General features: G+C 43.3%; 207 protein-coding genes, 1 tRNA gene and 1 pseudogene (1 of these 209 cut by a window edge). 76 read left to right on the top strand and 133 right to left on the bottom strand.

From position 1 onward, the window contains the following. Both BLS28_RS16645 and BLS28_RS16640 read right to left on the bottom strand, forming a co-directional pair. Nucleotides 1–1,142, bottom strand: partial view of a glycoside hydrolase family 43 protein gene (locus BLS28_RS16645; RefSeq protein WP_091169649.1) — the 5' portion only. The gene continues 472 nt to the left of window position 1, outside the view; only the first 1,142 of its 1,614 coding nucleotides appear in the window; its start codon is at nucleotides 1,140–1,142; its stop codon lies off the left edge, out of view. A 326-nt stretch (nucleotides 1,143–1,468) separates the two neighbouring features. Further along, nucleotides 1,469–3,475, bottom strand: coding sequence for an alginate lyase family protein (locus BLS28_RS16640; RefSeq protein WP_091169647.1), 2,007 nt, complete (start codon nucleotides 3,473–3,475; stop codon nucleotides 1,469–1,471). Nucleotides 3,476–3,989: 514 nt separating this feature from the next. Between BLS28_RS16640 and BLS28_RS16635 the strand changes: the two genes are divergently transcribed. Further along, entirely contained in the window at nucleotides 3,990–5,990 is a 2,001-nt protein-coding gene (locus BLS28_RS16635; protein WP_176844488.1) for a family 43 glycosylhydrolase, read from the top strand. Between the two features lie 134 nt (nucleotides 5,991–6,124). On the opposite strand, the gene BLS28_RS16630 is transcribed toward BLS28_RS16635, so the two are convergent. From BLS28_RS16630 to BLS28_RS16595, 8 genes are all read right to left on the bottom strand, one after another. Beyond that, nucleotides 6,125–7,195: a glycoside hydrolase family 43 protein gene (locus BLS28_RS16630; RefSeq protein ID WP_091169641.1), complete on the bottom strand. Its 1,071-nt coding sequence runs from the start codon at nucleotides 7,193–7,195 to the stop codon at nucleotides 6,125–6,127. A gap of 172 nt (nucleotides 7,196–7,367) precedes the next feature. Then, nucleotides 7,368–9,818: a glycoside hydrolase family 95 protein gene (locus BLS28_RS16625; protein ID WP_256337458.1), complete on the bottom strand. Its 2,451-nt coding sequence runs from the start codon at nucleotides 9,816–9,818 to the stop codon at nucleotides 7,368–7,370. A gap of 408 nt (nucleotides 9,819–10,226) precedes the next feature. Continuing rightward, a complete protein-coding gene (locus tag BLS28_RS16620; protein ID WP_090532452.1) occupies nucleotides 10,227–12,146 on the bottom strand; it encodes a RagB/SusD family nutrient uptake outer membrane protein in 1,920 nt (639 codons plus the stop codon). 10 nt (nucleotides 12,147–12,156) lie between these two features. Next, the gene (locus BLS28_RS16615; protein WP_091169637.1) at nucleotides 12,157–15,219 is read right to left on the bottom strand and encodes a SusC/RagA family TonB-linked outer membrane protein; all 3,063 of its coding nucleotides are present in this window, start codon (nucleotides 15,217–15,219) and stop codon (nucleotides 12,157–12,159) included. Nucleotides 15,220–15,693: 474 nt separating this feature from the next. After that, entirely contained in the window at nucleotides 15,694–19,722 is a 4,029-nt protein-coding gene (locus BLS28_RS31210) for a hybrid sensor histidine kinase/response regulator transcription factor (protein WP_218134437.1), read from the bottom strand. 612 nt (nucleotides 19,723–20,334) lie between these two features. Then, nucleotides 20,335–21,021, bottom strand: coding sequence for an SDR family NAD(P)-dependent oxidoreductase (locus BLS28_RS16605; RefSeq protein WP_091169630.1), 687 nt, complete (start codon nucleotides 21,019–21,021; stop codon nucleotides 20,335–20,337). Between the two features lie 30 nt (nucleotides 21,022–21,051). Beyond that, complete coding sequence (locus BLS28_RS16600) at nucleotides 21,052–21,765, bottom strand: DsbA family oxidoreductase (RefSeq protein ID WP_091169625.1); 714 nt, start codon at nucleotides 21,763–21,765, stop codon at nucleotides 21,052–21,054. A gap of 3 nt (nucleotides 21,766–21,768) precedes the next feature. Next, a complete protein-coding gene (locus BLS28_RS16595; RefSeq protein ID WP_091169623.1) occupies nucleotides 21,769–22,143 on the bottom strand; it encodes a DoxX family protein in 375 nt (124 codons plus the stop codon). 131 nt (nucleotides 22,144–22,274) lie between these two features. Between BLS28_RS16595 and BLS28_RS16590 the strand changes: the two genes are divergently transcribed. Next, nucleotides 22,275–22,634, top strand: a complete 360-nt coding sequence (locus tag BLS28_RS16590) for a winged helix-turn-helix transcriptional regulator (protein WP_091169620.1) — start codon at nucleotides 22,275–22,277, stop codon at nucleotides 22,632–22,634. A gap of 132 nt (nucleotides 22,635–22,766) precedes the next feature. Further along, nucleotides 22,767–22,940, top strand: coding sequence for a hypothetical protein (locus tag BLS28_RS30880; protein WP_176844487.1), 174 nt, complete (start codon nucleotides 22,767–22,769; stop codon nucleotides 22,938–22,940). 369 nt (nucleotides 22,941–23,309) lie between these two features. Here the strand turns inward: BLS28_RS30880 and BLS28_RS16585 are convergent, their stop codons facing one another. Further along, entirely contained in the window at nucleotides 23,310–24,473 is a 1,164-nt protein-coding gene (locus BLS28_RS16585) for an ATP-binding protein (RefSeq protein ID WP_091169617.1), read from the bottom strand. Nucleotides 24,474–24,655: 182 nt separating this feature from the next. Between BLS28_RS16585 and BLS28_RS16580 the strand changes: the two genes are divergently transcribed. Together BLS28_RS16580 and BLS28_RS16575 are read left to right on the top strand one after the other, a co-directional pair. Continuing rightward, the gene (locus BLS28_RS16580; RefSeq protein WP_256337457.1) at nucleotides 24,656–27,655 is read left to right on the top strand and encodes a DEAD/DEAH box helicase; all 3,000 of its coding nucleotides are present in this window, start codon (nucleotides 24,656–24,658) and stop codon (nucleotides 27,653–27,655) included. A 406-nt stretch (nucleotides 27,656–28,061) separates the two neighbouring features. Continuing rightward, complete coding sequence (locus BLS28_RS16575) at nucleotides 28,062–29,327, top strand: tyrosine-type recombinase/integrase (RefSeq protein WP_091169615.1); 1,266 nt, start codon at nucleotides 28,062–28,064, stop codon at nucleotides 29,325–29,327. Between the two features lie 140 nt (nucleotides 29,328–29,467). Here the strand turns inward: BLS28_RS16575 and BLS28_RS16570 are convergent, their stop codons facing one another. The 40 genes from BLS28_RS16570 to BLS28_RS16375 all read right to left on the bottom strand — a co-directional run bounded on the left by BLS28_RS16570 (nucleotide 29,468) and on the right by BLS28_RS16375 (nucleotide 62,705). Beyond that, entirely contained in the window at nucleotides 29,468–29,719 is a 252-nt protein-coding gene (locus BLS28_RS16570; RefSeq protein WP_091169612.1) for a helix-turn-helix domain-containing protein, read from the bottom strand. Nucleotides 29,720–29,858: 139 nt separating this feature from the next. Further along, nucleotides 29,859–30,839 carry a hypothetical protein gene (locus BLS28_RS16565; RefSeq protein WP_091169608.1) on the bottom strand — a complete coding sequence of 327 codons (981 nt, stop codon included), beginning with the start codon at nucleotides 30,837–30,839 and terminating at the stop codon, nucleotides 29,859–29,861. A gap of 109 nt (nucleotides 30,840–30,948) precedes the next feature. Beyond that, complete coding sequence (locus tag BLS28_RS16560; protein WP_091169605.1) at nucleotides 30,949–31,278, bottom strand: hypothetical protein; 330 nt, start codon at nucleotides 31,276–31,278, stop codon at nucleotides 30,949–30,951. A gap of 63 nt (nucleotides 31,279–31,341) precedes the next feature. Beyond that, nucleotides 31,342–31,746 (bottom strand): hypothetical protein, encoded by a 405-nt coding sequence (locus BLS28_RS16555; RefSeq protein WP_143020795.1) that lies wholly within the window; start codon nucleotides 31,744–31,746, stop codon nucleotides 31,342–31,344. Between the two features lie 174 nt (nucleotides 31,747–31,920). Continuing rightward, entirely contained in the window at nucleotides 31,921–32,226 is a 306-nt protein-coding gene (locus BLS28_RS16550; RefSeq protein ID WP_091169600.1) for a hypothetical protein, read from the bottom strand. A 56-nt stretch (nucleotides 32,227–32,282) separates the two neighbouring features. Next, nucleotides 32,283–32,741, bottom strand: coding sequence for a PH domain-containing protein (locus BLS28_RS16545; RefSeq protein WP_091169598.1), 459 nt, complete (start codon nucleotides 32,739–32,741; stop codon nucleotides 32,283–32,285). Beyond that, the gene (locus BLS28_RS16540; RefSeq protein WP_091169595.1) at nucleotides 32,725–33,321 is read right to left on the bottom strand and encodes a hypothetical protein; all 597 of its coding nucleotides are present in this window, start codon (nucleotides 33,319–33,321) and stop codon (nucleotides 32,725–32,727) included. The genes BLS28_RS16545 and BLS28_RS16540 overlap by 17 nt, the downstream gene beginning before the upstream one ends. Further along, a complete protein-coding gene (locus BLS28_RS16535) occupies nucleotides 33,321–34,097 on the bottom strand; it encodes a DUF4099 domain-containing protein (RefSeq protein ID WP_091169592.1) in 777 nt (258 codons plus the stop codon). Before BLS28_RS16535 ends, BLS28_RS16540 begins: the two co-directional genes overlap by 1 nt. A 1-nt stretch (nucleotide 34,098) precedes the next feature. Then, on the bottom strand, nucleotides 34,099–35,277 hold the full coding sequence (locus BLS28_RS16530) for a zincin-like metallopeptidase domain-containing protein (RefSeq protein WP_091169589.1): 1,179 nt from the start codon (nucleotides 35,275–35,277) through the stop codon (nucleotides 34,099–34,101). Further along, nucleotides 35,231–35,698: a M23 family metallopeptidase gene (locus tag BLS28_RS16525; RefSeq protein ID WP_091169585.1), complete on the bottom strand. Its 468-nt coding sequence runs from the start codon at nucleotides 35,696–35,698 to the stop codon at nucleotides 35,231–35,233. Before BLS28_RS16525 ends, BLS28_RS16530 begins: the two co-directional genes overlap by 47 nt. After that, a complete protein-coding gene (locus BLS28_RS16520; protein ID WP_091169582.1) occupies nucleotides 35,695–36,102 on the bottom strand; it encodes a hypothetical protein in 408 nt (135 codons plus the stop codon). Before BLS28_RS16520 ends, BLS28_RS16525 begins: the two co-directional genes overlap by 4 nt. 20 nt (nucleotides 36,103–36,122) lie before the next feature. After that, nucleotides 36,123–36,527 carry a hypothetical protein gene (locus BLS28_RS16515; protein ID WP_091169579.1) on the bottom strand — a complete coding sequence of 135 codons (405 nt, stop codon included), beginning with the start codon at nucleotides 36,525–36,527 and terminating at the stop codon, nucleotides 36,123–36,125. Nucleotides 36,528–36,550: 23 nt separating this feature from the next. Further along, on the bottom strand, nucleotides 36,551–36,970 hold the full coding sequence (locus BLS28_RS16510; RefSeq protein WP_091169576.1) for a hypothetical protein: 420 nt from the start codon (nucleotides 36,968–36,970) through the stop codon (nucleotides 36,551–36,553). Then, nucleotides 36,967–38,967, bottom strand: coding sequence for a type IV secretion system DNA-binding domain-containing protein (locus BLS28_RS16505; RefSeq protein WP_091169571.1), 2,001 nt, complete (start codon nucleotides 38,965–38,967; stop codon nucleotides 36,967–36,969). Before BLS28_RS16505 ends, BLS28_RS16510 begins: the two co-directional genes overlap by 4 nt. Nucleotides 38,968–39,038: 71 nt before the next feature. After that, entirely contained in the window at nucleotides 39,039–39,701 is a 663-nt protein-coding gene (locus tag BLS28_RS16500) for a hypothetical protein (RefSeq protein ID WP_091169567.1), read from the bottom strand. A gap of 12 nt (nucleotides 39,702–39,713) precedes the next feature. Next, nucleotides 39,714–45,146, bottom strand: coding sequence for a helicase-like domain-containing protein (locus BLS28_RS16495; RefSeq protein WP_256337456.1), 5,433 nt, complete (start codon nucleotides 45,144–45,146; stop codon nucleotides 39,714–39,716). A 25-nt stretch (nucleotides 45,147–45,171) separates the two neighbouring features. Further along, on the bottom strand, nucleotides 45,172–45,387 hold the full coding sequence (locus BLS28_RS16490; RefSeq protein ID WP_091169562.1) for a hypothetical protein: 216 nt from the start codon (nucleotides 45,385–45,387) through the stop codon (nucleotides 45,172–45,174). Between the two features lie 17 nt (nucleotides 45,388–45,404). Further along, nucleotides 45,405–46,199, bottom strand: a complete 795-nt coding sequence (locus BLS28_RS16485) for a DUF4138 domain-containing protein (protein WP_091169556.1) — start codon at nucleotides 46,197–46,199, stop codon at nucleotides 45,405–45,407. A gap of 33 nt (nucleotides 46,200–46,232) precedes the next feature. Beyond that, complete coding sequence (traM, locus tag BLS28_RS16480; RefSeq protein ID WP_091169552.1) at nucleotides 46,233–47,420, bottom strand: conjugative transposon protein TraM; 1,188 nt, start codon at nucleotides 47,418–47,420, stop codon at nucleotides 46,233–46,235. A 6-nt stretch (nucleotides 47,421–47,426) separates the two neighbouring features. Continuing rightward, nucleotides 47,427–47,840, bottom strand: coding sequence for a hypothetical protein (locus tag BLS28_RS16475; protein WP_091169549.1), 414 nt, complete (start codon nucleotides 47,838–47,840; stop codon nucleotides 47,427–47,429). Continuing rightward, nucleotides 47,818–48,432, bottom strand: a complete 615-nt coding sequence (traK, locus tag BLS28_RS16470) for a conjugative transposon protein TraK (protein ID WP_091169547.1) — start codon at nucleotides 48,430–48,432, stop codon at nucleotides 47,818–47,820. Before traK ends, BLS28_RS16475 begins: the two co-directional genes overlap by 23 nt. Before the next feature lie 77 nt (nucleotides 48,433–48,509). Beyond that, on the bottom strand, nucleotides 48,510–49,667 hold the full coding sequence (locus BLS28_RS16465) for a TraJ family protein (RefSeq protein WP_091169544.1): 1,158 nt from the start codon (nucleotides 49,665–49,667) through the stop codon (nucleotides 48,510–48,512). Continuing rightward, on the bottom strand, nucleotides 49,664–50,443 hold the full coding sequence (locus tag BLS28_RS16460) for a hypothetical protein (RefSeq protein WP_091169541.1): 780 nt from the start codon (nucleotides 50,441–50,443) through the stop codon (nucleotides 49,664–49,666). Before BLS28_RS16460 ends, BLS28_RS16465 begins: the two co-directional genes overlap by 4 nt. Continuing rightward, complete coding sequence (locus BLS28_RS16455; protein WP_091169537.1) at nucleotides 50,440–51,105, bottom strand: hypothetical protein; 666 nt, start codon at nucleotides 51,103–51,105, stop codon at nucleotides 50,440–50,442. The genes BLS28_RS16460 and BLS28_RS16455 overlap by 4 nt, the downstream gene beginning before the upstream one ends. Continuing rightward, entirely contained in the window at nucleotides 51,102–51,767 is a 666-nt protein-coding gene (locus BLS28_RS16450; protein ID WP_091169735.1) for a hypothetical protein, read from the bottom strand. Before BLS28_RS16450 ends, BLS28_RS16455 begins: the two co-directional genes overlap by 4 nt. A 5-nt stretch (nucleotides 51,768–51,772) precedes the next feature. Continuing rightward, nucleotides 51,773–52,276, bottom strand: a complete 504-nt coding sequence (locus BLS28_RS16445) for a hypothetical protein (RefSeq protein WP_143020794.1) — start codon at nucleotides 52,274–52,276, stop codon at nucleotides 51,773–51,775. 17 nt (nucleotides 52,277–52,293) lie between these two features. After that, nucleotides 52,294–52,971, bottom strand: coding sequence for a hypothetical protein (locus tag BLS28_RS16440; protein WP_091169531.1), 678 nt, complete (start codon nucleotides 52,969–52,971; stop codon nucleotides 52,294–52,296). Further along, nucleotides 52,968–55,391: a TraG family conjugative transposon ATPase gene (locus tag BLS28_RS16435; protein ID WP_091169529.1), complete on the bottom strand. Its 2,424-nt coding sequence runs from the start codon at nucleotides 55,389–55,391 to the stop codon at nucleotides 52,968–52,970. The genes BLS28_RS16440 and BLS28_RS16435 overlap by 4 nt, the downstream gene beginning before the upstream one ends. After that, nucleotides 55,369–55,656 (bottom strand): plasmid transfer protein, encoded by a 288-nt coding sequence (locus BLS28_RS16430; RefSeq protein ID WP_091169527.1) that lies wholly within the window; start codon nucleotides 55,654–55,656, stop codon nucleotides 55,369–55,371. The genes BLS28_RS16435 and BLS28_RS16430 overlap by 23 nt, the downstream gene beginning before the upstream one ends. Then, nucleotides 55,656–55,961 carry a DUF4134 domain-containing protein gene (locus BLS28_RS16425; RefSeq protein WP_091169525.1) on the bottom strand — a complete coding sequence of 102 codons (306 nt, stop codon included), beginning with the start codon at nucleotides 55,959–55,961 and terminating at the stop codon, nucleotides 55,656–55,658. The genes BLS28_RS16430 and BLS28_RS16425 overlap by 1 nt, the downstream gene beginning before the upstream one ends. 231 nt (nucleotides 55,962–56,192) lie before the next feature. Beyond that, nucleotides 56,193–56,483 carry a DUF4134 family protein gene (locus tag BLS28_RS16420; RefSeq protein ID WP_091169522.1) on the bottom strand — a complete coding sequence of 97 codons (291 nt, stop codon included), beginning with the start codon at nucleotides 56,481–56,483 and terminating at the stop codon, nucleotides 56,193–56,195. A 3-nt stretch (nucleotides 56,484–56,486) separates the two neighbouring features. Beyond that, on the bottom strand, nucleotides 56,487–56,771 hold the full coding sequence (locus BLS28_RS16415) for a hypothetical protein (protein ID WP_091169518.1): 285 nt from the start codon (nucleotides 56,769–56,771) through the stop codon (nucleotides 56,487–56,489). Next, on the bottom strand, nucleotides 56,768–57,118 hold the full coding sequence (locus BLS28_RS16410) for a hypothetical protein (protein ID WP_143020793.1): 351 nt from the start codon (nucleotides 57,116–57,118) through the stop codon (nucleotides 56,768–56,770). Before BLS28_RS16410 ends, BLS28_RS16415 begins: the two co-directional genes overlap by 4 nt. Beyond that, entirely contained in the window at nucleotides 57,115–57,741 is a 627-nt protein-coding gene (locus BLS28_RS16405; protein ID WP_091169511.1) for a ParA family protein, read from the bottom strand. The genes BLS28_RS16410 and BLS28_RS16405 overlap by 4 nt, the downstream gene beginning before the upstream one ends. Before the next feature lie 21 nt (nucleotides 57,742–57,762). After that, nucleotides 57,763–58,755 (bottom strand): relaxase/mobilization nuclease domain-containing protein, encoded by a 993-nt coding sequence (locus BLS28_RS16400; protein ID WP_091169508.1) that lies wholly within the window; start codon nucleotides 58,753–58,755, stop codon nucleotides 57,763–57,765. 312 nt (nucleotides 58,756–59,067) lie between these two features. Beyond that, nucleotides 59,068–59,466, bottom strand: coding sequence for a hypothetical protein (locus BLS28_RS16395; protein ID WP_091169506.1), 399 nt, complete (start codon nucleotides 59,464–59,466; stop codon nucleotides 59,068–59,070). Between the two features lie 139 nt (nucleotides 59,467–59,605). Further along, the gene (locus BLS28_RS16390) at nucleotides 59,606–60,016 is read right to left on the bottom strand and encodes a plasmid mobilization protein (protein ID WP_091169503.1); all 411 of its coding nucleotides are present in this window, start codon (nucleotides 60,014–60,016) and stop codon (nucleotides 59,606–59,608) included. A 172-nt stretch (nucleotides 60,017–60,188) separates the two neighbouring features. After that, nucleotides 60,189–61,133 carry a DUF8464 domain-containing protein gene (locus tag BLS28_RS16385; RefSeq protein WP_091169500.1) on the bottom strand — a complete coding sequence of 315 codons (945 nt, stop codon included), beginning with the start codon at nucleotides 61,131–61,133 and terminating at the stop codon, nucleotides 60,189–60,191. Nucleotides 61,134–61,528: 395 nt separating this feature from the next. After that, complete coding sequence (locus BLS28_RS30875; protein ID WP_176844486.1) at nucleotides 61,529–61,705, bottom strand: hypothetical protein; 177 nt, start codon at nucleotides 61,703–61,705, stop codon at nucleotides 61,529–61,531. 118 nt (nucleotides 61,706–61,823) lie between these two features. After that, nucleotides 61,824–62,705 carry an RteC domain-containing protein gene (locus BLS28_RS16375; protein WP_091169493.1) on the bottom strand — a complete coding sequence of 294 codons (882 nt, stop codon included), beginning with the start codon at nucleotides 62,703–62,705 and terminating at the stop codon, nucleotides 61,824–61,826. Between the two features lie 430 nt (nucleotides 62,706–63,135). Here BLS28_RS16375 and BLS28_RS16370 point away from each other — a divergent pair, with 430 nt between their 5' ends. Then, nucleotides 63,136–63,366 carry a hypothetical protein gene (locus BLS28_RS16370; protein ID WP_091169489.1) on the top strand — a complete coding sequence of 77 codons (231 nt, stop codon included), beginning with the start codon at nucleotides 63,136–63,138 and terminating at the stop codon, nucleotides 63,364–63,366. Nucleotides 63,367–63,381: 15 nt separating this feature from the next. On the opposite strand, the gene BLS28_RS16365 is transcribed toward BLS28_RS16370, so the two are convergent. Then, nucleotides 63,382–64,467, bottom strand: coding sequence for a hypothetical protein (locus BLS28_RS16365; protein WP_143020792.1), 1,086 nt, complete (start codon nucleotides 64,465–64,467; stop codon nucleotides 63,382–63,384). Nucleotides 64,468–64,803: 336 nt separating this feature from the next. On the opposite strand from BLS28_RS16365, the gene BLS28_RS16360 reads away from it, so the two are divergent. The 4 genes from BLS28_RS16360 to BLS28_RS16345 all read left to right on the top strand — a co-directional run bounded on the left by BLS28_RS16360 (nucleotide 64,804) and on the right by BLS28_RS16345 (nucleotide 69,152). After that, nucleotides 64,804–65,379, top strand: coding sequence for a Crp/Fnr family transcriptional regulator (locus BLS28_RS16360; RefSeq protein ID WP_091169484.1), 576 nt, complete (start codon nucleotides 64,804–64,806; stop codon nucleotides 65,377–65,379). 326 nt (nucleotides 65,380–65,705) lie between these two features. Then, nucleotides 65,706–68,336 (top strand): lanthionine synthetase LanC family protein, encoded by a 2,631-nt coding sequence (locus BLS28_RS16355; protein WP_091169480.1) that lies wholly within the window; start codon nucleotides 65,706–65,708, stop codon nucleotides 68,334–68,336. 11 nt (nucleotides 68,337–68,347) lie between these two features. Then, nucleotides 68,348–68,827 (top strand): MauE/DoxX family redox-associated membrane protein, encoded by a 480-nt coding sequence (locus BLS28_RS16350; protein WP_143020791.1) that lies wholly within the window; start codon nucleotides 68,348–68,350, stop codon nucleotides 68,825–68,827. A 46-nt stretch (nucleotides 68,828–68,873) separates the two neighbouring features. Then, nucleotides 68,874–69,152 carry a DUF6520 family protein gene (locus tag BLS28_RS16345; RefSeq protein WP_091169473.1) on the top strand — a complete coding sequence of 93 codons (279 nt, stop codon included), beginning with the start codon at nucleotides 68,874–68,876 and terminating at the stop codon, nucleotides 69,150–69,152. A gap of 50 nt (nucleotides 69,153–69,202) precedes the next feature. Here BLS28_RS16345 and BLS28_RS16340 read toward each other — a convergent pair whose 3' ends face one another. Genes BLS28_RS16340 through BLS28_RS16330 form a run of 3 tightly spaced genes read right to left on the bottom strand, consistent with a single transcriptional unit; the run spans nucleotide 69,203 to nucleotide 75,282 of the window. Continuing rightward, nucleotides 69,203–70,627: a TlpA family protein disulfide reductase gene (locus tag BLS28_RS16340; protein WP_091169470.1), complete on the bottom strand. Its 1,425-nt coding sequence runs from the start codon at nucleotides 70,625–70,627 to the stop codon at nucleotides 69,203–69,205. 35 nt (nucleotides 70,628–70,662) lie between these two features. Further along, nucleotides 70,663–72,018 carry a RagB/SusD family nutrient uptake outer membrane protein gene (locus tag BLS28_RS16335; protein WP_176844485.1) on the bottom strand — a complete coding sequence of 452 codons (1,356 nt, stop codon included), beginning with the start codon at nucleotides 72,016–72,018 and terminating at the stop codon, nucleotides 70,663–70,665. A gap of 48 nt (nucleotides 72,019–72,066) precedes the next feature. Beyond that, nucleotides 72,067–75,282: a SusC/RagA family TonB-linked outer membrane protein gene (locus BLS28_RS16330; RefSeq protein WP_176844484.1), complete on the bottom strand. Its 3,216-nt coding sequence runs from the start codon at nucleotides 75,280–75,282 to the stop codon at nucleotides 72,067–72,069. 532 nt (nucleotides 75,283–75,814) lie between these two features. Between BLS28_RS16330 and BLS28_RS16325 the strand changes: the two genes are divergently transcribed. Both BLS28_RS16325 and BLS28_RS16320 read left to right on the top strand, forming a co-directional pair. Then, complete coding sequence (locus BLS28_RS16325) at nucleotides 75,815–76,204, top strand: helix-turn-helix domain-containing protein (RefSeq protein WP_091169459.1); 390 nt, start codon at nucleotides 75,815–75,817, stop codon at nucleotides 76,202–76,204. A 17-nt stretch (nucleotides 76,205–76,221) separates the two neighbouring features. Next, entirely contained in the window at nucleotides 76,222–76,629 is a 408-nt protein-coding gene (locus tag BLS28_RS16320; RefSeq protein WP_091169456.1) for a helix-turn-helix domain-containing protein, read from the top strand. 166 nt (nucleotides 76,630–76,795) lie between these two features. Here the strand turns inward: BLS28_RS16320 and BLS28_RS16315 are convergent, their stop codons facing one another. The 3 genes from BLS28_RS16315 to BLS28_RS16305 form a co-directional block, all read right to left on the bottom strand. Then, a complete protein-coding gene (locus BLS28_RS16315) occupies nucleotides 76,796–77,452 on the bottom strand; it encodes a TetR/AcrR family transcriptional regulator (RefSeq protein ID WP_091169452.1) in 657 nt (218 codons plus the stop codon). Nucleotides 77,453–77,463: 11 nt separating this feature from the next. Further along, complete coding sequence (locus BLS28_RS16310; protein ID WP_091169731.1) at nucleotides 77,464–78,735, bottom strand: aminotransferase class I/II-fold pyridoxal phosphate-dependent enzyme; 1,272 nt, start codon at nucleotides 78,733–78,735, stop codon at nucleotides 77,464–77,466. 391 nt (nucleotides 78,736–79,126) lie between these two features. Then, nucleotides 79,127–79,612: a hypothetical protein gene (locus BLS28_RS16305; RefSeq protein ID WP_091169449.1), complete on the bottom strand. Its 486-nt coding sequence runs from the start codon at nucleotides 79,610–79,612 to the stop codon at nucleotides 79,127–79,129. Nucleotides 79,613–79,763: 151 nt separating this feature from the next. Between BLS28_RS16305 and BLS28_RS16300 the strand changes: the two genes are divergently transcribed. Continuing rightward, nucleotides 79,764–80,972 (top strand): RES domain-containing protein, encoded by a 1,209-nt coding sequence (locus BLS28_RS16300; protein WP_091169447.1) that lies wholly within the window; start codon nucleotides 79,764–79,766, stop codon nucleotides 80,970–80,972. Nucleotides 80,973–81,009: 37 nt separating this feature from the next. Here the strand turns inward: BLS28_RS16300 and BLS28_RS16295 are convergent, their stop codons facing one another. From BLS28_RS16295 to BLS28_RS16240, 12 genes are all read right to left on the bottom strand, one after another. Further along, entirely contained in the window at nucleotides 81,010–81,891 is an 882-nt protein-coding gene (locus BLS28_RS16295; RefSeq protein WP_091169444.1) for a hypothetical protein, read from the bottom strand. 48 nt (nucleotides 81,892–81,939) lie between these two features. Continuing rightward, nucleotides 81,940–82,131 (bottom strand): hypothetical protein, encoded by a 192-nt coding sequence (locus BLS28_RS16290; protein WP_091169440.1) that lies wholly within the window; start codon nucleotides 82,129–82,131, stop codon nucleotides 81,940–81,942. Nucleotides 82,132–82,454: 323 nt separating this feature from the next. Further along, complete coding sequence (locus BLS28_RS16285) at nucleotides 82,455–82,634, bottom strand: hypothetical protein (RefSeq protein WP_091169438.1); 180 nt, start codon at nucleotides 82,632–82,634, stop codon at nucleotides 82,455–82,457. 10 nt (nucleotides 82,635–82,644) lie between these two features. Continuing rightward, nucleotides 82,645–83,448, bottom strand: a complete 804-nt coding sequence (locus BLS28_RS16280; protein ID WP_091169435.1) for a PRTRC system ThiF family protein — start codon at nucleotides 83,446–83,448, stop codon at nucleotides 82,645–82,647. Next, nucleotides 83,445–84,161 (bottom strand): PRTRC system protein B, encoded by a 717-nt coding sequence (locus BLS28_RS16275; protein WP_091169431.1) that lies wholly within the window; start codon nucleotides 84,159–84,161, stop codon nucleotides 83,445–83,447. Before BLS28_RS16275 ends, BLS28_RS16280 begins: the two co-directional genes overlap by 4 nt. Next, nucleotides 84,158–85,240: a hypothetical protein gene (locus tag BLS28_RS16270; RefSeq protein WP_143020790.1), complete on the bottom strand. Its 1,083-nt coding sequence runs from the start codon at nucleotides 85,238–85,240 to the stop codon at nucleotides 84,158–84,160. Before BLS28_RS16270 ends, BLS28_RS16275 begins: the two co-directional genes overlap by 4 nt. A gap of 55 nt (nucleotides 85,241–85,295) precedes the next feature. Beyond that, complete coding sequence (locus BLS28_RS16265; RefSeq protein ID WP_091169425.1) at nucleotides 85,296–85,511, bottom strand: PRTRC system protein C; 216 nt, start codon at nucleotides 85,509–85,511, stop codon at nucleotides 85,296–85,298. A gap of 19 nt (nucleotides 85,512–85,530) precedes the next feature. Then, nucleotides 85,531–86,085, bottom strand: coding sequence for a hypothetical protein (locus BLS28_RS16260; protein WP_091169422.1), 555 nt, complete (start codon nucleotides 86,083–86,085; stop codon nucleotides 85,531–85,533). Further along, nucleotides 86,075–86,767 (bottom strand): DUF8835 domain-containing pootine, encoded by a 693-nt coding sequence (locus BLS28_RS16255; protein WP_143020789.1) that lies wholly within the window; start codon nucleotides 86,765–86,767, stop codon nucleotides 86,075–86,077. The genes BLS28_RS16260 and BLS28_RS16255 overlap by 11 nt, the downstream gene beginning before the upstream one ends. Nucleotides 86,768–86,771: 4 nt before the next feature. Next, nucleotides 86,772–87,116: a penicillin-binding protein gene (locus BLS28_RS16250; RefSeq protein ID WP_091169415.1), complete on the bottom strand. Its 345-nt coding sequence runs from the start codon at nucleotides 87,114–87,116 to the stop codon at nucleotides 86,772–86,774. Between the two features lie 38 nt (nucleotides 87,117–87,154). After that, nucleotides 87,155–88,222 carry a DUF932 domain-containing protein gene (locus BLS28_RS16245; protein WP_091169412.1) on the bottom strand — a complete coding sequence of 356 codons (1,068 nt, stop codon included), beginning with the start codon at nucleotides 88,220–88,222 and terminating at the stop codon, nucleotides 87,155–87,157. A gap of 50 nt (nucleotides 88,223–88,272) precedes the next feature. Continuing rightward, the gene (locus BLS28_RS16240) at nucleotides 88,273–88,662 is read right to left on the bottom strand and encodes a single-stranded DNA-binding protein (RefSeq protein ID WP_091169408.1); all 390 of its coding nucleotides are present in this window, start codon (nucleotides 88,660–88,662) and stop codon (nucleotides 88,273–88,275) included. Between the two features lie 368 nt (nucleotides 88,663–89,030). On the opposite strand from BLS28_RS16240, the gene BLS28_RS16235 reads away from it, so the two are divergent. Beyond that, nucleotides 89,031–89,654, top strand: a complete 624-nt coding sequence (locus BLS28_RS16235; RefSeq protein WP_091169404.1) for a hypothetical protein — start codon at nucleotides 89,031–89,033, stop codon at nucleotides 89,652–89,654. 276 nt (nucleotides 89,655–89,930) lie between these two features. Here the strand turns inward: BLS28_RS16235 and BLS28_RS16230 are convergent, their stop codons facing one another. Beyond that, a complete protein-coding gene (locus BLS28_RS16230) occupies nucleotides 89,931–90,611 on the bottom strand; it encodes a hypothetical protein (RefSeq protein ID WP_091169401.1) in 681 nt (226 codons plus the stop codon). An 82-nt stretch (nucleotides 90,612–90,693) separates the two neighbouring features. Further along, a complete protein-coding gene (locus BLS28_RS16225) occupies nucleotides 90,694–91,938 on the bottom strand; it encodes a hypothetical protein (protein WP_091169398.1) in 1,245 nt (414 codons plus the stop codon). A 289-nt stretch (nucleotides 91,939–92,227) separates the two neighbouring features. On the opposite strand from BLS28_RS16225, the gene BLS28_RS16220 reads away from it, so the two are divergent. The 4 genes from BLS28_RS16220 (at nucleotide 92,228) to BLS28_RS16205 (ending at nucleotide 96,337) form a co-directional block, all read left to right on the top strand. Then, on the top strand, nucleotides 92,228–92,674 hold the full coding sequence (locus tag BLS28_RS16220) for a hypothetical protein (protein WP_143020788.1): 447 nt from the start codon (nucleotides 92,228–92,230) through the stop codon (nucleotides 92,672–92,674). Between the two features lie 366 nt (nucleotides 92,675–93,040). Beyond that, nucleotides 93,041–94,564: a hypothetical protein gene (locus BLS28_RS16215; protein ID WP_091169391.1), complete on the top strand. Its 1,524-nt coding sequence runs from the start codon at nucleotides 93,041–93,043 to the stop codon at nucleotides 94,562–94,564. 209 nt (nucleotides 94,565–94,773) lie between these two features. Then, nucleotides 94,774–95,034, top strand: coding sequence for a hypothetical protein (locus BLS28_RS16210; protein ID WP_091169388.1), 261 nt, complete (start codon nucleotides 94,774–94,776; stop codon nucleotides 95,032–95,034). Between the two features lie 208 nt (nucleotides 95,035–95,242). Beyond that, nucleotides 95,243–96,337, top strand: coding sequence for a ComEC/Rec2 family competence protein (locus tag BLS28_RS16205; protein WP_091169384.1), 1,095 nt, complete (start codon nucleotides 95,243–95,245; stop codon nucleotides 96,335–96,337). A 310-nt stretch (nucleotides 96,338–96,647) separates the two neighbouring features. Here BLS28_RS16205 and BLS28_RS16200 read toward each other — a convergent pair whose 3' ends face one another. Then, entirely contained in the window at nucleotides 96,648–97,451 is an 804-nt protein-coding gene (locus tag BLS28_RS16200) for an SOS response-associated peptidase (RefSeq protein ID WP_091169381.1), read from the bottom strand. 3 nt (nucleotides 97,452–97,454) lie between these two features. After that, entirely contained in the window at nucleotides 97,455–97,943 is a 489-nt protein-coding gene (locus tag BLS28_RS16195; protein WP_091169376.1) for a hypothetical protein, read from the bottom strand. Nucleotides 97,944–98,087: 144 nt separating this feature from the next. On the opposite strand from BLS28_RS16195, the gene dinB reads away from it, so the two are divergent. The 4 genes from dinB to BLS28_RS16175 are packed head-to-tail and all read left to right on the top strand — an operon-like array spanning nucleotide 98,088 to nucleotide 102,781. Then, on the top strand, nucleotides 98,088–99,245 hold the full coding sequence (gene dinB / locus BLS28_RS16190; RefSeq protein WP_091169372.1) for a DNA polymerase IV: 1,158 nt from the start codon (nucleotides 98,088–98,090) through the stop codon (nucleotides 99,243–99,245). A gap of 5 nt (nucleotides 99,246–99,250) precedes the next feature. Beyond that, on the top strand, nucleotides 99,251–102,193 hold the full coding sequence (dnaE, locus tag BLS28_RS16185) for a DNA polymerase III subunit alpha (RefSeq protein WP_091169728.1): 2,943 nt from the start codon (nucleotides 99,251–99,253) through the stop codon (nucleotides 102,191–102,193). A 10-nt stretch (nucleotides 102,194–102,203) separates the two neighbouring features. Further along, nucleotides 102,204–102,437, top strand: a complete 234-nt coding sequence (locus BLS28_RS16180) for a hypothetical protein (RefSeq protein WP_091169369.1) — start codon at nucleotides 102,204–102,206, stop codon at nucleotides 102,435–102,437. Beyond that, nucleotides 102,434–102,781, top strand: a complete 348-nt coding sequence (locus BLS28_RS16175) for a hypothetical protein (protein WP_091169366.1) — start codon at nucleotides 102,434–102,436, stop codon at nucleotides 102,779–102,781. Before BLS28_RS16180 ends, BLS28_RS16175 begins: the two co-directional genes overlap by 4 nt. A 48-nt stretch (nucleotides 102,782–102,829) precedes the next feature. On the opposite strand, the gene BLS28_RS16170 is transcribed toward BLS28_RS16175, so the two are convergent. After that, a complete protein-coding gene (locus BLS28_RS16170) occupies nucleotides 102,830–105,634 on the bottom strand; it encodes a PIN domain-containing protein (protein ID WP_091169364.1) in 2,805 nt (934 codons plus the stop codon). Nucleotides 105,635–105,807: 173 nt separating this feature from the next. Here BLS28_RS16170 and BLS28_RS31595 point away from each other — a divergent pair. From BLS28_RS31595 to BLS28_RS16155, 4 genes and pseudogenes are all read left to right on the top strand, one after another. Continuing rightward, a pseudogene (locus BLS28_RS31595) lies at nucleotides 105,808–105,987 on the top strand (helix-turn-helix domain-containing protein); the annotation flags it as partial. A gap of 21 nt (nucleotides 105,988–106,008) precedes the next feature. Next, nucleotides 106,009–106,593, top strand: coding sequence for a S24 family peptidase (locus BLS28_RS16165; protein ID WP_256337455.1), 585 nt, complete (start codon nucleotides 106,009–106,011; stop codon nucleotides 106,591–106,593). A 134-nt stretch (nucleotides 106,594–106,727) separates the two neighbouring features. Next, complete coding sequence (locus tag BLS28_RS16160; protein WP_091169359.1) at nucleotides 106,728–109,652, top strand: HsdM family class I SAM-dependent methyltransferase; 2,925 nt, start codon at nucleotides 106,728–106,730, stop codon at nucleotides 109,650–109,652. Between the two features lie 3 nt (nucleotides 109,653–109,655). Then, a complete protein-coding gene (locus BLS28_RS16155) occupies nucleotides 109,656–110,300 on the top strand; it encodes a hypothetical protein (protein ID WP_143020787.1) in 645 nt (214 codons plus the stop codon). A 16-nt stretch (nucleotides 110,301–110,316) separates the two neighbouring features. On the opposite strand, the gene BLS28_RS16150 is transcribed toward BLS28_RS16155, so the two are convergent. The 3 genes from BLS28_RS16150 to istA all read right to left on the bottom strand — a co-directional run bounded on the left by BLS28_RS16150 (nucleotide 110,317) and on the right by istA (nucleotide 113,807). Next, entirely contained in the window at nucleotides 110,317–110,727 is a 411-nt protein-coding gene (locus tag BLS28_RS16150) for a hypothetical protein (RefSeq protein WP_091169353.1), read from the bottom strand. Nucleotides 110,728–111,507: 780 nt separating this feature from the next. Then, nucleotides 111,508–112,254, bottom strand: a complete 747-nt coding sequence (istB, locus tag BLS28_RS16145; RefSeq protein ID WP_091169351.1) for an IS21-like element helper ATPase IstB — start codon at nucleotides 112,252–112,254, stop codon at nucleotides 111,508–111,510. Between the two features lie 20 nt (nucleotides 112,255–112,274). Continuing rightward, nucleotides 112,275–113,807 carry an IS21 family transposase gene (istA, locus tag BLS28_RS16140; RefSeq protein WP_256337454.1) on the bottom strand — a complete coding sequence of 511 codons (1,533 nt, stop codon included), beginning with the start codon at nucleotides 113,805–113,807 and terminating at the stop codon, nucleotides 112,275–112,277. Nucleotides 113,808–114,091: 284 nt separating this feature from the next. On the opposite strand from istA, the gene recD reads away from it, so the two are divergent. The 7 genes from recD (at nucleotide 114,092) to BLS28_RS16105 (ending at nucleotide 131,725) form a co-directional block, all read left to right on the top strand. Next, a complete protein-coding gene (gene recD, locus BLS28_RS16135; RefSeq protein ID WP_256337453.1) occupies nucleotides 114,092–115,810 on the top strand; it encodes an exodeoxyribonuclease V subunit alpha in 1,719 nt (572 codons plus the stop codon). After that, nucleotides 115,794–118,994, top strand: coding sequence for an exodeoxyribonuclease V subunit gamma (recC, locus tag BLS28_RS16130; protein WP_091169343.1), 3,201 nt, complete (start codon nucleotides 115,794–115,796; stop codon nucleotides 118,992–118,994). Before recD ends, recC begins: the two co-directional genes overlap by 17 nt. Nucleotides 118,995–118,997: 3 nt before the next feature. After that, nucleotides 118,998–122,375: an exodeoxyribonuclease V subunit beta gene (gene recB / locus BLS28_RS16125; RefSeq protein WP_091169340.1), complete on the top strand. Its 3,378-nt coding sequence runs from the start codon at nucleotides 118,998–119,000 to the stop codon at nucleotides 122,373–122,375. Nucleotides 122,376–122,715: 340 nt separating this feature from the next. Beyond that, complete coding sequence (locus tag BLS28_RS16120; RefSeq protein ID WP_091169336.1) at nucleotides 122,716–127,587, top strand: DEAD/DEAH box helicase; 4,872 nt, start codon at nucleotides 122,716–122,718, stop codon at nucleotides 127,585–127,587. Between the two features lie 41 nt (nucleotides 127,588–127,628). Beyond that, on the top strand, nucleotides 127,629–130,097 hold the full coding sequence (locus BLS28_RS16115) for a DUF8426 domain-containing protein (RefSeq protein ID WP_091169333.1): 2,469 nt from the start codon (nucleotides 127,629–127,631) through the stop codon (nucleotides 130,095–130,097). Next, nucleotides 130,072–131,415: an McrC family protein gene (locus tag BLS28_RS16110; protein WP_091169330.1), complete on the top strand. Its 1,344-nt coding sequence runs from the start codon at nucleotides 130,072–130,074 to the stop codon at nucleotides 131,413–131,415. Before BLS28_RS16115 ends, BLS28_RS16110 begins: the two co-directional genes overlap by 26 nt. Before the next feature lies 1 nt (nucleotide 131,416). After that, nucleotides 131,417–131,725 carry a hypothetical protein gene (locus BLS28_RS16105; protein ID WP_091169327.1) on the top strand — a complete coding sequence of 103 codons (309 nt, stop codon included), beginning with the start codon at nucleotides 131,417–131,419 and terminating at the stop codon, nucleotides 131,723–131,725. A 797-nt stretch (nucleotides 131,726–132,522) separates the two neighbouring features. Here BLS28_RS16105 and BLS28_RS16100 read toward each other — a convergent pair. Next, nucleotides 132,523–132,596 (bottom strand) — tRNA-Ala (locus BLS28_RS16100). 773 nt (nucleotides 132,597–133,369) lie between these two features. On the opposite strand from BLS28_RS16100, the gene BLS28_RS16095 reads away from it, so the two are divergent. The 5 genes from BLS28_RS16095 to BLS28_RS30860 all read left to right on the top strand — a co-directional run bounded on the left by BLS28_RS16095 (nucleotide 133,370) and on the right by BLS28_RS30860 (nucleotide 135,890). Continuing rightward, nucleotides 133,370–134,581, top strand: a complete 1,212-nt coding sequence (locus tag BLS28_RS16095) for an MFS transporter (protein ID WP_218134436.1) — start codon at nucleotides 133,370–133,372, stop codon at nucleotides 134,579–134,581. Nucleotides 134,582–134,782: 201 nt separating this feature from the next. Then, nucleotides 134,783–134,959 (top strand): hypothetical protein, encoded by a 177-nt coding sequence (locus BLS28_RS30870; RefSeq protein ID WP_167516293.1) that lies wholly within the window; start codon nucleotides 134,783–134,785, stop codon nucleotides 134,957–134,959. A 54-nt stretch (nucleotides 134,960–135,013) separates the two neighbouring features. Next, nucleotides 135,014–135,142, top strand: coding sequence for a hypothetical protein (locus tag BLS28_RS31370; RefSeq protein WP_255485329.1), 129 nt, complete (start codon nucleotides 135,014–135,016; stop codon nucleotides 135,140–135,142). A 38-nt stretch (nucleotides 135,143–135,180) separates the two neighbouring features. Continuing rightward, nucleotides 135,181–135,345, top strand: a complete 165-nt coding sequence (locus BLS28_RS30865) for a hypothetical protein (protein WP_158604167.1) — start codon at nucleotides 135,181–135,183, stop codon at nucleotides 135,343–135,345. A gap of 377 nt (nucleotides 135,346–135,722) precedes the next feature. After that, nucleotides 135,723–135,890 (top strand): hypothetical protein, encoded by a 168-nt coding sequence (locus tag BLS28_RS30860; protein WP_167516292.1) that lies wholly within the window; start codon nucleotides 135,723–135,725, stop codon nucleotides 135,888–135,890. Between the two features lie 92 nt (nucleotides 135,891–135,982). Here BLS28_RS30860 and lpxB read toward each other — a convergent pair whose 3' ends face one another. The 4 genes from lpxB to BLS28_RS16075 are packed head-to-tail and all read right to left on the bottom strand — an operon-like array spanning nucleotide 135,983 to nucleotide 139,544. Next, nucleotides 135,983–137,107: a lipid-A-disaccharide synthase gene (gene lpxB, locus BLS28_RS16090; protein ID WP_091169324.1), complete on the bottom strand. Its 1,125-nt coding sequence runs from the start codon at nucleotides 137,105–137,107 to the stop codon at nucleotides 135,983–135,985. Next, on the bottom strand, nucleotides 137,107–137,373 hold the full coding sequence (locus BLS28_RS16085; RefSeq protein WP_091169321.1) for a hypothetical protein: 267 nt from the start codon (nucleotides 137,371–137,373) through the stop codon (nucleotides 137,107–137,109). Before BLS28_RS16085 ends, lpxB begins: the two co-directional genes overlap by 1 nt. Before the next feature lie 2 nt (nucleotides 137,374–137,375). Further along, nucleotides 137,376–138,149, bottom strand: coding sequence for a 5'/3'-nucleotidase SurE (gene surE, locus BLS28_RS16080; protein ID WP_091169318.1), 774 nt, complete (start codon nucleotides 138,147–138,149; stop codon nucleotides 137,376–137,378). Nucleotides 138,150–138,191: 42 nt separating this feature from the next. Next, entirely contained in the window at nucleotides 138,192–139,544 is a 1,353-nt protein-coding gene (locus BLS28_RS16075) for a hypothetical protein (RefSeq protein WP_091169314.1), read from the bottom strand. A 131-nt stretch (nucleotides 139,545–139,675) separates the two neighbouring features. Here BLS28_RS16075 and BLS28_RS16070 point away from each other — a divergent pair, with 131 nt between their 5' ends. After that, complete coding sequence (locus tag BLS28_RS16070; protein ID WP_091169312.1) at nucleotides 139,676–140,227, top strand: Uma2 family endonuclease; 552 nt, start codon at nucleotides 139,676–139,678, stop codon at nucleotides 140,225–140,227. A 32-nt stretch (nucleotides 140,228–140,259) separates the two neighbouring features. On the opposite strand, the gene BLS28_RS16065 is transcribed toward BLS28_RS16070, so the two are convergent. Both BLS28_RS16065 and BLS28_RS16060 read right to left on the bottom strand, forming a co-directional pair. Then, nucleotides 140,260–140,445 (bottom strand): CsbD family protein, encoded by a 186-nt coding sequence (locus BLS28_RS16065; protein ID WP_091169309.1) that lies wholly within the window; start codon nucleotides 140,443–140,445, stop codon nucleotides 140,260–140,262. Nucleotides 140,446–140,559: 114 nt separating this feature from the next. After that, a complete protein-coding gene (locus BLS28_RS16060; protein ID WP_091169719.1) occupies nucleotides 140,560–141,573 on the bottom strand; it encodes a dipeptide epimerase in 1,014 nt (337 codons plus the stop codon). A gap of 54 nt (nucleotides 141,574–141,627) precedes the next feature. On the opposite strand from BLS28_RS16060, the gene BLS28_RS16055 reads away from it, so the two are divergent. Beyond that, nucleotides 141,628–142,617 (top strand): hypothetical protein, encoded by a 990-nt coding sequence (locus BLS28_RS16055; RefSeq protein ID WP_091169306.1) that lies wholly within the window; start codon nucleotides 141,628–141,630, stop codon nucleotides 142,615–142,617. On the opposite strand, the gene BLS28_RS16050 is transcribed toward BLS28_RS16055, so the two are convergent. From BLS28_RS16050 to BLS28_RS16030, 5 genes are all read right to left on the bottom strand, one after another. Further along, on the bottom strand, nucleotides 142,586–143,215 hold the full coding sequence (locus BLS28_RS16050; RefSeq protein ID WP_091169304.1) for a rhomboid family intramembrane serine protease: 630 nt from the start codon (nucleotides 143,213–143,215) through the stop codon (nucleotides 142,586–142,588). The two genes, BLS28_RS16055 and BLS28_RS16050, sit on opposite strands and share 32 nt — an antisense overlap. Further along, nucleotides 143,216–144,961 carry a M14 family zinc carboxypeptidase gene (locus BLS28_RS16045; protein ID WP_091169301.1) on the bottom strand — a complete coding sequence of 582 codons (1,746 nt, stop codon included), beginning with the start codon at nucleotides 144,959–144,961 and terminating at the stop codon, nucleotides 143,216–143,218. It abuts the gene before it with no gap. Between the two features lie 63 nt (nucleotides 144,962–145,024). Continuing rightward, the gene (locus BLS28_RS16040) at nucleotides 145,025–145,426 is read right to left on the bottom strand and encodes a ribonuclease E inhibitor RraB (RefSeq protein WP_091169299.1); all 402 of its coding nucleotides are present in this window, start codon (nucleotides 145,424–145,426) and stop codon (nucleotides 145,025–145,027) included. 16 nt (nucleotides 145,427–145,442) lie between these two features. Beyond that, nucleotides 145,443–145,808, bottom strand: a complete 366-nt coding sequence (locus BLS28_RS16035; protein WP_091169296.1) for an MmcQ/YjbR family DNA-binding protein — start codon at nucleotides 145,806–145,808, stop codon at nucleotides 145,443–145,445. Next, nucleotides 145,808–146,545, bottom strand: a complete 738-nt coding sequence (locus BLS28_RS16030) for a hypothetical protein (protein ID WP_143020786.1) — start codon at nucleotides 146,543–146,545, stop codon at nucleotides 145,808–145,810. Before BLS28_RS16030 ends, BLS28_RS16035 begins: the two co-directional genes overlap by 1 nt. Nucleotides 146,546–146,623: 78 nt before the next feature. On the opposite strand from BLS28_RS16030, the gene pepT reads away from it, so the two are divergent. Together pepT and BLS28_RS16020 are read left to right on the top strand one after the other, a co-directional pair. Continuing rightward, nucleotides 146,624–147,874, top strand: coding sequence for a peptidase T (gene pepT, locus BLS28_RS16025; RefSeq protein ID WP_091169289.1), 1,251 nt, complete (start codon nucleotides 146,624–146,626; stop codon nucleotides 147,872–147,874). Between the two features lie 41 nt (nucleotides 147,875–147,915). Further along, on the top strand, nucleotides 147,916–148,410 hold the full coding sequence (locus BLS28_RS16020) for a GNAT family N-acetyltransferase (RefSeq protein ID WP_091169285.1): 495 nt from the start codon (nucleotides 147,916–147,918) through the stop codon (nucleotides 148,408–148,410). Between the two features lie 7 nt (nucleotides 148,411–148,417). On the opposite strand, the gene BLS28_RS16015 is transcribed toward BLS28_RS16020, so the two are convergent. Genes BLS28_RS16015 through BLS28_RS16005 form a run of 3 tightly spaced genes read right to left on the bottom strand, consistent with a single transcriptional unit; the run spans nucleotide 148,418 to nucleotide 149,745 of the window. Continuing rightward, the gene (locus tag BLS28_RS16015) at nucleotides 148,418–148,609 is read right to left on the bottom strand and encodes a DUF8506 family protein (RefSeq protein ID WP_091169281.1); all 192 of its coding nucleotides are present in this window, start codon (nucleotides 148,607–148,609) and stop codon (nucleotides 148,418–148,420) included. Then, the gene (locus tag BLS28_RS16010; RefSeq protein ID WP_091169278.1) at nucleotides 148,599–149,177 is read right to left on the bottom strand and encodes an ATPase; all 579 of its coding nucleotides are present in this window, start codon (nucleotides 149,175–149,177) and stop codon (nucleotides 148,599–148,601) included. Before BLS28_RS16010 ends, BLS28_RS16015 begins: the two co-directional genes overlap by 11 nt. Continuing rightward, nucleotides 149,170–149,745 carry a GNAT family N-acetyltransferase gene (locus BLS28_RS16005; protein WP_256337452.1) on the bottom strand — a complete coding sequence of 192 codons (576 nt, stop codon included), beginning with the start codon at nucleotides 149,743–149,745 and terminating at the stop codon, nucleotides 149,170–149,172. Before BLS28_RS16005 ends, BLS28_RS16010 begins: the two co-directional genes overlap by 8 nt. Nucleotides 149,746–149,780: 35 nt before the next feature. Here BLS28_RS16005 and BLS28_RS16000 point away from each other — a divergent pair, with 35 nt between their 5' ends. Together BLS28_RS16000 and BLS28_RS15995 are read left to right on the top strand one after the other, a co-directional pair. Continuing rightward, the gene (locus BLS28_RS16000) at nucleotides 149,781–152,141 is read left to right on the top strand and encodes a prolyl oligopeptidase family serine peptidase (protein WP_091169274.1); all 2,361 of its coding nucleotides are present in this window, start codon (nucleotides 149,781–149,783) and stop codon (nucleotides 152,139–152,141) included. 128 nt (nucleotides 152,142–152,269) lie between these two features. Continuing rightward, nucleotides 152,270–152,851, top strand: coding sequence for a hypothetical protein (locus tag BLS28_RS15995; RefSeq protein WP_091169270.1), 582 nt, complete (start codon nucleotides 152,270–152,272; stop codon nucleotides 152,849–152,851). A gap of 26 nt (nucleotides 152,852–152,877) precedes the next feature. On the opposite strand, the gene BLS28_RS15990 is transcribed toward BLS28_RS15995, so the two are convergent. After that, nucleotides 152,878–153,477, bottom strand: coding sequence for a murein L,D-transpeptidase catalytic domain-containing protein (locus BLS28_RS15990; protein WP_091169267.1), 600 nt, complete (start codon nucleotides 153,475–153,477; stop codon nucleotides 152,878–152,880). Nucleotides 153,478–153,543: 66 nt separating this feature from the next. On the opposite strand from BLS28_RS15990, the gene BLS28_RS15985 reads away from it, so the two are divergent. The 8 genes from BLS28_RS15985 (at nucleotide 153,544) to BLS28_RS15950 (ending at nucleotide 163,789) form a co-directional block, all read left to right on the top strand. After that, entirely contained in the window at nucleotides 153,544–153,969 is a 426-nt protein-coding gene (locus BLS28_RS15985; protein ID WP_091169264.1) for a hypothetical protein, read from the top strand. Between the two features lie 126 nt (nucleotides 153,970–154,095). Further along, entirely contained in the window at nucleotides 154,096–154,560 is a 465-nt protein-coding gene (gene rimP / locus BLS28_RS15980; RefSeq protein ID WP_091169262.1) for a ribosome assembly cofactor RimP, read from the top strand. A 3-nt stretch (nucleotides 154,561–154,563) separates the two neighbouring features. Beyond that, nucleotides 154,564–155,799, top strand: a complete 1,236-nt coding sequence (gene nusA / locus BLS28_RS15975) for a transcription termination factor NusA (protein ID WP_090532515.1) — start codon at nucleotides 154,564–154,566, stop codon at nucleotides 155,797–155,799. 60 nt (nucleotides 155,800–155,859) lie between these two features. Continuing rightward, on the top strand, nucleotides 155,860–158,976 hold the full coding sequence (gene infB / locus BLS28_RS15970; RefSeq protein WP_091169256.1) for a translation initiation factor IF-2: 3,117 nt from the start codon (nucleotides 155,860–155,862) through the stop codon (nucleotides 158,974–158,976). 340 nt (nucleotides 158,977–159,316) lie between these two features. Next, nucleotides 159,317–159,847, top strand: coding sequence for a hypothetical protein (locus tag BLS28_RS15965; RefSeq protein ID WP_091169252.1), 531 nt, complete (start codon nucleotides 159,317–159,319; stop codon nucleotides 159,845–159,847). Nucleotides 159,848–160,041: 194 nt separating this feature from the next. Further along, complete coding sequence (locus tag BLS28_RS15960; RefSeq protein WP_091169251.1) at nucleotides 160,042–161,607, top strand: M28 family metallopeptidase; 1,566 nt, start codon at nucleotides 160,042–160,044, stop codon at nucleotides 161,605–161,607. Between the two features lie 228 nt (nucleotides 161,608–161,835). Next, complete coding sequence (locus tag BLS28_RS15955; RefSeq protein ID WP_091169249.1) at nucleotides 161,836–162,405, top strand: RNA polymerase sigma factor; 570 nt, start codon at nucleotides 161,836–161,838, stop codon at nucleotides 162,403–162,405. Between the two features lie 16 nt (nucleotides 162,406–162,421). Beyond that, complete coding sequence (locus BLS28_RS15950; protein ID WP_143020785.1) at nucleotides 162,422–163,789, top strand: carboxypeptidase-like regulatory domain-containing protein; 1,368 nt, start codon at nucleotides 162,422–162,424, stop codon at nucleotides 163,787–163,789. A gap of 71 nt (nucleotides 163,790–163,860) precedes the next feature. Here BLS28_RS15950 and BLS28_RS15945 read toward each other — a convergent pair whose 3' ends face one another. The 8 genes from BLS28_RS15945 to BLS28_RS15910 are packed head-to-tail and all read right to left on the bottom strand — an operon-like array spanning nucleotide 163,861 to nucleotide 170,941. Further along, entirely contained in the window at nucleotides 163,861–164,598 is a 738-nt protein-coding gene (locus BLS28_RS15945) for a DUF4197 domain-containing protein (RefSeq protein ID WP_091169712.1), read from the bottom strand. A gap of 34 nt (nucleotides 164,599–164,632) precedes the next feature. Next, on the bottom strand, nucleotides 164,633–165,643 hold the full coding sequence (locus BLS28_RS15940; RefSeq protein ID WP_090532528.1) for an inorganic phosphate transporter: 1,011 nt from the start codon (nucleotides 165,641–165,643) through the stop codon (nucleotides 164,633–164,635). Nucleotides 165,644–165,664: 21 nt separating this feature from the next. Continuing rightward, the gene (locus BLS28_RS15935; protein ID WP_091169240.1) at nucleotides 165,665–166,315 is read right to left on the bottom strand and encodes a DUF47 domain-containing protein; all 651 of its coding nucleotides are present in this window, start codon (nucleotides 166,313–166,315) and stop codon (nucleotides 165,665–165,667) included. A gap of 48 nt (nucleotides 166,316–166,363) precedes the next feature. Then, nucleotides 166,364–167,428: a sensor histidine kinase gene (locus tag BLS28_RS15930; RefSeq protein WP_091169237.1), complete on the bottom strand. Its 1,065-nt coding sequence runs from the start codon at nucleotides 167,426–167,428 to the stop codon at nucleotides 166,364–166,366. 9 nt (nucleotides 167,429–167,437) lie between these two features. Then, the gene (locus BLS28_RS15925) at nucleotides 167,438–168,136 is read right to left on the bottom strand and encodes a methyltransferase domain-containing protein (protein ID WP_091169233.1); all 699 of its coding nucleotides are present in this window, start codon (nucleotides 168,134–168,136) and stop codon (nucleotides 167,438–167,440) included. An 18-nt stretch (nucleotides 168,137–168,154) separates the two neighbouring features. Continuing rightward, on the bottom strand, nucleotides 168,155–169,279 hold the full coding sequence (locus BLS28_RS15920; protein WP_091169229.1) for an NAD(P)/FAD-dependent oxidoreductase: 1,125 nt from the start codon (nucleotides 169,277–169,279) through the stop codon (nucleotides 168,155–168,157). A gap of 6 nt (nucleotides 169,280–169,285) precedes the next feature. Further along, the gene (locus BLS28_RS15915; RefSeq protein WP_090532538.1) at nucleotides 169,286–170,395 is read right to left on the bottom strand and encodes a type III polyketide synthase; all 1,110 of its coding nucleotides are present in this window, start codon (nucleotides 170,393–170,395) and stop codon (nucleotides 169,286–169,288) included. Between the two features lie 18 nt (nucleotides 170,396–170,413). After that, the gene (locus BLS28_RS15910; protein WP_090532541.1) at nucleotides 170,414–170,941 is read right to left on the bottom strand and encodes a YceI family protein; all 528 of its coding nucleotides are present in this window, start codon (nucleotides 170,939–170,941) and stop codon (nucleotides 170,414–170,416) included. Between the two features lie 130 nt (nucleotides 170,942–171,071). Between BLS28_RS15910 and BLS28_RS15905 the strand changes: the two genes are divergently transcribed. Further along, nucleotides 171,072–171,956, top strand: coding sequence for a UbiA family prenyltransferase (locus BLS28_RS15905; protein WP_090532542.1), 885 nt, complete (start codon nucleotides 171,072–171,074; stop codon nucleotides 171,954–171,956). Between the two features lie 210 nt (nucleotides 171,957–172,166). On the opposite strand, the gene BLS28_RS15900 is transcribed toward BLS28_RS15905, so the two are convergent. The 6 genes from BLS28_RS15900 to BLS28_RS15875 all read right to left on the bottom strand — a co-directional run bounded on the left by BLS28_RS15900 (nucleotide 172,167) and on the right by BLS28_RS15875 (nucleotide 179,966). After that, on the bottom strand, nucleotides 172,167–173,207 hold the full coding sequence (locus tag BLS28_RS15900; RefSeq protein WP_091169225.1) for an IS110 family RNA-guided transposase: 1,041 nt from the start codon (nucleotides 173,205–173,207) through the stop codon (nucleotides 172,167–172,169). A gap of 478 nt (nucleotides 173,208–173,685) precedes the next feature. Then, complete coding sequence (locus BLS28_RS15895) at nucleotides 173,686–175,473, bottom strand: DUF885 domain-containing protein (RefSeq protein ID WP_091169222.1); 1,788 nt, start codon at nucleotides 175,471–175,473, stop codon at nucleotides 173,686–173,688. Nucleotides 175,474–175,518: 45 nt separating this feature from the next. After that, the gene (locus BLS28_RS15890) at nucleotides 175,519–175,773 is read right to left on the bottom strand and encodes a Txe/YoeB family addiction module toxin (protein ID WP_090532546.1); all 255 of its coding nucleotides are present in this window, start codon (nucleotides 175,771–175,773) and stop codon (nucleotides 175,519–175,521) included. Then, entirely contained in the window at nucleotides 175,770–176,024 is a 255-nt protein-coding gene (locus tag BLS28_RS15885; RefSeq protein WP_090532548.1) for a type II toxin-antitoxin system Phd/YefM family antitoxin, read from the bottom strand. Before BLS28_RS15885 ends, BLS28_RS15890 begins: the two co-directional genes overlap by 4 nt. Nucleotides 176,025–176,133: 109 nt before the next feature. Next, nucleotides 176,134–178,980: an excinuclease ABC subunit UvrA gene (uvrA, locus tag BLS28_RS15880; protein WP_091169218.1), complete on the bottom strand. Its 2,847-nt coding sequence runs from the start codon at nucleotides 178,978–178,980 to the stop codon at nucleotides 176,134–176,136. Nucleotides 178,981–179,195: 215 nt separating this feature from the next. Continuing rightward, nucleotides 179,196–179,966, bottom strand: a complete 771-nt coding sequence (locus BLS28_RS15875) for a lytic transglycosylase domain-containing protein (protein ID WP_091169708.1) — start codon at nucleotides 179,964–179,966, stop codon at nucleotides 179,196–179,198. A gap of 246 nt (nucleotides 179,967–180,212) precedes the next feature. Between BLS28_RS15875 and BLS28_RS15870 the strand changes: the two genes are divergently transcribed. Both BLS28_RS15870 and BLS28_RS15865 read left to right on the top strand, forming a co-directional pair. Further along, complete coding sequence (locus BLS28_RS15870; RefSeq protein WP_091169214.1) at nucleotides 180,213–181,634, top strand: pseudouridine synthase; 1,422 nt, start codon at nucleotides 180,213–180,215, stop codon at nucleotides 181,632–181,634. A 161-nt stretch (nucleotides 181,635–181,795) separates the two neighbouring features. Beyond that, a complete protein-coding gene (locus BLS28_RS15865; protein WP_091169211.1) occupies nucleotides 181,796–182,929 on the top strand; it encodes a lactonase family protein in 1,134 nt (377 codons plus the stop codon). A gap of 151 nt (nucleotides 182,930–183,080) precedes the next feature. On the opposite strand, the gene BLS28_RS15860 is transcribed toward BLS28_RS15865, so the two are convergent. From BLS28_RS15860 to BLS28_RS15850, 4 genes are all read right to left on the bottom strand, one after another. Continuing rightward, nucleotides 183,081–183,563: a hypothetical protein gene (locus BLS28_RS15860; protein WP_091169207.1), complete on the bottom strand. Its 483-nt coding sequence runs from the start codon at nucleotides 183,561–183,563 to the stop codon at nucleotides 183,081–183,083. A 50-nt stretch (nucleotides 183,564–183,613) separates the two neighbouring features. Then, nucleotides 183,614–183,781 carry a hypothetical protein gene (locus tag BLS28_RS30855; protein WP_167516291.1) on the bottom strand — a complete coding sequence of 56 codons (168 nt, stop codon included), beginning with the start codon at nucleotides 183,779–183,781 and terminating at the stop codon, nucleotides 183,614–183,616. A gap of 177 nt (nucleotides 183,782–183,958) precedes the next feature. Continuing rightward, a complete protein-coding gene (locus tag BLS28_RS15855; protein WP_091169204.1) occupies nucleotides 183,959–184,543 on the bottom strand; it encodes a non-canonical purine NTP diphosphatase in 585 nt (194 codons plus the stop codon). 22 nt (nucleotides 184,544–184,565) lie between these two features. Beyond that, nucleotides 184,566–185,159: a hypothetical protein gene (locus tag BLS28_RS15850; protein ID WP_143020784.1), complete on the bottom strand. Its 594-nt coding sequence runs from the start codon at nucleotides 185,157–185,159 to the stop codon at nucleotides 184,566–184,568. Between the two features lie 178 nt (nucleotides 185,160–185,337). Between BLS28_RS15850 and BLS28_RS15845 the strand changes: the two genes are divergently transcribed. After that, nucleotides 185,338–186,807: a peptidylprolyl isomerase gene (locus tag BLS28_RS15845; protein ID WP_091169198.1), complete on the top strand. Its 1,470-nt coding sequence runs from the start codon at nucleotides 185,338–185,340 to the stop codon at nucleotides 186,805–186,807. A gap of 4 nt (nucleotides 186,808–186,811) precedes the next feature. Continuing rightward, complete coding sequence (locus tag BLS28_RS15840; RefSeq protein WP_091169195.1) at nucleotides 186,812–187,774, top strand: AAA family ATPase; 963 nt, start codon at nucleotides 186,812–186,814, stop codon at nucleotides 187,772–187,774. Between the two features lie 130 nt (nucleotides 187,775–187,904). Here the strand turns inward: BLS28_RS15840 and BLS28_RS15835 are convergent, their stop codons facing one another. Continuing rightward, nucleotides 187,905–188,768: a Cif family virulence factor gene (locus BLS28_RS15835; RefSeq protein WP_091169192.1), complete on the bottom strand. Its 864-nt coding sequence runs from the start codon at nucleotides 188,766–188,768 to the stop codon at nucleotides 187,905–187,907. A gap of 277 nt (nucleotides 188,769–189,045) precedes the next feature. Here BLS28_RS15835 and BLS28_RS15830 point away from each other — a divergent pair, with 277 nt between their 5' ends. Next, the gene (locus BLS28_RS15830) at nucleotides 189,046–189,720 is read left to right on the top strand and encodes a hypothetical protein (protein ID WP_091169189.1); all 675 of its coding nucleotides are present in this window, start codon (nucleotides 189,046–189,048) and stop codon (nucleotides 189,718–189,720) included. Between the two features lie 15 nt (nucleotides 189,721–189,735). Here the strand turns inward: BLS28_RS15830 and cysS are convergent, their stop codons facing one another. The 5 genes from cysS to mutL all read right to left on the bottom strand — a co-directional run bounded on the left by cysS (nucleotide 189,736) and on the right by mutL (nucleotide 195,909). After that, on the bottom strand, nucleotides 189,736–191,202 hold the full coding sequence (cysS, locus tag BLS28_RS15825) for a cysteine--tRNA ligase (RefSeq protein WP_091169185.1): 1,467 nt from the start codon (nucleotides 191,200–191,202) through the stop codon (nucleotides 189,736–189,738). A gap of 87 nt (nucleotides 191,203–191,289) precedes the next feature. Continuing rightward, the gene (locus tag BLS28_RS15820) at nucleotides 191,290–192,399 is read right to left on the bottom strand and encodes an endonuclease/exonuclease/phosphatase family protein (RefSeq protein WP_091169182.1); all 1,110 of its coding nucleotides are present in this window, start codon (nucleotides 192,397–192,399) and stop codon (nucleotides 191,290–191,292) included. After that, nucleotides 192,400–193,272 carry a rhomboid family protein gene (locus tag BLS28_RS15815; protein WP_091169178.1) on the bottom strand — a complete coding sequence of 291 codons (873 nt, stop codon included), beginning with the start codon at nucleotides 193,270–193,272 and terminating at the stop codon, nucleotides 192,400–192,402. It lies immediately after the preceding gene. A gap of 33 nt (nucleotides 193,273–193,305) precedes the next feature. After that, complete coding sequence (locus BLS28_RS15810; protein WP_091169174.1) at nucleotides 193,306–194,031, bottom strand: rhomboid family intramembrane serine protease; 726 nt, start codon at nucleotides 194,029–194,031, stop codon at nucleotides 193,306–193,308. Nucleotides 194,032–194,049: 18 nt separating this feature from the next. Next, nucleotides 194,050–195,909 (bottom strand): DNA mismatch repair endonuclease MutL, encoded by a 1,860-nt coding sequence (gene mutL, locus BLS28_RS15805; protein WP_091169172.1) that lies wholly within the window; start codon nucleotides 195,907–195,909, stop codon nucleotides 194,050–194,052. Nucleotides 195,910–196,036: 127 nt separating this feature from the next. Between mutL and BLS28_RS15800 the strand changes: the two genes are divergently transcribed. The 10 genes from BLS28_RS15800 to BLS28_RS15755 all read left to right on the top strand — a co-directional run bounded on the left by BLS28_RS15800 (nucleotide 196,037) and on the right by BLS28_RS15755 (nucleotide 203,229). Beyond that, complete coding sequence (locus tag BLS28_RS15800; RefSeq protein WP_091169169.1) at nucleotides 196,037–197,668, top strand: amidohydrolase; 1,632 nt, start codon at nucleotides 196,037–196,039, stop codon at nucleotides 197,666–197,668. Then, nucleotides 197,655–199,472: a serine hydrolase domain-containing protein gene (locus BLS28_RS15795; protein ID WP_091169167.1), complete on the top strand. Its 1,818-nt coding sequence runs from the start codon at nucleotides 197,655–197,657 to the stop codon at nucleotides 199,470–199,472. Before BLS28_RS15800 ends, BLS28_RS15795 begins: the two co-directional genes overlap by 14 nt. 117 nt (nucleotides 199,473–199,589) lie before the next feature. Further along, on the top strand, nucleotides 199,590–199,811 hold the full coding sequence (locus BLS28_RS15790; RefSeq protein WP_090532581.1) for a DUF2683 family protein: 222 nt from the start codon (nucleotides 199,590–199,592) through the stop codon (nucleotides 199,809–199,811). Beyond that, entirely contained in the window at nucleotides 199,799–200,065 is a 267-nt protein-coding gene (locus BLS28_RS15785) for a Txe/YoeB family addiction module toxin (RefSeq protein WP_091169163.1), read from the top strand. Before BLS28_RS15790 ends, BLS28_RS15785 begins: the two co-directional genes overlap by 13 nt. A gap of 38 nt (nucleotides 200,066–200,103) precedes the next feature. After that, the gene (locus BLS28_RS15780) at nucleotides 200,104–200,406 is read left to right on the top strand and encodes a hypothetical protein (protein ID WP_091169160.1); all 303 of its coding nucleotides are present in this window, start codon (nucleotides 200,104–200,106) and stop codon (nucleotides 200,404–200,406) included. A 127-nt stretch (nucleotides 200,407–200,533) separates the two neighbouring features. Beyond that, the gene (locus BLS28_RS15775) at nucleotides 200,534–200,875 is read left to right on the top strand and encodes a DUF6597 domain-containing transcriptional factor (protein WP_091169156.1); all 342 of its coding nucleotides are present in this window, start codon (nucleotides 200,534–200,536) and stop codon (nucleotides 200,873–200,875) included. Beyond that, nucleotides 200,872–201,513: a helix-turn-helix domain-containing protein gene (locus BLS28_RS15770; RefSeq protein WP_091169153.1), complete on the top strand. Its 642-nt coding sequence runs from the start codon at nucleotides 200,872–200,874 to the stop codon at nucleotides 201,511–201,513. The genes BLS28_RS15775 and BLS28_RS15770 overlap by 4 nt, the downstream gene beginning before the upstream one ends. Before the next feature lie 60 nt (nucleotides 201,514–201,573). Beyond that, nucleotides 201,574–201,954: a VOC family protein gene (locus tag BLS28_RS15765; RefSeq protein WP_176844483.1), complete on the top strand. Its 381-nt coding sequence runs from the start codon at nucleotides 201,574–201,576 to the stop codon at nucleotides 201,952–201,954. 60 nt (nucleotides 201,955–202,014) lie between these two features. Next, on the top strand, nucleotides 202,015–202,713 hold the full coding sequence (locus BLS28_RS15760; RefSeq protein ID WP_091169150.1) for a hypothetical protein: 699 nt from the start codon (nucleotides 202,015–202,017) through the stop codon (nucleotides 202,711–202,713). Between the two features lie 51 nt (nucleotides 202,714–202,764). Beyond that, nucleotides 202,765–203,229: a hypothetical protein gene (locus BLS28_RS15755; RefSeq protein ID WP_091169149.1), complete on the top strand. Its 465-nt coding sequence runs from the start codon at nucleotides 202,765–202,767 to the stop codon at nucleotides 203,227–203,229. Between the two features lie 50 nt (nucleotides 203,230–203,279). On the opposite strand, the gene BLS28_RS15750 is transcribed toward BLS28_RS15755, so the two are convergent. Continuing rightward, nucleotides 203,280–204,287, bottom strand: coding sequence for a zinc-dependent alcohol dehydrogenase family protein (locus tag BLS28_RS15750; protein WP_218134435.1), 1,008 nt, complete (start codon nucleotides 204,285–204,287; stop codon nucleotides 203,280–203,282). A gap of 89 nt (nucleotides 204,288–204,376) precedes the next feature. Here BLS28_RS15750 and BLS28_RS15745 point away from each other — a divergent pair, with 89 nt between their 5' ends. The 4 genes from BLS28_RS15745 (at nucleotide 204,377) to BLS28_RS15730 (ending at nucleotide 208,980) form a co-directional block, all read left to right on the top strand. After that, complete coding sequence (locus BLS28_RS15745; protein ID WP_091169147.1) at nucleotides 204,377–205,234, top strand: AraC family transcriptional regulator; 858 nt, start codon at nucleotides 204,377–204,379, stop codon at nucleotides 205,232–205,234. A 198-nt stretch (nucleotides 205,235–205,432) separates the two neighbouring features. Then, entirely contained in the window at nucleotides 205,433–206,881 is a 1,449-nt protein-coding gene (locus BLS28_RS15740) for a circularly permuted type 2 ATP-grasp protein (RefSeq protein ID WP_090532594.1), read from the top strand. Between the two features lie 95 nt (nucleotides 206,882–206,976). Beyond that, nucleotides 206,977–207,912 carry an alpha-E domain-containing protein gene (locus tag BLS28_RS15735; RefSeq protein ID WP_090532596.1) on the top strand — a complete coding sequence of 312 codons (936 nt, stop codon included), beginning with the start codon at nucleotides 206,977–206,979 and terminating at the stop codon, nucleotides 207,910–207,912. Between the two features lie 96 nt (nucleotides 207,913–208,008). Next, nucleotides 208,009–208,980 carry a transglutaminase family protein gene (locus tag BLS28_RS15730; protein WP_091169143.1) on the top strand — a complete coding sequence of 324 codons (972 nt, stop codon included), beginning with the start codon at nucleotides 208,009–208,011 and terminating at the stop codon, nucleotides 208,978–208,980. A gap of 80 nt (nucleotides 208,981–209,060) precedes the next feature. On the opposite strand, the gene BLS28_RS15725 is transcribed toward BLS28_RS15730, so the two are convergent. The 7 genes from BLS28_RS15725 to BLS28_RS15695 form a co-directional block, all read right to left on the bottom strand. Then, nucleotides 209,061–210,275 carry a glycosyltransferase family 4 protein gene (locus BLS28_RS15725; protein ID WP_091169140.1) on the bottom strand — a complete coding sequence of 405 codons (1,215 nt, stop codon included), beginning with the start codon at nucleotides 210,273–210,275 and terminating at the stop codon, nucleotides 209,061–209,063. A gap of 57 nt (nucleotides 210,276–210,332) precedes the next feature. Further along, the gene (rnhB, locus tag BLS28_RS15720) at nucleotides 210,333–210,929 is read right to left on the bottom strand and encodes a ribonuclease HII (RefSeq protein WP_090532602.1); all 597 of its coding nucleotides are present in this window, start codon (nucleotides 210,927–210,929) and stop codon (nucleotides 210,333–210,335) included. An 86-nt stretch (nucleotides 210,930–211,015) separates the two neighbouring features. Further along, nucleotides 211,016–212,254, bottom strand: coding sequence for a PP2C family protein-serine/threonine phosphatase (locus tag BLS28_RS15715; RefSeq protein WP_091169137.1), 1,239 nt, complete (start codon nucleotides 212,252–212,254; stop codon nucleotides 211,016–211,018). 40 nt (nucleotides 212,255–212,294) lie between these two features. Beyond that, nucleotides 212,295–213,503 carry an ABC transporter permease gene (locus tag BLS28_RS15710; RefSeq protein WP_091169135.1) on the bottom strand — a complete coding sequence of 403 codons (1,209 nt, stop codon included), beginning with the start codon at nucleotides 213,501–213,503 and terminating at the stop codon, nucleotides 212,295–212,297. Nucleotides 213,504–213,724: 221 nt separating this feature from the next. Continuing rightward, nucleotides 213,725–214,855: a glycosyltransferase family 2 protein gene (locus tag BLS28_RS15705; protein WP_091169132.1), complete on the bottom strand. Its 1,131-nt coding sequence runs from the start codon at nucleotides 214,853–214,855 to the stop codon at nucleotides 213,725–213,727. Continuing rightward, nucleotides 214,852–215,814, bottom strand: coding sequence for a lysylphosphatidylglycerol synthase domain-containing protein (locus BLS28_RS15700; protein WP_091169130.1), 963 nt, complete (start codon nucleotides 215,812–215,814; stop codon nucleotides 214,852–214,854). The genes BLS28_RS15705 and BLS28_RS15700 overlap by 4 nt, the downstream gene beginning before the upstream one ends. 81 nt (nucleotides 215,815–215,895) lie before the next feature. Then, nucleotides 215,896–216,741 carry a dienelactone hydrolase family protein gene (locus BLS28_RS15695; RefSeq protein ID WP_091169127.1) on the bottom strand — a complete coding sequence of 282 codons (846 nt, stop codon included), beginning with the start codon at nucleotides 216,739–216,741 and terminating at the stop codon, nucleotides 215,896–215,898. Nucleotides 216,742–216,985: 244 nt separating this feature from the next. Here BLS28_RS15695 and BLS28_RS15690 point away from each other — a divergent pair, with 244 nt between their 5' ends. Next, complete coding sequence (locus BLS28_RS15690) at nucleotides 216,986–218,164, top strand: sensor histidine kinase (protein WP_208102381.1); 1,179 nt, start codon at nucleotides 216,986–216,988, stop codon at nucleotides 218,162–218,164. 153 nt (nucleotides 218,165–218,317) lie between these two features. Here the strand turns inward: BLS28_RS15690 and rbp are convergent, their stop codons facing one another. Both rbp and BLS28_RS15680 read right to left on the bottom strand, forming a co-directional pair. Further along, entirely contained in the window at nucleotides 218,318–218,695 is a 378-nt protein-coding gene (rbp, locus tag BLS28_RS15685; protein WP_091169120.1) for an RNA-binding regulator, read from the bottom strand. A gap of 311 nt (nucleotides 218,696–219,006) precedes the next feature. Further along, complete coding sequence (locus tag BLS28_RS15680; protein ID WP_091169118.1) at nucleotides 219,007–219,459, bottom strand: 3-oxoacyl-ACP synthase; 453 nt, start codon at nucleotides 219,457–219,459, stop codon at nucleotides 219,007–219,009. Between the two features lie 93 nt (nucleotides 219,460–219,552). Here BLS28_RS15680 and BLS28_RS15675 point away from each other — a divergent pair, with 93 nt between their 5' ends. Further along, nucleotides 219,553–220,449, top strand: a complete 897-nt coding sequence (locus BLS28_RS15675; protein WP_091169114.1) for a hypothetical protein — start codon at nucleotides 219,553–219,555, stop codon at nucleotides 220,447–220,449. Between the two features lie 193 nt (nucleotides 220,450–220,642). Here BLS28_RS15675 and BLS28_RS15670 read toward each other — a convergent pair whose 3' ends face one another. The 5 genes from BLS28_RS15670 to BLS28_RS15650 form a co-directional block, all read right to left on the bottom strand. Next, nucleotides 220,643–221,440, bottom strand: a complete 798-nt coding sequence (locus BLS28_RS15670) for an alpha/beta hydrolase (RefSeq protein WP_091169111.1) — start codon at nucleotides 221,438–221,440, stop codon at nucleotides 220,643–220,645. A gap of 8 nt (nucleotides 221,441–221,448) precedes the next feature. Next, entirely contained in the window at nucleotides 221,449–222,567 is a 1,119-nt protein-coding gene (locus BLS28_RS15665) for a Zn-dependent alcohol dehydrogenase (RefSeq protein WP_091169108.1), read from the bottom strand. Nucleotides 222,568–223,174: 607 nt separating this feature from the next. Beyond that, nucleotides 223,175–223,822, bottom strand: coding sequence for a gluconate 2-dehydrogenase subunit 3 family protein (locus BLS28_RS15660; RefSeq protein WP_091169104.1), 648 nt, complete (start codon nucleotides 223,820–223,822; stop codon nucleotides 223,175–223,177). A 20-nt stretch (nucleotides 223,823–223,842) separates the two neighbouring features. Continuing rightward, complete coding sequence (locus BLS28_RS15655; RefSeq protein WP_091169100.1) at nucleotides 223,843–225,579, bottom strand: GMC oxidoreductase; 1,737 nt, start codon at nucleotides 225,577–225,579, stop codon at nucleotides 223,843–223,845. A 130-nt stretch (nucleotides 225,580–225,709) separates the two neighbouring features. After that, the gene (locus BLS28_RS15650) at nucleotides 225,710–226,372 is read right to left on the bottom strand and encodes a 3-keto-disaccharide hydrolase (RefSeq protein ID WP_208102382.1); all 663 of its coding nucleotides are present in this window, start codon (nucleotides 226,370–226,372) and stop codon (nucleotides 225,710–225,712) included. 961 nt (nucleotides 226,373–227,333) lie between these two features. Here BLS28_RS15650 and BLS28_RS15645 point away from each other — a divergent pair. Both BLS28_RS15645 and hisS read left to right on the top strand, forming a co-directional pair. Then, complete coding sequence (locus tag BLS28_RS15645) at nucleotides 227,334–228,383, top strand: hypothetical protein (RefSeq protein WP_091169096.1); 1,050 nt, start codon at nucleotides 227,334–227,336, stop codon at nucleotides 228,381–228,383. 271 nt (nucleotides 228,384–228,654) lie between these two features. Further along, nucleotides 228,655–230,031, top strand: a complete 1,377-nt coding sequence (hisS, locus tag BLS28_RS15640; protein ID WP_091169093.1) for a histidine--tRNA ligase — start codon at nucleotides 228,655–228,657, stop codon at nucleotides 230,029–230,031. Nucleotides 230,032–230,686: the final 655 nt, after the last annotated feature.

Below are 230,686 nucleotides of genomic sequence, written 5' to 3'. Positions count from 1 at the left end.
AGCCAGCCTTTTCGCTGAGTTAAGGACCATTTGGCGGCGCGGGGCTGGTAGTTCCATTCCCACTGGGGGCCAGGCGTGTTGCCGTTAAACTCATCCGAACTTTGCGGAACAACCCGACCGGTGCCGGTTACGGGCATAGGGGCCTGCCACACCATTTCGCCAAGGCCCGCTGCATTAGGCCGGCCAATGATAGGCCAGCCATTAGTCCAGGTTACAGGTAACAGGCTCAATATCCGGCCCGACCAATCGCCCGAGCCATGGTGGGTCAAAAAGTACCACTTATCGTCAGCAGTCTGCACTAATCCGCCCTGGTTGGGTTCGTTAAATTGCGGCTGACCTTCGCTCAATTGCTGCGGGCCTTCGTAAGGGCCCCGAATATCTTTGGCCCGCTCCATCATAAGCACCCTTACGTCGTTGCGCACCTCGCTGAAAAGGTGGTAATAATAGCCATTAATTTTGTACAGCTTGTTTGCCTCGCTGCCCTGCGACTGGTGGATCACCTTGTCGCTTTCCCGGTCAATCACCGAGCCATCGGCCGACATTTTAAACAGGTGGATTTTATAGTTATCGGCAAACCTGGTGCCTATCAGGTAGCCCTGGCCGTCATCATCCCAAAACGGGCAGCAATCGTCCCAGCCTTTTTCGTTCAGTACATGTTTTAAAGGCGCCCAGGGGCCTTCAGGCCGTGTGGCCGAACTCATAAAATAGCCCTCGTCCGGATCACCGAAGTAGATCCAGAAACGGTTGTTATGATAGCGTATGGCCCCCGCCCAGATCCCACGGCCATAATGGTCCATCCTGGTATAATTCATAGCGGGCGAAATCACCGAAATATCGTTGACAGCGTGGCCCAGGATGCGCCAGTTTACCATATCCTTAGAGTGCAGGATCACAAAACCAGGGGAATACTGAAACGTAGAGGACACGGCATAATAGTCAGTACCCACCCGGATGCAATCCACATCGCTGTAATCACCAGGTAAGACAGGGTTACGGTAAGTACCGTCAAGTTGGTCGCCCCAGTGAGTCCAGTTGCCCCATAGCGGAGCTACTTGTTTAGGCTGGCAACAGGCTTTATTAAAACAAAGCAGGGCTGAAACAAGGCCAGCAATAATGGGCGCAAAAGAAATATTACCGAGCATAGTATTAAAAAATCAGGGAAAGCTTAGTTTTCATTTTCCGGTTTAAAATTCTGTAACGTCATAACCCGTTTAAACAAAGTTTATAATTGCACCTCAATTGACCCGGCTTATCAAGCACTGTAAAAATCCGGGCTTTCCGACCGCAGGCATACCAAAATTGATGGTGCAACCAGCAGACATGATCGTCGGTTTGTTTGCTCAGGCTAAATGGTTGATACGAATTTATGGGTATCAAAAAGAATATTGTTGTTCCAAATAGACTTTTTGTTATATAAACCCGACCTGACGATGTCAGCATTTCCGGCTATGCTAATATTTTTAAAAGGTTATTCTAACCTAACCTGATCAAATTTGACCGTTGTAGATACCGCTTCAAGCCCCGAAAAAACGATTATGCCGGCTTCTGTCAGCGATAGGTTTCGCGCAACAGTCCCGATCAGTTGCCAATCTTTGCCATCTGCGGAATAAAATGAGTTTACCTGGTTTTGTTCCTGAACTAACTTTAGCCAGCAACCGCCCGTCATGCGGTTAAAAGATACTACAGGTTCTTTTACATTGAGCGTTGCTCCTGCCTGTGTTAAACTATCGCCCGGGTGAAGCCGAGCCGTACAGGTTACTACCCATTTGGGGGCCTCAAGTTGTTGCAAAACTTCTGGATAGATAAGCAAATTTACCCCGATCCCCTTTTCCTTCGCAGACTGCCTGAACGAAATGCCGAAACCGGTGAACTGCGAAGTCAACTGCGGCTGATAATGAACGGCGAGCGTTTGATAAGGCACTAATTTGTGATGGATGTAGGTAGCCTGCTCTTCGTTTCCGGTAAATCCCATGCCGGTACCTTCAACAGTAAAACCAGAATCCAATGACCGTGCTTGTCCTTTTTTTGATTTGGGGTCGAGATCGGTAACCGACCATCCTGCGGGCAATCCCGCTGTAACAGCAGCAGGATAGGCGTCCCTACTTTTACCTTTATTATTCACCGCCGATACGGTATACACGTACTTGCGCCCCGAGGCTACATTTTTATCCTTAAACTGTGCATTGATAACCCTGGAGGAGATTATCTTAAACTTTCCTTTCCTGTTGACTGCCCTTTTAACCTGATAAAAAATGGCTCCCCGTACCGGTACCCACGTCAATTGAATGGATCTGTTCTCAGGCATAGCCGTCAATCCCGACGGTGTGCACGGCTTAACCTTTGCATAGGGGTCAATAGTTTGCAGGCTGCGTGAGTACAATAAAGTACCAAAGCCAATATGGTCTGCACCCGGCGTGCCTTGCGGTTCCGGCCGTACCTTTTCAGCAGCTTTCTGCGTAAAAGTGGCCGTTTTATTCGCCCGGTGAACATAGTGATTAAATACCTCTTCATAAACCGCACGCAGTTTGCCGCGCCCTTCTGTAGCTATCTGAGCATGCAAATATTTTCCGGTCCGGTCCATTGCGGGCAAATAAGGAACATTCTCCCCCAAATTATATTTCGCGGTGTACTCGAAGCCCCTGAGCAGGCGATCATTGAGTATACCGTAAAGGTTTAGTCCCTGTTGCCACGCTATCTCGGCGCAATCGGCAAGATGCGCAATACCCAATTGCGTATGCGACTGGTCTCTTCCGCTTTCCTGGCACTGTCCTTCTTCATTAATAATATAATTGGGCAGGCTGCCGTTGCCTTCGCCGTATTGATAGTAAACAATCGCGCGTTCAAACATTGGCCGGTCATTGCAGAATACTGCTATGGCCATCATTGTTTTTAGTGCAGCTGAATCCCAGTTGCCGTTAGCAAAAAGTGCAAAATCTTTAATAACCGGATAAATCACTTCTTTAAAGTGCTTCTCAGCCTGCTTAATTTTGACAGGTGCCCAGTTTGAATTGGTATAGCGCAAAATTTCCGCGGCATTAACCATTTTGAACGGTCCAAGACCGGCCATTAATACGGCGTCACGGCCTGTTATGGATTTTAATTTCGATGCCCAGGCATCAACAATTTGTTTTGCTTTTTCCGCATAACGTTGATCGGCTGTTATGGTCCACATGATGGCGTTCTGATAGGCCGCATTGGCGTCAGCATCATAAACACCCTGGCCCACGGTAGGATTTCGGCCAACCATCTCCATTGGCCCTTGCATTTTATAATCGAACTGCGACTGGCGATTATCTTTTAATTGATTATAGCCCGTAAAAATGGGCTCAATGCGCATGGCAACGCCGTTTTTTATTCTGGCCAGGTCTTCGCGGCCTTGAAGCAGCCCCGGATGGACAAACTGTTGTGCTGTTGAAGTTTGAAAGCAAAACAACAGCGCTGAAGCATTAATAAGATACCTGACAACTGTTTTCATAAACGTGTCTTAAATAATTAAAATTGAATATTTTTTTAATTCGTCGAAAATTTAAACCAACCGGCCCTGCGGATATTACAAAAGGCCCGGTAATACGCCAATTGTGCCTAATGTTTATCATTTGTTATAGTCATTATAAGTGACAAATCGGACGCCTTGCACACGTTCAGCCCGGAAGATACTCACTATATCAGCAGGAAAGCACACAGTACAACTCTTAACAGTTTTTTATAAAAAAGGCACATACAGGAAAGACATTTTTTACCTTTTTTTATACTCATTACTATTGCCGCAATGACTTAAAAATGGAACAATAGTCTTGTTTTGATAATTCGGCGCCTTTGATCATGTCATCTAAAGTCTAATCACAATATGGATAATCAGCTATTCGATATCTGCAATGAGCGTTATCAATATGGCGATTTTGCACATTCGTTGTACGATTAGTTACATACAGGACATCCGGGCGAATGCTGTAATCATATTTTTAGGTCTTATATTCATTTGTACACTGATGACTTTCAAATCCATTATTTCCCGTTGTAGTTTAATAGTTGTTTGTTCTTTCTTCTGGTATCATGGCGCTATAGCTCAGTTCAGTAAGGTAGAAGATATCAAGCCGGCCCCTTACCCCCAGGATGCAGCAACCCTGGTTAGAACTTATGTCAATCCGGTGCTCGCCGGGGATCATCCGGACCCGACACTCTTAAAGGTTGGCGATGACTTTTACATGTGCGGCTCCAGTTTTCATTTCGTCCCTAACTTACCAATTCTTCATTCCAAAGACCTGTTGCATTGGGAGCTCATTTCAAGGGTTGTGCCCGCGGATTGGGATGAGTTAAAGTCCGGGGCGCCGGGTGCCGGCATTTGGCAAGGCGCAATAACCTATTTTTATGGCGTTTATCGTATTTATTTTTCAAACAGCGCAGGAGGCGGGCAATACATGTCAAGCGCCACGAAACCGTCGGGGCCATGGTCTGCGCCTGAAAAAGTTAAAACAACCCCGGATACAGGTCCTATCGGCTACGATAATTCTATTTTCGTAGATGACGACGGCACACCTTACATGATCATTAAAGCCAGTCAGACAGCTAACCGCATACAGCAGATCGATCGTTCTGGCCACCTGACAGGCAAATTGATTAACCTGGACTGGATCAATCACGACAAGAAATACAGCTGGGCTGAGGGCCCTGTGATGTGTAAGAGAGACGGCTGGTATTATTACTTCATGGCTGGTGATGTTACAGGCGGGCAGTATGTACTTCGTTCAAGATCACTTACTGCGGATTCAGCGAAATGGGAGAACCTTGGAAAAATATTCGCATTTTCAAAAGATCCGGATAACAGGTTCAGATCAGTCAATCACATGTCGTCTCCATTTCGGTTAAGTGACGGTACCTGGTGGTGTATCGCGCAAAGTTACGATGCACCCAAAGGGGATGACTGGAGCGGCCAGGGAAGACAGGACCTGATTTTGCAGGTTCAGTGGACAGCCGACGGCCATCCTTTTGTTCCTTATCCCTCAGATATGCCCCTTACACGTCCAAATCTTACAAATAACGGCCTGGCCTGGCGCTTACCGAGGTCGGATGAATTTTCAAGTTCAAATTTGTCGTTGTATTGGCATTTTTTCAACAAGAACGCTGCTCAACAGTATTCAGTCACTGACAATAAAGGCTGGCTTAGGCTTAAGCCGAAAATTGGCAGGACCCACATTCTGCAAAAAGAGGCGGGACATTATTATTCGCTCGTTACGCGGGTAAGGCTGAATGCCCTGGCATCAGGGCAAGAGGCGGGGATTTACCTTGCTTCCGGCAATGAATCGGTAAACGTGCGTCTTTGTACTGGGTTTGAAGAAGGCAGAAAAACATTCAATTTCGCGATGGGCGGCCAGTCGTTCAGCACAGAAAACAAAATTGGGGAAAGCGTATGGCTGAAGCTGGAGCGAAAAGCGCATGAGCTAACCGGTTACTACAGTTCTGATGGTCTGCAATGGCATCAAATCGGTACGGTCATCAATGCAAGTGAACTGGACAAAGCCCAGCCTAATTTTAATTCGTGGGTAGGTACCAGCCTGGGCCTTTTTGCTGAAGGCAGGGAAGCGGATTTCGATCTTTTCGTTTATAAAGACGGTTATTCGGAGCAGCCTTTAGCAGGCGCCAATAATTATTGGGGCGTTACGTTATCTCAGGTTGATGGCGCTATCTTAAATAATGATGCCGGAGGTTGGGTGATGTTGGGCGGAGTGGATATGGGGAGAGGGGCAAACAAAGCAACCAATATTTCTTTGACCGCCGCGGCGCTTAGTAACGGCAGCGTTGAAATATGGATCGATGACCTAAACAAAGACGGCAGGAGAATCGCGGTTATACCGGTTAAAAGTACAGGCTCATTGAATAAATGGTCGGCCATATCTGCAAAGATACCCGCCATTGCCGGTCAGCATGATCTATATGTCAAGATAAAAGGATCTAAGAATGCTTTGGCAATAAGATCATTATTGTTTAAATAAGCTGCCCCAAACTAATTAATCATAAAGGCAGGCGTTCTCAGTGCTTTCCGATTGCCATCCATGGGCGGAAAAAAGATAATAAATTAATTAGCTACGGTCTTTAGTTTAATTGAAGGCCGTAGCTTATTCTAAATTTATTTTGATTTAAACGGGTCAATCAGGGCAATACTGCCGTCTGAACGATGGTAAAGCGGCGTTACCTTAACATTTCTCAGGTGTGTTTTGCCGGAGATTTCCGTGTCGTGGTAAAACAGGTACCATTTTCCTTTAAACTCTACGATAGAATGGTGCGTGGTCCAGCCCTGCACCGGTTTCAAAAATATTCCTTTATAGCGGAAGGGGCCGAATGGCTTATCACTTGTAGCGTATGCCAGGTAATGCGTGTCACCTGTAGAGTAGGTGAAATAGTATTTGTCTTTAAATTTATGCATCCAGGGCCCTTCAAAAAAACGCCTGTCATGGTCTTTTCCCAGCAGCGGGCGCCCGCTCTCGTCCAGGATAATAACATCCTTCACCGGCCCCTCAAATTGCTTCATATCCGAACTTAGCCTGACCACTTTACAGCTGAGCGCCGGGGCATCATCGTTCTGAAGGTCGGTTTTGGAACCGTTGGGCTGGTATTTACCCGTGGCCCATTGCTGTAACTGACCTCCCCAGATACCGCCAAAATACATATAACTTTGGCCATCCGAATCTGTATAAACCGCCGGATCGATACTAAAACTGCCTTCAATTGGTTGTGGTTCGGCTTTAAAAGGCCCGGCGGGATCTTTGGAAGTAGCAACGCCAATACGGAAAACATCTTGTTTATCCTTCACCGGGAAGTAAAGGTAATATACGCCATTTTTGTAAGCACAATCCGGCGCCCATAGCTGCCTTCCCGCCCAGGGGATATTTTTTATATCGAGGGCTACCCCGTGATCGGTTACCGGCCCGTTGATATGATCGAGCGAAAGGATATGATAATCCCTCATCGCAAAGTGATCGCCGCTACCGTTGTCGGTTACGGCTGTGTCAATGTCATGAGAAGGGTAAATATAAATTTTACCATTGAAAACATGTGCGGAGGGGTCTGCGGTATAAATCGATCTGATGAGGGGAGGAGATAAAAATATTTGTTTTTCTTTTGTTTGGGCGGCGGCCTGACTTACGGTGAAAACCGCCGCCATGAGTGTGCAGATAAGTTTAAATTGGGTTTGTTTCATCTTTGTTAATATTGTTTTCCAAAGGCAGCAGGCAGGGCATTTATACTTCGATGTTTAATTTGACGGGGCTGGATAGCCCCGGTTGTCCAGCATTTTTTTCATCATATCGCCGGCCAATTCCCTGTTATATGCTTATAGCGAAATAGCTACTACAAGCCATCTTATTAATTACTCAAATAATGCGGTATGTTTTACCTGCCAGGGTTGGAAGGTCATATAAATAACTTTTCGGGAGTTTTACGTTTAGATCTTTATCATTTTTTTTGATAATGGGTTGCGCGATGTCGGTGATACGATAGAATCCATTGCTGTTAACACCGTTTGCTTTTTTTAACATCCGGTTGTTCAGCAGTTCGTTAACACGCAGCCGGCAATTCCCGCCAAGGGCCGAATGTATAACGAGCTTTGTTAGGTGACGGCCTGACCATGCCAGGTCTATCTTGAATCCGCCACGGGCCATCAGCCCGTTTACACTGCCTTTATCCCAGTCGTCGGGCATAGCAGGCAACAGGTAGATTGCAGCATCATGGCTTTGCATCAACATTTCGGTGATCCCCGAAGTGCAGCCAAAATTGCCGTCAATCTGAAATGGGGGATGTGCGTCAAATAAATTGGGATATGTGCCTCCGGATCTGGTCATGACTGGTTTTATCTGGTCTTTGATTAGCTTGTAAGCGTGATTGCCATCCAATAACCGGGCCCACAAATTAATCTTCCAGGCCATTGACCAGCCGGTAGATACGTCACCGCGGTATACCAATGAATTTTTGGCCGCGGCGAATAATTCCGGATGTATAAAAGGAGATATCTGGTTCCCCGGGAAAAGTCCGTAAAGGTGCGATACGTGGCGGTGATTGTCAGTTGGCCGGTCAAGGTCGTCCAGCCACTCCTGCAATTGCCCGTACCGGCCCACCTGCATTGGCGGCAATTTTTCGCGCAGCGCTTTCAGCGAATCGGCAAATGTTTTGTCCGTATTCAGGTCTGCCGCAGCATATATAACATCTGTAAATAAGCCATATACCAATTGGTTATCCATCGTGGTCCCGGCAGCAACCGACACCTCATGGCTCCCGGTTATGTATTCGTGCTCGGGCGAAACGGACGGGCTTACGACGAGCCAGCCATGATCCGGTTCTTTTTGCAGCACATCAACGAAATAGGCAGCGGCACCTCTCATTACCGGGTAATATTGCTTCAGAAATTTTTTATCTCCTGTGAAAAGATAATGTTCCCACAGATGCTGGCATAGCCAGGCATTTGCGGTTGGCCATAAACCCCAGAATGCGCCGTCCACTATACCGGTAATCCGCCAGATGTCTGTATTATGATGAAGCATCCAGCCCCTGGCCCCATACATCTGCCTGGCTGTTGCCTTACCGGTTACGGAAACATCTTTGACGAGGTTAAATAAAGGCGTGCCCAGCTCAGACAGCTGGGTGGCCTCAGCCGGCCAATAGTTCATTTCAGTATTGATGTTGACGGTATACTTACTATCCCACGGGCCTTTCAGTTCCCCGTTCCATATGCCCTGGAGGTTGGCCGGTTGTGATCCCGGTTGTGACGAACAGATCAGCAGGTAACGCCCGAATTGAAAATACAGTTCGGCCAGTTGGGCGTCGTTGTTACCTGCAAAGTTTTGTATCCGCACATCTGTGGGCAGCTTGATCGCATTTGTCATGCCCAGGTCCAGTTTTATTCGGTTAAAGTACGATTGATAAAACCTGATATTAGATTGGCGCAGGGTATTAAACGATTTGGTACAGGCAGCCTGCATATCGTTGCGGGCCCGCCCAGGCGCGTTTCCTGACAGGTCGTGATAGTTGATGAAATTAGTGCCGATGGAGAGATAAATAGTCGCCGTGTCCGCATGGGCGATGGTCATCCCGGAAGTATCTGTTTGTATAGTACCCCCATGATTTTTTGCACGGGCGATCATGTTAAACCTAACCTGGCCTTTTTGATTTTCGTGATCGCTGCTTTTACCTGAAAGAACGATTTCCTGGTTAGCTGCGGTAAGCTCTTGTACAAGCGGGCTCTGGAGCCTTACCTTGCAATTGATCATTCCCGGTTTATCAGCACTCAGCCGTACCAGTAACACATGTTCTTTGAACGACGTAAAGTATTCCCGCTTATACTGAACACCTCCCGAGCTGTACCGTACTGTAGCTGTGGCATGTTCGATATCCAGGTCGCGGTAATAATTGCTAACATCTGTCTGGCCGGGAAAATTGATATACAAATTTCCGGCGAGTTGATAGGGCATGCCGCTGTTGCCCTTCGGGCCGAGATATTTATTGGCAGCCGCCTGCGCCTCCAGGTATTTTTTTTGCGCCAAAAGCACGCGTACTTCTTCAATATGAGGCTTAGCGGCCGAATCAATGTTGTTGTTAGGGGCGCCTCCCCAGATGGTAGATTCGTTGAGCTGGATGCGTTCCTGCTGTACGCCGCCAAAGACCATTCCACCTATAAAACCATTCCCTATCGGCAGGGCCTCATTCCAGTTGGTGGCGGGCCTGGTGTACCATAGCCTATAACGCAGATCCCGAAGAGCGGATTGACTGTTTTGGCCCCAGGCAACGGCACAAAAAAGGCCTGCAATTATTGCTAAAAATGTCTTTTTCAATTTTATCAGTTTAGTTATGACAGGGGTATACAAGCCCGTGCCGGTTTGCAAGTCAGTTTATTGGGTTATAGCGGCAAGTCACTTTTTTAAGTATGGCTGCTTTTTTCTTACAATATATTGACTATTAGCCTTATGAACAATATTTTATCCCCGGATTAATTATCCCGATTGATTTTCGAACAAGCTCCGTTTTAAAGAAAACAGGGTTCGCCGAATAGGCCTGCGCAATACAATTGCGCAAATGTTAAACCGGAAAGCTGCATTAAGCCGTATAAATTGCCCCTCAAACACGAGAAAGATCATCGAATAATTTATGCAAATGCTGTGCGCTAAGCATTACCGACCGGAAGAAATTAAGAGGCTGTTCACAATTGAACAGCCTCGTTAAAAAATCATTATTTCTCCAGCTTAGTAGCCCGGATTCTGGTAGGCAGCCTTATCAGCAGCGCTCATAACCAATGCATCTATTTGCCCCTGCGGAATAGGGCGAAGATAGAGATGTGAGTCGATGGAACGTGTAACTTTAACCGGCGTATGGTCACCAAAGGTGGTTCCTGCAATTGTAAAGGAAGCAGCAAGTTCCCCCCACTTTTGTGTCCGTACCAGATCGAACCAGCGGCCGCCTTCTGCATAAAATTCCCGGGAACGCTCCGCTAATACATAGTTCATGTCGATAATTGCGGGCGTAGCCGCCATCATAGCCTGGCTATCGTCTTCAATCTTTACTACATTACCATTATTATTGAAACGCCACTTGCCTGCGCGTGCCCGCAGCACGTTAACGAGTTCACGTGCGGATTTTCCTGGTTTAACAGTGGCGCCTTTAACTGCTGCCTCTGCTGCGATCAGGTATAGCTCCGAGAATTTTGCAATTGGATAAGGACGCGTACTACCGGCATTTGGCTGTCCCAAACCTGTGCCGTTATCTGTACGATAAGGCCCCAGTTTCCAGAGTCCCGGATAAATTATCCGGCTTATATCGCCAGGGTTGACCACCCAATCTGATCTACCTGGCAGCAGCCCGGCACCAACATTCCCGTTTCCTTTGGCATATACCACGTTCGGATCGTCATTATCCAGGAACGAGAGTATCGCGCCCCCCTGTGCAACGGGCAAGCCGTTGGCGTTAGCTAAGGTCTGGGCCGTATTTCCGCCCTTTTGCCAGTTTCCGCGATATACGGTTGTGAAAGTTCCGTCATATCGTGAATCGTTCACTTTATCAGCGAAAGTGTTTTTCAGTACTTCAACAGTAGGGGCCATACGAACCCAGGGCCGGCCCAAATGTTGATCTGCCTCACGCAGAACAGAGTTCACCCCGCCACTGATTATGTTGGGATAGTTCCAGGTCATCATCCAGCCGGCAAAGTTATCCGGAGCGCCGCCGCTTCCGTAGGTCAAACTCGAACCGTTATATTTTTCACTGCTTTGAGTATGGTCTGCATAAAGCACCATTTCGCTGTTACGGTCGTTTGTGCCAACATTCACATCGTAAAATGTTGGCTGTAATTTGAACGAGCCCGGATTATCAATTGCGGTGGTGGCGATATCGTAGGCGTTTTGAAAATACCACGCAGCATCGTGTCCATTGGGATCTGTCCGGTTACTTGCAGGGTAGGTCGGGATACTATTGGGATTTTGCAACCACCATGCATAAGTTAAATAGGCCTTAGACAGGAAAAGACGAGCTGCCGTTTTGGTCAGTCCGCCGGTTACCCGGCCGGTTTCCGGCAAATCATTGATCGCCTGCAGCAGATCCGGGAAAATCGCCTTTGTATAAACTTCGGGTACGGTATTACGCACTGAAGTCCTTGAAGGCGTGATATTAAATTTCAACGCTCCCGAACCCAGATCAAGCGGTACGCCGCCGTAGGATTGCACCAGCAAAAAATAATCAAATGCCCTGAAGAAGCGGGCTTCAGCAATCAGAGCGCTGGAAATCCCCACGGCACTGGCGTTTTCGATTACACCGCTGGCAGTGTTGATGTCTGTAAAAGACTCGCCCCATATGATACTGGTAGGATAACTGGTTGAAGATATGATACCGACGCCTGAGCAATCCAGGTCTTTGAAGTTTCCGTCGGCGCTCTGGCCCCATGTAGCTTCATCGGTACCGGTAACACCCGAATTATAGTAATAAGCTTGCCCGTAAATATTACGCAGGTGCGCGTACATGGCTGTTAATCCCCCATTTACACCCTGTACCGTTTTAAAATATTCCGGGGTGAAGGAGGAACGCGGTTGTTCATCAAGCACTTTTTTACATCCCGTAGATAAGACCGTTAGCAAAAGCGTGGATTTTATGACGCTTTTTATCTTTAAAGTTTTCATGTTGATAATGTTAAAATGTCAAATTCAATCCAAGTACATAGTTCGTGGTCGAAGGGGCGTTGCTGCCGACTGTCAGGAATCTTCTTAGACTGTTTGACAGGGGCACCGCCGCGTTTTCATTACCATAAGAGTTTGGTTCAGGATCCATCCCGGACTCTTTATGATAAGGCGAGAAAAATACAAAAGGATTTTGCACGGTGAAGTAAGTGCGCAGGCGCATGTTCGCGTGCTTTGAGAGCAGCTTGCTGAAATCATAGCCAAGCGTCATTGTCCGGATTTTGAGATAGGATGCATCAAAGTAACCGAGCGTACTGCCATATTTCGGATTATCGCCACTCAGGATGCCGCCTGGTTTCGGATATTTTGCTCCTGTGTTATCCGGCGTCCAGTAATCTTCCTGAACGTTATTACTGCGGCCTGTCATCAGGTTCAGATAGCCACCTGAGCCGTACAGGCTACTGATGAGCGTGCCCCCTTTCTTAAAGGCACCTACAACACTAAAATCAAAGCCTTTATATGCCACACGCGTATTAAAGCCGCCTTCGAATTTAGGATCAACATCAATGATCTGACGATCGGCAGCCCCGATAGCCCTTGTTGGCTGACCGTTGGCGTCATAAGTACCGGTATACAACACTTTGATCATGCCCACATTTCCGCCCGGTTCAAGGGTGCTCAGGTAAGGGTCGCCAGACTGCCACAATCCTATTTTCTTGTAATCGTATATGGCGTTTATATTATGGCCCACGAACCATGCGTTGCCCTCATCACGTGTCTGACCTGAAGCAAGCGCCACAAGTTTATTCCTGTTTCCATAGATATTAATACCCAAATCCCAGGTAAACCCGTTTTTATTGATGAGCGTACCATTCAAACTTAACTCAAGCCCCTTGTTCTGAGTCCGCCCAACGTTTGCTGTATAACTTCCAACCCCTGCGGTAGGCGGCAGCCCTACGCCCAGTAAGATGTCGTTTGTGTTTGTAACATAATATTCAACAGTACCTGATAAGCGATGTTTAAACAAAGAAAAGTCTATTCCATAGTTCCATGTCTTGGAATATTCCCAACCTAAAGTTGGACTTGGAAGCTGGGTTACATAATAGCCCGTCGCATAGTTTGTGTCGCCGAAATTATACTGACGCGTACCCAAAGTACCTAATGTCTGATAAGCGTTTACTGCCTGGTTTGAGGTTTGCCCAAAGCCAGCGCGCAGTTTCAAATTATCTATGACCGAAATGCCTTTCATGAAAGACTCGTTCATGATATTCCAGCCTGCTGAAACCGCAGGATAAGTGTGCCATTTATGACCTGGAGCTAAACGGGAAGAGGCATCCGAGCGCACGGTGGCAGACAGCAGGAAGCGGTCATCGTATGAATACATCACACGCCCCATGTAGGACATCAGGCCGCTCTGGCTGTAGTTGCCGTTGCCGATTGTGATTTCGCCGGTTGCTGCACCCAAATTATAAAACTGGAAAGCATCAGCTGGAATATCTTTGGCCGACATGCTGGAAGAATTGTACCTGGTTTGCTCGGTAGAATACAGGGCCACGACATTTATGTTATGCTTTTGAGCGAAAGTATGGTCGTAGGTCAGCAAATTTTCAACCGCCCAGTGATATTGGGCTGAGTTGCTTACGCCCGCTGTTGACGGCGTTGTAGGCGTGGCACTGCCAATCCCAACTCCGGTATAATTGCCGTTGTTGCTTTGCACATAATCGAGACCAAGGTTTACCCTGTATTTCAGGCCTTCTACCCACGGAATTTTTACTTCGCCATAAACGGAGTTGTATGTGGCGTAATTTCTTGTTTCGTTGAGCCATTGATCGTGGAGGTTATTGATGATGCCTTTGGTCAATACGAAACTTTCGGACAGTGGCGTTTTAACGGTTCTTTTCAGGCTTCCGTCCGCATTATAGGGATTGGCAAGGGGCGAAAGTCCCAAAACACTACCAACGCCCACCTGGCTGCCTTCAGTAAGGTTATAGTTATTGTTAGTGGTAAAGCCAACTTTAACGTATTTGCCTACATTCTGGTCAACAGATCCTCTCATGGAGTAGCGGGTATATTGCTGCGTGGGAATAAGGCCCTGATTTTTATAATAGCCGCCGCCGAAATTATATGTACCCGTTTGGCTGCCTCCGGAAACACCTACGTCATTACTGAAAACCATACCGCTTCTGTAAAAAAGCTTCTGCCAGTCGGTATTAACATCGTCCGCTTCGTCTACGGCGTTGGTATACAGGCCTGCCGCTTTACGTAGTTTTAAAAATTCGGGACCGGTCATCATCGGGTACCTGGCGAAAAGTTTTTGCTCCCCATAATAGGCGTTATAGGTAATTTTCGCAGCTCCTCCCACCTGGCCCCTATTCGTGGTAATAAGTACAACGCCGTTTGCTCCCCTCGAGCCATAAATAGCTGTGGCGGAAGCATCCTTAAGAATATCGATACTTTTAACGTCGTTAGGGTTAATATCTCCAAGAGAGCCGGTAAAAGGGATACCGTCAAGTACGATCAAAGGATCATTGCTTGCAGTAAGCGACCGTTGGCCCCTGATCAGGATCTGCATCGTTGCACCTGGTTTTGTAGAAGTTTGAGAAACCTCTACGCCGGGTAACCTGCCTTGTATAGCCTGGCTGATATTAGGCGCTGGAATATCACGGATGCGTTCGCCGCTGATCGACGCGACTGAGCCTGTTACAGCTTCCCACCTTTGGCTACCATAGCCGATAACGATCACATCGTTAAGGCTGTTACTGCTTTGGCTAAGACGAATGGATAAATGGGATTCCCCGTTAATCTGGATTTCCTGGTCGGCATAACCAATAAAAGTCACAATAAGCGCCTTCTCGGTTGGAGGAACAGTTATGGTGAAATTGCCGGCAACATCGGTTACTGACGTTGCTTTAGCTGTTTTTGCCCTTACGGTAGCGCCCGGTAAAGGCAGACCCTTCTCATCGACTACGGTACCGTTTATTTTCCTGCCTTGCCCAAATGCTGTAAGGCTGGAAAGCAAAACCGCCAGCAGCAGCAAGAATGGTTTCTTTTGAATAGTTTGTAATGATTTTTTCATAATTCAGGTTTAAAAAAATTGAAGTTTTTGTGCCATGGAGCAATTCGCCCAGGTTTGAATTTTATATGCTTCCCGTCCGGGCCTCTAATCAGGTTTTTCATTTTATAGTTTGTTAAATCAAAAAGGTAACTTTATTATGACCAGCTTCGCAATCGATTGCGAAATTGATGGTGACATAATGCGGACCTTAATCCGGACGATATCAAATAAATCAGAATGTTTTTTTTAGTTTATAAATTGTATATGGCGGCAGGAATGCCCTCATAGCTATGCCGAAGATCATCGCTTTAAAGGGATTAGGGTAGGACAAATCGCAAAATTCGTGATACATTTGTTCAATGATGCCATTATGGGTGGTTTCTGCAGTGTTGCCGAATTACTTTGCCTTGAGAGTCTGACCACCCGAATATCCGGAATGCTGCTTCCGATACATGACCATTGTATAAAAAGATGGCTGCGGAGCTATAGGACGCCTTAAATTGCAGGAGTGGGCTTGTTTTTAGACATATTCCTTTTGATGATCATGTACTCCGACGGTAACATGCCGAAGCGTGTTTTAAAGATCCGCGAAAAATAACTGGGTGTGCCGAAGCCTGTGATATAGGCGATCTGAGCTACATTATAATCACTGATTTCCAGCAACTGGGCTGCTTTGTCAAGTTTGACGTTGCGGATGTACTCCACCGGGGTTTGCCCCGTAATTTCCAGAAGTTTGTAATAAAGTGATCCCCTGCTCATGCCCACATGCCGGCTCAGTTCTTCAACTGACAGCCCCGGCTCACTTAATTGATCTTCTATATATTTCATGATCGAATTTAAAAGCTTTACGTCGGCCGACTCCATTTCAACCTGTGGGCTAACCATCTGTATCTGCCTGGAATATGTATCCTTTAGATTTTTGTTCAGGTCAAGAAGGTTATCGATCTTGGTTTGCAGGATTTGGAAATTAAAAGGCTTCGTAAGATAGTCATTAGCGCCTGTTTTGAGGCCTTTTAACTGATGCTCTTCCCCTGTTGTTGCCGTTAATAATATTACAGGGGTATGGCAGGTGCGCTTATCGGCTTTAATTTTTTTGCTCAACTCAATCCCATCCATGTGGGGCATGTTGATATCACTGACAACCAGGTTAACATGGGCGCCAAGTGTTTTTTGCCATCCTTCTTTACCGTGGGCCGCCTCAATAATATGATAGTATTTTTTCAGGTGATCCGACAAATAGGAGCGGAATTCGTCATTGTCCTCTACCAATAGTACGGTTGGCTTTAGTTCAGGGTTTTCATTGCCGGTCTGCCTGTCTTTAACGTTTTTTCCATTAGAAACGGGAGGTGTTTCGCAGGTACCGGCCTCCACCGCAGCGGTGAGCGGAAGCCTTACTAAAAAGCTTGTTCCCTGTCCCGCTATACTTTCCGCCTGAATGGTGCCGCCGTGAAGTTCTACAAATTCCTTGGTTATGGAGAGGCCTATGCCGGTACCCTGGTTGACTATTGCACTGCTTTGGCGCGATTGATAAAAGCGTTCAAATATTTTTTCGAGATCATCGGCCTGTATACCAATTCCGGTATCAGTAACCTTAAGCAGCAAGCCTGTGCTCAACAACGAACTCTTTTCAGTCCGTGCGCTTACAGAAACCACCCCGCCGGCAGGGGTGAATTTAAACGCGTTAGACAACAAGTTGAAAATAACCCGCTCCAGTTTATCGGGGTCAAAGTAAGCCCGCACCTCTTCCTGTTGCACATCAACTTCCAGTGTAACCTGTTTTTTTAAAGCAAGATCCTGAAATGCTTCGCACGACTCGGTGATAAAAGACATAATCTCTCCCGCCGAAAGGCTGAGCTTCAACTTTTGCTCTTCCATTTTACGAAAGTCAAGCAACTGGTTGACCAGGTTGAGTAACCTGCGACCATTTCTATTGATCATTTTCAGATCCTCGATGTCATTCCCCGGAACAGATTTTTCGAGCAGTTTTTCGACCGGGGCCAGGATCAGCGACACCGGGGTTCGAAACTCGTGGCTTAGATCCGTTAAAAACTTTATTTTCAGCACGTCCAGCTCATGCAAACGTTCAGCTTCCCGCCTTTCCTGTTCAATAAGCTGACTAACTTGAAGTTTCTCCTGGGCCTGCTCAAATTGCCTCCGGATCTTCTGAATACCACGTCTCCTTATGAAAAACAAAGCCGATCCTAAAATAACCACGTAAGCAATATAGGCATAAACTGTTCGCCAAAACGGCGGCAATATAGTTATCCTGATCGTCGTCACCGGGTTATTCCAGTGGTTTTCATCTTTACTGGCCATCACCTCAAAACTGTATGTCCCGGGATCAATATTGGTATAGCTGGCTGTCCGAATATTTTGAACATAATTCCAGGCTTTATCAAAACCTTTTAGCCGGTAAGCATATAAATTCTGTTTAGGAGATGTATAATCCAGTGCCACATAGCCGATGGAAAAATTTTGGCCATATTTCAAAGTGACTTCTTTTGCGGTACTGATATGCTCATGAATCGGCGACTCATTTCCCGGATTTACTATCGCATTATCAACGGTTAAATTGCTTAGAATTACCCGTCCGGGACGAGAGACAACCGGTAATCTCGATGGATTAAAAAAATTAAAGCCGTCCTGACCTCCAAAATAAAGATTGCCGTCCCGGGTTTTAATTCCTGAGCCTGAAGAAAAAGCTCCTTGCTGTACGCCGTTTTCGTTAGTAAAATTGCGGAAAACCCTTCTTTTGTAATCAAACGAACTGATTCCGCGATCTGTGCTTAACCACAGGAAACCTTTATCGTCTTGCAAAATTAATTTTACGAAGGAATTAGCCAGGCCCTGATCTTCACCGTAAGAAATGAATTTTTTTTGATTTTCGTCAAAGTAGCTAATCCCCTGTTTGGTGCCAGACCAAACACTGCCGTCATTGGTTACAAATAAGTTCAGTACCACGTCGTCGGCCAGTGCCGAATTTTTTTTATTGTAATGCGTCCACTTTTGATGCTCAGTATCAAGCACTACAATTCCAGTTCCCATCGAAGCAATCCACATGCGCCCGTCCCGGCCCGGAATAACAGAAGAAATAAAACCGTTAACGGGTAAACTCCGGCTCTGGCCGCCGGCCCCGTTTTGACTTGTCAGATGTGAAAATGATTGGCTATTTTCATCATATATATCTATTCCCCGACCCAGTGTACCTATCCAAATTCTGCCACTCGCGTCGGCGTTAATACAAGTAATATCATTGCTACAAATTCCATGACCATTGCCGTCAGCTGTATATTGTACATATCTATGAGTAGCGGTGTCGATTCGGAAAAGCCCGTTATGGTAAGTTCCCGCCCACAAGTTTCCTTTCCTATCGATATAAAGTGATGTTACGGCCAGTGAGCTTCCGCGGCGTTTCAACTTACTTTGTATATCATACGAATGCAAAAGACCTGTCTTTTTGTCGAGCAAAGCAATACCTGCGTCGGTCCCTACAAAAATGTCACCGCTGCTGCATTCCGCGAAAGCGGTTACAAGCGGCGATTTTAAACCGAGAGGATCGAAAGGGTCACTTTTCTTGTGATTGAAGAGTGCAAGATGAGGGTCGTATTTTCCGATCCCTTCGGTAAAAGTTCCAACCCAATATATACCTGCAGGGTCAATAAATATGCTGCGTATGGAATTGCTTTTCAGGCTGCCCGCATTCCTGGGATCTGCGGTCAATTGTTGAAAAACCTCCAGTTGAGGATCGAATAAATTGACCCCACCCTCTGTTCCGATCCAGATCTTTCCGTCTTTAGCCAGGCACATCGTGAAAATTGCGTTATTGTCCAGACCCAGGGGCGATTGATTGCCAGAACGAAAAATTTCAAAATGCCCGTCATCTGTCCACTTGTTCAGCCCGTCGTACGTACCAAACCAAATGCTGCCTTTTCTATCTTCAATGATTGCTTTAACCGTGTTATTACTTAACACGTACCTGTCCTGCTCATTGTGCGAAAACCTTTTGAAGGAATTTGATGACCATTCATACAGGTATAACCCATAATTGGTACCAACCCACATCCGCTGTCGACTATCTTCGAACAAAGAGAGCACGACAAACGCGCCCGCGTCCTTTTTATCAGGTTCCGGAATCTTAACAGGCGTAATTCTGCCGGTTTTCGGATCGATTATCCGGAGGTCTTCATAGGTGCCTACCCATAATTTGCCCTGGTGGTCCTGGCAAATAGCCCTGACTGATATGTCTGAAATTTCTGGCCAGGAACCGTCTCCCCTGAAAGGCTCGAATCGATCAAACTTGCGGTTGTAATAAGAAAGCCCCCCTCCGCTGGTACCAACCCATATCCGCCCACTTTTATCTTCAAACATTGACAAAACTTCGTTGGAAGGAATACTATTACCAGATGCGCCATGCCTGTAAATAACGAAATTACTGCCATCGAATTTATTAAGCCCGTTTCCCGTTCCAAACCACATCAATCCAAACCGGTCTTTTATAATGGTATTTACGGTATTCGAAGACAATCCTTCTTTTATTGTAATAGATGTAAAGTTTATAGCAGCCTGTCCATAAATTTGAGATGGGACGCACAAAAAGAGCAGGCATGTCAATATATAACAGCTTTTAAACTTAAGCATGATTAAAATTTGATGAATAGTCACTCGCAGCAACCAATAAAGGCTTCAGTAATTTATTTTAATTGGTGTTGTTTTGACAAATATAACCCGGTTGATGCAAATATCATTGTTAATTTATGACTATATGGTATTTCCAGGCTTATCCTCAAAGATTTCGTCCTTTTATCAGGCGGCTGCGGGTCTTATCGCCATCATTTTTGGGATATCCCAGACTGTTTAAAAACGTATGTAAAAAAAGAAAATCCGCCGATTTCTTGCGAAACTCGGCGGATTTTGCGAAAAAGATGCGGAGATCGGATTATTCAGGGCCTCAAAAACAACTCCCAAACACGGTTTTTGGGCTCTGAGAGTAGTTTTGTGCCCTCAAGCGCATGGAATATAATGGCCAAGACCTCCGAAATATCCATATACTTGATCTAATCGAACGCGAAAAACTTTTATTCAATTGCATTTGCGTGGATCTGCTTCAACGCTGATAGTCAAAACTCCGCCGCCAAATTAAGGCAACATGATTTCTGCAACATTGCGTTGGTTATAAAGATTCCAATGCGCTTCTGCCACCTCTGCTGCTGTTATCGTTGGCATTCCATCCGGAAAATCCCCTTTGTGTTTACCCTCACTTACAACCAAAGCACCAATTGACACAATACCAGCAAAAATGCCGTCCTCTTTCAGGTCCATGTTGAGCAACCGCGCATAATTTAATAAAGCGCCTGCGGCAACGCCGAAGCTGGCGGTTCTGTTTACTGGATGCTGGGCGGAGGATGCCGTAGTAAACAAGACGCTACCGTCTTTCCTTTCCAGCATTTGTGGGAGTACAACCTGCACGGCAGTTATTGCAGCGAGTACCTGGTAGTCGAGATGATATTGTTCATTTGCTATATCTATATTCCGGGCAGTCCGCATACTTTCCCAGGTGGGGGTCGGACTGAATTCCAATATATCAATTGCTCCGTAATGGTGGATAACCTCTTGCAGCGCGCTGGTCAACTGCCCCCGGTCTAATATATCGGCCTGGAAAGTTGCAGCCTCAATGCCTTTTTTTAACAGATCGTCTTTCAGCGCATTTAGTTTTTCCACATTTCTCGCAAGCAGCGCAACATTGTAGCCTTCAATTCCGAATTTTTCTGCCACGGCAAATCCTACACCCGGACCCGCACCCACAATGGCTATTGTTTTTTTCATCTTTATTCTTTTTGTTTTTTCATTGATCGGTTAATTTGTACAGTCATTACCGGGCGCACAGGTATTACCCTGTCTAACATGGATCAGGCCGGGGTTGTCCTTCTTCCATTCAGCGTAAGCAGTTTGCAGTACTTTAAGAATTTCAGTACCAGGCTGAGCGCCAGCGATGGCATATTTGCGATCTATTACAAAGAAAGGAACCCCTTTTGCCCCCAGCCTGGATGCTTCTGCACCGTCGGCTTCTACCTGATGTTGAAAAACAGGATTGGTGAGGGCTTCTTTTACCTCTGTAGCCGTCAGGCCTATACTGATTCCAAGTTCTGTTAGAACCGCATCATCAGAAAGATTCTTGCCCTCTGTGAAATAGGCATAAAACAGTCGTTCTTCTGCTTTTTCTCCCAGTCCCTTTGTTTTTGCCATTTGGATAATACGATGCGCTTTCAGCGAGTTAGTGACAAGCATTTTATCGAACTGATAGTCAAGACCTGCATTCTCAGCCATCCTTGCTACCTGTTCATGCATGGCAACTGACTGGTCATAGCTGATCCCTTTACGTGCAGCCACAAACTGGTACATGTTTTCCTGATACCGCGGCACTTCCGGCATGGCAGGGTCAAGCCGGAAACTTTTCCATTCTACCTCTATATCATCCCTGTCAGGAAATTTTGCCAGGGCAGCCTCAAAATTTCTCTTGCCGATATAACAAAACGGGCACATCACATCGCTCCAGATCTCTATTTTCATTTTTCAGCGTTTTGCGGTCACCGGATAGTTTAGTTTTCTGAAATAATAGTAGGATACACATAGTATGGCAAACGGGATCAGCGGTGCTGTACCTTTTGCAGGGCCATCAGCGAGCCAGTGCCCCAGGCTTGCGGAAAGCAGCAATATTCCGAAAGCGACATAAGCCCATTCTTTGAACATAACGGGTACGGCGGGGATGAGGATAATTATGGCGCCAACGATCTTACAGATGTCTAATTCCAGACCAAAGTAAACCGGGAAGCCAAGTCTGTGTATGGACTCTATTAAATACGCTTTCGGGGCAAAATAGGACGGCAGCACAATCAGCGCCATGGCGATAATGATAACTATCCAATAAATTCTTTTTTCTTTCTGCATGGTTCAAATATTTACGGCACAAAATTATTTTGAAGTAACTTTATAAATGTTATCTGTTACCCTTTGGAAACCGGTTTCCTCTATGAAACTAAGCCGCTAACCATAAATCGACCATCGTAATTTTGCAGTATATGAATACAAAAAAGCAAGCCCCGGAAATACCTGATTGTAAAGAGCAATTGATTGCGATAAAGGATACAATGATCTTATTATCTGGGAAATGGAAAATTCAGATTATCGGATGGCTTCTGCTATATGGCAAGGTGCGGTTTATGGATCTGCTGCGTGGAATAGATGGTATTGCTGCCAAAATGCTTTCCAAAGAGTTACAGGAACTGGAGCAAAATCAAATAGTAGTCCGGACCGTGATGCCTACGAAGCCGATAACGGTGGAATATGAGTTAACAGAACATGGTAAGACTTTAAGCGGAGTAATTGAAGCTATTTCGGCCTGGGGAGTTACGCATCGTAAATTCCTGTTTAAAAAATAAGCTAAACAGGAATTCTATTATGCATACTGACGCCAACTAAGTTGAAACCCTTAGGATCCTTTCCGCTTTGTCGAGCATAAGCCCATTTTGCGGCAAATACCTAAAATACACAAGACCTTTTCATCTCTATTAATGGTTACAAAGATCAACGCCGAAAGTGCTTTGTCGGTTTATCATTTAGGCGCGTTGATTGATTACCTTGAACAATTGGCCTTAAGCCTTCTGGAGCAACCTCTTGCATGCTTTTTTCATGAAGAACTTTTCAGAAAGCTTTATCTAAGCGATTTTAGCCTGTTTTGGTGGTGAATATGACGTAATTTTTGAAAAAAAAATTTCTTGAATAAGCCCCCAAACAACCTGATAAAGCACAAAAAAAGCATTTACAAATCGTAAATACTTGATTATCAAGTGGATAATATCGGATTATTCAATACCTCCAAAACAACACTCAAACGCTGTTTTTGAGGCTCTGAGAGGTTTTTTTTGTTATGCATTTTCGTGTTTTTGGCTGACTTTTGTCAGAGTTTCTTCGAGATAAAAACGATTAAAATCGCAGTTTTTAATACTGTAAAAGCGGTTTTTGAAGATCGTTCAAAAAAAGTCTTTCACCAGATTAAGAATTATTTTCAATTTTTCACCGTTTTTGAGTGTGTTTTTTTATGAAAAAATGACCTATTAACCGGAAATATTTTGCCAACTTATGACGTGATACTTTGTTCTCTTTTCATTTTCAGGTCCACCATAAATCAGCGTCTTATTTACCTTTGCAGGAGCTGCAATTTCTTCAAACCGATCCATTTCCTTAAACAAAGCGGTACTTATAGTTTGTGTTGCCTTTATCTCAAAAATGGAAAATTTTTGACCCTCTTTCATTAGCAGATCAACCTCATGAGCATTACTATCCTGCCAAAAATAATAATCCTGATGCAGGTATAAATGGTGGTTCTGTTTTTGATATTCCGCCAGGATCATGTTTTCAAATATGTGCCCTTTCAATCTATTTTCTTCCAGTTCTTCGGTAGTTCTTGTTCCCAATAAGTGATTTAAAAGGCCAGTATCATAAAAATATAATTTAGGACTTTTAATCAACCGCTTATTAAAGTTTTGATGGTAAGGCTGCAAAAGAAATACAATGTAGCTACTTTCAAGTATAGACAGCCAGGCTTTGGCGGTGTTATGTGAAATATCGCACTCATTAGCCAAGGCACTAAAATTCAGTAATTGCCCCGCACGACCAGCACACAAACCTAAGAAGGTACGAAATAGCTTAAGGTCCCTTATGTTCATTAATTCTGTCACATCTTTTTCAATGTATGTCTGAATATAATTAGCATAAAAAATAGCCGGATCAATATCCCTGTCAAATATGGCCGGATAAAATCCTTTGATGCTTGCCTGCGTGTATGAATTTTCTAATAAACCTGTTCGTTTTAACTCCGTAAAATCTAACGGCAGTAATTTGAATAAAGCAACCCGGCCTGCCAGAGTTTGTGTAATATTATTTAACAGATGGAAATTTTGAGAACCTGATAAGATATATTGCCCCATCATTTTAGATTCGTCAACCCTGCCTTGTATATAAGAAAACAGTTCCGGCACCCGTTGCACCTCGTCAAGGATAACTTTCTGGTCATACTGATTTAGAAAACCAATCGGGTCATCCAAAGCAAACGAGCGGGTATTGGGGTTTTCAAGACTTACATAGCGGTAATCACTGAACAACTCTTTCAACAAAGTAGTCTTACCTGATTGTCTTGGTCCGGTAACAGCCAATACCGGAAATTTGTTTTTTTGAGCCTTTATAATAGGCGAAATTTGTCTTTGAATAAATTTGCTCATAGCTATAAATCTAAGTAAAGGTAAGAATTACTTACAATTTACATGGGTTAAAATTACAAAATACATAAGGATTACTTACGATTTGCATGAATAAAGTAACGCATCATACTTTTGTATGTAATCCGATTTACTATCTGAAAATAATGGGTATTAATTAGTTTCATAAATTTGGAGAAAGCTAAATGAAAGATGACCGATTAAATTTATACAAGTCCCTATTCAAAGGCAGGGAAGATGTATTTGCATTAAGATGGGAAAAAGGTGGTAAAAGCAGCTATATGCCAGCTTACAATTTTGATCCCCACCGATATAGGTTGCATCAAATGAAAGGCGGTACTTTTCAAACCTTTACTGATAAAACATATCAATCGTTAACAGATGACCATTTAATAAAACACCTTAAAGGCGAACAGGTTATCGGCTTGTACCCATTGTTACAAGATAACACTTCCTGGTTCATTGCGGCAGATTTTGACGAGGCGAATTGGATTGAAGAATGCAGAACATTTATTAAAATTTGTGAGGAATATGATATACCAGCTTACTTAGAACGCTCACGTTCCGGCAAAGGCGGTCACGTTTGGATGTTTTTTGAAGCGCCTTATGAAGCATTCAGAAGCAGAAAGATAATGATGACGTTGTTGCAGAAAGCAGGTTTAATTTCTGTATTCGATAAAAACTCAAGCTTCGACCGGCTTTTCCCCAACCAGGATTATCATTCAAAAAAAGGATTAGGCAACCTTATTGCTTTGCCTTTAAATAAAACGAGTTTGAGTAATGGCAATAGCTGTTTCATTGATCCCGAAACCTTACAGTCATTTGATGACCAATGGGCTTTTTTAAAAACAATCAATAGGATCACTACAAGCCAACTCAATTATATTTATAAAGAGCAAACAAATCAAGATGAAATTTCTACAGGACTATTTCGAAACGAACAACCCATTACAGGAAAGTTGGCAATTGTGTTGCGTAACGAAATTCATATCAGCCGTATAGGTTTACCTGCCTCACTTGTTGCTTTTCTAAAAGAAGAGCTAAACTTTGCCAACAATGAGTATCAGGTAAAAAAGAACATCAACAAAAACACATTCGGTGTAAAGCGTTATTTTAAATTGGTTAACGAAACGTCAGAATCGATTTCAGTTCCAAGAGGTTTTATTGGAAGGTTGTTGCGTTTCTGTAAAGAGCAACAAATTGAGTATGTTCTTCAAGATCAAAGGAAAAAAGCAGAACCTGTTAATTTCAAAGGCTCAATAACACTACGGGAGTATCAATTACCCGCGCAGCAAGCGGTTTCTAAAAAGGATTTTGGAGTTATAGTTGCTCCACCCGGCTCTGGTAAAACGGTTTTAAGTTTAGCTATCATAAAAGATAAACAGCAACCGGCACTCATTTTAGTTCACCGTAAGCAGTTGGCCGATCAGTGGATAGAACGAATAGAATCTTTCCTGGGTATCCCTAAGGAAAATATTGGTCGCATCGGTCAGGGAAAAAAAAGGCCTGGTAAGCATATTACTGTTGCCATGGTCCAAAGTATGGAAAAAGCATTGGAATCAACAGAGGCTATGGAACTAATGAATGCTTTTGGTACCATTATCATTGATGAATGCCACCATATACCGGCGGAAACCTATCAGCGGGTTATTGGGAAACTGAATAGTTATTATATGTATGGGCTTACAGCTACACCATTCAGAAAATACAACGATGGCAAATTGATATTTATCCACTTGGGTGAGATAATCCATGAAGTTAAAGCGCCGGAGGTACAAAATCAAACGGGTACGCAGATCATCCTCAAAGATACTGACCTGTTTGTGCCGTTTAATACCAAAACAGATAAGTTCGAAACACTTTTTAAGATTTTGATCCATGATTCAACACGGAATCAACTCATTTTAAATGATGTAGTTTCACAGCTAAATGCTGGTAAGAAAGCTGTTATCATCACAGAGCGGAAAGAGCATATTACCTCCCTACAACAATATTTAAAACAACATTACGACACCATTGCGTTGAGTGGTGAGGATTCCGACTTAAGTAAAAAATCCAAATGGTTAGCTATAAATAAAGGCGATTTCCAGGTATTGATCACAACAGGCCAGTATTTTGGCGAAGGAACTGATATTCAAAACATAGAATGTTTATTCTTAGTTTATCCATTTGCTTTTGAGGGTAAACTCATTCAATATATTGGCAGGGTGCAACGATCAGAAGTATCGCCTGTTATTTACGATTATCGTGACCATAAGATCAGCTACCTGGAAAGGCTATTTCAAAAAAGAAACCTGTATTATAAGAAGCTTGATCAAAATGGTTTAACAACTCCTATAGATGAAAGTGAAATAGTAAGTGATCAAATCAATGAGAAGATTGAGGTGCCAATTGAACAATTAGAGTTCAGATTTGGCAGCATTGCTTTCAAATATCCCATTGCTGAATTTCATGGCAAGGAGGTCGAGTTTGAGATTGAAAACCTGAATGTTAGACCGGAGTTTACCGTACTTAAACCATACTTTATCCGGTTTCTTAAAAGCACAACAGCATTAGTTAATATCCGGGCTACTTTTCAATATAACAGGTTGGTATTTAAATCGGCCTCTTCTAATGATCTTGATAAATTAAACCGCGAGGTTATTGAAAGTGTCAAGTTCCGGTTCTTGAATAAAGAAATCATCAAGAGCATCCCGGCAAGCGAAGAAAATTTATTGGATTCGGGTCAATTACAGGGAGGTCAATTACAGGGGGGCGGTGAGCAATTGCTTTACACCAACGAAGATGACCTTTTGGAAAACATACTGGCTCTTAAGCAATATAAACATCACCGACACCTCCGTTACCTTTCTCAAAAACACGAACGAACGATACTGAAGCTCCGTTTTGTATTAGAACCTTTCTCCTTTGTATTTTTACTTTCCGGTAATAATCAATATCATTTGGTTTGGGAAACATTAGACACCGAAGAAGCGACCTATATATGGCATATAGAAAAGTCTGTTTATGAACTTGAACGAAGTATCAAGAAGATAGATGGGCTGCTTGGACAGATACGAACAAAGGGGCGGCAGCAATATCTTGAAACAAATCCCGAACATTTTAGCCGTATCGTACATGACTATTCAAAAGACTCAAAAGGGCTTATTATTTGGAAAGATTTATTGGAAGAAAAACTGTTCTAATTCATTTCCAAAACATTCCTTGTGGAGAATAAATTATTTTAAACAGCAGTAATTAAACTACTTACTTCCAGCGGTTTAAAATATTGTAAAAAAGAAGTCCGCCATCAGGGAGCCATGAAAAAATGCCTAAATAATTGAAAATCAATTATTTAGGCATTCAAGTGGAGAATATCGGAGTCGAACCGATGACCTCTTGCATGCCATACGGAAATTTACAAACATAAAATAATTTAAAATTACTACAAATATCTGTAAATCAATATTATATGTAAATTTATTTGCTAATTTATTTGGGATTTTAAATGATTTTTACCTACTTTTGTTTTATCACAGTTTTATCACAGAGGTAAAAGATAAGGCTGTCGCATCCATTTTTGCATGCAACTTACACTGAAGAAATTATGTTGTGGACATTCTTTTAAAACCAATTATTTGGACCTACAGGGAAATAATTGAGACAGATAAAAACTATGTAATAGGCGAACACGAGGTGCGTATCAGAATGACGCAGAATCGGGCACCCAAATATATTACCACTGCGTTTAGTAGTTCTATTGAAAACTGGGACGAAAAGAACGGCGCTCCCCTAATAACACATCCTAAATATTTGGAATTGTCAGCCAGGATTAAAAAAATCGTGGAGGATATCGAATATGAAATAAAAACCGCTGAAAAGGCTGGCCGCACAATTACGCACACTGAAATCAAGGCAATCCTTAGTAATCAGGTAAAGCTATCAGCGGCTCCTGAAAAACCTAATAAAATTTTAGCCTATATCCAGTCAGTCATTGATCATTATGATGCTGTAGATAATCCGGGATATGCTAATGTTTTTTATAACAACAAGCTTACTGTTAAGAAGTTGCTTAGGGACAAGGACAAAATGTTTTTGGCCTTCACTAAATCAGATCACGAAGCTTATGAAAGGCAAATTTCGGGATGCAGCGAGTCTACTAAGAGCCATTACTTACGCACCTATTATCGCATTTGGAATATGGCGATAGCTGATGGTTTGTGTACAAAAGATCATCATCCCAAAAAACATATACAGTTTAAAGCCTACAAACGGATCAGAACGAAGAAGCGCTCAATCAAATCTAATTACTGGGAAAGAATCCTTAAGCTCAAACCCGCGAAAGACACCCGGATCTATCGGTCGCACTTGTTAATGCAGTTTATGTATTATGCGCGGGGTATGAACTTCAATGACATGCTTAAACTTAAAAGGGAGGACTTTGTCAATAACGGAATTGTTTATAAGCGGTCAAAAAACAAAAGGAATTATGATTTCGAGTTACATCCGATGGCAGTTAAAATTATTAAGATTTTTGAGGATTTTCCAGAGCAGTCCGATGCAGGTTATATATTCCCATTTATCATGCAGGAACATGATACTGCGAAAAAGATTGATGTTCGCATCGACTCTGCATTAAAGGATTTTAACGAAGATTCAAAGGCAATGGCAGAAGCGGTGGGCTGGAAAAAACAGTTTACCTCCAATGCGTTACGGCATGGATTTGCAAGCCATCTGAACGAAGCGAATGTGGATATTAAAATTATACAGGAGGCAATGGGGCATGAAACACAGGCAGACACCCGTATTTATTTGGCGGATATTGAGGATAGTATAATCACCGAAGCGATTAATGCCGCATTAAAAATGGTGGGATAGTATTTGAAGTTTTGCTATTAAGGTTACTGGTTCGACTCCAGGAAAGTCAAGGGAATGTTACTTAATTAAAAAAAATGACAGTCATAAAGAAGCGAAGTTTACTAACTGCGCTTCTTTATGACTTAACGGTAAGGTAACCGCTATAACTTACTGATATATTCATCAAGTTCTTCAGCGTTGAAATAAACCGTGCCGCCTAATTTCCTAAATGGTATCAGACCTTTATTACGTAAAGTTTGCAGGGTCACCTCCGAGATTCCAAGTAACTCCATAACTTCGTTGGTTTTAAGCCACTTTTTCGGATACTTTACATTTAATAAATTCTCAATATCAGTCAATAACTGCTTGCGGAATTTTTCTAAATCGTCCGCAGTCAATACTTGTAGTTCCATAGTATTTCAGTTAGAAATAAAAAAAGGCGTTTAGCATAATGCCAGACACCTCCGCATATGGAATGCGTTTAAGGAAGGAGTGGGAATTCCATCCAAATAAGGAGTTTTGGGAATGATTGTTACGGTATGATGATTCGGGTTATTTCAGTCCGTCAGCAAATTTTTTACGGGTTTTGGCTCGTAACAAGTCATATTTGGGTGGTATGACCTCTGCGTAAAATCCCCGGCAATCGAACCTGTGTTCTCCCCTTAGGTAGCGGTTGACAAAGACCGAGTAATCTTCATTCGGGCTTGCAGCTTTTCTGCGGTAGTGTTCCTTAACAAAATGGACCATCTGCCTTCTGCTGTCGAACTTCATTAAGGATGTTTTATATATTTCCGAAAGTATGGCCGGTTCGATGGGTAAAATGAGGCCTATGTTATCATATTCCTTGATATAAATGCACCACTCATAATACATCGAAAAGGCCACCTGGTAGGACATCGCGATGATCTTCATTACATCCTGTACCTGGCTTTTTGGCAATAGCGTTATTGCATTTTTCGGGATCATGTAATTGGGATGCAATGAGATCGGGTTGGGCAACTCTGTAAAATTCAGCTTATCAAGATTTTCAAGCTTTTTTTCCAGGTTAAAAAATCCTTTGTTCATCTCATATCCTTCCCGGAAACCATAAAATGCTTCGGTGTCTTTATTATAAAATGCCGTAGACATTTCGTAAGCATATTGAAGTTTAGATTTTAAGATATTTTTAGTTCTCAGATCAATTTGCTTGACTTTGTTCAATTGTATCGAGTCATTTAAGGTCATTACCTTTATGTTCAAATCAGGAAAGATCTCCGGCGTTGCCTGAAGATCTGTGAAGGGAGTAAAGAACCTTACGGTATCATTCAGGGAATCGGCTCCCCCAGCCATCAGATAAGCCCTATCAAAATGACTGCGTGTGATTGGCGGCAGATGCCGCTCCAAAAACATTTGTTTAAAATTCTGCTGTATCGTGAGCATAGCCCATTCCAGGTGATCAACGAAACCATTGCCGGTAAAGTCATTGGTTATGGACCTGACAAATTGATCCTCTGGTACGGCCAAATCTTTATTCAGTAAACTTGAATTTTTCATGAAAAGTTGGATTATAGTAATTAGCATTAGGTGAGTTAATAATTGCGCTAAGCAACGGGGGGATCTGTAGTTGGAAGTGATTCGGAAAGAGGTGTATCAGACGCCGTTCCTACCGTCCGCGTTTATGCGATTGGTTTTCATTGTACAAAGAATTTCCGGCAGCAAGCCTTTTGTTGTTCTGAATGTATTCCGGCAATCCCGTTTCTGAAAGCGGGGTTACCTTTGCCTTCAGGTTCATTTGAAATGGGTGGTCATTTAACAAATCAGTTACTCCTAGGCCATATTCCCTTGCGACAGCAACGGGATCGAGCCTTGCTTCACAAGGAATTTCAAGCACGACCACTTTTTCCGGTAGCTCCAGGAGGTTTTCGTCAGGTTCAAATAATTCGTGGGTTTCGGTATTGTAAAAACAAAGGTATTCTTCACCGCTATCGGACATTTCCAAGTCCTGCAAACTGATGTGCTTCCAGGGCAACTCTGTTTCACGGAGTTCCTTTAGACGTCAGTCTATCGTAAAGTCGGTACCAGCAAGGTCGATATGCGGTAATTTACCGGACAGCCGCATCGCCAGGGTTTCATCACCGAGGAAAAATCCCCATCCTTCTTTCTGGCTCATGCGGTTCAGATCGTCCTTAAGTACTGCGGTTATCAAGCCGTTGCTCTCGATGATAAGCGAGGGTATGATCAGGTCTATTGTCACATCCTGGATATTGTCCAGGTCGATCCGTTCGTATACGCCGATGGTTTTGCCTGTATACCGGTATGAATAGAAAGGGCCATCATTTTTGAGGTGATCAAACGGAATTTTTTGTTCGGGCCGGTTAAACCGGCGTAATTCCCGCTGTTCTGTATCGATGGTGAAAGGAGCCGAACCAATGATCAACAATGTTTTTTCAGTTGTCATCATGTCTGTTTTTTAAATATTGCGCGGCGGGGTAAATGTCGGAAAGGGTGATAAGAAAGGCTGTAAAAACAGAAAGCCCCTAACGCTCGCCGCAGGGACCTTCAACCTAAACCTTATCACAATAGCGGGCAGGTTGCCCGCATTTGAATTCGCAAGTTATAAAATAATATTAAATATTTAGGACTCCCGGTGAAATGCGCTATTGCGCATATATTCATTAAACCGCTGCTGATATTCCCGTTCAGCATTCAGCCGTCGGTTGATCACCCCGCAGCGCCAGAAGCAAAGCACCCATGCCAGGAACGCAACACTTAGACAGGTTAACGTTTCCTTGCGTGATTCGGCATTTTGGGTAGTAGTAGGCTTTACAACAACAACCGTGTTGCCGATCTTCTTTACGTGCTGTCTGCGACCAACTGCACCGAAAAATGCAAATGTGGAAATCAGGCAGGCCAATAAAACGTTTCGTACGATGGCTTTCATGGTATAAATTGTTAATTTAAAATTACTAATTTAGTTAGTAACATCCAAGTATTTTTTCAATTTAATTCATAAATACTGTTATTGTGGCGGGCCTGCTGCACCCTGTCGCGAATGGTATCCGTTATGGTTGATTCTGGTATTCCAGGAAGTTGGATTACAGAATTCTCGGGGTCTGTACTCTTCAAAGTAAGGTCCATCAGCTTTAATATCTGTAGTATAAAAGATTGTGTAATGATGTAATCCTTTATCCTGAACATTTCCAACTGGTCTACCCGCTTGAAGAATATACCACGGGTAAAGCGGATATATTCGGCGGTGATCAGGTATTGATAACTGCGAATATACAGGAGGCGGTACCAGGCGGCAATGCATACAACAAGGCTGAATAAAATAAAATAAGGTGATAGCCACCACGCCAATAAAAGAAAGGTAAGCGCTAATAAAGTCAGCGGCAGGGCTTTCAAAAATGCAAAAATGAATGCTGGTCTTATTACAATGTCATCGGAGTGCGTCATGTTTCAATTGATCTAAAAAAGTTAATGTTTTAATGGACTTACGGGTACAAATGCGGCCGCGAAGTCCGAATGCCTGCTGAAAAGCATGCAGGCTAAGCCGTTCATCTTCAAAAAACCGTACCTCATCATAGCGATAAATCATAACCGTATGATTGGCATGAAATACCCGGATAGGAATATTTTTTAGGCCGGCTGCCAATTTAATATCGGTGATATGACCGATCAGGTCTTTGCCGAATACGAGCGTAAACCTGCGCTTGTGAAAGTTTTGCATGATCCAGTTTACCTGTTCAGGCTGCAACTTATTACCAATGGCAATAAAAGCAAGCTGCTCCAGTTTGGGATACCGCTGGCGGTTAATGGTGATAAAGGCAATCGCTTCCATTGCCGAATAGGTAATGATCACATTAGATGCGGTTTCATTACCTGCTACCCAAAGGTTTTGAGTGCTGGGAACTTTATGGATTCCATCGCCATAATGTTCTTCGGTATCGCCATAATTAAATGACAGCTCGGCGGAAGTATTAAAAAAGGCCTGGATTTCCGGAGGAACTCCAAGCCTTGTTAACAGGGCATTCATCAGCGTGAACTGCCACCACGGGTATAGGAACGGTTAACCTGGTTCGGCACAAACGGCCGCTGGTTTTCTATGTCCTTTATTGCATTGTGGTAGCCGGGGCTGAGCTTTTCAGCTGCTTTCTGATCGTGTTTCTTATTAAATAAAGCATTCAATCCCTTGTAAACCATGTAGGAAAGGCCGCCATCAATCAGAATGGATGCGACCAGAGCGATCTTATTGGAACGGATACCATGATGGTCCACACCTGAATAATTGAACCTGGTGCCGTCTGCAATTTCGACTTCTTTTCCTTTGCGGTAATTTTCTTTTTGAGCAGGGGTCAGGAACTCGTTGTTAACCATATCCGGTGCCAGGATCTTTTCGGTATCAGATACAATGTATTCCTTTGTTTCGGCATCGTATTCGATCAGCATCTCCTTTTTATTGCCGTGATTGTCCACTGTTGTTTTCAGCAGGCTGGCCACTTCGCCCTTTTGCAACTTTTGCGCCTCGTTATCATCCAAAAAATCCGGGGTTAGCGCTTTGCGGTAAATCGGATGGATCAACAAATCGATCTTACCCTGATCATTTGGTTGTAGCGAGATTTTCGCATTGATGGATTTGATCTTGATGTTTTCAGCTTCCAGGTCATGCAACTCCAGCAAACCAGTGCGGCGACCTGAAAGCAATGCTTTCAGGTCATCCACATTAAATAAAAGCTGACCGCCTGCGGCCAGCCCGATTGTCTCCAGATCCTTGATCGGGAGATCTTCTTCGTGAAAGTTAATCAGGTTCATTTTATCTGCCTACTTTGTATGATTGTTCCTGTGATTGCCCTTGTTCTTCCTCCATCGCCATTTCCTGCTCTCTCGGGTTGTTTTTCGCTTCGAGCAGGGATGAATAAAGGCCGTCTGTCGGTTTTACAATTTTGCGGGTGCCGGAGGCATCCTCCACCTTGATGTTTTTTGTTTTGTAAGTTTCAAGAACTTTATAGGAGTTATCCATATAGGCGATTTCATCACCTTTTTTAAAACCTAAATTATTCTCCGCACCTTGTTTTTGTTCCAGCTTTTTATTGATACCTAATAGCAGTGCAGTGATCTTTTGAGCATCCCTTGAAGCCTTGGCAATTTCAAAAGGCTGATCTTTCAGAATCCTGGCGAAGTTGTTCATATAAGAAGCCTGCTGGCCGAAGTTGTGCCCAAGCTTTATTTCCCCACCGATTAGGATACCAGCTATAGCCGCACGCATTTCCTCATGGGAGTATTCGAGGGAACCGAACTTACCGCCCATTGGACGATCAAGGCGGCTTTCATGGCCGGTCCAGTGTGCGAGCTGGTGAATGGCTGCCTGATAGTATTTGGTTTCATTTTCAAACTGTTCCATTTCCGGAAGAAAAATGGCGTCTCTTTGCTTATCATAATAGGCTTCGTTACCGCCATGGATAATCACAGCCTTACTGTCAGAGATCAGCTTTTCGGCCCGTTCGATGGGCGACAAAGTTTGGCTTTCATTTTGTTTTTGCAGATACTCCTCAAGGGGTTCCATATCCTTTAATTGCTCTCCGTTAAAAAGGAAAGATTTAGCCTGTTGCGGCTTATCATAGGTAACTGTCTTTGTTTGAGTTACACCTGCACCATCCTTAATGCGTTCACCTTCAGCGGTACGGATTGCCTGTATATCCTTGGTTTTTGGAAACTCAATGAGGGTACCCTTTTCGTCCTTTTTCACATAGGTACCAGCGTAACTGGCAGCCTCGGCGGACATCCAGCGCGGATCGTCATGACGTTTCATCCCTAAGATCAGCGCATTCATGGCGCTGTAGCCTTTACCTGTTGTGGGATTGATTGGGGTAACAAAAGCGGGCATGCCGTTTTCTTTCACCGGTTTTTGGAATAAGGAGTTACCCTCTTTAATTTCCCCGATCAGCTTATCTGAAAGCTGGATGGGAAGTGCTTTGAAATTTTTGTCGTTCATGTTCGTTTTTAATTAGCAGTTCATATAAAAATTTAATTGGATTGATGTATTTGTGCTTGTAGCAGATACTGAAGTGAAGATGTTCGCCGGTCACATGCCCTGTTGAACCGGTTATGCCGATGGGTTCGCCTGATGTTACGCTATCCTGCGGGCCTACTAAAATCCTGCTCAGATGGCCGTAAACCGATTCAACGTTACCATGTTTAAGGCGAATGTTAATTCCAAGGCCATTATCGTAACCGGCCTGTTTCACTATGCCATCAAGAATGGCATACACCGTGTCGTGGCAAGCCTTAAAGTCAACACCTGTGTGCATGGCATATCTGCCGGTAAGCGGGTGAATACGATAACCGTAATCAGAATTTATTTTCAGGTGTTTGAGGGGGAGGCAGACCAGGCAAATGCTGATCAGCGTCTTCATCGGCTGTAAGTTTTAGCCAATTCCTGTTTTGGGCTTGGATTGATGGATTCCAATACGTGTTCCTGTACACCCGGATGGTCATTAGCGATGGCAAGCGCTGAATACAAGGCCTGTGATGTCCCCCTGTCCTGTAGGAGCATGATCTTATACATGGCCTTAAAATCGTCCAGCGGCATATTGGAGCCGTTATGAGTTAGGTCGTCCACAACCTGCTGTTTATCTTTGAGCATCAATACTCGCCCTGCGGGATAAAAAGCCTCACCAAGTTCCGGAAAGCGCACATAATTTTCGGTTTCCGACCTGGCATAGGTCAGGATACCAACCATCCCCTTTTTTGTAACGGGGTCATTTTCAAAGTCCGGCTGCACCAATACAAGTGTTCCGTGTAAATTTTCATTGTTCATAATATTTAATGTTTAAGATTTTACCTGCCTATTTTTCGCCTTGGGGCGAAGTCGATAGCCTCATTCAACCGAATCGTAGCTACGCGATGGAGTTCGGGGTCGTCCTGTAACAGTTCAAATGCGTCCTTCAGTTGTTTGGCAGATCCGGATGCTTGTAGCAGGGCAAGGGTTTGGAGGTTTTGAGATACGGGCGGCCATTGCACAGCCTGGTAAGTTTCGGCCAATGCTATAAGTTCGTCACTGGCTCTTAGAATAAACAAGGTCTTAGAACTGAAGCAATCCACTTCCTCATCCTCAAATCTTACCCAGATTTTATCTTCTGTAAAGTCTGTAAATTCGATTGTGCCAATTTTGCCAACGTGGTCAGAAGTCCAAAGGACCGGGCTAACCATGACCATTAAACCGATGGTATCTTCCTCTTTCATGATAATTGTTTTGAATGTTTTGCTTATCTGCCCCGTTTATAACTTTGATTAAGTCCGAGGCTCTCTTCAAGTGATACTAATGCTGCTGGCTGTACTCCCAAATTCTTTCGGGCGATCTCCATCGCCTTCCGGTGCTCCTGTGGTGTCCCGTTGTCGAGTAAAAGGGCGATATTTTTGAGGTTCTTAAAATCGTCAACGGAGAGCTTCAATGCATTTTCGTGCATGTACTCATAAATACTTTCCGGCTGCTTCAGCATTAGGAGTGCATCTGCGCTGTATAATCCTACCTGACTATCGTCAAACCCGACAAAGAACTCGTCTGTATTTAGGATGGCAGCTGTAATGACGCCAATCTCTCCCTGCCTGTAAATAGGATCATCGGTTAGCAGGGAGTTAACCAGGACATAATCCGGGAGTTGTATTTCACTATTATTATCATTCATTTCTTCATCGAGGCTTTAATAGGTACAGGTGTAGCAGGCGGCTTAAATGCAAGGACTATTTCTTGTATTTCCTGGCTGATGTGGTTAAAGTTCTGACGGAGTTTTTCATCCTGGCTACCGCCAAAATCATAAAAGGTGGGTAAGGACTTATAGGACTTTTCTTCCCGTTTTATCTCCTCCATGTTGAGGTTTATGCGGCAGTTTACCGCCGAGGTTTCGAACTGTCCTGTAAACTTTTCCTGTGCATCTGCGGCAATAACGCCAACCATTTCACCTGAGTTCAGGGAGGCAATTTTGCCTGCCGGTATCAGCACCTCAAGCTTTTCATTCAGGGAGGTTGAGGTTTTATTACGGTCGATGGAAAGGCCTTCGCCAATCTGTTTGGACTTTCCGAAAAGTCTTTCCAGCCACTCTAAGGTTTCTTTATTGCGGACAGAGCCAGAAAGTACAGTTCCCACCACGGAAGTAATAGTTGCAGCAGTATCTTTTCCGTATTGCTGATTAAATTGCGGCAATTCCTGTAACCCCATGAGTACCGCCACCTTATTTGACCTGGCAGTTGCAATGAGATTTTCGATGCGGTGAATGAATAAAGTAGGCACCTCATCTACGATCAATGCAGAAGGTAGATTGCCCTTGGTATTGATCAGCTTTGTCAGGCGGTTTATGATAATAGAATAGCAGGCCGAATTGATATTTTGGGTATTCGGGTCATTGGCCAGTACCAACATGCCCGGATTTTCTTTGCCGGATATTTTCAGATCGAAATCATTGCCGGAAAAAACCCAAAACGTTTCTTTTGTCGCCAAACGGCTGATAAATATTTTCAGTGTGCCGATCTGTCCCTCTAACTGGTCAAATGCTTTGGCATTATATGCCGTCATAAAGGGCGACAGCAACGACCGGAGTTCCGGTTCGGAGGTTAACGCATTGAATATCTCCTCGTAAGAACGGTTTAACAAGGCCAGCACATGCGGAAAGCTGGAGTATTTGCCGTCTTTGTATTTACTCATAAAATAAACGCAGGATGCTAAAAAGTTAATGGCAGATTGCGTAAAGAACTGGTCACTTCCGCCGGAACGGTCCCCTTTTTTAAGCGCCTCAACGAGAGCCTCGGCTGTTTCTGCGGCATCTGCCAGTGAGCGGATATAATCGGCTCGCCAAGGATTAATACGGCGGCTTTTTTCAATATCATTAAGGTTAATTACATGAAATGCATAGCCTTTTAATTTTCCGTTTTGCTTCGCCAGCAGGTAGTGGTAGTAAGCTATATGGCCGAGATCAGGAAACTTGAAATCATACAGGCAGACCGCGAACTCCTTGGCTATAAGTTGCCGGATGAATGGGTTTACGATTGAAAAACTCTTACCCGAACCAGGGGTGCCAATTACCATCGTTGCCCTGAAAACATTGCAAATGTTTATCCAGCCGTGCCTTACCTTGCCCTTATAATAGAAAAGCATCGGGATGTTTACTGAATAAGGTGTTTCTACCCGTTTGACCGGCTGCATGAAGCTTTCGGCCTCCGTATTCCATTTATCTTTGCCTAAACCGGATTTGATGAACTTGGAAATATTGTCCATGGACAGGCTTACCATCAGCGCACCGATAAAGGAGCAAACCATATAAAGCAGATCAAACCAGGTGGTATAGGCGAAGGCCACCGGGGAGGCGCGACCCTGATAAACGATACTGCCGAAGAATAAAAACAGACCGAGCGTAAGCGGATACATGATGTGTTTTTTCGGGTCGAGGTCTGTTTTCTTTTTTGCCAGCGTACCAATACTGACCAAGCAGATCAAGCCAAACGTGGCCAACTTACTGTAGACCAGTTTCGAGTAAATAAAGATGTGGCTGATCTTATCCAGTGGACTAAAAAAAATGCCCCAGAAAGGGGCATCGTGGTAGATAAAAATTGCGGCTTCTAATAGAATTGATAAATAGATTGCGCACTGCAAAAACCCATGGAGCTTTTGCTGTTCCCTGGTTTCCTCCATAAAAACGACGTTTAAAAATGAAAAAAGCCACCGGCTTTTTGCGGGTAGCTTGTAGATTAAGAAAAATGAGTTCAGCGCCTTATTCGCCGCTTGTCATTTTGATCGTTGTCTTTCTGTTGTTGCTTCTGGTTATTGTATTCGTGCAGTAAAAAAGCTAAATGTTGACCATCGGGCACTTCGGCAAAAACGATATGTTCCGGCAACACATCGGGCGGGTGATAAGAGTCAAATTCATGTGGGAACGGCACCTGAACGACCTTTGTGTCGATATAGATGCCTGTTTTGCCATTATGTTTTATTACATCCGCAAAGCTGATCATGTTCCAGCAGTTTTCAATATCGCGAAATGCTTTACACCTTTCATCAACAAAAAAATCCTTGCCTGAAATATTGACTACCGGCAGGTCAGTTGGAAAACTCTTCCGCCAACCTGGGTCGCTCTCATCTAACCGGGCGTTAGTACCAAGTGGGTCCATGGCGCTAAAGGGATAAAACCAAAATAATTTAACATGGCTGGGAATTGCTCCGTTATGCAGTCCGTCATAAACATTTTTTGTTTCTGGGTCATACCAAAGTTCAACATGATCTTCCAGGTGCATCATATCAAACATTTCAATACGATTATCGGGGCTGTCAACCTGTACGAGTTCATTTAGGTAACCATTAACATAAAACTGTGTACCTTCCAATTCAATAATTGGAAAAGGGCCGTTATAGCTTTTTACTTTTTTCATGTTATTTTAATTTTAGCGCCTGTTCATGACAGGAGCGGCAACTAAATCCACTTCCTTGCCTTCTTCATTAAACAGTTCTTCACCCTGTGCCTGCTTTTCGCTTTCAGCAATTTTCTGGCTGATCTCTAATTCCAGTTTTGCCAGCTCTTTTTTTAAGGAGGCCAGATCATACTCCTGATCAAATGACCTTTGTGTAAGTTCGTGGATTTCCGGAATCTGCTTATTTATATCGGTCAACTCTCTTTCGTACCGTTCGGCCATACCGATCACGCGGTCAATTGCATTTAAAAAGTACCTGGCAGCCAGCTTGGGGTTGTCAATATTCGGCGCACCGCCATTCTGCATGTATTTGATTCCAGTAGCCTGGCTCTCCGCATAAAGCGAGGTTACAAACTCTATCCTGCTGGAAAACATGCCGTCAACCGTTTGTAGCTTCCTTCGGATAAAGAGATTAAAGCCATATAACTCACCTAATAGAAGTTCCGGTTTATTAAAATCATCCGGGGCCCAATTGGTATAAAGATCTATGAACTTTTGTCCGATGGCAACCGTATCCGCCTGAGGCATTTCTTTTAGGTGTAAAAGGTTGAGTTTGGCTCCATCGCCGTCATATTTCAGCACTTGCTTGTAAGCCGATTCATCGATACGCACCATATCCAGCGTTGATTGGGTGTCCCTGCTTTTCTTTTCCAAATCTTCCAATAAATAACGGCTGCGGGCTACTTCTTTAAAATGAGCGGCTTTATAACCTTCAAGTTCAGCAACTTTTTTTTCGATACGGGTCTTTTCCAACAGTGAGTTGTCGCCTGATAAGATGGCGATGTATTCGGAAAAATTCATTCCGCTTTGCTCATCGATTGCCCCTTCATCCAAAGTACGCACCGCCAGCGTATTGTTTTTCATCTGGCTAATGAAGATCTGTTTGTTCTTTAATAAGTTGAACTTATAATTATCCAATGATTGCTCCACCGCGTAGATAAAGTTCCTGACCTTATTACCATAGAACATTTTGGCGAGCCAGTTGCCCTGCCTCGCGCCACGGCCATCACGCTGTTCCAGCTCAGACGGCTTCCATGGGACATCCAGGTGGTGCATCGCAACTATCCGTTCTTGTACATTTAACCCTGTTCCTGCTTTTTCGGTACTGCCAATCAGAATCCTGATCTCACCGGCATTCATCTTTTTAAACAGCTCTTTGCGCTGTTTATCTGTTGACCAATTATGAATAAAGGTGATCTGGTTTGCCGGGACATCGAAGTCGGTTACCAGCTTATCCCGTAAGGCATCATAAACATTAAATTCGCCGACTTTAGGTGTACCAATGTCGCTGAAAATGATCTGTGTGCCTTTATGCGTCGTACTTTCATGGTAGATCTCCGCTACGTTACGGGCACAAACATTTACCTTGTTACCCGGATGGTCGCCAAATTTTTCAGGATCGATGAGGCGCATATCCACCGCCATTTTCTTGGCGTAGTTGGTAGCGATCAGCATTCTGCCTTTGTCTTCGTCCTTTGTAAGCGGTCTCCTTCCAATTAAAGTGGCATCCCCCGTTTTGGCGAACTTCATCAGCCTTTTGATGAATTCCTGCTGGTCAGGTGTCGGTTTGATATTCACCAGCACCTCATCAATTTCCGGCTTATCAAGATTGATGTGTTTGGCCGTTTTGTAATCGGTGATCTGGTTATAAAACATCGCCAGTTCGGGCACCTTAATAAAATCACGGAACCGCTCTTTGGCCCTGATCTCATTGGTTACAGAAAATTCAAAATCGACTGTCTTTTTTGTATAAACTGCTGCCCAGGCATCAAAATTGGAGATTGACTGTCTTTCCAATTCCCTTGGCCGAAGGTATTTGAAGATCAAATACATTTCTGTCAGGCTGTTGGAGATGGGTGTACCGGAAAGAAAGGTGGCACACAAGTCGGAATCGTACCGATCCTGCAACGTGCGGATGGCAAAAAGCATGTTAAGCGCTTTCTGGCTACCCGCGATATTGCCCAACCCTGCCACCCGTGTGTGCCGGGTGGTGAACGTTAGGTTTTTGAATTTATGGGACTCATCTATGAAAAGGTGATCGATATTCATTTCCCGGAAGTTGATCCCGGTGTCCTTTCGTTGCTCAATTGCATCGATTACGCCTTTAAGCTTCGCTTCAAGATTATCTTTGCGAATCTCTAACCCTTTAATCATCTCGCGGGTTATTTCATCGCCGGAGTTTTGAATTGCGAGCAGATCAAGCTCGGTATTGTCCAGTTCAATTTCAAGAATCTGCCTTTGGATTTCCGGTGCCTGTGGGATTTTGCCAAACTGATCGTGTGTTAAGATAATGCAGTCCCAGTTATTGTTTTTTATCTCGTGAAAGATCCGTTTACGCTTTGCAGGTTCAAAATCATTTTCGCCAGGTGCCAGCAGTTTTGCTTTCGGATAAGCCAGCCTGAAAGTATCTGTGATCTGCTGCACATTTGCTTTTAAGGCCAGTATCAGGGGCTTATGGACGATACCGAGCCGCTTCATTTCCATAGCGGCAATGATCATCGTTAAGGTTTTCCCTAAACCGACTTCATGGTCAATGAGCCCGCCATTGTTTTGGATAACCCGCCAGGCCGCATTCCGTTGGGAGCTGAATAAAGACGGGATTTTGAGTGCAGTAAGATCAAGCCCCGGAAAGGTCAGGTGGCTACCATCGTATTCGCGAAGCGTATAGCAATTAAAAGTATCGTTGTATATTTTCTCTAAATGCTGCTTGTCTTCATTCGGCAATTCCAGCAACCATAGCAGGTAACGTGTGCGGATGTTGTCGATCTTCCGGTGCGCATTCTGAATAGCTTCGGTATCCGGCACCCTGACGACCTTGCCATATTGCTCAACAGGATAGGTAAAGTGAGGACTGGTATTGAGCAGCGCATATTCGAGTAATGTTCGCCCTGTTATCTTATTACTTTCTTTTGGCGTTACCGAAAATTCCTCGTTGGTTATGGTATTGCCTTTTTTCGCGTAACTGACTTTGTAGGTATCTATCGAACCAAAAAAATCAACTTTGGTATCCAGCTTAAAGAGATCGGTGGCAAACCGTTGGTAGTATTCGACTGGTACCCACCGTTCACCCAAATTAAAATCCAATATTTCAAATGGGATTTTCTCTGGTTGGACACGTCTGATTGCGGCCAGGCTTCGCGCGAGTTGCAGGTTTTCCGGTTCATCCTCCGCTTCCTTCTCAGCCATTTTTAGCTTTTCGACCACATTGCCCGATAAGTAATTGTCGGTTGTTTCCCAATGCAGCGTCTGAGGGTTTAACAGGATCTGCTTATCCAGTTGAATGATGATCTCATCCTCGGTTAAGCCGGTGATCTGTGAAATGATAGAAAGATCAACACGGCCGAGGTCGTTGAGGCATCGCGCCAGCGCTTCGGCGGGGTCATCCGTTTTCAGCATTTGTTTTTGCTGAAAAAGCGGTCCATAAAATATATCCGACCGGATAAACTTATCCTGGTCCCTAATTTCGAGCGAGGAAAGAATTTTAAAGCCTAGGGCTGCATCGTTTAAAATGCGGTTGCGGTTAATATTGTTGTTCAGCTCCCCGTATTTTGCAACAAAGGCTTCGTAATAAAAATTCAGTGAAGCCCGCAGTTCTGGAAAGCCGATCTCATGCTCGTTCTCGTTGCCGGAAAGCTCCAGGTAGATATCCCGCAGTACCAGGTAATCCTCGTAAAATGGTAGTTCGGGTTGCGGATCTAAAGGTTCAAATTTCGCCTCAAAGTTTTTAGGCTCAGCGATAAGCCCAAGCTTGCCATTAAAAATGACCAGTGTGTCTTTGAGGTAAAATGGCTTCAAGTCAGTAAAAGCCTTTGGCCGGTCAGGTAATAATTTAAAAGCAGGTTCTAAGGAGGTGTCACCCTCATAGCGGTAATCGTGACCAAACTGTTTCAGCTTTACAGAGAGGTTATCCAGTTCATGACCGAGGTTTATGCCGGATAACCATTTACCGGGAAAGGAAATCTCAGAAAGATTGCTGTAAAGCTTATAGATATAGCGGTTGTTGGCTTTGGCACGGGCGGTAAGCAATACAATGCTGTCATGCATCGGCTTATTTGTCGTGCGGATGGTGCTGATCAATCGCGCCGACCCGGCATCTACAAATTGGAGGTCAAGATCATCAAGGTAGGCTAAAGCTTTATTTTCTGAATGGGGCGGCGCGTCAAATAACCCTAACTGACCAAATCCAATTCCAGCACCATCCTCCTTCTTTTGCTGTTCGGGTACTGGTAAAAATGTAAACTGCTTTAATTTGGATTCCTTTTGGTCAAATGAAATGGCTTCCCATTTGGCATAATCAAAATTAGAAAATCCGGAAATTAGTTGTTCTTTGAGTAAGGGGACAATTTCCTGCATGTCCCCGTTCTGCCAGGCCACTCTTGATGCCTTACCTCTTGCATTAGTTCCCTCAATGATTTCATCGGCATAAACCACTTCGTTTTTATCGGCTAACCAGGCATTTAAGTAATATTTTCCAAAGGCATTTTCCTTTTCAATCGTGTCGATCAGCTGGCTTTCGGCTTCAGACAGGGTTTCCTTGGTATCATTTTTTTGAACCAGGATCAAATGCATACCAACTTCAACATTGGCATTTTCCTTCATGAGATTGGCCGGCAAAACGGCAACTGTTAACAGGTCGGCTGAAGTAAATAGATATTTGCGAGCGGCCTGGTTGGAGGGACTATTCAGGAAGGCATCCGTTACGATATAAGCTAAAATACCGCCGTCTTTAATTTTGTCCAATCCTTTGGCAAAGAAGTAAGTATGCACCTTCGCACAAATCCCGCTTTTGTTGTAAGCCGGGTCATAAACAGCAATTTTACCAAAGGGAATATTGCTGATAACTATATCCGAAGCTGCCTTTTCAGTTGCCGCCGTTTCTTCCAGTTTTTTAATTTGAACATCTACCGGTACCTCATGGACAGCGCATATAGCGGTCAGGATCTTTCCGGTTAGAATGTCTTTTTCTATGGCGGTTATTTGTTGAATATCCCCGAATGCCTTTATGGCTTCCTCGATAAAAATCCCTGCCCCTGCGCTTGGCTCGTAAAAACGCTTTGGTAAAATGTTGCTTTCCGTTAAAGCAGCATAAATTACCCTTGGAATAAAATCAGGTGTGTAGTAAGCGGTTTGGGAACTGCTTTTTAAAGTGTCTACTGCCGCCTTGTATTCTTTGGCCGTAAGTTTCTCTTGTAGCAGGTCATGTAGTTCCATCACCTGCGGATAAAGCTTTAGATCAGCCTTTGAAGCACCTAACTTAGGCCAAACTTCTATGTCGCCGGGAGGAAACAATACGGCTTTGAGTCCGCCAAAACCGGCATAATTTTTTAGTGTTTCCAATTCTGTTTCAGATAGCTGCTGGCCTGTAAAGTCCAGCGCAATTCGGATGGCTGCGATATTATCCGCCATCTTCCTTCCCGGATTAAATGCCATATTAAACCTCCTGTAAATAATCTGCTATGGTTCCGATCACTTCATATCTTAAAAAGCGGTCGTCCTCGTCGAGGCCCCTGATCAGGGGCGCACATAATTCGAGGATATTAGTAAGCTCGTAGTGTAGTATCCCGTGGTTGGAGAAGCGCAGATAGCTCCCAAAAAATTCTTCTTCCAACACAAGCTTTACATAGTCGTAGGCTATGGAATCAGTCATAAATAAAGAGTAATGAATTAATTGGGCAGTGTATCCGCATCGAGGATATCCTGGTAGGAAATGGTTAAAGTAATGATGCGGCCCGAAAGCTGCTTTTCGCTAAGTTCTGCATGAAGTACTTTATTGCCGGGGAACGACATTTTTTTAAAGACAAATATGTTCCGGTAATTTTTTGAAAAAGTAGGCGGGCTGAACAGTACAAACTCGGGCTTGATCTCTACCGATTGATTGTTTGCTGCTTTGGTTACTTTTTCATCATCCACCTTAAACCTGAAATCAGCAATATCATATTTCAGGTTGGTCTTATTTTGATAGGAAATATCAAGAAAAATGTAATCCCCAACGGTGTACACATGGTTTAACTGCCCTTTAATCCCGAAGGCCTTAACCTTTTCCATCCGTTTATCCGGGCTTTTGGCAACCAGGCTTAGCGCTAAACTCTTTAACTGATTTTGCGAAAGACCGATCCCGGAAATATCAAGCGGGCGCATATCCGGCGGAACAATATTTATTTCTGTTGGCACCCCCGGATAGCCAGGCAGCAAGCGGTATTGTGCGATGAATTTTTCGCCAGCAACGGTGATTACTGAACCTGTAAAGGATTTAAGGGAATCACGCAATTTTAAGCGAAGGACATTTTTTAAAGGCAAGTCACCGACTAAATCTTTTGTGGAAATATCCACGTATTGAATAGGTTCCGGGGATATAAAATGAATGGTTAAATTTTCAGGCAGATACACTACAGGTAGTTTATCCTGTGCATAAACGGACGGGGCGCATAGCACCAAAAGGAAGAATAATAGCTTTTTCATATTAAATAGGATTTTTCGTGTTGTAAATTGTATTCAGCGGGACTCAAGCGTGCTTTCGCGTTTTTGAGCGTTTTGTAATGCATCGGTGTCGATTAAATAGAGATAGGAGTTGTATTTGAGCTTTGCCTTGTTTTTGCGGATGAGGTCGGCAATGGCAGACGAAGTAGATTGAAACATTTTACTAAGCGAGCCCATAATAAATTGGCTGTTTCCCGAACTGCCGTCAACGGTCACCCCCTGAACGGAGCTGCCGCCCAGGTCTTTGGTAAAGTCACGGAAGGCAGATGAGGGAACATAAAGACCGGGCAGGCCGTCCATATCATAGACTTCCAGTTTGACAGGCAATATCTTTCCATCGTATAAAATGGAGGTTATGGACAGGGTAACCCGTTGCTCAGAAAAACCACTGATCTGCGCGTATAGATAAGTACCCTTTTTAATCAAGCTTGCGCCTGCTTTTATATCTTCCAGTAATTTCAGGCGTAGGCGGGAGCCCGCGTATCCGGTAATATTTTCATCAATAACCGCACTGATAAATGCAGTTTGTTTTTCCGGCAGGATGGTATTAAAATCACCTGATACCGCATCAGCCTTTTCAACGGTCAGTTTAATTTGGCTTTCCTTTAGCTTAGCAGCTTTGTCAGCTGCCAGCTTCTTCTTCATCTCGTCTTTGTAGGCCGGGTCATTCTGCTTGTTGATGCTGTCCATGACGGCCATTTGTTCTTTGAAAATATCCATCGGATCTTTTTCCTTAGGGGTATTCACAGTGGCGTTGTGCTGGTTAGCCTGTCTGCGGTTCATTTCAGTAACGGCCTGGGCAACCTCTCGGGCCTGGGATGATCTGTTTGGATGTTCAGAAGCAGAACCCGAAGCAAATTTCAACTTCATGGCCTGCTGAATAGAATCCAGCTTTTTCTTTTGCTGGTCCGAATAGTCATTATTATAGGCGGGGTTACTGGAATTTTCCCTTGGGATCACATTTACTGCGGTTATCCCATCAGCTTCTTTGTAAGTATTTCTATATGCGTCAAGTTTATCGGCAAGTTGTTTCTTTCGTACGTCTGACGAAACTTCGCCTACGGTGCCGTTCAACCCCACATTTTCTTTGACGGCTTGTTTCGGTTTGGAAAAACCGCTGTGCCAGGCATAAAAGAACAGGCACAAAAAGGGTAATAGGATGACAGGCAGCATATATTTGGGCTGCTTAAAATTAATTTTCATGGCATTTTACTTTAGTGTTTGATGAATTTTAGAAAGGCGGTCGAGGGCGCTATCCAATAAGGTGCTATCCCCGGCTGACAAGTGTTTTTTTGTTGCCAGGCTATCCACTAATTTTTTGAGGTGCAGAGTTTCCCTTATATTCCCGGTGGCCTGCATGATCTGGCTAAAGCCATCCTCAACAGGGTTAACTTTCTTCACTTCCTGTATTTTGGCTTTTTCAGGATGGCGAAAAACGGTGAATGATAGCACAAAGGATAGCGTCATTAAAAAAACCATGCAGCCAAAAAAGAACTTGGGGTAAGTACTAAAAAGGCGTTTACCGGCATTAGCGGCAATTGAAAAATAGTCGCCGAATTCTTTGCTTATTTCACTATACAGCGTATCCCTGGGATCGCGGTTAGAAATTATTTTTCTCCACATCTTGCAGGTCTTTATTTTCAAGTGTTTTCCAATTGGTGATGAGCACACCATGCGGATTATTATCGCTTCGCGGGATATCTTTCAGGTAGCCTTCTGTAATGAGGGAACGGACAACGGTAGAGCTGCGCCGGTCGATCTTTAGTTTACCATAAAAGCGGAAATAGTGCTTTGGCATATCCACTGTAATAGAATCTGTTTGCAGCGTTAATACAGAACTTGATGAAAGGATTGAGTTAAAAAAACCATTTTCCTTCAAATTATTGTATTGCTGCATTCCGGATTCATCCACCAGGTACATGGCTTTTTTCATCTGGTATTCCATGTAATTATCATCAGGGGTCAAGGAAAAAAACAGGGAATGAAACAAGTCTACGTCCGCACGGTACTCGGCGGGCCTGTTCATTTGCACATCAGTTTGCCGCGCCAGTATGGGGATATTATTATCTAAGATGTAGATGCTTTTTTGGGCATTCGATACCAACTTGAACGCATATAGGCAATTCATGCCTACAATGATCAGCGAGGTAAGCAGGCTGCCAAACGCAATGAATGTCGCCAGCCTGACCTTGGCCTCAATATTTTTTATAATCATAATATGGTTGTTAAATAAAAAAGGCCGACCCTGAGCAGCGGGTCAGCCTTAACTAAAAAGGAGAAAGAAAAAAACAATTAAAAGAAGCTGCCTGCAGCTTTTCTGGCCATACTTGCCACCGTTCCGGCACTACGGCCAAAGGTGGAAGTGGCAGAACTGATGCCGGATGTAGAGATGATCCATGTGGAGATGCTGGGCACGGTGAACATACAGATCGCGCCGATCAGAAATACGATTATCACGGTTCCAAAGGACAGAATACCGTTTCCGGCAAACCAAGCCATTTTTTCGAGATTTGCGCTTAACCCGTTTTCACCAACCAGTTCTTTGTACTTGCTGATCTCTGAGGTTAGGGCATATTCCTGCATCAGCCCGGTGAGGTACATGATTAGGTAGGCAATACCACTATATAGGTTTACGGAAATAAATCGTGCAACCCAGGTACTGAAACTATCCCGAAATGCAGGCAGGATACTTACGGCTACAGCAAACGGGCCAAGGATGATCAATATTGTCGAATAGATGATCTGGATCATAAAGATAATATAGACCGCTAAGCGCAATATCCAGATCCCTATCAATTCGAGTAGTTGGGTAAACAATAGCTGCATGCCCACCGTGAGCCGGTTCTTCAATTCCAGCAATGGAGAAACCACGCTGCTGATACCTTGTTTAACCGTACTGGTGACAGAATCCCAGGCCTGGCCATACCATGTGTCGCTTTCTTTTTCAGCAACTTCGGTTTGGGCCTGGTAGGTATAAAGAGAATTTGCGACAGCCAGCATCAAATTTGAGCGGTTAAGGCGCAGATTGTCAACTGTGGTTTGTTCGCTGTTAAACATTTGTTCGGTCTGATTGGCCACAATGTCTGTAGGGAATGCGATCATTTTCACGAACGCGCCCCACCATAATATGATCATCGCTAAGCCGAATGGTCTTAAGAGCGGCATAATCTCCAGCTGTTTGTCTCCCACCATCATTTCATATGACTTGATGGCGAAAAAAATAATCATAAAAATGGCGGCAAGGGCTTTGGCGTCCGTGATAAAAAGGTCGAAATGTGTCCAGACCGAATCTTTGAGCCCTTTCAGAAACACCATGACCCCGGTTTCATAAACGCCGTCACCCTGTAAAAACTGTAGTGTTTTGGTGTTATCGGGATTGGTAGTCGTTTGGGCGAAAACTGCCGTGATACAAAATGACAGCAGGATAAGTAACGTTATTTTCTTCTTCATTGAAGGTGTTGTAAAACTTTATTGGCGATCTGGATATCTGTCTGTGGTGTCCATTCGCTGACCGTTACCTGGTTAGCTTTTAACCTTTGCTGTTGGGCGGTCATATTTATAGTGGCTTGCGCCGATGATGTTCGGATTGCCCAAACACCGGCCAGCCTGCGGTACTCCATCAGGAGCCGGTGATAGGCCAGGATGCGTGAGCCCCTGTCCATTGTGGTTGAATGAGCGGCCTGAATCCTTTCCTTCAACATATCCAGCTCATTTTTATACCAGTTGTACAAGCCTTCGGAAACCAGTTTGGCACTGACCTGCGGCGAGAGCCCGGCCAATATGGAAGCCATCGAGTTATTGAGCACCGGCTTTAGCTCATTGCTGTAATATAACTGCCATAAGGGATCTACATCTGTAATCAAACCCGATTGGTTGGCCATTTCAGAAAGTGCCGTATTACGGACGGTATCCGAATGCAATTTGTATTTGTTATCAGTGCTGTTCATTGCTCCTACCAGCGCAAGCCGCTGGGTTTGCGGGCCGGTCGCGCTTAATGGGCGAAGGTCTGTCTTGTGATAGTTGGGATGAAATAAACCCCAGGTGAGCCAGTAATAAGGGTTAAGGCTAAGAAACCCCGCTTTAGGCGTAAACTTATTCTGGTCCCATTGCAGGTAAACCATCCTTTGCTCCTGGTAACGGACGCTCTGGTCATTAACTGCTGATTGCCCGAAACATTGATGGATCAGGGCGATGAGGATAAAAGATATTGGAACTAAGAATTTCATTGGTGTAAATATTTAGCGTTTTGAATAATCTGGCTGACATAGGTTTTGTCGTGATTGACGTAATCTGCGAAAGGCGTCAACGAAGCGATCAGGCCCCGTTCCTTTGCCCAATACATGGATTTCCAGGCACCATAGGCCAGTCCATCAAGAATTTGTAATTGCTGCATGACTTTGTGCAGCAGCTGGTCACGGGAATTATAATCGGCCAGTACGTTATTGCCCTCTTTGAGCACATAACCCGAAACATCACTAACCAAAGCCAGTGATCTTGTGCGCATTTCTGTGGCAATGTTACCCGCGAATATCAAAAGATAGGGTTCGCTTTTGGCCATTGCCAAAGCCTGGTTAATATAACCAGTCATGTCGGCGATGATCACAGCCATGTTTTTTACCGCAAGCCCATCCTTTAATGCAGAATTTACATTGGACAAGCCCTCGTAGATCATGGTTTGCGCTAATACGACCGAACCAACATTGGTGTTCAGGTCATTGATATTGTTGTTGATTTTTCCGAGATACTGCTCGTGTGTGCTTTCCGCTCCGCTTCTGACGATGCCGTTTTCTGTAACTGCAACAACGTGCTGGTAATCCAACACGACTTGTTGGGCATGCACCCACGAAAACTGAATCAGCAACAAGGCAGAAATAAGTAAATTTTTCATTTTAAATTTTTTGCATTTTGGATGATCTCGCTGCCGATAGACTTATCAGCATCAATAAAATTCTGAAAGGGATTTGCTGCCCTTAACATGGATGCCAGATTGGAATACTGCATCAGATTAAGCATGTTTCCTGACAAATCCTGAATGTTGCTCAATTCAGAAATGACATAATCAAACAGCATCTTCCGGTCAGATACCTTCATTTGGTTTACATCTCCAATGGATAACGATAAGCCGGTTACATAAGCGATTAGGCTTTTTGCCTGTGACGCAAATTGAATTTCAGACTGGTATCCAATCGCAATTAAGGCTGGATTTTTTTGAGCCAGCTGAATGATCTGCGCCTGGTTGCTGATGATCCGGCTTACCATCGGCGAAGCATAGATACCGATGTCGGCAATATTAATAGCGGTACCGAGCGCGTTATAACGTTGCTGCAAAGTCCGGTAGGTTGCCTTCATTTTGTCCAGCAAAGTGAGGTTGGCCTTTTCGTTGGCGGTAGCAAGCACCTGTTGGTTTTTTGCCTTTACCTGCAGCTTGTTTTCCGATTCAGATTCGTCAACCAATTGGTGAAGGGCAGGAATATCAAGGATGTTTTGCTGGGCAAAAGTTTTTGCCCCAAAGGCTATCATTATAGCCAGGGTTAGGATAATTGTTTTCATAAGAATCATTTGTATTTTTTTTCATTCTGATGGAATACAGACCAACCGGGGCGTCGTGTCCAGCCAAACAGTTGAAGTTTCGACCAGTAAGGATAAAACGCATCAATCATGCTGTAGGCTGCTGCTGGTTTGCATTTTTGTGTTTTAACACTGCCGGTGAACGTTAATTTTAAAGGGCCGGAAAAATTTATGGTAAATGGCAGAAAGTTCCCTTTATAATACATTAACAGATATTCACGGGCTGGCTGTACGTTCGCCGGTTTATTTGCCCAGATGAAGCGTGCATAATATCGATACCCAAGCCGATTCATGTAACTGCAACAATCCTGCACATAATATTCGGTTACCCAAACAAACAGGATATGATTCGGATACGAGAGATCACGCAGGCACTCTTCTAAAAAATGAAATGCCCTCATTGCCCGGATTTCTTCCTGCGGTATGCTTTCGCTAAGGTTCATCTTCGCCATTTTATAATCTTTATACAGGGACCATTTCGGATTGATCATAATGACCTTGTATTGTATCACTTCAGGTATTTGGCATTGGTCAATACGTCATTAGCGATCCTGACGTCCTGGTTCTGCCATTCAGCCCATGGATTAAGTGAATGAAAAATACCGTTGATCTTGGCCCAATACATTGCCCTGTCCATACCATAGGCGATGCCCCGAAGTATGCGCATTTCATCTGCAATATGATTCAATAATTTACCACGCTCGCCAGAATCCATGAGGTTGCTGTTTCCGCCCTTGAGTACAAAGGCGGAAACATCCGCTGCCAGTGTCGCCGCCCTTGTTTCAAAATCCCGTGCTCCCTGTTCGGCAAAGAGCAACAACACCGGGTCAGACTTGGCTAATTTTACAGACGATTCTACATCGGTAATGATATCCGATCCGCATTCCGCGATCTCCTTAATGGTGGTGAGGTTATTAATAACCGATGCGACCTGGCTCAAACCCTGATAGATCTTATTTTGCAGGCTGTTTACAATTAATAACTGGCCGCTAACTGCAAGTTGCCCTTTTTGGATCAGGTTTAATTTATCATTGGTAGTGTTCAACTGACCATTAATAATCGCGGAATTTACAGCGATGGCTCCTGATACTGCGGGGTCCACCACCAATTCCTGCGCAAATGCGCCGGTTAGTACCGACAGTAAAATAAAGATTAGGAGTGTTTTTTTCAAAATGAGCGTTTTCATGAAATTTGGTTTTGATTAACATGTGAAATAAAAGCAGGTAATGATTTTCCGCTGCTTTTGAAATCCCGGACAAAGGCATCAAGGCCGTCCGTGTAAGAGCCGAAGCGATTTGTATAGCTTTCTACGGCTGACTTCTCCGGCTTTTCGGTTGTATAAGTAAGGTACTGTTGCAAGGAAACCTCCACGCCATAAACTTCGCCTACAGCGCCACGACGGATATAAACCTCTTTAAACCTGCCCCTGTTTTCCGTATTATCGAGTTGATTAATGGTGAAGATCTTCCGGCGCTCGGTTTCATTAATGGACAGCAGGGCGGCGATATCATTATAATTGTCCTTGAACTTGGTTTGATCGAGCAGGCAGATGGTATCAGAATTATTGATGATACTGTCTTTTACTACAGCGTTGCCGATGATGTCGCCCAGCTCCTGCGTAACAACTATTGCCTCACCCCAAAACTTCCTGACCGTTTTATAGAGGTACAGTAAATACCCCGCCATCAATGGACTGGCGATGGCTTTCCATGCCTCCTCTACCACTAAAGTTTTACGCCTGTCGGAGCGGTAACGCATCTTTTGGATGAATACATCCATGATGATGAGCGTGACAATCGGAAAAAGAATTTTGTGCTCCTTTATACTGTCAATTTCGAACACAATGAACCGCTCGGTAAACAAGGATTTGTCAGCGTCCTTGTTCAGTATAGGCGCAAACTCCCCGCCTTTATAGAACTTTTTAAGTACATAGCGGAACTCGTCAAAATCAAAAACGATTTTTTCCTCGTTTTTGATCTCGGGTATTTTTTCCAGGGCGAACTCATAAAAAGTATTGAAATTCAACTCGCCGTTATCAGCAAAAGACTTACCGTAATAGGAAGAGATCACATTTGCCACTACATCCCGTTCAACCGGGCTAAAGGTTCCTTCGGCACCCTTCCAGGCCACACCGATGAGCGTACATAAAAAATCCTTTTTTTCAATATTGTATTCCTCTTCGGTAATGCGAAATGGGTTCATCGTAATCGGAGACTTGTCAGAATAGGTAATATATTTCCCGTTGTAGTAGGAACATAGTCCCGAATAAGAGTGGCCTGTATCCACAATTACCATATCCATGTTATATAGCATGTATTGCTCGATCAGCGAATTCATGAAAAAACTTTTTCCAGAACCGCTTGGCCCAAGACAAAAGCGGTTGCGATTATTTACCCGCCCTGAGCGCATTACAAGGTCCGACGGATCGATTCCAACGGGGATTCCTTGCCGGTCGGTAAACCTGATTAGAAAGTCAGAAGGCTCATCCTTTGGTAGTGATTCCTTAAAGAAAAAACATATAGCAGCATCACAGGTTGTCAGGAACCAATCGTATTCTTTCAATTCTACACCATTTCCCGGAAGGGCTGTCCTAAAAAGTTCCAACTGATTGTAGGCGTTTTTGCTGGGGATAATACCCAACTGGAACAGAGAGCTTTCTACAAAATTGACCGACTTTTGTATAGAGGCAATAGGTGCCGCCACCAAAATATTAAAGTGGCAATTAACCAGCATTTGGTTTTCCCGTGCCACATCATTTAGCAAAAGGTCAATATCCTCTACACACAATTGATTGGCCGGGTCAGGGATACCCGCATGTCGCTTTTTCTTTTGTTCCAATTTGCGAAGCGTAACGGCTTGGTTGGGTATTTCAATCAGCTGGTTAAAAACGATCACATCAACACCAGGAACTTTAAAGAGAAAGGACAGGAAATCTACCGGGAACCCGCGCATGCTTTCCTTGTCGTTAAGCTCGATATGGGTAGCCACATCAGGCGGCAGGTCGATGCTGTCAATATTTACCAGGCTGATGCTGCGAACTGCTTTTTCACCAATCCTGATTTCAGTTTCTGATGGGGCAAGATTGTTAAGCACAATATTCGGCTGGCCGAACTCCATACTAAGCAGCTGTAAAACCAACTGGTTTAGTTGCCCCTCATTAAGCGCATTTGCCAAAGGCAGCACATCAAGAACCTTACCGATTGCCTGCCGGAAGTCCCGCAGGACACGCGCATCGAAAACATAAAACGCGCCCTTTTTTACCTGGCGCGTTATGGTTAAATAAGTAATCACCTGGATGCATTCCCGCCCGTCGAAATGGGCGTTGTATTGCTTTTGAAGGTATTCGGTTGCCGGCGGGCCTTTATATGGTGAGCGGCTGATAATATCCTGCTTTTGCAGGAGATAACCATCGCCTATTATTTTAACAACATTGATAAGCAGATTGTGAAATTCGTCATACCCTGCCGGATAAGCGGAGTAACGGATCACCGGGTTTACCATTTGAATGACTACCGAATATTCCCCGTTAAGACCTATGAGCAAATCGTATTCACCACCTTTATCCACTCCGGCATAGGGAATGTTAAATAAGGTTTTTACGGCCATAATGATTAAGGATGTAAATGTTTGAGGTGCGGCTTTTAGAATGCAGGCCGCCTTTTTGTTTGCTGGCAGTAAAGAGTAAACCGCCAACGATAAAGCCAATGAGTACCAGCGCACCTAGCCACATGTTAACTAATGACATGGTAAGCGCACCGAATACAAGGCCGGTTAAAAGGGAGGCAATACCCCAGTAAATGAACTTGCCTTTGAACCCTTTGAATATAAGGGGCCGTTGCAGCCCCTTATATACAGGATACTTCCTGGCCATTATAAGCCGAAGAAAGCCTTGATCACCAATGCGGAAACCACGAGAAAGACACAGCTGCCCCCCCAGCCCATTAATTCCTTATTGATATCTTGATCTCCGCTGTTCCATTTTGAATAGACACGGATAGCACCAACGATACCAACGATTCCGCCGATCACCAACGTGATGTTGGTTACGGGCGCTACATAGGTTTTTAGGGTGGAAGTTGCAGTGTTCAGGCCGTTAACACCGCTTTGCGCAAATACAGGCACCGAAAGGGCCAGCAATACCGCTGAAGCCCATAACTTTTTTGTTTTTGTAAACATTAAATAGGAGAAAAAAATAAAGGCGGAGATCTTTTAAGGTCACCTGGGAGATGGCCGGCTATTGTTAAAGGGCGTTCAGATCACGAACAACTCCCCAATTAATTCACCCAAATGGGATTGGCAGTATCAAGCTGCGGTATCAAACCTGAAAACAGGTTTGCATTTTTTTGAAGAAGGTTTGACAGAAATCTTTTATAGCTGCCGGGGAAGGAGCTTAATAGAGAAAGGCGTTCAGATTCCGAACAACGCCCTTAAGAAGGCACCCGATAGGGTAATAAAAATAGCGGCAAAGAACCATGCGGCAACATCCGCATCGATACGATCTTTACCCATCTGCCAGTTATGGTATATTTTAATTGCGCCGTTGAGCCCTAATAAAGTAGCTATGACAAGCGCACAATCAAAGGCAGAGAAAAATGAAGAAGATAAGTTTTGTTGGGCCTGCTGCATCTCTGTGATGCCGGGTTGTGCAAATGCCCCTACCATAAGCAGGAAGCAAAAAACAGTCAGGATAAATCTCATTCATTAAAAGCTAACAGATTTGATGTATTCGACCGACTCTTCACGGGCGAGATTAAAAAGCTGTTTGAGGCTAACGCCTCCCGAAAATGCTACGGCAGATTCCTTTCCTGAGGCAGAAACCTCATCAATAGGTGATTTAACGGGCAGTATATCCTCAACAAAAGTGAGTTCATGTTTATCACTTTCCGTATCCCCGCGTTTGGTACGCAGGTAATCCCAAAAGATCAGGGCCGCATAATAAATGGTATAGATACCAAGCAGCCAAATGGCAAATTTTATCCAGGTCATAAGTCAGTGTTTTGTATAAATTGTTTAATAATTGTTTTAAGCTCCGGGTAGCTGTCAAAAAAATGCTTGACAGCAAATGCCACAAACTTTGTCACATCCACACCAGTAGCCATTTTAAATTTGTTCATGATATCGAGGGTGTGCTTATCAAACCGGCTATGCACCATGCTTTTGTTATCACTATTATCATAAGCAATTAATGCTTTGAGTATAGTCGATTCGATGATCTTATCCGCTTTTTTTCTTGCGTTTTGATGGACATTAACACCCAGGTTCCGGTTGTCACTCGTTTTCTTATCACCGGGTTTTACCATTTTTTCGCGTAGCTGGTCAGCTAACGTTTTCATTTTTTCCATAAGCGGTCGGCAAATATTTCTTCGAATACAGGGTTTATTACAGCGTCAAGAGATAAGGGTGTGTGAAAGGTGCTGATCCTTTGAAAGTCGATGCGGTCAGGAATGGCCGTTGTGAGCCTGCCAAATCTGGAAAGCTGTTCATTCACCTCACTCATGATCTCAAACTTCACATTAGCCTTTATCCGGTTGGGAATGAAAACTACATCCACTTTTGGGTTAACCTTTTTAAGCACTACCGCAAATAAAACGGTGGATTCAAAGGTGAACTCATCGTAAGTAAATGGACAGATCACCAGGTCAGCGCATTTGAAAACCGGTATGAGGCCATCGTCATCCAACTTACCTGGCAGGTCGATCAGGATAGCATCCTTTTTATTTTTGGTGAGGATTGGACTCAACACTGAAAAACTTTCCAGGTTAGCAGGTAAAACTTCATAAGGCTCATCATTTTCGAGCACCTTGGCCTTTTCATATTTCTGTGATATGGATTGTTGATAATCCATATCAATAATGGTAACTGGCCAATCTTTAGCCAGGCTCAGGTAGTTCCCTGATAGGACGGTGAGCGTACTTTTGCCGACACCCCCCTTTTGGTTTCCAAATAAACAAATCATAATTTTTCATGGGTTTATCCCTTATCGGGTATTAGTTCTTGCTTTCTTTTGCCTCCGGCGTTTCATGCCGAGTACCTGCTGATCGTCCACATCGTCGGAAATCATGATAGGTCTGATGTGCACCGGCTGCGGTGCGTATTCTGAATAATAAGTAATAGCATTACTGTCCAAATAATCATGGAGCTCTATTCCAGCCGGTTGGTAGGCCGGCTCAAAACTGAGGTGTTCATCCAACAGGTATTTCAGGTTCAGGACCTCGCTTCCCTTAAAAACCTGTTTGGTGGCATGGTCAATAACGGTATATCCATAGGGCTTCTGCCCTTCGGAAGAATGAAATACTAGATCAAGCCTGTATTGTGTTTGCATCATGTGGACAAAGTTCGGGGCTGCCTTATGGGCCAGGAACAGCCCTTTCAGTTCTGCAATCCTTGCCTTGTCAGGCTCATAAGCATTAATTTTTTTTTGAAGCTTTTCCTCATGGACGTAATCACGGCCAAGGTATCCCTGGTTTTCCAAAATCAAATAAAACTGCGCTTTGGTGCTGAAACTGTATTGTAATGCAAATGTGTAGCCCAATACCTTTTCTATGTTCCTGACCGCCCTGACCTGTTCATAATCGCGGTCTATCTGTTTGCCATCTTTGCCCACACGGGAGCTGACGATATGTACGTGGTGATTAGCGGTGTCTTTGTGGAATACAATGAGATAAGGCTGATCGCCGTATTTCATTTCCTTTAACCACATCACGGCAGCTTTGGTGAGTTCCTGCTTGGTATAATTTCGCCCTCGGGCTGAAATGACCGCATGAAACTGGGTGTTTTTTATGCCCTTGTTTTGAGCGGCAACCATTAGCAGGTAGTTGACAAGATCCTGCGGCCTTGGGTTGTTTAATGCTTGTGTAGCGCCAAAGTTGGCGATTAGCATTAATTCACCTGTATTGCGGTCGATCTTATTAGTGTTGTATTTTACGCCTGCAAAAGTTCTTGATGATTTTTCAAGGATATGGGCGATCATAAAATTTAAAGGTTGACTTATGTAATCGGGAAGGCATAACCCTGTAACGATAGTTCATGGTAACAGCATAACTGTCTACCAGGTGAGCAGCATAACGGGCGATCCGTAGGACAGGATATCAGTATAACCGGTTATCCTATGATCATTGTACCTGTATAATGAAATAACACAGTAACCGTGTATCAGTAGAACAAAGTATCATTGTAAAAGTATAGCAGACTATCTTTATATCAGCATATCAGGCTAACTTGATAACTTAGTAAAAGGGTATCAGTATAACAGGATATCTTATTTTAAAGATTCCAATCAGGTTTACTCCTCAACATCTGTTGAGTCAACGGAAATTTCAGTTAGTTGAGTAACCGGTAAATCGATGGTTTTTAGGATACCTTGTTTTGTTCTATAAAGTACCCTCTTCATGCCTGGTGCAACCTTTAAAAAATCCGGTCCGGTAAGAACCAGGACAGTATCACGGGTATAATCAAACACAGCCTTTTCGCAATCATCAATGTCTGGGTTTAAAGCATCCACATATGGCTTCAACTTATCTTCATAAATACCGGAGCTGCTAAAAGGGGTACCATATCCATAGGGAATAGGAATTGAAGGTTTACTGATCCAAAGCGTTAGGCCGACTGTCAACCCAATGGCTGGAAAAAGAATAAACGGGAGCGTCCCGAGTTCAAAATAGTGTTTGTTTCTGTACTTCATCTTTTATTAATTATTAGTTTTTGATTACCTGCAGTTTATAACTATCCGAAAGTTTATAACCGTGTATCTGGGTAACTGAATAACAGGATACCTGTATAATCTTATATCAGTATTTCTGAATATTACTGACCCTGAACAGTCAACTGCCCATTGCCCTTATAATTTTGCGGAGAGAAACTTCCAGCAGTTGCTGAATTTGGATATAATCCTCAAAAAGTTGGTTGAACCTTTCTACGACCGTTGGATTTAGTGCCCCACGTAGCTTAAGTGTGTTTGCATGTTTGGCCAGTTGGTTTATATTGTTACCTATCCGGCCCATTTCCGCACCTACTGTGTCCAGATGTTTGATCAGTTCCTTAGCGTTGATGACCGTTTTTTTTGCATCAGATAAAATTCGCATCCTAATCAGATCTGTCTTTGAAAGGGCCAGTTCTTTTTCTAATTCTGCAACCTCCTTGTATTCATCTTCGGTGAACCTGACGTTTATAAACTTGGTCCGCTTCCCTTCTTTCAACTGCGGTCTTCCATTCAGTTTCTTAAAGTCCCCCATAGAAAAAACGAGTTGCGAGTTTTTTTAAATCCTCCCGGGAGGGCAAGAGACTTTTTGTGCAACAAAAAGACATCTTGCCGTTGCAAAAGCAACGGAATTTTGGATTATGAATTTGACGTTTGGGGTTAGAAATTATGTTTGGTGGAAATGATCGGGTGATAATAACATGGTACTATCTTTCAAAAGGTACGCGGATACCAGAAAAGAAATCATCTTTTGTCCTTTTCTCTGCTGCAACTATTTTCAGACCTGCTTTAATCTTATCGTTGTAGTCATTAAAGCCCTCATAAATTTCTGAACGATCAGTTGCGTACGGCAATGCTTTAATAAAATCCCTGGTAGCCATTTTTCCGGCCTTATCTCGGTCAAAGTAAATATCAAGTGAAGAAAATGCCTTAGCTTTATTAATCCCTTGCTGTAATAAATTCAGGGTATTTAAAATAATTACACTTTGATCAGCCTCGGGGTAATCTATTCGCCAACTCAAAAAGTCAAGAAAGCCTTCAAAGATAGCGGCCTTCTTTGCATGGCCGGGAAAGAAAGTAATTCCTTTATGGCCCATACAGCCTTTAAAATACCGGTTACGTACCTCCCACGAATTGTTTTCATTTTGCCAGCCGGCAGCAAAGTAATGTTTACGGACATTTTTGTCATCTTCCACATAATAATACACTTCGGATAGGTATTTCCTGGCGACATCAAAAACACCCCTGCTTTTCAGGTATTCTGTAATTGCCGGGTGAGTGCCTATTGGTTTGACCTGCTCCACTATGTGTTGCGGAATTTTAACGGCTTTGCGCGGCCTGGCTACCCTGGTTTCACCAGGCTCCAGAGAACACACCTGCTGGATCTTTTTTACGACGTCATTAAAGCCTAAGTGCTTCCAATACAATAGGCCGAAATCAATGATGTTTCCGCCTTTGCCTAAACCGTGGTCGAACCACACACCGAGATCATCGTTCACACTAAAGGACGGATCACTATCGTCGTTCCGGAGCATACTGTGATACATTCTTTCCCTGCCGCGTTTGGGAACGGGCTGATACCCTAAACGACTTAACAGGTCTACCAGGGAGCCTTGTTCTTTAAGCTCTTTCACTGTTAATAAATTAGACATAGATAATTGATTTGAGTTAAAAATGAAGCCGGAGATGATACTGGATTAGTAATTCCTTATGGCCGGCAAAAAATAAAAAGGAACCGTCTATTAACATCTGTCTTAAGGATAGCACGGCAGCAAAAGACCTCTTTTGCTTGTACCGGCAGCGGGTATCGAACCCGATAAATTCGCTTCTGCCGGTATATATTTCGGAACTACTCACGTCAAATCCTACGATTCGGGCCGTCGCCTGCCCAGGCGCTTTCGCTATGTTGATATGATCTCAGCTTCGCCTGATTCCCTGGTATTAAGAGGGTAATGCTTCATTCCTGCATGTCAAATAACGAATTGCCTATCAGCCACTGGGGCGTTAAGCGAAATCCCGTTCTGCCACGGGCAGATAAGTTCCACGGTTACTGGTAGCCGCGATGGCTTCCAGTTTTTTCTGTCAATTCTGTACTGGGATTTTTTCTGCGATACGCTTCGGATTTGGTAATCCACTCAGGAATTTGGATGTTCTCTGCAAGGGCGCTTTCAGTGCCTTGATTTGCAGATTCCATGAGAAGTAGAAACATATCTTTAAGCTTCATCCCGTCAGGTTTACCTGCTGCACCATTGCAGCAGGATGACGGAACAAAGGTGCCCGGTTGCCAAATTTTTATTTCACAAGGCACCACCGGAGCACTAAAGATTTATTTTATAAACGGCCTATTTGGCCTTTGGAAGGGGTTTTATTGAGCGGGGTTTAAAGGTATCACCCTCGTCTATGTATTTGGCCAGGGCATCCCGCATATCATCGAGATACTTCGTTTTGCTGATAGATTTCCTCATTTTAATTTCAGAAAACCGTCGATAATACCTGGTCAGGCTTATATCAAGGGATAGTTCGAGCCATTCTATAATATCAGCAATGGTTATATTTCCATCATTGATCTGCATCGTGCCGTAAATACCATAAGCCAGTTCAATTAAATTGGATTTATCACCAGTCCATTTAAAAGACCCTTTAGTCCTGGAGTTTTTAAAATGGTTTTCAGTTTCCAGTGGGTTGTAGAGCCTTTGCATTAAATATTCCTGTAATTTCTCCATTGCAAGAAACCTGGCGAACAGGTAATCGCCCGGTGTCGAAAACTTCGGATCTAAATCAGGCCCGTCAGCAATAAAAATACTGGATTGATTTATACCCCGGATAAAATAAGCGTTATCCAGTTCCTTGCCCTCCAAAAGATAATACTGATATAGAAACTGGTGTTTTTCAAAAAAACGCCTGATAAATTTCAGTTCCTGTTCATAATAAATTTTAAGAATAGTTTCTTCGCCTAAAGGCTTGTCGGCATCGATTTTAAATCTTTCCAGCGCATAAATCTGGGAGGCGAGAAATTTAGGCTTGATGTGTTTAAAAAAATAAATTTCTTCCTCAGGATCGGTGAAACTATAATTGTAAACTTCCTTTTTGAGGTCTGCCAACGCCAGCCTCACACTATTTAAAGTGCCTGTTAATTTTTGTACCGGAGATATACCCATCTCGCTGAATAATTCCAGTTCTTCTTCAAGCTGCACGTACCGTGCATTACCATTTTCATTGATCATAAATTCCTTATTTTTAGTTTAAGTATTTAAAAGTTATGACCAATTTGGTGTTAATAGCATTTGTTGTAAAGTGGCTAAGATGACACAATAAAGTGCCATCCAAGTGCTTTTTTGTGGTTATACCAGCTTAGAATCCAAAATTATGTTGTAACCCATTTTTATCATTTTTTTTATTTTTTTTCCAAAAAAACTCTATTTGATATACTTAGGGCTATGATTAACTTTGATGCATGAAGTAGAAATTAAAATGATATAAAATATATTAACGACACTATTAACCTTGTTACAAGGAATCGGCTAAATTCAAAATTAACACAAGGGGGTAATAGACTGATCGTCCACGTTATGCGTGGGCATTGGTTTACCCTGTGTGTAGGTTCTTAGCCGTACCTCTTGTAACAGAAAAACTGGTGACCCACGCTATTTTTTTATGGAAACAGCTAAAGAAAAAATCCTTCAAACCCCAATTGAACAGTTAGATTTAAACGCTGAGTGTAAATCAAACTTAAAGGAACTCGGAATCAGTAATCTTCAGGAATTTATCGGTAAGGGTTGGAAATGGTTACGGGAACAGGAGGCGTTTGATTATGTAAGGTTTAATATGGTCATTAGATTCCTGGATGAAAAAGGGTTACTGCACCTGTTGGAAAGAAAAAGCTAAACCTTCTAAACTTGATTATATATCGTAATATAAGTTGATATGATTGATCATCTTTTCCAGCCAGCCTTTAACATTTTTAACAGTCCGATCCGGGAACAGCTTATTACTAAGATGATTGCGCTGACTCTGCTTGGATAAATTTTCAGCTCTTTGTGTCTTGATGTGATTTGATACAAATTCATACAAGTAGGAGTTGAATTTTGTAAAAATCACCTTTACCTCCAGCATAATCCTAAAGAAAAACATAAGTTCCGCTAAAGTTATCGCGACCGTAAAATAGAACTTAGAAGGCCCATTTGGTTCCGTAGCTTTTAAGCTTTGAATGAGTAATTTTTCCTTTTGTTCCAAATAAGCCAGTTCAGCTTCTAGGCTTTCTAACACAGAACTTTTTAAAGACTGAACCTTTGAATCATACATGAATTCAGCATCAATCCTTACCTGCCGGAACACCTTTATTAAATAAAGTAATTCCTGTTGTTGTTCCTGAAATATAGCTTCGCCTAATGTGACGCGCTCTACATATTTTATAAAATATGCATAAACCTGTATGCTGTTAAACTCCTGGCTGATCAGCAGTTTCAATAATTCAAGATTAATATCACCTTTAATAGGATCATCCAGAAAAGCATAAATAATTATAACGACACCTACCAGGTAATCCCATTGCCGCCAGGTTCGTAAAGTGAATTTCTCCGAATCCCTGGAAGCTTCACTGAAATTCTTTAGCAGGTTTAAGAGATCCTTATCAACCTTTAATTCTGTAAGTTTATCAGTAAGGTCTTGTGGGGTAGTAAAGTAGGTATTCTTGGCGCGTTCAATAAATTTTACTGGCAGGTCAGCTTCGTAATTGAAATAAGCCTTAAAATAGGTACGCAAATATTCAAACAACTCAAATAGGCCATTTAACACCCATTCAAATACCCGGGAAAGTTGCTTTGAGTCATCATTTTCCTGATCAAAACCAGTTAGGCCACCCGCAAGATGTGTTAATTGTAATTGCAGATTATGTATGTACTGGGTTTTATTTGAAAAGTCTGGTGCTTTATCAAATTCACTTTCAATTTCCCACCTCACAGAAAGAAAAGCCTCAGCCAGGAACACCTTCAGTTCCTCAATTTCAAGATCGGTGATATTCTCAAAATTGTAACCCGTGTAGGTTTGTACAAATCCTTTGATTTTTATCAGTGCTGCGGCCATAATAATGTTCTGCCAAAACTTATATTTTATAATATATAGTTCCGAATAATCGCCCTCTGTTATACTATCTGCATTTAACAAATATAAATCAATTTTCTCAATGGTGAGAAAATTGATTTGCTTTAAAGTAAAATTTAACAAAAATCTGCGTTTTTTAAAATGATGACATTTTTATTGCCACCCTTAGCCACTTGACCTGAGCCTTCGGAATATGGTTATTTGTCTAAAACTGTAGTAATAATGATTGATTCTGCCGCCTTTGTCCAACGCCTTAATCGTACCAAAATTCTGCCTCAAAAAATATCGCTGGCACTTATGGAAGGATTACGAGTTAACCAGTTTGATCAGCTTGAGATATTTCTTTCGCCAGGTAACTTTGCAACTGCTATTTATTTTATTCAGAGTGGTTATGTCAGAGGTGCGATTGACGGCCCGGCGGAAAAAATGACCACCTGGTTTAAACAGGAAGGTGATATCATAATACCCCAGGGTATTTTTAATCAGCGCACAAGCGATGAATATATAAGTGCCGTAACGAAAACAACAGTTTTAGCTATTCCAATCAACAACATCCAAAGAGTATTAAAATTGTATCCTGAACTGATGGAATTCTTCTTCCTTTTATTTGCAGAAAGTATAAACGAAGGACAATACAGGGAAAAACTTCTCCGGTTTCCAAAAGCAAAAGAACGTTATGATTTTATGTGTGAACACGAGGATTATGTCTTAAAACGGATACCGCAATCTTTGATCGCATCTTACCTTAATGTAACAAGGGAGACTTTCAGCCGCCTTTATAAAGGTTTACCATACTGAAGAACTTCACAAAATCCACTCGAATTCTTCACCTAATTTTATACGGTACTTCATTTTCTTTTGTACGGTAAAACACATAATTTAATATATTATCCCCTTAATTTTAGGCTATTTGTTTTTTCATTGAAATTTCTCTTAAATAAGGCCGACTTAAATTTGGCATATATCGAAACTCTGTTACATCACAATCTTTGATGAAATACTTCTCCTGAATACTTACGGTAAACCGAAAATTAATGTGTTGTAAACCGAGAATTTCTGTGAGGTAAATCAACAGATAATACAGTTGGACACTATTAGCTTTAACCTATAATTAATGTGCAGGTATGGAAGCTCCAAGAAATATACAAACTGACCTTGTTCAAAATGATAATAATCAAAATGGGATAGAGCATATTAATTTCCATTATCATAATTATGAAACGCTTCTAAACCGATATGATATATTATATAGTCACAACGGCCCATATTTACAGGCAGGAGAAAATTCCGGACAAACCAGGTGGGTGATCTATATTACTGTGGTTAAACAGCAAATTGCCGAAATGCTGGAAGCTATTTTTCCCATACTTGAAAGCCCAGGTATTTCATTTACAATACCAGAATCCAGCAATGTTCATGATCTTTTATTGCAGGGCGGATTAGGTTACGACCTTATTGGTAAAATCATCACCATTTATCCGGGCAGCAGGATAAAGGCTCTTGCTGCTGCTGAACGCCTTTTATGTACAACAAAAATATTCAACGGCCCGGATATACCTGCTGCCAGGCACTTGGGTAGCTGTGTCTATTCCGGATATGATAACCAAACTGATTTTATTTCCAATAAAAATAAGGAAGATAGAACATGGCCATTCCAGGCAATTTGCAGGGAGCCGAAAGCTAAAATTAGAAAACTGCTGAATAGAAAGTATCTCATTCTTGAAACACTCAAAGGTGATGTCAAAGGAAATGTTTACAAGGGATTAAACATCTCGAAATGGAGTAATATCCATTGGTGCCTAATTAAGCAGGGGAAATTTAATCAATGTTATGATGATGCCGGCCGAACCATAAAAGACAGGTTACAATGGCAATATGAGGTTCAGTCAGAACTTGAGGGATTGATTTCATTACCGCATCCAATAGACTTTTTTGAATCCGGGAATGATGCCTATTTGATAATGGAATTTATTGATGGAAATTCCTTAAATGATATTTTAAATATTCTTCAGAAGGGTAAAGTTTGGTTCGCACTTGAAAAGGAGAATCAAACGGCAATTATCAATTTGCTTTTAAAAGTAGTGGGCCTTATCCAGGGTTTACACACCTGTGGATTTATTCACAGAGATTTAAGTCCGGTAAATTTTATGATAACCAAAGATAACCGGGTGGTGGCGATTGATATTGAACTGTGTTATAATTATCAGACTAATCACCCTGACCCTTTTTTTACCCTGGGTACACCCGGTTATATGTCACCGGCACAAACCGGGATGAAAATGCCGGTGATTGAAGATGATTTCTTTGGTATTGGTGGTTTATTGATAAAGGCGCTTACAGGTATTTCCCCTACAAAGCTTAGTTTATATAATACGGACAACCTTTACGCCGACTTAAACTACTTAATAAGAAATCAAAGGATCGCCATCTTAATTTGCTCAAGTCTCAGCCATGATCCTGGCCAAAGACCAAATTTGGATTCAATTAAACATGCCCTTGAAGTATTTTATTCAGTACTTCTAACCGGGGCCAAACCTGGGCTAAAGGAAGTTATCATAACAAATGATTTTCCAGCATTAAAAACCATGATTGATACAGCACTAAGATCATTTTGGCAATGGCCCTTAGCCAATAAAGAGGGAAAATGGCATTCTAAAACAGTATCCGAAAATCTCCTTTTTGCTAATGAATCTAAAAGCTTATCCTATTATCCGGGATTCTTTAAAGGTGCTTCAGGTATCACTTATCTTTTTGCAATTGCTGATTATTTTGGCCGTGACCTCAACGAAAACAGAGATACTTTTTATTTGAACTTTAATGAGGTGAAAAGTTTCTTTGAAGCACATTCAAATAATTGTGACCCTGGGCTAAATAACGGCGCGGCCGGTTTTTGTGTAGTTCTTTCTACTCTAATTAAATACGGACAATTAGAAATGGGCATAAATTATATTGATCTGATTGCCCGTTTGCTCAGTTTAAATACCGGTCAACTAAATGTAGCCAACGGAATTGCTGGACAGGGATTGGCAATGATGACGTGTGCCGAGCTGCTGGAATTTCCAAACTTAGCTTCAAAAACAAGTGAAATAGCTGAAAAGCTAATTTGTTCCCAGAACCGTGATGGTTCCTGGTCAATAAAACAAGATTCGGGAGCAGCTAAAGGAGTTAAACTTACTGGTCTTTTTCATGGCATTGCAGGCATTACATATTTTCTGTTAGTCTATGGGACGAAATTTTACAGTGAGCAAAGCAGGATTGCCGCTAAAAAATCATTAAACTGGTTACTAAAGCAACGTCTGGAGGTTGATGGCTGTTATGTTTGGAAGGTCAATTCAGAAAACGGTGGGGTTGATCCCTGGTTGGAATATGGTTTTACCGGAATTGCCTTCCTTTTCATTAAAGCATTTGAACTTTTGGAATTACCCGAATACAAAGCCGCCGCGACATCTGCACTTCTTAGTCATCCAAAATTTATATCCAGTAATTATCTGAGCCAGGCAAATGGACTATCGGGCTTAGGTGAAGTTTACCTGGAAGCGTATCGGGTTTTTAAAGAGCCTGAATGGTATGCAAGGGCATCGCATATTGTGAATATAATATCCCATTCAGGGTATAATGGAAGCACTTTGTATTGGCTGGATGGAAGCGATACGGTACCCACAGCTGATTTTATGGTTGGGAATAGCGGTATTGTTCATTTTCTGCTTAGGTATAATCATCCGGATAAAATCGGATTCCATTTATTTCAAATATGATAGTTAAAAAAATGATAAAGGAATTGGTACTGTTTATAGCCATACTTCTCATTGTAATGATGTGGCTGTATGCGAGTTCCAGCAAATATTTTGACTTTGTCGGTTTTAAAAGGGATATGCATAAACAACCTTTTCCAACCTGGTTAATTGATATACTCGTTATCATTCTTCCACCGATTGAAATAATAACCGCTTTCATGGTAGCGTGGCCAAAAACAAGAAGGATGGGTTTGCTAATAACCGAGGTTTTAATGGCCGCCTTTGCCATTTATATCGTAGCGATCATGTTTAATTTTTTTCCGAGAGTACCCTGTTCGTGCGGAGGGATATTCAAATCCTTTACCTGGGAACAGCATCTGATATTCAACCTGTTTTTCGTTGCAGTCGGTATAATTGGTTTACTATTAAACAAGGCTCCTGAAAACAACAATATTCAGAAATTAAAAATCGAAAACGATCATAAAAATATTTCACGCGCGAAATCAGGTTAAAACTGGTCCTGTTGGTAAAACCGGTAATGAATTAATTTTTACATCCATGAAAAAACTAAAAATGGCCATTATGGCCGTAGCTGCTATGAGCAGCGTTGGAGTTGCATTTGCGTTCAGCCCTGCGGCTAAGAAAAATGCGGCTACCTATTATGCAGTGAAAACGCCTACTGGTTTTCATTGGCAAACCAATCAGCCAGATCCGAATTCCTTAGCCTGCCAATCTACAAGCAATGGAATTTGTTCAATTGTTACGAATACCGCCCCCACAGACAATGTGGTGCCAAGCGGGCATTCTTCCAATGGCACCCTGTACCAGCCGTTTTAAAAAAGAGGCCACTACCAGTTTTATAGATTGGTAGTGGCTAATTTAATCCCTTATTTGTTTAATGCTTGATTAATCCTTGTGATTAGATCCTCCCCGTTATCTGATCCGTATTTCACTGGATTTTCACACCAGTTACCGTACTTATCAATAATTCTGAGGGTTGGCGCTGCCTGGATATTGGATTTTTGATAGAAAGGATCATATCTGCCTTTTCCGGCAGTGAATAGATTAATTTCTTCCGGTGATGTCGTGTAAAACCCACTTTTAATACCAGCTTTCCAATTCTTTAACTCTTTATCAGAACTGATACTTATGAAAATTACGTCATCATTGTTTTTATAATGGTCTTCAATATTTCTGAGTATTGGTGTAAGTTTCCGGCAATTTCCACAACCGGTGAACCAAAAATCCAATACCACCACCTTACCTTTATAATCTGATAAATGGTGAACTATCAGATTGGTATCAGGTAAATTAAAATCATAAGCAGGACTCCCCGGAATAACCTGGCAATGGTTTATGAGCGCTGTTTTAAATTCTGCGTTTTTGACATATTTTAGTGCATCTTCATAACATTCCTTGAGGTCGTTTGATCCGGACGCGGACAATATTGTATAAGTAATCAATTTCTCCCTTATATCGCCTGTATAATTGGCCTTTAAATGCGTATATATTTTCTTCAGACCTCTCCGGTAAAACAACGTGGAATAATCGTTATTCTTTACTATTTCATTTATAGCAAAATCATTTATTGTACTTAAAGTAAATTCTGTAGAATATTCCCCTGTTGTAAAAGGCTGCAGGAACCGATATTTGTGCCTTTCCGGTAGCCAGAAATGTGTAAGTGCATTTCTAATTGAGTCCCTGGCATTCATATACACCAAAGAATAATATACACCTGTCATTTGATAATCTATTCTAAAACGGAGCATTTGGTAAACCATATTACTCAAATGCTTCTTTTGTGATTTCAAATACTTGTCAGCAGTTATTGTATGCTTATTTCCAGCGACAATTACATTTTGCAAGTCTGTATAAGTTGTTGAAAATGTTTGTTTTTGTGTTGCTGTGTCTAAGGCATTTAGATTTCTTATTACATTAAGTTTTTCTGATCCTCTGCCTTTAAATTCTTTAATAACAAAGTCATTTCCGGTGATTTGTATATCGTCTCCTTTTTCAACAATAAGGTTTTCCAAATTGATAAGAAGTCTTTGCCTGGGTATTTGTAAACTGTACTCATACGGGCGTTTACCCGTTACTAGTATCGTAAAATGAAATTTATGATTAGATACCTTAACAGAATAAAGTGTTTTAAATTCCGGTATCGAAACAGGGAATTTACCATACTTATATATAATTAGCTGTACTGAGTCCTGATCTGTCAGATGGGAGAATGTTCCCGAAATGTTAGCTTGCTGGGCAATACCATACTGGCTTATTAAGCCGTATAGCATTAAAAACAATAGTTTTTTCATCAACTTTTATTTAAAGGCGTATATAATTGGGAGAATTATCTTGGGTTTTGTGTTAATCCGCCAAGTTGAATTTCAATATCAGGTATAGGAAAAGCATATTTTACATCGTTAGGTGCCAGACTATAAGAGGTACCGTTAACTAACCTGTTTATAGAAATACCCGATCCACTTTCCTTATTAAGTCGTCTTAAATCAGTCCACCGGATACCCCGCCACAATAATTCCTTTCGACGTTCAAGTAAAACCAGTTTAAGGGCATCACTCTGGCTGGAGGCAGTTAAGGGTACGAATGTTCCTGTTTTCCATCTTTTGATTAAAAGTGTGTTAAGGGCTGTCATACCGTTGCTGATATCGCCCGACCTGACCAAACATTCGGCTTTAATCAGGTAAACCTCATCTACAGCAAGGCCGCTGTATTTATTGGTTTTAAAATCATAAGACCCTACAAAGCGGGGGTATTGCGGCAATCCATCCAGAATGGTAAAAAATTTGGTTTTACGGAGATCGTTAGAGGAATAGAAACTGTAAAGCGCTGAATCTATATAGGCATATCTGCGGTTTGTTATCGTTGAATAATTAACCATAGTGCTATGGTAAATATCCTCAGATATGAAGTTATTACTTACACTTGTCGGTGTAGAAGTCAGTGCATTATAGTCAGAAAGGGTATTAAACTTATCAAGACAAGCATTTGCATATTGAAGGGCTGATGGATAATTTCCTATTGCCAAATATACCCGTGCTAAAAAGGCATTTGCCGCTGGCTGAGAAGGCTGTGTTTTATATACCGGGATTACCGGGAGTAAGTTAATGGCTTCTTTTAAATCCGAAATGATCTGATTATAGCAATCAGCCTCGCTGGCTCTTTGAGGTCTTAAATTAATATCTGATGTCAGCCGCAATGGTATGCCAGGCTGGTTGCCTGAATTGGTTGCATCATAGGGCATGGCAAAGGTTTGTACCAGATTGTAGAATGCAAATGAGCGGTAAAATAATGCGGCACCCTTAATCTGGTTATACTGATCCTGGTTTCCCACTGTTGTTCCTATACCGGGTAAAGCATCCAGGACGGTGTTTGCATAATAAACCATTTTGTAAGGGTTATTCCAGTCAGCGACCTGGGTAGAAGTGGCATCATACATATTTTTTGCCCACACATAAGCATTCCTTTCAATGGAAAGTGACAAACTTCCAAATGCCGAGTCCTGAATATAAACATCATCCGATGCAATCTCACTAATTGCAGGGTCGCAGTTCCGATTAAATACATTCTCATTATTGAGAAGATTGCTTAAGTCTGCTAAAGTAGTTGGTGTTTCAAGCGCCTGATTGGGTTTGGTATTTAAAAAATCATCCTGCTTTTTGCAGCCTGTCAGAATATATGCAATCATGCAGCCATATATTATTGCCCTGTATTTTAAAGTAAAAGTTCCCATTTTTTAAAAAGTTGAGTTGATTCCTAATGAAATTGTAAGGGGCAGTGGTGTTGAACCTGCGTATAAATCCGGGTCGAGATGATCGTGATTTGCCCGCCATAAAATCCCGATATTATTGACGTACCCATAAATCTGTATTCGTGAAAATGGCAGTTTCGGCTTTTGGCTTTTGTTTAAATCATAGGAAACCTTTAAATCCTGGAACCGGATATTATCCGCCTTGTCAACGAGGGCCTGTGAATACTGGTAGAAAAAGTCCCTGTTATTGTCCGATGGCGGAAGCTGAATTGATGGAACAGAAGTAATTGATTCGTCTCCTGGTTTTTGCCACCTGTTTGCGAAGTCCTTATTAACACCGCCATAAACGATCCCGGAATATGAAATTGACGTGGATGACTTCCTGAAATAGTAATTAAGCTTAAATATGATATTTGCGGATAATGACCAACTTTTGTAAGTAAAAGTATTTCTAAAGGAGCCAAAGGTTGTTGGCCTTGAAGGGCCGTTATAATAAAGTTCCTGGACAGGTGTATTTGCTATGATTGAAGCGTAGTCTGTACTTAGCTGACCATTTAAAAAGCCTTGAGGATCGCCTTTGCCATGGGTTAACGGGCCTGAGCGATAACTATATATTGCAAAAATTGGCTCGCCAACAAGTGGAGTTATCAAACCTGCATTTCCAGATCCGCCCGTAAGATAAGTTACTACGTTTGATTGCTCGTTATAGCCTGTAACCTTATCCAGTACATGGCTGATTAAGATGTTGCTTGTCCATTTAAAATCATTACCATAAATGTTCCGGGTATTTATCACAACATCAAAGCCATTACCGCTGGTGCTGGCAGTATTGCCAAAAAACAACGGGTTTCCGGTCGATGGTGGCAAAGGCGAACTTCCAAAGAGGTCTGATGCCTTTTTAAAGTAGTATTCAAAACTTCCTGTTACTCTATTATTTTTAAAGCCATAGTCAATTCCCAAATTCGTCATGCGCACCTTTTCCCACCTTAATTCAGGATTACCTGGATTGGCAATTGCATTATAAGGGATTCCTGAATAATAGGAATTGCTTTGTTGCAATAAGGTTGTGACTGCTGTAGCTGTTTTATTGACATTGGCGTTATAGCCATAAGTTGCCCTTAATTTAAGGTAGGGCAGCCAGTCAACGTGATAGAACTGTTCCTTACCCAAATCCCAGGATAAACCTGCCGAATAGAGCGGAACTGATTTTTGATTTGTAGAAACTCCAAATAAATTTGATCTGTCAATTCTACCGCTCAGAGAAAATGTATAACGGCTATCATATGTATATGATACATTACTGAAATAGGATATGTAATGATCAGTTGCCCTGAAAAAGCTTTGATTATTTGGTATTTGTGACGAACCCACCCCCGAAGGGCTGAGATTATAATAATCAGAAAAATTAATTTGGGAATAGTTAGATTCCGTGTTTTTATCATATCCATAAGCAGTATTACTGCTTCCAATATTCCCTGTTGAACTTACTTCGCCACCTAAAATCGCATTAAACTCATGCTTCTGTTTTATTGTTGTACTATAATTTAATTGCCCTCTAAAATGATGCGAATTGAGCAATGCGTTTGACTGTTGTAGTATTCCGCCATTGGGTATAGGGTATGAAAAGCTGCCATTGGCATTTTGTTGTGAGTATTCATTGATCAGGTTTCGCGTATAATAAGTTGCCGTGCTATAATAGTTGTTTACAAGTACCGATGCGTTTTCGTATTGGTATTTAAAACCAGCTGTCAGCCCTGGAATTATTTTATAACTTATTCCAAGATTTATCCTGTTGTCAAGGGAGTTAGACGTGTTATCGGCATTATTTAATTCATCCAGCGGACGGTATTGCCAGTTGAGATACCCTTTTTGCGGAGCGGAATTGATAAAGTCGGAATTATAATCCTTAACTATGGGTAGGCTGTTTCCATGACCATCCACAAGCTTTGCATAAGGGTATATGTACCCTGCAAAAAAGTCGCCGGAATTGATATTACTGACGGGGCTGTTGTTTTTTCCGTCGGTTTTTATAAAATTAATCCCTGCGGTGATTTGAAGGTTTTTAACAGGATAGAAATTATAATTGCCGTTTAAAGTAATTCGATTATTGGAATTACCATCGAGAGAAGATAAATTATGGTCATCCCCAATAGAAAAGAAATAATCGCTTTTATCACCACCTCCCCGAAAATTTAATGCGTATTGCTGTAAAACAGATGTCCTATAAAAATTATTACTGAGATCCTTTCTTACGTCCTGGTTCCTTAATGCATTGATTTGCGAATTTGCCTCGTCAGTACTGATTTTACCTGATTGCTGATCTGCAAGAAGCTGAACTACTGGTGAAATAGCCTGGGTCGGATCATTTATCAGGGAATTATAATACCCCTGTTTAAATAAGAGTTGTTCAATATTGATGTAATTATTAGCATCCAAAAAATTAGGGCTGTAAAATAAATCAGGCTTTTTCCCAATAGTTACATTGGCATTTAACTCGGTAACAAGTTTCTGGTTCTGTTTCCCTTTTTTAGTAGTCAAAACAATTACCCCATTGCCAGACCGTACTCCCCAAATTGAAGCTGCCGCCGCATCCTTTAAGACAGTTATACTTTCTATATCATTTGGATTTATATTGTTAAGGTCACCATCATAAGGGAAACCGTCTATAACAATCAAGGGCTGGTCATTTGAGAATAAGGTACTGTGGCCTCGGATATTTATATCGGTTGTGCCATTTGCAGAATTACTTGTATTCCTGTTAAAAAGCAACCCAGGAACAACACCCTCTAAGCGGCTTACAATGTCGGTGCTAACCCTGCGGTTTATCAAGGCACTGTCCAATTGTACGAATGATCCGGTCGCCCTTTCTTTGGGGAGGTTTTGGTAACCAGTCGAAACAATAACCTCCTTTAATATTGAAGCATCTAAATTCAATAAAACCTTAAAAGGCCCGCGACTTTTGCTGCTGAAAAATAACTGACCAGTCCTGTAACCGATAAAGGAAATGTCTAAAACGCCGCTTGTGTCAGTTGTAACAAGCCGGAAATTACCATTTATATCCGTTGCAATGTTTACTCCGGATATTCTGTTGTGAATAGTAGCACCGAGTAGGGGCTTATTATCATCTGCTGAATAAACAGTGCCGATGAGTATGTTTTTAATTTTTGCCTGGGCAAATACGCTGCTATTTAAGGACAACAAAAAAAATATTAAAAGAAATCCTTTTGTCCTATGGTGATTAATCCAGGATCGATTTGGGCATAGCAAAGCCACTACGATTTTGATCGTTGTTTTTTTCATGAAAATGGGGGCGGTTAATTAGAAGGTTGACACTTACAATAAATGAAAAACGGCAACCTGAAAAAAGAATTAACTAAAAACTGATCTTCGGCTGCCGTTTTATATACTAATCATTCGGGACAGCATATTATGTTTTTAATTGGATTCTGTAACGGGTAAGAGATGGCTTTGCGAGGTGCAAAGCCATCTGCCAGATCTCCATTAGCCGTTATGGTATGTCCTGGCTTAAAATAGTTAGGGTGAAAATTTTGACTAAAATTATGTGATAGCAATTCCCTAAAAACATTTATGTGTTGATATTGGGTAATGATTAAATTGCGCATAACTTTATAGTCCGAAGTAAATCAATTTTCTCACTAATGAGAAAATTATACAGTTGACTATTATTTTAAGTCAGTTGATTTTTATAACTTTAGAACTTATTTGAAACCTTATGGAGGAAAAATTATATACAAGAAAGCCTTTAACGATTGGACAAAAAGTGGAACGGATAAGAATGTTCAAGGGTATAAAACAAGAATATTTGGCCAGTAAACTTGGTATTTCACAACCACAAGTTTCCAAAATTGAACAACAGGAGGAGATTGAGGAAGCTTTGTTAAAACAAATAGCCGATATTTTAGGTGTAACTCCAGATGTGATAAAGAGCTTTGATGAGGATAAAATCATGCAGGTTATTAATCACCAGTATAATATTTACAACAATGAAATAAAGGATAACGCAACTAACAATTTTGTTTTCAACCCAATAGAAAAAATCGCTGAGCTTTATGAGAGATTGTTAGCAAGTGAACGTGAAAAAAACGAATTACTGAAACGATAAATATTCATTATATATAAATGGAAACTAACACCAAATCTAAACCTACATTTATCGGACGGAAGATAGAGAGGGTCCGGAAATTACGCGGTATGACACAGGAGGACGTTGCGACCGGTTTGGGCATATCTAAGCAAGCTTTGTCTAAATTGGAACAAAGCGAAACAATCGATGAAGATAGGCTAAATCAGATTGCCAGTATTTTAGGTGTTACCTTAGAGGGGTTGCAGAAATTCAATGATGAAAGCGTATTAAACAATACAAATAATTTTTATGAGGCTGTAAATAATTCTTCGGTAAATAATGCTTATGAATGTACGACTGTTATTAATAATCCGGTCGAAAAAATCATAGAACTTTATGAAAGCTTGTTAAAAAGTGAGCGTGAAAAGGTAGAGATACTACTTAGCAAGAATAAAACCCAATAAAATATAACTTGCTATAGATTGTTTTTACGAAAGCAAATGTCCATTTCCATCGCAGCATAACGCATTGCATTAACGTTAATATTTAGCGGAACTAATTTTTCATCATCTAAAAATTCACGATTCCTATCTTTGCCCAATATCTGGCCAATAAATGGTGTCTGGCCCTTTAATTTTTATTATTGGCAATTTCAGCTCTTCTAAAGGTATCCTTAAGTATCGCACCTATTGCATTTTTTATTCGGTCTAACCCTTCCGGTGAATTTACATCGATTTGGCAAAATAAGCTGTCATTAGATTTTGCATGTAATACCATATAATAAATTCCGCCTACCAGCAATCCGGCTACTGCCCGAAGATCCACATCGGTTTTTTTAAAAAATGGGTCTGTCAATTCAAAATATGCTGCTCCCAATTTTTCCCGTTCTTCAGCAACTTCAAACATGATTTGGCTTCGCTGGCTAATCTGCCATAACACAATTTTTTGCATTTCTTCTTCCTTGAAAAAGTAATCAAGCTGATTAACGAGCAGGGTTTCCAAAATTTGCCGGGTGTCGTTTCCCTTATTTTCTTCCATTAATTCCCCTGCATTACCCGATGCAGCAACCCAGTAGTCCTTTCCTCTTACATAAGTTTCCACTAAAGCATCTAAATTGCCAAAATAAAGATTAATCAATCTCCTGTTTACACCAGCATTTTTAGCTACGTTAGACGCATTTAAACCTGTGTAACCTTGTGTTCTGATAATGACACCTACAGCATCAACGAGTTTTTGCTTAGATCGCTCTTTGTCGTTTGTTACTCCATGATAAGTCTTCTTAGCCATAATTTCAGTATTTATATACTGGAAATATGCAATTTTTGGTTAACATATTCAAATGCATTTAAAGCTTTATCCAAGTGCTCACGGGTATGGGTCGCCATGAGGCTGGTTCTGATCCTGGCATTCTTTCGCGCAACCCCCGGATATACAATCGTATTGGCATAAATACCGGCATCCAGCAATAAACGACCGGCATCACCCGTCTTATGGGCATCACCAATTTTTACAGGAATAATAGCAGATTCAGTATTACCAATATTCAACTTTAAATCAGTCAAGCCTTTCTTAAAATATGTAACATTGTCTGCAAGCATTTGTCGCCATTGTGGTTCCTCGTCAATGAGATCTATGGCTTTTAATAGTCCAGCAGCTGCCGGAGTGGAAGTAGATGAAAATACTTGTTGCCTGGATTGAAATTTTAAGAAATTGATGATTTGAGGTGTAGAAATAACAAAACCACCAATATGACCAAAGGCTTTGCTCAATGTGCCGGAAATAATATCAATCTTGTCTGTGAGACCAAAAACTTCCATCGCACCACGGCCATTTTTACCCAAAACACCAATTCCATGTGCATCATCCACCATTAAAAAACCGCCGTATTGCTTTGTGAGAGTGAGAATTGCTTCCATTTTGGCAAGGTCGCCATCCTGGGAATAAACGCCATCAATTATTACCAGCCTTGTACGGAATTTGTCTTGGGCATCCTTTAAAATACGCTCTAAGGATTCGAGGTCATTATGCAGGAACATTTTTAAATTTGTTTCCTTGCAACCCTCGTAAACACTCGCATGTACAGCCATATCCAAAATTGCCACATCTTCCTTCTTTAAGATGGCTAAAATCGCTGCGCTATTTGCCGTGTAGCCCGTTGTAAATATTAGTGCTGAGTCTGGCGGTCGGTTAAAAAACGATGCGATTTTAGTTTGCAGCATTTCATGATATTCATGGTGACCACCTATCAGCGGTGATGCCCCGGCACCTGTGCCATATTTTTCTATACCTTCAATCGCAGCCAATTTTACTTTTGGATGCTGGGTAAAGTTTAGATAATCATTGGATACAAGGCTTACACACTTTTTTGGAATTTTGTTAAATGGTGAGGTAACCCACATTTCAGGGCCACTTCCCTTTTTACTGGTCATAAAGCGAAAATTCATTTGCCCGCTTTCTTCCATATAATTGGTAAACTCCTGAAATACCTCTGCTCGTTGAAAGGCGTTTAAATCAGGAATATTCTCGAAATCTTTAAAGCTTGCTTTTTGGAAGTTGATGTTCGTTTTCATAGCGATGGTTTTTAGTAAATGTTTAAACATTAAATTTATGTAATTTTAACACTACTGGGAAATTTGAAAGATTGACAACCGCCTATTTACAATGGAATGACAAATGCGTAATTGTTTGACTTCAATTTGCTTTTAAATAGAACTTATCCAAAAAGACAGAGCGAAATATAATATCCATCACAATTACTAAGAAAAATGACTGTGTTGCTAAAAATCAGTAAAGGAAACTCCGTGCTGATTTTTGGTAACTAAGTCATCCCATCGCCTGGACTGCCTGTTGCGGATGAAAGGAGCAAGTGGCAGTCCAGGCGCGATTTTTTACGCATTTTTTCAATAAGAGTAATTTTTGATAAACATCCTTCCACTTACCATTTAAACATACAGATTACCATTAGGCTACTTTGAGCGGAGTGGTTTTGAACTTTTTGATATTGAGGAATAAGCCCCGATGTTCTATCATGCCATCGCTGAGTAACTGCCATAGCCGTTCCGCACCATAAACAGCCAAAGCGGTATTGATATATAAATCCTGCTTTCTCAGGGCTTCGGCCTGGGAGCAACTTGGCTCGTCTTTGTCGTCCACTTCTTCTAACAAGTCCTTAAAGGGCAATTCCCAGCCTTTCGTATTCCAGGTCAGCCGGAACAGGCGTTCTTCCCGAGGCAAGTTCCTTAAGGTTACCACACCATCTTTCCATGAAAACAGGTGTGGGTACTTACCGATCCTACCATAAATCTGATTGTAATCGGGTGGGTTTTTATCCTTTGTCAGATACATGCCGTTCCGGCTGATAATATCTACGATTTCAGTCGCCCGGAGCGGTGTACCGGCATTTCGTAAAACATCAGTTATAACGTCGTGAAGATCGATTGTTGCCATTGTGATAAGGCGATTAAGGTATTAAAACTGTATGAAAGGTTAAATGTCGTGAAAAGGCGCTATACCATTAAACATATTATGCCGGCTTATGGGCCTTTTCTACAAAAATCCTTTGAAGATTTCCGTATTTTTATAATTATAATACTTTCAAATGATCCCACCTGTATTTGACGAATTTGGTTTGATAGAAAAAATCGCTAACAATAAGACGAACAGAGAATTTATGAATCTCAACAGCATTGAAAGTATCATTCAAAAGCTGGATTTTTATCGTGGTTACTTTGGGAAAATACATGACCTACCACTGGATGAATTTGAAAAACTCAAACAAAATATAAGCACGTTTTTCAATTTAAAACCCATGGCGAGTGCTGCGGAGTTACCTGGGTTTCTTGTCAGGATTTCCAACAACAACCGCATTCTCGCAGGCAAGGGTAAGGAATTGAACTATTTAACCGACATAGACGAGTTGCTCGCGCCACCGGTTAAGTATTGCACTTTTGGCAGATGTAATATTCCCGAACAGCAAGTTGCCTATTGCGCACTCGATGAAGCATCTGCTTATTGGGAAACCAAACCACAAAATGGCGACGTTATCACGATTTCACGATTTCAATTAAAGCCAGGCGCTAAGGCGGTTTGCACCGTTATCAGAACGGAAAAGACTGAAAATCCTGAAATTTCCCATGACCTTCAAAAAGTCTTTTACCTGTTAGAAGAGTTTTTCATTGAGATTTTTTCACTACCGGTTGACAGACTTAGGCCAAGAGATTACTTGTTTAGCGCTTTAATTTCTTCTGATCAATTGTATTATCCTGTACCGAGCGATGGTAATATTGAAGCAATTATATTTCCCAGTGTTCAAAGGAAAAAAATGGGTGATAATATTGCTATAAAGAATGACCTATTATTAAAGAAATATGATCTCTATAGCGTTGAAACCAAATTTATCCTGGACGAATATGAAGATCTCGATCCAAGTATTGCTGAACCTACTACGGATAGCATTATCGGCTCGTTTGGTACAACTGCGTTCGATTCTAAAACAGGTAAAATATTATACAACAAAGAAAAGGCAGATGAACTGTTTAACCTTTTTCGGATGATGCAAACAAGCCCTAATAAGCAGGTAAGAATTGACAACGGGCCGGATATACCTAAAAGTCTTTCATTTAACCTTGCACCAATAGGGTGGAAACCTGAGCCGAAACCTGCATTTAAGGCAGTAATTAAAAGCAGCAAATTAAGCAGAAATGATAAGGTTAATGTAGAGTACGCAAATGGAGTAAAGTTTTTGGGTTTAAAATTTAAAAAGGTGGAACAAGACCTGAATCGGGGTCTATGTAAAATAGTTGATTAGTAAACGTACTTTTCTTAATCTTGCCTTAGGTCAACGATTATCTGAATTCTCCATCATAGTAATCTTTAAAAATGAATGCGGTATTATCCTTACCCAGATTCATCGCCACCTTCGTGCTGTCAACGGGTTGATTAATGCCTCCCTTTCTTTCAAACTTAAAGATACCCACCGGGGCCTCCAGTTGCAGGGAACTGTTGACCAGTTCAGGTAATAAGGCAACATTCTGACCGAGGTATTTGGATTGAACGCTTGGATAGGTTACCCCTTTCAGGTGGCTCTTTGCCCAAATGTAATTGACATAAGCCGCAGTTATTTTATACTTATAATCCTGGCCTTCCTTTATATCGTTGCGGGCAAACTGATTGGCAAAAAACCGTCCCTGTTCTTCATATTCAGCAGCTAAGGGCAGGTGTTTATAGTTTTTCAACTGGTTGGCCAGCGACATTTGCGCGTATTCGCTCACCTTGAGCGCCTCATCGCTGAAGATCACTTCCATCACTTCAATATCCTGTGTCACCCGCCATCGGCTCAGCGTGAAATACTCGGTAACGTCAGGGTACTGATCCAGGTGCTTTAATAAGGATGAGGTTTCAAAATAGGCGACTACACGGGGATGTTCGATTTTGGGAGAGAGAACTGCCCCATAAAACACCGCCTGTTTTTCTTTATTGGCCCTGCCGTAACCCACATAATTATCGATGATTTCCTGGTCATGGATATAACTTATATCCACTTCCTTCAGAAACAAGTCATCAGGCTTTTTATGAACCCTTACCCGATCAATAAAAGCGCCCTTTTTTATAAGCGCGAAGGGCACAAATTTATCGCGCATAGCAGCAACCGACTGGTAGATTTCCTCATAGGGGACTTCTTCCAGCCGGTCTTTGATACTATCCAGAAATTTCAGGGTATCGTTCATAGCCTAAAATTAGCATTATATGCAGGCTAATCTTTAAGCCGTCCTGTTTTATTTAAAATCCACCTTAAAACAGTTATTGCCCTGGTCGAACACTTGCCGGATAAAACGGAGGCAGGCCATCCGGGTTTCTCTGGAGAACAGGATTAAAGGTTGGTTTGGCGTAAAGCCATCAGACGAGGTGCCGTAAAAGGCGGCAACCATATAAGGGTCGCCCGGCACTAAAATTTTCTTGTAGGACATGATTTTTAGTAATTAAATTTTGCACCGATTTTTACGTTAAACCCTAAAATAAGCAATTTAAATGGAAATAAAAAATGGATGCCATTACCTTAAAAACCACCCGTTAAAAAATAAGCGCCGCCTGTTTAAACATACCCCCCAACGGCAGCCAAACAGGCGGCGGCGCGACCATGCAAGAAAATCTAAAAAGAGAAATATGCCTGTATTTCCGAAAAGCAATTGTGCCCGAAGGGAGGCTTTGCTTTTGGGAAAGTCAGGCGACCAAACACGCCATCCTGCCTGTTGCGGATTAAGGAGCAAGTGGCAGGTTGGCGCGATTTTTTTCAGGCTTTCAAGGCAAGTAATTTTTGATAAACATCCTCCCAATAGGCTTGCTGTCTTTCATCAAAAGCTTTGTAAGTAGGGTCGGAATGCATGTAATGGCGGTAGTCGTCGGCCTGCATAATCGCCAAATCCAAATCTGTAACGGCAATCTCTTTGCCGTCTATATCAATGATTTTCATAGGTATCGGGTTAAGCTACTTTTAAGGGGGTGATTTTGAATTTTTTGATGTCGAGGAACAACCCACGGTTTTCAATCATACCATCGGTGAGCAATTGCCATAATAACTCCGCACCGTAAACCGCTAATACCGTATTAATGTACAAATCCTGTTTACGTAGTGCTTCCGCCTGTGAGCAACTCGGCTCTTCCCTGTCGTCCACCTGTTCCAACAAATCTTTAAATTCATCGGTCACCTTTGGCAAAACGCCTACTGGTCTGAATCGTTCCGATTCGGGCTGTTTGATTTCACAAAGCGTAGCTAATACCAATTGCCCTGTAAAACGGCTGTTGCCTAAATCCATCCAGTAAAAAGGTTTGGCGCGGTCGCTACGGCTATCCCTGCAAACTTTTCGCAAAGCATCAGCAATGTCAAACCTTGCACTGACGGTATCTACGCAAGTGATATAGATATTGGCTTTCCCTGCATTCGGTAACAGGTGCAGGGTTTTAGTGCCGAATTTTTCAGGTACGGCTTTCCAGTTCGTTCCCTCATGGCGGTTAATGCGGTTGATTAAGGTAACCGACTTTAAATAGCCTATTTCAGATTTGGCAAACATTTGCCTGCCCCGGTTTGCATCGGTAATGATGTCATCATCAAAAACGTTTACCTGCAGTCCGGGTTTTCCCAATCCCTGTAGACAGGAATGCGCCCTGACGAGTTCGGTTAACATGCGGTGACCTGTCCCGCCCGCACCGATAAGGTTAACAGTGATGGGATTTGTTGGGTCAAGTAAAACAGGTTCTGTAAAATGTATATTGGTTAATGCTTTCATTTGATTAATGCTTTGAGGGTGGTTTTAATCGGGTTCAATTTCTCTAAAGGGAATGGGGTATCGGTGTTCATTAGCTTTTGCCATAACTGGACAATGTTGCCTTTAATAGGACTACCTCCCCCGAGCGTATGGCTGAAAAAACTGTTGAAAAAGTAAATCTGCCATTGGCGCATAAATTCCTCCAGTCCGCAATCTTTCGGTATTTGTATGCTGACCGTGCCGAGGCATACCTTGCCATCACCATAAATATTAAAGTAAGGGGATTGGCACAAAGAACTATTCAGCGTTAAAGGGTCATTATTATTCAGCGCATAGACATATAGGGTGGTCTTGGTTGCTTTCCATACCATCGGCGGTACAAATGCCTCACCATTGGGAATAGCCAAACCCTCCTTAAATAAAAGCCTCACCTTTTGACTGGGTGTGTGCCAAAGGGCAAAGGCATTGCGCCCTCTGTTAATGTACAATACATTGTTAGGCATCAAACCAACGGGGTCTAAAAAGCTGGTCTGTAAATCCTCTGAAGTATCTAAAGCTTTGGCTAAGGAAATACTTTCCTGCACAGTCAAAGGATGGGCATTGATGGGTTTACCATGCTGATCCATATCAAACGCTTCCACGTAAATGCTTTTCTTTTCGCTGTTCCTGTAAATTAACAGGGCTTTTAACGGTTCGTATAAATTGCCGAACTGTTGGGTTATATTCTCTCTCATGGTAATTCAAATAAAATATTGCAGAGGTCTGTTATCAATTCAAAAAGACGGTATTCAAATTCAAGGGTTTTATGTTCTATTGTTGTGCCGTCAAAAACCTGAACACAGGTTGGTAAAAGCATTTCAGAGAAGTTGCCTAAGTAGTCATTAATTTGACGTTCTATTGTTTCATAAACCCATCCTTTACCATCCCCGATAAAGGAGACATAGCTTTCAGGTATGGCAACTTCGTCCCAATCTTCGGGTTCGTCAATATGCTGAAAAACGGAACTATTCGGAAATTCAAGGTATAAGGCTAACGCTTCTTTAGCCACTAATAAACATTCTTCGTCAAACGCATTTTGAGGCTTAAAACACTCAACGGTTTTGGTAAAATTATCCAAGTGATAACGGTTATGTATTTTGCGTTGCATGATGTCCCCGCATATATCATTTCGTATGATATCCGATATATCTTCCTCGTATTCATCGGGATTTTCATTCACACACTCCAAAAAATACTCCTTGTTCATTTCGTATTCACCATTGATAAAATTGCCCTCATCCCTGTAATAAGGAATGCCAGCTTCCCGATACAAATAAGACATCACGGCAAGCAAAAGCATACCGCTTGCTTTGTTTTCTCTGTGCCTTAAAAAGAGAAAAAGCGGTATAACAGGGATATAATAAAGCGTGTTACCAACTTCATAAACCTGTTTGGTGGCTAAAGTAACCGCATGGTCAAGCCATCCACGGGTAATATAGAGTTCGTTATCATAAGGCTGCCTGTTCAGCTTGGTTTCCAAATCCCTATATGTTAAAAGGATATTATAAGGATATGGCATTGCCTTAAAACCGGCTTGCGCAAATCCGTGTACCTGACACAGACTATCTGCTGACTTAAAAAACTCCGTTTCGGTACGCACCTGTTCCGGCAATTCCTTTCCCGGTTCGCACAAAGGCATAAAGCGATGGTTTAAAAAACCATCGGTACATGAGGCAAGGGGGCTGATTTGGCTTTGTCCTTTAGTACCGCCTGTGTGTCGGGCAACTCGTTGAGGCTTTCTGCGAATTTTCCTAATTGATGGTATAGTTTGCATTGTCTTTTTGATTTAGGCAGGCTTATAAAGCCTGCCTTTGATGTGTCTTTCATGATTATCCTTTTGTTCCTAATGTGGTGACAAACTGGTATTCAGCTTTGTCATTCTTAAACTCAGGCCCGACAATTTTTGCGGTGGTGAGTATAGCATAGAGGGTGCTGTAAAAATCGCATACCTCATCAGGGCTAAGGTTTATATCGGGGTCGGTCAGGGTTATTTCCTGTCCATTTTCTTTATGGATAAAAACCCGTGGTAATAAGTCGCTAAACATAATCGTATCGTTTTAGAGGTTAGAATAATTTGATTTGTGATAACTGTTCCTTTTTGCGGTTAAGGTCGGTTCTCAGATTTTTGAGTTCCGTCTCCTTGTCGGGGTATTCCTCAATGGTTGGTAGGAGGGCTATGGCTTCTTCATATTTACAATCTGCCTGTAACTCGCCTATGGTTTTTAAGATAGCCTCGTATGCCTTTTTCTTTTCGGCTTTCGGGTCGGGCAATTCCTGGTCGGGGCTTTTCCCGGTTGCGGGGCCTGTTGGTTTTGCAGTTGTCGCTTTGGACAGGTTTTTCGCCTTATCCAATCCCCTGCGGTAATCTTCCATATTATGAAACACACCTGCTGTTTCCTGTACGGGTTTGGTGATGGTATCAAAAAAGCAACTATCCATTTCCTCGGCTGTCCCGCTGATAATAAATGGTGGTACAACTTTGGCAGCTTGTGTGCCGTTATTATGGATATTAAATAAGCCTGTTATTTTGATATTGCCTTTGTCGTCTGTGCTAATCCCTATTCTCCAAATGCCGGGAACGTTAAGGCTTGCTATATTTTGAAAAAAGTTAGTGGTCATGATTTTTAAGATTAATGGGTTTTCTTTTTGTTAATTGCTCCAGATAGTTGGCAGACCTGCCGTCTGCGGTAAAGAGGTAGTCATTATTTAGAATGCTCTCTTTAATGGCTGTATCACTGCATAAAAATTCGTATTGTTTTTCAAGGGTGGTATAGAGGTAGCGGTTGAGTACTTCGGCTATTTTGCGTAGCCATTCTTCCAGTTTGTCCAGTTCCTCAAAAACGTTGTCGTGTTCCCTGCCGTTTTCATTAATGACATAAACCCCTAAATCCACCACTACTCCGTATTGCTGTGACCTGCTGATTATCTGCGGTTCATTGGGTAGGATATTCTTCGCCAATAGCGGTAATACCCTGCGGTTAATGCCGGGCGCAGTAAATGGAAATTCCTGCATAGGGGCATAGTCTTTCCATGTTTGATTTTCTATGGCAGTAATCAGTTTAGGCATGTCCACTTTTGCCGAGAAACCGCTACCGTCCCCCTGTGAATAAAAGCCCCTGAATTTGATTTTATCTTTGATAACAGCTATCCCTATGTAAGAACACAGTTCTATAAAATCCTCAAATTCATCGTCCCACCAATCAAAATTTACATTCAAATCCCGGTAGGTGGTCAGGGCTTTTTGTTTGGCATCCCTGTCCAGTTCATTAAAGCTGTACAGTTTTAACGTTATTCTTTTCATGGTTTCAAAGGGATTTGTTTTCAATGGTCAAAAGGTAATCGGTGTACCTGCGGGTAAGGTCTTCCCCTCTGCGGTAGATGTCCGTTTTAAAGAAATATCTCTCCTCAAAAAAGGCTACGTTTTTTGTTTGGAGATTTATCTCATAGCGGTAGGTGGCGTTGGTGCGCAACTCATTCATGGTGCAATGCTCACTTAGCAAAGCCAGTTCAGCTTCTGTATTGCTAAGAGATAAAAGCGGAAGCAATAGAGATTCTACGATGTAGCCTTGCTCAGGTGCGCTACTGCTGTCTGCAACGCAAATAATGGCTTCGCCATTCGTAAGAGTGATATAAAGATTTGAGCGTGTCATATTCTTTTTTTTATGGGGGGATTGCTCCCCCCGAATGATTAATTAAGTATTAAGGCATTTTCACCATTTTTTGAAAAATCCCGGCACAGGTTAAAAGCGACTTGCGCCCTTTGCTTTGCCGTTCCCTCGATGATGGATTTAAATTTGGCTTCTTCGTCTTTGTAGTTGCGGACATTTTGGAAGTAGCCAGTAACGGCATTATATGCGCCAAACAACGTCCCTGCGGTGGTTTCCATTTGCTGTGAGGGACTTGTAAACGCATATTCATACACCTTGTCTACCATGTTGGTATAAGTGGTAGACAGGTCATCGTCCTTGCCCATTTCGAGGTTTTTAAGGACTTCCTTATTCGGAGCCATTGCAACCTGTATGAGTTTTTTCACTTCCTTGTCGGTGATACGGATTTGTGACCAGTTGTTAAATAAGCCCTCTAACTCTACACCCAAATTGGAACTAATGCCCATGAGTGTGTGCGCCTGTTTCAGGCGGTCGTTTGCCGAGGCCGTATGACGTATTTTGATTGCGCCCGAATGGTTGGACATTGCCGCGTTTAGCGTGTTATTACACACAATTCTGATAGGTGTAAATGCTGCGGTGATGCTTCCGAAGCCATCATGCGAAGTGGTCAGGAAAAGGTATTTTTCAATAAAATCGTCTTTGCCGACACGTATATAGCCCGGTAATTTGGCGGTAATAAAAATGCGTTGTCCTACTCCCAATGCCCCTGCGGTTTCGTATAGAATACCATCCCCACCACCTACTATCGCATCAAAAAATTCGAATGCGTTTACATTCTGTACCACTTCGTAATCTTTGCCGACTACGCCTAAAACCTGCTCTGTATCGGTACGGATAGTGGCAAAATAGTTGGGTACTTCTATTTCAGGGATGAGTATATCTGTATCCGGGTCGCCTGTATTGTTCTCGGTATCATAGGTAAACAAGGGTCGTTTTTCAACGAAGTAGTCAAGCCCCGCAAATTTTATCGCTTCTGCACTGGTGGGGTATTGGTCTACTATTTTACCTAAACCGTGCCATGCCCTTTCCTTTACACTGAAAAAGCTATATTCCTGATTTGCTGAGTTATAATTTAAATTGTGTCCCATGATTTTATTTTTTTGTTGTTCTTGAAATTTGATAGAATGATTGATAGTGCTTAGAATGGCAAGTCATCGTCAGCCACTGCGCCTGTGGTATAAGGTGCGGTTTCCTTTTCTTCTGCTTTGGGTTCGGCTTTGGCGACTAATGAAAAAAGTTTGATGGTATCGCAGGTGCAAATGAGCCTTGCACGGATGCCGTCTTTTTTGCTTTGGTAGCCGTGCGCTTCCATCCATCCCGAAATCTCCACTACTGCGCCTTTGGTAAGGTATTCGGCAATGCCGGAATTGCGCCAGTAAGCGCAGTCAACGAATGCGGTTTTTTCCTTTTTTTCGCCCGCTTTGTTTTTCCATTTTTGGTTAATGGCTACGGTAAAATTGATTACCTGTTTGTCCCCTTTGACCGCATTTACTTCTGCTTTTGCGGTTAATCTTCCTGTGAATAGCATAATTTTTAATTTTTTAATGAATAATTATTTGTTTGCTTTTCCTTTCGCCGCCTTGCCCTGATTGATTATTTTTAAAAGAAAAAGGGAAAAAAGAAAGCAAATCGTAAAGCCCGGCAGCGGGCAAAAGGAAACGGAATAATTGGAGGGGCCCCTTTGGGGAGGAAACCGTTTATGCCGTAGTCTTTTGCAAACCCCACGACAGATCCGGGCTTGATTTTAGCTGCGCTTTTTACCCGTTTCGTTTAAAATATTCATTGATTAAATAAAAAAATGCCATTGGAGCCGGAGGCGATAAAGGCCTCCAGTCTTGTGAATTTGAAGGACCGTCTTTGCTAATAAATGAGGATATTTGCTATTAAATAAAAATCATGGATGAAACATCATTAGCAACACCGGATTTTACATCAGAATATACCAAGCTGGTTCCCGAGATTTTGGAGCGGGTACAGTCCCTTTATGGGAAAAAAGCTAAGAAATGGGAGTTTAACGAGATTTGCTACGAACCTGATGGCCCGTATTTAAGCTACCCGGAGAGCAATACGTCTGCCTATCCGATAGAGTTTAAGGTGAATATTACCTTACAGTCAGGCGCTAAAAGCAACTACGACGAGGGCATTTTTCAAATATCACATGAGGTTATACATCTTTTGTCGCCCACTGGGGATAATGAAACCAATAATCTGGAAGAAGGGCTTGCTGTTTATTTCTCAAAAATTTATACAGAGGAGAAAACTAACAACTTGAAAATCTTTCATACGCCCACCCCATTTACAGGTTACCTTTATGCTTACAATATGGTTTCAGAACTCTTAATAGGCGATAAGGATGCCGTTTTGAAAGTTCGTACAATAAAAAAGAAGTTTGATAAAATTAAAAAGAAACACTTTAAGAAGGCCGAAGTTGTCGCGGATAAAAACCTCATAAAAGGCCTGTTGGAAAGATTTGAGCGCATTCGTCCGGGAGAAGATAAGCCAGATGAAAATGCCCGATAAGCGTTAGAAATCATTAAGCTAATTTTATATGTTATAGCAAAGCAGTTACGCTGCCAAAATACAATCAGCTTGGCTGATACTGTAAAGTTTAACAACCTGGAAAACTTAATATAATTCGTTTTGATGCTGTTGGTTAAATCAACAATTGAAATTTCTAATCCAGTAGGAATCGAGAACAGAACGAAAGAGATCAAAGGGTTTAACGATAACTGGGGTAAAGAAAGCCGGATATTCGTAGCTTAAGATTACAAGGAAATCATTTGTTTTAATTATCATTTAAATTAATGTTTCGAGCTTTTCCACGAGTTCCACTAAATTACCGATTTCATCCACTATTGATTTGTTGTGTGATAATAATAAGTCCGGCATTGCTAAAAGTGCTTTAAAATCCCCATTTTCAGCATTTTTTGGAAGAAAGTTTTGCATAATGAGAGAGTTGTTATGAGCGAACTCGTTTCGCTCCAAATCGTCTAAAGCAGTTTTAACGGTACAAAGCCATTGATAAAATTTATCTTGTTCTAAAGCTGGATAGTCTGTTAAAAGTTGTGGCACCACGTTTGCAAAATAAGTGCGCTTTATATCCTTCGGATTTTTTAAGTAGGTATTTAGAACCAAACCGACACGATTCCAATAAGAGTAGATACAATGAATGGTCGATTCAATCATGAATGTATATCTGTGATTATATACGTTAGGTCTTCCTTTATCAAGACTAATCTTATCCCTAAACAAAATACAATTTACAATCCCGAAGTGTATTTGACTACTCAAGCCTTGTATTTCATATAAAAAGTGGTAATGGTGTTCATCGAATAATTTAGTAAAAAAGCTCAGTCGGGCTAACTTGTCCCAATAGCTGTCTTCAAGGTGCTTCTGTATCGAAATCAAATTATTGATTTCATATTTATCTGTAATTTCTTCAAGTATTTGGTCAAGACCATCAAAGTAATCGTTCATACGGTTCTTGTTTTAAAATATGTTCGCTTAAGCTATCTTAAACCTTATTGGTTAAAGAAAAATCAATAATGGGCTAATCAAACTATTGCTCAGTCTTCTCGCTTATCTCTGCTTGCAGCCTGGCAAATTCCTGTATAACGGGGTTCATAAATGTTGGATGTGTTGGTTTGTCTGGTTGTTGGAACATTACTGAAGCTATATAATTAAAATCATCTATTCTTTTTGTATCATAACTGCTGGACCTGATAGTTAAATCCTTTTCAACCATGAAGAATGATAAAATTTCGTTCCGGGCATGTTTAATTCGTTCTCGGCTATCCATCGTTGTGAAATCTTTAATGTCGTAAATATACATTTCGGTCACAAAAAGGACTTTAACAATACCTTCAGCCGCTATCTGCTTAGCCAGCTCATTAAACTTTCTATACATCGTTGTCCTAATGGAACCCCCATAAGTCAGCATTTCAAATGTATCGTTGCTATAAACCACTAAACAGGTAGGCAGCAAGCTTTTCTGCATCTGGAAGATCACCAAATGCATGAGTTCAAATTTTTGAAATAAGTCGCCGTTCGGATACGTCTTATTCAGATTTTCAAGCGGGCTTCTTGCCTCGCCCGGGCCAGCCCACATTTCTACCCTGGAGGCTTTTTCAAAGTGATTTTTTTTACAGTAAAAAATATAGTCATCAATGAATAGCATGTTTTTGGGGACGCGATAAAAATTCATGTCCTCTATTTTCTTTTCTAATTCGTCAGATAATTTGCAATCCTCGTTCAATGCTTTTCTCATAGCTGCCATGAACAGCTTCATGTGGTTTATCCCCGAGATGAAATTTTCATAAAGTTCTTCTGTCTGCCCGCTTTCATAAAATGAAAACTCGGCCGAAAACATAACTTCCAAAGGACTGATTTTCATAAATAGCGTCCTGAGAGAATCAATTATCGTCGGATATTCCACGTCATTATCAATTGTGAAGGTTAATTCAGGGAGTGAGATAGCATTTTGCCCGGAATAAATATTGATCACAATCCTTTTTTCTAAATCAAAAGGCTGTTGCTTCAAAACTTCGTTTCGCTTGTCGATAAACCATTTACACACATCGTTAACCAGGTACTGATTACGAAGGTCTTCATAAGTAGATTTAAATTCAGTATGCGCCAATGACTTCTGTAGCACAAACGTGATATTCCTGTATTCAGAAAAAAAATTATCTAAATAGGCTATATTGTCAAAAAAGTTTGTCCCTTTTTCAAACTTCTCCAAGCTGCTTAGCGCACTATAAAATTTGTGCAATGCCGGGTATAATAAACCCCTTGTGTTATTCATAATTTATGCGCTGACGTGTTTTAATAAGAAGACAGGGTAAATTACCTGCATTGTATTAACGAAGGCGATGGTCTACTTTAAAGTTTCATAAATTTAGAATTTAATTAATTCATATACCATCGTTATTTCGCAAGAGGGATAGCAGCGGCATCCTGCGTAGCAGATACAGCGTATAGCCCGGCCCGGAGGGCTTGCCATAATATCCTTTGTGCCGGGTTCCATACTTGACAAAGCGGAGCAGCAATGCTTATATTTACAATAAGCGGGGCTTTTACTTTATTTAAGGGCGATGGGATTATTAAATTTCTTATTGAAGCTGTTCAGGATCAAACCGGGATTTAATGGTACGCCGGAAATGTTCCTGGCGATGGTGATGGAATTCCAGTCAAGGAATAATAAAGAATTTGTGGTACATGAGGTGCTGCAATGGGGAGACGTTATGCAAAAAATGATGAAGGTTGATCTTTCACCGTACACAAGTTTTGCTGACTTGATGCAAAACGGCGTGCCCGATTATACTATGGTAAAAAAAGTGAGGGGGAAGTTTGACGAGATACATCAAAGAATCGACTTAAAAAAAGCGATCTACGGGGAGAATGTCGATCTTGGGGATGATGATGTAATGAAAAGTAACGATGAAGGCGCGGTATTCGCGAGAAGATTTGTTAAAGATATGTCGAAGTATGTGGACTTTCCGGAGGAAGAAAAAAAGAAGATCGATAAGATCGACGACTAGCATTAATTTGTAGTTTTAGTGATCATTAATTAAAGCTGAATCCGAAGATATTTATTAGCGCCACATGTTTTTATTGATCGCCATCCGGGCTGAATTTACGTTTTTCTAAAAGCTGTTGGCCTTGGTCCGGTCAAAGGCGAGACTATTGCTCCATACCTGAAACAAGCACGCATCCATTTTGAGCATCATCCCTATGAGATTCCGGCAAACGATTTTACTATCTGTCTACCCGCTTGACGAAGCGCTGATAAAAACCTGTAGTCATATTGAAGATCAATATCCCTAAGCGCGCCTTTTCTTTTTATAAAAAGTTATTGAAAACCAGCTATTTGGTGATTAGATTTGTATTAACCTCAATCATCAATCATGAATGCTGACGACAACGAACGAGCAGAACAAGGCGAAAAAAAGAAAATTAATGGGCAAGATTATTCTGTAGTCGGCGATAACGTTTACGAAAAGAATTTTTGGGGCAACTGGAAACCAGTCGACGATAGCCAGGTCAGGGCTGAAGCTGGGGAGCAGAAAGAAATTGATCGCCAGTCCTATTCTCAGGTTGGCAATACTGTTTATGAAAAAAATCTTTGGGGTAAGTGGAAAGAAGTCACCAATGAGCAGGATCGCGCGAAAGCCGGGAATCTGAATAATGTTGACCGCAGCGATTATTCCTCTGTGGGAGACTCTACTTACCGCAAGAATTTCTTCGGCAATTGGGAAAAGATTGAAGATCCGCAGGAAAGAGCGAAAGCAGGTGACATTAAGCAAATCAATCGTATCGATTATTCGGTTACCGGAGACACGGTTTACCGAAAGAATTTTTTTGGTAATTGGGAAACAGTCGAAGACAAACAAGAGCGCGCCGAGGCCGGTAATTTACATCACCATAACAGGATTCAATATTCTACCGTAGGTAATCAAATCTACCGAAAGAATTTTTTCGGCAATTGGGAAGAAATCTCAACCAAAGAAGCACCTGAAGCTGTTCAGGCGGCAGCCAATAAACAAAGTAGTCGTAGTCGGCCTGGTTATTCAGGATCAGAAAACTACTCAAGCCATAGCAGTCCAGGCAATTCGGATACCTCAGGTTCCGGCAGCAGTATAATTGTGATAATTGCTGTAATAGCCGCCATAGCAATCGGGTACGCATTATTTCATCATTCAGAACCTCCGGCACCAACGGTGGTTCAGCAGCAACCAGTTTATAACGATGCGCCCGTACCTCAACAAGAGGCTGTACCTGAAGAACCTGCAACAACTCCTGCTGTCGTGGACAGTGGTCATGTGGGCTTTTTGATCAGTTGTGACTATTGCGGGCCCTTCCGGGTATATGAAGACACGGTTTTTTTGGGCACAGTGCCAGATCGGCGCTTCGCCGCCGGTCGTGTTTGCGGTTCTCCGGACGTATTAACAATTGCTGAGACAACCGGTGACCATATTTTTACAATAAAAACAAGCGCTGGTGAGAGTTGGCAACAAACTGTAAAAGTGACACTGGGTGATTGTGTGATGATCGATGCCGAACAGCCACCTGTAACGACTAATAGACCTGATCCATTAGAAAACGTGCCGATAGCGACAGATATGCGTATTGTTTCTCCCGAAGAACACAGCAGTTTTGATTTTCCGCGTTATACTGATGTTTCCTGGACACCAATGGGAGAAACAGACAATTATGAAATTGAATTACAACTTGCTGATAAGCCATATGATTATACAGCAACATCTTTTTCAACGATGCCCTACGCTAATCAAGGGATCTATCCAACAACCGGTACATCGATAACTGTTCAGGGAATGGGTAAACAGGTTCACCGCCTACGCGTAAGGGCTATTAAGAATGGACAAATCATAGCGGTCACATCCTGGCGGTATTTTAACTATAACAATTAGTTTCCGGCGCGTTTGACTGTCTTAAGATTTTAAAATCCCGCTTCTGGCTTTAAAACTCTTATTGATTAGCTGCAACCCCGAAACTGATAATAATTTATTCATATAAACTTGAAATCAGTAAGTGTTTCCGTAACTTACGGTCAACTACTGCGGCAACGGTGCCGCATTCAAAATGTTAATCGGGGCCAAACCTTTTAATCTGATAGATATTGTTTGACATTGAAACCATATTTGCTGAATCCCCGCCATTTTCGGTCACGCTGGAAATCAGCAGGCGTGAAACCGAACTTGATATAATTCCGCATTGGTTCAGTGAAGATAACTTTTGTAATTTTTATATTTTTCAGGCTGGCAAAGAGCTTGGCACTATCATTTGTGCAGATATTAACGAATGGGAATGGTTAACCGAACCGGAGCTGCAGTGGCTGGCTCAGCTTATCGGCAATGAGATTGACTGGCATTACCTATAGTCTGTAACACTAGCGTTTTATAAAGTATTTTGCAACCCCCACGATAGATATCGGCTTGATCTTAGCTGGGATCGACAAACTCCTGCATAATGGCATTCATGAGGCCCAATCTGTTATGATAGCGGCGGCTGTTCTCGAAAAATTTTTCGAATTCATCTATATTCCGATAAAGTAATTTGGTATATTGCATCACCTTAAATCACTCATAATGAAAACACTAAACCTTAAACTGTACTTTCTGACGGTATTGCTGGCGAGCTTTTTCCTAAGGGCGAGTGGCCAGGACACTGATGCGATGTATGCCCACTTTATCGATGTTGGCCAGGGACAGGCGATCCTGTTGGAATTCCCGAAAGGCGCTGTGTTGATTGACGCGGGCGGGCAGAAAGATATGAAAGAAAAGCTGCTGTTTTTTTTAGGGCAGTTCTTTGCGCGCCGGACTGATCTGAACCGGACGCTGAATGGTGTCATCATCACGCACCAGCATGTAGACCATGACCAGGGCCTGAAGGACATCGCCGGAAGATACAAAGTCTTAAATTATGTGGATAATGGGCACCATGACCCGCACGGTAGCGGAAAAATGCAGCCTTGGATGGAGCAGCATGTCGGTGAGTTGCATATAAATTATGAAGCGATTACTTATGATAAGGTCACTGCAGGGCATAACCTGCAGGGTTTGACCAACGGTAATATTGATCCGGTTACGGGTTCGCCGGTTGATCCGCTGATCACGGTTTATAGTGGCGCTTTTTTGCCGGGCGAGGTAAGCGATATGAAGGAAAATAACCATAGCCTTGTGGTGAAAGTGATGTACGGTCGTGCGAGTTTCCTGTTTATGGGTGACCTGGAAACAAGTGGTATTGAAAAAGTAACGGACTATTATAAAAACACGCCGAAGGTGCTTAAAGCGGATATTCTGCAGGTGGGGCACCACGGTGCTAAGAACGCGATGACGAAGGATTGGGTAAAGGCGGTACGTCCTAAATATGCGATCATCAATTGCGGGCAATGGAACTGGGGAGTAAATGCGGACAGCACGGCGCAGAAATTCACGACGTATGCTTACGGGCACCCAAACAAAAAGGCAATTGATCTTCTGGAAAATAATATGACGGACAACAGGCCACAGCCAATAAAGGTAATGATCGGCATCAGTGGAACGGACCCGCATGATCCAACGGTAAAGCCGGTATTCAAACAGGCGACTATCACCAAAAATATTTTTGCGACCGCATGGAACGGTAATATTAATATCAAGGCGACCCCTGATGGTCAGTATGCGGTGATAAGCGACCGGTGAATGACGTCGCATACTGAAAATTCAACTGTTAGCTTTTGAATTGTTTCCAATTTGTTCAAGGCGCTGGGCAAAGAAATCTATTTCTCAAAACAGTACAGTGACAATTTTACTCCGCTGGATGAAGTTGACTTGGATGCCCTGAGTATTTGTGCAGGATTTGATGATAAGGCTTAGAAGAAAAGAAATAAGGAAGAAGAAACCGGAATAAAAATAAGTTATGGGCTGTACAAACCTGACCGGTTTCTCGCTGACATCAACCAACTGTGGCGTTAAATAGATTTAGAATACACAACTAAAACACCGATGCAAGCTAAAAAAGACTAGCTTGTTCCGGTCCTGTATTTTCCTGGCCATATATCGGTAATTTTTTACCCCAATCGTAAAATGCATCTGCTACAATTCCTTCAGGCTTCGGTTTACGGCTGCGAATGGAATACACCGGATAATGTGCAATAGCTTCAGACGGCATTTCATAATGAAAAAACTCATCCATATCATCATCGCTCAGATCATCAAGTACCCACGCATGTTCCATTTCAGGGGGCAGGAACAGTGGCATCCGGTGTTTATTGTCACCGGAATTGTGTATCCAACTCATTTTATCATTGGCATGCCTGGTGATCATGGTAAATGATGCCATGTTATAGATATCTCCGGTGTGCTGATCTACTTCCTGGCTAACCTGGTAAAGTGCAGGCACATAAAAACCCTTGCGACCTTCCAAACTGATATGATAAGGTATCTTATTTTTAAAGCCCTTAACTTCTCTGTGTTCATAGATACCTGTAGCCGGGATTAAACAACGGTTGTGGCGCAGCTTGTACCAATAAGATTTTTTATCTCCAATGATCCTTTCCGAACGTGCGTTAACCATATTGGAGCGCTGCATTTGCCGTTCACGCGGATCGTCGATATAGGTAGGAACTACACCCCAGCTCATATTGGCGAGTACTAACGCTTTCCTATTAACCACTATAGGGTGCGTAGGCAATATCTCACAGGTTACATGCACCATGTCATTTGGATAATGCGCCAAATTCGGGGCAAGTTGAATACCCTTAAAGTCTTGGGTGACGATCTGTATTTCTGAATGAAAGCTGATATCTCTGCACATAAGCTATTTGATCATATCATAAAAAAGAGCCGTATGACTTTGCTCACCCGAGGTAATCTCTGCTTTTAAACGGCCATGCTCCACAAATATACGCACATCATAATGATCTTCTTTTTTCATGCGGATATGGTGAATATACGCAGAAACACTTTTCACATAAGCTTTTTGCAGCCTTTTTTCGTGACGGGCATCTATTGTTCCATTAAAGAACATAGTTATGCCGGATTCGTTTTTTAAGAGTTTAACAATCCCTTGGTATTGGTTCAGATCAAGCAGGTTCTGCGCTTTACCCTCGTTAGGCCGTAATTCCTGTTCATGGTAATGTGCTTCCTGTTCATTAGCATAAGCTGACAGTAAAAAGGTTTTCTGCAGTGGCTGGCCCGGCCATTGAAAGCGCTGGATAACCACAAAAGTCTTGCCTACCCCCATGAGTTTCTTCAGGGTGTCTTCCTTAATGCGCAGAAATGGGTTATAAAACAAGCTATCAGTCATTTAGCTCTGCTCTAAAATTATTTTCAAATATAAACAAAATGCTAATATTTTTAGTATTAGTTTTGTTATCCGTTTTCTGAACGAATAAAAGCAAAATAATCATGTGATTAAACAGTGAGGTTATACTAAAATCCGAAGGCACAAATGAGCACAGACCGCCAGATCATCCACATGGACCAGGACGCATTTTTTGTATCCGTTGAGGTTCGTAAAAATCCAGAACTAACAGGCAAACCGGTGATTATCGGTAGCCTGTCGGATCGTGGTGTGGTTGCGTCGTGTAGTTATGAGGCCCGCAAATTTGGTATTCACTCAGCGATGCCTGCCCGAATGGCGCGTATGCTTTGCCCGCATGGTATCTGGATCAGGGGAAATATGGACGAATATTCCAAGGCTTCGCACGAGATCACAGAAATCCTGAAAGAAAATGTGCCGCTCATTGAAAAGGCCAGCATCGATGAACACTATATCGATATGACAGGCATGGATAAACATTTTGGTACGCTGCTTTATGCCAAGGAATTGCGAGCCAAAGTCATGCGGGAAACGGCATTGCCAATTTCATTCGGTCTTTCGGTCAATAAAACTGTTTCCAAAATGGCGACTAACGAATGTAAGCCAAATGGTGAACTAAATATCGAAAAGGCCGTTGTACAGCCTTTTCTGAATCCTCTATCCATCCGCAAAATCCCCGGCTTAGGAGAAAAAACCTTCATTAAGCTGAGCGATATGGGTATCAAGCGGATCTATGAACTTTCGCAGGTACATCCGGAATATATGAACAGTATCTTGGGTAAGAACGGCATTTGGCTATTGAAAAAGGCGAAAGGCATAGATGATTCGCCGATTATTCCCTATCAGGAGCAAAAATCCATCGGTACACAAACAACTTTCAAAAATGACAGCATCGACCTGGTAGCCATCAATTACCTGTTAACTTCCATGGTTATGGAGCTGGCCTTTGAACTGCGTCAAAAAAAGAAACAAACTGCCTGTATCACCGTGACGGTCCGCTATTCCACAAGGGAAGACGTTACTAAACAGGCCGTTATTTCTTATACGGCTTTAGATGGACCGCTCATTAAAAAGGTGAAAGAATTATTTAAGGCGGCCTATCAAAAAAGATTGCTGATCCGGCTTGTTGGCGTTCGCCTTTCAAATCTGGTCAATGGCTTTGAGCAAATCGACCTTTATTCGGAATCTGAAGAACAATACAGCCTTTGCCAGGCGATGGATAAAATACGCCGCCGGTTCGGCCCTGATTCCATTAAACTGGCTTCCGGTATCAATCTTAATCTTTAATGCCCATGTACCTGAACGTTCACTCCCAATATAGCCTTCGCTTTGGCACTATGTCAATCCCGGCATTGGTGGAGGAAGCTATTGCTTGCGGTGTAACCCAGATGGTACTCACGGATATCAACAATTCAACCGGCATCATGGAATTTATGCGGGAGTGCGGCGAAAAAGGTATTAAGCCCATCGCCGGCCTGGAATTCAGACGGGATAAACGCTTTCTTTACTTTGGTATTGCCAGCAATAAGGAGGGAATGAAGGAATTAAATGATTTCCTGACGGAGCATAACCTGGAACAAAAGCCCTTACCTGATCTCGCACCTGCATTTGTAAACGCTTTTATTGTTTATCCCTATGGGCATGAGGAACCGCTGAAGGAAAACGAATACCTGGGCATCCGTTATGGTCAGCTTAACAGCTTATTTAACAAAGACCTAAGCCCGATCAGGGAAAAACTGCTGGCTTTGCAGCCGGTCTTTATCGCTGATAAAATTGAATACCGCTTACACGAATACCTGCGGGGCATTGATCTAAACGTGGTACTGACAGAAGTAACCGCGGAAGATAAGTGTGCCCCCACTGATAAATTCCTGGCACCCGGTCAACTGGAAGCTAAATTTTCCAGGTATGCCTTTATACTGGACAACACCCGGAACCTGATGAACCGCTGTGTAATGGATTATCCCAAAGGCAGGGTTAATTTAAACCGCAAAACATTTACCGGCAATAAGAAAAATGACCGGGAGCTTTTGGAAAAACTGGCGATCAGCGGTATGGAGTATCGCTACGGCAAATCCAATAAAGAAGCGCTGCGCCGGGTTAAACATGAACTTAAAGTTATTTACGAACTCGATTTCTGTGCTTATTTCCTTATTACTTGGGATATTATCCGCTACTCCAGCTCGCAAGGCTATTATCATGTGGGCCGTGGTTCCGGGGCGAACAGCATTGTGGCCTACTGTTTGAAAATAACGGATGTTGACCCTATTGAACTGGACTTATATTTTGAACGGTTCCTGAACGCACAGCGTACTTCGCCGCCCGATTTCGATATTGATTATTCCTGGGATGAGCGGGAAGATGTGCAGGATTATATTTTTAAGCGCTATGGCAGTCAGCATACCGCTTTGCTGGGAACCATGTCTACCTTTAAGGACCGCAGCATTATTCGCGAGATCGGTAAGGTCATGGGGTTGCCTAAGTCCGAGATCGACGGCTTCACTGACCAAACGCGGGCGGCGGTTAATCAAAACAACGATACATTCAGAAAGATTGTCGCCATTCATGAACGGATGGCCAATATGCCGAACCAACGCTCCATCCATGCCGGGGGGGTATTGATAACCGAAGATCCAATCACTTATTATACAGCACTTGATCTGCCACCAAAGGGAATGGCAACCGTACAGTGGGATATGTATGAAGCCGAAAAGATCGGCTTCGATAAGTATGACATTCTGAGTCAGCGGGGTATCGGCCATATCAAGATGGCGGTAAAGTTGGTCGAAGAAAACCAGCAGCGCAAGATCGATATCCACCAGGTCAAGAACTTCATGAAAGACCCTGCGGTCAATGCCAATTTAAGGATAGGGAATACAAAGGGTTGCTTTTACATCGAATCGCCGGCAATGATCCAGCTCAACCGAAAACTGGGTTGCGATAACTACCTCATACTTGTCGCCGCCAGCTCAATCATCCGACCCGGTGTAGCTAGTTCGGGAATGATGGGAACTTATATCAAGTACCATCATGCTCCGGATACCGTGCAATACCTGCATCCGGTCATGGAAGAAATATTAAAGGAAACTTACGGCGTCATGGTTTACCAGGAAGATGTGATCAAGGTTTGTATCCATTTCGCAGGCATGGATGGGACGGATGCCGATATTTTAAGGCGGGGAATGAGCGGCAAATACCGGTCTAAAAAAGAATTTGACAGATTGGTGGAAAGGTTTCATCAGGAAGCCATTGCTTTGGGCCGTCCGGAGGATATTGTAAAGGAAGTGTGGCGACAGGTATCTTCCTTTGCGGGGTACAGTTTCTCCAAAGCGCATTCTGCCAGCTTCGCTGTGGAAAGTTACCAAAGCCTTCATCTTAAAACATATTACCCACGCGAGTTCATGGTCGCTGTCTTGAATAATTACGGTGGGTTTTATGATCGGGCGCTATATGTGCAGGAGTTGCAGCGCTCCGGGGGGATTGTACATCTGCCATGTGTAAATAACAGCGACAGCATTGTCAATATTATGGGTGTAGATGTTTACCTCGGCTTTGTGGGTATTCACGGTTTGAACGAAACGTACATTGAACTGATCCCGGAAGAGCGCCGGAAAAACGGACTATACCAAAGCCTGGAAGATTTTATCAAAAGAACCTGTATGGGTTTGGAGCAGGCTATCACGCTTATTCGCGTAGGAGCGCTCCGGTTTACCGGAAAGAGCAAAAAGGAATTATTGTGGGCCATACATCTTTTATTGGGAGCTAAAGCAAAGCCCAACAATAATGCGGAACTATTTTGCCTGGAGGCAAAGAAGTATTCCCTGCCTGTACTTGTCAATACACAATTGGAGAATGCCTATCACGAATTGGAATTGCTCGGCTTTCCTTTAAGTGTGACCATGTTCGAACTACTGCAAACCGATTATCGCGGCGAAGTGGGTGCTAATGACCTGATCAACCATGTCGGGCAGGTGGTTAGGATGGTCGGTCAGTACGTATGTGAAAAAACAGTTCAGACCAAAAACAATAAAAGAATGTGGTTCGGCAATTTTCTGGATGTAGAAGGAAACACCTTTGACACGGTACACTTTCCAAACAACACACCTGTTTATCCCTTCCGTGGCGCAGGCTGTTACCTGATACTCGGTAAGGTCGTTGCTGAATTTGGCTTTGCCAGCCTGGAGGTGCTTAAGTTTGCCAAGTTGCCAATCTTACCTAACCCTGTTATTTCTTAACTGATAGAAAATGGACAGAATAAATATTAAATGCTCAATTGAAGGCCAGGAGGCAGAACTGCAATTAGACAAAAAGGCGATGCCTGGCGAGGCTGGACCTTGTTTTATGATTACAGCAAACGGTTGCTTTAAAGGTTATATATCGCGTCAGAAAAACGGTAGCTATAAATCTTTAGGAACTTCATATTATACAAACACGGATTTACAACTCATCACTGATCAATTAAGTAAAAGTGCTCAATGAAGCATTTTGTCGTTTCCATAAGTGTGGTGCTTTTTTACGCAACGTTAATAAGCATGTTTAAGCCATGTTATCCAGAAGGAACAATTGGAAGCAGCGCAAGCACTTCAGGCATCGGTAGTTCGGATAAGTCATTATCACCAAAAACCATAGTATCTAAGTGGGTTGACGACGCTATCTTAAAACAAAAAGCCGTGTCTGAAATATCGCCGACACCACATTTTTCAAGTTATGAGTTTCACTATCAGGAAAAAGTATTTGGAGTAATCGAAATTCCTGTATTTCCATATGATATGCCGCTAATTGCTATCTTATCAATGAAAGGAATATTACCCGACATTCTCTGACCTTCAAGGGCTACCGGGAATAATCTGTATCATAGATAGGAACTATAACTACATTTCGTTTTTTGCAACGGGCACGTACAGATCAATAAACAACTGGCCCAGCCGGTGGTCGCTGGATTTCATGACCTGTTTCCGCAGGTAATTTTTCAGCGTCTTACTCACTCGGAATTTTTGTTTGTAATAGATGGTCATGTGGACATACAGCCAATTGTCGTCAAATTTCGAGTAATCGAATCCGTCAAGGTCCGTTACCCAGCGATAGTAATCATCCATCTTTTGGAGGGCTTCAACCAGCTGTGCTGACAACAAACGTTTATAGCGGAAAGAAAAGTTAAGAAATTCGTCCAGACGGTGATCCGTGTAAAATCCCGGCTCAAATATCCGGGGTTGCCGTCCCTTTTCGGCCAGCATGAGCATTTCCAGTTCATACTTACCGGTGAGCTGCCGAGTCGGTTTTACCAAATCATTCAGCACGGCCCAATAATAGACCTCGCCTTTAAAATGGTGGCGCAGGTTGTATAGCAAAAACGTGGCGATCTCGCTTTTTTGCTGCGCGTCCGCGACATAGCGGTGAAGGCTGCAAATTTCATTCACCGAACCATGATCTTTTTGGAAGGTCTCGTTAACGAGGTAGGTCGATTGGATCTCCTGCCATTCATCCTGCGTGAATTGCAGTTCCAACCAGCGGGAACGGCCGATATTGTAAAATACGTTGAGCAACTGATCGCGGGAAGTCGTTTGGTAGGTGAACGCAAAATGCAGGAACTGCTGCAGCACAGCTGTCTCCATCTGCGGGGCATTATTCCGGATGAAATAAGCTAAGGAGGTAGACAATTCAAACTCGTGCAAATGTTTTTGAACTTTTAGAAATGGCAGCAGGTGATTGCAGATAGCCGCAATCTCATCCTTTGTCAGCTCCAGGATGCCGGCGATCGTCAGCGCATTGCCGAACATCCCGCGGTAGCGCGGCCATACACTTTCTGCCCCTTCATGGTTTCCGTCTTCAAATTGTGCTGCCAATACGCCGTAATTTTTGAGCATCTTACAGAACTGCGGTACAAAGGTTCCTGTTCCGTTGCGTTCATACCCTGCCACCTTTACATCATACCTGCGCCGGTACTTGATCAGTTCATCTGTCTTACCGTAGGCGACGATCTTATCAACGATGGGATCTGTGAAGTGGAGCAGCTTGCCGCCCAATGTAGTTTTACAGGTGTAGGACGCAAAAAGCCCCTCTACAAAATAATTCGTGAACGTGTTGATATTGGAGAACTCATCGATCATGATATAATTTTGCTCGATAAAAGACACGGTCTCAAAGTAAAGATCGAGCATAGACCGGGTATCATCCGTCCAGCCGCCGTTCTGATCGACCTGGTGGTCTTTCATTTTTTCTGACAAGCGTTTCATTTCACTGGTTGCCTCATCCAGAAACGCACCTTTATGCAGGTAATCAAGTATGTTGTTCAGAGAGGTTTCGTTACTGACCCGATAAATATCTTCCAATTTAATACTGCGCAGTTCGGTGCCAAGCTGGTCCCCGATACCCATAGAATGGTATCGAAAGCGAAGCAGGCTGCCCAGCAGGGAAAGGTTATAATTGGCAATGTAATAGGTAAGCCATTTCCGGTTTTGTTCCGCATCAGCCGCTACCTGTTTTAATATCGTTACCGTGGTGGTTAACTGGCCGTGAAGGTAAAAGGTGTATGCATTTTTTAGCGTCGGAGCCGGATCAGCGGTGAGCGCTGTCAGTTGCTTTATTGACTCGTCGAATTCCGCGCGGTGGAAAGTACATACAGCACACGTGCAGGCGGTGGTTTCCAGGATCGGCAGGTCCAGGGGCCGCCCATCCTTAAAGGTGATCGCATGCACGAAGTTACCGCGCAAAAATTGAAGCAAATTACGGATGGGACGGTCACCATCCTGGTCGGGCGCTTCTTCGCCAATGTATAGTTGCCCCTCGGTTTGCAGGCCCACAAACAGGTCATACAGTTCCTGGTTGTCGGTGTTCATTGTAAATGGTCTGCCCCTGTCGTCATAGTTGGCCTCGGTAATGATGGGGTAATGAATGCAGAATAATTTCTTCGGTAGGAGGCGGATGTCGCTGAACCGCTTATTTAGGTAGTCATGAAGCTGGTCGATCACCGGCATGTTGCGGTCAACAGGGACCAGTTCAGGGACCGGCTGCTTGCCGGTCCTGGCGAGTTGCCTTGCCGAAGGGAGGCCAATCGACGTCAGTCCGGTGATCGCGGACGAAAGGCTGGTAAAGTAGGTAATCGTAATACCCGGATAAAGTGCCACGATGTCGGTATGGATGACGTCCTCATTTCCGGGAGCGGCATAATCGGTATGGTTAGCCGATAAAAAATACAACTCGGGCTGAACGGCTGCACTGATTTCCTCTAAGGCGGCAAACAGGATCACTGCATCGTTGTCGCTTGCCTCCTTCCTGCGGAACGGCGCTTTTTTCGCTTTCTTCTGCATCCACATCTTTCCGGCTGCGGCGGTCTCATCCGTAATCTGTTTGGCAGTTTCTAATAAGCGGTCGATGGCTTCAACCTGAGATCGCAGCATCTTGTCTGCCGCAGTCAGTTCGGCTTCGCCTATTTCGGGTGTTTTCAGAAATAGTTTGGCGGTCTTAAGCGCCTGCTGGTGGTTTTTCAGCACGTGATCTATCTTTTTGAATTCTTCTACGCGATGCTTTAGCCATTCCTGTTTGAGTGTAGCGGGGCAATAAATCAGAATGTCGTCCTGCTTTTGCCATTTAAGGAGCTGATCCAGATAGCCGCTGAATTCTATAGGGGAAACCAGCTGTTTTAGTATGCTCGTGTCGATAAGGATATTTTTTGCCATCTGGAATATTAAACGTTAAAGATAGCAAATGATCGTCAGGCGCATGCTTTGATATACATTCATAGCTATATACCGCAATAATATATTTTCACAAATCCTTTCCAGGGTCAGAAATATTATGCAACTTTGATACTAATAATATCAATTTAATTGATATTATTAGTATCAATCAAATGAACCACTGGGGTGAGAATATTTGTTTTCTACGCAAGCAGCGCAACCTGAGCCAGGATGCGCTCGCCGCTTCATTGGCGATCAGCCGTGTAAAATTGAATGCGCACGAAAACGGCCGGACGGTGAACCCTACCGCCGCGGACCTAGTGACGGTCTCCGAATTTTTTGAGATACCGATCGATCCCCTTTTGAAGATCAGGTTGGATACATTAAGTGAAAACGAATTGCAATCGCTCACTGCGGCGGGTGCAGGGCAGCCTACTGGCCATGACCTGCGCGTACTGGCAATTACCGTTAACCCGCAAAACGAAGAAAATGTAGAATTTGTTCCGGTCAAGGCGAAGGCCGGCTATCGCGCAGGCCACCGTGATCCGGAATACCTGGCAAGCCTTCCCAAATTCAGTTTTCCCGATCTGCCAAAGGGAAGAACATTCAGAATGTTTCCTACAACCGGCGATTCTATGCTGCCTATACCGGAAGGGAGTATTGTGCTGGCATCGTATGTTACCGACTGGTTGTCGATCAAAGCGGATACCCGCTGTATCTTGATATTAAACAGCGAGATGGAATTCGTTTTTAAAAAGGTGACGGTGTTAAAGAATAACAGGCTGCTGCTGATGTCGGAAAATGCCCGATATATACCTTACGAGGTAAAGATGACGGAGGTGCTGGAAATATGGGAATATGACCGTTTTATCAGCCAGGAGATCCCGGAAAGAGGAACCGACCTCGACGAGATCAAATCCATGCTCGGCGAGATGCGACGGCAACTTGAATTGCGGTAGGCGAAAGACGACATTCGCAAAGGTGATGTATACCGTAAAATTGCGGTAATGTAGACATGTTAACAATTAATAATTAGGTTTGCCCCGATTTTTGATACATTTAATGTACAGGGCTAGCTAAACAAAAGAATAAGATGCTGGATATAAATTTTCAAAGGTTTCTCACTCATCTGAGCTTCTCGGAGCAGGACCTGGCGACGGGTACCCTGGATGAAACGACCTTTGAATACAAAGTCGATACGGCAGACCGCCTTTCTGTAAAATATATCCTGACCCCAACCAAAGACGATATCTATAGGGAACATAAATCCCTATGGAACCGCAACCGGGACAACGTTTTTATAGCGGTTACCGGCGAGTATTCGTATATCATCAATGTCAAGGAAAAGCCGGAGGCCGGCCGGCCGTTAAAAAATTCGGTTTGCCTGAAGAGCTTCGATTATGGGGTCAATTCGATCGGATTCGAGGGGATTGCGCCGTCGGAGATATCAAAACAATATATTGATTCGGCATTCTTCTTTGACTTTGTCAGCAAAAATCAGCGCAAGGGACAGGAAGTAGACAAAGATCTGTTGCTAAACTTATTGCAACTCAAGACGGACCTGATCAATGATACGAACGAGGAGGTGGTGCATCTGCTTATCCTGCGTTGTATATTTATTAAATATCTGGAAGACCGCGGTATTTTTGAGGCTGACTATCTGCTGAGCATATTAAAGTCCGGCGACCCGCAACGGCTGATCGGCGCCTTTGATGAAATTAAGAAGATAAACGGCGATGTCTTTAAATATGACGACTTCAAGGCGGGCGACCTGTTGAAGCGTTACCTAACACAGTTGGCCTTGTTTTTCGAAACGGATTATCGCAGCGGGCAGCATTTTCTTTTTCCTTACCAGTTCGACCGTATCCCGATACAGTTGATCAGCCATGTTTATGAAGCTTTTCTAAAGGATAACAGTAAGAGGCGCAAAGGCATTTATTATACGCCGTCTTTTCTTGTAGAGTTTATGCTCAGGCAGGTATTCGACAGTGAAAACAAAGGCGGCTTATCATCAGCCAAGTGCCTGGATGCCGCAGTGGGCTCCGGCGCATTCCTGGTCGAATGTTTTAAGAGCATCCAGGCATCTTTCGGCAGGTCCCTCACGTTTGACGAAAAGAAATTTATTTTAGAGAACCAATTGTATGGTATTGACGTCGACCGGAAGGCGCTGCAGATCACGGCGTTCAGCCTTTACCTCGCTTTGCTTGAAACGGAAGACCCGGAATTCATAAGGCATGAGATCAAACACGCCCATCCGATCCTCCCAAGCCTCATCGGCAAAACTTTGATCCACGGCAATGCAATTACCGACGAAATATTTCCGGGCATGACCTTTGAATATATTGTATCAAATCCTCCCTGGGGTTCTGTTCCCAAAGAGGAAGACGTTCTGGACGAACAGGAGGCGGTAGAGATCCGTAAGGAACGGAAGATGATCTCGAATAAAGGAAAGGGTAATGCCATTTACGCCAGTGTTTCCGACTTTGAACGTTCGCAAGCTTTCCTGCTTGGGTTCCGGAGATGGTCAAATGCAGGTACGAGGATAGTTGCCGTAGTAAAAAACTCTATATTCCTGAACGACAACGCCAGCAGGTTCCGGGCGGACCTCCTCAGTAACTATGGCATTGAAAAGTTTTATGAACTTTCCCACTATAACAAGATACTGTTTAAAAAGAAACCTATTGGGTCTGTCAATGGCGAAACGATCGAACTAGGAGCCAGTGAGCCTTGCGCAGTAATCGTTATGGTGGAGCGTGCAAAAGGTACGGAGTCCGATAACCATGTTGCATATTGTTCGCCCAAGCTTTCTAATTTTTCCGAAAAGTTCGAATTGATCCATTTTACCAGTAGAGACATATTTTCTGTTAAGCAACAGGAATTGATGGAAGATGACAGAATTTGGAAAGTCTTGGTAAACAGTGATATGGATGGCCTTGATGTCATTAAGAAGCTACTTCCACAAAATGATCTGGTGATTGAGGCCAGAACCGGTTTCCAGCCAAAGTCCAACATGGCTTCTCTCGGAGATCCTATTTGGAGAAAATTGGTAGAACCACAGAATTTCGGGCAATTTGAGAGCGTCTCTCCAAACGGACTGGAAGATTTCAACTGGAACCAGGGACTGCACCGGAGGCGTGAAGCGGACATATTTGAAGGCAACCGCATCATCGTACCTGTCAGGCCTTTAAAGTCCGACGCCATGCTTTTCCGCGGTGCGATTGTGAGCGACAACATTGTCCATAAGGATAATATTTTAGCGATCAAGTTTGCAGACCGGGACGGCTACATTGACGACTACCTGCCCTACCTGGCTATTATCAATTCCCAGCTTATTGGATTTTTGTTTTATCAACTATCCATACAATGGGGCAAGGGCGAAGGAAAGAGGGACACCCTTCGAAACATCGATCTTGAAAAACTGCCTATAAAGGTGCTCAAAGATGACAGTATCAAGCAACAACTACGTGACCTTGTATTAAAAATACAGTCCCGTTTAAAAGCGGGGGATTCTTTCCATAATGAATCGCAGTTGTTGAATGATATCGTTTTTGCCCACTACGGCTTGCTGGATTATGAAAAAGAGGTCATCAAAGAATTTTATCAGGTCAATGTCGACCACGCCGCGCCTCCGTCCAGCCTGGTGACGGGTCAGAACATGAGCGATTACTTTGATGCTTTCGCCAAGGCGTTTTCACTGGTACTTGCGCCGCAGCACGGCCTGGCGGCGACCTACAATATTTCACTTAACATGGGTTCGGTGATCTGCCTGCGCATCACATCCAACGATCAATGCGGCAAATTTGAGCGGGGGGACGACCGCCATATCATCAATTTTGTCAAGAACGGGCAGCTCAAAAAGGCGGATGCGCTGAAGATCCTGGAAGAAGATAAAGTGAAGCTGTATGAAAAGGACAAGTTTTACATCATCAAAAGCAATCAGTTTAAGGATTGGACCGTCAGACAGGCGATCGTTGATGCCAAGGAAGAAATCGAGCAATTTATTAAACACTTAGCCTAACGGATGATGTCTTCTGCAGCCGATTTTATCAAAGCTAACATTGGATATTTTGGCTATTCTTCGAAACAGGACCTGATCGAGAACCTGTACCTGAGCTCCCTTATTGACAGCTATACGCGGATCGCACACACGATCACGACTGAGAACGAAATACGCGACCGATTTATGGCGGACCTTTACCAGACCCCTTCAAAGCTGAAGGACTGGCTCGACCAGCGGCTGATGTATCTTGACTGGGAGAACTGGAAATTTACGCCGGAGCTTAAACTGGCCAGGGCTGATATTTCTTTTAAGATCAGCGGTTGTGAGTTCATTATAGAATGCAAACGGCTTAAATATGCCGATAACCTGTATTTCGAGGAGGGACTGTCGCGCTTTATTAAGCATCACTACGCCAAGGGCGACGAATTTGCGGGCATGATCGGTTTTGTCATCAACGACAGGGACGATGACATCCTGAAAGGCCTGAAGGCCAAGGTCAAAAATCATGACCACCTATCCACGCCGTTCAGTACAGGTACCTTCGCCGGGCTGCCGGCGAGTTTCCAAAGTTCCCATACGCGAACGGATTCTACGACGATCCATGTATACCATTTATTGTTTTCATTTGCGGCGATGGCTGAAACACAGGCCGAACAGGCTGAATAATTAAGGATGGTCAGCTTCAGGATAAATGAAAGTCAAGATGTTCCCCCAGGATATTGGCGACTTTGATAGCGTTCAGCCATCCCCCGCAGCATTCCGGGCTTAGACATATCGTGATTTGCGCCGCGGCGGCTTCCTTTTTGCTGAGCCACCGGCCGAATGCGTGAATGAACTCATCGGAATAAAGCCGGATGGGGTTTTGTCCGTCCGGTTTGGTGAAGAAATAGTCGATATCTACGTTGATGATCCATTTATCCGTCCCGTTAATTTCCAGCTCAAAGAGGTCGTAGAACTCTATCTCCCGGTGCTCCGGCTTAAAATTCAGGTCGCCGTCCTTTTGTGTGATGAAGTAAGCAAATGCAATGACCGGGGTTTTCTCAAGGAATAGGTTGATATAGTTGTCCCAGCGCAAAATTTGCAGGTCGCCCATACTCGTCTTTTTCCTGATCCCGGTCAGCTTCGCCAGGGGTGTAGTCTTGCAGTCAAACTTCAGCAGCTCGGCATCGCCTGGGACATATTTTGCTAGGTCGTAGTACCGGTCGAGGTGCAGCAGATCAAACCGGCCGGAAAGATCCAGCTGGCTCCAGCACCAGTAGGCGCATAAATGGTTGTCGAATAACCATAGCTTTCCGCGCCCGGCCGTATCCTACGATACGGCCTCTCGGCTGCCAATGCGCTTTCGCTAATGCTTCGCAAAATTTCCGGTGTTTAGGCGGATAATGTTTCGTCCCTGTACGTCAAATAACCTTCGCTTGTCTTGCCGGCACGGTTCGCCAGGCGACAGGACAAAGGTTGGGGGATGCGGAATTTTTAGGTCACAAGGCAGGACAGGAGGTGGGAAAGAATTATTTTAGTGGTGGCTATCAGACAAACTCATAAAAGAAGTATTTTTCCTTATTTAATAAAGATATTCCTTTGTAAATCAATACATATTATTTGTATATTGGCCTAACTTAATCCGGTTCACCATATTCACTTTGCTGTTATTGCTCAACAAAGCCTGTCCCGGGTCATTTCGAAATAAATCCCTGGATTATGCAACCGGACTGGAATTATTTTTACGACGAACTGATGTATTACCTGGCTGTATATTATGGAGATAGTGACCACCCTATTTCGGGCCAAATTGACCCAGGGGTTAGCTGACTTTTGGGTTGCAGCAAATGCTATAAAAGCACGTACAAAAATAGTTATTTAAAAGGTAATTTCATTAGTGGCTGTTTTCCGGTTCAATACTACGCTTTCTTCTCATAGATTCTCCCTTTAGTTCGATACGGTGTGCATCATGAACGATCCGGTCGAGGATCGCATCAGCAACCGTTTTTTCACCGATCACTTCAAACCATTTACTGACTGGTAGCTGCGAGGTAATGATCAGCGAGGTCTTTCCGTGCCTGTCTTCAATGATCTCCATTAGTGCCGCCCTGCTTTGTGCATCAAAAGGCTGGATACCAAAGTCGTCGAGTATGAGCAGTTGCTGTCTTTCGATCTTAGCCAGCTCTTTCATATAGGAGCCGTCCGCCTTAGCCATCTTAAGCTTGGCAAATAGTTTGGGCGTACTGGTGTACAATACCCTGTAGCCCAATACACAGGCCTGGTAGCCCACAGCAGAAGCAATATAGCTTTTACCGATACCGGTACTCCCGGTGATCAGCAGGTTCTCGAAGCGGTCAACAAACGTACAATCCGCCAGGCGCATGATCTGGTTGCGGTCAATACTTCGGTCAGCATGATAGTGAACATCTTCAATTGAAGCTTTATAGCGGAACCGGGCATATAGGATCGTGCGTTCAATACGCCTGTTCTGCCGGTCGTCCCATTCTGCATCTACCAGGTGGGCCAGCAGTTCATCTGCCGTGTAATCGTTTGTTTTACCGGTTTCCATGCTGCTTTTAAAGGCATGGAACATGCCGAAGAACTTCATCTTCCGCAGTTTGTCTAAGGTGCTTGTGTTCATGTTATTGTTGTTTTAAATGGTTATTTGTAATAGTCTTTTCCCCGGATATTACCATGATCAGGCATGGGTAGCTCATCGGCAAATATGCTTTCCTCATAGTTGTCCATCTTGTTTTCCAATATGGTTTGTATCGTTTTATAGCTATAAAGGCCATAACTGAGCCCTCGCTGACAGGCCATTATTAACCGGTCGTTCCCTGCTTTTTTTGCAAAGCCAAGTACCCCCAGGCAGGACTTGTAAGCCTGTTCGGGGTGTTGTTTACGCTCCAGTATCTGATGAATATATAGCCTGACATCTTCATGGATGGAGGCCGCCCAATTCAGGAACATATCTGGTGTCCAGTCACTTTTAAAGCGGTGAGCGCTGGCCATATGTTCTTTGTCGGTAGTATACCCGTAGGGGTTCTTTTCGCGCGAGTGCAAAGCGATACGCTCATAATTGGAGTAGATCTCTACAATGGTACGGGAATATAACAGCTTAACCCGCTTGCCAATAAAGCGGTAAGGCACACTGTAATAGTGCTTATCAGGGCCGAGATTGACATGGCCGTTTTTGATCACCCTGGCATAGAAGTGCTTTTTGAACTGGTAACGCAGCACAGGCAATGATGCCAGGGTCTGGCGCTCGATCTCTTCAAACTGTAGTTTCCTGCTGTAATTACGCCCCTTGAGCAACTGGCTGTTATGGACTTCCAGGGCCTGCCAGATCGCCGTATTGAGTTCTGTTAAAGAATGGTAGATATGCTTGTTTAAAGGGGCGTATACCTTGGTATAAATGATCTTAACGGCGCCTTCTACTAATGCCTTGTCACGCGGGCGGTACGCCCGCGCTGGTAATATGGTAGTCCCATAATGGTCGGCGAAGTCTTCAAATGTTTCGTTAAGGGTTGGTTCATAGCGGCTGCTTTTGGTTACAGCCGCCTTCAGGTTATCCGGTACAATGGCGGCAGGAACGCCGCCGATAAAGTGCAGGGTATTCTCGCAGGCTGCGATAAAGTCTTCCTTTTGCTGGCTCATAACAGCCTCTACATAGGTGAGCTGGCTGGCCCCAAGGATTGCTACAAAGACTTCTACTTCAATGACTTCGCCGGTTTCCTTGTCCGTATAGCTCATCTTTTCACCCGCAAAATCGACGTATAGCTTGTCACCGGCCTTGTGATCCATGTGCATGGTCGGGTTGACCCTGGTCTTCCATTGGTTGTAATACGTGCAAAACTGGGTATACTTATAGCCGTCGGGAAACTCTTTGATATAAGCTTCCCACAGGAGCTGCCGGTTCATACCGGTCTTTTTGAGCTCTTTATCGACGTGTGGAAAGCAGCGCAGCATGGATTGCATACGGCTGCTTGGCTGGTTGTTTTCCCTGGTCTTGCCGAAAATGTCTTCCAGTTCCTTATCATTCAGGCTATTAACTTCTTCAAAGGTAAAGCCGCTCTTCTTAAGGACGGCCAGGTACTTTCTTACGGTATTCCGGGATGAATCAATCTGGGCAGCTATAAATCGCGTGCTGCGACCCTGGCTGTTCATCCTTAAAATCTTTCTAATCTTACTCATGCTGATTGTTAAATTGGCCATCTTAGACAGGCCTTTTGCCCTCAAAAGATGGTTACTTCTACAGCATTTGCTACGCGTTTTGGTGGGTCAGTTTGCCCCGAAATGCCCTGGTCAGTTTGCCCCGAAACAGTGGGTCAGCTTGCGCCGAAATGGTGTGGTCTCATTCATCATAATCTCCATAGGAGGTACCTGGGTTTAAATCAAATGTATGAAATCAAGTTTTTGTTTGCATTTGGCGGCAGATATGTTGATATTTAAACTCGCAAACCTTTAAGCCTTTCCAAATGCTGCAAACCACCAATGATGTTCATCAACAGTTCGCCGGTTTTTTTAACGACGATAAATTATATCCTTACGCTTATGAAGTTTCAAAAAAATTAAGTGAAGGGCATATCTGTATAGAACTCAGTGACAGCACAACTTTGAGCACGCTGTCATTGGTCGGAAACGCTAATGAGCTTCAGCCTTTCATCTTACACAAGGACAAGCTTTATCTCCAGCGGTATTTTTCTTATGAAACCATGATCCGCGACAGCATCCTGGCTTTCAAAGCAGCGGAAAGCGATTCGTTCGCCGATCGTACTGCCCGATTGCTTGATGAAAAAGAATTTATTTTACAACAGTTTCCTGGCGACAACGGCAATCATACCGACTGGCAATTGGTTGCAGCATTGAGCGCTTTACTCAACAATTTTACCATCATAACCGGGGGGCCCGGTACCGGCAAAACCACGACCGTCGCCAAACTGCTGGCTGTGCTCTACCGGCTCGCGCCCGACACGAAGGTCGCGCTCGCTGCCCCGACCGGAAAAGCCGCCATGCGCATGGGCGAATCGCTCCGTAAAGCGGGCCTGGTCACCCCTGAACCTATCGTGCCGAAGACCCTGCATCGTTTACTTCAATATGTTCCCGGTGCGCCCTATTTCAAGCATGATGCCGCTTCGCCATTACCTTATGATGTCGTCATTGTTGACGAAGCGTCCATGATCGACGCAGCGCTGTTTGCGAAACTGCTGGATGCCGTCGGAAAGGATACCCGGCTGATCCTGCTGGGTGATAAAGACCAGCTGGCCTCCGTGGAGGCAGGCAGTTTATTGGGTGACCTTTGCAAAATGCCGCATACAATCAACCATTTTGATCAGGACAGCGCCGTTTTTTTCGGGCATTGGGGCCCGGTAGCTCTACCCGCTTCGGACCAGCAATCGGCCTTAGCTGGCCATGTTATCGAGCTGCAAATAAGCCGGCGTTTCAACGCCGAAAAGGGGATCGGCAGATTCAGCAAAGCGCTGATTACGAATGACACGGCAGTGATCGACGAAATGATGATCGCAGGCACTGATCCGCACGTCATCGTAGACGATCAGTATGATGAGGCCACTTTTGAGAAATTTGTCAGTGGTTATGAAGCCTATATTCAGGAGCCGGACACGCTTACCGCGCTTCGCAAATTCAATGCGCAGCGTATACTTTGCCCGGTCAAAGGAGGTGAACAAGGTGTCAACCGGGTGAACAGACGAGTAGAGGAATATTTGCGAAAAAGACAGCTGATCAATCCTTCATCCGCTTATTATGTTAACCGCCCGGTCATGATCACCGCTAATTATTATGAACTGGATTTATTCAACGGCGATACGGGCTTGATCCGGCCAGATGAAACCGGCACACTCAAAGCGTGGTTTGAAACAACGGATGGTGAACTCAGGGGCTTATGGCCTGCTTATCTGCCCGAACCGGAAACCGTGTTCGCTATGACCGTTCACAAAAGCCAGGGCTCTGAATACGAAGATGTGTTCGTTATGTTGCCGAAAAGCGCCAATGAAAGCCTAATGACGCGTGAACTGCTGTATACAGCAGTTACCCGGGCAAAACAAACCGTTACCATCCAGGGTTCCAAACCTCAAATCCAGCAAATTGCCTCCACTTCGGTAGCACGCATCTCCGGACTGGCAGCCCGTTTTGAAGAAACCTTATCAAGCAGTTCCATTTATGGCCTTACAATTTAAAGTATCCAATTCTCTTTCGGCTTTGGCTGCTGAAATGGCTAAAAACCTCAAAGCTGAGCAAGGCGGCGTTTTCCTGCCGCAATACCTGGTCACCCAAACCACCGGTATGAACAACTGGCTGAAAATGAAGGTGGCCGAGCTGAACGGCATCAGCGCTAACCTTCGGTTTTTGAAGCCGAATGATATGATCTACCAGGTTTATTTTAAGCTTGGGGGACAAAAAAACCAGGTATTATCGGCCGACCACCTGCAATGGGTGATCTTCGACTTATTGAACCATGCTGACTTTACGGGGAAATTCCGTTTTATTGCCAGCTACTTTCCCGGAGGCGACGAACTGAAGCGCCTGGGCCTGGCGACCAAAGTAGCCGACTTGTTCGATCAGTACCAGATCTATCGGCCGGATATGATTGAACGGTGGAACAATGCAGATACAGCAGCGAAGGATGCTGACTGGCAATGCTGGTTGTGGAACGCGAGCCGGGAAAAGCTGGGTACGGCGATGCCAGATAAAACCATTATTCTACAGGAGATACGACGCGGCCTTCAACAGCCGGACCGTACCAGGCAAATGACTGAGCGGGTATTAGGCGTTCATCTTTTTGGCTTGTCTATTTTAACTGCTTACCATATTGACTTTTTTTACCGGCTGAGTGAACATATCGACGTCAGTTTTTATTTATTGAACCCTTCGCCGTACGCTTACTGGTATGAAGACCGCAGCGAGGCGCAAATTGCCCGGTGGCTGAGCAGGCAGGGCGGGGCAAGGAACAATCACGCGCCGCCTATACTGGGTAACCAATTATTAACCAGTTGGGGGCGTGTGCTTCAGGATACTTTCGGGCTGTTTTTTAAGCACGAGGAGTTCCTGAACCATTTCGAGGCTATCGGCGTGGCGCCACCCAAACCTAGCACCTTACTGGGGAAAATCCAATTTGATATTTTTAATAATGCGGTGGAACAAGACCGGCAGGTTTTTAGTCCGGATGAGCTGAAAGACCAGACCGTCAGTATCAACTCTTGTTATACACCGGCGAGGGAAGTGGAAGTGCTGTATAATTACCTGGTCGGTTTGGTCGATCAGGCTGCGGAACCTTATTCGCCCAGGGATATCGTCGTCATGGTAACCGATATCGACGCCTATGCGCCCTACATCAAAGCCATTTTCGGATCGGCGCCTTACCGCTTTCCCTACACCATCGCTGACGAAAGCTACCAGGCCGTCGACGGCTTTTTCAGTACCCTGCAATTAATCATGGAACTCCGGGAAGATAATTTTAAAGCGGAGAACGTCCTGCAGATACTCGAACTGGCTTATGTCAAGGAACGTTTCCGGATACATGATACGGAACTGGTCCGTAATGTGGTCCGTGCCGCGAATATCCGCTTTGGTATCAAGGGTGAGACGAGCGATGACTCTTATACCCTGAGCTGGCTCAATGGCTTGAACAGGATCATTTATGGAATATGCATGCGCAGCGAAGATGAATACGTGCTCAATGAGACAGGCTTTTACCCGATTGATATCGTAGAAGGCGCGCAGGCGTTTGAATTGATTCGCTTTAGTCATTTCGTGCGGGTGCTCATTTCCATGGTGACCGAACAAAGCCGCCCGCGTCCCCTAAGCGACTGGTGCCAGTACCTGCGGGAGGTAGTGACCGGCCTGATGTATGAGCCGGACGGCGAGGAAAATCCGGAATTTGATCTTTTCAACGATCAGGTCGAGCGACTTAACCTTGTCGCGGGCATCATGCAGGAATCCGTGAGCTTCACCGTATTCCGAAAGAACTTTGTTCAGCTGTTGTCCGGCGAATCACGAGCCGGCGCCTTTATGTCCGGGGGGATTACTTTTTGTTCGCTAATCCCCATGCGCAGTATCCCTTTCAAGGTTGTTGCACTGCTCGGGCTTAACTTTGATAAATTTCCGCGTAAAGAACTACCGCTCAGCTTTAACCTTATCGAAAAGCAGCGCCGCCGCGGCGACCGCAACATTAAGGAAAATGACCGGCATCTGTTCCTGGAGACGGTCTTGTCGGCCAGGGACCGGCTGTACATCAGTTATATCGGGCGCAGTCAAAAAGACAATTCGCTTATACCGCCTTCCGCGCTGGTGGATGAGCTGGTCGATTATGTAGGCAGCGGTTTAGCCGAGCCGTCTCCGACCGGCGCAAACCGCCTGACCCGGCTGCATCCGCTGCATAGTTTTAGTCATTTATATGCCGACCCGGACAGTGGCCTAGTCAGCTATTTTGGCGACGCGATCGATAATCCGAAAGGTTTTAGCTATAATGAGCAGGCCACAGCCCCCGACATCGATTTTGCCTCGGTAGCAGTTCAGCAGTTATTGTCTTTTTTTAAATACCCGGTCAAATATTATTACAATAAAATATTAGGTGTTTACTATGGCGACGACAGTGTATTATTGCCGGAGACAGAAATTTTCGAGCTTGACCATTTGCAGCAATGGGCGTTAAAGCAGGCCTTGGTACTGATCCCGCAGGATGAATGGCCTGCCTTTCGGCAAAAAGAAGTCAAGACCGGCCAGCTGCCTTTGAACACCATGGCAGAACTGGCCATCGAGGCTTCCGCCGAACAGGTCGCGCCGGTGCTGGCCCTTTTAGCCGAGTGCATGCTGGAAGGACCTGCCGGCACCGCTTCGGTCCGGATCGATTTAGCTGAAACAACCATTAGCGGTTCATTGACACAGGTCTATGGCAATAAACAATTGGTGACCTGCTTTTCCAAAAAAGAAGAGAAACACCGCTTAGACTGCTACCTGCGTCATTTACTCGCGACGGCAGGCGGCCTGGCGCTGGAAACGTATTTTATCTCCGGGGTTACTGCTGAGGTAAGCGTACTGCGGGCCAACTTATTAGCGGTCGATGACGCTAAGACGAGGTTAGCAGAATTATTGGTGCCCTTTCAGGAGGGTCACCAGCAGCCCTACCTGTTCGCGACGGAGTTTTTAAATGGCAGGGACCGGATTGCCGGTTTGGACGATGCTGGATTTGAAGCTTATTTAGACCGGGCCTTTAATGGTGGCCAGTCGGCATTTATCCATGATGAATACTTGAAAATGGAATATGACGGCGGTTTTTTTGAAGCGCCCGGAACTTGTCAACAACTAACGGCAAATATCAACCTCATTTACGGTCCTGTACCCGATTCTTTTCAAAGCGTATAAAAAATGGCAGAGAAATTTGATGTAAAAAATGTGCCCTTAACAGGCAGTAACCTGATCGAAGCCAGCGCCGGAACGGGTAAGACCTATTCCATTGCTTTATTAATGCTTCGTTTGCTCCTGCAAAAGCGACTGGAAGTCAAACAGATATTGATGGTAACCTATACGAAGGCTGCTGTGGCCGAGCTGGAGGAACGGATCCGTTTGTTCGTTCGCCTGGCTTACCAGGCTGCAAAAGGGGAACAGATCCCAGATCCGCTGATCGCTTCGATTGTACAGGAAGCGATCGGTCAGGCTGATGAAGCAGCTATTCGTGAGCTGCTGCGCAGCGCCACACTGTTGCTGGACGAGACCGCTGTGATGACGATCCATAGTTTTTGCCAGCAATCGCTGAACGAGTTCGCTTTTGAAACCGGCCAACTATTCGATTGCGAACTTTTAGAAGATCCATCTTTGTTAGTCGAGGAAGAGGTCAATAAATTCTGGCGTGAAAAAATAACGACGCTGACGGCCGTTTTGCTTAGAGAGCTGCTGTTACAAGGATTTAGCCGGAAGTGGCTCGCGGATGCTATTAAAGGCTATATGGCAGGGCAGCGCTATGTTAATTATGTGCAGGGTAGGCATTATAGTTTAAGTGCCGATGATAAAGCGGCGTTGGAAATTTCGCTGGCGGAAGCCCATGCTGCGGCCATACAAGCGGAAACTGCGCTGTTCGAGTCGGTAACGACCGATACAGCTATGCATGCCCGTACACAAGCGGACGCAACGGCTAGAAGAAATCTATCAATCTTGATCGGTGATCCGCCGGCATTTATTGCGGCCATTAAAGAGAAACGCCAAAAGGGCTCGGCATATATCAATCGGTTATACGAAGAACTACTTGAACAATGTGATGACGTCGACGCGCTGAAAGAACGGTCGCAGCAAATCATTTGGGATTTGATCGACCGTTTGATCTGTATGGCTATCGAGGTGGCGGTTGAGGAGATCGATAGCTATAAGTCCCAGCATAGCATCTTGTTATTCGATGATTTGATCAACAAACTGCACCGGGCAGCCATGACAGATAAGAACGGAGCGCTTAAAGCCTTGATGCAAAGTAAGTTCAAGGCGGTTTTTATTGATGAATTCCAGGACACCGATAAATTGCAGTACGAGTTATTTGAATATTTTTTCGGTGATGAAACCATATTGTTTTATATCGGCGACCCCAAGCAATCGATCTATTCATTCAGAAAGGCGGATATATTTACTTACCTGCAGGCGGCAGAAAACGTGAGCGCGAAATATGAAATGAATACCAATTTCCGCTCAAGCCCGACGCTAATCGCCGCCATGAATAATTTCTTCGAGCCTGTACAGGATTTTGACACGTTTAGCTTCGGAACTGGAGAGAATGGCATTAAGTATGTCGCTGTTGAAGCGCCGGACGGCCTGGAAAATATGGGCCTTTACCGGAATGACGAGCTACAAGTTCCGATGTCGGTCTACCAGGCACCGAACAAACCGGCGGCCGCGAATATGACCGCCCAGGCGATCCATCAATTGCTGAACGATCCCACCGCTGTGCTGGTCAAAAAAGACAAAAAGCAACAGGTCACACCGGCGGCCATAGGCGTACTGGTTAGAAACCGGTATGAAGGCGCAGATGTCAAAGCCGCCCTCGGGAGGTTAGGGATACCGGCAGTGACGATCGATGATGCCAGGATATTAAATACGCTGGAAGCCGTTTCTATGCTGGCCCTGCTTACTGCATTTGAAACGCCAAGCCGCAGTGCGATCAATAAAGCTTTACTAACGCCCATAGCCGGCCTCGGCCGCGATGCTTTATTAAAACTGAATGAGGAACAAACACTTGAACAGTTTCAGCAATACGGTGAATTATGGGCCAATGCAGGCATCTACGTCGCCTTAACTGGCTTTTTTGCTGAGCACCAGGTCAGGAAACGTTTATTGAGTCAGAAACACGAAGGCGGCGAGCGGGTCTTAACCAACCTGGTGCAGCTGACTGAACTGCTTCACAAGGTCCAAACCGGAAAACAATTGGCCAATATCGAGCTGATCAATTGGCTGCAAAAGGCTGTCGATGGAATGGATGTTGGTGGCGATGAATACCAGCAACGTATAGAAAGTGATGAAGAATCTGTAAAAATCGTCACGATCCACAAAAGCAAGGGCCTGGAATACCCCATTGTTTTTGCGCCCTACCTGGATTTTAAGTTTAAGGACGATTTTGTTTTCTGTAGTTTTCGCGATCACGATAGCGCGGAGTATTTATTCATTCATCAATCGCAGCTTTCCAGTGATCAGCTGGCTGCTTACCGCGCACAGCAGGAACAAGAAAACAAGCGCCTGCTGTATGTGGCCATCACCCGCGCTGTATACCAATGTTACCTGGTGAAGAATACTGACTGGCGATATAACAATTCCAGCTTAAACGATTTTTTCAAAGCCTTAAAAGATGCGCCGCCCCCGTCCGACTTAATAATTTTTGCAGATGGCACAGGGCCGGCGGCCGACAGCACCCGAAACTTTTCAGCGCCCTGGCAGGCTGTTCCGCCCCGGACGGCAAAACAATTCGTGCTGGCAGAACCCAACTGGCATAAATTGAGCTATACCTTTTTGACGGCTAAACACGAATACATTCCGCGGGAGGATATTACCACGCCTGAGGCTGCCTATGATGTCTTTATTTTTAAGCAACTGCCTAAAGGCGCAATAACAGGCAATTTCCTGCATTATTTATTTGAAAACATCGACTTCGGCGACCTTAAGGGATGGCAGCAGGTGATTGACGCAGGTTTGAACCGGTTCTTTCCTGGGTCAACGGTCGTTATCGCCCAAATGCTTTTACAATTGCTCGACCATGTTATTGGCTCAAAAATAATGGTCAACGATCAAACCATTGCTTTATCCAGCATAAACCGGAATGCCCGGATCAGTGAGTTTGAGTTCGATTTTCCGGTAAGTGTCTTCAATAACCGGCAGCTCGGCATCCTGGGCAGTGGTGAAGACCGTGATTATTCAGGCATCATGAACGGCAAGATCGACTTGTTTTTTGAATTGAACGGCAAATATTATTTACTGGACTGGAAATCGAACTTTTTGGGATTCTCGACGGAAGCATATGCCGGCGACGAACTAAAACAGGCAATGGATGAATACCACTACCACTTGCAATACTTGCTTTACGCGGTGGCCCTGAAGAAATATTTAAGTGTGCGGCTAGCTGATTTCAGCTATGAAAAGCATTTTGGCGGGGTCATCTATATGTTTTTAAGGGGCGTTAGAAACGGAGCTGAAACGGGCGTGTTTACCTATCGGCCTGCACTGGCGGAAATTGTTGGCCTGGAAGATTTATTCATGACGCCTGAGACGGCTTAAAATCGGCCACAGTTTATTTCCGACGACGATAAGGACTCGCATTAATTTAACATCGGAACAAATTTCGGCAGCCTGCTGACCAAAGGGAGGGTGCTGGACATTACTATTGAAGATGGGCTACAAATTATCCTGTGCCTAGCCTGGGCTGATCTGCCGCAGACGACATGCTACAGGGAGAGACAGCCGGCGTCATTGCTGATTGGCCAGCATTTTTGAGCGAAGTGTAGGGTTGGCCGGCATGTTTTGCTATCCTGATTGTAATCACCCGGATTGTCGCAGATATTGGCAAAAAATGGATTACTTTTGAATTTCCGTTAGGGACGGATCTGATCAATTATTAATGACTTCTTTTAATCAAATTCTCGATAAATACCGTAAGGTTTCTTTTTCCGAACGCGACAAGGGCGACCGTTTTGAACGGCTGATGCAGGCTTACCTGCTTACCGATCCGCGTTTCGCCTACCGTTTTAAGCGCGTCTGGCTGTGGACGGAATTTTTTGGCCGCAACGACCTGGGCGGCGGTGATACGGGTATTGACCTGGTGGCCATGACCAATGAAGGGGATTTCTGGGCGATCCAGTGTAAATGTTACCAAGAAGGTACAGCCATCGATAAGCCGGCGGTGGATGGGTTTCTATCGACTTCAGGAAGGCGCTTTAAAAACGCAGAACTGCAAACAGTTGGTTTCAGCCACCGGATGTGGATCGATACAACGGGTAAAAAATGGGGCAGTAATGCCGAGGAAGCTATACGCAACCAGCACCCGGCGGTAACGCGGCTGAATTTGTTCGAATTGCAGCAGGCGCCGGTGAACTGGGAGAAGCTGGAGAACGGCATCCATGGCGAGGTTTCGCGTACGGCCAAGAAAACCTTGAGGCCGCACCAAAAGGAGGCGCTGGAGAAAACGCATGCGCATTTCCAAAGCGCTGACCGGGGTAAACTGATCATGGCCTGCGGGACCGGAAAGACCTTTAACTCGTTGAAGATCGCGGAAAATGAAACTGATGGCAAAGGGTTGATCCTGTTTTTGGTGCCGTCGATCGCGTTATTAGGGCAAACTTTAAGGGAATGGAGTTCGGATGCGGGCGAGCCGATCAATGCGATCTGTATTTGTTCGGATGCGCAGATCGCCCGCCAGAAAGCGAAAACCGAGGATACCAACGACACGAGTACGGTCGATCTGGCTTTGCCGGCGTCGACGGATATCAAAAGCATTGTTAAACAATTTGAAAATATTAAAGCCAGTGGCCACCCCGGGATGACCGTGGTGTTTTCGACCTACCAGTCTATACAGGTGATCGCTGAGGCGCAGGCGGCTTTACTGGCCGCGGACCCGGACTTTGGGCCATTTGACCTGATCGTTTGCGATGAGGCGCACCGGACAACGGGCGTTTCTATTGCCGGTACGGATGAGTCCGCTTTTACGAAGGTGCACAATAACGACTTTATAAAAGCCAAAAAGCGTTTATATATGACGGCGACGCCGCGTATTTACAGTGCAGACAGCAAAAGCAAAGCGGCGCAGGCTGATGCGCCGATTTGTTCGATGGATGACCCTGCCTTGTATGGCGAAGAGATCTATCGGATAGGCTTTGGCGCGGCGGTGGCAAGTGGTTTGCTGACCGATTATAAAGTACTGATCCTGACACTGAGCGAGGGGGATGTGCCGCCGGCTGTGCAGAAAATGATCATGGATGAGAACAGCGAGATCAACGCCGATGATGCGTCCAAGTTGATCGGCTGTGTGAATGCTTTGTCGAAACAAATGCTGGGGGATGAAGGTATTCTGGCAGCGACCGACCCGGAGCCGATGCGCCGCGCAGTAGCTTTTTGCCAGAATATCGCGGCCTCTAAAAAGATCACCAGCAGTTATAATGACGTGACAGCTACCTATGTCGAAGCCTTACCACTAGAGAAGCGCGAGCAGATGGTGCAGGTCAGCTCCAGGCATATCGATGGTACTATGGCGGCGCCGGAAAGGGAGGAACTGTTAAGCTGGCTAAAAAGCGAGCCGGAGGACCAGCAGTGCCGAGTCCTGACGAATGTGCGCTGTCTGAGCGAAGGCGTGGATGTGCCCTCGCTGGACGCCGTGATGTTTTTGTCAGCCAGGAACTCGGAAGTGGATGTGGTGCAGTCGGTGGGCCGGGTGATGCGCCTAGCGCCGGGCAAGAAATATGGTTATATCATTATTCCGATCGTGATCCCATCGGATATCGAGCCGGACAAGGCGCTCGATGACAATGATCGTTATAAAGTAGTTTGGACAGTACTCAATGCACTAAGGGCGCATGACGACCGGTTTAACGCTACGGTCAATAAAATTGAACTGAATAAAAAGCAGCCGAAGCAGATATTAGTGGGCCGGCCGGAATTCACCTTTGGTGAAGATGGTGCCATGCCTGTCGCCGGCGAAGGCGGCAGTTTGGCGGCAGCGGCGCAGGAGGCGATGAACCGCCAGCTGGCCATCCAGTTTGAACAGTTGCAGCATGTGATCTTTGCCAAAATGGTACAAAAGGTGGGCGACCGCCGTTACTGGGAGCAGTGGGCCAAAAGCGTGGCTGAGATTGCCGAACGGCAGGTTAAGCGTATTACCTTGCTGATCAGCCAGGAAGGTGTGCACCGTGATGGCTTTGAAAGGTTCCTGGAAGGACTGCGTAAAAACATCAACCCGAGTATTACCGAACTGGAATCAATCGAAATGCTGGCGCAGCATATCATCACACGGCCGGTTTTTGACGCTTTGTTTGAAGGCTATTCTTTTGTACAGAATAACCCCATCTCGCAATCTATGCAAGGTATGCTGGATCTGATCGAGGCGCAAACAATTGACGGAGACTATGAAACGCTGCATAAGTTTTATGAATCGGTACGGATGCGTGCAGCCGATATTGATAATGCGGAAGGCAAGCAGAAAATCATTGTCGAGCTGTATGACAAGTTCTTTAAGACCGCTTTCCCGAAATTGGTTGAAAAGCTGGGTATAGTTTACACGCCTATTGACGTAGTGGATTTCATTATCCATTCAGTTAATGATGTACTGATGAAAGAGTTTGGGCAGTCATTAAGCGACGAGAACGTTCATATCCTGGATCCGTTTACCGGAACAGGCACTTTTATTACGCGTCTGTTGCAAAGTGGCCTGATCGATAAAAAGGACCTGCCGCGGAAGTATCAATCTGAAATTTTTGCTAATGAACTAGTGTTGCTGGCTTATTATATCGCCGCGGTAAATATTGAAAATGTTTACCACGATGTGATGGAGGCTACGGACTACCAGTCATTTGAAGGGATTTGTCTGACAGATACCTTTCAACTGGGCGAGACTGATGGCAATGAGCGCTTGTTTTCAGAAATGTTCTCTCAGAATTCCGAAAGGGTGGAGCGGCAACGTTCAGCGCCGTTGAGGGTGATCTTTGGGAACCCGCCATATTCGGTAGGACAGAAATCAGAAAACGATAACGCCAAAAACCAGGTCTATGAACGTTTAGATCAGCGTATTGCGGATACCTATGTGTCGCAGTCAACGACCAGCATGAATAAAGCATTATACGACGCTTATATTAAAGCATTTAGATGGGCAACGGACAGGCTGGGTAAGGATGGTGGGATTATTTGTTTTGTATCGAACGGGTCTTGGCTCGATGGGAATGCGACGTCAGGTTTTAGAAAATCTATTGAAAGGGAGTTTTCTAACATTTATGTATTTGATCTTAGAGGAAATCAAAGAACCAGTGGAGAACTGTCAAGAAGAGAGGGCGGCAAGATTTTCGGTTCGGGATCACGAACGCCCATCACGATTACTTTATTAATAAAAAAAACGGGATCTGGTGTCGAAAACGCAAAGATTAATTATCACGATATAGGTGATTACTTGAGCCGTGAAGAAAAGCTACATAAAATTAAAAGTTTTAAATCTATCTTGTATGGGAATCTAAAATGGCAATCACTTATACCTAATAATGAAGGGGATTGGATTAATCACCGCAACGAAGGATTTGAACAATATATACCAGTCGCCGGGAAAGACAAAAACTTAGAAACCTACTTCAATATCAACTCAAACGGTGTTGTTACTAATCGCGATGCTTGGGTTTATTCGTTTTCAAGGTTATCACTTGAACAAAATATGTCGCGGAGCATTCAATTTTATAACAACGAAGTTGAAAGGTTTGTGGACGCATCCAAGCAGGCTAAGGAAATAGTTATTGAAGATTTTTTAAATAGTGACCCAAGTCAGATAAGTTGGTCTCGTGCAGTTAAGCAAGCTTTAAAATCTGGCAAGAGGCGGGCATTTGCGCAAAATTCAATCATAGTCGGTTTATATCGCCCATTCGTAAAAGAATACCTTTATTTCAATCGGGATTTTAATGAATGTGTCTATCAACAACCCGCAATCCTTCCAAGTCAAGGATTGGTAAATAAAGTTATAGCTGTATCGGGGGTCGGCTCCTCAAAAGAATTTTCAGTTCTGATTTCTGACACTATAATCAATTTGGATGCTGTCGAGAAAGCACAATGCTTTCCACTTTATTATTACGAAAAGTCAAATCATCATTCTCCAGGACTTTTTGATACAGGCGATAAAGAGGAGTTTATCCGACGGGATGCCATCAGTGATTTTATTTTGGATAGGGCAAAGTCAATCTACGGTAAGACTATTAATAAAGAAGATATTTTTTACTATGTCTACGGTATTTTTCACAACCCCAATTATCGTCACACCTTTTCCAATGATCTTAAAAAACTAATGCCTCGAATCCCTTTGATTGAGGACGTGCGTGATTTCTGGAAGTTTAGTAAGGCGGGCAGGGAACTGGCAGAGCTGCACATCAACTATGAGAAGGTATTACCATATGACGGTGTGGTGGTGAAGGGCAGGGAGACAGGTCATTTTACAGTGAATAAGATGAAGTTCCCGAAAAAGAACGAAAAGGATTGCATAATTTATAACCCGTATATCAGTGTGGAAAATATACCGGCTAAAGCTTATGGTTATACGGTTAACGGGAAAAGCGCGATTGAATGGATCATGGAACGTTACCAGGTCACTACGCATAAGGAAAGCGGGATTGTGAATGACCCGAATGACTGGGCGGCGGAAGTAGGTAAGCCTGCTTATATATTGGATCTATTGCTGAGTATCATTACGCTGAGTGTGCGGACGGTCGAGATCGTGGAGGGCTTGCCAAAACTGGATTTTAGTACGCTTTAATGTTGACGTGATTTTTATTATAAACCTATTTACTTATTACGATGAAGTTATTTTTTGGCCGTATCAATATTAACCAGGAGCCGCGCGATCAGTTATCAAAGGCATATTATTACGCGGAAAAAGGCACCAGTTATTTTGGTGACCTGAACACGATTGAGGATTTTTCGGTTGAACCGGTTTATGTGTTTATGATCGCTAACAGCCAGGTCCACCTTTGGCGGGCCTCGCATTGGGGCGACGATGGCCGTAACCTCTATTTTAAGGTCGTCAAGGAAGCCATAGAAGGGATGACCGGTGCCTGGCTGGCGGCCATCAAGTACTTTTATATGCCGCTGGACCTGATCATTTTTACGATCAAAAGGCCTTATAAAAAAGCGTTTTTTCAACTGATTGTTGATCCCGCATTAACGGAAGAGCTGCTGTTGTCGGACGATTTTTATAATGAGGAAACGAATTACCGGAAGATCAGGTTGTCGGCGGATAAACCTGAAGCAGTTAGCCGCGACCTGCAACTTTACCTGGAGCGTGATGAAGAATGGAAATTGGCTGAGGTCGAGTTCTTCGACCCGGAGGTACAGAGTTATTTTAGGGACAATACTGCTTATGTAGGGAAAGGCCGGAAACGCAAGGATAATACCCTGAAAAAGGTAATTAACGCGGAATTGCCGCATGAGTTTGATGCGGATGAATTACCTATATGGCAGTTGTACGATACTTTCTTTTGTGATTATAATGCCGCTGAACAAGTGACGGAAAGTTTTACGCGTGCCTTTTATAAATATTCACCGGGACCGCAGGCTTCGCGCTGGGCGGGCGATCTCGTGAGCAATACCATAGCGATTGATTTTAGTGAGAAAGATTTAGACAGGGACCTGGACCAGGTCAATTCACGGGCAGAACTCAATGTGTTGATGAACCTGCCGGCGGATTCGCAGTCTAACCAGAGCTGGAACCTGATGTTGTTTAAAGAGGCGCACGCAGGTGATGTGGTGTTTGCGAACAGCGGCCTGAATAAGCTGGTGGGGATCGGTATTATTATTGGTGATTACCAGTATGATGCGGGTGCACCCTTTTACCGGCATCAACGTGCGGTACAGTGGATTGCGGACAAACCCTGGGAATATACCAGTTACCTGTTCCCATCTTATAAGAACCTGTTCCGGCCGGACACTTTTTCACCCAGCCTGCCCTACAAGGATATCCTGGCGGCTTATGTCAAAGCTTACCCGGAATACGAAAACGTGTTTCGCGAAAAAGATCTGTATTTCGTGACGGATGAGCCGAAAGTGAGCGAATTGCAAATCGATGAAGAAGATCTGCCGCCATTGAACCGGATCTTGTACGGCCCGCCGGGTACCGGTAAGACCTACCACACCATCGATGAAGCCGTTAAGATTATCGACGGCGAATCGGCGGACGATCATCAACAATATAAGGAGCGTTTTGATATCCTAAAGGGCGAGGGCCAGATCGAGTTTGTGACCTTTCACCAGAACTACAGTTACGAGGACTTTATGGTGGGCCTGCGGCCGGACGCGGAGTTCGAGGAGCTCCGCTTCAAGCCCTTTAAGGGGATCTTTTACCAGCTGGTGCAAAGGGCCAAGGCGAATTACCTAGCCGCGCGCGAAAAGCGCAGCCTGGGCAGGGGTTTCGAAGAGGTGTTTGCCGAACTGGTAGCACCGCTGGAGAAAGGGGATAAGGTGACGGTTACCATGGCCTCGGGCAAGAAGTTTTTTATTACCGATGTGGAGAACGGCACGATCCGTTTTGAAAAGGAGAAGGCGCCCTCTATCCATACGTTGAGCGTTTCGACCTTACAGGCGATCGTGGAGGGCAACCGTGAGTTTAATTCCGGCCTGGGCGTTTATTACCAGCCGCTGGTGAAAGAGCTGCGCAGCAGGCAGGCCAAGGAAACCGGGCCGAAGGAAACGATGAAGCGCTATGTGCTGATTATTGATGAGATCAACCGCGGCAATATCTCGCGGGTGTTTGGCGAGCTGATCACGCTGCTGGAGGATGATAAACGGCTCGGGCGTGCGAATGCCTTGCTGGTGACGCTGCCCAACGGCGAGCAGAACTTTTCCGTGCCGCCCAATTTGTTTATCGTTGGGACGATGAATACGGCCGATAAATCGATCGCGCTGCTGGATATCGCTTTGCGCCGCCGTTTTGAATTTATCGGTTATTATCCTGACCTGGATGTGCTGGTGAAGGCGGAACAGGAGCCGAAACGGGTGAAATTGCTGAAGTTTATCAACCAGCAGATCTACCAAAAGAAAAAGTCGGCGGATTATTTGATCGGCCACGCTTACTTTTTAAGTAAGGATAGCCTGGAAGACATTTTGTTAAAGAAGGTGATCCCGCTGTTGAGCGAATATTTTAATAACCGGAGCGAAGAGGTGAGTGCGATCTTCGAAGGTTCGGACTGGAAGGTGAAATTTAGTGACAGCAGCTACCGCTGGGAGGTCACAGAAATCAAAAAGGATGCTAACCCAGACGAAAATATTTGAGTTCGGCGACTGGTTCGAAACCGGCGGGCGCGACCAGTTACGCCCGCAGCTGGAAGCACTCTGGCAGGCTAACTATGCCGGCCGGGATGCTTTGGATGATGCTGATCCCGAGGGTCCGGCAAGATCTTCCTACCAGGGTTTTGTAAACTTTGACGGCGAGCGCGCCCGTGCCCGGAACTTTATCGGCTTTATTCAAAACGAAAAGCTCCAACTGGAGATTTATCCAAAAATATTTAAGGGGCTGGAACTCAACGACAGGAATACCTCGCTGATCCTGCAACATTTGTTCTGGTGGCTGGATTATTGCCCGCACTGGCGTTTTCCGTTTACCGATGTCAATCTAGCTGCGCAGGATTGTTCCAGTTTACCCGAATTGTTGATTAACCTGATGGCGGAACAGTTTTTATTGGTTGTATCCGCGAAACCCCTGTTGTTGTACGAAGAGGTGGGCGTTTCGATGAGCGTCCCCCGCGGCCGGATCAATTTTGAGCGTTATCTGGCCAAAGGCTTCAGCTACGGCAATGCACATATCCTGGAATGCGATTACGAGCCGCTGGTTTATGATAACCAACTGAACCGGGTGATCAAATATGTCTGCCGCCTGCTGAAAGGCAGGGCACGTTTCTATGCGACGCAGGCCAAACTGGATGAGGTCTTGTTTGTGCTGGACGATGTAAGCGACGAACCTTGCAGCAGTCAGAGTTTGAACCGGGTGCGGCTGAACAGCACGTTTGCGGATTATGAGCCGGTCATGAACAGCTGCCGGCTGGTGCTGGACAGCGAGGTATACGGGCACCAGTTTTATGAACAGCCGCAATGGAGCCTTCTGTTACCGATGGAATTGATCTTCGAGGATTTCATCAGCGCCTTTATCCGGCAGGAACTGTCGGCCGACTGGCTGGCCGAAACGCAGAAAGGCGGTATATCGCTGGTGGAACGTCCCGTTACCGCTTTTCAAATGCGGCACGACTTGTTGCTGACCTCTGTGGCTGACGATACCGTCCAAGTGATCATCGATACCAAGTATAAACTGCGTGAAGGCGCGCTTTGGAGCGATCCCAAAAAGGGCGTATCCCAAAGTGATATGTACCAGATGACTGCCTATGGCCTGCGCCGCGGCTGCCGGAAGGTATTGCTGCTTTACCCGAACGTCATCGAAAGCTGCCGGGAACCGGATTCCTTTTATGTCCGTTCGGCTTTTGACGGGCAGGAGATCCAGATCATCGCGGCGGAGGTGCCGTTCTGGTCGATCAACGACTTTGCAGGGCTCAAGGCCCGGCTCAACAAGCAGTTAACTACTTTGCTTCAATTGGTTTGATATGGACGCGAAAATTATTTTAGGGCGCATATTACAACGGCTGATCGATGAGGAGCACGCTCAGGTGCCGCCTTTGAATGCCTTTGGTTTTATGGCATTGAAACGCAGCTCGGTGGTGGTCAGCCGGGAAACCGGGCAGGATACACCTGTTCCTTTTGCACGCCTGGTGACGGCGATTGAAATTTTACAACAACATCCCGAGATATATACTCAGGGGCCGGATGCGCTGCGGCCGTTCGGCATCACCCATTTAAACAGCCCCATTTACGCTTTGCTGCATTTGCTACCGAAGGAGGTTTACGAGCCTTAATAAACGCCTTTATTACCCGGAACTCGACCAGTATATATCCCCAGCATGTTACCAGCTATCTTGGTATATGGCATCTTTCTCACTATGATGTGCAAAGAGAGGGATCGATGATATTGACACCTTGTTGTCTGCCAAAGATCTGCTCTTCATTGCTAAAGGCGACAATAAAGGTTTCCTGGATAGTATCTTCCGATTGAAGATGCATAGATTGGGAGAGGGAGAGTTCAGAACTTTGCTTCCAAAAGGTTGATTATAAGCCGCTTTATTTTAACATTTTTCAATACTCTATGAATCACGCACAATGTGCTGATTATGTAGCCGTTTCTAGCGCTTCGCTGGCCGCTGTCTAATGACCAGCCAACGAAGGATAACTATTTATTATCAATGACCGAATTTCTTGAACAAGATGATGATTCCAAATTAATGTCGAGTTCTATTTATTTGGCGGCCTTTCTTAAAAATAGTATGGTAGCCGAGGATGCCGAAGGTTGTAGGTCGGGAATTACTCATAGGACATAATCTTTATGGAATATCTTTAATAAAATTCAGCGTTTAAATTAGTTCTTTTAAGGCGCAAACTTTAAAGTTTCAACAAACTCGTTCATTTTTCATGATTCGCGCCAAGACATTCTATGTCCCGTTTACACGTTATGTTCCCTTCCTTGCCTTTTAATAAAAGCTTAGTATTCCAATTTTGCTGAAGTTTTATGCCATTTTAAACCGTTTTTTGTTTTATCACGGTTTTATCAGTAAGAAAAAAGGCATTTACGAGCTTCGTAAATGCCTGATTATCAAGGTGGAGAATATCGGAGTCGAACCGATGACCTCTTGCATGCCATGCAAGCGCTCTAGCCAGCTGAGCTAATCCCCCGTGGTGGGCTGCAAATATAGAATTTTGTGAATTAAAATGAAATTCTATTGTTATTTATTTTATCCGATCCTGTCCCAGCGCCTTTACCGTCGGCTTGTTTAATTTAAACTTAAAATATACATGCACCTGGCCTGCCCTAAATTGCTTCACGGGCGGGAACAAAAGCTTATAAAAAAGTAAAGCCCCTGATGGGCAGGGGCCTTTACTAACCAATTATAAACCTAAATTATGAGAAGACTACTTTATGTATTGCGTTATTTTTAACACGGTGTAAAAGTAACACTAAGTTTTGATATTCGGAAAATATATTTTGTAATTGTTTTGTAAGTTTTATTAATTACACTACCATCCGGTATCTTACTGTCAAAAATAAGAATAAAACATTATTAATTTACTAATTTTTTCAAATTATTTGATAATAATTATTACTTCGTTCATTTTTATTCAAAAATGATACGATTTTATTTATAAAGTTTACAAAAATTTAATTTTAAATGATTTTTAAAGTAAAATTAGAATTTAAACCCGGCTTAAAATTAAATTTCAAAGCGTCTTTTGTTTTTAAAGCAAAATAATCGCTAATTTTTCTTTAAAAAACTCCAAAATACCACATTTTTTTTGCCTTAATACTGCTTTTAGCTCTTTAAAGAACGATTGTCTGCTAAAACAATTTATGTTCTAAACGCACTTGCATAATAAAAATTACTTTACAAAGGCTTTTTTTTAAAGATGCTTTAACACTTTTGCAGCAAAAACATACTGCCTTTTAAAATATGTCATCAACACATACCGCAAAACAACATCCGCATCTTACGCCATTAACTTTATGGATCATGACCATAGCTACAGGTTTGGTGGTAGCAAACATATATTATAATCAACCATTACTGGCCGATATGGCGAATACTTTTGGCGTAAGCGATAAAAAAGCGCAGCAAATATCGCTTTTTACGCAAATTGGCTACGCTACAGGTTTATTATTTATAGTGCCATTGGCGGATATGCTTAAGCGTAAGCGTCTTATTTTAATTGATTTTGTGCTCATGATCATATCGTTAATAGCCTGCGCCATGGCGCCTTCGGTAACTATACTTATGATAGCGGGTTTTTTGGTGGGCGTATCATCGATTATTCCGCAATTGCTGATCCCAATGGCGGCCCACTTAGCCAAGCCACATGAGCGGGGTAAGAAGATTGGCTTTGTAATGAGCGGCTTATTAATCGGCATTTTGCTGTCACGCACATTAAGCGGTTTTATAGGCGAGCATTTTGGCTGGCGAAGCATGTTTTATATAGCCGCCGGGTTAATGTTGCTCATCTGGATTATGATATTTTTGTTTTTGCCCGAAATTGAACCCGATTATAAAGGCAATTACGGTAAATTGATGAAATCATTGATCCATTTAGTAAAAACCCAGCCTAAGTTAAGGTTGGCAGCATTCAGAGGGGCTTTATGTTTTGCCGGTTTCAGCGCATTTTGGACAACGCTGGTATTCCTGTTAAAACAGCCTCAGTTTAATGAGGGCAGCGCCGCTGCGGGTATGTTTGGCCTTGTTGGCGCTTTCGGTGCGGTAGCCGTTGGCTTTATGGGGCGCCTGAGTGATAAAATGGACGCATACAAATTATCAATTTATACACTTTCGCTTATCCTGATCTCTTTTATTGTATTCTATTTTTCGAGCCATAGTATAATAGGGCTCATCATCGGGGTTATTCTGCTTGATATGGGTGTGCAGGCTACTCATATCTCTAACCAGTCTATTATTTTTGCATTGATCCCGGAAGCCCGCAATCGTATCAATACAGTGTACATGGTGTCTTATTTTATAGGCGGGGCTTTAGGCACGTTCTTCGCCAGCCTGGTTTGGAAAAACTACGAGTGGAACGGGGTATGTGCTATTGGAGCTGTCCTATCGGTAATAGTAATAGCGGTGCATTTGTTATACTACAGGAAATCGTCCGGTAATGCACCTGATGTTCGGTAACGCATACCTGTTTATCTGGTCCGAATGGCTATCCCGGGTAGAGTTGGCCAAAAAAATTAAATTTTTTCTCCTAAAAAAAATCACTGTATTACAGCCATTTACACCAAATTGTAAAATAAATCTGAATTTTTAATGACTTTTTTTGCTCTCCGATAAAAGTTTGGCATTGATTTAGATTGGTACTTATCAAACGCAGTTGTTATGAAGGCAAAAGACAAAGCGGTTAAACCTGAAGAAGAGAAAGAGTGGGAAAACCCAGTGGAACCGACAAAAACTTCAGACCCACGCGATGAGGAACAAATATTAAGGCAGTATAAAGAAGCAAAACGCCGCCACGATAACCTCACCGAAAACGGGAACGAAAAAAAGAAAGACTAAAACGAAGACATTAAAATATTAAAGCATTCAAATAAAACATTCAAAACCTACAACATGAAAACGCAAAAACAAACATCAACCACCAAACTAATAGCAAGCTTTGATAATGCACTTAAAAACATCATCATGAGCGACTTAAAAGCTATTAAAACTAAAACGCCCTATTTAACGCCGGCAGCTTAAACTAAATATAAAAAACATCACCTACACTACATCTACCTATGAAAGCATATAAACCAACCCCCGCAATAACTAAATTACTTGCACGCTTTGATGCCGAATTATTGGAGCTGTTGAGGGAAGATCTGAAAAACTACAGGGCCAAAACCCAATTCATGAGCAACAACAAGCAGGTAGCAGCACAGCAAACGCTGTCTGCCGCTTGATCAACATATATATATCTACCTATCGAGTACTAACATCACCTATGAAAACGTGGAGCCCTGCAAAAACAGGGCTCTATTTTTTTAGTAAAGCCGGGCAAGCTTAATGCTATCTTTGTTTAATATTAAATAACAATATATTAACACTTTGGTCACCTAAAGTAAATGCCTGAAACGGTTATTTGGGTAAAGCGGCGGGCGAATGGCCTATGCGGTTGAACATCATATTGCACCATCTATTTACGAGTGGTACCGTTAACCAGGTGATGAACAAATCGGTTACGGTCAATTGATCCTGCACGAGCAGGAGCTAAAGACTGATTGTCTGTATGGTGTATTGTTATCTGTGAAATTACATACTCTACATAAATACAAACATTATGGACCAGGTTAATTATCCCATAGTAACAATTGTTGTTATTGCTGTTATTATTTTGCTGGTTTGGATCATCAGGCGAAACCAGAAAGATGAAAAAAAGCTGGAACAGGATATCATCCAATCCGAACTAAAACCAGAAGAAAATAATGATAAAGAAATAGAATCCTGAGCTTGTTGTTAAAAACAACCTGGCTAAATAGCATTTCCCTGCGTCATTGCGTACAGCAATAATGGTCTTTTACTTTAAAGAAGTCGCTGAATTTACTGTGATTTCCTATCTGCTTCAGTATATTTAACAATTAACCCGGCTGTTTTGGCTGATGCGCCCGGTTGCCCCATGCGCACATCAAGCTCGTCATAATTATTGAGTATATTTTGGCGATAGGTTACATCATTGACAATCAGTTTTAACTCTTCACTTATCTTGTTAGCCGTACACTCTTCCTGGATCAACTCCTTCACTACCGCTTTATCCATGATCAGGTTAACCAACGATATAAATTTAAGCTTAACCAGCATGCGCGCTATGGCGATGGTTAATTTCCCGCCTTTATAAACCACTACCTGCGGCACATCAAACAGCGCGGTTTCAAGTGTTGCGGTGCCGGAAGCTACAATAGCTGCATGGGCATGATTCAGCAGATCATAAGTGCAGTTAAATACAACGGGGATCTCTTCGCGGTTTAAGTAAGGCGCATAATAATCAGCCTGAAAAGCCGGTGCACCGGCAATTACAAACTGGTATTCAGGAAAGTTGGCCGAAGCCCGGATCATATCGGGCAGCAGTCTGCTGATTTCCTGTTTGCGGCTGCCGGGTAACAGTGCTATAATTTTCTTTTCGCCAAGTTTATTTTTTTGCAGAAAATCAGGGTCAGGATTAAATGCTGAAACCGAGTCAAGCAAAGGGTTACCTACATAATCAACATCCATTCCCCACTCTTTGTAAAATGCCACTTCAAAAGGCAATATGCAAAACAGGTGGTCAACAATGCGTTTGATCTTTAACACCCGCTTCTGGTTCCAGGCCCATACCTTGGGCGAAATATAGTAGTTAACCGGTATGCTGTTAGCTTTGGCGTATTCGGCTATTTTGAGGTTAAAGCCGGGAAAATCTATCAAGATCAATACGTCGGGGTGGTAAGCAGAGATATCCCGCTTGCACGATCTCATGTTTTTAAGAATGGTTTGCAGGTTGGCAACCACTTCAACAAAGCCCATAAAAGCCATATCGGCATAATGTTTTACCAGTGTGCCGCCCTCGGCCTGCATCAGGTCGCCGCCAAAAAAACGGAAATCAGCATCAGGGTCAAGCGATTTGAGTGCTTTCATCAAATTAGCCCCGTGCAAATCGCCCGAAGCTTCGCCGGCTACCAGGTAATATTTCATTATAGAGATTGCAATTTAAAAATGAATATGGCCAGCATAAACAAAAGCGAGATCATAGCGATACCGTTTCCCGTTTTATCGGCCCCTTTGCCATAAAAATAACGGATGATAAACAAATTGATGGCAAAAGCGACAAAGTAGGGAATGCCCGGCTTATGCAAGAAAACCAGTTGATTTTTAAGCAGAAATCCAAAAACAAACAGACTAACGCCTGGCAGTATAGCGCCGATGAGCAGGCCTAAGGATACGTCGTTTTTGTTTAGCATAATTACAGGTTGAATTTCCAGTTGTTTAAGTAGGGGATAACGTGGTGTGCGGTCATATCAAACTGCACCGGCACAACCGAAGCATAACCCTGTTCCAAAGCCCAGACATCGGTATCCTCGCCACCATCATTTAATTGAAAAACACCGGTAAGCCAGTAATAAGGCCTTTTATGCGGATCCATGCGTTCATCAAATTCTTCGGCCCATTTGGCCGCCGCCTGCCTGCATATTTTAATGCCTTTAATGTGTTTGGTGCCAGGAAAGTTTACATTTAACAAACTGGCTTGTGGTAAACCATGGGCTAAAACCTGTAAAGCAAGTTCTTTTACAAACTTGATGCAAGGCTCAAAATCGGCCTGTAAAGTATAATCATCTAACGAAAAACCTATCGACGGGATACCCTCAATGGCTCCCTCAACCGCTGCCGACATCGTGCCCGAATACAGCACATTGATAGAGTTATTAAGGCCATGGTTAATGCCCGAAACACAAAGATCAGGCTTTTTACCTTTAAAGATCTTGTTAACAGCCAGCTTCACGCAATCAACCGGAGTACCCGAGCAGCGGTACATTTCAATGCCCTCGTAAATGTCAACCTGGTCAAGCCGTAAAGGTTTGCCGATGGTAATGGCATGCCCCATACCTGATTGCGGACTATCCGGAGCAACAACTACAACACGGCCAATTTCGGCCATGGCATCCATCAGGGCTTTGATGCCCGGCGCGGTGATGCCATCGTCATTTACAACAAGTATGGTGGGTTTGGTAACTTTCATTGGGCAAAGTTAACAATCCTCAACAATGTAACCCGGCCAGGCTTATTCTACTTTTAATTTAACCGAGTTTACCCAAATGGCATCCCTGTCAAAACTGGCTTTGAAATTCCGAAGCATAAAGTTTTTGTCCGCTTGTATTTTGCCTCTGAAAACCTGTTTGCCGTTTATGTTTACAACAACCGGTTGCTCCAGGTTTACCATTAGTGGGCTAATCATTATCTCTGTTTCTTTTACACCCGATGTTTCAAGGTTGAATGTATTATTGAAAAATGTCCCTTTAACGGCGGCGCTTTTGTTCAGGCCCTGATACTGCCGGTACCTGGTATCAATTTCTTTTTTGATCTTATCATAATTAGGAAAAGTAAGTGACTGATGCCAGGCAGCACGATTAAGCCCGGTATCGATACCCGTTAGTTTTATCCACGCGTACGAATTATAAATTTTATCGCTATAGCATTCCCAATAGATTTTGTTTTTGAATAAGTTACGGCTCACACTATTTATAAATACGGGTGTATAAGGAAGGTCGGTGTTTAAATGCTTATCGTAATGTTGGTAGCCGATGTATTCTTTGTAAATTAAATGGTCTGGTTTATCTTTTAACCAATCCATAACAATGCGGGTTTGTTGGATGGGGCGCAGGTCGTCGAGGTCGGAATGTACCACGTATAGCGGACTGTTTATAATGTTTCTGATATAAAAGTCGCGGGCAAAGATATTGTCGAACATTGAATTATACGCCATAAAGCCGGCGAATTGATTAGGGACATAAATACCCAGGCCAATAGCGCCATCGGAGCCATCTGAATGACCTAAAGCAAACACCTCGCTGTCGTTGATGTTAACTTGCTTTTTTACCGAAATTAATATATTGGCCAGTGTTTGATAGGTAAAATTTGGCACATCGCGATCGCGAAAAGCTTTTTTATTTAATACCCAGTTGAAGAACTTTTTAGGGTCACCAATCGGCCTGATAATGACGTTATCCTGCTTTTTAAGGATGGCAAAAATGATATCATCGTCAAATTTTTGAATGCTGTCTGCATCGGCGAAACTACTTTGGCCAACGGCACCATGAAGTAATAGTATACAAGTGGATTTACGTATGTTATTATAAGAAACAGGCACAAACACCCTGAACGGCACTTTACCAAACAGCGAATCAGTATAGTAGAAAAGATAGTCTTTGCCGCCTTTTATATCCGGGTAAGTATGCCAGTTGCTAAGCAGTTTAAAGGTTGAATCGGCGTCGATCTCATTGTTAACCCGGATCTGGCTGATCCTTTTCTCGGCGTTGGATGCGGCTTTTTCTAAAGCGTTTTCCTGTGCAGATAATGTAGATGAGAATGTAAAAAATAAAATAAATAAGATTAGATGGTTGAGGTTTAGTTTCATGTTTTGTAGTTATAAGTACTTATATGACACGCCTGCATCGGAATAGTTGCATATATAATATTTAATAATATTGGGTTTGTTTACATGGCGGCTATATTGGTAACAAAATGAATTTTAGTTATATTTGATTTATGCTGACGGCTGATAAGAAAAAATACACCGTTGATGATTATTTGATGCTTGAGGAAGGTGCGCCGTTTCAGCTGATCAACTATGATTTAATTACGTCGCCTTCTCCTATTCCTGCCCACCAACAGTTATCTGCTAAAATTATACAGCTATTGTCTAACTTTTTAGATAGCATAAATGATAATGGCTTTCTTGTAAGCGCACCAATGGATGTAAAATTTGATGATGGAAATGTGCTTCAGCCAGATATACTTTATATAAAAGAAGGTAGGGTTGCCGAACTTGTAAAAGATAGGATTGAAGGCGCTCCTGATTTGATCATCGAAATTCGTTCTCCTTCTACTGCTTACTATGATTTAAGGCAAAAAAAGGATGTTTATGAAAAATACGGCGTAGCAGAGTATATCATTATAGATCCCGTACAGGAAAATGCCGACATGTATAAGCTAACCCATAAAGGTTATAGTTTACAGCAGAAGGCTCTTAAAACAGAAGCCCTAACGTCAATGGTAATTCCTGGTTTTAAACTGGAACTTTCAAAGTTATTTAAATAAAAAAGCCCCGTTCCCGGAGCTTTTCTGATCTTTTATAAACTGTTTATCCACTTTACCAGTTCATCGCGGGTTTTGCCCGTTTTTTTCTGAAGCTTGCCAAGTGTTTCATCATCTTTACCTTCCTGCCAGGCAAGGTCATCGTCGGTAAGGTCGCCGTAAGCTTGCTTTATTTTGCCTTTCAGCTCATTCCATCCGCCTTTTATTTCTAATTTATCCATGATGTTTTTTATTTAGATGCATCAGGATAACAGATGGGATAGGAGGATGGTTTTAAAAGAAGCCAAAAGCAGAATGCCGAAAGTTGAAAGCCCTGGAATGGTTATCAAAGCTACTTAACTTAATCTCAACCCTAAGCCCGGATCGTGGTTTAGTATGTATTTTCCGCCACTAAATTCCGGCATTACATAAGGGTTATTACTTACTAAAAAGGGGCCGTCAAGGTCAACCCAATCTGCTTGCGGAGCAATGGCTAAACCTGCTAAAGCGGCACAGCTTGTTTCGGTCATACATCCAATCATGATCTTCAGGTCAAGCTCGCGGGCTTTGTCAATCATTCTTTTCGCTTCATATAAACCTGCAGATTTCATCAGTTTAATATTGATCCCGGTATAAACACCTTTGGCTTTTTCCACATCTTCAAAACGTTGAACGGCTTCATCGCCAATAATAGGAATAGGACTGCGTTCGGTGAGCCAGGCATTGCTGTCGGGATCAGTTTTGAGCATGGGCTGCTCTATCAATTGTACCCCTTGCTCATGCAGCCAGTGGGTCATATCCAAACTCTGCTGCAGATCTGACCAGCCCTGGTTAGCATCTACATAAAGCGGCACATCGGTAACCGAGCGAATGGTGGTAATCAATTCTTTATCTGTATCCCGACCAAGCTTAACCTTGATCACTTTAAAACCCTCTGCCTCTTTTACCTTTTTGATGATCATTTCGGGCGTATCAATGCCTATCGTGAAACTGGTAACAGGCATCAGGGCTGGGTTGCTTCCTAATAACTGCCAGCATGGCTGTTTTTTTAATTTGCCGTCCAGGTCATGTAATGCAATATCAAAAGCTGCTTTAATGGCCGGATTACCGGGGGCAATGCTATCAAGGTAATTGACGATCGCTCCAAAATCAAAAGGATAGCTAAATTGGCGGATATCAACCTTGCTTAAAAATTCGGCAGCGCTTTGATGGCTTTCGCCCATATAAGGCACCATTGAGGCTTCGCCGTAACCTGTTTTACTTTCGTGGCTGATCTGCACCAGCATAACCGGGGTAGAGGTACGCGAAAATTTGGCTATCGTAAAAGCATGCTTCAGCTGAAGCTCGTAAGGTTGATATGTCAGTTCCATGTTAAAAACCAAAGCTAAAATTTTAGTACGAAAATCGTGCTTATCTTTGCGGCCATGCCGGCACAAATTTATTCACCGTTCACTAATTTCAATTTCAGCAACAATAAATGTTTCCTTACAGGGCAAAACCTTAATTCGCCCGAGGAACAGATCCAGGTATTTCCGCAATGGCTCATGAGCCGTTATGAGCTGGAAGATAAGCCTTTTAAGTTGCTCGACGAAAGCATGGCGACTTACAAAGACCTAAAACTCCCCTGCACAGCCGAAGTTAACGAACGCTATCTTGAACCGCTCGAAAACGAAATTGCTGCTGCTTTTGAGACCGGTTACGAAGCTGTAAAGGCGCTTGATGAGGATAAACTGTTTCTGTGGGCGGGCAAATTGCTGTACGGAATTATTTTTAATGAGATCCAGGCCGGCATCAAACTCCAGCACTCGCAGGGCGAAGAGTTTAATGTTTCGCAATCTATCATCCACAAGTTTAACAACTTGCACATGATGCTGCAAAGCCTCAATCTGCCGGTTGAGTTTGATGGTTTTAAGCCGTATAGCCTGGTATTGTTTAAGGTTGATAATGCTGAAAACGTTTTTGGCTACCGCGATGAAATCAATACGCTTACCTTTTCATTGAGGATAAAAGATTTTGGCCTGATACTTTGCCTGCAGGATAACGGTGCCAACGCCCGCTATCATAAAGAAGCTTTAGATAAAATTGCAGATCATGTCCTACACCCCATTCAGTTTGAAGAGTTAAACGCCCGCTTCTTTTACTCGGCTTATTTGTTTAACCGCCTGCCTGAGTATGATATTTTCAATATAGGCGATACCATTTCCGTAGAAGCCCTGCCCCTGCGTGGCACAAGCAGCAAGCCGCTATTTGATGACTGGATGAACAAAACCTATGGGCAGGTACTGGAAAACTTTTGGAAAAATTGGGGGTTCCTGCTGTTAGAGATCATCAAGAACCCCGAAAAACCTATAAGCTTTCTATTTAATGCCGATGGGGAGTTTATTAATGGCCAAGATTTGAAACTGCCATTGTAATCTGCTGCCAAAAATCAGGTAAAATTTCGTGGTGAAATATAATGGTGATCATTAAACCACTCAGTGCACCATAAAAGTGGGCGTCGTGGTTAATTTGATCACGTGAATATTTCGACGCGAAGTGGCAATACACTAAATATAACACGCCAAATATTACTGCCGGGATAGGAATAGGTATCGGCAATATCATCATTTGAGCAAGAGGGTTGTATAATATGGCGCTAAAAATAACCGCACTTACCGCTCCTGAAGCCCCAAGGCTGTAATAACTGTAATGATCTTTGTGTTTAAGCACAGTAGGCATATCGCTCAAAATCAAGCTTACGGTATACAATATGGCAAACTGAACGTGACCCAATAACGGTTCAAGCCCAAACGCAAAAAAATAAAATGACAGCATGTTAAAAAACAAATGCATCCAGTCGCGGTGAATAAGCCCGCTGGTGATGATGGTATGAATATCCTTTCCCCGCGAAACGGTGTAAGGATGCAGCATCATACGGCCATAAAGGTTATTGTTTGAAAAAGCTAAAAGCGAAGTAATAATTGTTATTACGAAAATAGCACAGGCCACTGGGGCCGTTTGTAAATATTCCATTTATTTAAGGTCGAGTTTGGTATTAGTTAATAGTCTGCCTACCGGGTAGCGCATAAAAGTTTTTTCAAAGTAAGGCGAATTGCGGTAAACAAAGAACAATTGCGCACCAGCATTATTGGCCAGCTGTGGGTCTTTCGCTTTGGCATCGTCCAGTTTTTGTCTAATAGATGGATCCTTTTTTAGCAGATCGGCGGCTATATCTTCAAAAACATAGTCCGAAAAATATTCTTTTTCGCCCAGCACCGAATCAAAAAAGTTCCACGCAAAAAACGAGTCGACACCCTGCGGTTCCAGCGTTTCCACGATATAACGGTTTATTGGTTGATTAGTATATACTACATAATCGCCGGTATAAAATTTAACAGGCATATCCACCGGGTTAAGTTTTACGCCGGTATGCAGATAATGGCCCTCAAATGGCCGGGCCGGTGTTTTCAGATCGGCTATATAATACATTTGCAGGTTAAGCGTGGTGTCATGTGCCAGTTGTTTCATTTGCACCCCATTCAGCTTAAACAGATCAACCACCTTACCCCATGCCTGCGGAATTACGTAAGCTACCGGTTTATCGGCAGTGGCGGTAACTTTATAGGTGTTAAAATATTTGATGGTTTTAGTGTATGGCTTATCACGATCATAATATAGTCTTGGCAATCCGCTCACTCCGCTGGTTTTATAGCCTGCCTCATAACCTTTAAAGGTGATGGTATCAACCTTACTTTTATCAACCGCCCAGCTCAATGCAAAAGTTTTTTGGCTGGTTACCTGTTCATCGGCTTTACGCTTCAGTTCTCCTATCAGTTTCGCATCGCGCTGGTTAATTTCAATAAGGTGCTGCATAAAATCATAAGTTGCGTATACACGCTTGTCAAAAGGCTTCAGCATGTGCGTTTCGGTAATATAGCTGATGATGTTATGCTGGGCAGTAAAACCGGTAGCAAAGCGAGGGGTTTCCAAAAAACTAACAATGCCAGAATCGGGTAAGCCCTCTTCTCCAGCGCCATAAGGTATCATTTCATAGCCGCTCTTTTTCATTTTGCTGTACAGGTACGGCGTAAGTGTTTCGGTGGTATAATCGGCCAGGATGGGATTTTGCTTTTCCTTTTGAGTTTCAATGAGCGTCATCACATATTGATAGTCGGCGCCATCGCTGGTGTGATTATCTAAAAAGATTTCGGGCTTCCAGGTAGTGAGGATCTGTGTAAAGGCTAAAGCATTGCGGCTATCGGCCTTAATAAAATCGCGGTTTAAATCAAGATTGCGATAATTACCCCTAAAGCCGTAAGCCGATGGACCGTTCTGACTTACACGGCTCAGGCCACGGTTAAGATTGCCGTCAATATTATAAAGTGCAATCAGGCATATCACCACATCTTTTGGCAGGGTATTATTTTTAAGCAGATCACGCACCAGCATCATACTGGCATCGATACCTTCCGGCTCGCCAGGGTGGATGCCGTTATTGATGAGCAATACCCTTTTATTTTGCTTTTTAATAACCGCGGGATCAAATATTTTATCTTTTGAAAGCACTACAAGTGTTAAGGGTTTACCCACATCGGTTGTGCCATAGTTGATAAGTTTCATTTGCTGCGGATACAGCTTATTTAACTTTTGATAGTAATCAATTACCTGGGCGTAGGTGGCGGTATAATTTTTATCCTTACTTAACTCAAACGGTGTAAGCTGGGCTTGGGCAGATAAGGCAATGGAACAGGCAATAAGGGCAGCGAAAACTATCTTCATAAGCAAATACGTTGCTCAAATATAGTTTAAGAATGCCAATTAGATGTGCGGCACACAATAATATTACTGATCGGGTGTGGTACCCCAGCCGTCGAACTCACAATCAAATTTATAACCAAGGCTACACATCTGGCTAATCCATGAAGCTACAACTGCATCTTGCATTTTTACCTTAGCAGACCAGCCGGTAATAATGAATAGATTTTTATCCCCTTCAGAAACGCCATATTTTACCTGGTAGTTCAAATTGGATAATTCCTGCGCAAATGCCCCAGACTTTTGATAGGTATTGGTGTAAAAGAAAAACTCAAGCATCAGTTCCCTGTCTTCGTCAACATTTAACGCCCTTAGTTTTTCCATAAGTACCGGCAACATGTTAAGCTGTATTGTCGATTTTTCACTGAATGCCTCTGCCGATACAAATTGTCCGTTATCCTTTTTACCGAAAAAACTGAATAATCCCACGGTGATAAAAATGATGTTATGCTTTTGCTTGTAATTCTGCTATCTCAGCCTGCACCTTTTTGGGTAAACTTTTAACCACTTCATTATATGAGTGGTCAATCATTTCGCAGATTTGTTTACGGGTAAGAGCGCCGTTCATTTGCACAGTGTTCCACATTTTTTTGTTCATGTGGTAGCCAGGCTGCACTTCGGGGTAGCGTTCGCGGAGTTCAACAGCCCATTCAGGGTCGCATTTAACATTGAACCTGTCGCCGGTTTGTAAACCGGTTAACAGAAATATCTTTTCGGCAATTTTAAAAACCAGTGTATCCGCACCAAAAGGGAAACCTTCGGTCGCACCCGGTTTTTGCAAACAATAGTCGCGCAGTTCTTCTATGTTCATTACCTGAAATTTCTGACCAATTTGGTGTAGGATACTGTATTGCCAAAGTTATATTTAAAACCTATTGTAAACATGGCAAATTGGTCTGGTGCGTTATTTTTAAATTTTTGTGTATTATCATTATATCCATCTAATCCCTCGCCAAAAGTATAACTATGCTGATAACCGAGCGTTATGGTATAACCTACCTGGTCATAATCATCGTAAATTTTAAATTCATAACCAAAGCGCAAGGGAACCATCAAATTAACGCTTTTACTTTTTCCGGGAAACACATAGGTATCCGGACCATTAAAAAGATATAGGTTGGTGCGCTGAATATCCTTCATGCTGTTGGATATAGCGCCAATTCCGGCACCTCCGTAAAAATTTTTTATAACATTTAAAAAACCGCTGTTATCGTAGTCAATTATTTCACCTAACTGTAAATCGGCGTGAAGTACCAGGGCCTTATAATTATTTTTTGAATAGCGGCCAAACTGATCCTTATCTGGTGTACGGCCACCGCCTTCAAGCGTACCAAACTGAAATTCGAGGCTCATTGGTACATAGGGGCTGTAATTATAAGTCAGGTTAAGCCCCCCCCCCGGGTGCCAAACCTGACGGTTAAGATCGTCAAAGCCACGGCCATAGCTTGCGCCAAAACCAACACCCCATTCATAATAGTTAAACCCGCTTTGGGCTTTAGCCATAAATGAGGCGCAAGCCAAAACAAAAAGCAGAAAATATTTTTTCAATGTATAATTTTAATCAATATTTACAATTGGAGATGGTATTAACCGCCGCCTAAATTTTCACTAATATAAAAGCTTTATATGAATTTCAGCTCATTCATTAAGTTCACAGTAGCCGAACGCTTCTTGCGTTATGTTACCGTTGACACGCAATCAGACCCCTCTTCGGTTTCATTTCCATCAACAGAAAAGCAAAAAGATCTTGGTCGGCTGCTGGTTGATGAACTGCTGGTTATGGGTATAACCGATGCGCATTTGGATGAGTACGGTTATGTTTATGCTACAATTCCGTCAAATACTGATAAAACGGTACCCGTAATTTGCTTTTGCTCGCATATGGATACCGCGCCCGATTGCAGCGGAAAGGATGTAAAACCAATTGTACATAAAAATTACCAGGGCCAGGATTTAATATTGCCTGATGATAACATCCAGGTGATCCGCATGGCCGAGCATACCGATCTGAAGAACCAGTTGGGTAACGATGTTATTACAGCCAGCGGCACCACGCTGCTCGGCGCCGATAATAAAGCCGGCGTGGCCGAAATAATGGATGCCTGCTACCAGCTCATCAACCATCCCGAAATAAAGCATGGCGATATCCGGATCCTGTTTACGCCCGACGAAGAAGTTGGCCATGGTGTAGATCATGTGGATATTGCCAAATTGGGTGCCTTTGCCGCTTATACTATGGATGGCGAAAGCGCGGGTAATATGGAGAATGAAACCTTTTCGGCAGATGGGGCCAGGCTTACTATTAATGGTGTAAGCTCCCATCCGGGATTTGCAAAAGGCAAAATGGAAAGCGCTATAAAAATTGCCGGGCAAATTATTGCCGCCCTGCCTGATGAACTTTCGCCTGAACATACCGAAGGCATGCAGGGATTTGTGCATCCCGTAGGTATAGAAGGCCATGTGGAAACCGCATCTATCGATTTTATTATCCGGGATTTTGATGAAAATAAACTCGCAGAACACGTAGAGGTTATCCGCCAAACTGCTACTAAAGTATTAAAGAAATTTCCCGGTTCTACGTTTGATATTACCGTGAGCCAGCAATACCGTAATATGAAAGGTGTGCTTGACCAGCACCCACAAATTGTTGATTATGCAATGGAGGCCATTAACCGTACCGGCTTAAACGCCAAATTGTGCAGTATCCGGGGTGGTACCGATGGCTCACGACTTTCATTCATGGGCTTGCCTTGTCCTAACATTTTTGCCGGCGAACATGCTTTTCACAGCAGGCACGAGTGGGTGTCAATTCAGGATATGCAGAAAGCAGTTGAAACCATTTTGCACCTGTGCATGATCTGGGAAGAAAGAAGTTAAGACATACGACTTTTCTTAATAACACAAAACTAAATTTGAAGATGTATACAATACGTACTGCCACCTTAAACGATGTGGAAACTATCCGTGATATTGCCGATAAAACATGGTGGGTAACCTACAGCCCCATTCTTGAGCGCGAACAGATATCCTTTATGCTTGGCGAGATTTACTCGACAGAGAAAATAACCAAACAGGTTAAAGAAAATCAGCAAACTTACCTGTTACTGGAGGAAGAAGGCAATCCGGTGGCATTTGCAGCCTATTCGGCCCGCGAGGAAAACCCGGAGGTTTATAAGCTGCACAAGCTATACTGCCTGCCGCAGACCCAGGGCAAAGGCTACGGAAAAGTATTGATTAACGAGGTAGCCCAAAAAACTAAAGATGCCGGTAAGAAAACGCTGGAACTTAACGTCAACAGATACAATAACGCCAAATCATTCTATGAAAAAATGGGGTTTACCATAGCCTATGAAGAGGATATAGCCATTGGTAAATACTGGATGAACGATTATGTAATGAGAAAGGAATTATAAGTGATTGCTATTTGGCGGGAAGGGTTTTTAAAAGCTCTTTTGCTGGCACCGCTTTGAAACTGCCGTCTTTATCTCCAATGATAAGGCTTTCGTTGTTGGCAGCGGCAGTTTCAACCAGCTTACGGTTCGCCCGCTTCATGCCTTCAAGCACCTTCGCCTCTAACTCATCCATGCCCATTTTTTGTGCTTTAGTTGTCATTTGCCTGATCTAAAATTACTTTCCAAACGTCGGATTTTATTATTGTTTCTTCTAACGACCCGAAACCTCTTGCCACCACCAGGGAGCCCGTATTTATATTATTTATTACAACCCATTTATCACAAAGAGGTATATACAAAGATACCAAATTTCTTATTCCCCGGTAATATCTCCGTTCTATTACATCGGCAGGGATATTATGGCCTCCTTTACTCACTCGTTTAGCTACTCGTTCCATTGCCATTTCAGGAGAGCTCAACCAAAAAAACAATAAAGTAACTTCATATCCTTTTTGCTGAGCTCTTTTAACCAAGGATACATAACTCCGGGTTGAAAGCGTTGTTTCAAAGGCAAAGTCAACTCCCCGGTTCAGCAAATCTTCAATCCGCTGCAGCATGATCCGGCCGGCTTCGAATGCAACACTTTCCGGATTGAAGGGAGATAGTCCCGCCGCGATGTTATCTGCATTTACAAACTCATTACAGTTAAGCAATTCGGGCAAAACTGTATAGCTTGCCGTGGTTTTACCGGAACCGTTACAACCTGCTATGATATACAAATTAGGCATCCTGTGAATTTAGTTGTTCATCCTTAAAAATAGCATACATATATTTATCCATCACCTCGCCATTTTTAATAACTGACCTTCGTAGTACGGCCTCCTGAATATAGCCTGCTTTTTCGAGCACCCGCATGGATGCCGTGTTTCTATTATACACACCGGCTTCTAAACGCAATAGCGAAAAATGTTCAAAAGCATAAGTGGTTACCAGTTTTACAGCCTCGGTTGCTAAGCCCTTTCCCCAATGTTCTTCACCAAGCCAATAGCCTATTTCGGCGGTTATGCGGCTTTCGTCGGTAAAAAGTTCAACACCAATGCCGCCGCAGGCTTCACCGTTAACTACTATGGCAAAGTTGGTTAAAGGTTGCTGATTTTGGGCCAGGTTTACCCAAAACAGGGCGTCCTCCATAGTATAAGGGCACGGGAACCTGTCGCGCAAAAAAGCCGATACCTTCGGGTTATCCGCATGCTTTTGAAGTGATGCTTCATCGCCCGGTTGCCACGCCCTCAATAAAAATTCGTTGCCCTGTAGTTCCATTATTGTAACAATAAAATGCTTAAAAATAACAATCATTAGCCAAACTGTTAAATTGCATGCTTTATTGAGATATGAAAAAACTGTTAGGCTTATTGTTCCTGATCCCGGCAACGGGCGCCTTTGCCCAAAAGCTGGATACCCTTAGCATCGAAAAAATTATGCGCGACCCTAAATGGATCGGGGTTTCACCCTCCAATATCAACTGGGCTAACGATAGTAAAAAGATCTATTTTAAATGGGATGATGATGCTTCGGGCGATACCCGGTTATATTCAGTTAGCCCCGGCGACAACAAGGTACAAAAAGTCAGCATTGCCGAACAGCGTGATCTGGCAGCCGGTTACGGCGAATGGAACAAAAAGCACAGCCAAAAGATATTCAGTAAAAACGGCGATTTATTTTTATACGATGTAAAAGCCAACAAAACCACCCGGCTAACAAATACCGTAGCGCAGGAAGACAGCCCTGTTTTCAGCGGTGATGAAACAAAGATCATTTACAAAGAAGATAATAATCTCTTTGCCCTGAACCTGAATGGCGGCACCCTGGTACAGCTCACCAATTTTGTACGGACAGCAAGCGATAAAAAAAGTAAGGATAAACCCGGCGAACAGGAACAATGGCTCAAAAAACAACAGCTTGAGTTGTTTGATATCATCAAAAAGGAAGCAAAGGACGATAAAAAAGATTCAACAGAAACAGCATTGCTTAAACCCGACAAGCTGAAAGAGATTGCCTATGGCGATAAAAGACTGAGCGCTGTACAGATCAGTCCGGATGGCAGGTTTATCACCTATCGCCTTACCAAACGCGCCGATGGCGTTCAAAACGCGATTGTACCTAATTATGTTACCGCATCGGGTTTCACCGAGGACATACCTAACCGTTCAAAGGTCGGCCGGCCATCGTCAACCTCAGAGACGTTTATTTACGATAAGCGCCGTGAAGCAGTTTACCCGGTTATTACATCAGAGATCCCCGGAATTAAAGACCTGCCCGACTATTTAAAAGATTATCCCGATGAATTAAAAGCCCGTCAAAAGGAAAACGCAGATAGGCAGGTAAATATCGATGGTGTTTTATGGAACCAAAGCGGCAGCAATGCCGTGGTCATTATCTCAGCCCAGGATAATAAAGACTGCTGGATCATGCGCTTAGACCCGGTAAGCGGTAAACTAAGCCTGCTTGACCGCCAGCGGGATGAGGCCTGGATTGGCGGCCCCGGCATTGATGATCCCGGGAATGCAGGTTTTATTGATGATAACCATTTTTATTACCAAAGCGAGGCCAGCGGTTACTCGCATATTTATGTGGTTGATGTAACCAGCGGTGCTAAAAAGCAGCTCACCAGCGGCAAATGGGAAGTACAAACTTTGCAGTTAAGCCAGGATAAAAAGACGTTTTATTTTACTGCCAATATCGATCATCCGGGCATTACCCATTTTTACAGCATCCCGGTTAGCGGCGGTACCTCTGTTAAAATTACCGGTATGAAAGGCGGCAACGAGGTAATACTTTCGCCCGACGAAAAATGGCTGGCTATCCGCTATTCCTATTCAAACAGGCCCTGGGAATTATATATCCAGGCCAATAAACCGGGCGCAAAGGCGGTAAAAATAACCAACTCGGTTTCGGCCGAATACTTGTCATACCCATGGCGCGACCCCGAGATTATTTCCTTTAAAAACCGATACGGTACAGATGTTTATGCTCGCCTGTATCAGCCTAAAAAGCAAGATCCTGCAAAACCTGCTGTGGTTTTTGTACATGGCGCGGGATACCTGCAAAATGTCACCTATTCGTGGAGTTATTATTTCCGTGAGTTTATGTTCAACAACATGCTGGCCGATAATGGTTACACTGTGCTGGACATTGACTACACAGCGAGCGCAGGTTATGGCCGGGATTTCCGGACAGGGATCTATCGCCACATGGGAGGCAAAGACCTCACCGACCAGGTTGATGGCGTAAAGCTGTTAGTAGATAAATATGGCGTTAATCCTAAACATGTCGGCTTGTACGGTGGCTCATACGGCGGTTTCATTACGTTGATGGGCATGTTTACCGAGCCCGATGTTTTCGCGGCAGGTGGGGCCATCCGTTCCGTTACCGATTGGGCGCACTACAACCACGAGTATACATCCAACATCCTCAATGAACCTTTTACGGATGAACAGGCTTACCGTAAAAGTTCGCCTATTTATTTTGCCAACGGCTTAAAAGGCAACCTGCTGATGCTCCATGGTATGATAGATCAGAATGTGAATTACCAGGATATCATTCGCCTTACTCAAAAACTGATAGAGTTGCACAAAGAAAACTGGGAGCTGGCCTCGTACCCTGTAGAAGACCACGGCTTTGAACAACCCAGCAGTTGGGCCGATGAATATAAACGCATCTATAAGTTATTTGAGGGGACGTTGAAGAAGTAGAGTAACTAAGAGGAGCAGCAAAAGGGGACAAGCGGGAGACGCGATGCGGCAATCGCATGCTGTACCGGCGGCTATATATTAAAATTCTCGCAGGTTAAGCTGCGTGCTAAGCTAAAACTCAATCATTTATGAAAAAGGTATCCATTTTACTCACACTGTTTCTTTTTTCCTGTTCACAGCCAATACAAAAACAATCAAAATTGGTAAAAACACCAACTTTGTATCCAGCGAAAAACTATTCAAGCAAACTTTATGATGAGCCTTTTTTTAAAGAAGAACATTTCAGCTATGTAATTAACAGGCAAACGAAAGATACATCAAAACGTAATTACACTTCAGAAACGACAGTTATTGAAGGTAAAGTCAGGCAATATTTCAGAAATTGCGAAGTGACGCTCGATAAAAATGCTCTTGTTTTTAAATTGACGGACACTCCTTTTTCTGATGGCCGCGATGAATTGAAATTTGTTAAATCCCCAGGTGTATTTGAAGCCAAATACAATCAAACTTTTTCAATTACTGATAGCTCATACAAAAAACCTGTTTTTAAAGTGATAGATAAAAACGTTGTTCTTGATAAAGACACCTACGTAAAGGGTGAGCTTTTAAGGGGTAAGTTTTCTTTTCAGATCGCTGCGTCGCATTTGTGGGAAAGCAAATATACCGATACAATATCCGTGTACGGATTTGTAAAAACTATTGTAAAGTAGAAAAACAGATTGGGAATGAGCGTACATTAATTGTATATCCACATCAACACATGCTTCTTTTGTTTCTTCAACAAAGCATCCACAATTTTCATGGTATTATTTGATATAGCCGGACAGCCCCAGCCTTCGGGTGTCCCTGTAGGGTAAACTTCAGTTTCGGCTACCTGTTCCCACGAATGAAAAACGATCTGCCTTGTTAAAGCGTTATTATTGGTTGCTTCCAATCCGGTGAGGTAATACTTTACGTGGATTCCCCAGGCGCTGTAGGCCCGTCCATCTATTTGGTACTTACCGGGGGCAGTACAGTGGCTGCCATCCAGGTTACTGAACGCCGGTTTGTCTTTCGACCATTCACCACTCCAGGGGTTACGGCCGCAGCCATGGCTCACCAGTCCGGAAACCAGCACATCGTTTTTCCTGAAATCCCATACCATAAAACGTTTAACACCCGATGGCAGGGCCATATCAATTAAAATACAATAGCGGGTGTTGTAACCACGCTGCCGGCAAAACGCCAGGCTTTGTTTGGCTTTTTCTTTAACACGGTTAAGGTCGATACGGGGCACGTCGGCATTAACTTTAACACAGCAAAAGGATATTAAGAAAAGCAGGAATAAAGGTTTCAATTGTGTCAGGTTTTGTGTTGTAAACAGAAATATCCGCTTTTTATTACAATAAACCTATCTTGCCAAATGAAAAAACTTTTTCCTTTATTACTTCCGCTAATGTTTTTATTTGGTTGTACAGGAACATCAACCAAAGCACCGGTAACCATTAAGACAGTTAATAACGGAAAAGCATTACAAATTACAGGTTTCGATCCGGCCATCATTAACGAGATCAGCCGTGATTCATCTGCCAAAGCCTGGGAAACGCTCATGGCCGTTTACCGCATGCCCGCCGATACCAGCATGCAAAACCTGCAGCCCGCACAGCCGGGTCGTTATACCGTTCATAACAATGTAGTTGTTTTTACACCCGATACGGTCTTTAGCACACAGCAAACGTATTTTTTTCGTTACTATGATTTCAGTGCCGGTAGTACGCTGACCGATTTGATAAAAAGCCGCAGCAAACCCGGAACCTTGCACTATACAGATTTGATTTTTAAGCAATAAACTACCTATATGCTTGAAAATTTAATATTTTTGATTATATTTGCAACCGTTAATAAAAGAGGGGGCAATTAGTCCCCTCTTTTATTTTATCAATCAAAATTATTCTGTCAAAAACACCGGTGGGTAATGAATATTGAAAAAAGGGTAAAAGAACTGGTAGAAGAGAAGATAGCAGATAAACCAAACCTGTTTATAGTGGATATTAAAATGCACTCGAACGGGAAGCTGATCATTCTGCTTGATGGCGATAACGGTATCGGTATTGATGAATGTGCACAGGTAAGCAGGCACGTAGGTTTCCATCTGGAAGAGGAAAACGTGATTGAAACCGCTTATAACCTGGAGGTTTCATCGCCGGGCATTGATTATCCGCTGTCGTCGCCAAGGCAATACGCCAAGAATGTTGGCCGTAACCTGGGCATTAAAATGAAAGATGGGGCTAAACGCGAAGGCACATTAACCGGCCTTACAGAGGATGCCATCACCATTGAAGAAAAAGTAAAAGAAAAAGGGAAAAAAGCGCAGGTTATAGAAAGCGTTATCCCAATGGACCAAATAACAGAAACAAAGGTTTTAATATCATTTAAGTAAAAAATGAGCAATATTAATTTAATTGATTCTTTTCAGGAATTTAAAGATTTCAAGAACATTGACCGCCCTACCATGATGAGCGTTCTGGAAGACGTTTTCAGGAGCATGATCAGGAAAAAGTACGGTACGGACGAAAATTGCGACGTAATTGTGAACACCGATAACGGTGACTTAGAGATCTGGCGCACACGTAAAGTTATGGAAGATGGCTTTAGCGAAGATGATGACCTGGAGATAGAACTTGCCGAAGCACACCTGTATGATGCCGACCTTGAAGTTGGTGATGATTATATTGAACAGATCACTTTAGAAAGCTTTGGCCGCCGTGCTATTTTAGCCGCCCGCCAAACGCTGGTATCAAAAATCCTGGAATTAGAGAAAGACGAGATCTTCAAAAAATATAAAGACCGCGTAGGTGAAATTGTTACAGGCGAGGTTTACCAGGTTTGGAAAAAAGAAACTTTAGTTCTTGATGATGAAGGCAACGAGCTGTTACTGCCAAAAACAGAGCAGATCCCGGCCGACTACTTTAAGAAAGGCGATAGTGTTAAAGCTGTTGTATCAAAGGTAGATATGCTGAACAGCAACCCTAAGATCATCATTTCGCGTACAGCGCCTGAGTTTTTACAGCGCTTGTTTGAGCTTGAAGTGCCGGAAATTTTTGATGGCTTAATTACCATCAAGAAGATTGTACGCGAACCGGGCGAACGTGCTAAAGTTGCCGTTGAATCATATGACGACCGTATCGATCCGGTTGGTGCCTGCGTGGGTATGAAAGGTTCACGGATCCACGGTATAGTACGTGAGTTAAAAAATGAAAATATCGACGTTATTAACTTTACCAACAACGTTCAGCTATATATTCAGCGTGCATTGTCACCTGCCAAAATCACTTCTATTAAATTAGATGATGAGAAAAAAACAGCGGCTGTGTATTTAAAACCCGACCAGGTATCGTTAGCTATCGGTCGTGGCGGGCACAACATTAAGCTGGCAGGAAAATTGACAGGCTACGAAATTGATGTTTACCGTGAGGCTGATGAGCATGACGAGGATGTGGACATTGAAGAATTTTCTGACGAGATTGAAGGCTGGATCATTGATGAATTTAAACGTATTGGTTTAGATACAGCAAAATCAGTACTGGCCTTAACCGTTGGTGAATTGGTAAAACGTACCGATTTAGAGGAAGAAACAGTAAAAGAAGTGCTATCAATATTGAATGCGGAGTTTGAATAAGCGGAATAAGCAAATTAAAATCGTATTTTTGCACTAAATAAGCAGAGAAAGTAATATTAAATGTCAGAAGACAAATCCATAAAATTAATTAAAGCAGTAAAAGAACTGAACATTGGCATGGGTACCCTTGTCGATTATTTAGCTACCAAAGGATACAAGGTTGACAAGCATCCTATGGCCAAGCTGGATAATGACATGTACAATGCCCTGTTAAAGGAATTTGCTGTTGACAAAAGTATTAAGGAGGAAGCTAAGCAGATCAGTATCGGAAAGATAAGGAAAGAAGAGCCTGCTGCACAGTTTCCTGAAAAGCCGGTTGAGAACCGCCGTTCGCGCGATTTTGAGAACGAAGAGATACTGATCAAGAATACAGGGCACTTTGCACAGCCGCAGGTTGAAAAACCAAAACCGGCCGAGCCTGCTCCGGCAGCGCAAGCTCCTGCACGTTCTGATGAGCGCAATGACGTATTACCTGGTGTTAAGGTGGTTGGAAAAATTGACCTTAACAACCTGAATGCTAAGCCACAGGCGGAGAAGCCTGCGGAAAAACCAGCGGAAGTAGTTGTTAAACAACCCGAGCCAGTTGCACAGGCACCTGCGCCAACACCGGCTCCGGCACCTGTCGAGCCAAAAGTTGAAGCGCCACAGCCGGTAGCCCCGGTTGTACCCGAACCACCAAAGGTTGAAACGCCAAAACCGGCAGCCCCGGTTGCACCGCCGGTAGCCGAAGCACCTAAAGCTGAAGAGCCTAAAGCGCCTGTTGCTGAAAAAGCACCGGTTGCAACACCTCCGGCTGCTCCCGAAACTCCGGTTACACCAGTAGCTGATGAAAGCCAGGAACCGGATGTGATCCGTGCTAAAGCCGAGCGTCTAACCGGGCCAAATATTATTGGTAAGATCCAGTTGCCGGTTAACGCGCCAAAACGCAACCCGGTAGCTTCATCATCAAATTCAAATAATAACTCGGCCGATCACAAACGCAAACGTAAGCGTAAAGATAACCAGGGCAACCCGCAGCAAGGCGGCGGTAACCATCCGCATGGCCAGCAGGGCGGTGGTGGCAATCACCCGCAACAAGGTCAACAGCCCAGCGGTGGTGGTACCATTAATCCTAACCGCCCGGATTTCAGGAACCGTACACATGGAGCACCCGGAAACAGCGGGCCAGGTCAGGGCCAGGGAGGTCATGGCGGTGGTAACCGCCCGGATTTCAGGAACAACCGCAATAATCCGCCTCAACATACAGGACCGAAGGAAGAACCGTCAGAAAAAGACATACAAGACCAGATCAAGGCTACACTTGCGCGCTTAAGTGGCGCAGGTAAGTCGGGCAAGTTTGCACAGCGTGCTAAATTCCGTCGTCAAAAACGTGATGACGTTGCTGCAAGTGCCGAAGAACTGGCAATGGAACAGGAACTGCAATCAAAAGTATTGAAGGTTACCGAGTTCGTAACGGCAAATGAGCTGGCAAGCATGATGGATGTATCTGTAACGCAGATCATATCTACTTGTATGAGCCTGGGTATGTTTGTTTCCATTAACCAAAGGCTTGATGCCGAAACACTTTCAATTGTGGCCGATGAGTTTGGCTACCAGGTTGAATTTGTGAAGCCGCAGGATGAAGAAGCCAACCTTGACCAGCCTGATGATCCGGCCGACCTGGTGACACGTGCACCAATCGTAACCATCATGGGCCACGTTGACCATGGTAAAACCTCATTGCTCGACTTTATACGTAAAACCAACGTAATAGGCGGCGAAGCGGGTGGTATAACCCAGCACATTGGTGCTTACGAAGTAACATTGCCTGATAACAAAGGAAAGATCACCTTCCTGGATACACCGGGTCACGAAGCGTTTACCGCTATGCGTGCAAGGGGTGCGCAGGTTACAGATATTGTAATTATAGTGATAGCTGCCGATGACAGCGTGATGCCGCAAACCCGCGAGGCCATAAACCACGCGCAGGCTGCAGGTGCACCAATCATCTTCGCCTTTAACAAAATTGATAAGCCGGGCGCCAATGCCGATAAGGTAAGGGAACAGTTATCGGCCATGAATATTTTGGTTGAAGAGTGGGGCGGTAAATACCAGTCGCAGGAAATTTCGGCCAAAACCGGCTTAAATGTTGACTTGCTATTGGAAAAGGTATTGCTTGAAGCCGAATTGCTCGAACTGAAAGCTAACCCTAACAAACGTGCCGTAGGTACTGTTATTGAGGCAGCTTTAGATAAAGGCCGTGGTATTGTTACCACCATCCTTGTACAGGCAGGCCGCTTAAAAGTAGGCGACCCGATATTGGCAGGCTGCTACAGCGGTCGTGTTAAAGCGTTAACCAACGAGCGTGGCCAGCGTGTGGACTCGGCAGGGCCTTCAACACCGGTACAGGTGTTGGGTATGCAGGGCGCACCAACCGCGGGCGATAAGTTCAACGCGCTTGAAAGTGAAGTTGAGGCACGTGAAATTGCTAACAAACGCCTGCAGTTACAACGTGAGCAGGGCTTACGTACACAAAAACACATCACCCTTGATGAAATCGGCCGTCGTTTGGCAGTTGGTAACTTCAAGGAGCTTAACATCATTGTTAAAGGTGACGTGGATGGTTCTATCGAGGCCTTGTCAGATTCATTGTTGAAACTGTCTACCGAGCAAATCCAGGTGAACATCATCTCGAAAGCGGTAGGTCAGATCTCCGAATCAGACGTATTGCTGGCATCGGCATCCGACGCGATCATCATTGGTTTCCAGGTACGCCCTTCAGGTAGTGCCCGTAAACTGGCCGAAGCTGAACAGATTGATATCAGGCTATATTCAATCATCTACGACGCGATCAACGAGATCAAAGCGGCGATGGAAGGCATGCTTGCACCAACCTTTGAAGAGAAGATTGTGGCTAACGTCGAAATCCGCGAAACCTTTAAGATCAGCAAAGTTGGTACTATTGCAGGTTGTATGGTATTGGATGGTAAAATTAACCGTAACAGCAAGATCCGCATCATCCGCGATGGTGTGGTGATCTACACCGGCGAACTGGCTTCACTGAAGCGCTTTAAAGATGACGTGAAAGAAGTAAGCGCGGGCTACGAGTGCGGTTTGAACATCAACAACTTTAACAACATTGAAGTAGGCGATATTGTTGAAGCGTACGAAAATGTAGAAGTAAAACGCAAGCTGTAATTGAATAATCAGCTTTATAATATTTAAGGGCTTATCTTTTCAGATAGGCCCTTTTTTGTTGGGGCTTTCTTACAAAGCGGAGACTTACGAAGTTTTTGAAACTTCGTAAGTCTGTATTCTCAGAGGAGGCCTCCGGGACTGGCCGAAGGTTTAGCGATAACGTAACTTCCTCCTAAAATGAGTTAAGCTTTCAGCTTAACTGTACTTGTATACCCGTTCTGTATATGTAGCAATCCTAAGCGTCAGTAATGGGGCTTTTACATTTAACAGCCGTTGAAATCTTATAATAACATTTTTCAATTTAGTTTGTTAGAAATTTTCTCCTAAACAAACAATCACTATGAAATGGACAATCCTTACAATTCTTCTTTTCTCATGCTTTACAGCAATTGGCCAAAAAGCAGATACCATAGCTGTTAAAGATATCAGCACTCACTTAGGTAAAGAAGTGGTTGTAAAGTGCCGGGTTATTGATTTTGATTCCCGTACCAATTTACTGTATCTGTACATCGGTAACCGGTTCCCCAATCACTTGCTAACTATCATTGTAAAAAAACAGGTTAATGGCAAGCGCCTGAAAATTGACAAGGATATCATCTTAGGCCGTCAAATGGTTTACTTTACCGGGAAACTGATCAACTATACTGAAAACCCGGATACCACAGCACTTACAGACCAGGCCATGTTAAAAAGAGAAGTAGAACAGCCGCAGGCAGGAATACTTGAATACACCGGACAGGCTGTTACCATTAGGCATACTTACGAGCCAAGAACAGGGCCGATTGATTTACGGGGCAAGCTTGTAATGATCATAGACGACAGAAAGCAAGTTGGAACAAAAAAATACCCGATAATTATGAATGTCAATTAGTCTTTAGCCAGTTACACACAGAATCTTTCAACTGGTTGAACTTGTGAGCAATGGCGTGACTTTAACAAGTTACTGTATCCGCCAGAAACCTTGTATAATCCCCTACCATGTAACAACTTTGTTAACATATAATATTCCCGATTCTAATTTATAATAAATAGGTTTGTTATTAACTGATCTTATAATTATTATATATGAAATTAAAACTACTCTTTTCCTGTTTAATTACGGCCGGTATTGCAGTACCGTCGTTTGCACAGGAGCCTGTTGATGCTGCAATGGTTCAAAAAATAAGGGAAGAAGGCCTTAACCATTCAAAGGCAATGGAAACGGCTTTTTATCTTACAGATGTTTCGGGCCCAAGGCTTGCTAATTCTCCGGGCTTAAAGCGCGCCCAAAACTGGGCTGTTAATCAGCTTAAAACCTGGGGCATGGCCAACTCTAAATTGGAAGCCTGGGGTAAATTTGGCAAAGGCTGGGAGGTTCAAAAAAACTATGCAGCTATCACGATTCCTTACTATCACGCTATCATCGCCATACCTAAAGCATGGACACCGGGTACAAATGGCTTAATCAAAGGCGAAGTGATGATAATCAAAGCCGATTCGGCAGCAGAGCTTGAGCAATATAAAGGTAAGCTGGCCGGCAAGATCGTGATATTTGATACTAAAGCACCAACAGAACGTACCTGGAAAGTGGATGCCGCCCGTTATACCGATGAGGAACTTACCGAAATGGCCAACGCGAAAGCTACGCCGGCCGGCCCGCGCAGGAACGCTGTAGACCCCAACGCAGCCCAAATGGCTGCTTTCCGTAAATTACGTGCTTTCAGGACTGCATTAAGCCAATTTTTGGTTGATGAAAAAGCTGGCTTGGTGTTAAGCCAGGCCCGCGGTACTGATGGTACAGTGTTTACCACCAACGGCGCTTCATACGCCGATACCGCGAGGGCAGTAGCTCCCGAGCTTGAAACCAGCAGCGAAGATTACCAGCGCATTTTGCGCCTTATAAAAGGCGGTCAGCCGGTACAACTGGAAGCTGATATTAAAACCCAATTCATTACCGACGACATGCAGGGCTATGATGTAGTCGCTGAAATTCCCGGGACGGATAAAAAGCTGAAAGACCAGGTAGTAATGCTTGGCGGCCACCTTGATTCATGGCATGCCGCTACCGGTGCTACCGATAATGCAGCGGGCAGCGCGGTAATGCTGGAGGCCATGCGTATTTTAAAAGCGATTAACTTTAAACCCAAACGCACCATTCGCATCGCCCTATGGAGTTCGGAAGAGCAGGGCTTATTTGGTTCGCGCGGATATGTGGCCAATCATTTTGGCGATCCTAAAACGATGGAGCTTAAACCCGAACAAGCAAAGCTTTCGGCCTATTACAACCTTGATAATGGAACCGGCAAGATCCGTGGAGTGTATTTGCAGGGAGATTCGGCCGCGGCACCTATCTTTAAAGCCTGGCTTGAACCTTTTAAAGATCTTGGCGCCACCACGCTTACCATTCGTAATACCGGCGGTACCGATCACCTTTCATTTGATGCCGTTGGCATTCCGGGCTTCCAGTTTATCCAGGATGCTATTGATTACGGTTCACGTACCCATCATAGTAATCAGGACACTTACGATCGCCTTATTGAAGACGACCTGAAACAAGCCGCTACCATTGTTGCTTCATTTGTTTACCATACGGCACAACGCGCCGAAATGATACCGCGCAAAGAGCTGCCAAAGCCTCAACCGGCAAGGTAAAACTGTTACGATATTTATAGAAAAGCGATGCTCCCGGGCATCGCTTTTTTTGTTTGTGCTTTATGCTATTGTTATTCCAGCCTTGACTTAGTGTATTCAGGGATTATAATAGAAATGGGCCAATACATATGAAAAGCACCTCGTTATTAGCTTATTTTCCTTAAATAGAGCCGTCTGCAGGCAGTTAATTTCCATAAACCATTTTAATAAATTAATTTTGTATGTTTAATGAGCCTATTTATAAAACCCCAAAAACCAGGGAAATCAACAGACGAAGAACTACTTAGTGATTATCGCGCAAGCGGTAACCTAACAGTTTTGGGCAGCTTATATGAAAGATATATGCCCCTTGTTTATGGCGTTTGCCTTAAATATCTGAAAGATGAAGAACTGGCCAAAGACGCGGTAATGGGCATTTTTGAGGAGCTGGTTGATAAGGTTAAAAAGCATGAGATTAACCAGTTCAGGAGTTGGGTGTATGTACTTGGGCGCAATTATTGCTTGATGCAGTTACGGAGTGGTAAAAAGATGGAGCTGGTTAATTTAGATGAAGTTGTGGAATTTACCCCCTTTTTGCATCCTGAGGATAATGACAGGGAAGAGGCTTTGAAAGCTTTGGAGCACTGCATAGCAGGGTTAACCGGCGGACAAAAACAAAGTATCCACCTGTTTTATTTAAAAGAGAAGTGTTATAAAGAAATTGCCGGGATAACAGGATATACTTTAAATGAGGTAAAGAGTTATATCCAAAACGGTAAGAGGAATTTGAAAATTTGCCTCGAACGGAACAGTGCATAGTAAAAAGGCAAATATATTGCAAATACAGAAGTATCTCAACGGAGAGCTTGATGCCCGTGCTATGCATAAACTGGAAATGGAGGCACTAAACGACCCTTTTTTGATGGATGCATTGGAAGGATATGAAAACATGGGGACAAGTCAACAGTTAAACCTTGCTGACCTTGCCTCAAGACTGCGGCAGCGTACCGGAGAAAATAAAGGCCGCGTAATACCGTGGACCGTTTGGCCCATAGCGGCTTCGGTTTTAATAACACTAAGTTTGGGAGGCCTTTATCTTAACAGATCTCCTAAATCCGAACTGCAAAGTAATAACATAACAGGAAACAAAAATTCTGTTCCGCCCGTGGTAGCTGCCGCCGATACCGTAAAGACCGGCGATACAGTTAAAAAAGCGAATACCAATACGCTCATACAGGCCCCATCAATTGCAGTAAGCAAAAAATCAAGACGGGCCAAGCAATCGGCTAATGCACTTTATCAGCAGGAAATTTCCGCTGGTGACAATAAAACAGCTTCTAATGATGTTGCTCCTCCTGTGGGCAGCAATATTTTAGCAGAACCGGCAACTCCGCCACCCGCTGCTAAAGATAAAGTTGCTTTGAAAGAAGAAGGCAATTTAAGTGAGCGGATAGTAGCAGGATACACAGCTCCAATTGCAAAAAAAGATACAGTAAGCCCGGATGTGATAGCACTAAGAGCGAATACGACCGTAGCGAAAGCAAAAGCTCCGCTGCAATTTAAATTACCCGGAAAGGTTGACGGTGTTACATCTTCACCAGCAACTATTTTTGGCAGCAGTAAATCAGCAGCACAATCATTATACATTGCCGGTACTATAATTTCGAGAGATGACGGCTCGCCTTTAATTGGTGCGGCAATCAGGATCAAAGGCACCAACCGGAGCACGGTAACTGACCTTAACGGAAAATTCGCACTCAGTTCGCCGGGGGATAAGGCGACACTTGATGTGGTTTATATTGGTTATGAGCCGAGGCAGGTTAACGCCACACGCGGCGATAGTATTAAAGTAGCGCTTAAGCCAGATTCCAGGGCCCTTAGCGAGGTGGTTGTAACTAAAAAAGACGATGACAACGGTGAGGTAAGTGTCACTGCGGCTCATCCGCAACTGGGCTGGGGCAGCCTGAAAAAATATTTACAAACTAATGCTGTACTGCCTGATGGTACTGCCGGCACCGTGACCGTAACATTTACGGTATTCCCGAGCGGCATCACAGATGAGTTTAGCATTAAAAAAGGCCTGAATGAAGCGGCCGATCAAAAAGCCATAGAGCTTATAAAAAATGGCCCCTCATGGGTTGGCAGTACTAACAACAAACCCGAAGTTGTTACTGTAAAGGTTAAATTCCAAAAGCAAAAATAATATGCCCAATAAAAAAGCTGCGTTGAATAACATCGACGCAGCCTTTTTTGGTATCTCTTTCTTTTTTCTATTTATTGTCCGGTAGTTTTTTTCCTATCAGCAAAAGCAAATACTTTTTGTAATAAAGGCGTTGTACGCGCGCCAAGATTTTGACGAATGTTAAGCTCTTCTTTGGCTATCTCCACAAATAAGCCGTCGATAGCCTTTTGGGTCACATAATCGCTGATGTCAGGATTAAGCTTTGATACAAACGGAACTTTATTGTAAGCCTGGGCCGCGTCAGTATAGTATTTGGTAGCGTTCACTTTGTTTAAGCTGCCCTGGATAACAGGTTTGAATTGCAGGCTTAATTTCGCGGTAGTTGTACGTTTAAAATATTGTGTTGCCGCATCCTGGCTGCCCAATAAAATATTGGTAACATCCTGCAGGGTCATTTGCTTAATAGCATCAACAAAGATAGGTTTTGCCTGTTTTGCAGCGTCTTCGGCTGCGCGGTTAAGCGAAAGGATCACATTATCGCAAAGGCTGTTCAGGCCAAGTCCGCGTAAGGTTTTCTCTGCCTTTTGCGCTTCGGGCGGAAAAAGGATCTTGATAGCGGCATTGCCAAAAAAACCGTTAACTGCCGATAGTTGATCCGAGCTTTTACCTGTGCCTATTTCAAGGGCCTGTTTTAAACCGTTGCCTATTTCAAGCGACGTTGGTGTTCCCTGGTTTTGAATAGTGGCGTTAGCTACCTGGTTTAGCGTATCACAGCTGGTGAATGTAATTAAAGCTATTAAGACGGGGATAATGAGTAGTCTTGTTTTCATAGTAGTAAAACTAACAAAATTACTACCGGTTTGTTTAGGCAAAGAAATGTAATAATGCAAATACACCGGCGGCAATCAGGGCCGAAATAGGTATGGTAATGATCCACGCCCAAACCAGGTTAATGGTTACGCCCCAGCGCACGGCCGATACACGTTTGGTTAAACCCACGCCTATAATTGAGCCGGTGATAGTATGTGTTGTTGAAACCGGAATCCCGAAACGCTCGGTAATAAACAGGGTGATAGCACCAGCAGTTTCGGCACTTACACCTTCAAGCGGGGTAACCTTGGTTATTTTTGAGCCCATGGTTTTAACGATCTTCCAACCGCCCGACATGGTGCCCGCAGCAATAGCTGAGTAACAAGCTAAAGGAATCCACTCCGGCATTACTGAGCCTGGCTTTATCACTTTTGAAGCAATAAGGCTTACGTACAAAATCCCCATTACTTTTTGAGCATCATTACCTCCATGAGCAAAACTTAATGCCGCGGATGAAACCAGCTGCATACGCTTAAACCAGCGTTCCGCGGTGGCCGGCCTGGCAGCCTTGCACAGGTGTAGTATTAAAATGGTTACAACATAAGCTATAATTAAACCAATAAACGGGGCAAGTACGATGTAGGCAACAATTTTAAGCACATATTGCATTTCAACAGCATGCAGGGCGTTGGCACCCATATAAAGCGCGTTAGTCATACCGGCACCGGCAAAGCCCCCAATAAGGGTATGCGACGAGCTTGAAGGGATTCCGAACCACCATGTAAACAGGTTCCAGGTGATGGCTGCTACCAAACCAGCCAGGATCACATGCAGGGTAACATAGTGCTCCAATACAATTTTAGATACGGTATTAGCAACCTTATGATCTTTTATAAAAAAGTAAGCTGCAAAGTTGAATACCGCGGCCATTAACACTGCCTGAAACGGTGTTAATACTTTTGTAGATACAATGGTAGCTATAGAGTTTGCGGCATCATGAAAGCCATTGGTGTAATCAAACAACAGGGCGAGTACAACAATAACTACAAGTAGGGAAGTAACCATTTAGCTGGGGATAAGATTTACTTAAGCGTTTTTAACCAAGATTGACTCCATAACATTAGCTGCGTCTTCGCACATATCGGTAGCAGTTTCAAGGGCGGCTAATATTTCTTTGTATTTAATCAGGCGGATAGCATCCTTTTCATACAGGAACAAGTCGGCTACAGCGCGGTCAAAAACATAATCAGCCTGATTTTCAACACTATTTATCCTGATGCATGAATCGGCGATATTACGCACGTTCCTAAGGTCTTTCAGTTCTCTTACAGCTTTTTCCAAATCAACACTGGCCTGCAGTATCAGGTCAGATAGCTTACGGATGTGCTCATTTAAATCATCTATCCTGTACAGGCTCATGCGGTTGGCCGCACCCTGTATATAGTCAGCCACATCATCAATAGCTGTTGCAAGGGCATGGATATCTTCACGGTCAAAAGGCGTAATGAAGTTTTTGCCAAGCTCCAGGTAAATTTGGTGAGTATATTCGTCGCCTTTGTTTTCAAGCTTGTCAATCTGTTTATATAAATCCTCGCGGGTTGCAGGGTTGTTTGAATTAACTGCTTCAACCAGTATGGTAGCCATAGCTACAACATTGGCCGCGGCTTGTTCAAACAGCGGGAAGAATATTTTTTTATCCTTGGGTACAAAATACTGGAATATACTGTTTAGCGACATAGTGATTTGAAATTGGTGTAAAGGTACAGTTAGTATGTTAAATTATTGTTAACTTTTTAACACAGGTAAATTCGGAAAAGGAATGGTTTGTTTAGCTCTTGCTAATGTAAAACCAAACGTTGAGCCAAGCCCTTCTGTACTGCGCACATTGATGGTTTGCTGATGGGCTTCAATAATATGCTTTACAATAGCAAGCCCCAGCCCGGAGCCGCCAATTTGCCTTGAACGGCTGCTGTCTGTACGAAAAAAACGCTCAAATAACCTTGGCAAAAACTTTTCTTCAATACCTATACCATCGTCAGTAACTTCAACCAAAACCTGGTCATGCAGTACAAAAAGGCTTACCGAAGTACTGCCTTCTTCTTTACCGTACTTAAACGAATTATCTATCAGGTTCACGAGCACCTGTCTTATTTTTTCCCTGTCGGCATTCACTACAATAGGCTCATCGTACTTTTGCTTAAATATAAGTTTAATGTGGTACTGCTTGCCTTTGATCTCCAATGATTCAAAAACCTCTTTGATCAGGTCGTTGATCTTGAATTTAGTGTAATTAATAGGCATCTCGCCCGATTCAAGTTTGGAAATTTCATCAAGGTCTTTGATCAGGTAGCTTAGCCGGTCAACATTTTTTGAAGCTTTTTCCAAAAACTGGCGGGCCATTTCCTTATCATCAAAATCATCATCCTGCAGGGCCTCAATGTAACCCTGGATAGCAAATAGCGGGGTTTTAAACTCGTGCGAGATATTGGATAAAAAATCACGGCGAAATTTTTCCTGTTTGCGGAGTTCGTCTATCTCGGTCTTTTTCTGTTTTGCCCATTCCTTAACCTCCTGCTCTACATCGGCAATGGGGTTGGCGCTCACGTGTTCTCCAAGGGCATCTCTAAGGTCGCGTCCTAATTTCAGGTTATGGATCAGTTTGTAAATTAGCTTGATACGGGAGTAGATGTATTTTTCGATGAGGTAGTAAAAAACGAAGTAACTTACACCAAGGGCCACCGAGAAAGTAACCATTACATCGTACCATTTATGCTGAAAATAAAAATTAACGGCCGAGAGCGTAATTGCCACGCCAAGCGAGGTTGTTAAAACCAGTACACGCAAATTCATAGCGTAAAGCTACGATTTATAGATGATTAACTCCCACCTGAAAGGCCAGCGCCATGTTAATTTAAAATTATCAATTTGTGCTTTTTTTAATAAAGCTAACAATTCGTACCTTTTAAAACCGCGCTTAACCGAAAGCGGACCATCATTTTGGGCCATGGCACTACGGGTAAAAACATGGGTTATAAACACTATGGCATGATATAAAAGCCAGTGACGGTGCAGGTCGGTAATGATAATTCCTTTTTGTGCCGAGGCTTGCATGTTTTTGATGAGCTTAATCCAGCGGTCATCATCAAAATGGTGTGTAAACAGGCTGCAAATGATCACATCAGCCGGTTTAATGAGATATGCTTCGTCAATAACATCGGCTTGGATAAAATTAATATTGTTATAATCCATTGCCTGTTTTCGGGCATAATTAATAGCAGCCTGTGCTGCGTCAACGCCGTTTAAGTTAAGATCGATTTGCTTGCTTTCGGCCCATTTAGCAATAGCTATCAGGGTGTCTCCTCCTCCACAGCCCCAATCAATTACCGAATAACCATTGTAGATGGGAAGCTTTTTCAACGAGCCGATGATGCTTTTATGACCACCAAACAAGGCATTCATCTTTCCCAAACCTTCAAGCACTGGGTTTATTTCGGCTGATGGGAGATCAAAATCATCCATGATCTCCAGCATATCGGTACGGTAACTTAAATCGGGCATATAATATATACGCCTGAACTATACAAATGGTTGGCCGTGAGTTTTACTTATCAGGTATTGTGCAACAGAAGGCAGGTGATTGAGCGTATTTAAAGTAAGGGCCGTCATGTTATCGTTGCCAAACAAACGCTGTAACTGCCGGCCAACCCAAAGCCTTTGCGCAAACTGTTTGTTCCAGCTTTGGGCATAATCCTGCTCAAGGCTGGCGCGCTTTTCAGGATTAAAGCTGCCCGGTTTATAGTGTGTAATGATCTTTTCGGAAAGGATTTTGGCCGAATGAATGGCCATGGTCATGCCGTTACCGCAAAGTGGGGCTATCATCCCGGCGGTGTCTCCGCTCATCAGGATATGATTATCAACAGGCGCTTTTTTCTCAAAGGAGATTTCGTTGATCACTTCAGGTTTATCCAGTAAAAACCTGGCGTTACGAAAGATCTCATCGAGGTAAGGGTTTTTGCGGATCACGTTCTCTTCTAAAGCCTGTAAAGTACCATACTTGCGCAGGTCATCACGATGGGCCATATAGCACATGCAATACCTGTCGCCATCGGTTTTGCTTACCCCACAATAGCCGTCTTTATAATTATTAAGCTGGATGAGGTCCTGTGGGAAATCCATCTGCAAATGGAATTTTACGGCCAGGTATGGGCTGCGTTTATAAAAGAACGGTCGTTTAAGTTTTTGATCGAGGTTGGATCGTTTACCAAACGAGCCGATAGCCAACGGGGCTGTTAATGTTTCGCCGGGAGTTACCACTTCAAATTTTTCGCCAGCAAAACGAATATCCTCCACCCGTGTGCCTGTTAAAATATCAACTCCTTCGGCGAGGGCTTTTTGGTACAGAAAATTATCGAAAGTAAACCTGCTTAAACCAAAACCGCCCAGGTCAAGCTTTTGCGAAAGTTTGGTACCAGATGCTGCTGTTACCTCCAGCCTGTTGATCCGGGCAACGTTTAGTTCATCAAGGTCGATGCCCAACGAAGACAAAAAAGGGATCACCTCGTTCGAGATATATTCACCACAAACGCGGTGCATGGGGTAAGTCTTTTTTTCAATAACTGTAACCTTCAGACCGGCACCGTTCAACAATATGGCGTTAAACAACCCGGCCAGGCCCCCGCCAATTACAATTACATCGCTCATGATGGCTTAATGCATTTCAAGTATCATCCCTTCAACGGTTAAACCCGGACCGAAGGCAAAACTCAGGATCTTTTGATCGACCAGGTTACCTGCCTTCAGCATTTTATCCAGTACAAACAAAATTGTGGCCGACGACATATTACCGTACTCCTGCAAAACCTGGTAAGCAAAGGCGTTGCTTTCTTCAGGTAATTCCAGGGCGTCTTCCACTGCTTCTAAAATGGTGCGCCCGCCGGGGTGAACAGCATAAGCAGTAATATCATCCATCTTAGTTTTGGCCTTTTGCAAAAAGCGCTGGGTAAGTGATTTGATATGTTTCTTAATTTGCTTGGATACCTTGGAGGTGAGTTTCATTTCAAAACCTGTGTTGCCCACATACCAACCCATCTCATTACGTGCTTCAGTAACAAATTCTGAATAGAAGTTTTTGAGTAAAAAGTAATTGCCGCTGCCTAAACGATTGGCCGTATTTTCGACCAAAACGGCAGCAGCCCCATCTGAAAATAGCGAATTAGCAACCCAGTTATCCAGCGTATTCACTTTTTGAAAATGAAGCGTACAAAGCTCTACACTAACAACAAGCACTTTGGCACCGGCATCGGCGCGGCAGATATAGTCGGCTACTTTGAGCCCGTTTATGGCACCGTAGCAGCCCATAAAGTTGATGCAGGTACGTTCGGTATCGCAGTTTAGCTGCAGCCGGTCCACAAGTTCGATATCAATCCCAGGTGCGTGCATACCCGTACAGCTAATGGTTACCAGGTGTGTAATGCTGCCGGTAATGTCATCTCCAAATTTTTGAAGACAGCTTTTTGCGGCATTTACAGCTATGGCGATAGCTTCCTTTTCGTAAAGCTTTAACCTTTTCTGTGTGTCAGGGAATGGTTCGAGCCCTGCCGACTGTTCAAAAAAGGTGAAATCTGCCGCATCCCGATAGCCAAAATCAGGAATTACCGAATAGCGGTAATCAATTCCGGAATGGTCATAAATCCCCTTTAATCTTGCTGCATTGGTTGCATCCAGCCCAAAGGCGTTAGCCATGAAATGGTAAATATCCTGCTGGGCAATCCGATTGGCGGGATTTGCTATCCCGATAGCACTAATGCAACTCTCCATTAAAAATGATTAAGCGTTTTATTTGCTGATCTCCGCCTCAACCGAAACATTGGCCTCATTTGAAAGGATCAGGTTTTTGCCGCCTATGCCAAAATCTGTCCTCAAAATCATAAAGTTTCCTTTCAGTTGTGCTGTATTACCTGATTCCGTATACGTAAAAGGTACTTCAATCAACTTTGTTTTATCTCTTATAGTTACGTTAAAATTACCGGTATAGTTGCTCCCGCTTTTACGTTTAAAGGAAACTGACTTTAGCGTGATCTTTGGATATTTAATTACGTCAAAATAATCTTCGCTTTTAAGATGCCTATCGCGGCTTTCGTTATCGGTATTAACAGTGCTGGATAACACTGACGCTTCAATAGAGCTGCCCTCCAGGTCATTAGGCTTAAACTTAATATCGGCCTGCAAACCGCCGAAGGTACCCCCGACATTAAAGCCAAGGTTTTTAATCTTAAAGCTGATATCTGATTTAGATACCGTTTGCGCGAAGCCCGCTGTCGTCGCGAAAATTAAAAGTACAACTATATAAATTTTCTTATTCATGTTACATTAACGCTGTTTCAAACATAATAATTTATACTGAAGGAATTTTGTACTTAAGGTTGTATGTTTATAACCATAATCAGGCAACCTGATGTTGCCTCCGGCAGTAATTATAATGTAAAAACACGCCATGAAGTTTAAACAATTTATCCCTACCCGGTCGGCATTTGCGCATTTAAGGTTTGTGTTTTCTGTTTTTTTGCTGCCGGTGTACCTGTTTGCCTTTAGCCAGGCCGATGTGGTGAAAGCTTCAACAGCCGTACTTGTATTTTTTATATGGCATTTCCTTGCTTTCCCGGCCAGCAATGGCTATAACAGTTATTTTGATAAGGATGAAGATAGCATTGCCCTGTTAGCCAAACCGCCCGAAGTGGATCTCAGCCTGTATTATTTTTCCATTCTGCTGGAGGTTATTGCGTTTTTGCTTGGCTTTATCATTAGCTGGGAGTTTGCCTTTGCGGTGCTCATTTATGGCATTATGTCAAAATTATACAGCCATCCTGCTACCCGGTTAAAAAAATATCCGATTATCAGTTTTTTAACGGTGTTTATTTTCCAGGGATGTTTTATTTATTACACCACCTATACCGCTTTGACCGGTACGAGCCTGTTTGGTCATTGGGATTTAGGCCTGATTATTCCGGGGGCTATCAGCTCCTGCCTCATTGGGGCATCATACCCCTTAACCCAGGTTTATCAGCATGAAGAAGACAGCAGGCGGGGCGATAAAACGCTTAGTATCGTTTTAGGCTACAAAGGCTCCTTTATTTTTTCGGGCGTATTGTTTGCCGCGGGGATAGCCCTTTCTTACTGGTATTGGCACCTGGCTGGGATGATGCTTAACTTTTATTTCTTTATAGTATGCGCCGCGCCAATATTTTTCTTTTTTAATTATTGGTTTTATAAAGTAGGGCGATCGACAGCCAACGCTAATTTTAAAAACGCCATGCGTATGAATTTCATCAGCTCGGGTTGTATGCTGGTTTATTTCGGAGTGCTGGCGGTGTTTAGTTGATAGATAGATCTAAAAACTAAACGCGTCATTGCGAGTACCCATCAGGGAAACCCTAAAAAAAAGCAATGACATGTAAAATATATTTTAACGGTGTTGCGCGTGGGCCGCGTTAGATTCTGTGTTGATATGCAAAAGTTATTTTTTATTTTTGAGTCTTAGGCAGCTTTATGTTAGCCTGTTTAGGGCAGTCCTTCAATTGAAGCGACTGCTCTAACTATTTTCGGATATGTGTGCATTCTGTTGAAGGTAGTCTTTTTCGAATGGTTTGTTGGTTTTGTATATAGTGTATACCATCTCCAATAATTTTCTTTGTACTGCTACAGTAGCTTTCATTTTCACGCTATTTCGGGATACGATCCGGACAAATATAGCTTTATATCTTTCTGAATGTCTTATGGCCGCTAATGCAGGTAAGTGCATGGCTTTTCGTAAATGCTTGTTCCCCCTTTTAGATATCTTGGGTTTGCCCTTAACGGATGAGCCGGATTCTTTTTCCCTGACATCCAGCCCGGCGTAACTGGTCAGCTGCTTTTTACTCCTGATCAGCTCAAAGCCGTTTGTTTCGGCTATGATCACAGTGGCCGTTAATAAGCCGACTCCAGGAATAGTGGTAATGGTAGCCAGTGTTTGTTTTAAATGTTTGTCCTGTGCTACAGCTGTTCTAATCTCAGTAAGTATTTCTTTAAGTTGTTCACCAATCATCTTTATCCTGTCCATCATTCTGCGGATAGTATCTTCCCCCGGAAAAGCTTCGGACTGTTCAGCATGTAGCTGGTTCTTGATCATGGTTCTTTCTGCAATAAGTTGTTCTCTTTCACGGGTTATCTGCCGCAGGGTCCTGAACACCCTTTTGGGTTGTACCCAGTTATCCAGTTTCTTTTCAAGTCCGAACATGGCTATGGCAAAAGACATTGATTTATCGGTAATTGTTTTGATCTCCAGTGTCTTGAAGAAGTTTGAGATCTTGTTGGGCATGACAATACTTACAGCATACCCTTTGCCGGCCAGATAATAAGCAAGGCGCTCGTGGTATACACCTGTGGCCTCCATTACATATCTTAATGGATATTGGGGGATGCTTTGCTTGTTTATCCATACTTCCAGGTTTGCAAATCCTTTTTCATTGTTTGGAAAAATCTTGTTCGCATAAACTGTTATAACTGCCTGCTCATCCATCTTGCCGATAGAAACCACCAGCTCTTTTTGAGCCACATCAATACCTACTACTTGTTTTAATAATCTGCTTGCCATTGATCAAAGTTTTTAACTGTTATAAGTGAAAACCTTTCTTCGTTTTTCCTCCTGTTGGTTATCCTGGATATACTGCCTGGTCGTATTCCTTACATTCTGTTCAAACTCAAAAAAGTAAAGGAGTGAGGCTATATCTAACGCTCAACATGCTCAAGGCTGTTTGGGATTGCTGTGCTCTCACTCTTTTCACTCATAAAATCATTACAATAATATTAGATGTAAACATAGGAGGGATTGCAGTGTAAAGCCCGGAGCGCGCAATGGGGTTGCGGGCGGGAAAGGCGAGGACTTGCAACGGAAAGCCCGGGCCGCAGGCAACGCCCATGTTATAAAATCCATCAAGAAAAATATACTTAATAATCAACAACTTACAATCACGTCATTATAAGGCACGAAGCAATCCCAAACTATGCAGATTCGCTCTGTAGGTCGGGGATTCCTTCGTGCAATGACGCATTGTATTATAGCAATTTTCTTTTTACTTCTTCGCAGCCCAGGCATCCATTTTAGCCTCAAAAACCGCCATTGGCATAGCGCCATCTTTTAACACCTGGTCATGAAATTCGGCGATATTGAACTTGCTGCCTAACTGTTTTTCATATTTGGTACGCAGTTCGCGGATTTTGAGTGCGCCTATTTTGTAGCTCAATGCCTGGCCGGGGATAGCCATATAACGTTCAATTTCGGCAGTTGCACCTTGCTCACTGATAGCTTCGTTATCCATCATATATTTAATAGCCTGCTCACGGGTCATTCCTTTGGTGTGGATGGCTACGTCAACCACCAAACGGATGGCACGGTGAATCTCATCGCCTAACGCGCCCATATACTGGTACGGATCGGTGTATAAGCCAAGCTCTTTACCTAATGATTCGCAATACAGCGCCCAGCCTTCTACATAGGCTGTTTCCCCGCCATCAAAGCGACGGAATTTTGGCAATGAAGCGTTTTCCTGGGTTAACGAAATCTGATAATGGTGACCAGGAATTGCTTCATGCAAAAACAACGATTCCATGCCCGATGTGGTGTTAAACTTAGTGGCATCTAATATCGGCACGTAAAAAATACCGGGACGGGTACCATCTGCCGAACCCTGGTTATATTCGGCACTGGCCGATGCCGCGCGGAAGGCTTCGGTTTGCCTGATCTCGAAAGGGGTTTTAGGCACATGGTTAAACATTTTTTTCAGGTTTGGCTCCATGCGTTTGTGAATGTTTTCAAAAGCATCAAGTACATCCTTCGGGGTTTTGTAAGGAGTAAACTTAGGGTCGGTTTTCATGTATTCAAAAAACGCCTTCAAATCGCCCTTAAAGCCAACACTGGTTTTGATGCTATCCATTAAGCCACGGATCCGGGCAACTTCTTTCAAACCCAATTGGTAAATTTCTTCCGGAGTTTTATCGGTAGTAGTTTGTTGTTTAACTAAATAGGTGTATTTAGCAGTACCATCCGGCAGGGATGAAAAACCCGAGGTTGCACGTGCGTGGGGCAGGTATTGATTTTTCAGGTAATCGGCCAGTTTTTGGTAGGTTGGGTTAACTATGGTAGTTATCGCTTTTTTATAAGCCTCCGTCAGCTGTTTTTTATCAGCGTCCGAAAAATCCTTCGGCATATTCTTAACAGGTCCGTAGAACAGGCTTTTTTCTACATCTTTTGATACCAGGTCTTGCATTTCGGGAATCATTTTAACAACTAACGATTTTGGCAGTACTACGCCTGTTTTGATGCCTTTGTTAAAATTGGAGATGGCGGTATCCGCCCAGATCTGGAAAGCAGATAAACGTTTCAGCCAGTCGTTATAATCAACAACCGTTTTAAAGGGCTGCGCGCCAGAGCCCGAGCCCAGCTGCCCCATGGTAATTGGCAGGGCATAAAACTGGTTAAAAGGCATGTACTCAAAATGATACTTGAAATTATCAAGGGCCAGTTGCTCCTCGTAGGTAAATATATCGTATGATAGCCTATCGTCTTCGTTCAGTTCTGCGCGGTCAAAGTTTTTCACTTTCGACAAGTAAACCGAGTTATAATCATGCGCCTTTTTCAAAAACTCAGCAGAGCCATCGTTAGGTAGCAAGTCATTATAGCGCCTGTCGCCAATGTAGGTTGCATTAAGCGGGTAAAGTTTTAAGCCGTCCTGAAAATAATCTTCAAAAACTTTGGCGAGATCCTTATTGGCTGGAATGCCGCTGGCGGTGTCTGTTGATTTAGGTTGATTACAGGCTGCAAACGAACCTGCTATGAATAGCATGAGTAGTATTTTTTTCATGAGGGTGTTGTTTAAACGATAAAGCTACGGAAAGGGAAAATATAATCAATAATGATATCTGCATTGCAGAATAAATATCGCGTCTGCTTCTACTCTGTAAATTAGCCTGTGTTCGAGATTTATCCGGCGCGACCACCAGCCAGCTAAATTATGTTTTAAAGGTTCGGGCTTTCCACTTCCTTCATATGGAGTTCGTTCTATTTCTTTGATAAGAGAGTTGATCTTCTTTAAAATAGATTTATCTGTCGTTTGCCAATAAAGGTAATCTTCCCATGCAGGGTTTTGGAAAATTATCTTCACTCTTCAAGTAGCTTTCTTTCCTTGCCTAAACCTTTTTCATATTCCTGGATACCATGAAGTAATCTTTCTGCATTTTTAGGGCTTTTTAAAAGATAGAAAGTTTCCTCCATGCTTTCGTAATCAGCTTTCGATATCACAACAATATCTTCGGCATTGGCACTTGTCACTACCAAAGGCTTATGATCATTCCGCACCTTATCTAAAAAAGATTTTAGTTGCTGCCTGAAGGCAGTGTAAGTTGTGATCTCCATTCAAATTAGTTTTTATAAAGGTATAAAACCAAAACAACATGTACAAGTTTCTGTACATGTTGTTTTGGTTTTACGTTAAGAGATAAACTTATGAAGTTTTGATTAATGCTTATAACCCCATTTCTTTTTTCAAAAACTTACCTGTAAAACTGTTCTTTACTTTGCACAAACCTTCAGGCGTGCCCGAGAACAGGATATTACCGCCGCCCGAACCGCCCTCCGGGCCAAGGTCAATTACGTGGTCGGCCACTTTAATAACATCAAGATTATGTTCAATTACCAAAACAGTATTGCCTTTATCAACCAATTGGTTAAGTACACCTAACAATACGTTGATATCTTCAAAGTGTAAACCTGTAGTAGGTTCATCCAATATATAAAAGGTGTTTCCTGTGTCTTTTTTAGATAGCTCGGTAGCCAGTTTAACACGCTGTGCTTCGCCGCCGGATAGCGTGGTTGAGGCCTGGCCTAAGGTGATATACCCCAAACCTACATCGTTCAGCGTTTTTACTTTACGATAGATAGATGGAATGTGTTCAAAGAATGGCGTAGCGTCCTCAATGCTCATATCCAGCACATCGCTGATGGACTTGCCCCGGTAACGCACTTCCAGCGTTTCGCGGTTGTAACGCCTGCCGCCGCACTCTTCGCAAGGTACCTGCACATCGGGCAAAAAGTTCATTTCAATTACCTTCATGCCTGCACCCTGGCAGGTTTCGCAACGGCCGCCCTTTACGTTAAACGAGAAACGACCTGGTTTATATCCCCTGATCCTTGATTCCGGTAGTGCCACGAACAGATTGCGGATGTCCGAAAACACCCCGGTATAAGTGGCAGGGTTTGAGCGCGGTGTACGGCCGATTGGTGTTTGATCTATCTCAATTACTTTATCAATATGCTCTAACCCCTCAATTTTTTCATAAGGCAGCGGTTGTTTCTTCGCCCTAAAAAAATGATGATTTAAAATAGGATATAAAGTTTCAGTAATCAGGCTTGATTTACCGCTGCCCGATACACCGGTTATGCCGATTAGTTTACCCAAAGGGAAATCGACCGATACTTTTTTAAGATTGTGACCGGTAGCTTTTTTCAGGCTCAGGGTTTTTCCATTACCTTCGCGACGTTTTTTGGGCACCGCAATCTCCCGCTCGCCATTGATATATGAAGTGGTAAGCGTATGCTTTTCCATTAGCTGCGCCGGAGTACCTTCGGCAACAACCTGGCCACCATGTACACCGGCTGCCGGGCCCATGTCAATTACGTGGTCGGCTTCCAGGATCATGTCTTTATCGTGCTCAACAACCAGTACTGTGTTTCCTAAATCACGCAGATTTTTAAGGGCGTTGATCAAACGTTCGTTATCGCGTTGGTGCAAACCGATACTTGGCTCATCCAAAATGTACATCACATTCATCAACTGTGAACCAATTTGTGTAGCCAGCCTGATCCGTTGTGCTTCACCGCCCGATAGGGTTTTAGCAGTACGATCAAGCGTTAAATAACTCAAACCCACATCCAGTAAAAACACTATACGTGCGCGGATCTCTTTCAGGATCTCTTTAGCAATCACATTCTGGCGCTCGTTAAGGCGGTCTTCCAGGCCATCAAACCATTCCTGCAGGTGATTGATATCCATACAGGCCAGCTCGAAAATATTTTTACCATCTACCTTAAAATGCAGCGACTCTTTTTTGAGCCTTGCACCTTCGCAAACCGGGCAGGTACGGAGTACACGATAGTTCTCCATATCGTCCATTCCTTCATCGTTGCGGCGTTCCTGCTGTTCCTCCAGCATGCGGATAATACCTTCAAAAGTGATCTGGTAGCTTTGAACGTTCCATTTGTTATATTCAACAGCAACGCTCAATGTTTCGGGTGCGCCGTTCAGGATCATATCCAACTGATCGCGGTTCAGTTTTTCGATAGGGGTTGAGAGCGAGAACTCATACTTTTTAGCCAGCGATTTCAACACCTGGAAGATCCATGTTTCGCGGTATTCACCAATAGGGGCTAAACCGCCGTTCATGATGCTCAGTTTCGGGTTGGGAATTACCGAAGCTTCATCCACCTCAAAAATATAGCCCAAGCCGTTACATTTTTCGCAGGCACCATAAGGTGAGTTAAACGAGAATGTATTAGGCTGAGGTTCATCATACGAGATGCCCGAAACCGGGTCCATGAGGTACTTACTATAATAGGATACATTATTGTCCTTATCTGCAATACGGATAATGCCCTTGGCAATTTTTAAAGCCTGTTGTACAGAAGTATATAAACGTTTGCTGTCCTTCTCGCTTACCACGAGGCGGTCAACCACAATATCAATATCATGGATCTTATAACGATCAACCTGCATTTTGGGTTCAACATCGGCAATGGCGCCATCTACCCAAACTTTTAAAAATCCTTGCTTGCGGATGGATTCAAACAATTCGCGGTAGTGGCCTTTACGTGCCTTTACCACCGGGGCCAGGATATTAACCGGCTGCCCGTCAAATTTTTCGCTGATGGTTTTCAGGATCTGGTCTTCGCTCATGCGTTCCATCTTTTCGCCGGTGGAATACGAGTAAGCATCACCCGCACGGGCGAAGAGCAAACGCATAAAATCATAGATTTCGGTAATAGTACCTACGGTGGAACGCGGGTTTTTGCTGGTGGTTTTTTGCTCTATAGCAATAACAGGGCTCAGGCCCGACACCTTATCAACATCCGGCCGCTCCATCCCACCCATAAACTGGCGTGAGTAGGCCGAAAATGTTTCCATATAACGGCGCTGGCCTTCGGCGTAAATAGTATCAAATGCTAATGATGACTTGCCGCTGCCGCTCAAGCCGGTAATTACCACCAATTGGTTGCGAGGAAAAGAAACATCTATATTTTTCAGGTTATGCACCCGGGCACCATAAACTTCAACTTCACTTTGCTCGCCCAGGTCAACAAGAGGTTTTGTACTCATACTTTATTAATATGGATTTATTGACATTGTTTGAAGCTAATTATTATAGTTACCAGTTTTTTACAAAACGCTGCTTTCCTAAAATTTTTGGCTTAAACCATCAACAGTTTGCTACAAATATAAGCAAAAAAGGCCGATCATCCACTGTGGATGACCGGCCTCAAAGTGCTCCGTAATGTAATCTTTTAATTAATTTACAGTATGATTACCTGTCATTAATTAATCGCTAACAACTGTGATGCAGGCGGGATATAAAAATAATTATCATACCCGTGCTCTTTTGGCTGCTCGATAATAGCTTTCATGGCAATTAGCTTGTAAACATATGAACCGGTTTCGCGGTTCAGCTTCATGCGGAAGTAGTTATCTTCATTTTGCCTGTTAATGGCGCGCGCTAATTTGATCGAGCCATTGTTGTAAGCGGCAGCCGCCAGTGTCCAGCTGTTAAATTCATCGTATAGTTCTTTGATATACTTGCAGGCTGCAATAGTTGATTTGCGAAGGTTTTTCCGCTCATCAACACCATGGCCTACTCTAAGTCCGTAGGTACGTGCAGTACCCGGCATAAATTGCCAAAAACCCGACGCTCCTTTTGGTGATGTGCCCGATTTTAGGCCCGACTCAACCAAAGGGATGTACTTAAAATCTTCCGGGATACCGTAAAACTTTAAAATGGGCTCGATGATCGGAAACCATAGCTCGGCTTTCCTGTGCAATACATTGCTCTGCACACTTTTAAAGTCATGCTGCCTGAGCGATTTGTTGAGTTTACGCGTAACCCTTGCGTCATTAACTGGTAAAGCCTCATTGGCAAAGTTGTAAGCAACTGCCTTTGAGCTTTTGAGAAAAATAAAATCTGAGGTTCGGGTGCTTAAAGTTGCCACTTTTGCAGCCTTTTCGATGATCGTTGTACCGAAAATATTAAGCTCTGAAATGAGAACCAGCACCAGTGTTACGGAGCACGTAAGTAAGTGTTTTTTAATCATTTCTTTTCCTATCATTTAACTATACATTTGGTAGAATGTGCTGCAAAGGTAGGTTATACAGATCACATAATCAAATACTTACCGTTTTGCTAACTTTTTTAGAGTTGGTTTTTGGTTCAAAAACGGTGTTTAAAACCGTTTAAACGGCGATTTTGCAAGAGGATATTTTTTTGATCTTTTTAGATAAAAATTGGCAAAAAAGCGTAACTTTGACCCTCACGCTGCGAAAGCGCTAAACAAAAAATTATGGTATTTAAGAGACCAGCAGGTAGTCGCGACGACAAACCCGGAAAGTCGTCATCAAGGAGTTCAAGATCCGACGACCGACCAAAAAAATCAGCATCAACCCCAAAAGGTAAAGCTACTCCAAACGGAGAGAAAAAAATACTTTCCAGACCGGAAAAAACATTCCAAAGCAACAGGTTCAGTGACGATAAGCCCAAAAGCAATTTTAGGGGCGGGGAATCATCTGGCGCTAAAAGATCAGGCGCTAAGCCAAGGCCTTACTCTGGCAGGCCTGCTTCCGACAGCGACGACAGGCCAAAAAGAAATTTTGGCGGCGACAGCGCAGGCGAAAGGAAGTCATTTAGTGGCGGCCCGCGTAAACCTTACAGCGGCAGGCCAACAACCGGCGATAACGACAGGCCGAAAAGAAGCTTTGGCGGCGAATCACAAGGCGAAAAGAAACCTTACTCATCTCCACGTACCCGTTCATCAGCCAGCTTTGAGGGCAAGCCTAAAAGAAGCTTTGGCGGTGATGCAGGGGGCGAACGTAAATTTGCACCAAGAGGAACCGAGGGCGGCTTCAAAAAACGCGAAGGCGGTTTTAAAGAGAAATCACCATTTGGCGAAAGACCGGCACATAGACCGCATGACAGGGAAAACCAACAGGATGCCCCTAAAACCATGCGCGGGCGTAAAAATTCTCCAGCTAAAAAATCAGAAGACGATGGGCTGATCCGCCTGAACCGTTACATATCAAACGCGGGTATTTGTTCACGCCGTAAGGCCGATGAACTGATTACCGCGGGCGTAGTTTCTGTAAACGGCGAAGTGGTAACAGAATTAGGTACCAAAGTTGATCCGTTTAAGGATACTATTAAATATAACGGCGAAACGCTGAAACGCGAGAAAATGGTTTATGTATTGTTAAATAAGCCAAAGGATTATATCACAACTACAGATGATCCGCAGGAGCGCCGTACCGTAATGCACCTGGTTGAAAAGGCAAGCCGCGAGCGTATTTACCCCGTTGGCCGTCTTGACCGTAACACCACCGGTTTATTATTAATGACCAACGATGGTGATTTGGCCGATAAGCTATCGCACCCGCGTAACAGCATTACTAAATTATACCAGGTTGAACTGAGCAAAAGCTTAACCCAGGGCGACCTGAATAAATTAACTTTCGGCCTTGAGCTGGAAGATGGCGTAATTAAGCCCGACGCGGTATCATATGTAGCCGGTGGATCAAAACGTGAAGTTGGGATCCAGATCCACAGCGGCAAAAACCGTATTGTGCGCCGTATGTTTGAGCACCTGGGCTACGAAGTGGTAAAACTGGACAGGGTGGTTTATGCAAACCTTACCAAAAAGGATCTTCCGCGTGGCCGCTGGCGTTACCTTGATGAAAAAGAGGTGATCCAGTTAAAACACCTGATGAAATAATAAAACGCCCCGTTAAACAGCGGGGCATTTTTTTTGTCTATTTTGTTATCTTGCACAGCAATAATTGTAAGGCTAAGCTGAATACATAAAGCTTAAAGCTATATGATTGTCAGTATTTTTGCTATTTGTGAATTAATTAAATAGACCTTATATAATCACCCATGAAGAAATTTCTTTTGATCATAGCTATGCTTTCACCGGCGCTAACATTTGCACAAAATAAAAAAACAGGGCCTAAAACTTTCGACCTGGTGGTTGGTACTTATACCACCGGCAAAAGTAAAGGTATTGTGGTATACCGTTTTTATGCCGAAACCGGCAAACTGGCTTATCTCAGTGAAATTGATGGCGTAAATAATCCGTCGTATTTAACGTTAAGCGCCAATAATAAATTTATTTACGCGGTTAACGAACTGCCTAAAGGCGAGGTGAGCGCATTTTCATTTGAGCCCAAAACAGGCAAAATGACTTTTATCAACAAGCAATCAACACTGGGCGCCGATCCATGTCACATCTCTGTTGATAAAGCACAAAAGAACCTGATCATAGCTAACTACTCAAGCGGCAACGTTGCGGTAATGCCTTTAAATAAAGATGGTTCTATAGCTAACGGAATTCAAACGGTACATGATGATGGCCATAGCATAAACAAGGAAAGGCAGGAATCTGCTCACGCGCATATGGCGGTCCTTACACCCGATGAAAAATATGTATTGTATAATGACCTTGGCACCGATAAAATAAATGTTTACCGCTACCGTCCTTCAAAAGAGCCCCGTATTGTACCCGCTACACCAGCCTTTGTAAGTGTTACCGCAGGAGAAGGCCCAAGGCACCTGGAATTTTCGGCCGATAAAAAGACTGTTTACCTGGTAACCGAAATGGGATCGAACGTAATTGCGTTTGATTACAATAATGGTAAGCTAAAACAAAAACAATCCATTACCATGCTGCCAGATGGCTTTACCGGCCAAACTGCAGGTGCAGCTATCCACCTGTCGCCCGATGGCCGTTTTCTGTATGCTTCAAACCGTTTGGAAACCAACGAGATCAATATTTATGCTGTTAACCAGGAAACAGGTTTGCTTACTTTTGTAGCGCGCCAGTCCACCTATGGCAAAAACCCACGCGATTTTGCTATCGACCCAACAGGTAATTTCCTGATAGTAGCTAACCAGAACAGCGATAACATGTGGGTATTCAAAATAGATCAAAACACCGGCAAACTTGCCCAAACAGGTATCAGAGTTGATATTGGCAACCCGGTATGCTTAAAATTTGCACCAGCCGAGTAAGAAGGTGAAAGGATAAAGGTAAAAGGTGAAAGGTTTGGCCTCGCGCTGAAAATGAAAAAGGCGAAGTTTGAGATATTCCGAACTTCGCCTTTTTCGTTTTATCAGCTGGAAAGGAAACCTTTAACCTTTCGCCTTTTACATTTATCCTCAATTAAGGGTTTTTAGTAAACGAATAAACTATATATCCGGTACTGTTGCCTACAGTAACGGGCGATTTCAGGGTCATGGTTGAGCCATCGTTACTGGCAATATCCAAACGATATCCTTCTGATACGTTTTTGGCTTTATCCCCTTCATAAAGTTTTTTGAACTGGAATTGGGTACCGGTTGTACCACCGTTATAAACCGACCAGAAAATGGTTTGCGATGTTCCGTTGGTTAAAGTGTAGATACCATTACCGCTGTTGGTGAGCTTCCATGTGCTGCCAACAAAGGCTTCGGGTGGAGCCTGATCAAATACGCTCTGTACTGCATTTTGTACAAGGCCGTCATAACTTACATTATTGCAGGTCCAGGTACCAACAAATTTACCGCGCGATACATTAGACGTAGTTGTGCTTTTGGTTGACGAGCAGGCCGAAATGACCAAAACAAGTGAAAAGATTGCGATTGAGGTCTGAATTAACTTTTTCATGACAGTATATTTTTATGCATAAATAGCATAAATCCTGCCAAAGTATGTAATTATAAATTCACCGCTTGCTGGCGGGCGCGTTTTTCTAATTCAATTAGCCTTTTACTGATTGATTCGGCAATCTGGTCGGCTTCCCGCACTTTTTTAAGGCTATTAATAAACTTAGGGTTAGTATCCCTTTCCGATAAAATTTTACCGATTTGCTTAATAATGTTCATAGGTTATTCCTTATAGCTCTATTTTACGGGGGATATGCCGGCAAGGTTTCGTTTATGCCACGAATATCGAATAAGCTTAGTTTAACGTTTTACCAAACAGAAAAAAACCCTCACAACCGGTAAACTTCCGTATGGTAAAGTGCTAAGCTTAAAATTGAGGCTGATGCTTTAAAGCGGTCATTCACCGGCTTTATTTAAAAAAGCGATCAAGCGTTCCATAGCTTTTGCCCGGTGACTGATGGCATTTTTTTCTTCCATGCTCATCTCGGCAAAGGTAATGTCGTATCCTTCGGGCTCAAAAATGGGGTCGTAACCAAAACCGCCGCTCCCGCTTAACTCCTGCCGGATGCTACCTTCAACAGTGCCTTCAAAAAAATACTCCTCGCCGTTCCATATCAATGAAATTACCGTGCGAAAGCGAGCTTTACGGTTAGTTTCGCCTTTCAAATTATCGAGCACTTTACTGATGTTTGCTGCATGATTGCCATGGGCGCCAGCATACCTGGCCGAGTATACGCCCGGCTCTCCGTTCAGGGCGTCAATTTCCAGCCCGCTGTCATCGCCAAAGCAGTTAAGCTTATATTCGGCATACACATGGTGACTTTTGATGGAAGCATTAGCTTTAAAAGTTGTACCTGTTTCCTCAATATCATCATGACAACCAATATCGTTCAGGGTTAGTAATTGGATAGCGCCATTGAGCTTGGCCGAAACCTCATCAAGCTTATGGCGGTTATTGGTAGCAAAAACTAATTGCTGCATATATCTTATTGGCGTGTTTTATTTATAATGTTTTAACCAACTCCCAAAAGGTTTTTTTGTAATCCACATTATCCATCATTTCATCAAATGAATAACTGTAAAGCACAGTGATCCCGTTTGAGGTTACCGGTTTATTAGGTTTAAGCACCTTTATGTCCTGTGGCAGAGCATCCCCGCCCAAAACAAGTACCTTGGTTGGTTTAAAAAATGTTTTTAACTGACTGAATTTGGTTTCACTGTAATTTGCCAGATTGAATATCGCCACGTCGTCGGGGTTAAGTTCTTTACGCTTCAAGATGTTTTCAAGGGCGGTTAAATGTTCGGCCATTATAAACCCGGCATTTTTATACCATGTTAGCACCAAAAAGTTCTTTAAGTTTTTACCCAAATACTTAAATTCATCAACCGGCGTTTTTATTACTACCTGAGGTTCAGGAGTTAAAGATGGAACAATGGTTACCGGCGCCGGTTTGGCATTTTCAGTTACAGGAGATAGTGGTACTGCCGCAGGAAGTTCGGATTCAGTAATTTTATCATATAACAGTTTATCTGCATTGAGCAGGTAAAGTTCATCCTCTAACAAAAAACGAAACGCGGCGGGGTTCTCAACTTTCACTTTAACAAATTTTAACCAAAAGTAGTTAAACGGTTTCAAGCTTTATAGGCATATTAGCACAATTATAGCCGGTTGGTTTTGCAGAAAATATTTGTTCGGTTATAATTAATAAATTTTACCGAAATTCGTAGTTTTTAACGGGTTAACTATCCCGTTTTATTTAGTATAACAGCGTTACATGAGAAAGTTAGGAGTATTAGTACTAAGTTTTATTTTAACAATAACATTTGCAAAGGCACAGGTAGCATCAGATACAGCAGCAAAAAAACTGGTTAAAGCCGATTCGGTTATTGCCCCCACATCCGGCAAAACGCTTGATAAAATTGCAGCGGTAGTTGGTAACAGCCCGATACTGCTATCAGACATTGAACTGTCGTACGCTAACTTCCTGGTGCAGGGAAACCAACCTGATCCATCCGTTAAAGCCCGTATTTTACAAACTTTGTTAACCCAAAAACTGCTTGCCCAGCAAGCCGCAATTGATAGTATTGAAGTAAAGGAAGAAGATGTTGATGCCAACGTTGACCGCCGTATGCGTGAAATGACGCAGCGCGCGGGCGGGCAGGAAAAACTGGAAGCATTTTTAGGCCGTTCGGTTATCCAGTACAAAGATGAGATCAGGCCCGACCTGAAAGAGCAGATGGTTGCTCAAAAAATGCAGCAGCACATTACCGAGAAGCTGAATGTTACCCCTCAGGATGTTAAAAAATATTACGATGGAATCCCTAAGGACAGCTTGCCTTCATTTAATAAAGAAGTTGAAGTTGGTGAGATTGTTTTTCAGCCTAAGTTAACAAAAGAAGAAAAAGACCTTTATAAAGCTAAGGCCGAAGAGTTAAGGCAGCGTGTAAAAAAAGGCGAAGACTTTGGTACACTGGCCAGGCTTTATTCGCAGGATCCGGGTTCTGCGCCCGAAGGAGGCGACCTTGGTTTTGCCGACCGTACTACTTTTGTGAAGGAATTTACCGCAAACGCCTTCAAGTTAAAAGCCGGTGAAATTTCCCCGGTGTTTGAAACGGATTTTGGGTTCCACTTTTTACAGGTGATTGAGCGCCGCGGCGAACAGGTTCACGTAAGGCATATTCTCATTACACCCATTGTTACGCAGGCCAGTTTGGATAGGGCGAAAGCAAAAGCCGATAGTATTTACAACTTACTTATAAAAGACAAAAATGTAGGTGTCGATTTTTCAAGCGCCGCAGCCTATTACTCAGACAATAAAGACACTAAATACAACGGTGGTATGATGCTCAATGCCGAAGACGTACAAAGCCGTTCAACATTTATCCCTACTGATAAACTTGATCCTAAAGTGGCGCTTATTACCGATACGATGAAAATCGGCAGCATTTCAAAACCCGATCTGTTTACCGGCGCCGATGGTAAAAAGAGCTACAAAATATTGATGCTTAAATCGGCCACAAATGCCCATAAAGCTAATTTAGAGCAGGATTTCCCTAAACTTAAGGAGTATGCCTATAATGATAAGGTTAACAGAACGGTATCTCAATGGTTCGAAAAACGGCGCAAGGAAACTTTCATTAAAATTGATAAAGAATATCAGGCGTATGATGTGTTGAAGAAATGGGTAAATACCAATCCATCGCCCGTAATCCCGGAGACCAAAACCAAATCATCATCTAAATAATTTTATGCAACACAGCTCTGATGTAGAAGCCGCAAACGCTTTAAAACAGGCCTACCAGCAAATACGTGCCGAAATAGGTAAAGTAATAGTAGGCCAAGATGAAGTGATAAAATTTGTGCTGATCTCTATTTTCAGTAACGGGCATTGTTTATTGGTTGGTGTGCCCGGGCTTGCAAAAACCCTGCTGGTGCAAACGGTATCGCAGGTGCTTGACCTTGACTTTAAAAGGATCCAGTTTACGCCCGACCTGATGCCTTCAGACATCATTGGCTCTGAAATATTAGGTGAGGACCGCAATTTTAAATTTATCCACGGCCCGGTTTTTTCAAACATTATCCTGGCCGATGAGATAAACCGTACACCGCCAAAAACGCAGGCAGCCCTGCTTGAGGCCATGCAGGAAAAAGCGGTTACCGCAGCAGGCGTAACACACAAACTTGCACAGCCCTTTTTTGTATTGGCTACCCAAAACCCTATTGAGCAGGAAGGTACTTATCCACTGCCCGAAGCACAGCTGGACAGGTTTATGTTTAACGTAGCGCTCAGCTATCCTTCATTTAAAGAGGAACTGCTGGTTGTTAAAAACACCACCAGTACTAATAAAGCAGAAGTAAATAAAATATTAAATGCCCAGCAGATCATCTATTTTCAGCAACTGGTGCGCAATATTCCGGTTACCGATAATGTGATGGAGTACGCGGTGAAACTGGTGTCCAAAACCCGTCCAAACAGCGAGTTTGCCACACCACAAATTAACCGTTTGCTAAGCTGGGGCGCAGGACCAAGGGCATCGCAATTTTTAGTATTAGGTGCTAAATGCCACGCGGTACTTAACGGTAAATACTCGCCCGATATTGAAGATGTACAGGCAGTGGCCAAACCTATTTTAAGCCACCGTATAGTGCGCAGCTATCATGCAGAAGCCGAAGGCTTATCAGCAGCTGATATTATTGAGCAGTTGTTTTGATTGTCTGAATCAGAATTTGCAGAATTAAAGAATTTTTAGAATGTCAAAAGAAAGGCCCTGTAATTTAGTTTACAAGGCCTTTTTTATTCTGTTAATTTTAAAATTCTGCAAATTCTGATTCAGACAATGGTTATTCATTCTCAATAGGTGAGAAAATCTCAAGAAGGATATTCCATTTTTTTGTTTTGTCAATTTCCCAAACCCTTACATAATTGTAGTTGCCTACAACATTGCCTTTGGTAATGCGGGCGTGACCATAGGTATAAGCAAGGTCATTACTCGCGGCGCGGCCACCATCGGTAGTTTCGGCAGTGATGCTGATGGCTTCGTTATTGATAAATTTCATCACCACATCGGTTCCCGTCATTGGCGGAAAGCCGGGGAAATAATAGCGGCCTTCGGGGCTTAAAAACTCCTTATAGCTGGCCATAGCCGACAATGTTAACCCATGATTAAATGTTTTATCGGTACCAATAATAACATTTTTGGCGCCGAATGGATCCTTACTTGGGCCTGAACGGTGCGCCGGGTCGGGCTCTTTAAAATCGGTAACAACTTCTTCCTCAGCTTCAGGATGCTGGATACCAAGGTCGATGAGTAACTTTAATTTACCATCGGCGTTAGTACGCCAGATAGATACGTAATCGCCAAACACCTTATCATCATCAGTTTTGCCGTTTTGATATACATAGGGGCCCGCGGTGAAAGCCAGGTCGCCATTGGCCGAGATCCGGGCAAATTTGGGCTGCCAGCTAAGCTTGCCGGCCTGTTTATCAATCTTACTATAAAAATCAACAATCTTTACTACATCGGGCTTAAATATGATGCCATCTGGATCGGCAACTGCCAGGAAACCATCTTTTATTCCTTTACGTTCAACTAACTTATCAAAAGCTTGTTCAACACTAACTACCTTGTTTACATTAACAGCGTCCTGCGCCAGGGCAAAAGCACTATAACCAATAAATGTAGCAGCTAATATTATTTTCTTCATATTTATATTCGGGTTTTAGGGAGCAATTTAGTAATAAATTTTAAGTCGGAAACGCAATAGTCAAAATGCATTATACAGCATAGCATAATTTAACAATTGCATTATTTTTGTTTTATCCTGAAACGAAGATATGGGCAAATAATTGCAGAGCGCGGGTTTGATCATATAAAATACGCGTAAATATTTAAATTTACTTAATAATGAAGTTGAATAAAAAAACACTTAACTTCATAACCCAATTAACCTGTTTTTGTTTAAATCAATATAAATTGCTTTAATGAAAAAGTATAAGCTATACTGCGTATTTGTACTTTTATTGCTGTGTGTAAAGGCAAAAGCGCAATATCTTTCTGACTATACCGGCCGTCCATATTATCTTAAAACCAATGATGGCATACAAGGCAGCGCCCTCCTTACTGATAACTGGCTGAATGGCACTGTTTATTTCGTTAACGGCAAAACAGCTAATGCAATATTGAACTATAATATTTACGCGGATGAACTTTTATTTAAGAGCCCCCGGGATTCATCGGTACAGGCCTTTGTTGACCCGGTGAAGGGTTTTTCAGTAAAAGGCATTGCGCTTGAAGAAAGTGACCAAACGGATATGAACTTTAGCAGCGGCTTCCCGGCTGTGGATGATCAAACCCCAAAAACTTTTTACCAGGTAGTGGGAGACGGAAGGGTAAAACTGCTCCGTTATTACAAGAAAAAAGTACTTGAGTCAACGGGTTTTGCTTCGCAGGTAACCACCAAAACCTTCATGACGGCCAACAGCTATTACCTTTTTGCCAATAACCAAATGACCCGGGTCCGGCCGTCGCAAAAAACCATCCTCGCAGCAATGAGCGACAAGGGCGATAAAATGCAGGAGTATATCAAAACCAACAAAGTTAATTTCAAAAGCGATGCTGCCTTAGCTAAATTATTCAGCTACTACAACTCACTTTAAAATCATGGCCTGTTATCAGGCTTTGCTCCAGGTGGTACCTTCTTTACTATCTTTTAGCTGGAAACCTATCTGTGATAAACCATCACGGATCTTATCCGACGTGGCATAATCCTTATTGGCTTTAGCACCGCTGCGCAGATCGACAATAAAGTTTAACACCTTTGGCAGATCGTCATTAGCCGCCTGCTCATTTTGTAAACCCAGTACATCAACCACAAATAAATTCATAAGCGCGGTTAACTGTTCAAGGTTAGCGGCATCAATTTTCAATTTACCATCATATACCGAATTGATAATGCGCGATGCTTCAAAAAGCTCGGCTATTAAAACCGGGCTGTTAAAATCATCGTTCATAGCCGCATAGCAACGCTCCATTAATGGTGCTATTTCAACTTCGGTAGTGGCAGAGGCTTTTAATCCATCGGTAAGCAGGGTGAAGGCGTTTATAAGGCGTTTAAACCCTTTTTCGGATGCCTCCATAGCCTCGTTGCCAAAATCAAGCGTACTACGGTAATGGGCCTGCAGCATGAAAAACCTTACCGTCATGGGGCTGTAGCCTTTATTTAGTATCGAATTTTCACCGCTGAACAGTTCATGCGGCAGAAAGCTGTTACCTAATGATTTCGACATTTTTTGGCCGTTTACCGTAAGCATATTGGTATGCACCCAGTAATTAGCCGGGTTGGTACCGCAGCAAGCTACGTTTTGGGCAATTTCATTGGTATGGTGCGTTGGCACAAGATCAATCCCGCCGCCATGAATGTCAAAGTGGCTGCCCAGGTATTTCTGGCTCATGGCCGAGCATTCCAGGTGCCAGCCCGGAAAGCCCACACCCCATGGCGAAGGCCATTTCATCAGGTGTTCGGGTTTGGCTTTTATCCACAGGGCAAAATCAAGCTTACCATGTTTTTCCTGCTGACCGCCAAGTGTGCGGGTATTATTTAAAAGATCTTCGAGATTACGGCCGCTTAATATGCCATAATCCTGGCTTTTGTTATATTTTTCAACATCAAAATAAATGGTACCATCTACCTCGTAAGCATAGCCCCTGGCAAGTATTTCCTTCACCATTTCTATCTGCTCAATAATATGGCCGGTAGCTGTGGGCTCAATGCTTGGCGGCAGGTTGTTTAGGATCCTCATCACATCCCTGAAGCCAACGGTGTATTTTTGCACTATCTCCATTGGCTCAAGCTGTGCAAGCTTGGCCTTTTTTGCAATTTTGTCTTCACCCTCGTCGCCGGCATCACCTTCAAGGTGGCCCGCATCGGTCACATTACGCACGTAGCGCACCTTGTAGCCAATAGCTGTAAGGTACCTGAACATAAGGTCGAAAGATATATAAGTACGGCAGTTGCCTAAGTGAACATCACTATAAACAGTAGGCCCGCAAACATACATGCCAACATGCGGCGTGTTAATGGGCTTAAATAATTCTTTTTTACGGGTTAAAGTGTTGTAAACAAACAAATTTTGTTGCATGAGCGCAAACTTACGATTTTTTCAATTTTAAGTTACTGCCTGCCGGCTTTCAGGTTTATTTTTACAAACGAAGAGCAATGACCTATGTTAATTCAGTACGAGATCGCTGCGTAAAGGATAATGGTCTGAAAGTTTTTTCTCGATCACCTTGTAGTTGAAAACTGAGAATTGCGGGCTGCTCATAATGTAATCTATCTGGTAATTGGGAAAGTCGCCGTTATATGTGCGCCCTAAGCCTGATCCCTTTTCGCGGAATGAATTGTTTAAGCCTTTGGCCATTTGGTTAACCGCGAATGACGATGGGGTATCATTAAAATCACCGGCTATAATATAAGGATATGGACATTGGGCAGCATGCGCCTTTACTTTAAAAACCTGCTCGGCCCTTTTCATAAAAGCTATTTTAAGCTTGCTCCCCAGGCGCTTGGTTGATTTAATGTCGGTTTTTCCTTTTTTTGATACGCTGTCGATATATTTATAATCATCGGGGTCAAAATTGATGGATTGCAGGTGGATATTATAATACCTGAAAATTTTATCCCCCTTTTTTATATCAGCATATAAGCACTGGTTGCCAGATGTTCTGTCGGCCGCAAGGCGGATCATCCCTCTTGATAGAATAGGGAATTTCGAAAAGATAGCCATGCCAATGGCTTCGCGGCTGTTAAAACTAAAGGGTTCAAAGTAAAAGTTATTGCTGCCTAATATTTTGTTGATCGAATCGCGTGTTTCATACTGCCCTTTATTTCGGGTATAAAACTCCTGGAACCCTATCACATCCGGCTGCTCATTATTGATGATCTCCAGGATTTCATGCTTGGTTGATATATCGTTATTGAAGCCAAAATGTTTAAAGTTATGCACGTTGTACGTCATGACATGTACAACGTTGAGCCCGGGGGGCAACGAAAAACTTGATTTAAATCTGAACCCGATATTGTTATTAAGTACTCCCCAGCCAATTAAAATACTGACCAGCGAAAATAAAAACTGCCAGCGCTTGCGCAGCAGCCAATACAGCATCATGATTATATTAACCAGCAGTATAGGAGGATAGGCAAGGCCGAAGAAAGCGAATAACCAATACTTGCGCGGATCAACCGAGGGGGCTAAATATCCTATTAGTAAAGCAAAACAGAAAAACAGGTTTATCCATAACAACACCCTGCTAAAAATACTTTGCTTTTTTTTTATCATTTATTCCTGTTTGCTTGCACGCGATAAAATTTCCCGCTCCTGTTTGCTTAAGCTATTATAGCCCGATTGCGATATTTTGTCTAAAATACGGTCAACTTCTTCCTGGCGCGGGTAGTCGGATGCGTTTTTGCCCATATTATTTGAAACCACTTTTAACCTGGGTTTCCGTTTAAACAGCCCGGCTATTCCGCCCACCCAATCATGGCCTTTTTGTAATTGCTTAATATACACAAACCCCATTAAAGCACCACCCAGGTGTGCAATTTCGCCGCCCGCGTTTGCACCAACTATACCCAAAAAATCAATAACCAGGATTACAAATACCAGCCATTTTAATTTTACCGGCCCAAATAAAATTAATGATATGGTGTAGTTGGGCAACAGTGTGGCTGTTGCCACAACAATAGCCATAACACTGGCCGATGCACCAACAATAGTACTGTTCTGTGCAGCGTTAGCACTGGTAAATGCAGGCAGCAGGTTTAAGGCCAGCAGGTATAACAAAGCACCGGCCAGGCCGCCCATTAAGTATAAACCTATAGTACGTTTATTACCAAGGTACTCTTCAAATATCTGCCCCATCCAATAAAGCCAAAGCATATTGAACAGGATATGAAGTATACCTGCATGCATGAACATATAGGTTAAAGGCGTCCAAAAACGCTTCAGCAAATCGGGCAGGTACGCCGGCATATTCAGATACTTATTGGCGTAAAATAAAATGGAGCTGTTATCAAAATGAGTCAGCAATTGTTCAACTACTGCCGGTATCCTGATAGCTAAAAAAACAATCACATTAATGCCGATAAGCAGGTTCAGCCTATTGCCGGAGCGCAGCATTTTGTAGTGGATATTTTGCCAAAGGGTGCTCATAATAAAGCTGTATTACAAAGATAACTACTGTTATTAATAAAAATTGTTTGGCCGTTGTAATCGCCAAATTTTAACTAATAAAAACCCGATAAGCGCACCGCCAAGGTGTGCAAAATGCGCCACCGAATCTCCGGAAAATTGCTTTACCCCTAAAAATAATTCTATCACTACATATACAGGAATGATATATTTTGCCTTGATAGGCACAGGTATAAACAATATCATCAGTTCAAGATTTGGGAACAGCATGCCAAAAGCAATCAGCAAACCAAATATTGCTCCCGATGCCCCCACAATCGGTGTCGCATAAATATCAATAAGTTTTTCAGCATTTTCGCCATATTCTGCATATGATGACTGAAGTGAGGGATGGGCAATGGTAAAGCTGCCGGTTATACCATGCACCTCTATGGCCTGTACCGCAATTTGAAACAGTATTGCCCCTATTCCGCATAAAAAATAGAGGTTAAAAAACTTTTTTGAGCCGATAGCATATTCTACAATAGGGCCAAAAGAAAACAAGGCAAACATGTTGAAGAAAATATGGCCCCACCCCCCGTGCAGGAACATGTAAGTAATGATTTGCCATAGCTTGAAATAAGGCGAATTAAAATAAAAGCCGCCTAACAATGGTACTATTTTGGCCTCATAAAATTGCCCAAACAATACAAATGGCAAAAAGCATATTATATTTATAATCAACAGGTTTTTAACAACAGGTGTAAGGTTAGCAAAAGGCGATTGATTGTATCCGTTCATATATAATTTAGCCTGGGGCTATTTTTCAAATCGTTCCATTAATTCGTTCATCGTAAAGGTACTGATTACGGGCTTACCATTCAATGCCTGGTTAGGTGATTCACAGGCAAAAAGCTGGTCGATAAGCTGGTTCATTTCCTCCAGGGATAGCTTGGTTCCTGATTTAATAGCGCCGTTACGGGCCAGTGACCGGGCCAGGTTATCCCGTTTATCTAATTTAAGGATGGCCATATTGTTTTTAAAACCTTCCAGTAAATGTTCTAAAAGCTCATGCTCGCCAACGTTGTTCAGTTCGGCCGGGATCCCCTCCACGACCACGGTGTTTTTTCCAAATTCGCGGATATCAAAACCCAGCGACCGGATATCAGGCAAAAGCTCTTTCAATAACTCAAAATCGGCACCGTTTAGTGTTACCGACTGCGGAAATAAGCTTTGCTGGCTCATCCCCGAATGATTTTGCAGCTGCTGTAAAAAGCGTTCGTACAAAATACGCTCATGCGCGGCCTGCTGGTTAATGAGCATAAAGCCCGATTTTATTTGCGACAGAATAAACCGGTTATGGATCTGGAACAGTTGCCGCTCGCTTGGTTTACTTACATCCTGCTCATCAACCGCTATGGTTTTTTCCTCGTGGATCTCGTGCTGAAAAAGGGTTTCCTTTTTGCTGATCTCATACAAAGTATCCCAGTTTTGTGGAATAGGGTCTTTTTTATAACCCCCGCTCTCTCTTAAAAATGGATGCTCCTGCCTGGGTTTTTCTGCTTTATCGGCAAAGGGGTTAAAGTTTGGATTAAAGGAAATAGTAGGGGCGATGATCTCCTCAAACGGCTTGGGGGTTATCAGGTGCTCGATACTGTTTTCCTGGTCAAAATCCAGGCTGGGCGTAATATTATATCTGCCCAATGACCGCTTCACTGCCGACCGGATTATGGCATAAATAGCCTTTTCATCCTGGTATTTGATCTCGGTTTTGGTTGGGTGTACGTTGATATCAATTTTTGAAGGGTCGATATCGATGAACAACACATAAAACGGAAAACAATCATCGGGCAATAGCTCTTCAAACGCCGTAGTTACAGCATGATTAAGGTACGAATCGCGGATGAAGCGATTGTTTACAAAAAAGAACTGTTCGCCACGGGTTTTGCGCGCAAACTCGGGCTTCCCTACAAATCCACGCAGCTTAATAATGGTTGTATCTTCTTCAACAGGTACCAGCCGCTGGTTATAATTATTGCCAAACAGGTGTACTATTCTTTGTTTAAGTGTGGTGCCCGGCAAATGATAAACTTCCTGGCTATCATGGTGAAGGGTGAAAAAAATTTCGGGATGTGCCAAGGCCACCCGTTGAAACTCGTCAATAATATGGCGCATCTCTACCGGGTTGCTCTTTAAAAAATTACGGCGGGCAGGGGTATTATAAAACAGGTTTTTTATGGATATCGATGTGCCCGCGTTGGCAGCACATGGTTCCTGGCTTATTACTTCGGAGCCTTCAATAGTTATACAACTGCCCAGTTCGTCTTCATGGCGGCGGGTTTTCAGCTCTACCTGGGCAATAGCCGCTATAGATGCCATGGCCTCGCCCCTGAAACCCATGGTACGAATAGCGAACAGATCTTCGGCCTTGCGTATTTTTGAAGTTGCATGACGCTCAAAGCACATGCGGGCGTCGGTAAGGCTCATGCCGCAGCCATTATCAATAACCTGGATCAGTGATTTACCGGCATCTTTAATAATAAGCTGTATCTTATCCGCACCTGCGTCAATAGCGTTTTCAACCAATTCCTTTACCGCAGAAGCCGGTCGCTGAACTACTTCGCCCGCGGCAATCTGGTTGGCAACGGCATCCGGTAAAAGCTGAATAATGTCTGACATCTAAAAAAAATTCCCTCCAATTTCTATTTCGATGCTAAATTAAATATTTGAAGGCATAACTTTATGATTTGATAGTTGTATATACTTTTGTGGTTTAATACAATTACAATAAACATACAATTACTTTATGAAGAGACTATTGCCCGCGCTGCTATTACTGGCAGCAGCCTGCAAACAAAAGGAATACAATGCCGATATGCTGGTAAAAAACGCGGTTGTTTACACCGTAGATAGCAATTTTACAACAGCAAGCGCATTTGTAGTAAGCGGAGGAAAGATACTTGCAGTAGGCAATGCCGATTCCCTTGAACAAAAATACAACGCCCGCGAAGTAGTTGACGCGCAAGGCGCCGCGGTTTATCCCGGCTTTATTGACGCCCACGCCCATTTTTATGAATATGGTATGGGCCTGCAGGAAGTAAACCTGGTAGGCACCCATAGCTGGCCCGAAATTATTGACTCGGTAAAAGCTTATTCCGAACGTAATACCGATGGCTGGATCATTGGTAATGGCTGGGACCAAAACGACTGGACAAATAAACATTTCCCCGATAAGGCAAAGCTGGATTCGCTGTTCCCGATGAGGCCGGTGATCCTTAGCCGTGTAGACGGGCACGCCGCAATAGCTAACCAGGCCGCACTGAACATTGCCGGTGTTAAACCGGGGCAAACCATTAATGGCGGCGAAATAGAAACCAGTAACGGGAAACTTACCGGTATTTTGGTTGACAACGCGGTAGGTATAGTTACCCGTAAAATCCCTGAACCTACGGCTGCTATTATAGATACAGCCTTGCTATCGGCACAGAAAAATTGTTTTGCCGCTGGCTTAACTACAGTTGATGATTGCGGGCTACCTTATACCATGGTAAACACCATTGCCGAGCTGCAAAATAAAGGCGACCTGAAAATGCGCCTGTATGTGATGCTGGCCGACCGACAGGAGAATTATGACTACCTGTTTAAGAAGGGAATTATTAAAACGCCCCGTTTAAATGTAAGGGCTTTTAAAGTTTATGCCGATGGTGCCCTCGGTTCAAGAGGGGCCTGCCTGCTAAAACCCTATGCCGACTCGGCCAAATGGAGCGGCTTTTTGTTGAGTAACCCAAAGCATTTTGAAGAAATAGCTCCAAAAATAGCGGCCCGCGGTTTCCAGATGTGTACCCATGCCATTGGCGATTCGGCAGTGCGGGTAATGCTTAAGATTTATGCGGCTAATTTAAAAGGCAAAAACGACCTGAGGTGGCGTATCGAGCATGCGCAGATAGTATCGCCGCAAGACCTGGACATGTTTGGCCAATACAGTATTGTCCCATCGGTACAGCCTACGCACGCGACATCGGATATGTACTGGGCCGGTAAAAGACTGGGCCCCGAACGGCTTAAAACAGCTTATGCCTATAAACAATTGTTAAAGCAAAACGGCTGGATCCCTTTGGGTACCGATTTCCCGGTTGAGAACATTAATCCGCTTTATACGTTCTATGCAGCGGTTGAGCGCAAAGATTTGAAAGGTTTCCCGGAAGGTGGTTTTCAACCTGAAAACGCCCTGACCCGGATTGAAGCATTAAAGGGAATGACCATTTGGGCAGCCAAAGCCAATTTTGAAGAAAAAGAAAAAGGCAGCATTGAACCCGGTAAATACGCCGACTTTGTGATACTGGATAAAGATATTATGAAAGTAAAAGGCAGCGAGATCCCGGCAACCAAAGTGACCCAAACCTATATAAACGGAGTTAAAGTATATGATAAAAAATAAATGGGGCCGTGTTCCTTTAGTACTATTAGGGTTTGCATTATTTAATACCGCTTGCGCGCAAAACCCGCCATTAACAGGGCAGGCCTTCATTGCCGAAGAAAGATTGGTTGGGAGCTCAACCGTGCTGCTTAACAATGCCTCTTATTTAGTCCCCCTGCAAAAGCTGGAGGATTTGAAAATTGCCAGTGTGCATTTTAGTAACCAGTATGCTACTGTTTTTGACAGCCTGTTAAATAAATATAACAAGGTTGATCTGTTTGATGGCGCAGCCTATTCAGGTAATAAAACGCTGGCCAACCTTACCTCCGATCTGAAGTTTTACAACACTATCATAGTACAGGTAAATGATGCCGATCTGGGTAACCCGGATTTGATCGACTTTATCAGCTCTAACCAAAAAAATAAGAATGTAATTGTCGCTGCCTTTGGAAACGGCTCAGTACTAAGCAAGCTTGATGTGGTTACCGCCCCGATAGTTTGGACAGAGCGGGTATCTCAAGTATCGGCCATGTACAGTGCCGAGGCCATATTTGGAGGCATAGGCATTTCGCAAAAATTAACAAAAAACTATAGCGCTGTGTATAAAACCGGGATGGGTTTTATTACCGATAAAACCCGTCTTCAGTACACCGTACCGGAAGAGGCCGGCATCAATGCAGCGAACCTGCAGGGTATTGATAAAATAGCGCAGGAAGCCATTCGCGAGCATGCCACTCCCGGCTGTGTGGTATTGGTTGCTAAAGATGGTAAGGTGATATTTAATAAAGCTTACGGTTATCACACCTATGATAATGTGATCCCAGACAAGCTGACCGATATTTTTGACCTTGCTTCTATGACCAAAGTATCGGCAACTACTATGGAAACCATGCAGCTTACCGACCAGGGTAAACTAAGCCTGGAGAAAACTCTTGGCGATTATATCCCTCTTGCCCGTAAAAGCAATAAAAACGACATCCGGATCCGCGAAGTGCTGTTGCACCAGGCGGGCCTGATCCCCGATATCCAGTCATTTGAAAAGGTAAAGCCAACTGATCACAGTACCGATTCGTCTGCTGCTTACCCCACAAAAGTATCTGATCATTATTACCTGCGCAAAGACTATTATAAAGATGTAATGCTGCCCGATATGCTGAATTCGCCGCTGAAAACAAGGGGGCAGTACGTATATAGTGATGTAAGCATGCTATTTATGCAGGAGGTTGTTGAAAACATTACTGCTGTGCCGCTCAACATTTATGTACAGCAGCATTTTTATACTCCGCTGGGAATGCAAACTGCAGGCTTCTTACCCTTATACCGCTTTACGCCCGACAGGATAATCCCTACCGAAAATGATAAGGAGTACCGCATGTCATTACTGGATGGATATGTACATGACCCAACAGCAGCGCTTTTGGGTGGCGTTGCCGGGCATGCCGGTTTATTTGGCAGTGCCAATGATGTGGCCATATTATACCAGATGGTTTTAAACAAGGGGAGTTATGGCGGTGCCCAATATTTTAAGCCGGAGGTTGTTGACCTGTTCACCTCCAAACAATCGCCGGTGAGCCGCCGCGGACTGGGTTTTGACCGCTGGGACCCGATAGCCGAAAGACACTATCCTTCAAAACTGGCGTCAGATCAGGCTTTTGGACATACCGGTTTTACAGGCACCTGTATCTGGGTTGATCCTAAATATAACCTGGTATATGTATTCCTGTCAAACAGGGTGAACCCCTCGGTGGCCAGTAAATTGGGCAGCCTTAATATCAGGCCGAGGATCCAGGATGTGGTTTACGAAGCGATAACGAAAGGGTTGTAAGAGAATTTCGGAATTAGGGATTTTGATTTCGGATTTGCCTCATTATTTGCAGGGGCTGTATCGGGTTGTATTTTAGACAGATTTGACGGTTGAAATAAAAACGGGTATATTTGATATATGACAACATTAACCATACATCCTGCAGATGCAGATCAGGAAACTGCAATCCGGATTTTTTTGGATGCCCTGCATGTTGATTATAAAACGAGTGAAATAACGGATGATACTGCTTACTTGCTTTCTTCAGAAGCAAATGCTCAGCATCTGCAAAAATCAATTGAGCAAGAGCATCAAGGTAAAGTCACCAAACTTAACCTTGATGATATATGGAAACTATAAATTTTACTGACGAAGCGCTGACTGATCTCGAATACTGGAAGAAGAGCGGAAATATCATTATCCTTAAACGGATTCGTCAATTGATCCAGGCAATACAAATTGATCCGTTCAAAGGTATAGGTAAACCTGAAGCACTAAAACACAACCTTTCGGGTGCATGGTCAAGACGCATTAACCAGGAACATCGTATTGTTTACAAAGTAGAAGACCATATTGTAACTGTTTACTCACTTAGGTTTCATTATACGAAATAATATCCCACATCTTGGGAGAAAAGTTATCCTGAAATAAAATGCCTCTGGATTTTTATGATATAAATGATATCCACCTCAGTCAAAAACTATTTGAGTTAGATGAAACGGACATTGAAACTTTAGAGCCGGTATTGTCCAGTTTAAAAAAGACAACAGGGGTAACAATTGATCCTTATGGGACAACGCGGATATATGCAAATCATATCTGGCTTATGATATCACTGATTCAGAGATTTTTGTTAACATTAAACAATAGTATTCTGAGTAAGCGTGCAATATTAAGCCGGGTGCTCGCTCGTTTTAAAGAGGTTCAGGAGGGTTTTATAATTATAGGTGATTGAGGACGGATTGAACATTTTTCAAATAGTGAAGGAATAATAACTAAACTGGCGGATGGTTTTCTTTTAAATAAAAATCCTAAATTTATTTAATCCCGAAATCGAACATCCGAAATCCCAAATCAGAACGATGCGCTATTTCACTATCCAGCCACCGGCCGAGCTTAAACCTTATGTAAGATTTTACTGGGTTTTGGAGCATGAGCTGGCGCCGGATCATTCGTCATATATTTATCGTTCTGTTGCTGATGCCTGTGCCGAATTGGTATTTCACTACCGTTCGTCGTTTAATGAATTGAAGGAGAAGAATGAGCAAAGCCCAAGCTTATCAGGCATTCAATTTCAAACTACACAATACCGCAGGTTTATAACAACCGAAAGCTTTGGCATTTTTGGCGCCTATTTTATCGTTCTGTTGCTGATGCCTGTGCCGAATTGGTATTTCACTACCGTTCGTCGTTTAATGAATTGAAGGAGAAGAATGAGCAAAGCCCAAGCTTATCAGGCATTCAATTTCAAACTACACAATACCGCAGGTTTATAACAACCGAAAGCTTTGGCATTTTTGGCGCCTATATTTATCCTTTTGCCGTGCCTTATTTTTTTAATATCCCCAGCAGCCAAACCAGTAACCTCGCATTTGATTTCGACACATTTTTAAGCCGGCCCGGCCGGGAGCTGGAAGAGCAAATCATGTTAGCCGGAAATAACTATAAACGGGCAGAGATCCTGTCTGCATTTTTAATAGCCCGGTTACGTCAAAATGTGTTAAAAGACGATCGCATAGCGGTAGCGATCAGGAATGTGATCCATAATAAACAATACAGAACGGTTGCTCAACTGGCTGATGCCTATAATTTATCGGCACGGCAGTTTGACCGTAGATTTAAGGAGTCCGCGGGCTTTAGCCCCAAAACCTATATGCGGCTCACGCGCCTCCAGGATGCGTTAAGGCAATACAATACGGATAAAACATTAACGCAGATAGCGCTGGAATGCGGGTATTATGACCAATCGCACTTTATTCATGACGTGAAGGAGTTTACTGGCTATCATCCGGGCTTTTATTTTTCAGGCAAGGCTGAGGGAACTGAATACCGGAACACATAATGTCCGGTTTTTACAATTTTGAGAACAGGGGGACAGCTAATTTTGAGAAAAAAACAAATTATGGCAACAATAAACATTCCCGAAAATTACCAGGCTGTTATGCCTTATCTCATTGTTAAAAACGGCGCTCAGTTTATCGGGTTTACCCAAAAGGTTTTTGGTGCGACTGAACAGTTTAAAACCATGCGCGATGAACACACCATTATGCACGCCGAGGTTAACATCAATGGCAGCACCATCATGTTTGCCGATTGTACCGATACATATCAACAGCAAAATGCAGGTATGTTTGTATATGTAGAAAACTGTGACGAAACTTACCAGAAGGCCATTGATAGCGGAGCCGAAAGCATTATGCCGCCGGCCGATCAACCATACGGCAGGAGTGCAGGGGTAAAAGATCCGTTCGGAAATACATGGTGGATTACTAACCCGTTATAAATAATTTGAATAATTTATGGAAATTACACAGCGCCTGCATCTTATCCGTAAAATCACAACATGAAAAATCTCTTGGCTGTTTTAGTGTGTTTATTTTATGGAATTACCGCTTTTGCCCAGGCAGCCCTACCTCAAACGCCACCGCCGCAAAGCAAATCAGCTCAACCTTTGCAGGCAAAGCCAGATACCGGCAAAGCTTTGTTAAACCCCAATCAAAGCCCCTCGTTTAAAGACACAACTACATATAAAAGCTACCAACCCAAGTCTCCCGGCGATTCCTTATACAGGCATTTACCTGATGCAAAGGAATGGCAGCCATCAATCATTGTTAACTTCAAAATCATTGCCGGTCTCGGCCATATAAATCCAAATGATGTTGCCTGGTTGACAATTTTTAAAGAAAAGGACGCTCCGGCAAACCTTGCCAACCTAAGCAGGTTTGGTATAATAACGATAACCCTTAAAAAAGGAGTGAAAATTGAAACAAATACCTGTGACGATATAAAAAGGAGATTTGGAGTAAGTGGTAAAGTGAGATTTGCTGTTGACGGCTATTTTGTTGACGATGAAAGTATGCTCATTTCGGCGCAGGACATCAACGAAATAAACCTAACCTGGAAAAAGAATAAAGATGGGTCGCCAGATGTAACGATCAATATATGGATGCTGGTGCCTGAAGCCCGCAAAGGCCCTATTGCCGGAAGGCACTCAACTGATAAACCCGGTGAAATTTATATAAGGGGATCGGCATCGAAATAATTTTATTTCGGATAAAATCTTTTCCTTTGCCGATCGTCATACATATAATATATGTACGCTTTTATTTTAGCATTACACTCCCTTACGCGCTGGTTTGTTTTGGCCAGCTTGCTTTTTGCCCTTTATCGCGCCTACAGCGGATGGCTTACTAACAAAAGTTATTCAAAATTTGACGACCGCTTACGGGTTATTACCACCAACATTGCCCATATCCAGCTAACTATTGGGCTCTGGCTGTATTTCATCAGCCCGATAGCCAATTATTTCATCAGCCATTTTAAAGAGGCGGTGCACGAGCGGCAGATCAGGTTTTTTGGCATGGAGCACGTTACCATGATGCTGATCGGCATTACGCTGATTACCATTGCCTCATCAAAAGCCAAACGAAAAACACTTGATAAGGACAAATTTAAAACCACGGCCATTTGGCTAACCATTGCCCTGCTGGTTATTTTAAGTTCCATCCCCTGGTCGTTTTCGCCGCTGATCAGCCGCCCGTTATTCAGGCCGTTTTAAATACCGGGCTTTGAAAACTGAGCGGTCATCTTATTTAAGGGCGAACCACCTCACTCAGCAACATCAATCACCAACTTACCGTTCGCCTTACCATTCTCTAATATCTCGTGGGCTTGATTGGCCGTAGCCAATGTAAATGTACGCTCATCTACCAGCGGAACAATTTTGCCGGCTTCAACAAGCTTTGTAGCCTCCTGCATAATTTCACCATGATGTTTGCGCCCTCTACCGGTGAGCATCGGCATCAAAGTAAACACTCCGGAATATGTAGCTCCCCTGAATGATAAGGGCGCCAGCTTATGCTCACCCCAACCCAGGCAGCTTACCACATGACCGGTATAATAACGTACCGCATTAAATGATGCATCTAAAGTGGCTCCGCCCAGGGTATCATATACAATGTCAAACCCTTCGCCGTTAGTATAATTGTTCACATATTCGTCAACTGTTGTGGCGCGGTAATCGATAAAAGTAGCGCCAATGCTTTCAATATATTGCTGTTGGGCCGCGCTGCCGGTAGCATATACGTCCGCACCAAAGGCTTTCGCTACCTGAACCGCTAAATGGCCAACGCCTCCGGCACCACCATGTACCAGCACTTTTTGTCCCTCATGTACATTTGCCCTGTCTACAAGGCCCTCCCAGGCAGTGATAAAGTTAAGCGGCATCGAAGCCGCCTGTCTGAAACTTAAGTGAGATGTTTTAATAGCAAGCAGGTCTGCATCAAAGGCAGCATATTCCGAGTAAGTACCCTGTAGCCCACCAATACCACCTGCAAGGCCATACACTTCATCGCCAGGTTTAAAAGTATTTACATCAGCACCAACTGCTTCAACTATGCCGGCAAAGTCCATCCCTAAAATTGCAGGTAAGGGCTGCCTGGCATGCCCCCCTTTACCGGTACGGATCTTATTGTCCAATACGCTGACGCCGCTGGCTATAATACGCACCAGTACCTGGCCTTTGGAGGCAATTGGGCGGTCAACTGCGGTTATTGTGAAAGGCGCATTTGCTTCAGGAGCGATAAGGGCCTGCATTGTTGTATTTTGAGTTTCCATTGTGTTGTTGTTTAATTACAATACAAAATTATACAAGGAGGCAGCCATATTCCTTGTACAATCCCTCGTAACATTTGTACATTTACACTATGGTAAAAGATAATTTATACCAGCCTTTTGAAGTTGTTTTGCGCGAACCACTCAGCGCCTGTCCCCGCAGCGAACACTCACACAGCTTTTTCGAGTTTATTTATATCATAAGCGGCACCGGAAAGCAGTGCATAAACAAAAGCAAGTTTACCTATAAACCCGGTCACCTGTTTTTACTTACACCTAATGATTCACATTATTTTGAGATACTAACCGAAACACAGTTCCTGTTTATCCGTTTCAACCCACTTTACATTAAAGATCGCGGCCTTAGCAGCGAAACAGCCGAGCATCTCAATTTTCTGCTAAAAAACGCAGGCCAGGCACCGGGATGCATATTAAAAACCGATGAAGACAAAGCCGTTGTAAAACCCATTATGCAGGCCATCATCAGTGAAAAAGAAAAAAAAGGGCTTTACAGTAAAGCGCTCCTGCAGCAATATATCAATACGGTTATAGTAATCGCCGCCCGTAATGTGGCTATGAGCATGCCCGATGAAGTTAGTGAGAACACCGAAGAAAAAACGCTTGATATCCTGCAATACATCCAGGCCAACATCTACTTCCCCGAAAAACTAAAAGCTAAAGTCATAGCCGATAAAGCGGGAATCTCTGAAAACTACCTTGGCCAGTATTTTAAAAAACATACCGGCGAAAGTATGCAGCAGTATATCATCAATTACAAACTGAAGCTGATTGAGAACCGTTTACTGCACAGCAACATGCGTATGGTTGAAATTGCCAACGAGCTTGGTTTTAATGATGAAAGCCACCTGAACCGCATTTTTAAAAAATACAGAAGTATGAACCCTTCGGATTTTAGGAAAGCGGGAGGAGAATTGAATGCCCTTGTTTAATACGTTAAAGGCGGTCATTTTTACATTAACGACCCGACAAACACAAGAATTATATTTTAAAAATCACCATGAATTGAAAATTTGATTAAAATATCTTCAAAAATTTCAAAATAATTTGCTTTTTTATCAAAAACACTTCATAAATTACAATTCTGAAAGATAACTGATTGTCAATTTTTAATTTATTGTAATTTTTTCATGGAAGAATCAGCTTATTTTGACAAATACAGCCCAATTGATAATGTTTGGGACGAAATGTATGGCTTGGATGCTAATGTTCGGGAGCATTACCGTAAAGTTATAGACTACATTTCGAAGGAATCGGCCGACGACCTGAACAAAAAGGAGGAGCTTGCCAAGCGCCTTTTCATGAGCCAGGGCATCACCTTTACCGTTTATAACAGCGGCGAAGGCATTGAAAAGATCTTTCCTTTTGATATTATCCCCCGTATCATCACTGCCGATGAATGGGCTTTTGTTGAGCGAGGCATTAAGCAGCGCCTTAATGCGCTTAATTTGTTTCTGAAGGATATATACCACAATCAGTTTATTGTAAAGGACGGCATAGTACCTATTGATATTATTTATTCGTGTCCGCACTTTCTGCGCGAGATGTACCAGCTCCAGGTGCCTTATGATATTTATGTACATATTTCGGGCATCGACCTTATCCGTGATGAAGACGGCACTTTTTACGTGCTTGAAGATAACCTGCGCACCCCATCGGGCGTAAGTTATATGCTCGAGAACAGGGAGATCACCAAACGCTTGTTTCCCGACCTGCTACCTCAATGCAGTGTGCGCAGCGTTACCGAATATCCGTCAATACTATATAAAAACCTGCTGGCGCTTTCACCCCGGCAGATCCATAACCCAACTATTGTTTTACTTACGCCGGGTATTTATAATTCGGCCTATTTTGAGCATACCACGCTGGCCCGCCTGATGGGGGTTGAATTGGTAGAAGGACGCGACCTGGTAGTGAACAACCATAAAGTGTACATGAAAACCACCACCGGGCTGCAACAGGTTGACGTGATCTACCGCCGGGTGGACGATGAATTTCTCGATCCCCTGGTATTTAACCCGGCAAGTATGCTTGGAGTAGCAGGCCTTATGGGAGCTTACCGTAAAGGCAATGTAGCCATAGTAAATGCTACAGGCACAGGCGTCGCCGACGATAAGGCAGTTTATGCCTATGTGCCCGATATGATCCGCTATTATCTAAACGAAGAACCCATACTCAAAAACGTGCCAACACACCAGTTAGGCAATCCGGATGAACGCGAAATGGTATTTAAAAACCTCAATAAAATGGTGGTTAAAAAAACCAATGGCAGCGGCGGTTACGGGATGCTGATGGGGCATGCAGCAAGCGAGCAGGAAATAGATGAATATAAAAAGGAAATCCTGAAAGATCCACGTAACTTCATAGCACAGCCAACCATCAGCCTTTCGGCGGCGCCATGTTACATGCAGGGCGAACTAAAGCCACGCAGGGTTGATTTAAGGCCATACGCGCTGTACGGCCCCGATGGCATTGAGATAGTCCCCGGCGGCCTAACCCGTGTGGCGTTAAAAGAAGGTTCACTGGTGGTAAACAGTTCGCAGGGTGGCGGCAGTAAGGACACGTGGGTGTTAGCCTGAAAGGTAAAAGGCTTTTAAATCAAAATAAAAAATAAGAAGGATGCGGAGCTAAGTAAATCCGAAATTGAACATCCTAATTCCGAAATTCAGATCATATGTTAAGCAGGGTTGCAGCAAGTTTTTATTGGTTAAGCCGTTACATTGAGCGCAGCGATGGTATGCTGCGGATGCTCAAAATTAATTATGCCTCATCGCAGGATACGGTGCAGGAATTTACCTGGGAGCCCGTAATGAGGATTTTTGCAGGACTAAACGCCGGCGAAGCCGAAAAGCTGGACAACGACAGCCGGTCGGTTTTAAAGTATATGGTTACCGGGAAAAACAATCCTAATTCCATACTCAACATCATTACACTGGCACGAGAAAACGCCCGCGGTGTACAGGAGCACATCACCAAAGACCTTTGGCAATGCCTGAATGAATATTACCACACCGTAAAAGATCCGCGACTGGAACGCGCCCTGCACCGGGAAGACCCGATAGGGGTACTGGACGTGCTGATAAAACAAGTAATGCTTTATTACGGCACGGTGGAGATCACTATGGAGCGCGGCGAAGGCCGTGCCTTTATGAACATTGGCAAATACCTGGAGCGGGCCATCCAGTCGGTTGATATTTTGGATACTAAATTCAGCTCGATAAGTGATAACCCCGATCTGCTTACTGATACCACTTACTGGAAACACCTGCTGCTTTCATTGGGTGGCTACGAGCTGTATTTAAAAACATACCGAGAAGGTTTTGAGGCCGAAAACGTTTTGGAACAGGTTGTACTGAACAACGATTTTCCGCGCTCGGTTATTTATTCGGTAAATAATATTCAGCGTTATTTCGACAGATTGAAGAATGACAGCAATGCCGATGACTACAGGGAAATGTCGTTTCAGATAGGCCGGTTGCAAAGCCGCATAAAGTATAGTTCGGTAAAAAGTATCAAACAGGAGGGCTTGCACTTGTTCCTCACCCAGATCAGGAGTGAGCTATACGGCATAGGCAATTCATTAAACCAACATTACTTTGCTAATTCATGATCACAATTTGAAGATGTTTTGATTTGAAGATTTGAAAATGCCAGTCTATCTTTTCATTTTCAAATTTTCAAATCCTCAAATTAAAAAATTAAAACAATGCCTGAATTTAAGATCCAACATATCACCAAATACACTTATGAAGGCCCTGTTCGTGACAGCGCCAACCAAATCATCCTGTTCCCGATAAAAGATGAATACCAGGAAGTAGTAAAACAGGAGCTAAGTATAACCGGCAACCCGGTAGTTGATACTCATACCGACTACTATGGCAACGAGGTTGGCAGTTTCACCTACAGCAACCAGCACAACATGCTGGTTATAAACTCAAAGCTGGTTGTCATTACCCGACAGCGCCCCCTTCCGGTTAATGATATTTTTCCGGAGCAGCAATGGGAAGATCTTAAGCGCCTTCAATACATGGTGCCCTATATTGATTTTTTAAAGCAGGAATATTTTGAAGGCCTGCCCGAGCTACAGGCAATAGTTGAGCAGGAACGGCGTAAAGATGAAACTCCCTTTCAGATAGCACTTCGTTTTTGCGGCTGGGTTTACAAAAACTTTGAGTACATCAAAGGTGTTACCACGGTTGAAACTACACTGGATGAAGTATGGAAGCTTAAAGCCGGCGTTTGCCAGGATTTTGCCCATATTTTAATGGTGATGCTCCGCCAGCTTAAAATACCATCCCGTTATGTAAGCGGCTATATCTGCACCCATAGCAGCGCTATGCGCGGCGAAGGCGCAACCCATGCCTGGGCCGAAGTGTATGTGCCCGACTATGGCTGGCTTGGCATCGACCCTACAAATAACTGTATTGCCAATGAAACCCACGTACGCCTGGCTGTGGGCCGCAATTTTTCAGATTGTTCGCCGGTTAAAGGTGTTTATAAAGGCGCCTACGGCCACAAGCTGGAAGTGTCAGTAATTGTTGACGATGCAGATACTATTGTTTTTGAGGATAAAACCCACGAATCGCCGGCTATGCACGCGGTAGCCGAATTTCCTAAAAACAGCTATCAGCGATATATGGAGATCATTCAACAGCAGCAGCAACAACAGCAACAGTAGGTTAGTTGGCAGTGGCAGTTTCCAGTTGGCGGCAGCAGCGGAGAAATTATTGTCACACCAACAACGGCATAGGGAATCCCTTATTCAGGTAAATCAACGTTCAGGCTTTGATAAAAAGCAACAAGGCCCGGTGCTATTACATGCACATCGTGCTGTTCTTCAATTAAACGGCGGGCGTTGAGGCCAATATTACGGCAAAATTCTTCGTCGGTAATACAGCGTTCAATGGCATCATAAAACTCCTGCCGGTTATTAGCAATAAGGATATTAGTGCCATTGGTAAAATTGATGCCTTCGGCACCTAATGAGGTTGAGATAATACATTTTTCCATTGCCATACCCTCTACTATTTTAACCCGCATGCCACCGCTTGAAAGCAAGGGCACCACCATAATAGCCTTACTGTTCACAAACTCAGAAGCATCGTCAACCTCACCCTGGATAAAGATCTTTCCCATCGCTTCGTACTCATCAAAGCTATCGGGGATGTTATGCCCGGCAACATAAAATTTTACACGGAGGTCGCCCTCGGTAAGATCTTTATAAAAATTCTCAATAAACCATTCAATCCCCTCCCGGTTGGGCATCCAATCCAACGACCCTAAAAAAAACAAACTTGGGAACTCCGTTTTATTATAATCAGGCTTATAATCGGTCAGGGAAATACCTACTGGAAAAATATCAACCGGAATGGTAACACCGTATGATAACAGCGTTTTTTTATCTTCATTGGTAAATACAGCAATGGCATCAAATTTATTAAGCTGCTGCAGTTCATAATCTTTCACCCGGCGGGCCAGCAAATGCAAGTACCACTTCTTAAACAGGTCGCTTTTTCGTTGTGCCAGCCTCATCCATACCTGGTGTTCAATATTATGCGACCGGTAAATTAACCTGGCTTTGGTATGCTTACGCATAGCGGCCAGGTAAGGCGTTACAAACAGGCCTTCAAACTGGATAACATCGTACGACGTCTGGCGCAATTCGCGCAGCAGGAGTTTTTCAAATTCGGCATTGTAATAACGATCAACATCGTTTGATTTTTTTCTGAACAGGTTAGTTATGGAATCAAGTACAGATATATTGATGTTAATGTCATATGATGTGTACCTGATCTTCTGCATCAGCTCATCTTCGCCTGTTTGTACACTACCATGATATCTTTTCCCGTTTAAAGCCACCAATGCAACTTCATGCCCAAGTGCAATCAACCCTTTTATAGTATTGCAAACCACAATAGCGTAACCGCCATTCTGCGGAAATGGTACACGATGTGTTAAAATTAGGATCTTCAAACGGTGAATTTGGTTTTTAACAAAAATACCATCCTGAACGTGGTATTCAAAACTTCATTAAAAAATACTTAACTGCGGGTCGGTTACCCTGAAAGTACGGCGGTGATAGGGCGTAAAACCAATCTTCATTACGGTTTCACGATGCCTTATAGTTGGATAGCCTTTGTTGGTATGCCATTCATATTCCGGGTGTTCGGCCGCTATTTGCATCATATAATCGTCGCGGTAGGTTTTAGCCAGGATAGATGCGGCCGCTATGCTGAAATATTTTCCATCGCCTTGTATAATACACTCATGTGGGATGTTCCGGTATTTTTTGAAGCGATTGCCGTCGATGATCAGAAACTGGGGTTCAAGATGTAATTTTTCGATAGCCCGGTGCATCGCCAGGAATGATGCATTAAGAATGTTGATCTCATCTATCTCCAGATTATCAACAGATGCTACGGCATAAGCCACCGCTTTTTCCTCAATTTCGGCCCGAAGCTGGTACCTTATCTCTTCGGTAACTTGTTTAGAATCGTTCAGCAGGTGATGATCAAAATCAGGCGGTAAAATAACTGCGGCGGCAAAAACAGGCCCGGCCAAACATCCTCGTCCCGCTTCATCGCATCCTGCTTCCAAAAATTCGTACTGGTACCTGGCTGATAACATCCGGCAAATATAATAAGAGTTGTAAACGTGTTAGTAAAACAATTAGTATGATGTGTTTTTCAACATGTAGTTAACGCATCCTTTACTTAAAAAATTTTTAGCGTAAGCAGGGTAATATCATCAATGGGCTTGCTTTTATAAACGTTGCTCAAATAATCCAACAGCGCCTGGTTAAAATTATCGGGCGATAGCTCGCCATGCGCAAGCACAAAATCAAGTAATTTATCCTCATTCCATATTTTGGTGCTGGGCGATTCAAAATCCATGAGCCCATCTGTATAGTTAAAGATCAGGCTGCCGGGCTCCACATCAACTTCGCCCTCGTTTAAAAAAGGCAGATCTTCAAAAACCCCAATCATGGTGGTACCCAGTTTAAGTGGAATGGCACCGCCTTCTGAATAAAGTATAGTTGGGTTGTGCCCCGCATTGATATAATTAAGCCGCCGTTTTTTTTGATTATATCGCGCAAGGAACAGGGTGATAAACCGTTCGCCTTTGGTATTGCTGAGTACAATCTTATTTAAACGGTCAATAATATTGGTCAAATCATCCTCAACCGCCGCCCAGGCATGCAGGCTGGCCTGGAAATTGGCCATCAGCAAAGCAGCCGAAATACCCTTACCCGATACATCGGCAATACACCATAAAAACTCATGCTCATTAAGGCGGATAAAATCAAAATAATCACCGCCGATGTTTTGATGCGGAAGATACTTAGCCCCAATCTCCACACTATCATCTTTATGTTCACGCATGGGGATCAGCATATTCTGCACTTCCACCGCAAGCTCCATCTCGCGCAAAAAACGTTCTGATTGCAGCCGTTCGCGGAAAAGTTTTTTATTTTCAAGCGCCACAATGATCACGTTCATCAGCGTTTGGATGAAATTGAGATCATTGTTAAGCATCTCGCCCGAGGTATTAAAATCGCCGATAAGGGCATAGGCAAGAGCTTTGCTTTTGTGATATACAGGGATAAAGTAATTATATTTTTTAAGGAGGGGGTCGCGATGCCCGGCAATAGCTATAGGCGCTTTAACTTTACTCAGCTTTTTACACGCACGGGCCAGCACTACCGATGATTCAACGTCGCCGCCATACTTGGCTATACAGGCAAATTTATCATCCTTTTCAATCAAAAACCTGAGTTTACCTACCTGCAAATAGTTTTGCAGAATAACTTCCAGCATTTGAATGAGAATAGGAGTAGCGGTATTTTTGTTTATGGCCCGCGTTATTTCCAATAAAGAATTTAATTCCGACTGCCGTTTGAGCAAAAGCCTGATCAATTCGTCTTCGCCGGAACCGTCGTCTACATTCAGCATATTGATATAAGTACGCTGACTAAAATAGAGGAAATAATTTTTAAATACGAGTACTTTGTGATTTTATATCAAAGGCATCGCGCAAGCCAACGGTTACCAGGTTAAAAGCATAAACCAGCAGCATAATGGCCATACCAGGAATGATAGCCAAAAAAGCTGAGTCCATAACAATATATCCATAATGCTCCTTGATCATGCCGCCCCAGGTTGGCATAGGCGGTTGTGCGCCAAAACCCAAAAAGCTAAGCCCCGCCTCTAAAAGTATAGCCGAGGCAAAATTTGAGGAGGCCAAAACCAGTATTGGCCCGGTTATGTTAGGCAAAATATGTTTAGCTATAATACGCTTGTTGCTAAAACCCAATGCACGTGCGGCCTCAATGTACTCCACCTGTTTAAGGCCCATTACCTGGCCGCGCACCAGGCGCGCCACTTCAACCCACATGGAAAGGCCAACGGCTATAAATATTTGCCATAATCCTTTACCCAGCGCAAATGATATGGCGATCACCAATAACAGGGCAGGCAGTGCCCATAAAATATTCATCAGCCAGCTTAATGAGGAATCAACCCATCCTCCAAAATAACCCGCTACAGCCCCTACAGTTACGCCCAGCAGCATACTGATGATAACAGACATCAAACCAACAGCGAGCGAGATCCGTGTACCCAGCAGCAGGCGGCTCAGCATATCCCGGCCATAACCATCAGTACCAAGTAAAAAGGTTTTAGCCCCGATATTCTCCTCCCGTAAGCGGGCTTCAAACGTTTGATAAACAGCCGGGGTTGCAGGCAGGGCAATTGTTTGGCCGTTATAATTAAAAATAACCTTCCCGTTTTTATAAACCGGCTTTTGCCCGGTCATTACCTCAAAAATATTGTAGGCTTTTTTCTCGGGCTTATCTTCATCGCCAATATATCCGTTAACGTAAATAGAATCTTTAACGAAATGATACCCCGTAACAGGAACTTCTTTATAAAACGATGGCTGCCCATACAGCATCCTGCTGAACAAATTTACAGTATCAACAGCCTCCGCTTTCCTGAGCTTTAACATCATATAGGTTGAGCCTGGCTTTTTTATACTAAGCTGTATGATCATATTATTGGCCAGGGGCGTATCATCGGGCATAATGAGGTAGCCCAGTATCGCAACAAGCAGCGTAAGCAGGATAAATGCAAGCCCGCTTAAAGCAATTTTATTATGCTTAAAAACATGCCAGGTGCGTTTTGCTGGTGTAATTTCGGCCAATGTGTTAATAGTTCATGTGTACAGGCTAAATATCGCTTAAATAGGTGCAATTAGCAATAAGGACGGCTTTCTTTACATTTAGATAGCCGAAAGCTCAAAGCAGAAAGCTGAAGGCCGAAAGCATAAAGCTTACGAGCCTCTTATCACTAAATCCAGTACATCTGATCTGCTTTGGTTAAGCCCCAATTTCAGCTTTATGCTTTTAGCCTTGAGCTTTTAGCTCATTTAACGATTCTGCCTTTCCAGGCATACTTCTTATTTTTCCCTAAAAAACCGATAATAACGAAATAAAGGATATTAAGCGGCAAAACGAAGCTTACGTACAGCAGCAGTTCGCGCCGTTTTAAGAAGTTCATGATCGGTGTCATGTATAACAAGTCTATCGCATATTTAATTCCGATAGTAAGCAAAAACAATTTCAGGAAACAGATATCGAAAATACCCAGCACGGCGGTTAGCAATAGCATAAAATTACACAGCCAGATACTAAGCGCAAAGGCAACCATTTTTTTATTTTTGTACTTGGTTGATTTTGATGCCCAGCGGCGCCTTTGCTGTATAAACTCTTTTAAATTAGGCTTTGCGTGGGTATATACAATTGCTTCGCGCCGTTTTAAAAAGCCTATCTTGCCGGGATAACGCTCTCCAACCTTGTGCAATAAAAGTTCATCATCGCCCGAAGCCAGGTCATCAATGCCGGTAAAACCGCCAACTTCATAAAATACATCTTTACGATAAGCAAAATTTGCCCCATTACAGGTGGCAGCAAAACCATGACCTAAAAACGCGCCCCCCATACCAATAAGCGATGAAAAATCAAGCGTTTGCATGCGCTCAAACACCGATTGCTCCTGGAAATAAGTTACCGGCGAAGAAATCATAACCAGGTCATGCTGCTCATAAAAGCCAACTATAGTACGCAGCCATTGATTACCCATGCGGCAATCAGCATCTGTTGCTACCATTAAGTCGCCTGTTGAAAGTTTAATGGCTTCGGCTATCGCTTTCTTTTTATAGGAGTTAAGTGTTTCGCCAAGCTTAAGCTGCAATAGCTTTACGCCCTGTGCCGCATAACTGCTGATGATGGCCGCAGTATTATCTGTTGAATGATCGTCAACAATGATGACCTCTACCAGGTGTTTGGGATAATCCTGGGCCAAAATATCTTCAATGGTAAGGTGGATCTTCTCTTCCTCATTACGGGCCGCAATAAGCACAGTAACTTTGGTGCTAAATGTTTGGGCGATAACCGGAGGGATTGTGACCTTTGCCCAGCCTATCCGGAGATAGATCAGCAACAGCACATAAAGCCCTATGGAAAATAATGAAATAATACTAATCAGCGCGGTCAAAAGAATTTGAGTTTTAAAACAAACAACGATCCTAAAATAGCAGGAATAAATAAATTAATAAGCCATATTGACGATACACCGGCTATTACGGCGATATTTTGATCTGTCACATACACAAACAGGTGCGAAGCAGTAAATCCGCGTACACCAATATCAAAAAGATCAAGCGATGGGATGGCTGACGATACCACAAAAAACAGCATCAGCATCAGCATCATGGATACAACAGCCATATGCGGCATCAACAACTGAAAAACCAGAAAATACTGCATTGAAAAGGTGATATACCGCGCAATACTAAAACCCATGATCTTGATAAGCTCGTGGGTGTGATACCGGCCCATTACTTCAAAAAAGCGATGATATTTTTTAATGAACGGAACCCTGTCAAGCAAAGTAACCGCCCAGTTGATATGAAAATAAAATATCAGCTGCATAGCTACAATTATAACGCCGATAGCAACTACCCCCCAGGCCAGCAATAAATTGGCATGAATGAAATTGACTACAAACCAGATCATGGCTATTACGCCCAAAACATTGGTTACCGAACCCTGGCTAAATGAACCTACGCCCATGGCAAAAATGCCCGGAATACGTTTGCGGGGCGGCAAAAACATAACGCGGCCGCCATATTCGCCCAGCCGGTTCGGTGTGGTTACAGCCCAGGTAAGGCCGCAAAAAACAGCCTCAACGGCTTCCCATAATGAAATATTGATTAATGCTTTGGTTACATAGCGCCATTTAAGCGCCTCCAGAAACCAGTTTAAAAACATCAACATAACCACCAGCCCCATAACAATAACAACATGGGTAGTACTTATTTGCGATGCGAAATGTTCAAACTGCTTTAGGTCGTTATTCTTTTTGTTGAACTGCCGGTAAATAAACCACCCTGCAATTATCAATATACCGGCCTTAAGAAGATATGAAACAACCTTTTTAGCAGAGCGTGTCAAATAGATAAATTTTATGCAATGTTACAAAAAAATGGGGCATGCTAAAGCTTGCCCCATACAACACTGCACGGTTAATTTTGTTTACTTCAATCTTGCCTTTAAAAACTCCAGCGTATTTGCATATGCGTCCTTCGTAGCATCGCTGTTATAAATAGGATTGCTCGGATTTGCAAAACCATGGTCGGCATCATACTGGTGTAGGTAAACCTTTTTTCCGGCGGCTTTCATATCAGCATCAAATTTAGCTACAACCTTAGGGTTAATCCACTGATCTTTATTGGCGAAGTTCCCCAGCACATCGGCGTTTAAGGTTTTTAGTTTATTTACGTCCTGCTCGGGCATGCCATAATACATTACGCAAGCTACCGCCTTTTTACCCGCAAGTAAGCTGGTTTGTAAACTCCACCCGCCGCCAAAGCACCAGCCAATAGTAGCAATATGTGCTTTGGGGCCGGCATATGCTATGGCTCCGTTTACTATAGCACGGGCCCTGTCATCATTTACCGCCTGCATAAATTTCCCCGCGTCTTCGCGTGTGGTAGCTACCTTGCCGTCGTATAGGTCGAGGTCAATGATGTTGACGTTACCCAGGTCATTATATAGCTTTTCCGATTCTTTTTTTACATAGTCATTAAGGCCCCACCATTCGTGTATCACCAATAAATAATTATTAGTAGGCTTTTTGGCTTTCATGAAAAATGCTGATGCCTGTTTACCATCCGGCGTTTTGTAGGTGATGACCTCGCCGATACTGCTTTGAAAGCGGATTGGCAAAGGATTTTTGTGCGACATTTTGAACCGGGTGTCGGAGGCCAGCATAGCAAACTGCTGTGTTGCCGATGGATTGCTACAGCAAACTACTTTGCGCTGCGCAAAAGTTATAGTGGTTAAGCTGATAAATAATGTTAATAAGAGCAGTTTTTTCATATGGTTCAATTTTATGTTAATGAATGCTGTTGTGCATTAAAACAATTACGTTGATAATACAGTTTTAGTTGCGCGAGGGATAATGTGATTAACCGGCATAAATTTATGATAATGTATACACACTTACCTAAAATTTAATGCACACCTGTTTATTATCTACTGAATCTTATTTGGGTAAAAACACGTATATAACAATTACCAATATATATTTAATATGCCTGTCCCGCCAATCCCTGACAATGAGATGGAAAGGCTTTTAAGCCTTTCGGAATTTGATCTTGATTATACCGAACACAAAGACAGTTTTAAGGACCTGGCTAAGCTGGCAGCCAAAGTTACCGGCACGGAGGTTTCGCTGGTTAATCTTATCGACTCCTATACACAATGGAGTATCAGTGGTCATGGTTTAGAAATTGAACAAATGCCCCGTGAGGATTCGGTTTGTCAGTATACTATTATAGACGGAGAATATTTTGAGGTTGAAGACTTGCGGAATGACGAACGTTTCCGGGATAAATTTTATGTAACCGACGGGCCCAAATTAAGATATTATTATGGCATACCGCTAAAGGTAGGCGACGATCATAATATCGGGGCCTTATGTGTGCTTGATAAAAATGTTAAGGAACTCACACCCGAAAAGGTTGAACTTTTAAAGATCATTGCCAATGAAATACTAAGCAGGTTAAAAGACCTGAAAGTAATTAACAAACTAAAAAGTAAGCTTGCTGAAGCCAGCGAAATACAAAAAAAGGTAGCTCACGATATCCGCGGGCCTTTAAGCGGAATCATCGGCCTCGCCCAGTTGATCAGCGAACAGGGGGAGTCAAACCAGATAGAAGAGGTGCTGGAGTTTACCAACCTGATCCATAAAAGCGGGCGATCGATACTGGAGCTTGCAGATGAGATCCTGAGTGCTGATAAAAACGATCATAAACCCATATCCAATGGGGCGGAATTTAACCTGCTTGTATTTAAAGATAAAATTGAACGGCTTTTTATTCCGCAAGCCCGCAATAAAAACATTATGCTTACGGTTACAACCACATCCGAATCGGAGCGGATTCCCTTTGCCCGGAATAAACTGTTACAAATAACAGGGAACCTTATCTCAAACGCCATAAAATTTACTCCGGCTGGCGGTTATGTTAATGCAGATTTGAGCCTTGAACCGAACGACCATACCCATATACTGCAAATCCAGGTGAAGGACAGTGGTGTCGGCATAGATGAAAAAGCTATCGAAAAAATACTGAAAGGCAATGCAGCTTCAACAACAGGAACAACCGGCGAAGCAGGATTTGGTTTTGGGCTGGCATTAGTAAAACATCTGATCGAAACCCTTAAAGGGTCAATCAATATCTACTCAAAACCTGGCCAAGGGACTGTATTTGAGGTAAGGCTCCCACAAAAAATGCAATAATAAAAGAACCTGTCCGGAGCAATAATAGGGCATAGAGGTTTGCGTAGGCAAAAAATCCCTAAATAAGTTGTTTTCCTGAAGGTAGATTATAGATGCAATACTTAAAGTAAAATACCGACCTAAAAGCCCGGTACTTTACTTCAGGTTATATTTTTACCAGCTTTTGCCGCCGCCACGGTTATCTCTTGAATAGCCGCCACCGCCACCGCGGTTGCCGCCACCATAACCACCGCCGCCACGGTTACCACCACCGTAACCGCCGCCGCTGCTTCTGCGGTCGCCGCCTGGTTTTTTCTCTTCTGCCTGGCTTACTGCAATTGATCTTCCTTTAACTTCAGAACCGTTTAGGCCGCTTATAGCTTGTTGTGCTGCCTCATCATCTGCCATTTCAATGAATCCGAACCCTTTGCTTCTTCCTGATTCCCTGTCAATAATAATTTTTACGGAGTTAACTTCACCATAAGCTTCGAAAAGCTGCTTTAAATCGGCTTCCCCTAAAGAAAAAGGAAGACTTCCTACGAATATGTTCATTAATATTTAGTTTTTAATGGGCATGCTTTGTTAATTACCCACGTTTTGTTAACATCAAATATAGTAATAGATATTTGATGATTACTGCATGTTTATGTGAATGAGTGCTTTTATTTTAAAAAAAATTATTTTTTTGACCCTTTTGAGGAAATAAATGGTGAAAGCCAACCCATTAATACAAAGGCCAATCCGTTTTGTTTTGAAAATATAGTGTTTTCGTAAAATAAATATAGAAAGAATGGGCCGCCCGTATTTTTTTAATATTAAAGTAACATAAAGTTATTTTCCGAAGATAAATCGGTATTAAAAACCTAAACAACCGACTCAATTTTATAGCGTTTTCCATTTAGCGCAAACTCATCTCCGGCTTTTTTGCCGTTAAGTAAATTGCCTATTGGAGATGCGGGCGAAACCGCGAAAAATGTTTTGCCATTGAGTGTCAAAACACCGGCGCTAATGGCCAGGTAAAAATTGCCGTTATTGGTAATTATCACACTACCTGGTTCCGCATGTACCGGGGCACCGGTGGTACCAATCCGGTTTAAGGCAACCAACAGCTTGTTTGCCTCATTTAGCTGCGCCATATTGCGGTTGGTTTCCTGCTGCGCCATTTCGCGCCCGGTTTCATATTTATCGCCCGCACTGCTTTTAGTATCATCAGTCGACGACTTTTGCGCATCGGCTATGGCAAGCTCTGTGGCTTCCATAATTTTACGCACGTGATTAACACATAACTGGTGTAATTCTTTCTTCAAATCGCTCATCTACTAAATCAAATAAAAAACGAAAATAGGGAAAAGGCTAACATCAGTTAATAATAGTTCTTTATTTAGCAGTTCTTTAACAACATAAATTATATGGCTACCGACGGGGTAAAAATAATTGACGGAGATCTTGCTCATGATACTTATTGGGGCATTATGGACCTATATGACAGTAAGGTTGATTTTGAACTCATCAAAGACAAATTTCCGGTGATGGAATTAAGCCATTTTGACGATTATGACAACGAAATTTATATCACAGCCTGTGCCTTAGCATACTGGGAAATCGGGAAAATCAATGCTGAAATATTATCCCTTGTAAAGAGAATGATTGACAAAGGCATCAGCGTCGCGATTTGGACCGAAAGTTCTGTAAACGAAGGGAAAGCCCGGCACAACCAACTTGAACGATTCTGGAAAAAGATATCCCTGGAAAACGTTAAGATAAGAGCACCTAAAACATACCGAACCATTACAAACTTATACTTTAAGCCAGATACAGCACTAACCTTTAAGCATATCGACGACAGTTATAGGGTGATTATCTGTATCGATATTATCCAACACCGCGGCGCATGTGATTATCGTTTTGCGTTGACAACCTATCGAGCAAAAGAAAAACCTACTTTGGCCAATTTACTAAACAGTGAGATAATTGGCAGAAAGATGGGCACCGGTTACGATCAATCAGAAACCAGGGCACTGCAGCCAGGAATTGAACGTGTCTGGAACTTTGAAAAAGAGGGAGGAAATTGCAATTTCTTTTTTGGCATTGTTCAATTTAGCATAAATCATAAAAATCTAACAAGCTTCAATAGCAAGCTTGAAAGTATCGGCACCTTAAAAATGTTGCCTGGGCTAAAAAAGTCTGGTTCACTAAGCGGACTTAGTACTTTTGAAGATCTCGAAGCAGAATTTCTTGATTTAGAAAAACGCCTCAGAATATTTGGCGATAAAAAATACCCTGTAAAAGTGTTGTGTGACCTTTAGCAAAATAAAAGCCCCCTTGCACTCGCTGCTTGGGGGCTTTAAACCTAAACCTTATCACTATTTGCAGGCGTTAACCTACAAAGTAGATAAACGTTACGAAGTGCAATAATGGTATATATGCCTAATTAAAACTGACAAAATAATGATATTCGCACATTACAAGCCAGTCGTTAGTTTATATTAACTGCCTTATCTACAGCTTACCGGCAAAAAATTTAAGGGTTGAAATAATATGTTTTGCCCAGTATGACCACTCGTGTCCACCCTGGTTTTCTTCATAAATATGAGGGATCTTTTCCTTATCCAGCTTTTTATGCAGGTCACGATTATAGTTAATCAGCAAATCATTTATACCGCAATCAAACCGAACAGGCGGCAGCTGGGCCCTGTATTTTTTAAATGTTGCAAACACATCTTCATCGTCCACAATATCCTGTGCATAGGTTTTTAAGGGCTCGCCGGCAAAAAGTTTGATCTGTGGCAGGCTTGTTATAGACGACAGCCCGGCAATGGCTTTAAACTTATGCCCGTATTTTGCGCCTATCCTTAAGGCACCGAAGCCTCCCATAGATAAGCCAGCTATAAACAGCGGCGAGTTTGGTGTTGCGCCGGGGATATTCTCCATTACAGCAGTAGGCACATCGTCGGCAATCCATTGCTCAAAATTAAAGCCACTGTGCGGTAAATATCCCGATCCGTCGCCCCAAAGCCCGTCTGACGGCATGGCCAATATCATTCTTGGCAATTCGCCTTTTTCAATAAGTGCATTGGTTTTTAAATGAACGCCTGCGCTCATAGCCCAGCTCCAGGCGCTGCCATATACACCGTGCAGTAATATTACAATGGGCAAAACCTCATTCTTGTTAGCACCCGGCGGTACATATAAACAGATATCACCACGGCCTTTTAGATTGGGCGTTTTTACGGTTATAAACCGTAGCTGATTACTTTCATATTGCGGATTGGAAATTTCTGTTGTTTTAAATGGCATGAGCTTTTTTAGTCGAACACGATAACCCCTTTGGCATTCCTGCATTTCAGCATGTCGTCAAAAGCTTTATCAAGTTCGTTTATAGAATATGTATGTGTAATCATTTCTTCAAGTAATAAGTGCCCGCTGGTATAATGTTGTACTATATCCGGAAAATCAATTTGCGGGCGGCACTTACCATAAAGCGGGTTAAGGTAAATCTTATCCCATTCAAAAAGGCGCATATCAATAGTGATATCCTGTTCAATCCCGCTTACCTGTACGGCCGTACCTGCATTGCGCACCATTGCTAAGGGGGCTGCACCTAATTCGGGGATGGCAGTGCATTCAAAAGCGTAATCTGCCCCGCGCCCACCCGTAAGTTTTTTTACTTCTTCGGCGGCTTTAAGCAGGCCTATATCATCTTTCGTGGCTAAAATAGTGTGTGTTGCACCAAACTTAACAGCCATTTCAAGCCGGGTAGGGTTAATATCAATAGCTATGATCATACCCGCGCCGGCAATTTTTGCACCTTGTATTACATTAAGGCCTACACCGCCGGTTCCCAATACAACTGCCGATGAACATGCTTTTAGCCTGGCTGCATTTACAACTGAGCCATAGCCTGTCATCACCCCACAGCTGATGATACTTGCAGCAGGGAATGACATGGTTTCCGATGTGTTTTTTACCACAGCAGATTCTTTTACCAAAGTATATCCGGCTATTGTTCCTATGTTGAAAGACCTTAAAATAGGTTCACCATTGTAAGTTGTTCCGTCGAGACAGGCATGGCCCGGAGTGTAGCCATTGCCGCCGGCTGCAACCGGCGAGGCTACTTCACACAAATGCAGGTTACCCTCCAGGCACTGAAAGCATTTGCCGCAATGCATGGCCCAGTTTAAGATCACCTTATCCCCGGGTAGTACACTGCTAATATTTTTCCCAACAGCAACCACAATACCAGCGCCTTCATGACCTATAATGAGCTGCTTTCCCCAGCTCAATGAGTCATGATCGGTATGGCAAAGTCCCGCCGCTTTTATTTTAACCAGCACTTCATCTTCTTTCGGTTCATTCACCACAATATCCTGTACCGAAAAACCACCCTTTCCATTGGCAATAGCTGCCTTGCATATTATGGCCATAATTGGGGATATGTTAAACGCTTTTCATACACCGTTAAACCGGTGGTGCAAATAATAGCAATTACCATAGATTACCATATCAGCAGTGCTGGATACGCCAAGCCTATGCAACAAAAATAGGTTAAGCCATGATTCTAAAACTTTAGCAAATTGTCCAAAAAGTGGCTTATATTATCCACGAAAAGGCTCTTTATAACATTCAGCAATGTTTTTAAAGGATCATCGGATAAAATACACCAGTTTTCCACGCCTGTAGTTATTGTTAATAATCAAGCCTTTACATCACTTTAAACTTCAATTATAAGGAAGCAAAAGGGGGGAAGCTGGCGGTAAATTTATCCGCATTTGGCGTGGAGCCGTAGGAGTTAAATTGAAAAGTAATCTTAAAAAAAACTTGCGCCCGTTTGCAACGGGCGCTTAATATGGTTCGGCGATTGTATCGCCAGTTGCGTCATAAACGCAAACCCAAGTTAAGCATTCGTTGCAAACGGGCGCAAGAATAACCTCCATGTCATTTTGAGCGCAGCATGGCAGCCGCACGGAAACAGATCCGCACCGAATAGCTACTAGATTGCTTCGTCGTCCCTCATCTATGACATGTTTTTTCTTACATCGAAGCCGAAGCCTTCACATTTTCCATACCGTAATGCTTCAGGATATCATCAGGTACACCTGTCCACTTGCCGGGTTGGTTACCTGCGTAGCCAATATCTTTCACCCCGATTTCGCTGGTGAAAAAGCCTGATGCTGTAAGATCACGCATGCGGTTGAAGAAAGCCACACCCTGTGCCATTTCTGGCTTAGCTTTAGCGGGGTAAGCGATCATGTCAATCAATTGAATCTGTTGATCTTTTGTGCAATCGGTAAATGGTTTACCGAAACGGTTAAGGCATTGTAAATCCAACCAACGTAAACCACCACGCATCGGGGTTTGATGATCCGGCATATCTTTTACAATAAACTCGATGAAATCAGGCACCTTGGCATCAGAAGCACTGCCCGATTTATCATCCTTAGGGATAATGATGTCGGCAAGCACAGTGATGGTTGCCATCTCTGCTGTGGTGAAAAACTTGTCGGCATGCAGTTTTTTATCCCGCTCAACCTCAAACGGCTGGCGACCTACTTCGTCACCGGCTGCTGCGGTGGTTGATTCTTCTGCGCCTTTTTTAGTATCGGTTTTACAGGCCTCCAGTAATAATCCTGCCGAAAGTGTTCCTAAGCCCAGGGCTTTGAGGGAGTCACGTCTGTTCATAAAATTGTTATGTTAGCTTGTTAAACGTTTAATTTTTTTCTTTCCTGAATAATATATTCTGCAGTACGCATTGATAACGCAAGGATTGTCCATGTGGCGTTTTTATCACCCTGCTGCACAAATGGAGCAGCGTCAACCACAAACAGGTTTTTACAATCATGCGCCTGGCACCATTTATTTAAGGCCGATTTTTTAGGATCGTTACCCATGCGGATAGTACCTACTTCATGGATGATCTTACCCGGAGCTTCCAAACCATAGTTGGTTTCAGGGCCTTGAGGTCCACCATAAATTGCACCGCCCATGTTGTGCATAATTTCCTGGAAGGTTTCCTGCATGTGCTTAGCCTGTTTAATTTCGTCAGGTGCCCATTTGTAATGGAAACGCAATACAGGTATCCCGTATTTATCAACTACGTTAGGATCGATTTCGCAATAATTATCATAACGGGCAATTGCAGTACCACGACCGGCCATACCAAACTGGGTACCATAAAAACGACGATAGTCATCTTTTAATGATGCACCATAGCCGCCACCATCTTTCATTTTACCATCGCGGCCCGGAACAACGCCGTTCATGTTTTGGATACCACCGCTAAAACCGTATGATGGCATATGTAAGCCACCACCGTACTCGATGTGATAACCACGAGGGAAATCCAGTTTTTTATTATCTAACCACCATGGCGAGTAGATGTGCACACTGCCAACACCGTCTTCGTTGTAACGCTTACGGTCCATTAATTCAGGAAGGAAACCACCGGCACTTGACCCGGTTGAGTCATGCAGATAATGCCCTACAACACCGCTGCTGTTAGCCAAACCGCCCGGATGCTGGGCCGATTTTGAGTTAAGCAAGATCCTGGCCGATTCGCCTGCGCTTGCACCAAGGATAACTGTTTTGGCGTTAACCTGGTACTCCTGCAAATCTTCTTTATTAACGTACGATACACCGACAGCTAGGCCTTCGGCGTTGGTTATCACCTCGCGCACCATAGCGTTGGTGATCACCTTTAAGTTACCGGTTTTAATAGCCGGGATTACCAAACATGATGATGCCGAGAAATCACCATAAACTTTACAACTGCGACCGCATTGCCCGCAGAAGAAACATGCGCCACGGTCTTTATTGCCCGGTAAAGCTTCTGTTAATACCGAACCACGGCCCGGAATAATTTTAACACCTGCTTTTTGAGCACCTTTTACTATATAAAGCTCATTAAGCCTCGGTTTTGGCGGAGGCAGGAAGATACCATCCGGCTCATTCTCCAAACCTTCTTTAGTACCGTAAACACCTATCATACGGTCAACCTTATCATAGTATGGTTTTACATCGTCATAGGTGATTGGCCAGTCATCGGTAAGGCCGTCTTTGGCCTGGAAATCACGCGGGCCCATCCTTAATGAGATCCTGCCCCAGTGATTGGTACGACCACCCAGCATCCGCGAGCGGAACCAGAAAAACTCTGTTTTATCTTTTGTTGTGTAAGGTTCGCCGTCGATTTCCCAACCGCCATAGGCAGCGTCGAAATCGCCGAAAGGACGGGTAGTACCGGCACCGCGGCGCGGCGACTCCCATGGCCATTTTAACTGTTGTGAATCTTTAGCAGGGTCAAAGTAAGCACCGGCCTCAAGCATTAAAACTTTTATCCCGGCGTTGGCCAATACGTAACCGGCCATACCCCCGCCGGCACCCGAACCAACAATCACCACATCATAGGTGGCTGATGATTTTTTAATTTGCAGATCGCTCATATTATATCAAAGTATCCTTCTTTCTTATACGAAGAGAAATTATACATGCCTGGAGCATGTTAACACAATTTAAGTTATGGTATAAAGATATGAACAGGGCACTATATCCGTACCCTGTTCATAAAAAATATTAAAGCTGTTTCAATTTAATGTTACGGTAGCTAACCAGGTGACCGTGATCCTGCAAAGCAATGTGGCCTTTAGGATATTGGGCAAAACCTTTCCAGTTTTTAAACTTGCTATCAGCTAATACTTTGTTCCATTCGTCGCTGCCCATTTTTACATCAACAATTTGGGTACCATTAAGCCAGAAAGTAAGCTGACCATCTTTTTTGCGCAATTTCACTTTGTTCCATTCGCCGGCCGGTTTGCATACATCTTTTGAAGGGGCAATCATATCATACAATGAACCCGCAAGGTGGTTGGCTTTTTTGTTATCGCTGGCATCTTTATTATCAAGCACCTGCATTTCCATGCCAGTTAAGTAAGTTGCGTCAAATTGAGGGTCTTCATGCACCCCGAAAATAATACCGCTGTTACCCTCTTTGCTAATGTTCCACTCTAAGGTAAGTTCGTAGTTTTCGTACTCGCCATCGGTAACCAGATCTCCATGACCTTCTGCTGCCTGAGGATCGAGTTGCAAAGCACCATCAACAACCTTCCAGCCTACAACGTCTTTTTTTAAGTAGGTGTGCCAGCCATTGGTGGTTTTCCCATCGAACAGTTTGGTTTGTGCCGATACCGACAGGCAAAAAGCCGGGATGGCCATCAGGCCAAGCATGATTTTTTTCATAAAATTATAGTTGTTTTTATAGTATCAGAACCGCCATTAAAATAGCGTTGGTTGGTTGCGGCGGCTCCTGTTGGTTTCATTGTTTTGCTTTGTACAAGGTATCTGACTTAAAAAGTATAAAACTGTTTAAGGGCGTATGTTGATAAAACGTTTTAATTGCAAATTAACTGAACATTTTTTTAGGTTGGGCTAAATATATTGGCTTTTTTTTAATGCTAAAACGATTATCGCAAAAATAAAGTATAAGCCTGCGAAAACTGAGGTAAAAGCTTGGTTACAATGGACATTTTATAGTAGATGGATAACATCGAGCGGGCGCCTGATTGTAACAAATGAGGTGTCCCAATTTTTTGATTCCCCACAAAAAAGTGAAAAACCGCCGGCCGGTATTTTTTAAAAAACAGTAATGTTCCATTTTTTGGGAGAGAAACAGCGGAACGGCTTTTTTATGAAACACATTGGTAATCAGCCACCTAAAAAACAAAGCGAAACAACTTTAAACAATTGATTATCAATTAGTAAAACCTAAAGGAGTATTTCAAAGGTATTTCATGTGCGGGCCTGAAAAACCCTATTTATTTTCGCTGTTTTTAATGGATTTTAAAGTTTTTTGGATTAAGCAGAATGAACAATAAGGAGTGCTGACAAAATCCTGCCACCATAATGCTGGATGGAAAGGTGTTGTTTTGCCCAGGGGGCAAAATAAGCCCGGGCTTTAGCAAACACTATACCGGCGTCGGCGCCGGGCCGATTGACAAACAGCCAACAAACGTTCATAATTTCTGGCCAATGTCATAAGAAAGTGTTTAGGGATACATTTACTTAGTCCTGACATATCCCCCGGTGTACAAAAACTTATAATAAGTAATATTGCGCCATTGTGGTTAACCGTATTTTAACACATAAGATTAATCATAAATAACTATAACCCAAGCATTATCGGTACTTAACACTTACTACATTGATCACTTTTTATTTTATAAAACCAGGTTTCAAGAAATCTGGTTTAACGCGGCGTTTTAGTTTAACATTTGCATTAAAAGCGATTTGCTTACTGCTCCTTTTTATTACTGTTGACAATTTAACAGCGGCTGCGAATACCCGCACAGCTACCCCGGCAGATACACTGGCCGACAGCGCACTGATGAAAAAGCGGCTGATTAACCGGGCATTTGATTACATTTACGAGCAAAACCTGCGTGTATCCGAAGGAGGAAACGATTACTTTAACAAAATAAAAACCCAGCTCACTGCCGACCTGGCGCCGAACTTCGTTTTATTCAGCACGCCAAAGTCGCGTTTCTTTTTTGTGTTTACCCCACGGGTGAAGATCCGCCTGCTGGCCTCACACGGGGCACCGGTAAAATCGCCAAGCTTTATGCCGGGCGGTACGGTGTATTTCAGGGTGAACGAGGACACTTACAATCCAAAGTTCTTTTCGTTCGGTTACTCGCATCATTCCAACGGCGTACGCGGACCATCACTTAATCCCGACGGCAGCTTTAACCGGGATAGCGGCAAGTTCACCACCAACTTTTATACTTTAACTTATTACAGCGGTAAACGCTTCGATAAAAAAGACCTGATCATCAACCGTTATGATAACCTGGGTTTAGAGGTCCACGCCGGTTTATTCAACCTTGGCCTGTCCGAAGGCTTGAAAGATCATTATGGCTTTATCCGCATTAATGGTAGTCGTATGTACAACTTCGCCAAAGCCTATACCGACCCTATTGATAAGAACAAAAAAGTATACCAAAACTGGCAGCGCATCCGGTTCGACTTTACCTATATTGTCGATAAGTACGATAATTACTCAACCTTTGATTTCAAGAAACGCTTAAACGTGAGCCTGAAATACTATTACCAGTTTCCCTTTATGCCTGATGCTGCCCTTATGGTTGGCGGTGGCTACCGTGGACAGGATGATTACAACCAGTTTTTTGAAGATAGCTATGGGTATGTTACCATTGGCTTTGCAACAAGCCTGAGTTTTCATACACATAAGTAAAAAAAACTACGCAGGCGCTCGGCTCCAGCCGGGTGGCAACTATTTCCAGGCCTCTGGCCTGTATAACGGGGCTTCGGCGGCCAGAGGCCGTTTGATAGTCAACACCCGGCAAGAGCCGGGCGTTAGCAAAGGGGGAAAAGAGAAGCGGTTTCGCAGGCGAAACCGCTTCTCTTTTTTAATCGCTGCCGCAAGCCTCCCGGCTTGTGGCCCGCATGCTTAGTAACCGACACGACAATCCATCGCATAGCCCTCTTTTTTGTACATTTGCCGCATGGCATCCATTAAACCATCAGTACCCAAAGGCACCCGCGATTTTTCACCCGCCGAAATGGTGAAACGCAATTATATTTTCGACACCATTAAATCCGTTTTCCGCAAATATGGCTATCAGCAGATAGAAACACCCACCATGGAAAACTCATCAACCTTAATGGGGAAATATGGCGAAGAAGGGGATAAGCTGATATTTAAAGTACTTAACAGCGGTGATTATCTGGCCAAGGTTGACGAACAAAAACTTATTGAACGCAATTCTAATTCTGTTGCGCCTGCTATCTCCGAAAAAGCCCTACGCTACGACCTAACCGTGCCTTTTGCCCGTTACGTAGTTCAACACCAAAACGAGATCACTTTTCCGTTCAAACGTTTCCAGGTGCAGCCGGTTTGGCGTGCCGACAGGCCCCAACGTGGCCGTTACCGTGAGTTTTACCAATGCGATGCGGATGTGGTAGGTTCTGATTCACTACTGAACGAAGCCGAGTTTATTATGATCTATGATGAAGCTTTAACCAAACTTGGCCTTAAAAATTTCAGCATAAAGATCAACAATAGAAAAATACTATCAGGAATTGCACAAGTTATAGACAAAGCTGATAACATCATTGATTTGACTGTAGCTATTGATAAGCTTGACAAAATCGGCCTTGATGGCGTGATTAAAGAACTGCTTGAAAAAGGTTTTACCGATGCCGATATCGACAAACTAAAACCTGTTATCCTGTTGGAAGGCAACAACACCGAAAAGCTGGCAAGCCTTCGTGAAGCATTAGCCCAATCAGAGATCGGCTTAAAAGGCTGCGACGAAATAGAAACCGTTTTCGGCTATATAGAACGTTGCCCGCTTCAAACCGCTAAGCTTGAATTGGATATTACCCTTGCGCGCGGCTTAAACTATTATACCGGCGCCATCTTCGAGGTGAAAACCAACGAAGTAAATATGGGCAGTATCGGCGGCGGCGGACGTTATGACGACCTTACCGGCATGTTTGGCTTAAAAGGCCTTACCGGCGCAGGGATCTCCTTTGGGGCCGACAGGATCTATGACGTACTGGAAGAGCTAAACCTTTTCCCGGCCGGCAGCAATCAAACCACGCAGGTACTTATATGCAATTTCGATAAAGAAGGCGAACTTTATAGCTTACCTCTATTACAGCGGCTCCGTCGCCATAATATCAACACCGAACTCTATCCCGCAGGTGCGAAAATCAAAAAGCAGATGGAGTACGCTAACAACAAAAACATCCCTTATGTGGTAGTTATCGGCGGTGATGAAATGCAAACCGGGTTATTGACATTTAAAGACATGGCAAGCGGGGTTCAGGAAAAATTGACGGCGGATGAGATTGCAGCAAAACTGAACCGGGATTAAACGGTTTTTCTTGGATTGGCGGAATTTGATTTTGTACGCAGCGTATTTTCATTTCCTTTTATAGTTTAGGCAAATGACAAATCCGGGGAAGACTTACGAAGTTTTGAAAACTTCGTAAGTCTGGATTCTACAACATGTCATGCAGCCAATCGAAGGGTCGCGCGCAGAGCCCTACCCGACATGCTTCGATAGGCCGCCCATGACATAATAAAAAACAAGGTCATGCTGAACTTGTTTCAGCACCCCACTCGCTAAGCGGCCATGCTAAGCAAAACGGCCATCTGTCCTATGGGGTGCCGAAATAAATTCACTGTTGTCCGGTAAAGTTTGTTATTGTTATAAAAAGACTGCATTATGATATAAAAAGAAGGATTTAGGTTTTAAAGCGGATGTCCAAGCCCCCCCAATTTTAGTTGCCGTGAGTGATTTGTTGACATGACGGACAGTTTCTCCGGATCGTTCAGAAAGTTAAATAGGTGGATATAACTCATCAGATGGAGTCTTATAATAGAACTCAGATTAGAGAAAGACCATTGTCTTTTGAGTTGTACCTGGACAATTTTGATTAGAAGATCGGCAATAAAAGCGCACCATATCTGTATTTTGATTGCATTCTCATTATCCCCCAGGAAGTATTTAAGCGGGAAATTTTGCT

This window comes from Mucilaginibacter gossypii (assembly GCF_900100945.1).
Taxonomy (GTDB): Bacteria; Bacteroidota; Bacteroidia; order Sphingobacteriales; family Sphingobacteriaceae; genus Mucilaginibacter; species Mucilaginibacter gossypii.
The sequence above is the reverse complement of the archived record's forward strand: the minus strand, read 5'-3'. Positions and strand labels throughout refer to the sequence as shown.

Coding starts and splice junctions, on each gene's coding strand:
- BLS28_RS16640 (WP_091169647.1), bottom strand. CDS start 3,475: ATGAAAACAGTTGTCAGGTATCTTATTAATGCTTCAGCGCTGTTGTTT.
- BLS28_RS16635 (WP_176844488.1), top strand. CDS start 3,990: ATGACTTTCAAATCCATTATTTCCCGTTGTAGTTTAATAGTTGTTTGT.
- BLS28_RS16630 (WP_091169641.1), bottom strand. CDS start 7,195: ATGAAACAAACCCAATTTAAACTTATCTGCACACTCATGGCGGCGGTT.
- BLS28_RS16620 (WP_090532452.1), bottom strand. CDS start 12,146: ATGAAAACTTTAAAGATAAAAAGCGTCATAAAATCCACGCTTTTGCTA.
- BLS28_RS16615 (WP_091169637.1), bottom strand. CDS start 15,219: ATGAAAAAATCATTACAAACTATTCAAAAGAAACCATTCTTGCTGCTG.
- BLS28_RS16605 (WP_091169630.1), bottom strand. CDS start 21,021: ATGAAAAAAACAATAGCCATTGTGGGTGCGGGTCCGGGTGTAGGATTT.
- BLS28_RS16600 (WP_091169625.1), bottom strand. CDS start 21,765: ATGAAAATAGAGATCTGGAGCGATGTGATGTGCCCGTTTTGTTATATC.
- BLS28_RS16595 (WP_091169623.1), bottom strand. CDS start 22,143: ATGCAGAAAGAAAAAAGAATTTATTGGATAGTTATCATTATCGCCATG.
- BLS28_RS16590 (WP_091169620.1), top strand. CDS start 22,275: ATGAATACAAAAAAGCAAGCCCCGGAAATACCTGATTGTAAAGAGCAA.
- BLS28_RS30880 (WP_176844487.1), top strand. CDS start 22,767: ATGGTTACAAAGATCAACGCCGAAAGTGCTTTGTCGGTTTATCATTTA.
- BLS28_RS16585 (WP_091169617.1), bottom strand. CDS start 24,473: ATGAGCAAATTTATTCAAAGACAAATTTCGCCTATTATAAAGGCTCAA.
- BLS28_RS16580 (WP_256337457.1), top strand. CDS start 24,656: ATGAAAGATGACCGATTAAATTTATACAAGTCCCTATTCAAAGGCAGG.
- BLS28_RS16570 (WP_091169612.1), bottom strand. CDS start 29,719: ATGGAACTACAAGTATTGACTGCGGACGATTTAGAAAAATTCCGCAAG.
- BLS28_RS16565 (WP_091169608.1), bottom strand. CDS start 30,839: ATGAAAAATTCAAGTTTACTGAATAAAGATTTGGCCGTACCAGAGGAT.
- BLS28_RS16560 (WP_091169605.1), bottom strand. CDS start 31,278: ATGTCCGATAGCGGTGAAGAATACCTTTGTTTTTACAATACCGAAACC.
- BLS28_RS16555 (WP_143020795.1), bottom strand. CDS start 31,746: ATGATGACAACTGAAAAAACATTGTTGATCATTGGTTCGGCTCCTTTC.
- BLS28_RS16550 (WP_091169600.1), bottom strand. CDS start 32,226: ATGAAAGCCATCGTACGAAACGTTTTATTGGCCTGCCTGATTTCCACA.
- BLS28_RS16545 (WP_091169598.1), bottom strand. CDS start 32,741: ATGACGCACTCCGATGACATTGTAATAAGACCAGCATTCATTTTTGCA.
- BLS28_RS16540 (WP_091169595.1), bottom strand. CDS start 33,321: ATGAATGCCCTGTTAACAAGGCTTGGAGTTCCTCCGGAAATCCAGGCC.
- BLS28_RS16535 (WP_091169592.1), bottom strand. CDS start 34,097: ATGAACCTGATTAACTTTCACGAAGAAGATCTCCCGATCAAGGATCTG.
- BLS28_RS16530 (WP_091169589.1), bottom strand. CDS start 35,277: ATGAACGACAAAAATTTCAAAGCACTTCCCATCCAGCTTTCAGATAAG.
- BLS28_RS16525 (WP_091169585.1), bottom strand. CDS start 35,698: ATGAAGACGCTGATCAGCATTTGCCTGGTCTGCCTCCCCCTCAAACAC.
- BLS28_RS16520 (WP_091169582.1), bottom strand. CDS start 36,102: ATGAACAATGAAAATTTACACGGAACACTTGTATTGGTGCAGCCGGAC.
- BLS28_RS16515 (WP_091169579.1), bottom strand. CDS start 36,527: ATGAAAGAGGAAGATACCATCGGTTTAATGGTCATGGTTAGCCCGGTC.
- BLS28_RS16510 (WP_091169576.1), bottom strand. CDS start 36,970: ATGAATGATAATAATAGTGAAATACAACTCCCGGATTATGTCCTGGTT.
- BLS28_RS16505 (WP_091169571.1), bottom strand. CDS start 38,967: ATGGAGGAAACCAGGGAACAGCAAAAGCTCCATGGGTTTTTGCAGTGC.
- BLS28_RS16500 (WP_091169567.1), bottom strand. CDS start 39,701: ATGAAAAAAGTAAAAAGCTATAACGGCCCTTTTCCAATTATTGAATTG.
- BLS28_RS16495 (WP_256337456.1), bottom strand. CDS start 45,146: ATGGCGGATAATATCGCAGCCATCCGAATTGCGCTGGACTTTACAGGC.
- BLS28_RS16490 (WP_091169562.1), bottom strand. CDS start 45,387: ATGACTGATTCCATAGCCTACGACTATGTAAAGCTTGTGTTGGAAGAA.
- BLS28_RS16485 (WP_091169556.1), bottom strand. CDS start 46,199: ATGAAAAAGCTATTATTCTTCCTTTTGGTGCTATGCGCCCCGTCCGTT.
- traM (WP_091169552.1), bottom strand. CDS start 47,420: ATGAAAATTAATTTTAAGCAGCCCAAATATATGCTGCCTGTCATCCTA.
- BLS28_RS16475 (WP_091169549.1), bottom strand. CDS start 47,840: ATGTGGAGAAAAATAATTTCTAACCGCGATCCCAGGGATACGCTGTAT.
- traK (WP_091169547.1), bottom strand. CDS start 48,432: ATGATTATAAAAAATATTGAGGCCAAGGTCAGGCTGGCGACATTCATT.
- BLS28_RS16465 (WP_091169544.1), bottom strand. CDS start 49,667: ATGAAGAAGAAAATAACGTTACTTATCCTGCTGTCATTTTGTATCACG.
- BLS28_RS16460 (WP_091169541.1), bottom strand. CDS start 50,443: ATGAAATTCTTAGTTCCAATATCTTTTATCCTCATCGCCCTGATCCAT.
- BLS28_RS16455 (WP_091169537.1), bottom strand. CDS start 51,105: ATGAAAAATTTACTTATTTCTGCCTTGTTGCTGATTCAGTTTTCGTGG.
- BLS28_RS16450 (WP_091169735.1), bottom strand. CDS start 51,767: ATGAAAACAATTATCCTAACCCTGGCTATAATGATAGCCTTTGGGGCA.
- BLS28_RS16445 (WP_143020794.1), bottom strand. CDS start 52,276: ATGATCAATCCGAAATGGTCCCTGTATAAAGATTATAAAATGGCGAAG.
- BLS28_RS16440 (WP_091169531.1), bottom strand. CDS start 52,971: ATGAAAACGCTCATTTTGAAAAAAACACTCCTAATCTTTATTTTACTG.
- BLS28_RS16435 (WP_091169529.1), bottom strand. CDS start 55,391: ATGGCCGTAAAAACCTTATTTAACATTCCCTATGCCGGAGTGGATAAA.
- BLS28_RS16430 (WP_091169527.1), bottom strand. CDS start 55,656: ATGGCCAGGAAGTATCCTGTATATAAGGGGCTGCAACGGCCCCTTATA.
- BLS28_RS16425 (WP_091169525.1), bottom strand. CDS start 55,961: ATGTTTACAAAAACAAAAAAGTTATGGGCTTCAGCGGTATTGCTGGCC.
- BLS28_RS16420 (WP_091169522.1), bottom strand. CDS start 56,483: ATGAGATTTATCCTGACTGTTTTTTGCTTCCTGCTTATGGTAGGGGCA.
- BLS28_RS16415 (WP_091169518.1), bottom strand. CDS start 56,771: ATGACCTGGATAAAATTTGCCATTTGGCTGCTTGGTATCTATACCATT.
- BLS28_RS16410 (WP_143020793.1), bottom strand. CDS start 57,118: ATGAAAACGTTAGCTGACCAGCTACGCGAAAAAATGGTAAAACCCGGT.
- BLS28_RS16405 (WP_091169511.1), bottom strand. CDS start 57,741: ATGATTTGTTTATTTGGAAACCAAAAGGGGGGTGTCGGCAAAAGTACG.
- BLS28_RS16400 (WP_091169508.1), bottom strand. CDS start 58,755: ATGATCGCCCATATCCTTGAAAAATCATCAAGAACTTTTGCAGGCGTA.
- BLS28_RS16395 (WP_091169506.1), bottom strand. CDS start 59,466: ATGAAGTACAGAAACAAACACTATTTTGAACTCGGGACGCTCCCGTTT.
- BLS28_RS16390 (WP_091169503.1), bottom strand. CDS start 60,016: ATGGGGGACTTTAAGAAACTGAATGGAAGACCGCAGTTGAAAGAAGGG.
- BLS28_RS16385 (WP_091169500.1), bottom strand. CDS start 61,133: ATGTCTAATTTATTAACAGTGAAAGAGCTTAAAGAACAAGGCTCCCTG.
- BLS28_RS30875 (WP_176844486.1), bottom strand. CDS start 61,705: ATGAAGCTTAAAGATATGTTTCTACTTCTCATGGAATCTGCAAATCAA.
- BLS28_RS16375 (WP_091169493.1), bottom strand. CDS start 62,705: ATGATCAATGAAAATGGTAATGCACGGTACGTGCAGCTTGAAGAAGAA.
- BLS28_RS16370 (WP_091169489.1), top strand. CDS start 63,136: ATGGAAACAGCTAAAGAAAAAATCCTTCAAACCCCAATTGAACAGTTA.
- BLS28_RS16360 (WP_091169484.1), top strand. CDS start 64,804: ATGATTGATTCTGCCGCCTTTGTCCAACGCCTTAATCGTACCAAAATT.
- BLS28_RS16355 (WP_091169480.1), top strand. CDS start 65,706: ATGGAAGCTCCAAGAAATATACAAACTGACCTTGTTCAAAATGATAAT.
- BLS28_RS16350 (WP_143020791.1), top strand. CDS start 68,348: ATGATAAAGGAATTGGTACTGTTTATAGCCATACTTCTCATTGTAATG.
- BLS28_RS16345 (WP_091169473.1), top strand. CDS start 68,874: ATGAAAAAACTAAAAATGGCCATTATGGCCGTAGCTGCTATGAGCAGC.
- BLS28_RS16340 (WP_091169470.1), bottom strand. CDS start 70,627: ATGAAAAAACTATTGTTTTTAATGCTATACGGCTTAATAAGCCAGTAT.
- BLS28_RS16335 (WP_176844485.1), bottom strand. CDS start 72,018: ATGATTGCATATATTCTGACAGGCTGCAAAAAGCAGGATGATTTTTTA.
- BLS28_RS16325 (WP_091169459.1), top strand. CDS start 75,815: ATGGAGGAAAAATTATATACAAGAAAGCCTTTAACGATTGGACAAAAA.
- BLS28_RS16320 (WP_091169456.1), top strand. CDS start 76,222: ATGGAAACTAACACCAAATCTAAACCTACATTTATCGGACGGAAGATA.
- BLS28_RS16315 (WP_091169452.1), bottom strand. CDS start 77,452: ATGGCTAAGAAGACTTATCATGGAGTAACAAACGACAAAGAGCGATCT.
- BLS28_RS16310 (WP_091169731.1), bottom strand. CDS start 78,735: ATGAAAACGAACATCAACTTCCAAAAAGCAAGCTTTAAAGATTTCGAG.
- BLS28_RS16305 (WP_091169449.1), bottom strand. CDS start 79,612: ATGGCAACAATCGATCTTCACGACGTTATAACTGATGTTTTACGAAAT.
- BLS28_RS16300 (WP_091169447.1), top strand. CDS start 79,764: ATGATCCCACCTGTATTTGACGAATTTGGTTTGATAGAAAAAATCGCT.
- BLS28_RS16295 (WP_091169444.1), bottom strand. CDS start 81,891: ATGAACGATACCCTGAAATTTCTGGATAGTATCAAAGACCGGCTGGAA.
- BLS28_RS16290 (WP_091169440.1), bottom strand. CDS start 82,131: ATGTCCTACAAGAAAATTTTAGTGCCGGGCGACCCTTATATGGTTGCC.
- BLS28_RS16285 (WP_091169438.1), bottom strand. CDS start 82,634: ATGAAAATCATTGATATAGACGGCAAAGAGATTGCCGTTACAGATTTG.
- BLS28_RS16280 (WP_091169435.1), bottom strand. CDS start 83,448: ATGAAAGCATTAACCAATATACATTTTACAGAACCTGTTTTACTTGAC.
- BLS28_RS16275 (WP_091169431.1), bottom strand. CDS start 84,161: ATGAGAGAGAATATAACCCAACAGTTCGGCAATTTATACGAACCGTTA.
- BLS28_RS16270 (WP_143020790.1), bottom strand. CDS start 85,240: ATGCAAACTATACCATCAATTAGGAAAATTCGCAGAAAGCCTCAACGA.
- BLS28_RS16265 (WP_091169425.1), bottom strand. CDS start 85,511: ATGTTTAGCGACTTATTACCACGGGTTTTTATCCATAAAGAAAATGGA.
- BLS28_RS16260 (WP_091169422.1), bottom strand. CDS start 86,085: ATGACCACTAACTTTTTTCAAAATATAGCAAGCCTTAACGTTCCCGGC.
- BLS28_RS16255 (WP_143020789.1), bottom strand. CDS start 86,767: ATGAAAAGAATAACGTTAAAACTGTACAGCTTTAATGAACTGGACAGG.
- BLS28_RS16250 (WP_091169415.1), bottom strand. CDS start 87,116: ATGACACGCTCAAATCTTTATATCACTCTTACGAATGGCGAAGCCATT.
- BLS28_RS16245 (WP_091169412.1), bottom strand. CDS start 88,222: ATGGGACACAATTTAAATTATAACTCAGCAAATCAGGAATATAGCTTT.
- BLS28_RS16240 (WP_091169408.1), bottom strand. CDS start 88,662: ATGCTATTCACAGGAAGATTAACCGCAAAAGCAGAAGTAAATGCGGTC.
- BLS28_RS16235 (WP_091169404.1), top strand. CDS start 89,031: ATGGATGAAACATCATTAGCAACACCGGATTTTACATCAGAATATACC.
- BLS28_RS16230 (WP_091169401.1), bottom strand. CDS start 90,611: ATGAACGATTACTTTGATGGTCTTGACCAAATACTTGAAGAAATTACA.
- BLS28_RS16225 (WP_091169398.1), bottom strand. CDS start 91,938: ATGAATAACACAAGGGGTTTATTATACCCGGCATTGCACAAATTTTAT.
- BLS28_RS16220 (WP_143020788.1), top strand. CDS start 92,228: ATGGGATTATTAAATTTCTTATTGAAGCTGTTCAGGATCAAACCGGGA.
- BLS28_RS16215 (WP_091169391.1), top strand. CDS start 93,041: ATGAATGCTGACGACAACGAACGAGCAGAACAAGGCGAAAAAAAGAAA.
- BLS28_RS16205 (WP_091169384.1), top strand. CDS start 95,243: ATGAAAACACTAAACCTTAAACTGTACTTTCTGACGGTATTGCTGGCG.
- BLS28_RS16200 (WP_091169381.1), bottom strand. CDS start 97,451: ATGTGCAGAGATATCAGCTTTCATTCAGAAATACAGATCGTCACCCAA.
- BLS28_RS16195 (WP_091169376.1), bottom strand. CDS start 97,943: ATGACTGATAGCTTGTTTTATAACCCATTTCTGCGCATTAAGGAAGAC.
- dinB (WP_091169372.1), top strand. CDS start 98,088: ATGAGCACAGACCGCCAGATCATCCACATGGACCAGGACGCATTTTTT.
- dnaE (WP_091169728.1), top strand. CDS start 99,251: ATGTACCTGAACGTTCACTCCCAATATAGCCTTCGCTTTGGCACTATG.
- BLS28_RS16180 (WP_091169369.1), top strand. CDS start 102,204: ATGGACAGAATAAATATTAAATGCTCAATTGAAGGCCAGGAGGCAGAA.
- BLS28_RS16175 (WP_091169366.1), top strand. CDS start 102,434: ATGAAGCATTTTGTCGTTTCCATAAGTGTGGTGCTTTTTTACGCAACG.
- BLS28_RS16170 (WP_091169364.1), bottom strand. CDS start 105,634: ATGGCAAAAAATATCCTTATCGACACGAGCATACTAAAACAGCTGGTT.
- BLS28_RS16160 (WP_091169359.1), top strand. CDS start 106,728: ATGCTGGATATAAATTTTCAAAGGTTTCTCACTCATCTGAGCTTCTCG.
- BLS28_RS16155 (WP_143020787.1), top strand. CDS start 109,656: ATGATGTCTTCTGCAGCCGATTTTATCAAAGCTAACATTGGATATTTT.
- BLS28_RS16150 (WP_091169353.1), bottom strand. CDS start 110,727: ATGGGCGACCTGCAAATTTTGCGCTGGGACAACTATATCAACCTATTC.
- istB (WP_091169351.1), bottom strand. CDS start 112,254: ATGAACACAAGCACCTTAGACAAACTGCGGAAGATGAAGTTCTTCGGC.
- istA (WP_256337454.1), bottom strand. CDS start 113,807: ATGAGTAAGATTAGAAAGATTTTAAGGATGAACAGCCAGGGTCGCAGC.
- recD (WP_256337453.1), top strand. CDS start 114,092: ATGCTGCAAACCACCAATGATGTTCATCAACAGTTCGCCGGTTTTTTT.
- recC (WP_091169343.1), top strand. CDS start 115,794: ATGGCCTTACAATTTAAAGTATCCAATTCTCTTTCGGCTTTGGCTGCT.
- recB (WP_091169340.1), top strand. CDS start 118,998: ATGGCAGAGAAATTTGATGTAAAAAATGTGCCCTTAACAGGCAGTAAC.
- BLS28_RS16120 (WP_091169336.1), top strand. CDS start 122,716: ATGACTTCTTTTAATCAAATTCTCGATAAATACCGTAAGGTTTCTTTT.
- BLS28_RS16115 (WP_091169333.1), top strand. CDS start 127,629: ATGAAGTTATTTTTTGGCCGTATCAATATTAACCAGGAGCCGCGCGAT.
- BLS28_RS16110 (WP_091169330.1), top strand. CDS start 130,072: ATGCTAACCCAGACGAAAATATTTGAGTTCGGCGACTGGTTCGAAACC.
- BLS28_RS16105 (WP_091169327.1), top strand. CDS start 131,417: ATGGACGCGAAAATTATTTTAGGGCGCATATTACAACGGCTGATCGAT.
- BLS28_RS16095 (WP_218134436.1), top strand. CDS start 133,370: ATGTCATCAACACATACCGCAAAACAACATCCGCATCTTACGCCATTA.
- BLS28_RS30870 (WP_167516293.1), top strand. CDS start 134,783: ATGAAGGCAAAAGACAAAGCGGTTAAACCTGAAGAAGAGAAAGAGTGG.
- BLS28_RS31370 (WP_255485329.1), top strand. CDS start 135,014: ATGAAAACGCAAAAACAAACATCAACCACCAAACTAATAGCAAGCTTT.
- BLS28_RS30865 (WP_158604167.1), top strand. CDS start 135,181: ATGAAAGCATATAAACCAACCCCCGCAATAACTAAATTACTTGCACGC.
- BLS28_RS30860 (WP_167516292.1), top strand. CDS start 135,723: ATGGACCAGGTTAATTATCCCATAGTAACAATTGTTGTTATTGCTGTT.
- lpxB (WP_091169324.1), bottom strand. CDS start 137,107: ATGAAATATTACCTGGTAGCCGGCGAAGCTTCGGGCGATTTGCACGGG.
- BLS28_RS16085 (WP_091169321.1), bottom strand. CDS start 137,373: ATGCTAAACAAAAACGACGTATCCTTAGGCCTGCTCATCGGCGCTATA.
- surE (WP_091169318.1), bottom strand. CDS start 138,149: ATGAAAGTTACCAAACCCACCATACTTGTTGTAAATGACGATGGCATC.
- BLS28_RS16075 (WP_091169314.1), bottom strand. CDS start 139,544: ATGAAACTAAACCTCAACCATCTAATCTTATTTATTTTATTTTTTACA.
- BLS28_RS16070 (WP_091169312.1), top strand. CDS start 139,676: ATGCTGACGGCTGATAAGAAAAAATACACCGTTGATGATTATTTGATG.
- BLS28_RS16065 (WP_091169309.1), bottom strand. CDS start 140,445: ATGGATAAATTAGAAATAAAAGGCGGATGGAATGAGCTGAAAGGCAAA.
- BLS28_RS16060 (WP_091169719.1), bottom strand. CDS start 141,573: ATGGAACTGACATATCAACCTTACGAGCTTCAGCTGAAGCATGCTTTT.
- BLS28_RS16055 (WP_091169306.1), top strand. CDS start 141,628: ATGCCGGCACAAATTTATTCACCGTTCACTAATTTCAATTTCAGCAAC.
- BLS28_RS16050 (WP_091169304.1), bottom strand. CDS start 143,215: ATGGAATATTTACAAACGGCCCCAGTGGCCTGTGCTATTTTCGTAATA.
- BLS28_RS16045 (WP_091169301.1), bottom strand. CDS start 144,961: ATGAAGATAGTTTTCGCTGCCCTTATTGCCTGTTCCATTGCCTTATCT.
- BLS28_RS16035 (WP_091169296.1), bottom strand. CDS start 145,808: ATGAACATAGAAGAACTGCGCGACTATTGTTTGCAAAAACCGGGTGCG.
- pepT (WP_091169289.1), top strand. CDS start 146,624: ATGAATTTCAGCTCATTCATTAAGTTCACAGTAGCCGAACGCTTCTTG.
- BLS28_RS16020 (WP_091169285.1), top strand. CDS start 147,916: ATGTATACAATACGTACTGCCACCTTAAACGATGTGGAAACTATCCGT.
- BLS28_RS16015 (WP_091169281.1), bottom strand. CDS start 148,609: ATGACAACTAAAGCACAAAAAATGGGCATGGATGAGTTAGAGGCGAAG.
- BLS28_RS16010 (WP_091169278.1), bottom strand. CDS start 149,177: ATGCCTAATTTGTATATCATAGCAGGTTGTAACGGTTCCGGTAAAACC.
- BLS28_RS16005 (WP_256337452.1), bottom strand. CDS start 149,745: ATGATTGTTATTTTTAAGCATTTTATTGTTACAATAATGGAACTACAG.
- BLS28_RS16000 (WP_091169274.1), top strand. CDS start 149,781: ATGAAAAAACTGTTAGGCTTATTGTTCCTGATCCCGGCAACGGGCGCC.
- BLS28_RS15995 (WP_091169270.1), top strand. CDS start 152,270: ATGAAAAAGGTATCCATTTTACTCACACTGTTTCTTTTTTCCTGTTCA.
- BLS28_RS15985 (WP_091169264.1), top strand. CDS start 153,544: ATGAAAAAACTTTTTCCTTTATTACTTCCGCTAATGTTTTTATTTGGT.
- rimP (WP_091169262.1), top strand. CDS start 154,096: ATGAATATTGAAAAAAGGGTAAAAGAACTGGTAGAAGAGAAGATAGCA.
- nusA (WP_090532515.1), top strand. CDS start 154,564: ATGAGCAATATTAATTTAATTGATTCTTTTCAGGAATTTAAAGATTTC.
- infB (WP_091169256.1), top strand. CDS start 155,860: ATGTCAGAAGACAAATCCATAAAATTAATTAAAGCAGTAAAAGAACTG.
- BLS28_RS15965 (WP_091169252.1), top strand. CDS start 159,317: ATGAAATGGACAATCCTTACAATTCTTCTTTTCTCATGCTTTACAGCA.
- BLS28_RS15960 (WP_091169251.1), top strand. CDS start 160,042: ATGAAATTAAAACTACTCTTTTCCTGTTTAATTACGGCCGGTATTGCA.
- BLS28_RS15955 (WP_091169249.1), top strand. CDS start 161,836: ATGAGCCTATTTATAAAACCCCAAAAACCAGGGAAATCAACAGACGAA.
- BLS28_RS15945 (WP_091169712.1), bottom strand. CDS start 164,598: ATGAAAACAAGACTACTCATTATCCCCGTCTTAATAGCTTTAATTACA.
- BLS28_RS15940 (WP_090532528.1), bottom strand. CDS start 165,643: ATGGTTACTTCCCTACTTGTAGTTATTGTTGTACTCGCCCTGTTGTTT.
- BLS28_RS15935 (WP_091169240.1), bottom strand. CDS start 166,315: ATGTCGCTAAACAGTATATTCCAGTATTTTGTACCCAAGGATAAAAAA.
- BLS28_RS15930 (WP_091169237.1), bottom strand. CDS start 167,428: ATGAATTTGCGTGTACTGGTTTTAACAACCTCGCTTGGCGTGGCAATT.
- BLS28_RS15925 (WP_091169233.1), bottom strand. CDS start 168,136: ATGCCCGATTTAAGTTACCGTACCGATATGCTGGAGATCATGGATGAT.
- BLS28_RS15920 (WP_091169229.1), bottom strand. CDS start 169,279: ATGAGCGATGTAATTGTAATTGGCGGGGGCCTGGCCGGGTTGTTTAAC.
- BLS28_RS15915 (WP_090532538.1), bottom strand. CDS start 170,395: ATGGAGAGTTGCATTAGTGCTATCGGGATAGCAAATCCCGCCAATCGG.
- BLS28_RS15910 (WP_090532541.1), bottom strand. CDS start 170,941: ATGAATAAGAAAATTTATATAGTTGTACTTTTAATTTTCGCGACGACA.
- BLS28_RS15905 (WP_090532542.1), top strand. CDS start 171,072: ATGAAGTTTAAACAATTTATCCCTACCCGGTCGGCATTTGCGCATTTA.
- BLS28_RS15900 (WP_091169225.1), bottom strand. CDS start 173,207: ATGGCAAGCAGATTATTAAAACAAGTAGTAGGTATTGATGTGGCTCAA.
- BLS28_RS15895 (WP_091169222.1), bottom strand. CDS start 175,473: ATGAAAAAAATACTACTCATGCTATTCATAGCAGGTTCGTTTGCAGCC.
- BLS28_RS15885 (WP_090532548.1), bottom strand. CDS start 176,024: ATGGAGATCACAACTTACACTGCCTTCAGGCAGCAACTAAAATCTTTT.
- uvrA (WP_091169218.1), bottom strand. CDS start 178,980: ATGAGTACAAAACCTCTTGTTGACCTGGGCGAGCAAAGTGAAGTTGAA.
- BLS28_RS15875 (WP_091169708.1), bottom strand. CDS start 179,966: ATGATTAAAAAACACTTACTTACGTGCTCCGTAACACTGGTGCTGGTT.
- BLS28_RS15870 (WP_091169214.1), top strand. CDS start 180,213: ATGGTATTTAAGAGACCAGCAGGTAGTCGCGACGACAAACCCGGAAAG.
- BLS28_RS15865 (WP_091169211.1), top strand. CDS start 181,796: ATGAAGAAATTTCTTTTGATCATAGCTATGCTTTCACCGGCGCTAACA.
- BLS28_RS15860 (WP_091169207.1), bottom strand. CDS start 183,563: ATGAAAAAGTTAATTCAGACCTCAATCGCAATCTTTTCACTTGTTTTG.
- BLS28_RS30855 (WP_167516291.1), bottom strand. CDS start 183,781: ATGAACATTATTAAGCAAATCGGTAAAATTTTATCGGAAAGGGATACT.
- BLS28_RS15855 (WP_091169204.1), bottom strand. CDS start 184,543: ATGCAGCAATTAGTTTTTGCTACCAATAACCGCCATAAGCTTGATGAG.
- BLS28_RS15845 (WP_091169198.1), top strand. CDS start 185,338: ATGAGAAAGTTAGGAGTATTAGTACTAAGTTTTATTTTAACAATAACA.
- BLS28_RS15840 (WP_091169195.1), top strand. CDS start 186,812: ATGCAACACAGCTCTGATGTAGAAGCCGCAAACGCTTTAAAACAGGCC.
- BLS28_RS15835 (WP_091169192.1), bottom strand. CDS start 188,768: ATGAAGAAAATAATATTAGCTGCTACATTTATTGGTTATAGTGCTTTT.
- BLS28_RS15830 (WP_091169189.1), top strand. CDS start 189,046: ATGAAAAAGTATAAGCTATACTGCGTATTTGTACTTTTATTGCTGTGT.
- cysS (WP_091169185.1), bottom strand. CDS start 191,202: ATGCAACAAAATTTGTTTGTTTACAACACTTTAACCCGTAAAAAAGAA.
- BLS28_RS15820 (WP_091169182.1), bottom strand. CDS start 192,399: ATGATAAAAAAAAAGCAAAGTATTTTTAGCAGGGTGTTGTTATGGATA.
- BLS28_RS15815 (WP_091169178.1), bottom strand. CDS start 193,272: ATGAGCACCCTTTGGCAAAATATCCACTACAAAATGCTGCGCTCCGGC.
- BLS28_RS15810 (WP_091169174.1), bottom strand. CDS start 194,031: ATGAACGGATACAATCAATCGCCTTTTGCTAACCTTACACCTGTTGTT.
- mutL (WP_091169172.1), bottom strand. CDS start 195,909: ATGTCAGACATTATTCAGCTTTTACCGGATGCCGTTGCCAACCAGATT.
- BLS28_RS15800 (WP_091169169.1), top strand. CDS start 196,037: ATGAAGAGACTATTGCCCGCGCTGCTATTACTGGCAGCAGCCTGCAAA.
- BLS28_RS15795 (WP_091169167.1), top strand. CDS start 197,655: ATGATAAAAAATAAATGGGGCCGTGTTCCTTTAGTACTATTAGGGTTT.
- BLS28_RS15790 (WP_090532581.1), top strand. CDS start 199,590: ATGACAACATTAACCATACATCCTGCAGATGCAGATCAGGAAACTGCA.
- BLS28_RS15785 (WP_091169163.1), top strand. CDS start 199,799: ATGGAAACTATAAATTTTACTGACGAAGCGCTGACTGATCTCGAATAC.
- BLS28_RS15780 (WP_091169160.1), top strand. CDS start 200,104: ATGCCTCTGGATTTTTATGATATAAATGATATCCACCTCAGTCAAAAA.
- BLS28_RS15775 (WP_091169156.1), top strand. CDS start 200,534: ATGCGCTATTTCACTATCCAGCCACCGGCCGAGCTTAAACCTTATGTA.
- BLS28_RS15765 (WP_176844483.1), top strand. CDS start 201,574: ATGGCAACAATAAACATTCCCGAAAATTACCAGGCTGTTATGCCTTAT.
- BLS28_RS15760 (WP_091169150.1), top strand. CDS start 202,015: ATGAAAAATCTCTTGGCTGTTTTAGTGTGTTTATTTTATGGAATTACC.
- BLS28_RS15755 (WP_091169149.1), top strand. CDS start 202,765: ATGTACGCTTTTATTTTAGCATTACACTCCCTTACGCGCTGGTTTGTT.
- BLS28_RS15750 (WP_218134435.1), bottom strand. CDS start 204,287: ATGGAAACTCAAAATACAACAATGCAGGCCCTTATCGCTCCTGAAGCA.
- BLS28_RS15745 (WP_091169147.1), top strand. CDS start 204,377: ATGGTAAAAGATAATTTATACCAGCCTTTTGAAGTTGTTTTGCGCGAA.
- BLS28_RS15740 (WP_090532594.1), top strand. CDS start 205,433: ATGGAAGAATCAGCTTATTTTGACAAATACAGCCCAATTGATAATGTT.
- BLS28_RS15735 (WP_090532596.1), top strand. CDS start 206,977: ATGTTAAGCAGGGTTGCAGCAAGTTTTTATTGGTTAAGCCGTTACATT.
- BLS28_RS15730 (WP_091169143.1), top strand. CDS start 208,009: ATGCCTGAATTTAAGATCCAACATATCACCAAATACACTTATGAAGGC.
- rnhB (WP_090532602.1), bottom strand. CDS start 210,929: ATGTTATCAGCCAGGTACCAGTACGAATTTTTGGAAGCAGGATGCGAT.
- BLS28_RS15715 (WP_091169137.1), bottom strand. CDS start 212,254: ATGCTGAATGTAGACGACGGTTCCGGCGAAGACGAATTGATCAGGCTT.
- BLS28_RS15695 (WP_091169127.1), bottom strand. CDS start 216,741: ATGAAAAAACTGCTCTTATTAACATTATTTATCAGCTTAACCACTATA.
- BLS28_RS15690 (WP_208102381.1), top strand. CDS start 216,986: ATGGAAAGGCTTTTAAGCCTTTCGGAATTTGATCTTGATTATACCGAA.
- rbp (WP_091169120.1), bottom strand. CDS start 218,695: ATGAACATATTCGTAGGAAGTCTTCCTTTTTCTTTAGGGGAAGCCGAT.
- BLS28_RS15680 (WP_091169118.1), bottom strand. CDS start 219,459: ATGAGCGATTTGAAGAAAGAATTACACCAGTTATGTGTTAATCACGTG.
- BLS28_RS15675 (WP_091169114.1), top strand. CDS start 219,553: ATGGCTACCGACGGGGTAAAAATAATTGACGGAGATCTTGCTCATGAT.
- BLS28_RS15670 (WP_091169111.1), bottom strand. CDS start 221,440: ATGCCATTTAAAACAACAGAAATTTCCAATCCGCAATATGAAAGTAAT.
- BLS28_RS15665 (WP_091169108.1), bottom strand. CDS start 222,567: ATGGCCATAATATGCAAGGCAGCTATTGCCAATGGAAAGGGTGGTTTT.
- BLS28_RS15660 (WP_091169104.1), bottom strand. CDS start 223,822: ATGAACAGACGTGACTCCCTCAAAGCCCTGGGCTTAGGAACACTTTCG.
- BLS28_RS15655 (WP_091169100.1), bottom strand. CDS start 225,579: ATGAGCGATCTGCAAATTAAAAAATCATCAGCCACCTATGATGTGGTG.
- BLS28_RS15650 (WP_208102382.1), bottom strand. CDS start 226,372: ATGAAAAAAATCATGCTTGGCCTGATGGCCATCCCGGCTTTTTGCCTG.
- hisS (WP_091169093.1), top strand. CDS start 228,655: ATGGCATCCATTAAACCATCAGTACCCAAAGGCACCCGCGATTTTTCA.